Raw genomic sequence first — 230,686 nt, forward strand, 5'->3', positions numbered from 1 at the left:
GAGATTTTCACATCAACAAAGCTCTCCGGTATGCGGACAAGCTAGACCCAAAACCGGTTGCTGAGACCGGAGATTCGGTCGCAAGCGAGAGCAAAATCGGAAACGAGCGGCCCTGATCCGATCGCGCACAATTCTGTAATTGCGCGCGCCCATCCCCAAATTCTGTTCGGATCGAGTTCACATTGGATTGCAATCTGCTCAATTGCTTGCCCCAGATCGATATCAGTGGGTTGTGGAATCGGGTTTCGAAGAATTGCCGCCGCTTCCATGCAAGGGTCGGCCACGAGCCCCTTTGGGTCAATCACAACGGTTTCTCGCCCGTCGAAAAGGATGTTGTAGTGGTGCAAATCGCCATGTACTGCACAGACCTCCTTCGTGGTGTCCAACATTTTGGTCAGGAACGGATTACGGAGTTCCTCATCACTAAAGAATGAGTGCGCCTCTGCTAACCCATCGAAGTTGCCAATCTCTCTGAACCGGTTCGCGTGGGAACAGAAAACAGTGATCGCCTCTTCGGTAGGAAGAGACGATATGTCCGTTCCTGGCCTGATTCGCGGCATCAGAATCGCTCCATCCTGTTGATCTTCGATGGCAATGACGCCGTGCCCTTGTGCCAGCGTCAGGAATCTCGTTCCAGAGTCGGCTTCCTCGCCAAGCAGAACCACCTTGATCACGTGATTTTCACCAGCAGAAATCACCAGGCTCGTCGACGCGCCAGGGAGGTAATCTCCCAGCGCTAAATCGTGCTTGGACGCCAAGTATTCTGCGGATTTTCGCCCTGATTCTATGGCGCGAATAAATTCGCTTTCCGAACTAAAATTGCTCCGCAGAAGTTCTAACGGGTCAGCCATTGGCGAGCTTGTCGCGAACCTTAATGAATGCTTTTAGTGCAAATTCAAGGTCGTCTTGGCTGTGCGCCGCACTCGGCATTGTTCGGAGTCTAGCCTTGCCCAACCCAACCGTTGGATACACGATGCTCAGTGCATAAACGCCTTCGTCCCATAGCATGCGTTCCATCAGCTGGGCTTTGCCTTCATCGCCCACATAGACTGGCGTGATCGGGGTTTCGCTGCCCATCGTATCAAATCCGTTTTGCGCCAAGTTCTCCTTCCACCATTTGGTGTTTGCCCACAATTTTTGCATCGGCTCAGGATCATTTTCCATGACATCCAGTGCAGCGATCAGGGCGGCTGCGACCATCGGAGGGTGCGCAGTAGAGAAGAGGTACGGCCTTCCTCGATTGATCAACCATTCTTTGAGCGGGGCAGAACCAGCGATGTATCCACCCACTACTCCAAGAGCCTTACTGAGCGTGCCGAGTTGAATGTCCACGCGACCATAGAGGTCAAAATGTGACGCCGTACCGGCACCATTTTTCCCCAAAACTCCGCTAGCATGAGCGTCATCCACCATCACGAATGCGTTGTACTTTTCTGCCAACTCGACGATCTTGGGAAGAGGTGCGATATCTCCGTCCATGCTAAAGACACCATCCGTAATGATCATTCGTTTCTCGAACGATTGTGTCTTACTGAGGATCTCTTCAAGGTGCGCCATGTCTTTGTGGTTGTAAACAAACCCTTCAGACTTCTTATATTTCGCAGGCGAGAGTCGAACGCCATCAATAATGGAGGCGTGATTAAGCTCGTCACTGATGACCACATCTTTGTTGGTCAGGACGGCTGGAATACACCCTGAATTCGCCGTAAATCCACCAGTGAAGACCAGCACCGCATCAACTTTCTTGAATTTCGCTAAGCGTTGCTCGAGCTCATCGTGAACGCCCATCGTGCCGCCGATCCATCGCACAGCTCCTGCCCCGACGCCCCACTTTTCGATGGCATCTAGTGCGGCCTGTCGAACGGCGGGGTGGTTTGCAAGTCCAAGATAGTTGTTCGAGGACAAATTGACGACCGATTTCCCGTCCATTGTCACCCGCCCACCAGCTGGCGATTCCAGAATTCGCGGCTTCTTATAAAGATTTTGCGACTTGAGTGATTCAATTTCAGTTTGGAGCCACGCGGTGAGCGACGTATTCATAGCGTAAGTTTAACTGATTCACTGAGGGTCGAAGGTGCACAAAAAAGAACTCCCGCGACAACAGTCGCGGGAGTTCGAGCTCAGCAGAAACTTCGAAGTTAGCCTTCCATTTCGGCGAGCAACGGTTCAAGTTCTTGATTCTCACCAATGGCTTGCCGGATTTGAGCGGCTAGCCCTTGAGCTTCTTCCTTGCGGCCCAATCGAGCTGCAGCCAAGCCAAGGTTGATCGCGATCGGAAGCGACTGCGGCATAAACGTGATCGCATAGCGCATCGCGTTGTATTGCTCTTCGTGCTTGCCCTGCGGTGCGAGCGCATTGGCCAACTCCACAAACCCGATCTCGTTTCCAGGGAAGAGGTTGATCAGTCGTGTTGCGGCATCTTCAGCATCTCGGTGGTCTCCAATTCGGTTCAATGCAGCCGCGTAAAGTGCCCACATCTTCCAGTAATCGGCGAGCCAGTTGCGCATCGGGCGAAGAATCTTGACCGCAGCTTCAAACTCCTCGGTTTGCATTTTCTCTTCAGCTTGCTGAACAGATTCAACGCGCTTCGGTTGCTCCAATTCGACGAGCCAAGCAAGCACCTGGGCGCGAGTGTTTGGATCAGGGTTTGCGCCCAAAACATCCCGGAGAACCTTTGGCACTTCAAAACTGCGACCAGCTCCCTGTAGGGTCTGCGCATATTCGATTTGAGTCTGAACATCGGTCGGATTTTCATCCAACAGATCTTCGTACAGGTCCATCGCCTTGTCCCATTCTTGGAGGCTAGCCAGCGCCGGAGCATAGAATCGCTTGATGACATTCTTGTCTTCCGACTTTTCCAGACCTTCTTCGAAAACGCGAAGCGCTTCAGCAGTGTTTTGAACCTGCATCAAGCTTGCGCCGAGGTTAGCCCACGCGTGGCTGTTGCTTGGGTTGCTGTCCACGATGGATCGCCAGAGTGGTGGTACTTCGTGGGCGCGTTCCTGCTGGCTGATAACCTGCGCGAGGAATCCCATCGAAGGCTTGTCGTCAGGTTCCATCTCGACCGCCTTTCGGAAATTCTGCTCGGCATTGGCGAGCATTCCGAGAGATTGTTGCGCGATGCCGATACGGGTGATGAGCGCCGGTTCTTTGTCGTCGATCTTCAAAGCGGCTTCGAGAACTTCGATCGCTTCATTGAATCGTGAGGTCGACTGATACAACTCGGCGAGGACAGCTGGTCCGCGAACATCGTCGTTGACGGTTTCGTTCGCCTTTTTCAAGGAAGCTTCGATGTCGTTTGGATCACCGATGCGCAAGTTCATCGCTGCTCGGCAGAGCTGCAATAGGGTGGCGTATGGAGCCTCCCAATCGTTGTCCAAGCTGATGGCTTCGTTCAGCGCATTGTAGGCGAAAGAAGGATTGAAATCAGGGATGACTTGGCCTTGAGTCTTGTCGATGTATTGGAGCGCATCGTAACCTTCCAAGAACCGAACGAATGCTCGGCTGTTGGTCGTGCCAAACAGGTCTTCGTCGGTCGAGGCTTCGCTTGGCAACGGAGTGCCGCCTCTTTGTGCGATCTCTTCGACGAGCTTCCGCATCGATGGGAAGACATTCTCTTCGGTGAAATCGAAGGTCTCTTCGTAGAGCGGCTTCTCATCATCTCGCGAGAAAACTCGAACGGTGAGTTTGAGGTTGCCATTTTCTTCAACCAGCAAACCATCGACGGCGACATTCGCTTCCGCCTGACCAAAGAGCTGCTTGACAAATTCTGGTTCCGACAAGGATTCGGCCGGGTTGGCATTCGCAAATCGTGGTGGGTTGCTTTCATCTATCCGAACGAGATAGTTGACAGAGTGGACCTCCGACCCGGTGCGCGCGCGTACGATCTCGGCGGCGAAGTTTGCAAATTGCCGAGCAAGGGTAGCACGTGTGTTTGGTCCAGCATTAAACGGCAGAACAGCAACGCTCATAACTCAGGAATTGTACCTGCCAGCGCGCCTATCAGCATCAGACCTAGTGCGAATACTGGGGCTAGTTTCGGGCCGATGAAAAATCAAGCACGACTTTGCCCGCTTCGCCTCGCTCCAAAATCTCCATGGCGTGGTTCACATCTCGGAAATCCATCTTGTGGGTGACCACCGCGGACACGTCGAGATTCTTGTTTTGCAGTAGGTCGATCATCTGATCCCAAGTCTCCCAAATCTTGCGTCCGATGATGCCATTTACTTTTAGTCCTCGCATGATCATAGCGTTCAACTCGATCTGCTGAACGCTCTTGGGATACAGCCCTAGCAAGCTGATGCGTCCGCCAGGCCGAGTGTGCCGGATTGCGAGCGGAAGCGCAGATTCGTGGCCGCTCATTTCGAGGCTACCGTCCACACCATCCGGTGCGATGCGAGAAAGCACTGCATCGGCATCTTCTTGGGTTGGGTCGATGATCACATCGGCTCCTAACTTTTCTGCAAGCTGTTTTCGATACGGCCGCACTTCGGTGACAATCACCTTTTCGGCGCCCCACGCCTTAGCAACAGCGATGCTGAAAAGCCCGATCGGTCCCATCCCGGTGATTAGCAATGTCTGACCAGCCACTGGGCCGTCGGCAACCGTGTGCACCGCGTTTCCGAGCGCGTCCAGCATGGATGCCACTTCATGAGGGACAACACGCGGCGTGGTGCGTGCATTTTGCGCGGGCATCACGGCCCAGCCGCCAAATCCGCCATCCACATCAATCCCGAGGAGCCGAGTGTTCGCACAGACGTGGCCTTGCCCCATTTGGCACTGGCGGCAGGTCCCACAAACAATGTGCGATTCGCTGCTGATGAACTCGCCAATACGACTTGGATCGACGCCTTCTCCGACTTCAATGATCTCGCCGCAGAATTCGTGCCCGATGATTCGAGGAGGGTGGATTCGGGATTGCGAGAAGGCATCCCATTGGTGGATGTGGAGGTCGGTGCCACAAATAGAACCTCCTAAAATCTCGACTTTGACGTGCCCTGGTTTGATCTTTGGAGTGTCGACTTCGACAATGTCAACGCCAGGGGCAGGCTGCATCTTTGCAACGGCAAACACGACCTGATGGTACCGCCGAATGACGGATGAATTGGGTCATGCGCCAGCAGCAGAAAACGGCAATTGGGGCTGGATGCCTAACTCGGCCTCGCGGATAGCATCGGCAAGACCCGTGTCACGCACCGCATGATCCATGCCGAAATTGCCAAATCCGAGCGCTCTAAATGCGCGATAAGCCATGTTGTCGGGCTCTTCGGCGACGAGCAACGGGCAGAGCTTGCGCTGGTGGGCAGATAACGCACCGTGCCATGTGCCACCGACCTTAAATCGAGGTTGGACCACTAGTGTGCACTCGGCTGCGGCATAAATCAGCTGGTTGCGCTCCATCGCGGCGGAGGTGCTAAATGAAGCGCCAGACGGGCGCAGAGATAACACATTATCGGCAGACACTGCGCCGTGGCGGGCGATGAAGGGCACCTGATCAGGCTCCGCGTCATGCGTATCCGAACGCACATGCGTAGAAATGGCACAGCAAACCGCGCGTAATCCATGAAACCCGCACATCGGCACGATATTCAGCACTGGCGCGCCGAGCAGCCGTGCGGTTTTGGCCGCCGCCGCATCCACCCCGGAAGCCCCGCCCGTCACAATGCCGTAGCCCAGCGAGGTCGCTTGACGCACGGCATCGGACACCAGGCGCAAAGAATCTGCTGAAGGGCAACGCGACCCTACGACACCAAACCACCGTTTCGGCGAGCGACCCATGTGATACGCAGGACCGCCAGCGCCAACAGCCAGCGTCGGCGCACCCCACAAGACCAATGGTGCGCTAGTGCCCATGCTGGTGAGCCACCGGGCAGGATATGCAGAGTCACCGACCATGCAGATTGAGTCCGCGGCGTGTTTCATGAAATCCTGGCACCTAGATTGCGCGCCCAAAATGGCGGCCTCCGTATCGAAGCCGTGCTGACGCAGCACGCCACGCGCCGCCTTCACAAATGCGTCGAAGTCACCCTGGGAGCAAGAGTCTCCCGAGAGCACAGGCAGATGGACACGCAGGCAATGGAGCACCTGATGGGCGCGATGCCGCGGCGCCCTGGCAAAGCCGTCGCCAGCATCCAAATACAAGCACGCCAGCAATGCGCGCATCCATACTGCATCACTCATCACCAACCATAATAACATATAACTAACAACAATACATATCCATCTACCACAAGCGAAGGCACCTTGGGTGTATAACACTAGCCAGCCTCATCATGCAAAAGCACCCGACCTTGACGTTAAACCGCATCGCCCGAATGCACCAGTTGCAAATCAAAGAATGCCTGATTGTCGCACGGCAACCCCTTTCGATTGAGTTTTGCGACGTTGAGCATCCAGACGAAAAATCGGCGCGCAAACACGGTCCTTGGGTGCCTGTTCAGGCAGGACATAGCTATGGGCCAGCGTATCGCACCTTCTGGTTCCGCATCACCGGCACAGTGCCTAAAGATTGGGCGGGAAAGGAAGTCGGAATGATGGCCGAGATTGGCGGCGAGCGCACGGTATGGATCGGCAATACACCTGAACGCGGCATCGATGGCCCACACGCGGTGTACCGGCTCGCTGATGAAGCAAAAGGTGGGGAGAAAATCGATCTCGCGATCCAGGTGTATTCCGGGAATCCAAGCGTGAGGCTGATCGGAGACACGCCACCACGTAAAGAACTCACCGAGACGGTGAAATCCGCCGAACTCGTGCTCGTGGACACTCACCTCACACAGCTTCACTTTGATATCGAATTCACGCTGAGTCTGATGAAGACCTTGCCGGAGAACGACCCGGCTTACTCAACCCTCCTGCGAGCGCTAAACAGTGTTTGCAACGTATTCGATCCCAGCCAACGAGACACGATTCGCGCCGCCCGCAAGCTCATCAAAGACGCCTTGGGGAGCCTGAATTCCGAGCTCAAACACCAGATCACCGCGGTCGGACACGCTCACCTGGACACGGCATGGCTCTGGCCGCTCCACATCACGCATCTGAAGATGGCGCACACCACGGCGAACCAGCTCTATCTGCTCGAGAGGTACCCCGATTACGTGTTTGTCCACTCTCAGGCAAGTCAATACGAATGGCTCGAAGACGAGAATCCCGCACTGTTTGAGCGTCTAAAGTCCGCGATTGATGCCAAACGATGGGAAGTCGTAGGGAGCATGTGGGTCGAAGCGGATTGCAACATCACCGGCGGCGAGAGCTTGATCCGGCAATTCCTCTATGGCCGGCAATACTTCGAAGAAAAGTTGGGCGTCGTCACCGACGACATGTGGCTGCCAGACGTTTTCGGCTATGCCGCCGCATTGCCGCAGATTCTGAAAAAATTCGGCATCAAGTATTTCTTGACGCAAAAAATCAGCTGGAATCAGACCAACAAGTTCCCACACAACACCTTCCTTTGGAAGGGGATCGACGGCACCTCGATCTGGTCCCATTTCCCACCCGCAGACACGTATGTCGGTAACGGCACACCACAAGAAATAATTGAGAGTGTCCGAAAGCACAAGGACCAAGCCCGAAGCGACCAATCACTGTACATTTTCGGGCATGGTGATGGCGGCGGAGGCCCAACCGAAGAACACTTGGAGCTGCTCAAGCGCGGCCGAACTGCGCCGTATATGCCAGAAATCGAGCTCGGCAAACAAGCGATACAGTTCTTCCGCGAGGCGAAAGCGCGGAGCCGCGACCTCACCACTTGGTCGGGAGAGTTGTATCTCGAAATGCACCGAGGTACCTACACCAGTCAAGCGAACAACAAGAAGTGGAATCGACAATCCGAATTCCTGATGCGCGACGCAGAATGGCTTTGGTGCTTTGCAGGTGATCTGCCCAAGAAGTACCCACAGGCAGAAATCGAAAGGCTGTGGAAGCTTGTGCTACTCAATCAATTCCACGACATCATCCCGGGCTCTTCCGTTCGAGAAGTTTACGAAGACTCGGATCGCGATTACGCTGACATCCTCACCGGAGGGCAGGCGCTCGTTGATCAGGCACTACAAACGATTGGTGAAAAGCTTGGCGCGGGGCCGGATTCAGTGGCTCTGTTTGCCAACAGCTCCGTCCCGAGCCAAGCGTCGATTCCGTGGGAGAAAGATGAAGCCCCAACGAGTATTCAGGTTGGCAACTCGATCTATCCAGTGCAATTGATCGAGCAGTTTGACGAGCGTCAATTGATCTTCGAAACCCCAGAAGCAGCGATGGGGTCCGTTGCCGTTGGCCAGTTCTCCGACACGCCGATCACGACACGTGCTCGGCTCAAAGTTCGAGAACGAAAAATCGAGAATGGGGAGTGGTCGGTCCGGTTTGACACTAACGGAAATATCACCAGCATCACCGCGATTGATGACTCGAATACGGAGTTCGTGGAGGCTGACAAACTCGCCAACGTGTTCCAAATCTTCGACGATAGACCGAATTTCTGGGGCGCATGGGATGTCGATCCGTGGACCATGGAGACCGAACGGTCTTTGTTCAAGGCGGAGTCTGTCGAAGTCGTCGAACGCGGTCCGGTCCGGGTCGCAATTGAAGTCGTACGGCGTATCAGCGATGTCAGCTGGATTCGACAACGCATCAGCCTCGGGCCAACACCGGGGATTCGGTTTGATACGGAGATCGAATGGAGAGAAGCGCACAAACTGCTCAAGGTGGCGTTCCCACTCAATGTCAACGCCAACCGTGCCACCTACGAAATTCAGTTTGGGCATGTCGAAAGACCAACCCATCAAAACACCAGCTGGGATACCGCTCGGTTCGAAGTGCCTGCCCAAAAATGGGTAGATGTGAGCCAAGGTGACCTCGGTGTGGCTCTGCTTAATGACTCCAAGTACGGATTTGACTGTGTTGGATCAACGCTGAGAATGTCGCTCCTGCGCGCCCCAAAGGCTCCAGATCCAGAGTGCGATATGGGCCGGCACCGGTTCAGCTATGTGCTCCTGCCACACTATGATGGTCTTCAGCAAAGCGACGTCGTTGCTGCGGCATACGCGCTGAATTCGCCGCTTCGACACAAGGCACTGAATCCAAGCCAAGGTGTGGCCGACCGACTGCCGAAACTGGTGGGCATCGACACACGAAATTTGATCATCGAGACGGTCAAGAAGGCGGAGCGATCCAATCACATCATCGTCCGGCTGTACGAATGCCACAACTCGCGCGGAGTGGCAAGTCTGACGTGCGCACGGCCGATCCAGCGGGCGTTCATAGTGAACTTGGAAGAGCGCGAACCCCGCGAAATTGAGCTTGTGGACGGCATGGTGCCGATCAGCTACCTGCCGTTTGAGATCATCACTTTGATGCTTGAGGTTTGACCTCAAGCATCAATTCGGAAGCAATTGTTCTGACTTGAACTGCTCGTTGTACAGCTTTGCATACTCACCTTCGAGGGCGAGAAGTTCGCTGTGAGTGCCTCGCTCGACGATCTGCCCTGCACGCATCACCAGGATCAAGTCGGCAGCCAAGATGGTGCTTAGACGGTGAGCGATGGCGAAAGTCGTGCGACCTTCCATCAACTCGTTTAGGGAGTTTTGGATGATCCGTTCGCTCACCGTGTCGAGCGCGCTGGTTGCTTCGTCGAGAATGAGGATTCGGGGGTTTTTGAGAATGGTGCGAGCGATGGCAAGGCGTTGTTTTTCGCCGCCACTCAGCTTGTAGCCGCGTTCGCCAACCACCGTGTCGTATCCATCCGCTAATCCGGCGATATGATCGTGAATCGCCGCCTTTTTGCACGCGTCGATGATCTCCGCATCGGTGGCATCTGGCCTCGCCACGCGCATGTTCTCCTTGATGGTGGTGTGCATCAAGTAGGTCTCTTGGGTGACTGCGCCGATCACTCTGGTCAGCGATTGCAACGTGTAGTCCTGCAAAGGCGCGCCGTCGATTTTGACCTGACCCTTGTCAGGATCGTAGAACCTTGGAATGAGATAGGTCATCGTGGTCTTACCGGCACCGCTATGACCCACCAACGCAACCAATTGGCCCGGTTTCGCTTCGAAACTCACGTCGGAGAGCGTCCACTGAGTTTCCTCGCCTTCGGTGGATTCGTAAGCAAACCATACATTTTCGAAGGAGACTTCGCCGCGCACATCCTCCGGTCGCAGATCGCGAGCACCTTGGGTGTCGTTGATATCCCGAGGCATGTCCAAGTATTCGAAAATGCGGCTAAAGAGAGCGAAACTGCTCATGATCTCGACCTGCGCTCTCAGCAACCCTGTCATCGGGAAGAACAATCGCACCTGCAAGCCGGTAAACGCCATCAGCTTTCCGACCGTAATAGAGCTATCCCCGTGAGTCACCATCAAGTACCCAGCCAGCCAGTAAACGAGCGTCGGAGCCAGTTGGGTGATCATTCGGATCATGCCGAAGAACAAGTATTGAACGACCGAGTTCTTGATCTGCCATCGGGCGAGCTCTTTGTTTTCCTGAGCGAATTGGGACGCCAGCACATCAACGTGTCCAGCGGTTTTAGTTAGCAAGATCCCGCTCACCGAGAGCGTTTCTTGCATCACGGAATTCAGGTCGCTGGTTTTCTCTTGGACACCAGTGCGGACCTTGCGAGCAAATTCACCCACCCATTTGCCAACCACCATGAACACGGGCACCATGGCCAGCGAGAGCAATGTCAGCCTCCAATCGAGCCAGAACATCGCGATCAAAGCGCTGATGACGATGCCAATATTCGATAACTGGTCGGTGAGCGTGTTGCTTACGACGTTTTGAATCCCGCCAACATCGCTGATCATTCGGGTCTGAATCTCGCCGGTCCGAGTGGAGGTGAAGAACCGGAGGCTCATTCCTTGCAAGTGAACATAGAGCTTCTGGCGCAGTTCACACATGATCTCCTGGCCGATGATCACACTCCAGTAACCGTATAGCAAGGTCATACCGGCTCCGGCCAAGACCGCAATCAGAGTCAATCCAGAATAGGTTGCGATCACGTTGAGGTTGCCCTTCGAAAGACCGTCGTCAACGATATGCTGAACCAAAAAAGGAGGCACAATGCCTAGAACCACACCAATGATCACCGCAAAGATCGTTCGTATGACCTGGACGCGATGAGGCGCAAAGAGGCCCAGAATTCGGCGAAGCAATGCGCGATCAAGCTGCCTTTGCGGCTTTTGGGGATTCATGGCTTTGAGGGTACCCTCATAAGTTATGAGCAACTCCGTATTGCTGGCGCGCAACTCGAATCAGGCCCTCGGCATCGGCCAATTCGCGATCGACTTTATGGCTGGAAAGCTTGGCCCTGGTCCGAGCGCAGCGGTGCTGGAACGCACGCGGTTGTTCCACACCGATTCGGTTCTTTGCGGTCTCTCGGCATTAGCGCTACAGACCAACGCGCCGACTATCTTGCGGCAAGAAGCGCTGGAGTATCGGTGCGATGATCCCGAGCGGGCGGCATTCGTCTTCGGTAGCAACCAGGGTGTTGTCGCCGAAAAGGCGATCGTCGCTAATAGTGCAGCAGTACGGGAATGGGATAGTAACGGAACCAACTTTGGATACCGACCTGAACTTGGATTCATCGCCGGTGAGTTCGGACACAACGACTTTTATCCTGTCGTGATCGCCGCATGCCAGCAAAAGGGGCTTGACGGAGGGACGGCCCTGCGCGCGATGGTTTTGCTCGATGAGATACGCGGACGATTAGCAGAAGTCTTCTCGCTCAAAACATACAAGATCGACCACGTCGTGCATGGTGCGATTGGCAGCGCGGCGACTTATGGCGCGTTGATGGGTGCAACCGCAGAGCAGATTGAAAGCGCGATCGGAATGTTCGTGGCTCACTACATTCCATGGCGCGCGATCCGCGCTGGGAAGCAACTTTCAGACAGTAAGGGAGCGAGCGCGGCCATCAGTACCGAAGCGGCAATCCTCTGCATGAAGAGGTCGATGAACGGATTCATTGGTCCGAAAGATATCTTCCGAAATCCAGAAGCAATTTGGAGATTTTTTGAACCGACGACCTCAGGAGCGGAGCGGTGGAAGGAGAGCGGCGACAGTCCGTTTGACCTTCATCTCAGCCACAGCGGTGATGATTTCGCCGTCATGGGAATGCACTTCAAGCTCGGCCTCTATGAGCACCAATCTGCGGGGGCGTTGCAGGGACTGATCGATCTGTTGCGCGCAAATCCAAGCTTGCTGGACGATCCAAATGGCGGCGCAATTGATAAGATCGTGATCAAGGCATACGAACCAGCATTCGGCATCATTGGCAACCCGATGAAGCGTGAGCCAAAGACGCGCCAGTCCGCAGACCACTCGATGGTCTACATCATTTGTACGTTGTTGCGAAAGGCGCTGGAGAACCCAGAGGCGGTGATAGGGGCCGCCGATCAAAATGAGATTTGGAAGTCGCTAATGCTTGATCCGCATGATTTCCATGCCAGCGCGATCTTCAACGAAAAAACGCACCAGCTGATCGCCAAAGTGGAGTTTGAGCATGGCGGCCCAGAATATGATGCCAACTATCCAGACGGAATCCCGACAAGCTTGGTGATCCACTCGGGTGGTGCATCGCTGGACTCGGGCCTTGTGATGTATCCGTCGGGACACGCAAGAAATAAGACGGCCGATTTGCACGGAATCTTGGCGCACAAGTTCGAGTTGCTCGGCAAGATCGCCTTCGCCGATGGTGCCGATGTTAAGGCCGAAGTGGCAAAACTGGAAGCGATCGCCGATACCACAGCATTTGATCTGCCTCACCTGTACGACTTTGTGATCGAATCTCGGCCTGGTTACGAATAAGAAACGGCGGATAACAAAAAAATCGGGTGAGCCAAACTTGGCTCACCCGATTTTGTTTAGCTTAAAAACTGGTGATTACCAGCCTCGGCCGCCGCCGCCGCCACGACCATTGTCGCGACCTCGGCCACCGCCTCCGCCTCCGCGTCCGCCGCCGCCACCAAAGCCGCCGCGTCCACCGCCGCCGCCATCACGGCCACCGCCGCCTCCGCCAAAGCCGCCGCGTCCACCGCCGCCGCCTCCGCCGAAGCCACCGCGTCCACCACCGCCGCCACCGGCTGGTCGATCTTCGCGTGGTCGAGCTTCGTCAACTTTGATTGGTCGGCCCTTCAAAACGGAACCGTCCATCGCTTCAATAGCGGCTGCCAATTGATCTTCTGCGATGTCGATGAATGCAATACCGCGATCGGCCATCACGCGGGCGTTGCTGGGTTGATAGTCTCCGAAGTGCATCAACACTTCTTCTTCCGTTGCCGAGTAGGCAAGGTTTCCGATAAATAGGCGCTTTGTGCTCATTTTCTATGCTTCTTGCAGCATTGCAGGTTACCGACTAACGGCCTGCCCCATGGATAACGAACGGATGACGACTTAATTGAAATGAGCGCCTACGAGCGGAATTACCATCAGGACCATACAAGGCTGACGTTCGAAACTGGGTTTATCACCCAATTACGAGTCAAGTATAGCTGAATTCAACCAGAATGCAACAACTTCGGGGGATAATTAGCGGCTGTGAATCAAATTGGGCCTCAGCGCCAACTCCTCGCCGCTAGTGGTTTCATTTGGTTTTTCCTCATGGGATGCTTTGTCACCATGAGCGGGCCGGCGGGAATTGCCTTGATTCGAAAGTTTGGCTTGCCTCTCGATTCGGCCCCCCAAGTCGCCACAAGCTTCTTCATCGGATCGATGGGAGTCATTTTCGCGTCCGCAGTATTCTCGAGGCTTTTTGCCGGTGTTTGGGTGCCAAGGGTTTGTGCTGCTCTGTACTTCGCGGGGGCACTCATCGCGTCACTTTCGACTCAATGGAACGCGCTCCTTCTTGGGGTCGGAATGATCGGAGCCGCCAACGGTGGTCTATCAATCTGGTTCAACGCCGAAGTCGCCAAACAATTCGATGGCCCAAAAGTTGGAATGTGGTTGACCATCGTCAACGGATTTTGGGCAGTTGGCGCGATTTGCGGACCTTACCTTTTGTCCCAATTTAGCCAGACCCCTCAGATCCCATTTTGGTTTCTGTGTGGGAGCGCGGGAATCGGATTGTTGATGACCTTCGGTCTCAGGCAAACCGATCAGATGGAATCCGAATCACATGATCAAACCTCAAAGCTTCCAGGCCGTGTTTTCGGCCTCAGCCTCCTGCTGGGGATGTATGTCGGAACAGAAAGCTCCTGCATCGTCTGGATGACCCAGCATTTGATCTCGGCGCACGGAATGAAGCTAGAATCTGCGGCCCAGATCGGATCGATGGTTTGGCTAGCGTTTGCGGTCGGCCGATTTGGAAGCGGCAAGATGCTACAGCGTCTCGGTGCACCAATCTTCGTGGCGACTTGCATGGCGGTGGCGTGCGGCGGGCTTCTGTTGACGATGAGTTCAACAACGGTCGTCGCCGGATATATTTTGCTTGGCTTGGCGATGGGGCCGACGTTTCCTTCGGTGATCCTCTGGGGGACGAGCCTGACCACGCAAACGCACAAAGCGACCTCGATCATGGTGATCGGCGCGGCCATCGCGGCTGCCGTGTTTCCGAACCTCGTCGGTTCAATCGTAGCCAACCAAATGTCACAATTGCCGATCGTGCTGATCGTAGGATTTGGGTTGATCGTGGCCCTCGCCACGGCCTGGCGAAAGGACTTTGTTCGAGCTTAACCTAGCTCCGGTACAATCCTGCTTGAACGATGGATTATCGACGCCAGTACATCAAACAACTTTTTGAACTTGCCCCCGGCACAGAAGTTTCGGCCTACGGATGGGTGAAAACCCGTCGTGATAGCAAGGAAGTGACCTTCGTCCAACTGAATGACGGGTCTTGCTTCCAAGACCTTCAGGTCGTGATCCCGAATGGTGCCGTTTCAGACGAGATCGTCAAGAAGATGACGACGGGTGCAAGTGTTTGCCTGTCTGGAAAGATCGTCGAGAGCCCAGCCGCCGGGCAAGCGGTCGAACTGCTTTGTAGCTCGGCAGAGCTGTTTGGAGAAGCCGATCCAGCCACCTATCCGCTGCAGAAGAAGGGCGCGACGATGGAGTTCTTGCGCGAAATTGCGCACCTGCGTGGTCGAGGAAACACGTTTGGCGCGGTGTACCGCGTGCGAGCAAGAGCAAGCTACGCCATTCACAAGTTCTTCTCAGAGCGAGGCTTTCACAACATCCACACGCCGATCATTACCGCTAGCGATTGCGAAGGTGCCGGTGCAATGTTTGCCGTCACGACTTTGCTCGAGCAAGGACATCCTGATTTTCCAGCCAAGCTCAAGCTAACCGATTACAAAGAAGACTTCTTTGGTAAGCCTTCTTACCTCACGGTGAGCGGCCAGCTTGAAGCGGAAACGATGGCGCTGGGCATGACAAACGTGTACACGTTTGGACCGACTTTCCGCGCTGAAAACAGTTCAACCAGCCGGCACTTGGCCGAGTTTTGGATGATCGAACCGGAGATGGCGTTCTGCGATTTGGAAGGCGATATGAACCTCGCCGAAGAGTTTCTGAAGACGGTCATCGCCGACATCATGGACCACTGTTCTGCCGATCTCGACTTCTTCAACAAGCGGATCGAACCAGAATTGCTCTCCACGCTCAACCACGTGGTGGAATCCGGTTTCGAGCGAATGACCTACACCGAAGCGGTGAAGCATTTGCAGGCAAGTGGTGAGAACTTCGAGTTCCCGGTGGAGTGGGGCACTGACCTTCAGAGTGAGCACGAACGATGGCTCACCGAAGTCAAAGTCGGTCGCCCAGTGATTCTCACCGACTATCCAAAGGACATCAAAGCGTTTTATATGCGCCTGAACGATGACAACAAGACCGTCCGCGCAATGGACGTGTTGGCGCCGCGCATTGGCGAGATCATCGGGGGTTCGCAGCGCGAGGACCGACTGGACGTCTTGGAGCGCAGAATCTTGGAAATGGGACTTCCTCTCGAAGCGTACTGGTGGTACCTCGACTTGCGCCGATTTGGATCGGTGCCACACGCCGGATTTGGGCTTGGGTTCGAGCGGCTGCTCATGTATGTGACAGGAATGAAAAATATCCGCGACGTGATTCCGTACCACCGCGTTCCGGGATCGGCGGAGTTCTAAAATTTGGCTGAAAGGCTCCTCGATAAATCGGCTTTTCTGAATGGACTGACGTGCCCGAAGAAACTCTGGCTGAGCATTCATTCGCCTGAAATTGCGGAGCCGATCAGCGAAGGAGGCCGATTCCGGATGGAGATCGGTCGCGAAGTCGGCGAACTCGCGCGACTTCGATTCCCGCAGGGTGCTTTTCTGCAGGGGCTTTACCTAGAGGATTGCCCCGGCGACGTGGCGTTTGAGGTCACGTTTCAATCTGAGAACTTTCGCGCGCGTACCGATATCTTGCGGAGAAATGGCACCGGTTGGGATCTCATAGAAGTCAAGTCTTCGAAGCGAGAATCCACCTCACACCTGTATGACCTCGCGTTCCAGGCGATGGTGATGAAGCAGGCTGGCATTGAGCCAATTCGCTGCTTGTTACTGCTGGTTAATGGCGATTATGTGCTGCCGGAATCGGGCAAGATCGACCCGGAACAGTTCTTTACTCAGGTTGACTTGACTGAAGAAGTTCTTGCTGCTCAGCCGAAGGTCGAGGTGCTCGCGAACCAATTTCATCATCTGATTCAGTTGGAACATAAGGAGCCGCCAACGCCCGACTTTTTCGCCGCTTGCAAGGAATGTAGCTTCAAGAGCTATTGCTCGGAGTCCTGGCCAGAGCATCCGGTTTCGGTTTATCTTTCGCGGAGCAAGAAGCAGATCGAGAATTTTCGATCCAAGGGGATCATTGATTTTCGGGACGTGCCACAAGGCGAATTGACTACATCCATCCAAAGGAGCTGGCACCGCGTGCTCACGAACGATTCGATGGAAGTCGACCCCGACCTGGCCGATAGGATCGCGAACCTCGAGTATCCAGTGTACTGCATCGACTTCGAGACGGTAGGCCACTTTTTGCCTTGGATCGCGGCAGTTCCTTCGTACCAAAAGTTGCCTGTCCAGTTTTCTTGTCACCGCATCAATGCGCCCTACATCAATGGCGTTCATCCAACGGTAGACCATTTTGAATACATCTTCCGAGGGGATGGCGACCCAAGAGAGGAATTCGTCAAAGCGCTTTCGGACGTACTCGGAGATCACGGTTCGGTGATGCATTACTCTGCCGCCGAAAAAACCGAGTTGAGAAACTTAGAGACGGCTGAAATTCCTGGAGCGAAGGAGCTATCCGATCGACTCATACCAAGATTCGTGGACCTCGAAAAGTGGATCAAGGACTACTTCTGGCATCCAGGGCTCGCGGCAAAGTCTTCGATCAAGAAAGTGCTACCAATCTTAGCTCCCGATCTTAGTTACGACAGCCTGGAAATCAATAGCGGTGAGACAGCAATGGTCCGGTATCAACGAGCGATCACGGGCAAGTTGCCAACTGCGCAAGCCGAAAAGACCTTCCAAGACCTTCTGGAATACTGCAAGCTTGATACTTGGGCGATGGTCCGGATCATATGGGCGTTGCAAGACGCGCTGGCTGGAAAGAAGTTCTAGCGAACTGCTTCTCAACCCATTGGATGCCGGTTGAACGCAGAGTATCTGCCGGTGATCGAGTGCTCGAGTTGCCGCTCGATGTCCGAAAGAAGCGTGCTCGCGCCAAGCCGGAAAAGATCGGGCTGAACCCAACGAACGCCGAGTTCCTCCTTCATCATGATCAGCCAATCGCAAGCTTGTTTGGCAGTGCGGATTCCGCCAGCCGGCTTAAATCCGATCATGTAGCCTGTTTTCTCGTGGTAGCCACGAATCTGCCGCGCCATCACGATTCCGACGGGAAGAGTTGCGTTGGCCGTCTCTTTACCGGTGGATGTTTTGATGAAATCGCTTCCCGCCATCATGGCTACCAGACTTGCCCGGGCCACATTGGTAAGGGTGGAAAGTTCGCCAGTCGCTAGAATCGACTTCAAGTGAGCTTCACCGCAAGCTTCGCGGAACATCTGAACTTCGTCGTACAGGGCTTGCCAATTTTCATTGAGAACATGTTGCCGGCTGATCACGATGTCGATCTCGGTGGCACCAGCGGCCACGCTGGCTTTGATCTCGTGGATGCGCTCTCGCAGAGGCGAAAGTCCGTGCGGGAATCCTGCCGCCACAGCCGCAACCGGAATATTTGTTCCTTGAAGTGCCTTGACCGCGACTTCGACAAACTCGTGGTAGACACAAACTGCCGCCGTGGTGAGATTGAGGTCTTGTGCGTCGAGGGCCTCCAACAGTTCTGCGCGAACAGGATGCTTCGCCTTGTCGCAAAGTCGCCGTACAGTGCCGGGAGTATCGTCTCCGCTCAAGGTGGTCAAGTCCATCAAACTTATAGCCTTTAGGAGATAAGCGGCTTGATGGTTTTTCTTGACGGTGCGTCGACCAGGAAGAGTGGCGGCGCGTCGTTCGGCGGCACTTCGATTGACCACCGTTCTCTCCACCCAATCGAGATCCAGCGGCATGCCAGGATTTCGAGTGACGTGAAGCTGCTTGTTCTCGACGCGGGCCATAGGCTTCTATTTTATCCGAGCAAGGGCGAAATCAATGACTTTGCCTCAAGATTCGTCAAAACCCGGTAGGCCGGACGGTACTTCGATTCGTACTTCGGGGAATGGTGGATCGCGGGGAAATCGAGTTGCTGGACCTTTTCGTTGAGCGCAATCCAAGCTTCGTGCTGGAGGTCAAACAACTCGTCCGCGCGAAGCCTGTTGCCCAAATTTTGCCAACAACTCCGCAGAAGTTCTTTGTCTGGAATAACGCTTTGCGCCGAGCGAACAAATGCCTGGAGGAGCGCTTCAGGTTCTCCGCCTGCTTGCTTATACGGTCTCAGATTGAGGCGCACCAAGCCGCCACCATGGACCAATTCGACCAGATGTGGCTCTTCATCCAGCGGAGCGTCAAGCGTCTCCCATTCTCGTTCTAGCCACCGCCTGGGTCCTTCGTCCGAAGTGATCGCATGGTCAGCCCCACAAGCGGCGTGCAACAGCCACTTGTAGGCATCTTGCACCTGCAAGTCAGGCGTCAATGACCACTGCTCGATCGCGAAATCGAGCAAATTATCCAAGGCGCGGGGTGAAATCGGTGTCGGGTTTCACTAGTCGGCAATAGGCCGCCATCAACCTAGCGCAGTTCTCAACGTCAGTGAGAGAGAGCAACTCTACCGGAGTGTGCATGTAGCGTAGCGCAACGCCCAAAATCCCAACCGCCATTCCACCGCGACTGATTTGCATCGCATTGCCATCGGTGCCTGTTCCACCGGGTGCCACGTCAACTTGGTACGGAATGTTCTCCTTTGCAGCGCCCTCTTCAATCATTCGGAAGACGACCGGACTCGCATTGGCGCCGCGCATCACGCTCGGGCCCTTGCCAACGTCAAGCTGACCATATTTGGTTTTTGGAACACCCGGGTAATCGACCGCGTGGTTGACGTCCACGGCCAAGCCAGATTGAGGATCGATGGCAAAGGCAGCAGTTCGTGCGCCACGCAATCCGATCTCTTCCTGAACTGTTGCGACGGCATACACGCCAACGTTAGGATCGAGTCCGCCTTCTTCCTTTAGCAATCGCAATGCTTCGGAAACGATGAACGTGCCCATCTTGTTATCGAATCCGCGCGCGCTGGCTCGATCTCCCATCAGCATCTGGAACTCATATTGATAGGTGGCCACATCGCCCAATCGGACCACGGCTTCGGCTTCGGCTCGGGTCGAGGCTCCGATGTCGATCCACATCTCGTGGAGCTCTGGCTTCTTCTTGCGCTCTTCTTCGGTGAGCAGGTGAATCGCTTTACGTCCGATGATGCCAGCGATCTTTTCCTTTCCGTGTACCCACACGCGCTGACCAATCGGAACCATCGTGTCGTGCCCGCCTACGCCGCTAAAGTACAAAAGCCCCTGATCGTCGATGTAATGCACGATGAATCCGATCTCGTCCATGTGACCCGCCAACATGATCTTCATCGAAGCATCGGGGTTGAGCACCGCCCATGAATTACCATGGCTATCGGTGTGCTGGGTGTGGCTGAATCCGGAGGTGTAGGACCGGAAGACTTGTGCCGCTTTTTCTTCGTAACCGCTCGGGCTAGGTGTATTGACGATTTCTTTGAAGAACTCAAGAGATTCAGTGCGCATTGGCTCAAGCATACTCAAGCCAGCGAACCGAAGGCAGGTCAGAAGAACTTTGGACCTAATCGCGCCGTTTGTACGTGTTTAACCTTAGGGCGGAGAGTTTCATTTTGCAATTATTAGAAGAACCAGAAATCAAGATCGAAGAGCCAGCTGAGCCAGTGCTCGCAACTATGGAGGGTCGGTTCAATTTCGGTCCGTTCTTCTTTTGGACTGCGGCGCAGTTTGCCGTCGTGGTTGGTCTATTCGCCTGGCTCATGCCGGCGATGTTCCGGCAGGAACTCTCGATGCCGCTGCAAATCGTCGGGTGGACATTTGCGCTGGGTTTGCCGCTGAGCCTGTTCGAATATCTCTACCACCGATATCTGCTCCATTCCGCTGTGCTTCCGTTCCTTGGGATCATGCATCAATGCCACTCTGACCACCATGGGTTGACGAATGTGAAGGCTCCGGTTTCTCCGAAGACACCCGATAAGCTGGTGGAAGTCGACAGCAGGTACCCGATCGTACACGAGCACCAAGAAGAGTCGATGCAGTTCCCGCTGTTTGCGATCTCGATTTTCTTTGTCATTTTTCTGGTTCTTCTGGCCGTGCCAGCAAAGCTCATCTGGCCCGATCAGCCAGTAGTGCTCGCCACCATCTGCACCGCGACGTTGTCCTACGGACTCTATGAGTTCTGGCATGCGATTTTGCACTTGCCGTTTGACAAGTACTGGCAGCCTGCGATGAACCATCGTGTGTTCGGAAAGTTGGTGCGATACACCTATGGCTTCCACTTGATGCATCACTGGCGACCCACGACCAATCTAGCAGTCGTTGGATTCTGGGGGATTGCGATCTGGGATCACCTTTTCCGTACCCATCGTCGCCCAGAAAACATGCCGCTCGACAAAGCACAAGTGAGCTATAACGACGCCAAAATCGCTCGCCCGATCTGGCCGATCAGCCTTTTGGATAAGTGGCAGCCTGGAATGTATAAGGGTTCGCGCAAAATCGAGCGGAGTCTTGCCAAATTGTTTGGGATCAAATAGGCTCAAATTGCACGAGCGAAGCGGTTCACGCTTCATAATGGAACCAACAATCGGAACCAACCATGACCGTCAAAGAGATTTTTGAGAATTTGGATTACGGCACCGCGCCCGAGTCTCCTGATTTGGCCAAAGAATGGATTTCAAAGCATGGGCCAGTCATGCCGCAATACATCGGTGGCGAGTGGGTGGTCGCAGATGAAAGCTTTGACTCTCTCTGCCCAGCGACAACCGAGCCGTTGACCAAGATCTCCCAAGGTTCCGACGCAAACGTAGATGCTGCAGTGAAGGCCGCTCGAAAGGCATCAGTCAGTTGGCAAAAACTCAGCGGTTTCGAGCGAGCGAGATTTCTCTATGCTATCGCGCGGCAGATTCAAAAGCACTCGCGGCTATTTTCCGTTCTGGAGTCTCTCGACAATGGCAAACCGATCCGCGAAACGAGGGATTTAGATATACCGCTTGTCATTCGCCATTTCTATGCTCATGCAGGATGGGCTCAGCTTCTGGACCGCGAGTTCCCAGAATACGAAAGCGTCGGAGTTTGCGGTCAGATCATTCCGTGGAATTTTCCGCTCTTGATGCTATCTTGGAAGATCGCGCCGGCTCTGGCAGCAGGGAACACGGTGGTGTTGAAGCCTGCCGAATTCACCTCATTGACCGCGATTCTCTTTGCCGAGATTTGCGATTCGGTTGGACTGCCAAAGGGCGTCGTCAACATCGTGACGGGTGACGGCCGTACAGGCAAGGCGATCGTTGAGCATCCCGACATCGACAAAGTGGCCTTCACCGGCAGCACCGAAGTGGGACGTATTTTGCGCAAGGCTACGGCCGGCTCCGGCAAGAAGTTGAGCCTGGAACTCGGCGGGAAATCGCCGTTCATCGTGTTTGCAGATGCTGACTTGGATGGTGCGGTCGAAGGCTTGGTTGACGCGATTTGGTTCAACCAAGGTCAAGTGTGCTGCGCAGGTTCGCGACTATTGGTTCAAGAAGGAATTGCGGACAAGTTCCACAAGAAGGTCAAGGCTCGAATGGAGCAGTTGCGGCTCGGACATCCGCTGGAAAAAGGGATCGACATCGGAGCTGTGGTCGATAAAGTGCAGTTGGAGCGGATTGCTGGGCTCGTCAAGCAAGGCGTAGAGCAAGGCGCCGAACTGCACCAACCCTCAACGCAATGCCCGACTAGCGGGTGGTTCTATCCGCCGACTTTGCTCACAAATGTGAGTCCGTCGAACATCGTTGCGCAGGAAGAGATTTTTGGACCAGTGCTGGTGAGCATGACCTTCCGAACTCATGCCGAAGCGATCGCCCTCGCCAACAACACGGTTTACGGATTGGCATCCAGCGTTTGGACGGAAAACCTCAACTTGGCACACGATGTTGCCTCAAAGATCAAGGCGGGCACCGTTTGGGTGAACTGCTCAAACCAGTTTGACGCCAACTGTGGATTTGGCGGTTATCGCGAATCTGGATACGGACGTGAAGGCGGCAAAGAAGGGTTATACGAATACCTCAAGCCAAAGTCGATGTTCGGCTCACCAATTCAATCGAAGCCGGTGCAACCGATCTCCACAAGCGAGAAAATCGACCGCACGCACAAGAACTATGTCGGTGGCAAACAAGCGCGTCCCGACGGCGGATACAGCCTGACCATCAAAACCAAATCAGGATTTGAAGAGGTTGGGCGCGGCAATCGAAAAGATATCCGCAATGCAGTCGAAGCCGCGGAATCTGCCCTTTCCGCCTGGAGTAACCTCGCCGGTCACAGTCGAGCGCAAATCATTTATTACATCGCAGAGAATTTGGCCGCCGAGCGACAGCTTTTTGTCAACGCTCTCGGAGGTGACTCCGCCGCCGAGGAAGAGTTTGATGCTAGCCTCGATCGATGCTTCTATTACGCGGCTTGGGCTGACAAATACGATGGCGCAGTTCACAACACCCCTATGCGAGCCGTGAACTACACGCGGAATGAAGCCATCGGTTCCTGCGGCGTGGTTTGCCCCGAAGAACGGCCACTGCTCGGATTCTTGAGCACCGTTCTCCCGCTAGTGAGTATGGGGAATACCGTTGTCGCAATTCCAAGTGAGTCGAATCCAATCGTCGCTTGTGAGCTTTATCGCGTGTTTGATCAGTGCGATCTTCCAGGCGGTGTGATCAACATTGTGACTGGGCTCCACTCGGAGGTCGTCCCGAGCCTCGCGGAGCACGACACGCTGCAATGCGTTTGGCATTTTGGCGACGCTGAAACGGGCAAGGCGATTGAACTTGCGAGTATCGGCAACCTCAAACAGACTTGGTGCAGCTTGGGCAAATCGGTGGATTGGATGGCCGCCCCGAATCCTGAGTTCTTGAGACGAGCCGTTCAAGTCAAAAACATCTGGGTTCCTTACGGAGCTTAACAGAGAAGTCCGAGGCCGGATTCTGCGATCAGTTGCGGATCAACATCGCTGGGGTGCCCGTTGCCCCGCAGGACGACGCCGCGCTTGGTGTACGGTCTGTAACGCGCTACCGCCAGCTCGTCCGGGCCAAAGAGCGAAACCACGGGCGTTCCGACCGCGGCTGCAATGTGCCCTGTTCCGGTGTCCGTCGCGACGTGAAGCGCGCTTGCTCGGATAGCTTCCAGGCTGCCACGGAGGCTAAAGGCTCCGACTCGGTCGATCACTCCATCCATTTGGAGGGCAGGGTCTTTCGGACCACCGACGGTGACGACAGGAAATCCGGCTTCGACGAATTTCGCGGCGATTGCTTGCCATTGTTCTTTGGACAGCTGCTTCTTTGCAGAACTTCCACCAGTGCAGATGGTGACGAACTTACTTTCGGGCAACTGCTCTGGTACCGCAGAATGGGGCATCAGCGGCAGAGTGACGTCAGCAAAATCGTCCAGTGTGCGAATCACCTTCATGTGGTGATCCACCCAATGTGTGTCTTTGGGTCGAGGAATCGGTACCGGGTTTAACCGCTGTGAAAGGGCGTCGGTCGCGTGCACTGCAACTCGGACTGGCGCACCAGATAGCCGGACCAATAGTGCCGTTTTCGAATGACCTTGAAAGTCGATGGCGACATCAAACTTGAATTTCCGGATTCGAAGGTAGTGGTTTAGCTGGTCTTGCCACGTGCGCAATGAGTATCGTTCTCGCTTCCACTTGTCGCGAGGGAAGCGCATGATCTTCTGCGTGAGCGCTTGATGGTCTATCACCGAAGCGCAGGCAGGTTCGGTCGCCCAAGCTATCCAAGCATCGGGATATTTTTCTCGAATTGATGTGATCGGCCACGCCGCCATAACGCAATCTCCGATGGCGCGAAACCGCACAACCAGGATTCGTTTAGGGGCATTCATAGCATGCCTTTTCCGCGCGCACTACGCCACCGATCGTGGAACCAGAGCCACTGCTCGGGGTGCTCGGTGATGATCGCTTCGAGGGTGCGATGGATCGCTCGCATCATGCCCTCGCCTTTGGTTTCATATCCCGGGTCTGGAACAAGCGGCGGCAAAAAGACCGTTCGATATTTGCCTCCGCCAAGCCGGATACAAAAACCAGGGATGACCGGAGCGTGTGTTCGGTCGTGCAGAACTCCAGGTCCGAGCACCGTACCTGCTGGATGGCCGAAAAACGGAATGTAGACTTCCTTCGAGTTTTGATCGGGCAAGATGCCCACAATCTCGTTAGCTCGGAGCTTTTCGAGGATCGGCCGCGCCGCGTTTCCTCGGGCCAAAACCTTCGTGCCGCTGTTCATGCGCATTTGATTGAGAATCCCGTTGACCCCTTCGTCGTCCGCATCACGAGCAACTACCGTGAGTGGGTAGCCATTCAGACTAAGCCAATTCGCGAGACGTTCCCAGTTTCCAAAATGCCCGGTGATCAGAAGTGCGCCATTGCCGCCGGCCAGCGCACCATCCAGGTGTTCAAGTCCAACCACTTCCATGCTCGCGTTGATCTCGGACTTGGTGAGCTTGTCGGATCTCAAGAAGTCTGCTGAAACGATGCCGAAGTGTTCGAATACCTTTTCTGCGGTCGACTCGCGCTTCTCTTCGGACCAGTCCGGAAATGCCAGCTTTAGATTTTCCTTAGCGCGCTCGAATCGCTTTTTGCCAACCCGCCGAATGAGGCGACCGAGTTTTGCACCCGTTTCTTCCGCTTGGGTAGCCGACTTTCTTCTCAGACGCTTTTGAACATAGCGGAGGGCGGCTGCCCCCAGCTTGCCTTCAAGCTCCTTTTGCTTTTTTGATTTCATGCAGTCTCGGCGCCAAAGTGTCTTCAACGAATCTCGGCGGATTGATTTTAGCAGGGAGATGCACAATTCGAACATTAAACTGCCCAATATCAGTGCGTTCCCGCAGTTTCACCCAGTCTTTTGCGGTGGTGATGATGGGGATTTTGGGATCAAATTCTTTGAGCAATCCAGGCTCCTGGAGCGGATGATGGTCAGGATAGTTTCGGCCATGAACAACAGTCAGCCCCAAAGTTTCGGCGGTCACCATCAGCCGGAATGGGTTGGCAATGGCAGTAATGATCTGCACCTTTGAACCTGCATCGAGGGGCGCGGGGCTGAGGTTCGCGTCAACCAGCCCATAGCCTGAGAAGTCAAGTTCAATATCGTCGGGCAGCAGAAAGTCCGCTCGAGAGCGATGGGATTTTGGCTCCCGGTAGGGCCCGGCGGGCAAACAAAGTGGGTTGGCGACCTTTGGTGGGTCGATCAAAATCGAAATATCTTTCTTGAGCGGCTTATGCTGAAAGCCGTCATCCATCAGGAGAACGGCGTCAGGGAATTGCTTGGCGCAAAGCTCGGCGGCTTTGACTCTAGCCCTCCCTACGATGATCGGAATTTCCGGCAGAAGCCAACGGATCATCGCCGGTTCATCACCCCATTCCAACGGATTCAGCGGGCCGTCCGGCGCAAGCGAAGCGCCTTGACTTCGAGGAGAACCGTACCCGCTAGCACCGATCACAACTTGGAATCCTGCTCGAACCAAATCCGATGCAAGGGCGATGGTCAGTGGAGACTTGCCCATACCGCCTACTGTTAGATTGCCTACGCAAATGATTGGCGAATGAGGTTTCTGCGGTGATTTTATGCCGAGAGCGTAGGCTAATTCGTAGGTCTGCCACCCGAGATAGTACAGTAGGCTCAACGGCGACAATGCGAAGCTTTGAATGTCTAAACGATGGTGGCTGAGTTCCAATGCCGAGAGTTTGGCAGACTCAGAAATGAATCTGCCCAGCTTGTCATCTTTCGACAAGCTAGGCAAGGATTTTGGTTAGGCCGATTTAATCGGGAATGATTTCGAATTTCTCGACCGGTTCTTCGACTTTCGGAACGATCAGAAGGGTCTGTCGATCGGTAAAGACGACTTCCAGTTTGAGTTTCTCCTTCAGCACGCGCAAAGCGTAACCGAGCGAAGTGGCGTTCAACTTGAAGTCGAGCTTGTACTTTGGAACCGACGGGTCGACTTCGATCGTGATTTTGGCTTGCTCACCGAGACGTTTGAAAACGTCGGCGACGGTGGCTTTGGTAAAAGTACCGCTTACCGATCGCTTAAGGACTTCCTCGGAAAGTTTTCCGGTTCGGACTGGGGCGATAGGTTGAGGCTTTGAGACGGTCGAATTGCTGTTGGGAGTGTTGTTGGAGTGAGTCGTCGGCGTGCTACCGGGACGTTTCTTCGAGATGTAGTAAATATCGTTCTGTACTTCATAGGTTAGGCCAGCCAAGCGACATACGATTTCCACCGTTTCATCAAAATCCATCGAACTGAGGGACAAGAAGAGTTCTGTGCGTGGAACCGATTCGATAACGTAATTTTTCTTCGCTTGTGTAAAGAGGTCGTGAAGAACCGCTCGAACATCGCTTCCCTTGGCGCTGATTGATATTGACGTCGGGGACGTTTTGACGGTTCCTTCGTCCACTGAAAGGCCCATAGCCGTCAGCGGAAGCAGGATCAAGATTGCGATTGTTGTGAGGATTTTCATGGGTTTGATTTTCCAATTGAGGGTTTATAGTCGATTTCCGTTTTCGTCATAAACGGTGATGCCGCCAGGGACGGCTTGCTTTGGCTGCGGTTTTGCCGCAGGTTTGGTTTGAGCCTTAGCCGGAGATTTTCTGGCGACGGTCGCTCGGCGAACGGGCCGGCTGATGGGTTGTTGCCGAATGACTCGTGTTTTGGGCTTAGGAGTGGCAGCCGGCTCTGAGACAGGCTTAGTGTCTTCGATCGGCTTTTGCTCGGCGACCGCGCTAGCAACAACCGGTTTCGGGGTTGGCTTTGCGGCTGGGGTTGGATTCTGGGCGGGGGTTTTTGCAGATGATCCAGGGCTGTTGGTGAGAACTCGTTCACCGAAAAGTTTGGTGGGATTGTTGGCGAGCGTGCTCATCAAGAGCAAAACGCCAGCCAGGACGACGCTGTAGATGAGCGTCTTTTGATTCGCGTTGAGATTCAGCCCGAACTTCCCGAACTTCTTGGTTGCCGGAGTTGGGCTATTCATCTCATTTTCTCGGGACTGAACCACGGCCTGCGCCGGGGCATCCGGGTTTGGGACATGGTTTAGCGACTGCACCGAACGTTGGCAATCCAAACATTCGACGAGATGAGCTTCCAACGCTTCCAGTGCCTCATCCGAAAGCTTGGCACCGGCGGTATACCGCTTGAGCTGCGCCATTGCTAACTGACATTCGAGGTTTTTTAGTTGCATTTCCTGACAATCCACTTTAGGTTTGGGACCCTAAAACCAGGGCACCTGTTAGGATTGTCGGGTACGACTTTAGTGGACTTTAGGGCGATTTTAGATTTCGCGACAAATTATCGCGCGAATCGATTTTTGAACCCGAAAAAGGACAACAATGCACTCTTGATCGCCTTTCAGAATCCACTTCTTTCGCAGGGCAATCAAATCCTGTTCTGTGCCGCGCTGCTTGATCTCCGGCGTTTTTGAATCGAGCTTCTTGAGCGTGGACTTGATATCGCTCACATCAAACCGGCCGTACCAAAGAACTCGGTAACGACGAAGCCAAGGCGATTCGATGGAGTGATCGGCGGTCAGATATCCTGGCGAGTCTCCTAGTGCTGCGGCGTTAAAGTTGCCAAGAGCATGCGCACGAACCGCAGCTGGATCCGCATCATACAGGAATTCGCCCGGCTCATCTATGACCGCGGTGATTGGCCGGCTAGCGAGCGATTCGCCCGATTCAATGTGAACACAGCTCACCGAGTAATCGCGATCTGGAGACTTCCAAACACAGGCTTCGCGGCACTCTCGGCCAAAACTGACGAATTCCGTCCTTCCACCAAGCGATTCTAAGTACGAATCCGGAACGACTGGACTGAGTTTGATGCCGAGCAAAGACAGGTGCGAGCCTCGAGAGGCGATCTCCGACGGATTGGGCAGATATTCATCGGGATCGACGATCCTCTTGCCGCCTTGCCGCCTGCCAGGATCAGCAAAGGCGAATTCAAAATTCGGGTGAAGCTCATAAGAGTCGATGCAACGGATTTCGCCATTCAACGACATCGCTTCGAGATTGAACTCTGCGTAGAACGCTCGCTCGGGATCAAGTTCGGCACCGACAAGATCGCAGTGTTTTGCAAGGGCCATTGAATCAGCACCGATCCCGCAAGTCATATCGAGGACTCGGACGCCAGGTGGAAACCGATCGGCGTGATAGTCCGATACACGGTGATGAGTCGCTTGTTCAAGGGCTTCTTTGGTGAAGAGGAGCCTCTCGGGGTGAACAAATTTTGCCCCCGCTTTTTTGCGGAGTTCTGATTGTTGAACCGCCCAAAGGGCTGATTCCTGCCCAAATTGACGGGTCAATTTCTGTATAAATGCTGGCGAAATTTTGTTGCCTTCGCAAGCTTCTAGAGCCAAAAAGCCGTTCAAAGGGGGTGCAAATGAGTTCAAAGTGGCTAAAAACCCCCGTAATTCAGCGGGTGTTTTTGAACCCTGGTAATTCGATCAGGATTGATCCTGGTAGTTCGACGGAAGAAAAGACGTGTCCGATGCTGGAAACAGCGAGGGCAAACGTGGGAGGCCAGGGATTGGCCCGCATCTTCACGGAGGAACTCAAAACTTATGTCGTTTAGAATCAACACAAACATTTCATCGATGACGGCGATGCGCAACCTGTCAGAGACTAGTTCAGCAATGAACACGTCGATGACTCGATTGTCTACCGGTCTTCGAATCAACTCGGCAGCCGATGATCCAGCGGGTCTTATCGTCTCCGAGTCGTTCCGCGCTCAAATTTCGGGAATTGATCAAGCGGTTCGCAACAACCAGAATGCCACAAACTACGCCAAGACTGCCGAAGGCGCCTTGAACGAAGTTAACAAGCTTCTGACTGATGCCCGATCGTTGGCAGTTGCTAGCGGCAACGGTGCCGTTCTCAACGATAGTCAGCGACAAGCAAACCAGCAACAATTGAGCTCGATCGTGGGTTCGATTAACCGAATTGCAAGCCAAACCAGCTTTGCTGGCAAGAAGTTGCTTGACGGTTCGGCTGGTGTGACCGCAGGCGTCGCGAATACTTCTAAGTATGGTTCGATCAGCCTCAGCGGTAACTTCGGTGGAACAGCGATCACCGGTGGATCGTTGGTCACGGTCAACGTTACGACTGTTGCTGAACAAGCAACTGTGAACTCGACTGCTACTTTCGCGTCTCTTTCGAGCACGATCACCAATGCTTCGACTTTGTCGGTTAACGGCGTCTCGTTCAACGTGACTGCTGGTCAAACGGTATCGTCGCTGCTCAGCGCGATCAATGGTGCTTCGGATCAAACCGGCGTCACTGCTTCGCTCAACGCATCGAACACGCTTCAGTTCAACACTAAAGCTTACGGTGCAGATGCAAAGGTGACCGTCGTTGACGGTTCCGCGAACCTCTTCAGCGCTCCAGCAACCGATGCTGGTGTCAACGCTGTCGCCGACGTCTCGATCGACGTCAACGGTTCGACATCGGGTGGTTTGACCACAGTTACCTTTAATGCAGGTAGCGGTCTGACTCTCCGAGACACCGCAGGAAACGCGATCACACTCTCTAGCGTTGGTAACGCCACTGGTGCTACCCTCGCTGGTCAAACTCAGGTTGGTTCTGCCAACTTCCAGATCGGTGCTAATGCCGGCGAAACCGCAGCATTGTCGATCGGCAACTTTGCCGCTTCTTCAATCGGTACTGGCGCAGTTTCTGGTAAGACAATGGCGAACATTGACCTGCTGTCCGACAGCGGAGCTACTGATGCTCTGTCGGTGATTGACAAAGCAATCGCTGACATCAGCTCGGCCCGAGGCCAAATCGGTAACTTCGTTAAGAACACGCTGGAAACGAACGTTCGATCGCTGAGCGTCGCTCGAGAAAACTTGAGCGCAACAGAATCGGCCATTCGCGACGTGGACGTTGCTCAGGAAATGACCAACTTCACGAAGCTGCAGATCCTTCAACAGAGCGGTATGTCGATGCTTGCTCAAGCGAACTCTGCACCGCAATCGGTTCTGTCGCTACTGCGATAATCAAGTCGTCTCCTAGTGACGTTCAGGACAGCCGCCAGACTCCTGGCATCTAGGAAAAACAAAATATTCGCCATGGCTAGCCCCCCGAAGGCTCGCCATGGTGCGTGAACGATGTAGCACGGACGCCACGCTCCTTCTGACCGGAAGAGGCGTGGCGTTTTTACGTATACTACGAGAGTCTTGCGCCTTGCCCTGCCAAAGTTTTTTCGCATCGATCCTCGAATAGCTGGCTCGCTTCGAGATCAGCGGGCATCCATTGTAAAAGGGCTCATTTGTGTCGGCATCAGCTCGCTCCTCACCGCCTCGATGATCCCGCTCACTGAGCGCGCGATCCGAGCGATCAGCAATTCGGCACCCGTACGGTCCGCCGCTGTGCCATTTTTGAGCGAACTCAAACAGGAACTCGGCGTTGACGAAAAGCCGTTGCGTGAGGCACTCACCACGCAACGCTACGAACCAAGCAAGCTGCTACCGCCTGCGGCTGATCTGGCTAACCGACTGCAACTGCCGGTCGAAAAGGTAGAAGCGGCGTATCGAAACCTTGCTCCTCGCGAATCAGAAGCTGAATCGAAGCAGCGGCAAGACGCCGCCCTGAACGATCTTGGGTTCATCTGCTTGAGCGTAGTTGGGCTGTTTATCGCCAAGTATTGGTTCACTCGCGGGCAGGCATATTATCTCACTCGGGCAGCCAACCGCCTCGCCGCGGACCTGCGCATACGGCTTTTTTCGAAGCTCCAAAGGCTCCCGATTCAGTACTACTCAAACAAGCGGATCGGCAGTATTCAGAGCGTCCTCACCAACGATGTCAACGTTTACCAGACCGCTGTGAATTTGATTCGGGACAGCATTGACGGGCCGTTCAAGGCCATCGCCGCTTTGGTCACTATCTTCACTATTCAATGGCAACTCGCTCTGATCGCGATGCTCTTCATCCCCGTTTTGGCAGCATTCGTCCACCGAAACGGTCAGAAAATGAAGCAAGATCAGGGCGCGGTTCAATCCGATCTTGCCGTTTTGACTGGGATGGCTTCGGAAGCACTGAGCGGCATACGCGTCGTTAAGGCGTTCGCCGCAGAACAGCGAATGGTCGGCATCTATCAAGGACTTGTCGAATCTTCGTTTACGAGCCAGATGCGCGCCGCAAAGCGATTTGCCCAGCTGCGGCCGATGGTCGAACTCGTCGGAGCGATTAGCCTTGCGACGATCCTCTATATCTGCGGTCATCTCGCGAAGGTCGGCACTTTGGAGATCAGTCAGATTGTTGCGCTCACTTTTGCGCTCGATATCATCAACCAAGGTGCGCGAGCACTTTCGAATGTCAACAACACCTTCAATCAGGTTCAAGCCGCGGCCGATCGGATTTACTCAGAAGTTCTCGACTGCCCGGATGAAGTGATGGCTTCTGGCACGAAAGTGCTTGAAAACCCGGGGATTCGAATCGAGTTTCGTGACGTCTGCTTCGATTATCCGGACGGGACCCGTGCGCTCTCGAACGTCAGTTTCGTCATCGAACAAAACAGCTCGCTGGCGTTAGTTGGGCCGAGCGGCGCAGGTAAGACGACCATCGCCGACCTGATGCTGAGGTTTTATGATCCGACTTCCGGTCAAATCCTGTTTGATGGCGTGGATATCCGCGAACTTGATCTGAAGTGGCTTCGTGGCCAGTTCGGCGTGGTCCCTCAACAGACATTTTTGTTCGCTGGTAGCATTGGCGACAACATCATGCTGGGCAAGCCGGATGCCACTGAAGCCGAGCTTGAACGGGCCGCAGACATGGCCCATGCAGGAGTGTTTATTCAGCGACTTCCCGAACGGTTTGGCGGCATGATCGGGGAACGTGGAGCAAAAGTCAGCGGCGGAGAGGGTCAGCGGTTGGCGATCGCGCGAGCAATCATTCGCGAGCCAAAAATCCTGCTGCTAGACGAAGCGACTAGCAACCTTGATACAGAAAGTGAACGCGCGGTAACCGAAGCCCTAGACGTTGCAATGCAGCATAGGACGACGCTATTCATCGCGCACCGCCTCAGTACAGCCATGCGCGCGACGCGGATATTGGTCCTGCGCCGTGGAGAAGTAGTCGAAGTCGGGACCCCGTCAGAGCTGATTTCGCGCGGCGAAGCATTCGCCAAGATGTACCAGGCGTACAACTCCGGACTGATCGAAGATGGCGTCGGATAGCTTTTCCGTAACAGATTTTTCGGTGGGATACGACCGTCAATCGGTCCTGTCTGGGTTCAATTGCGAGATTCAACCGGGGCAAAGCGTGGCACTTTTGGGGCCAAATGGAAGTGGTAAGTCGAGCATTCTTAAGTCCTTAATTGGCAACCTCCCGCCGATCCAAGGCATTGCACGTTATAAAAGCGAAGATCTTATCCGGATGTCTTCTACCCAGCGCGCGAAGTACCTCTCGTTCGTACCGCAAGGCGAGCCACCAATCTTCGGATTCTCCGTGATCGAGGCAGTTCTGATGGGCAGGCACGCTGCTCTAGCGGGAGCGGTGGAAACCGATGAGGACATTCAAAAGGCGAGAGCGGCTCTGGAACAAGTTGATGCCTTGCACCTCGGTGACCGCGTCATCACCGAACTCAGCGGCGGTGAATATCAGCGAGTTCTGCTGGCAAGGGCGATCGCTCAAGAAGCCCCCGTACTGTTGCTCGATGAACCGACAGCTCATCTTGATTTGAGGCACCAGTTGGAGCTCACCGGAATCTTCAACGATTTAAGGAAAGCTGGCAAAATGCTTCTTTGCGCTATCCACGATCTAAACATCGCGCTCCAGTTCTGTGATCAGTGCATCTGCCTCAGCGACAAAGTAGCCGGGGAGCAAAAGCCGATTCGAGAGGCAATCAATTCAGGTGAAGTCGGGCGATGCCTCGGAGTCAACTTCGAGTGGCTCCAAGGTTCAAGACGGGACTGGGTAACGCCGGTCTAAAGCTCTAGCGGCCAGACGCTTCTTCGGTGTACCATTGACTTCCTGTTCGCCCGCCTTCTGGCGGTGGTGCTGGCTTCGAGAGGTCCCGAGCTGGCACAGTCGGCTCACCTCGCCCTGGAAACGAGCCAGGAGACGTGACTTTGCCCTTCGTGTCCGCCCCGACTTCCTTTAGCGCGTTTTTCATATCCTGCTGGCGTTGAGAATCCGACATGGTTGGACCAGGAGTAGCGAGGGGTTGTGCCTCTTCGGCTTCATGCTCATGCCCCATGTGGTCCAAGTTTCCGCCAGCAGTCGCCTGCTGGGTGTTGTAGAATCCTATGCCGCCAACAAGTGCGGTAATAATGAGGATAGGAATAATCGGTTTCTTTTTTCGTCGCATCCGATTGACTGAAGCTCCAAAGAATATGATCGTTTTGCGCAAACAGGAAGTTCCAACGCAATGAAGAAGGTACCCGGAATTGCGATTGATGCACGGTTATATAACGGGTTGAGCACCGGAGATTCCACTTATTGGACCCAACTGATCAATCATCTGCTGAGCAAAGATCGCCCCTTCCGAATTGGATTGTTCTCTGATCGGCCCGCACCTGAGATCGCGCCGAAGGTTGTAAAGCAGCATTGGAGGGTCGTGCGAGCCATCCATCCGAGAGTTTGGAGCCTGCTCGCCTTTCCACTTGCCGCGCGACGACTAGGCTACAAACTCATTCACACCCAGTACTCCGTTTCGCCATTTGCTCCAGCGGGAAGCATCAGCACGATCCACGATATCAGCTTCAAAATCGGTCCGGAGTGGTTTCAGTCCGGCGACTTGAAGGTGCTGAATACTTCGATTCCGATCACCATTCGAGATGCGGGCGCGATCATCACAGTGTCCGAAAATTCGAAACGGGAAATCGAACTGTTTTATCCCAATGCGGTTGGGAAGACACACGCGATCCACAACGGTCGGAACTTAAATCTGACTCGAATCCCAAAGGATGAGGCGCTTCGAATCGTCAAGACCGCCGGAATCCCGACACCATTTGTGCTTTCGGTGTGTTCGATTTGGCCACGAAAGAACATCGCCCATATCATCAAAGCGGTGGACGCATTGCCGGTCGATGTACCACACCGGCTTGTTCTTACTGGCAGGAAGCACTACGGCGAGCTCCCGATGAGCAACCGAGCGCACTTTACGGGATATGTCGATGAAGGATTGCTTTCTGCTCTTTACTGCGCAGCGGACTTGTACCTTTGTCCGAGCTTGCACGAGGGATTTGGAATTCCACTGCTTGAAGCTTTTCATGCCGGCTGTCCCGTGATCTGTAGTGATCGCGGCGCATTGCCAGAAGTCGCGGGCGAGGCATGCGAGATCGTCGGGCTAGAATCGGTTCAGGATTGGACGGCGGCGATTCGGAACCTGTTGGCTGATTCCGGTAAGCTAGAAGACTATCGTCAAAAGGGGTTTGAGCGCGCGGCGCATTTTGACTGGGAAACCGCCGCAGATCAAACTGCAAAAATCTATGAATCCTGCCTTCAAGATCGAGCCTGAATTGTTGCGCACGGTGGCCTGCCCACGGTGCGACCATCGGCCCGGTTTGACCCAGAAGGATCAGTATTTGGTCTGCCCGGATTGTGGCGCGAAGTACCCAATTGTCGATGGAATCCCGCAGCTTCTCCCAGAAGACGCCGAGTTTGAGAATCAATCAAAGTCATGAGTGCCAAAACGCTTCAAATCTTGATCTTGCACGGTCCAAACCTAAACCTAACGGGTTTTAGGGAGCCGGATATCTATGGCAAAAAGCCGTTAAGCGATATCGACGAGATGGTTCGCAATGCCGCCGAGAAACTCAAAGTAGACGTGCGGATTTTGCAGTCAAACCACGAGGGAATCCTCATCGATGCTATCCAAGAACACCGAACCTGGGCGGACGCAATCATCATCAATGCGGGTGCGCTAACACACTATTCGTACGCGCTCCGGGACGCCCTCGCAAGCGTTCGATTGCCGGTCGTCGAAGTCCACCTGAGCAACGTCTATTCCCGCGAAGAATTCCGGCACAAAAGCGTGATCAGCCCCGTGGTTGTTGGTCAGATCGCCGGGTTCGGCGGCTTTGGCTATGTGCTGGCCATCGAAGCGCTTCAGAACCTGCAAATCGAAGTCATATGAGCCAACTCAAGCGTTTACAATCTGCCATGACCGCCGCTGGCGTGGAGCATTTGCAAATCCACGAACCCGCCACCTTGCAATGGCTAGCCGGTTTCACTGGGAGCTTCGGAATTGCACTCGTCACCCCGAATGAAGGCGTTTTCATCACCGATAGTCGGTACACGATACAGGCCAAGAATCAAGTCAAGGAACTCGACGTCATCCCGCATGACCCCAGCAAGGTCATTCAAGATGTTGTTGCGGACCAAGTGAAGCGACTCGGCGCCAAGCAACTCGCCTTTGAGTCCAGCGCGAGCTACGCGCAGGTCGAAGCCTGGCGGGCGAAATACGATGGGGTTGAACTTGTTTCCTGCAAGAACTTGTTGACCGATCTTTTCAAGATCAAAACCGCTGATGAGATTGCTCTGATCAAAGAAGCCTGCAAGCTCGGCGACGCCTGCATGCAACGCGCAATTTCGATGATCCAAGTCGGCGTCTCCGAGTACGACATCGGACTTGATATCGAATTCTTCTTCAGGAAGCAAGGCGCGAAGATTGGGTTTGATCCGATCGTGGCCAGCGGTCCAAATAGTGCGCTGCCTCACGCAAGACCTTCGGAGCGAAAGATCGAACGCGGAGAATTCGTGACCCTTGATCTGGGGTGCAGTTTGGACGGCTATTGTTCAGACATCACTCGCACGGTTGTGGTGAGCGAATGCTCCGATCGGCATCGAGATATCTATGAGCAGGTGCTCCGCGCCGAAGAAGAATGCTGTGCGGCACTCGTTCCTGGTGCAAACGGCAAGGATGTAGACCAGCTTGCGCGAGACATCTTGAATGAAAAGGACCTCGCACAGTACTTTGGGCACAGCCTCGGCCACGGGCTCGGCAGAGTTGTTCACGATCCAGGCAGGTTGTATCACACCGCTGACGAACCGATCGTTGCCGGACAAGTGTGGACGGTCGAGCCGGGCGTCTATATCGAAGGATTTGGCGGCGTCAGGATCGAAGATGATGTGGTCGTCACGGCATCTGGCCCTGAGATCATCACGCACACTCCGAAAGCGCTTTTGATCGTCTAAACCCAGCATGGACGCATCTGTCAAAGGTTTTAAGACCACGCCAGAAGCCTCTCCGGCTGACATCAAATTCCGTAGTTCTGAACCTTCGGCGATCGTCGGGCCAGCTTCCTGTGGGAAGTCTCGGCTACTTGCTTCGGTCGCTGACGAACTTCCGCGCGGAACCCCAGTTCTGGAGCTAGATACTGAAGTCAAGGTTGGGCGAGTGACGCCGCAAGGGATGCTTAAGCACGTCAGCCCGGACCGTATTGCGGAGTTGTTGACCCTGACGGGTCTTTGGGATGTGCGCCGAAAGAACGTGCAATCGCTCGGCCCCGGGCATCAACAAGCCGTGACTGCGCTCCAATTTCTATCGCGGCCAAACCACGTGGTCCTGTTGGATGGCGCGCTGGATCTGCTTTCGCCTTGGGTGATCGATGGCGTGCTCTCGGAGATGTTCAAGCTCCAGTTTCCATTGGTTATCGCCACCACCAATCGCCCGGAAATTGCAGAGAAGTTTGACCGGCTCCTGGTTCTGACCGAGCGCGGGATGCGTTTCGATGGGCGTCCACACGACTTCACTCGGATGGTTCAACCGGATGAAATCGAAATCGAGTCTGACGATACTTCTGCGATTCGAGCGCTGGTGGAGCCGTTCCAAGTCCAACTCGACATTGACGGTCGAACGATGCGGTTTCAGGCCCGCGACGGCCAAGAATTGGCGGCAAAACTGATTCGCGAAGGATTCCCACACATTCGGTTGATTGCGGTGAAACAGCCGACCTTGGCCGATGCGCTCAAGCTAGTTCTGCGTTAACGTGTAGCGTTCGCCATTGAGGGTCGCCCGTCCGGTATTCACCAAAAAGTCTGCCAGTGCGCCCGTGAATTCTCGCGATGTATCGAGGGATTCTCGCATTAGGGCTAGATCGAATTTTGGAGGCAACTGCTCGACCGCCTTTTGGAATGATTCCTGAGAGATCGCGATGCCAGGGGCGAGCAGAACCAGAATCCCGCAATCCGCACCTATTTGGTAGGCCGCTTCGACGGCTTGAGGTGGGATGTGCAGCAGTTGTGACATCTGCTTGACCGTTGGCGGAGCAAGCTGAAACTCTTGAAGTTCATGCACGATTCGGTCCAGAGTCTTGCCCGCATTTCGCGGAACCTCGATGATAGCTTGGGGCGGGAGCCAACCTTTGCTGGTGACGCGGATTAATCCTAATCGCTGGAGTTCTGCGCCAGCCCGACGAAGGGCGCGTCGGGTCAGCCAATAACCGAGTGACTTTTGCACCAGTTCAGGGTCGAATCCAAGTTCCTTTGGATTTTCAGAATGCAGTTGATTGACCTTAGTGACGAACTCCTGCTGGAAGACTTCGAAGGACTCGTTGAGGAACCAATGTCCTCCCACGCTCACGACCTTACCAGAAGATTTGATCGCTTCAAAGGCATCTCCAAGTTGCTGGACAGAAGTCTCGAAGTGCTCGGCGACTTCTGTCGAATCGACACCCTTGGGACATTCGGTGATGATTTCGAAAATCTCTTCGATCAGCTGATTCGCGCGCATCAAGATGCTGGCGTCCCGAATGTGATCAATTCCATTTCGCCATCTTTGCAAACCCAGAGCGGAAAATCGCCTTGAGTACAGCTCGCACCAATCTGCCAATCTTTGCTCATCGCAAACACCACGCAAGGCAGTTCGTGCACCTTGGGTTGTCGCCGGAGCATGTGATTCACGACTTCATCGCTGGCTTCCTGCGGTGTCATTCCATGGCGCATGTTTTCGACTGCACGGAACGAAGCGCAAGCCTTCCAAAGTTCTTCGCCGTTGCCAGTGGCTCCAGCGGTACCGACTTCGTCATCGGCGTAGATCCCAGCCCCAAAGATCGGTGAATCTCCAACCCGACCTGGTTGCTTGTAGGGCAGTCCACTGGTCGACGAAGCCGCGAACAGCTGTCCATTTTCCCCGCCAAGCATGGTTACGGTGTCGGAAATTGCATGAACGTACTCTTTGATTCTTTCCGGGTTTTGGAGCCAAATGTCGTATTGCGCGGCCACATCTGGGGTGACCAGATTGCGTGGCTTCATCCCTCGCTCGATGGCGTATCGTCTAGCTTGTTCGCCGGCGATCATGACATGCGGGGTGTCTTCCATCACCATCCGCGCGAGAGAAATTACCGGCACAATTCCGCGAACAGCGCACACGGCGCCGCAGAGGTAGTCGCTGCCCCGCATCATCGAAGCGTCAAGCTCGAGCTCTCCGTCCGAATTCGGGATCGAGCCGAGTCCGACGAGCGTCAGTGTCGGGTCTAACTCGGCGGCGGCGAGCCCAGCTTCGAGTGCATCGAGTACGCTTCCGCCTTCACTTTTCTTCGCCCAAGCGGCGCGAATGGCGACCTCGCCGGGTTCTTTCCACGATGAAAGAATGATAGATTGACTCACAATTGGAACCTAGTCTACTCGCGGCGCTTGGCTCGTTGTGGTCCAAAAAGTGCGGAATTCCGTTCAATATCGAGGAGTTGCGTGAATTCTTGTACCATTGCCAGGGCATCTGATTCGAAGTGATAACTCCCTGCGATTTCGCCTTGCCAGATGGATTCGACCACCCAATCTGGCACCGGGAGGAATACGATTCGTTGCGGCGCGTCGAGTTTAACCGGCAAGATGATAGCGGTCACTCCTGGCTTACTGAACACGATTTCGATCGTTACCGAATCTGGAAAATATTGCAGAGTCCCAAGCTGGGGATTGCCGATAACCCGCGCTTCCTTCAAGATGTTTGGATCAAATTCACCCTGGCTAGGCTCGCGGGACTCGAGCACGTCGTCGAGAATCTCGCGTTGCGCTTTGGCGAGCCAGGTGTTGAGCTTCATGAAATGAAGTCTACCAATTCGCGGCGGACTTCCTGGATGACTTCCGCATCCAGAGAATTCCCAACAAATGGAGCGAGGTGCAGCCGTGCAATGCCAGTGGAGTCAAGAACTTCTTTCGCATTGTGAGCGCGAATGCCGCCACCGGGCAGCAGTTGGATTCTATCGCCGAACTTCTCGTTTAGGCTTCGTAGAGTGGATGCACCTTCAAGGGCGGACTTCGTTCCTCCGCTGAGAAGAATTCGGTTGAATCCGAGCGCAATCAACTCTTGGCAAGAACGGTCCAGATTTGGCGTGTGATCGAACGCTCGATGGCAGATAAACTCGAGGCTGGGCGCAGACGATTGGACGTGGGCCATCGCAGGCGAATGGAGTGTATTTGAGGCAGTCAAAATGCCAAACACGATGCCATCCATGCCCTCCTCCGCCATGATGTGCGCGTCTTCGACCATGGTTTCGATTTCTGATTTCGAGTAGGCAAAGTCGCCGGGTCGTGGGCGCACCATGGAGTAAATAGGTTGTTGAGTTGCCTTGCGCGCCTGTCGAATCAAGGCTAAGGAAGGAGTTAGCCCGCCGACTTCGATCCCTGTACAAAGCTCAAATTGAGTCGCCCCTGCGGCTTCGGCGACGCGAATATCCTCAACCGAGCAACAAACAATCTCGAGCATCATTTGAGTGGTTTCAACTCTCCTTCAAGCATCCTAGAATCAACATCGAAATCATAAACTCCGAGGAATCTTGCATGCGATCCGCCCTGAGCGACCCAGGTCGATCCGTGCAGCTCCGGCTTTTCAAGAACGGTGTGAGAATGGCCTCCAAAAATAAGGTCGACCGCTCCGGTTTCGGCTAGCTTGAGGTCTTGGCGCATGCCAATGTGGGTGAGAGCAATCACAACATCGCAATCTGCGCGGAGTTTGTTGCCTTCTTGAATCGCTGCGGCGATCGGGTCAGTCCAGATGAACTCGCTAGCGTGCTTGGAAACCATCTTTTCGGTGACCATTGGTACCGAAACTCCTAAGATTCCGACCTTGATCCCCGCGACGCTGATCACGAGAGATGCTGGTAGAACAAGTTTCCCAGAGCTTTGAAAAATCATGTTCGCGCACAAGATTGGATGTGCCGCGCCAGCGATCTTGGAGTTAAAGACTCGCTCGATGACGTGAGTTTCGCGATTTCCAATGGTCGAAGCTGTCAGTGGAATTTGCGAAAAGAGATTCCAAACCGGTTCCTGCCGCAAAGGGATTCCGAGGTTTCCAGTTTTGATCGCATCGCCCGAATCAAATATGAGGCAATCCGGAGTCTTGAAAGACTGTATGCGCGCGACTTGCTGCTCGGTCAAATGACCGTGAAGATCGTTGAGGTGGAGAATCCGAAGGTTACGCTTTGTGCCCAACGAAGTCCAAAATCAGCATCAAGCTGACAAATCCCACGCCGAGATAAAACGTGAGCTTATTGATCTGATCGTCAATCGTCGCACGACCACCCTTAAACGTGGTGCGGATTTGGCCACCGCCCGACATCGCATCTCCCTTGCTTGTGAGGAGCACGATGATGGTGAATAGCAAGGCGACAAGCACGGCTACTCCCAACAGGACTTGATAGGCGGAATCGTTCACGACAACCTAAGATACCCGCAAGAGTGGTCCAAAATTCAACCACTGGCTGGCAAGGTCGATCAGGAAGATCAGCGAAATGTATCCGACGAGGATCAGCGGTAGGCCGGATTTTGCAAATCGAATCCAACCTGACGGCGCAACAACCGGGTCGCTCTCGTACCGGGTGAGCAGTTCTTTTCCTGCGCGAATCCCGGCTTCGATCTGCCTTTTGTTCGGCGGGCGGGTTGTGAAATACAGTTGCAAAAACGACCCTATGGATTTCCAGCCGAAGATAGTGACCAAGGCCGCGGCAAGAATTTTGAGTTCTGGGTCTATCGGGAAAGGCGCGAAGGCGATCCCAAAGAACAGGCCCATCCCAGCGGCCAGATTGGTGCCGCATCTCGGATGGACCCTGGGCATGCGACGGACGATATCGGGGTGTAGCTCCTCGCCACGCTCGATGGCGTGTACGACCATATGCTCTGCAGCGTGATATCCGGCCATCGGCACTTGCCGCAATCCGATCAAGAACAGTAAGACGCTCGCAGGTCCAACGACGGCATTGATCACATTTACCGGCGCGTGGAGTGCGGTCAATCCAGCCTCTAGCCCCATCGATGCAGCGTCTGCACCAAGATGCAAGAGCCCGAGCAACATTCCGGCAAGGATGAGGTGCCACGTGGTCGCTCCTCCCGACGCTGATCCATTCGTAAGATAGACCGAAACCGGAGTGGCCATCCCTCCGACGACCATCGGCCGGAAACTGAATTCGGACGCGGGGAAGAGGTGGGCGGGGGTGAGCACTCCGACCAAGTTGTAATCGCGGTCAACCACCAATGCCGCTTGGGCACGCGTCTCCTCGAACACGCGCAATGCCTCCGCTCCAGGTGCCGAGGCAAAGATCATTGGGACTTCTGTGGGAGGGAGGACATCTACCCTAGCCGATGGATCGAATCCGCCAGCGAGTGCAGAAGTAAGCAACCGACCGTCTACCACACCCTTGATCACGCCGTTTTCGACGATGGGTAGGATAGGGGTTCCGAATGTGCGGATTCGTTCGGCAGCCAGTTGAAGCGACGCGCTCGCGCTCACCGGGTTAACCGGCTGGCAAAAAACGGCGACATTGCGCTGGAGGCTACCGGAGGAGCTCAAGGTTGGCAGTTTACCAACCGCGCGTTGCCAGTAGTTCAGATTCCGGCAATCGGTCGCAATTGATTCCAACCATCGCTTCGCCTAAGCCCTTGCTGATTTCTGCGAGCTTCTTCGGTTCGCGGTAGAACAGCACGGATTCGACAATGGCTTTGGCCCGCTTGACCGGATCGCCGCTCTTGAAAATTCCGCTGCCGACGAAAACCGTCTCCGCGCCAAGTTGCATCATGAGAGCAGCATCGGCGGGAGTGGCAATGCCGCCTGCGCTGAAGTTTGGCACCGGGAGTTTGCCCGTTCGATGGACTTCTCGAATCAATTCAAGTGGGGCTGCATGCTCCTTCGCGAGTACAAACAGTTCGTCTTCGCGGGCGTTTTGGACGATTCGGATTTCCTTCATGATCGTGCGCATGTGGCGCACCGCTTCGACGACGTCACCCGTACCCGCTTCGCCCTTGGTGCGGATCATAGCGGCGCCCTCGCCACATCGTCGGAGTGCTTCTCCAAGGTTGCGCGCACCGCAAACAAACGGCACCTTAAAAGCGTGCTTGTCGACGTGGTTTTCGTAATCCGCTGGGGTGAGCACTTCGCTCTCATCGACGAAATCGACCTCGAGTGCTTCGAGAATCTGAGCTTCAACAAAGTGTCCGATTCGGCACTTGGCCATCACCGGAATACTGACGACCTCTTTGATTTCGAGAATCATTTCCGGGTCGCTCATTCGGGCGACACCGCCATCTTTGCGAATATCGGCGGGGACTCTTTCAAGCGCCATCACAGCGACGGCACCGGCATCCTGAGCGATTTTGGCTTGCTCTGGGTTGACGACATCCATGATGACCCCACCCTTTAGCATTTCGGCCAAGCCGACTTTCTCGCGCCAAGTGTTCTTGGCTACTCCGTTGTTGCTCACGTCGCTCATTCTCTCTTCAAGTTCTACGCAAAATTGAGTTCGATTGAACTCAGCGCATGAACCAAAATTGTACCTTGCGGCCAATTTTTACCAATATAGTCAAGAAAGTAGAGATTTCTTAAACATATTTGAGGAGATTCCAGTAAATTGTGTGCATGAGTGATGGGGAGGTTAAGGAATACAAATTTGGCAAAAAGGCCGTGGTCTGGGAGCCGGGGAAGTGCTGCCACAGCGGGCGATGCGTCCGGGAACTACCGGGAGTGTTCAACCTCAAGCAACACCCTTGGGTCAATGTTGAAGGCGGAACCGCCGTTGAGATTGAAAATCAAGTCAAGCGATGTCCGAGCGGAGCGCTCAGCATCCGCGATCTCGATTGATTTCTGAGATCGCTTGTTTGAGCCGGTTGCCGGCTTCCACCCCGTCCTCACCACTCTGATCGCTTCCAAACGAGAACCGGATACCCTGTTTACATTCTGCTTCGGTGTAGCCACAAGCAAAGAGCACATGGCTGGGTTCGATGCTCCCACTGCTACACGCCGCACCGCTACTCGCACTGATTCCTAACCGGTCCAGTTTGATTAGCAAGTTGTCTGCGTTGATTCCTGGCACGCGGAAGTGCGCGATGTTCCCGATTGTCGGAATTTCCGGCGGGACGGAACGAATGACTTCATCTCCAACCGTGTTCCAGAACGCGTCACATGCTTCCGAGCCGGAATACCGAAGTGTTCGGACAGCTTCGCCAAAGCCCACAATCGCTTCCACACTTTCGGTGCCTGCACGTTGATCGCGTTCCTGTCCACCACCGACGATCAAAGGTTCGATCAGCACTCCGCTTCGGCAATAGAGCGCGCCAATGCCCTTTGGCCCCCCGATCTTATGAGCGGAAAGCAATAAGAAATCTGCATCTAGTTCGTCCACGTTCAGCGGAAAATGCCCCAAAGTTTGAACGCCGTCGATAAGCAGCCTTGCACCCTTTTTATCAAAAGAAGCATTGAGAGTCCCAAGTTCATTGTTCGCATGCATCACCGCCACCAAAAGCGTGTTTTCGTCGATATAACTGGCTGGATCAACTGCCCGTGCATATCGGTCGACAGGGATGATGACGACTTCGAATCCGAGTAGGCGCAGTCGATCGGCAGTGTGCAGAACGCAGTGGTGCTCTGCGGCAGAGAACACGAACTTTCGCCGCTGATCTCCAGACGCTAATGCTTGAAAGGCGGTGCCGAAGATTGCCAGATTCGACGCTTCGGTACCGCTGCCTGTAAATGTGATCTCTCCGAACAGGGCACCCAGGTGACTCGCGAGAATTTCTCTCGCTTCGTCGATGGCATTCTTCGCACTTCGGCCATCCGCGTGCAAACTGCTCGGGTTGCCGATCAACCCAGAGCTCCAAGAGCGCATTTTCTCTGCAACGGTCTCGGTTATCGGTGTGGTTGCAGCGTGGTCGAGGTACAGCCGCTTCATGACGTCAGAACGATGCTCAGAGTGAGGATCGCAGTGTTGTGAAGCGCGTGCATCACGATGCTCGGAATAAGTGACTTCGTGTGGTAAGCGAGGAGGCTGGACATCGCGCCGACCCAACCCAGGATGAGCCAGAGCGCAGGTCCTTGTGGATGGATCGCTGCAAATGCAAATGCGCTCAAGATGACGGCCAAAATCGGCTTGCCAGTCGCCCGCAAGATTCCGCCCATGAGTGCCCAACGAAACGCAATTTCTTCCCAGATTGGGGCAATAACACTTGCAGAAAGGAAGACACCAAATAGCGTGATGAACCCACCTTGCTGGACAAGCTCTTGGACCGGATGGCTAGGATTTGAGTCCTTGATCAGCGGACTGACGAGCAGGGCGAGGACTAGCATCACCGGGAGGTTTGCGCAAAAACCAGCGAATCCCCAAGCGATTTGCTTCGAGATCGGCATGGTGGACGGGTTCAACCAGCTCAACGCGGAGCGACCCTGAAACTTCTTTTTCTTGAGAATCAAGATCAGTCCGAGCAAAAAAAGGCCGCCAAAAAATGCGCCATTGATGGCCATGTTCCCGGGCAGAGGATCGCCCAAGGTAGACATCACAAAGAACATTGCGATCATCGCGACCGCATAGAGTCCCATATCGCTCGCCGCACCTTGGGTGAGTTCCGGCATTGGATGGCCTTCGGGCTGCAATCCCTTCGACCGCATGACGAAGTAGATGATCCACGCGAGCACTCCAGACATGAGTAATCCAAAGGCGCCCAAGGCAAAAACTACATAAAGATAGAGCCCGGACATCGGCCACACCGTAGTCGCGACCTTCGGCTGATTCAATCGTTGGCGCGCGCTAAACTCGACGAGCTTGCCAACCGGGCCCATTTCTTTGCTGTCAGAAATCAGTTCGCGCGCTAGGTCTGGGTCCTTGGTTCCGGTCTGATAAAAGCGATACAGCTTCTTTCCAGTTTCGGACTTAGAGGTCGCCAGAACCTGGATTTTCGCGAGGTCAATCTTCTTCTCGAGTTGGTTTTGGCAAAAACTATAGACGATGGCTTCGTCCGGTCCTTCGATTCCGCCTTCTAGGACGTCCTTCGACGCCTCTTGTAATCTCTTTTTCAGGGTATCTCGTTCACTACCAGGTTGTGCGTCTAAAAGATAGGCGATCTTCAGCTGAGTGACATTGCCGGTTACATCCGGATTTTTCGCTTTCTGTTCGCCGCTTTTCGAAATTGAAAACAGAGTCAACGAGATCAGCAGGCCAAAAAACGCGATCACACATAGCCACTTGAAGATCGAAAAATCACGGTGGACAGGTGGAGATGGATCGATATTCGGCGCGGGCGGCGCAATCGGCTCGTTTTCCATGGTGAGGGCTTACTGATAGAACGCAGGCACGGGAGAACTTGTCTCATCCGTGCCTGATTTCTTGGACGAAATTAGCTTTTAGACGCCGGCTTTGACTTGAGCCAGAACATCCTTGAGCGCTGCAGCAGACTTGTGGAGGGCTTCCTTTTCAGCTGCGGATACAGCTGGTTCCAGAATCTCCTTGGCGCCGCATCGACCAACGCGGGTTGGAAGCGAAAGGCAGATATCGCTGATACCAAGTTTGCCGGTTTGGAGCGCAGAAACTGGGAGGACTCGGCCGCTGTCCAAGGCAATCGCCTCAACGACTTCCTTGATAGAAACGCCGACTGCGCGACCTGCGCCACCCTTCAACCGGATGACCTCAGCTCCAGACTTCTTGGTGAAGTCAAAAATGCCGTCGGCAGTGGCTTGGTCGTAGCCTGGAAGGGATGCGATCGAAACGCCGCCGATGGTAGCCGAGCTCCAGATTGGAACCATGCTATCGCCATGCTCGCCGAGAATCAGTGCATTGACATCCGTTGCGCCGACCTTGAAGTGGTCTGCGAGCAAGGAGCTGAATCGGCAAGTGTCCAAAACGGTGCCGAGACCAAGCGTTCGTGCTGCTGGAACGATTCCAGACTCAACAGCGAGTTGAGTGAGAATGTCGACCGGATTCGAAACGACCAAAATTGTTGCGTCATCGGCGAGTTTGACCTTCTTGAGTTCGCCCAAGATCGACTGGAACAATCCGACGTTGCGGTTGATCAGTTCAAGCCGGGTTTCGTCTGGCTTACGTCGCAAACCAGCGGTAATCACCACGCAGTTCGAACCGGTCACAGCTTCATAGCCGCCGCTAGTGATCACTTGGCTGGTGGTGTAGTGCGAGCCGTGTCGCAGGTCAAGTGCTTCGCCAGCAGCCATGTCGAGGTTCATGTCGACGAGTGCGATTTCTTGAACGATGCCACCAAGTTGTAATGCGAACGCGGCATCAGATCCAACGCGGCCGCCGCCACCGATAATACTAACCTTCATTTTAAATAGTTGCTCCTGCAAGGGCTGGATCGCAAAAGACGATCACGAGCTACGAAGGATATTATGGCAGACCCGCAATTGTATTAGCGAAGGTCCCAGTAGTAAGAAGCAGGATCAAACACTCGGCCCGTGTTGGGCGATGCAGCTTCGCAGCCTACGAGAAGTCGTCCTGGCGCGAATTTGTGGACGCTTCCGTCCACATAAAGTACGGTCATTTTTCCGGTGTGCCAAGGCCAAGCGCCACCGAACTCCAAGAATCCGCTTTCACGATTGCCGGGAATCCAGCCGTCGTTCGACAAATAGACATCGTCGCTGCCGAATCTGAAAGTGTCGACGAGCGAACTCCCTTGTTTGGAAAATCGGCAAGGCGGAACGATCAAGTGGTTTCCACCGCCGTAAGGTCGCCCGGCGATATCGAGATCCCAAACGGAATCCACAAACTGGATAGTCTTCGATGTGTCGTAGATCGAGGATAGATACTGTGGCCTTGAAGTTCGGCCACCGGCGGTCGTCACGATCGGCGACAAGAATACGTAGTTGAACCCGAGATTCGTACGCTTGCTGGTTTCGTAATCAAAGTTCAACGTATCCAGCTGAGAAAGGTCCGGATCGAATGCGGCGTCTGGTGAAATCTTATTATTCGGATCGGACGGGCACTTCAGTACGCGGCGGTCCCGTATATAAGGTGACAACAATTGAGGCCATCGCTTGTCGTTGCTGGCGTTCGAACTTGGAGATTCCAGGTAGGCGGCCGGAGTAAAGCCTTCATCATTGTCTGACAAATAAAGCCCTGAAGCGAGGCCAGCCTGTCGGAAGTTGACGGCGCAGTTGGTGGCCTTGGCAGCTTCGCGTGCGTTCTTGAAGACAGGGAAAAGCATCGATGCCAGGATCGCTACGATCCCAACAACAACCAGCAACTCAATGAGGGTGAATGCCTTGGCTTTTCTCAAATCTATTCCTATCTTACGCAATTATTCGGAAATTTGCAAAGTAAAACTGTTTAGTTCGCCAAATTCTTCGAACTTTAGCTTGGCGTAAAACCTCTCGGTCTCCGGTCCGGTCTGTAATACGAGATGGGTGTTTCGGGAATCTGCGATCTGGCTTGCGAGATACACCAAGTTCTTTCCATATCCGTGGCCCCGCTTTGCAGAATGTACGCAAAGGTTGTAAACCCCCACCGAATGTTCTGTTTCCACCAGCATCATCGAAGCAACTAGCCCACTTTCGTCGGCTATCCCAAACAATCGATGGTCGGATTCGGAGGTTGCGAGTGCCCCTAATCGGCGAAATGTGTTGTCGGAGTAGCGAAAGAACTGCAGAAATGCAAATTCACAAAATTGCAGCCGCTCATCGGGTGTTTTCGCCTCAATGATTTTCAGGTTTTGGCTCGGGTTCGGCAGTGGCTGGGTGCACGCCATGATCTTGAGGCTGAAATTGAGATGAAATCCGCATCGCTCAAAATCTTCCTTGGTGCAATCGTGATCCAGCGAATCTGGCACGACCAATCGGATCGTAGGGTGCAAAGCTGTTAATTTTGCTAGCTCGCCGTAGACTTGTGGCAACTCACTCGGGCTGGCCTTCAGATTCAGCGCGAAGTTGCAAAAGCTAAATGGCCGATTGCTAACGACAGCGTCAAAGTAAGGTGTGACGACCTTCCGCGCCCCAGGGATTTTCAGTGCAATGTGTTCGTAGGACGCGAAAATGTTCTCTTGACTCGCCTGAATGACACTCTCGGCACTCACAGCACGAAATTCCATAAGATTCCAGGACCAGACCGCTTCGGCGTGATGCTGACCCCGATCGCGAATCCGCCCTTGAGCTTATAGCCGATAAACCCCTGCGGACCTTTTGGGGTGAGCATCAATGTGCCAAATCCATCCGCATTCTCGTTCGACTTCCACAGGTCGAGCCCAACGCCAACTTGTAGCCCAGTTGGGAACGCGGCGATCGAAGCCAGCCGGATAGTCGGGGCGAAAAGCCGACTTGGTGGCTCAAATGGGATCCCGCGGAAGGTTTCGCTGAAGAAATTTGCCACCGTTCGCTGCACGCTCGGCTGGACCAGAAATCCGCCATAGTGCCCGGTGTCGAGCCACAATTTGGGCTTGTCCCCGGTTGACTCTGATAATAGTCGCTGGGATTCGACCGGAATCACCGTGTCGTACCTGGCGAGGATGAAATAGGCTGGACGAACGTCGTCCTTTTTCAAGTAATTCAGCGGCTCGATCTCGACGAGCTCTTTTCGGAGTGAATCGAGTTTCCAGCCTCGATTACGGAGGACTTCACGCTGCTTCACCAACCGAGAACTCGACCACAAAATCGCAGCCACATCTCCGCCGCCGAGAACAGAGCAATAGCAAGAAAATCGAGGCTCAACTCCGAATGCGATCGAGCTGACAACCGCGCCGAGGCTCGTGCCAACGATTCCTATTTTCTGGTTATCAAAGAGTCCAGAAAACTCCGCCCAATCGACGGTACGGCGAATGTCGAGCACCGCCTGAGTCATCGACTTTCGAATCAAATACGGATCGGGTTCGATCGCGAGCTGCCCAGACCTGGTGCCATACGGCGTGCGGCTGAGATGGTACGGCAACTCGATGATGATCGACGCGATGCCCCTCGAAGCCAATCGATCACTCATATCGGATTCGTTTTTGAGGTCTGTCGCTCCCCAATAGTGGGCAATGATCACCACCGGCACTTTTTCGCTTCGCTCGGCCGGCAACGAAACGTGCAGAACCACAGAGTTGTTTTCAACGTATTTCGTTTGGACCGGGCTGTCGAACTTCACCACGAATTGTTTTGGCGTGGGGGATACAATGGACTGGAAAGAATACGGGGGAGGCGGCTCAGAGATTGATCCAGACTGCGCCCAAGCTCCGTTCGAAGTGAACACCAGCATGATCAAACTCACCAAAAAGTGTCTTATCCCGATTGTCATTTCTGCTCTTGCTCCTTCGGCACTAGCTCAGAGTTTAGACAACACTTTCGATACCGCGCTAGGGACTGCTGGGCTTTCGACAAAGTCGGCACGGTTCGATCAACAGCTACTTCCATTCTTTCAATCGAAGAATCACCCCGCGCTGTTGTATGAGGCCGCGCATTCAGATCCTTGGCGTGCGCCGTTCATGATCGAAACAATGCGGGATCAGCTGGCCCAACCCAGCGACCGAATTCATGATGAACTTGCGGTTGGCGCGAGAATGCTCGGCATCAACATCCGGCGTTCACTTCTTGCCGATACCGCCGCCACCACCGCACAATTTGCCGACCGTCCCGGTGCACTGTCTGCAACCTTGCAGCGAATGCAAAAGGAAGGATTGATTGTCGGCGCGGTCCCGAATTCGGCGGCTTTGCCGGAGCCCGTGAAGCAAGCGGCGGCTCTGTTGCTGACAACGATGATGGATGCCGCACCGCTGCGCCGAGCCGCGTTCAACAGAGTGCCGAATGTGGATTCGCTCTATGTCCGGGCGCGCACACCTGAATCGGATAAATACGACGCGGACCGAGTCGTGAAGACCATGCGCGATATCGAAGATTTCGATATTCGGTTTATCATCGCGGGTTCGCAAGATGTAGCAGCCTCAGCTGTTGCCGCAAAGCTCAAACTGCTCGGCGTCGATCGAAGCGAAAAGTTTAATTTCAAGATATCAACGACATGGGGAGACGTGGTCCTATCGGGTGGGGCGGACAATCGCTACGAGAATTCGAGCGCGCTCCTCATCATCGACACAAGCGGTGATGACACCTACGTCGGACTTCCTTGCAACAGGTCTTTTACGAATTGGGCGAGCATCGTGATCGACGTGCGTGGGAACGACAAGTATGTGAGCAATCCAGAACTCGTGAACCGAGCCGTCAAGAACGAACCCAATCGCCGCAACCCGAGTGGATTCGGCCCGGCAAGCGCAGCATTGGGTGTCGCCATGATCTTCGATGTCATGGGAGACGACCTTTACCGAACGACCGCTCCTGGGATCGGGTCAGCCACGATGGGAGTGGCCTCGATCAGCGATACCAGTGGCAACGACATCTACGACTGTTATCAAAACGGGATCGGCTATGGCAACTTTGGGCTCGGGTTGGTAGAAGACATCGCTGGGAACGATCGGTACAACGGCTTTGCGAATTGCCAAGGTCATGGCGCACCGATGGGATTTGGTGGCGTGATCGACCGTGGTGGAGACGATGTATATGTTGCTGAGAACAACGTGCTCGACTTCCCAAGCCCGCAGTCGGCTCAAGCAAATGCAAGCTTATCGCAAGGTGCTGGTGTCGGCCGGCGAGCTGACTATCTGGACGGTCACAGTTTGAGCGGCGGAATCGGAGTGCTGTATGACTTGGACGGAAACGACAGCTATTCGTGTGGCGTTTTTGGGCAAGGCGTCGGCTACTGGGATGGGCTAGGGTGCTTGTTCGACCGAGCAGGAGACGATAAATACAACGGCATCTGGTATGTCCAAGGGGCAAGCGCGCACTTCGGGATTGGGTATTTGGAAGATGAATCCGGTACCGACGACTACCGAGCTACGACCAACATGGCGATGGGAGCTGGGCACGACTTCGGGCTAGGTTTTCTCCTTGATCGAAGTGGAAACGACACCTATACCGCTCCAAATTTGAGCCTCGGCGCATCGAGTTCCAACGGAATCGGAGTGTTCATGGACTTTATCGGCGATGACAAGTACGAAGGGTCGAACATCACCTTGGGGCGAGCTGCCGAAGTGACTAGTGGAAGTTTGCGCGATCGCTGCCTTTCGCTCGGGCTGTTTTATGACGGTGGCGGAAACGATGCTTATCCGATCGCAACCAATTGGGCGCGAAATGCGGCACGCCTGGTGAACTGGACTGACCGAGGCGCATCACCTGAAGAGAGCCAATTCGGTATCTTCTGGGATCGGTAGGCGGCAACGGCATGATTCCCATTCGGGACAACGTAACATCCAAAGAATTACCATTGGTCACCTGGACGCTGGTCGTTCTGAACGTGCTCATCTTCTTTTGGGATCGGGGTGGACTTGCTGCAGGAGGTCCGGTTAACTTTGCGGACTTGGCAGTGAGGCCATCAGAAGTTTTTGCTTCGATGCGCGGCCAAGGCGACGCTGGGGACTTAACAACTCTCTTCACCTACATGTTTTTGCACGGCAATCTGGCGCATCTCGTCGGAAACATGTTCTTTCTTCTGGCGTTTGGAGTGAACGTTGAAAGCGTCTTTGGCGCGCTCAAGTTCGCGCTTTTCTATCTGTTTTGGGGGCTGGTCGCGGCCTTTGCCGAAATCTATGTGCACCCGGGCTCAATGACTTCGATCTTAGGGGCGAGCGGCGCGATCGGTGGTGTGCTCGGAGCCTATCTTCTGCTGTTTCCAGGCAACAAAATCACCTTCATTGTTTTCCCGCTCTTCTGGTGGCCGCTCAAGGTCACGGCTTGGTTGCTGCTCGGCTTTTGGTTCATGTTCCAGATCTTTTTCCCGCAAGAAGGGGTGGCGAACTGGGCACACGCAGGGGGTTTTGCCGCTGGAATGGCGACGGTGTTGCTCCTAGGTGGACGTGTCAAACTGTTACGCGGGGTAGCGCTCGAAGTAGAGGCGGATGATGAAGATTAACGTACCAATTTGGACTTGGGGATTTGTGGTTCTCGCCGCACTGACCTCGCTCTACTCGATTTCGCTCCGCCACAAAGTAGAAGCCAAAAATAAGGCGGTTGCCCTCGCGGTTGAATGGCAGGTGATCCAAGACGCGATCGCATCCTCTGGTGGAAGTCCGGAAGACGCTCTGGCATCGCTCAAGAACAACGGCCTTGGGATGGTCGTGCTTCCAGAAGAGACCGTCGGAAGCCTAATTGACCGGGGACAGATCATTCGACTTCCCAACAATGCATTGAGTGGGGATCCCGTGGCTTTGATCCAAACCCAGGAAGCGCTCTCTCGCCGCGGCATTTCGAGCTTCATGGATGCGCGCAAATCTGAGTCACCGACACTGCACATCTTGAACATGTCGCCTGATGCGCTGAAGCTAATTAGCTTGGGGCTGCCCGCAGGCACATGCAAGCAGATTCGAGATGCAAGGCTTCTCATCCTGGCTAGGCATAGCAATTTCTTTGGCGTCACGACTCAATACATCGAGCGGATACTCGAGGATTCGAAGACAAAGGGTGCTGTCGGCTACTTGCCACAAGGCGATCAGATTCTCGGCGTTCGCGCTCAGATCAAGGACACCGCAGAGGTCCTGCGTAACTTGAAAATGTATTACGCTTCGCCTGAATTCGCGAAGATGACAGGCGAAACGACAATGCTGCTCAAGAGCGCGTACAACACCGTTCGGTTGCACGCGATCCAAGCGGCGGAGATCGATCGAATGTCTCCTGGCGAAGTCGTGGAGCGATATGCCAGAGCGTTTTCAGAGCGAAATCAGCGGATTCTCTTGGTTCGGCCGTTTGAAGATTCGGGTTTGACCGCACTGCAATCTCTCTCGCAATCGTTGAATTCAGTCTCCCGGGCGATTCACAAAGAGCAAGGTGCGCTCGCCGCCCCTAGGCCATGGAACGATCCGAATGTGCCGCAGATCGTCACCTCAATCATCATGCTCGCGGTGGTTGGGATGTCGGCGGGATTGCTGCTCGGACTGACTACAAATTCGCCGATGAGACTCGCAGGACTTGCGGTTCTCGTTCTCGTGTTTGCCTACGGCCTTTATAAGCATGACGCGTCGTATCTTGCGACATTGGGCGCAATAGTTACCCCGATTTTGGCGTTCCTATTGGCCTTGAACAGCTGGCGACGCCCCGCGATCCTTGTGTTTGCAGGGATGAGCATCGTGAGTTTGGTTGGAGGTCTTTGCATCGCCGGTCTACTCAACGGTCCAGTTTTCTACGTTCGCGCTGACACGTTCTTCGCGGTCAAATTGGCGCATTTTCTGCCGATCATCATTGCCGGTTTGATCGCGGTGCGCTCTGTACTTAGCAACCTCGATTGGATGAAGAATCCGATCACATATGGGGCCACGATCATTGGAATGTTGGTGCTTGTTGGGCTAGCGTTCATGATGGCGCGGACAGGAAACGATAACCCCGGTGCGGTCAGCGGGTTCGAATTGCAACTCCGAAGTCTGCTGGAGAAAGTGCTGGTGGTCCGCCCTCGAACGAAGGAGTTTATGTTTGGGCACCCGGCCATGTTTGTGGGTCTGAGTGTTTACTTCTTGGCATTGCGGTCGGCGATCACGCCGTACCGCGATAAGCTCAAAATTCTCGGATTGTCACTGATCTCGGCGGGCATGATTGGGCAGACCAGCATCGTCAACACGATGTGCCACCTACACACGCCGGTCATCGTCGGGCTTTTCCGGATCATGATTGGACTCATTCTTGGACTGATTTTCGGGGCCATAATCTGGCTGGTCGCAAAGCCTCGCTTGGCTAGGGACCTTGAGGTGGTGGCATGAGAAAGCTGTTGGCAGCGGGATATTTTGGTTGCGGCAATCTCGGGGACGATGCCATTCTGCTAGGGTTTATTGAAGGCGCCGCTCCGCTCGGGCATGACGTGATTGCTCTCTCTGGGAGCCCAGAAGAGACTCATCGAAACTACGGAATCACATCGTACGCACGGCGAGAAAAGAATGCGATTCGCCATGCACTCAGCGAGTGTGATGCGCTCGTTTTTCCGGGCGGCAGCGTATTCCAAGATTCATCCAGCGCTTGGAGCCCAATTTACTACTGGACACTCGTCAAAGAAGCGAAAAAACTCGGAAAGCCAGTTCTGATGCTCGGGCAGGGGGTTGGGCCGCTGACCACACCGGTGGGGAAGTCTTTTGCGCGCCGAGCGTTTATGGCCGCAGATGGAATCGCGGTTCGTGATCCCGCATCGAGTAAGGCTCTTTTGGAACTGGGTGTTAAGCGACCAGTGACGGTCGCTGCCGACATGGCGTGGCTACTTCCTCCCGCGAATTCACAGCAGGACTCTGACCAGTTCGGCGTGGCAGGAATGAAGACCATCGGAATTTCAGCCCGGCCACATGGAAAAGGTGAAGACACCGCAAAGCTAATCGCGGCGATCTGCCGAAAGCTCTACGACAACGGCTACGTCCCGACCTTGGTGGAGATGGACCAGAAATTCGACTTTGGGATGATCCAGCAAGTTGAAAAGGTTTACGGCGGTAAGATTCCTAGCCTTCGAAAGGTGACCACTCCGATGGATATGCAGCGACGTTTAGCGCGCATGGACGGATTGATCGCGATGCGACTTCATGCGGGGATATTGGCCGCGACCGTGAACATGCCGTCGGTGATGCTGAGCTACGACCCCAAGGTGCTGGCATTCGCAAATGAAGTAGGACTGCCGTCGCTTGCAATGAACAATTTGACTGCGGATCGTGTCTTTGATTCGTTCGTGACCACGATGCAGAAGAAGGCCGAGCTTGAGGCGCAACTAGCCAAACGTAAGGAAGCTCTGATCGCGAAGGCAAAACAGAATTTTGAAGTACTGCAGCAAACGTTGCGCTAGTTGGCGAATCGCTGGAATCTCCATTGGAATCACTCTGGGGATGGCCGCATCTGCGACCCCTCCGGAATGGAAGTGGGTTACGGAAAACGTTCTCAAAAAGATCAAAGTCAACGGCTATCGACAGCTTGGCTATCACATCCGCTCGATTCAGGGTGACCGCGACGCCTTTGACGTTCAAAACTATAGCGGGCTCGGCGGTAAGTCTTTCACCGATATCGGGCAGTTGCAGTTCTCGGGTCGCAAGGTCTTTGGGATTCTGAATTTCGACGCCACGCTGCAAGACAGCAGGTTCACCGATCCGATGGGACAACGATTCCTGATCGATTACGAACGCGGCGGTTGGAAGGTCAATTTCGGCGATGTGAACGCCTCTCTGCTCAACACGAACAGGTACGCAAGCTTCAATCGAAATATCCGCGGATTTCAGGTGGGATACAAGTCCGGCAGGTTTGAAGGCAGGGCGCTTTCCAGCCAAGCCAAGGCCAGTGTCAAAACGGTTTCGTTGGTCGGGAACGGCTCTTCCGGGCCCTACTATCTGCAAGTGACCCAGATCGTGCCTGATACAGAAAGAGTTCAGGTGGACGGCGAGACTTTGCAACGTGGGACGGATTATGTAGTGAGCTACGAAGTCGGCTCGATCACGTTCGTCAATCGCACGATTTCTCCATCCAGCTCAATCGTGGTGACCTTTGAAGCCCTGGGATTTAACACCCGGCAAGGATTTATCGAAGGAGTTGGCACTTCCTATGACATGGGCAAGGTCGGGCGATTGGGCATCACCGCGATGCGACAAAAGGCACGCGGAAACCCGGGCATCGGCAGCACGCGGCTCGAAAAGTTCTTTGGATTTGGGCCGCCGTCTGCTCCATATTCGCTGCAATTTGAACCTGAGCCGACCCGCCCAATCACGATCCGAGTGAATGGCGTACTCCAGTCACTGGGAACGGACTACACCTTTGATTCGGAACTTCCCTCGACGTTCTATTTCACTCGCTTCATGGCGCCGACCGATGAGATCGACGTGGTCTATACGCCCAAAGCTCGTGCGACGGTGGACGGCGACCGAGAAGTACTGGGCTTCGATTATCGCATTCCGCTGGGCAACGGCGGCTCGATCAGCTATGGCCAAGCCTTCGGAAAACTCAAGAATCCATTGAACCCTTCGAGCGGCCTCGCGAGGAACCTGACCGCAACAACCCGCGTCGGTGAGTATCTGATCAATGCGTCACTGCGCGATGTTCCGGCGGGGTATGTGAGCATCGAAACTCGGTCGTTCAACCGAAATGAGCGTGCGGGAGACTTTTCGATTTCACGCAACGGGAACGGTATCCGGTACGGTGTGAGTACCAGCAACAGCTCGGTAACTTCTCGCCAGGTGGCCTCCACTGGTGCAGTCACCTATTCTCGCGCGCGGGTCACCAACACGAGCGGATTTTTGAGCTTGACACCAACAGGAGACCAGCCTTGGTTTTTGACGGTGGATCGTAAGAGAAACAAGACCCTAGGGAACCCGTCCGAGGTGGATACGATTGGGCTGAGTACCAACAAGCAGTTCAACAACTGGAGCTACAGGATTGGGACCAATTACCAATCCGGCAAGGGGCCAACAAGCTTTTCGAGCGGTTCTGATATTGTCAAATTCAATGTTCTCGGGCTGATCGCTGGCGTGCGTTGGAATCCCAATACACGGCTCGCAATCGATGGTTCAACCAGCATCAGCGCCGTACGCAGCGGAGACAAAGATGGAACGGGTCGGCGGCAGGATTTCTCCGCGACATACATCGCTAGCAATCGGCTTAGCTGGGTCGCGCGGTACAGCGACACCGACTCGGGTGGAGTGTCTGATCTAGGAGCCTTCAGCAACGGGTCTGGGTTTGGCTACAACGGGAGCGGATTCAGCGGTGGTGTCACGACCCCCACCTTTGTGGGTTCAAGTGGGTCGAGGCTGGCCAGTTTCGGTGCCGAATACAAAGCGAATGACAAACTCTCTTTGAGCTTCGACGCCTTTCTCACGCGGTACATCGGGTCAGCGACGAGCAACAGCCAGACGCGTGGATTCGGACTGTCCGCGGTGTGGGATTTCAGTGATCAAAACCGCTTTACACTGCGAGCAGATACTTCGAGCACCAAGTTCATCGGTAGTCCTTCTCGATCGAGCGCGACGACTCTCTTTGCCACTTTGGACGGTACGTTGGGATCGCGGCTGAACTATTCGTTGCGCGGAAGCACGATTCTCACCGGAGGGACGAGCGCGTTTAAGCAGAATGGAGTCTCGTTTGAAGGCAGTGCACGGTACTTCTTGGCACCGAGGCAGAATCTGTTGTTCGATGTCATCTACGGCGGGACCTCGGGCTATCTTCCCCAGAGCGATCTTGGCGCAAATCTGACTTATCAGTACCAGTTGTACGAGTCGCTAGCGCTCAATCTGGGATACCGATGGCGCGATGTGCGCAACCGTGATTCCAGCTCAAGCGGCGCATACCGGGCCAATAGTCTCGATTTGACACTTTCATTTAGTTTCACCCAGTAACGCGCAGGATTGCCGTTCGTTTATCGGGTGCAGGTGTTGTGAATATCAATGATCTTGAATAGGATTTCTTCGTTATTGTTCGTTGGAGCCGCGGTGTTTTTAGCCGGGTGCGGCATTCTGGAAGTACCTAAAACTTCGACGATCACGGGCCGGATTACCGATCTTGCTGGGATGCCAGTGCGGAACGCCAGGGTTTACACGATTGACGGGGAGACGAAAAGCTCTTCTAACGGTTCGTACACCTTGCCGATGAACCGGGAAGATTTCCTCACCGTATTTGCAGAAATCAATCAGGACGGCGTGACCTATAAAGGTCGTACGGTGGTGCGCACTGTTCAAGATCAGACGCAACTCAGCGCAAACGTCGTGGTCGCTCCCATTTCGACGCTTTCTCGAATTCATGGCCGGGTTACCGATTCATTTGGCGCACCGATCGTCAACGCCCGGGTGTATGCCTACACGACCGGCTATCTCAGTAGCGCGATGGTCAGCACCGACGTGAACGGGTTCTATAACCTCGAGGATCTGATCGGTGGGCGACAGTACACCGTTCAGGCAGGAGCGGTCACCTATTCGAACGACACGGTCACCGTCACGATGTCGAATGGTGACGATAGAGTCATCAATTTCTCGCTGTTTGATTCTGGGACGCCCACATTGCCGCAAGTCACGGGAGTCACTGCTCGGACCTGGGTGTCTCAACCGATCGCATCCCGTGGAGGCATCGGGCCAGAGGCTTATGAAGCGATTAAGCGCCGGTGGAGCCCTAATCGCGCCGACTATGTTGCCACGAGCCGCACTTCGTCGAGTGGCGCGCCAATCGAAGTCGAATTGAATTGGAACCGATTGCAGGGCGATGATTTCCAGGGTTATGGCGTGTACCGAGGTACCGGGACTGGAACGATCACCGACTACGACTACTACCGCGAACCGATGGCGGGAACCTATATTGATAGCGATGTCGCTCTGAATCCAAACGCGTTGTATCGCTACCAGCTCACCGCGCTCGGGACGGATTTTCCGAATAACGGCTCTGCTGAGGGGCCACGAAGTGTCGCTGTTGACGCGCGAACCTTGGATGACCTCATCGCCACCGTGAATCAAACAACGGGCCTGAGGTTCAATTGGAACAACGATTCGGGCGCGACTTCATTCGTGATTTACATCTTCGACCGGATTCCTGGTGTCGGCGTGACCTCGATTTGGAACAACGAAACTTCCCGGGCAAGTGGGACATCGTTTGTTTACGATACTGCCGGGAACCCTGCGGGCCTGACTACGTCCCGTACATACTGGTACGTTGTTCTCGGTCTTGCAAACTCCGACTCGAGCCGAACTTTGAGCACCATCGGTTCCTTCACTTATTAGACATCATGAAAATCCGCAGCCTCGCATTATTGCTCGCCTTTTCGGCGGCAGGGTTTGAAATCGCTCAGGCGACGACGCTGATCCTGCCGCCTGCGGCAAATCGATCGGAGTCGGGCATGGAACAAGCTGCGATTTCTGCAGCAAAGAAGTTCATGCAGAATGTCGCGAGACTGACGGTGCGGGAGCGCGCAACGCGCAAGATGAAGGGTGTTCCGCTCACTTTTCCGATCCGAGTGCGGACTACAGAGCCTTCACTGCCTCTCCTCAACCGCGGCGCGACTGGGCTGACCCTTCAATTCGGAACAGGTGGGAATGCTTTTCCAACCCAATACCAAGCGCTCCTGAACGACGTTTTTACATCAGTACAGTCGTTCTTGGACACGTATTTGGGTGCACCCCAATTGAGCGGCGTCGTGACCGTCAAAAACTACGATGCGTCGATCGGTGATCGCGATGCGGTAGCCGGCGGAATCTATGTTCATGGGACTGGTTCGAATCGCGAAATCCTCTTTCCTGTCTATTCAGACAATGGCGGATTCAAGAACGAAGTCGCGGCAGTGAACTTCGTACACACACTGGTGCTGGCATACCTCGGAAACTCCGAAATCCTGTCGGATGGCTGGACGGAGGGGCTCGCGCGCGCGGTCACAATGCGAATCTGCAGGAGTACCGGCGCACTTCCTGCGCTACTCGATCGAGAGCAGATTGACTCCGTTCTATCGAGTACTTACGACACGGGGCCAACCTACGATTGGAATAACCAAGCTGCGCTTGCCGGACCGCAGTTTATTGCCGAGAATCTCAGAAATCAGCCGCTTCCAGTGGGTGGGTCGGTCGGCGGGTTATATCTGCTGAAGTACTTGATGGCCGGGTCTGCCTGGCAAAAAGTGCTGACCGAGTATCCGCTATTTGCGAACAACTTTTTGCAGAGCTATTACGCAAACCCCTCGCTTTATGCGAGTTTCAGCCAGGTCACCGCGCTGGGTCAGTCCACAATCGGCGGGCTTGGCGGCTCGACTATCGAAGGATTATCGTTTGGCCAATGGGCGCGAAAGCAGTTCATTTTGAATCCGAAATTGGTGCCTGGACTTAAGTTGCAGGTTCAACCTTTCCCGATTACGAGTGGGCTGGCTGGGAGCGACTTTGGAGTGTTCGCTATTCAAATTCATGCGTTTCGAACGGCACTAAATGGCGATGAATCACTGGCCCGAGAGACCGCCTATCCGATTTTCTGGACCCCAAGTTTTACACGGTTCTTTGCCAGCGCACAGGATGACCGCGCCGACATCATCCAAGGCTACGGATCGGTCGTTCCGAACTTCACCGGTGGCGCGTTTAACAATGAACCGTATCGAGTGGTTGTTGACGTACCGGTTCTAGATGCCATCGAAAGGGTGGCCCTGCCAGCAGGTGCTATCGCGACCACCGCGAACCCGAATCCAAAGAACTTCTATGGGACGATCGAAGGCATCTCGGCTAGTTCGTCGGTGCCACTCGTGGTCCGGCTCCAATACGGTTCAACGTCCCAAGATATTCCTGTCAAGAACTTGGCGTTCGGAGCTTTGATCACGGATACTGCCTTCCAGCAATCGCTACCGCTGACGGTCAAGGTCTTCACCAATGTCAACAGTACACTCACCGAGATCTACAGCCGGAGAGTCAATAAGGGGCCAGGTTCAATCGGGCTCAGGCTGATCACCGACGCAAGATCATCGTTCGACTTGAATCTTAACGGCGGAATCAACATGATCGGAATTCCGATCACCCCCGCTGAAGTGGATGGCGCGGCGATTTTGGGTTCCAATCCGCTGACGACACTCCTTTCTCGATATGCCCCAGCAGACAGTCGATTTGAGTTTTATCCTGAATGTGGCACAGTGCGCGCGGGCTATGGCTTTTTTACACGCCAGGCGGCCGCGAGCACGATAACCGTCCCCGGAACCGGTGCATCACAAGTGAGCCCGACCGTGGCACTGAGGCAGGGCTGGAATCTAGTCTCAAATATGTTGAGCCGAACAGTCAACAAGTCCGAACTTCAGCTAGTCGTTGGAGCCGAAATTCCAGTGGATTACAATTCGGCGGTCGGTACCATCATCGGAACGGACGTCTTTGAATTCGTACCTGGTACCCCGGACTCATTCTCAGGAGTACCAGAGACAGGCAATTACACCTCGGTTTCTGGAATTTCTGAAGGCAATGCGTTCTGGATCAAGGTTCTCAGCCCCAACGGTGCGACACTGGTGTTCCCGAACGCTGTGGCGGCAAACCGCCCTGTCGTCAGCACTGCAAATGCGAAGTGGGAGATGCCACTGGTCTTGACTGGACCAGGCGGTCGTGCCGAAGCGATTCTGGGTCAGGCTAAAGGTGCGACCAGAGCACGGGAATCGGCATTTGATATCGAGGCGCCTCCCGGAAGCGGCGGGCTATCCATGATCGCTGGGACTGGACTGTTCCGAGATACTCACAGTTTTGGCTCTGCCGACACGTTTACCGTGACTCTGAATGGATTGACCCCGGGCGGCCGTTACCGACTGGCGATGTCCCCTACAACGAGGCTCAGTCAGTACTCCGTTTACGACGTTGCAACGCGCCAAACAACTTTTTTCCGTGGATCGAAGACTTATGAATTCGATGCGAGCGGACCGTCAATGACCTTGATCATCAACACCATGAGGCCGAACTAAATTGAGAAACATCTTCCTTTACATCATTAGCCTCGTATTGTTGGTTTTGGTGGGCTGCGGTGGCGGCGGAGCATCCAGTGGCCCGACGTCGGTCACTTTGAGCGGGCTTGTCGTGTCGATCACGACCCTCGGCGCGCCAAACCCTGTCGCGAGCGTTCAGTCCGGAAGTGCTACGGGCAACACCGCCGTGGACGGATCATTTTCACTGACCGTGCCATCCGGTACGACCTCGGTCACAGTGATTTACACTCCTAGCGGTGGATCTCCGACGACATTCGTTTTCAATTTCCCAGGATTGACAGAAGACACCGATCTCGGAACATTGTTTGTGGGACCAGAAAAGGTCACTGTCAACGGACTGGTGAAGAATCAGGTGACCTCTGCACCGATCAATGGTGCGACGGTGAAGCTCGCCGGACAATCGACCACGACAAATTCTAGTGGTAGCTACACCTTTAGCTCGATTCCTTACGATTCCAGCGTGCCGGCGAACTTCTTCGCCCTGGACGGCCGCGCCGGAGCGACCGGTTATTTTGTACGCTTGTTTAACCCCACGAATCTGCCGTTGACAGGGGTTGCTACCATCAACGACATTCTTTTGCAACCGGACTCCGGGATCGCACCGCCAGGAACACCTTTTACGATTTCTGGCCTTGTCGGACCGGCAGGAGTGGCCGCTGGAAGTAAGGTTGATTTGGTCCAAGGGTCCACGATCATTCGCAGTTTCAACGTTGGTGCGGATCGAAGCTACGGTTTTTGGGTGCCACCAGGAACGTATATTATTCGAGCTTCCAAGCCATCTGCGGGCCTCACAGCACCCGACATCACGGTAAGCTTAACAGCTCCGACAGATACCGTTCGCCGTGATGTCACCCTCAACTAAACCGATTACTAAAGCTCTTTATCTTGTCGCTGGCGCACTCGTAGTGTGGGCCGGTGTGATCGGCGTCAAACGGGTGCTGACCGGTGACCCTTTGGCGCAGTACAAAACGGACGAAGTGATCCGGCAGGACGCTGGGATCGAGGCGGATAATGTCACCGTTCGGAATTATGAGAAAGGCAAACTGGTCAACCAGGTCGTTCTCGACAAGATGCAGATCAGCCGCGATCGCATGGTGACGACCGGGATAAATGCGCGCCAAGGCAAAGTTTTTCGCGATGGTCAACCGGCGTTTGACTATACAGCGGGCGAACTGAGTTGGAACGATGCCACGAAGTTTTTGACGGTGACCAAGGGGATTCAAGTCACCACGAAGAACATGAACCTGAAGCTGCCTGAGGCGACTTACGATCACCTGAAGGGCTTGCTCAAATCGGCGAAACCGGTGGAGGGGAAATTCTACGGCGGGGATTTGAAGGTGGCGAAGTTCACCTACAATGTCACAAAGAAAAAGTACTGGGTGACCTCGGTGCAATGGACAGGAATGCTCACGGCCGAAATGCAGGAGCAAGCCCCATTGCCCGCCGCAAAACCTTGGAAATTCCGCGCCGAGAACATGGAAGGCGAAAGCGAGAATCGCATGGTGTACACCAAAGGCGAAGCCACAAACGGCGAGGTATTTATCAGCGCGGACCGACTGGAACGGGTGATTGAGCCGACCACCAAAGTAGAGACTTTATTTGCGACGGGCAACGTGAAGTACTACTCTCCAGAAGCTAATTTGCTTTGCGATAAGGCGACCATTTTTCGCACCGAGCGCCGTGCAATCGCTGAAGGGCGGGTGACCATGCTGATCAAGCCTGAGCAAGACACCGGACTAAAAGTAGAGCCGATTCAGCCGATGCGGCCAATTGTTCCGGAAGAGATCGCAAAGAACCGGCCTGGTGCGCCTCCGACCACCAATCCAAAGAACGATGAACTTAGGAGTACGGACAACAAACGGAAATATCCCGTGCGTGTCCTTGCCCAGAGAATCGAGTATTGGTACGCAAAGGGGGCAAAAAGAGCAACGATCACTGGCAACCCTCAGGCTCGACAAGAGCTTCCAGATGGTGCCTGGCGAATGGTCTGGGCTCCTCGGGGTGAGTGGGACGGCGAGAGCAACTGGTTACGCTTGATTGGTGCCGCCAAAAAGCAGGAAGTCCGTATGGCTCAATCCAATGGCGATACACTCTGGGCAGACCAGCTTGGGATCAGCACCGAGCGAGACGTTGAACGTTTCACCGCAGCGAATGTCCGAGGCGAAGGATTTATGGACGAGGAGGAGGACCTGCCAGGAACCGGTGGGACCAAACCGAAACCACCTGCATCAGATAAACCGCTTTCCGGTCCGATTACATTTTTCTGGCGGGCTCACGAGCAATCGAGCATAGCAAATCACCAACGGTATGCCCTTGCTCAAGCGGATGCCTGAGCTGCGCATCGAGATTTATTTTGTAGCTGTTGCGCCTACCGATTCTCTCGCGCGTGATGATGCCGCCTTTTTCGAGGTCGCTGACTAACAAACTGACCATTCGCTCAGTAATCCCAATCTTAAATGCCATCTCGCGGATGGTGAGATTCGGGTCTTTTAGCAAACAAACGAGGACATGGGAATAATTAGTCAAAAACGTCCAAGAGGAAGCTGATTTTTCTGTTTCGGCCATCTGATATCTTTCCTTTTGGGTCTCGGCGATCACAGACACTTCTGAGAAAAGCCACTCATAAATTACCCTAACCTCTTTCTAGAATCCAACGCTCTAACTAAATCATCGGATTAGACGAGGAATTCAGCAGAAAGATCAAGACTTCTTGGCTTGTTTGAACTGGATAATACTGTACAAAACAGTAAATAATGCAAATGCAATTCCAGATGCAATAAGGATATTGCGCGAGATGAAATCGACGGTCTGCACTTGGAGCGGATAGATCTTATGCTCTTTGAGATAAGCCTCGCTGACGTATTCGGCACCTTCAGGAGACTTCTTGTTCAGAAATGCCGCCTTATCTTCGATAACCATCCGCTGTGGGGAGCCGATGGGAGTACCGAGCTCGCCAAAAAGTTCTGCGGACGGATCGACTTGAATCCTCTGCACCAGTTGCGACTTTTGGTTTAGTTGTGACTGCACGATTGGCGTGCCAACCAAGAACAAAAGACTTACAAATGAGCCGATTAAGGCGAGTATCCGCAGAACTTTCATCAGAATTTACTTCGTGGAAGCGTAAGCGCTGACTGCGATGTTGACGGTTTCAGCGACCTTGCCCTTGGCCATCGCAGGGATCATCACGCCGTAATCGCTCAACTTGACTTTGAACTTGGTGCTGAACTGAACGACGTTGCCTTCGAATCCGGCAGCCTTCACTTGTGCGCTTGCGGCTCGATACTTCACGGTCACCGGGGTGACGATGGTCTTTGTAACGCCGTGCAGAGTGAATTTGCCTGTCACCGAGTAAGTTTCTCCCTTTACGAACTTGACCTTGGTTGTTTCGAAGGTAGTGGTGGGGAACTTGCCGGTATTCAGCCACATTTCGCCATTCATATGATCGTTTCGTGCTGGAATGCCGGTATCGATCGACTTTAGATCGATCACGATCTTGCCGCTGCCAGTCTTCTTGATTGGATCAAATTTCAGGTTTCCAGAGACGCCGGTGGTTCTACCTGTGAAAGTTTCGAATTCGGTCACGCTCTCAACTGTCGCGCTGTTTCGATATTGAAGCTTGTCGCCGACGACTTTAAACGCCATTAACTCTGCGTTGGCCATAGCGGCCGAAGCAATGATGATTCCTGCAATTGCAATTTTTTTCATGAATGTTCTCCACCTCCGAGCATAACAGCCGGAGGAGCAATATTACTCTAAACGTTTGACTGCGCAAATAAATTCCAACGAAAATGGAAAATTTTTGCAGAGGTTGCCATGTTGGCCTCTGTAATCACACGCACTCAGTCCGAATTCTGATATTCTCAGTACCACTTCGTGACGCACCATCGAGAACGACCCACAGCGATAAGCATCATCCGCAAGAGCACTTTGTTTGGCGGCATCCCGGATTCAGACATGGATCTGTTGGCGCAGTGGGGCCAAACCCACCAGTTTGTTCGTGGGGAGACCATTTGGCTAGATGGAACTGCAGCCAGCTTCATCTGCGTGATCGGCACCGGGTTTGTGAAGATGGTCAAATCAACAGGGACCGGCCATGAAATCACACACGAGATCATGGGGCCCGGGCAAACGTTTGGCTTCCTCGGCGCAATCGACGGCACGGGGTGTCCTCTCATCGCCCGTGCTGTGACAGATTGTTGGGTGATCAAGATTCCAAAGACTTCGATCATGCCGATTTATGAGCGGACGGTTGCGCTTAAGGATCATGTCATCCGCCGAACGACGATCCGATTGCGGAAGGCGCATGAACTGGTCGCTCGGCTTTCGACCGGAAACGTGGAATCCCGCATCATCTCGATACTCCTGATGCTGGCGGAGAGCTATGGGGAAGAGAAGACTGGCGGTGAGATCGAATTGAATGTCCCGCTGACCCGCCAAGATATCGCCGAGATGGCCGGGACGACGGTGGAATCCACGATCAGAGTCATGAGCAAGTGGAAAAAGGATGGATTGGTGACGTCCAGCGCCAAATTAATCACGATCCATGACGTCGATCTCCTCTCGGCCCGAGTCGCTCCGATTTAGTCTTCCAGCAACTCGCAGACATCGATCTTCATCACTGCACCAGCTACGGACCATGTGCCCGTAATTTGTAAGTAAGCCGTGGATTCCGGGTCGATGAGCAAATCAGTCCGCTTGACCGGAATGTAAAGATCTTGGTATGCGCCAGCAGTGACCGGTCGCTGGTTCAACACTCTAAATGCCCCGTAGGGATAGGACGCTGTCGACCAATTGTAAAAGCTGATTGTCTCGGTTCCAGTACCGGTGCCTTCGTACTTGAGCCGAAGATGCAAGACCATCTTTTCTGCGCTGCCGACCTGATTGAAAGTCGCATGCAAGTTCAAATCAGTGTTCGAGAAACTCGCCTGGATGAATGAATTATCGGGATTCAGAGCCTCAAGAAATCCTCCCGAAACTGCCCCAACATCGCCCGCAGCTTCGATCAATGGGTAGGCCTGCTTCACCTTCTGAGTCTTTGCGGGCAGAGTGCTCACTAGTTGGTTGTCCACCCAGACTTGAAGGGCGACCCGCGCATTGTAGGCAGCGGTATCGACTTCGATTGTGTCGCGGGTGCGCCGCAAGATTCGCAGAGATTTTCCACTTTGGGTGACCTTCACCGAATGTGGGGAATCGAATCCTCGACCGCGAATCAAAATGCCAGGTTTCGACCGATCCAATGAGGGATTCTGTCTCATCGGATACGGTGATGCGCACCGCACAACTGCACTTCGCTCTGGCTTGGTGATCTGGTTCAGAGCAACCTTTGCAGCGGCTTGTGCATCGACCCTGCCGTAGTTTGTGTATTCGCCAAACGGGGATTGGGACATGGCGACCCCGGTGTCCTCTAGGATTGCTCGAACTTGCTTTGCCTTTAGGCTTGGGTTCATTCCCCAAACAAGCGCGGCAACTCCTGCAAAAACCGGGCAAGCCGCGCTGGTACCGCTAAAATTGGTGTTGTAGTTGCCGTCCTTCGTTGGGGATGGGATGCTGACTCCAGGTGCAGAGACGTCCACCCACGTACCGAAATTGCTGAAACCGGCTTTTGCGGGTGTCGCATTCAGCGCGGCAACGGCAATCACTTCTTCGTACGCACCGGGATAAAACGGATAGATCGTGTGCTCGTTGCCGGCTGCCGCGATGGGGAGCACACCCTTAGCCACGGCGTACTTCATCGCCGCATGCTCGCTAGGCAAGATTCCGTCTCCATAGAAGCTCATGGAAAAGATCTTTGCGCCCATTTTTGTCGCGTATAGGTATGCGCCGATGTTGGCAGAAGCGTAAAAATAGCCGCTGTCATTGGATGCCTTTAGGCCCATGACCTTGACCCTAGGCGCTATTCCAGAAACGCCGATATTGTTGCCTTGAACTCCCGCGATGATTCCCGCGCAATTCGTTCCGTGGCCCACGACATCGTTGGGAATCGGATCGCCGTACGCAAAGTCGAAGCCGTTGATATCGTCGACATATCCGTTGGAATCATCATCAATACCGTTTCCTGCGATCTCACCTGGATTGATCCACACGTTTGCAGCGAGATCGGGGTGAGCAGTGTTCACACCGGTGTCGATCACGGCGACGGTCAGATTGCTCCCGAAACTGAGGTCCCAAGCGAGGTTAGTCTTTGTGGTGGTCAAGTGCCAACTGTTAGCGACCAGTGGATCGTTCGGAGTGTAAGCAGGGTGACGAGCAAGGTCGAACGATGCCGCGGAATCCGAGAACTTCGAGCGCAAACTCTCTAATGCGGTCACCAACTCGTCTGGTGAGAAATCCAGGACGGTGTAACCGATTTCGTCGAATCTACGCTCGACTTTGCCACCAAGCTCTTGTGCAAAGGCGACTGCTCGATCTTCGACGATCAGATGGGTGGGGTGCCGATAGGCCTCCAAGGGGAGCAATTTCGCGTTCATCGAAAGCAAAAGGTCGGTCAGCACAATCGAAAGTATACGATAGCAACTTTTGCGCCGGGCATCAAATTTTGCCGGACTTGTATCTTCCCCGGTAAATATGGCAAGGTCAATTGCTATGGTGAGTGCACTCGTTTCGGCATTGGTGGGATTAACAGCGAACCTGGATATTCCGTACGTGATTCAAAATGGCGGAATCAAGATCGATGGGAGACCTTCAGCCGAAGCCATCGGGACGCACATTTCGCTATCGCCTAACAACACCGTCGAGAACACTGACCCGGTCCCAGCCACTGTGGTCATTGACGCGACTTCTCAAGTCCTGATGTTCGACAATACTAGATTGATCTACACCGGAAAAAACGGTGAAGACACCAAGGACAATGAGATCTTCGAGTTGTTGAACGGCGCAATCGTCTACACAGCGGCGCCAGTGGATATCAGAACTCCTACCGCATCCACTCCGCGTCGTCGCCGGGTCGTACGCACACCAAACCGGTCTACGATTGCCATCGGAACCGCGTTCTTCATGAAGAATGAGGTTCGCAATTTCCGACTTTCGGTCACCTCAGGCGGTGTCGAGTTTGTCCACCGAACGGACGCGAACAAGACCTTGACTCTGAAGCAAGGCGATTTTGTTAAAGGGAAAGATGACGACGACGTAACCGCAAACGGAGTGAGATGATTGGATTGCGGCTCGTCCGCATTGGTCTTCCACTGATTTTCGCTGTTGCCGGCGTTTGGATCAGTGAAATTGTGCTTGATCGAAGCGTCGAGCTGAACGAGCTCGACGTGAAGGCGTCCAATTTTCTCCTCAGCAAAGTCGCGCCGATTCCAGTGGATGACCGCATTATTTTGGTGAAGGTCGACGCGGATTCTGTTCTCGAATTAGGTGGCGCCCAACCCGAATCTATGCTGAGTCGAACGTTGTACCGCGAGTACTTTCAACGCTTGGCCAAGACCAAAGTTCTGGTGTCTCTTTCTGATATCGGCTTCGCGAGCGACTCCAAGGAAGACGCGGGTTTTGGCGACGGCATCGATGATCGATTTTGCTTCGTGAAAGTCGAAGTTCCGCTTGAGACCGAAGGTGAAATCTCGGACGATGGGTTTGCCTACGATTTCAAGATTTGCTCTGCACTGAGTTCCAAGCCTGCAACCTTCGGTCATGCGCTCAGTTTCGCGCCGGATGGAGTAGTTCAATCGGTGCTGGCTCAAGCCTATGACAATTCGAGCGGAAATTGGCTCTTCCACACAGCACTACTTGCCGCGTGGAAGGCTGAGGGGCTAGATGTCGATGGCGCAAAGATCGCCGGCACCCAACTGGTTTGCGGAGACTGGAAGCGCGAACTCGGTGGAAACAACGACTTTTTCAACCAATATCCTGGCTCACTGTCTGAATTCAATTCGATCCCTTTCAGCAAAGCGCTGGGAAAGTTGCGGCAAGGCACCCAAGAATTTGATGGCAAGATCATGGTTCTGGTCGACTCTCGGCCTGGAAAAGATGAGCACACTACGAGTCAATTTGGCCGGACTGCCGGATACAACATCACGGCGTCAGTGTTAAATTCAGCCTTATCGCCAGCCTCAAAGACCATCCGCTGGGCATCGGCGGCACAAGAATACGCCTATAGCCTAGCGCTCGGATTACTTGGTGTGGTTGTGTTCGGCGTGATGCCTCGGCGATCGGTCGGGCTTGCGCTTGGTCTGATCGTGCCGCTGATTCTAAGCTGGGTCATCCCCCTTGCTGTTGCGGGCTCGACGCGAGTGATTCTGCCGATGGTGCAACCGGTGTTGACGGTAGGCGCGGTCGTTTTTGGATGTTTGTTGACGCTCGCGCTCCGCTCGAAGCCGATCGACACCAGAGTTCCTGGGATGAACATTCCCGCCACCGTGTTGTTTTCCGACATTGAGGACTCGACTGGCTTGGTACAACAGATCGGCGCGCAACGCTACCAAGAAATTTATGGCGCGTGGGTCCGTCAATGTGGCGCGATTATCGCCAAGCGTGGTGGGGAATTGGAGCGTACTACCGGCGATGGTTTTGTCGCGACATTCGCAGGCTCTGCAAATCTCACGGTGGAACGCGCCATTCTTGCCGTCGAAGAAATGACCCTTGAGCTCCAATCGGTGAGCAAAAGATATGAGATTCCGCTCAATTCTAGCTTTGGGATGAGCGCTGGAGAAATATCAGGAGGCTACGTCTTTGAGGCCGGAATCGAGACTTGGAGCAGCTCTGGCGCGACTGTGAACCGCGCCAAGAGAATCCAAACTCTCGCGGGACAGCTCGGGGTCAACTTGCTCGCGGACGCATCAGTGATCCCAGTCATTCCGAAATCATTCGGTGCGACCGCCCAAGGCTCACACGACCTCAAGGGGTTCGAGGAACCCGTCGAGCTTTTTTCAATATCCGCGAAGAGCTAGCTCGTTGCGAGCCCAACCATCACTTTTATGCCAACGGCGATAGCATCATCGTTGAAGTCAAATGTGGGCGTGTGGACATTCGGATAAGAATCCTGCCCATCTGGAATTAGGCCGAGTTGATAGAAACACGCTGGGCATTCATCGCCGTAATAGGCAAAGTCTTCACCGCCCATCGTTGGGACGGCTTGATCCGATACCCACTCTGGGCCAAGGACGTTCGTCGCCGTTTTCATGAAGCGATCAACAGCTTCTTGCGCGTTGATCACGACCGGATAACCTTCGTTGATCTCGATCTTTGCGGTCACGTCATGGGCCTGAGCGACACCCTCCGCGACCTGACGTAGTCGCTTCTTGGCGAGCTCGCGAGTCTCAGCGCTCATGGTACGGATCGTGCCGTGGATCATGGCGGACATCGGGATGATGTTATTCGCCGTGCCGCCATGGACCTGACCGACGGTGACAACGATGTTGTCGAACGGGTCCGTGTTTCGAGAAGAAATCTGTTGCAGCGTCGTGATGAGAGAGGCGATGGCGACCACTGGATCGCGTGTCGTTTGTGGTGCGGCGGCGTGCCCTCCTTGCCCGACCAGTTCAATAATGAACTCATCCGTCGAAGCCATCAAAGCCCCAACTCGGGTAGCGACATGCCCCAACTTGACCGAGCTCCAGCCATGGAGCCCAAACACGAAATCGGCCTTCTTCCCAAAGATCTTGCCGTTGAGACATCCGTCTTCGACCATGAATTTTCCGCCTGCACCACCCTCTTCAGCGGGTTGGAAGAGCAGTAAGACGTTGTTTGGTCGATGGGACATTGCGGCAAGTTCAGCGGCGACACCCAGCAAAATTGCGGTGTGACCATCGTGGCCGCAAGCGTGCATCCGCCCGGGAATCCTACTTGCGTATGGCTTACCGGTTTCTTCGTGAATCGGTAGTGCGTCGATATCTGCCCGGAGGGCGATTGTCGTCGCAGACTCTGGATTCGCTGTCGCCGGAAGGTATCCGAGCACCCCAGTGCCTTTCGCCAAGCCCGCTTTGAACTGGACTCCGAGGCTGGTCAAGGTCTTTTGAATCAACTCAGAAGCAAAGACTTCCTCAAATCTGATCTGAGGATTGGAGTGGAGCTGATGGCGGATTTCCACCACTTCGGCGAGGGTCATTTTCCGAGGTTACCCCGCAGGATTATCGGGAACTAATCCTAACAAATTGCACTCTGAATGGATGATGTTTGAAGATTAGATGAAACAGGCTGGTCTCGGCGATCAAGGCGGAGATCTGATGAAGATGATTGGTTCCCACATCCAGGGACAAGGGGGGTTGCAAGGCCTTGTGGAAGGGTTCTCAAAGCAAGGTCTTGGTGATCAAGCCGCGTCTTGGGTGGGCACGGGTGAGAACCAGCCGATCTCTCCTGAACAGGCCCATGGCTTTTTGGGCAACGACTTTATACAGAATGCAGCAAAGCAGTTTGGAATTTCTCCAGACATGATCGCCCAGGCAGCATCGCAGTTCATCCCAGGCATGGTGGATAAAGCGACTCCTGGTGGCCAGATTCCTCAAGGCGGCGACATCATGAGCGCGCTCCCAGGAATGCTCGGCGGACTATTCGGCAATAAGTAAAGGCTAACCGCAAGGAACTGTAGGTAGCGCACTCGATGATTTCGAGTGCGCTACTTTGCTTTGCGACCCTACTTAGCAAACCACTTAGCAAACTCGAACACGATTGGAATCCCGAGCACGAGGTTGAACGGGAAAGTGATCGCAATTGCCGCAGTTAAGTAGAGGCCGGGCTTTGCTTCTGGAAGCGCGATCCGAACGGCTGCCGGAGCAGCGATGTAGGAAGCGCTCGCGGCCATTACGCCCAGCACTCCAGCTCCGCCGACGCTCATGCCGGCAAGCGTCCCGAGATAGGCACCAAGCGCGCCATTGACGATCGGAAGCAAGATTCCCATTCCGATCAGGAACGCCTTGGATTCCTTGAGGTCCGCGATTCGAGCACCAGCGACGAGGCCCATTTCGAGCAGGAATATCGTCAACGCGCCTTTGAAGAGGTCTCCGAACAGAGGCTGGACTTGTTTGATCTGTTCTGGGCCGCTGATCCATCCGATCAACAATCCTCCGACCAACAGAATGATCGCCTTACCAGTGAGAAGTTCGTGAATCATCGGACGCAGGTCCTTATTGCCCTCCTTCTTCATCACCATTCCAATCGCGAACAGGATTGCGGGAATCTCGAGGATGGCCACGAGAGCCGGCAAATAGCCTTCTGGATTGAGATTTTGGAGTTGGGCGAATGTGATCGCTGCGATGAAGGTCACTGCCGACACGGAACCGTAATGTGCGGCCAGGGCGGAGCTATCTACACGCCCGAGATTTCCAATTTTCCTGCAGACGAAATAGGCGAGCGTCGGTGTGATGACACTTAGCGCTAGGGTCGCTAGGACCGGGAGAGCGAGCGTGCTCAAGTTGGATTGGGAGAGGGCAACACCACCTTTCAAGCCGATTGCAAAGAGCAGATAGATGGAGATTGAGGTGTAAAGACCGCTCGGGAGTTTGAGATCGCTTTTGACCAGTACCGCCACAAAACCGAGAACGAAGGCCAGCACCATTGGTGAAGTCAAATTACTGAAAATTAATTCATATGATAGATTCACAAATTAGGATTGTGACTCAAAGGCGACCTGGAATGCAATAAAAAGCCCTGCAATCAAACGATTGCAGGGCTCTTGAGTAAGCGTGTAGCGTGTTACTTCTTGATAACGAGCTTGCTGATGCCTTGCGAGTTGGATGGGAACGATACGCCCATGTCTGGCAGCTTGACTTCAGCGGTCGACTCGTAAGCCGAATCGATCATCACGATTTGGCCGGTTGCCTTGCTGAGGAAAACCTTGGTGAGGGTCTTTGTAGTGCCTTCGAGCATCATCTTCATGTCGCCCATGCCTGCTCCTCCGCCACCTTCAGACATCATCTTGCTGAGGTCGAGATTCATCTTTGGCGAACCGCTAACGTTGATCTGCCAAGCATCGATTTCTTGAACCTTTGCTTCGCCGACGAGCTTTGCGGTCATCTTGTAGTTCTTTTCGAACATTTCCATTCCCTTGAGCTCGAAGTTCCAAGTGTCGCCAACCTTGACTGGATCCTTTGGCAAGGCAAAGAATTGGAAGATCGAGATCGGGCTCATGCCGCCGGTCATAATCGCCATGGCTCCGCCGCCACCACCGTCGACCTTAACGTCTGAAACTTGGTAGAGCGCATCCAACTTTGCGGTGCCGCCCAATTCCTTTGGCATTTCCTGTCCGCCGGACATCATTTCCGCCATCGGACCAGCCATTTTGACAACCATATTGCTCAAGAGAAACTTGAGTGAAACGGTGCCATCTTCCTTTGGATTGCTGTAAGTCAAGGTCAGATCAGAAGTCGAATCCACAACCATTTCCATTACGTCCTGGCCCATCGAGCTGAGGTCTGTGGAAGTCGTTACGTTGCTGGTCAGCGTGTACTTTTCAACTGCGCCGTTGGTGTAGGTGCGCTTCAGTGCGATTGCATCCTGCGCAAAAGCGCTCATGGAAACGGACATCGCGAGTGCAATAAATGTAATTTTGAGAGAACTTTTCATGGCAACAACTCAGAGTCATTTTAGCGACTAGCACAGCTTTTCGCAATACTTAACTTGACGCTTATCTGATTTACGCGTTTCGGAACTCGGGTGGTTTCAAAAAAGTGTGAGTTGGTCGTGCGACAATAAAGAAAGATGTTGGAACGTGCGCTTACTCTTCTTCGTGACCAAATCGCACCGCGGGCAGAAGAAATTGATGCTGATCCGGCCGTTCTGGCTTGGGCATTGAAGCTGCTGGGTGATAACGAACTGATGGCTTTGAGGCGACCACATGCCTTCGGCGGACCAGAGATGAGCGAAGCAGACTTTCGATCTTTCCAGGAAGAAGTCGCTCGCGCGAGTGGGACTTTAGCCTTCCTCCAGACGCAACATCAGAGCGCAGTCAGTTTGGTTTCAAAAGGGCATAACCAGGCGATCAAGGAAGAGTATCTCCCGAAGATGCACAATGGCGAGAGGTTGGTGGGCATCGGGTTTAGCCAGTTGCGCCGTCCTGGTCCTCCAATCTTGCGTGCGCAACCGACTGATGGCGGCTACCATCTGATCGGCGAAGTTCCTTGGGTGACGGGGCTGGGGTATTTCCCTGAGTTTTTGGTTGGGGCGCAACTCGATTCAGGAGAATCGGTGTTCGGATTGCTCCCGTTCGAAGAAGCCGAGGGCATCTGCATTGGGCCGGTGATGGAACTGGCAGCGATGCAATCCGCGAATTCAGTGGCAATCGAATTGGATTGCTTCTTGCCCGGCGAGCGTGTGATCGACATCAAGCCTGCGAACTGGATCTTCCGCAACGACATGATCAACATCACGTTGCAAGGATTCTTTGCGGTGGGATGCGCGCGCGCGGGGATTGATCAGGTTCGACTCGCGGAGGGCAAGCGCAAGAATTTGGCTGGCAAGGGCTTTGCAGACGCGTTGGAAGCGGAATTGATGGAGTGCCGAAGCCGATTGAGCACAGCTCAGACGATGTCCGAGGAAACCACCGAAGAAAAGCTGTCCCTTCGGGCGTGGGCGATCGATCTCGCGGTGCGATGCGCGCACGCAGGAATCGTTGCCGTTGGTGGCAGCGCGAATTCGCTCCGCCACCCAGCACAACGAATCTATCGTGAAGCGTTAGTTTTCAGCGTGAGCGCTCAGACCGGACCGATTCAAGAGGCAACCTTGCAACGCCTTATTCGGCGTTGACCTTGGTCCAATCTCCGCCCAGGCGCAGGGTGGTACCCAGCTGATCCATCACGGCCAATCGATTCGACCGCAGTTTCTCGTCGTCCACCATCACCATCGCGTTGTCGAATGCGGCATTGATCGTTGGTAATAGCTTCGTGATTGCCGCTACGAATGCGTCTGGGGAAAGTGAATCCGCAGCTGTATGGGCATCGTTAACAATTGCTCGGTGTGCCTGGGCGAGTGCACTGATTTCAATTGAGTCCAACTCACCGATCTCAGTTGCAATCTGAATGCCCTTGCTCTTCGCGGCACTGACGATGTTCAACGGCCGCGTTACGGTCTGCAAGAAGCTTGGATTGCTGATTGCTTGCTGAATCGCCTCGATTCGGAACGAGACCCGACGCGGGGAGGAGAGTTCACCCAAGTGATCTGCGAGCATTGCCGCTTCCAGAACGTCGTGCCGTTCCACATTCATTAGCGCCTTGTAGCGACCGACGAAAATTTCGGCCAGGCTCTGAACTGCCTTATTAGGGTCAAGCGTAATTCCTTGTGCGGAGTACAGCTCGAACGCCTTGCTCAGAAGGTCGGAATAGCTAGTTTTCAACCCGGTCCAATCTTTGGCCAGTTCAATGAGGATTGTCACGGCGCGGCGAAGTCCGAAAGGATCGCTCGAACCGCTTGGGCTAAGTCCTTGCCCAAGATATCCCGCGAGTTTGTCGAGTTGGTCCGCTGCGATCATAGACCGCGAGACAACCGATTCGCCGGAGATTTTCTCATGGGAGTACTGATCCCGGATGGCGTTACAAACCTCGGTTTCGAATCCTTCACGTTTGGCGTATTCGCCTCCGACAACACCCTGCAAAGACGAAAGCTCGGAAACAAGTCCGGTGACCAAATCGGCCTTTGCGTAAAGTCCTGCTTTTTGTGCGGCAGCCGCCTGTTCTGTGGACGCACCAGCCTTGCCGGCGACAAACTCCGCCAGTGCCGCCAGGCGGTCTGCTCGCTGGCGAACGGTGCCTAACTTTTCTTGGAACAGCATCTTCTCGGTTTTCGCGAGGAACTGATCCATCGTGAACCGACTATCTTCATCGAAGAAGAATTTGGCATCGTTGAACCGAGCGTTTAGCACCCATGCGTTTCCGTTGCGCACAGTGGTTTCTTCGCCGCCATTGCGTATCGAAATGAACTTGGTGAGGAGCTTTCCATCTGGGCCCTCAACGGGGAAAAACCGCTCGTGCTTGGCCATCGCGGTGATCAAAACAGGTTCAGGTAGGTTGCCAAATTCAGGCTTGAAGTCACCTTCGAGAGCCGTCGGCCATTCGGTAAGAAACACGTTTTCGTCGATCAGCGCTTCGGTCATCATCGGTTTGCCGCTCGCAACGGTCGTGGCGCCTTCGATGATTCGGGTTCGCCGGGCTTCTGGGCAGGGTTCGACTTGTCTGCTTCGTAATGCCGAAAGCAACTCATCAAATCGGGTGGCTTCAAAGCTCTCTGGCGCGTTGAACCGGTGCCCTCGGGACTGGGTTCCGCTGACCACGGATTCGATCTGAAAATCGACCGATCTGCCGTCAAATGCCGCCAAGATCCACCGGATTGGACGGGCATAGCGGATACCCGAGCTACCCCATCGCATCGACTTTTCGAACTGCAGAGCCAAGATGGATTCGGGGATCAGAGTCTTTAGGACGTCGATCGTGGGAACGCCAGGGATGAACTTCGTGATCCAAGCGTAATCGCCTTCCTTTCGGACTGTGGCCACATCAACGCCTTGTGACCGGCAAAATCCTTCCAATGCTTTTGTTGGATTCCCGGACTCGTCGAATGCGGCTTTGACTGCTGGCCCGCGCACATCTTTGTTCTGATCTGGCTGCATCGCGACCAAATCTTGGACGGAAACGATCAGTCGGCGAGGGGTGCCCAGACTGACCACTGCACCGAACGAGAGATTGGCTGCGCGAAGTCGAGTTTCGACCTCTGACTGAAGCTGCTCATAGGCGCCACGCACAAAACTGGCGGGCAGTTCTTCGCATCCAAGTTCAATGAGCAGTTCCGGCATAGAGCCAAATTTTACCGTGGGAACTGATTTTTCGACCTTTCAGTAGGAATTTAGGTAAAGTTCAATCGTTTGGGCTTAGCCTGAACTGAACCTAGGAGAAAAAACAGCATGAAGCGAATCCTCACAACCGCTCTTGTCGCTGGACTTGGCGTGATGGCCATGGCTCAGTCGCCAAGCTTTATTCCAACCAACACCAACATTCGACTTGGATTTGTGTATCCGACCGAAGACGCCGTCCGAGATTTCACGGGCAACATGTTTGGCCTCGGCGTAGACATCGACACAAACTTCCGACTCGTGTCTTTCGGCCACGGATTCTTGTCGCTGGACTACTACACCAGTTCGCTCGACGGTAACAAGGGCCGAGTCCTTTCGGCAATGTACAACCAACGAATGCCGCTGTCCTCGATGGACGGACGAAACACCTACTACTTCGTGGGTGCTGGCATCACGAATGTGGACTTCACGACTTCCAAGACAGTCTTTGGATTGCGCGGTGGCGTGGGCATGTCCCTCAGCGAAAAGACCTACGGCGAATTGGTTTACAACTTCACCGAGAAGGTTGATGGCGTTCGAGCTTCGAATTTCGGCGTCTACCTCGGATTCAAGTTCTAATCCGGTCTTAACAAGATTCGACCCCCGCCACCCAAAAGGTGGCGGGGGTCTTTTCATTTAGCTAATGCTCGGCTACCAGCGGATGATATTTGCGCCCCAAACCAGTCCGGCACCAAACCCAACGGTCATCACGAGGTCTCCCTCTTTGAGCCTTCCGGTTTTCTTGGCTTCGCTCAGCGCGATCGGGATACTCCCGCCGCTGGTGTTGCCGTACTTTTCAACGTTCTTGAAGACCTTTTCGTCCGGCAAACCTAATTTCTCAGCTGCTGAATCGATAATTCTCATGTTCGCCTGGTGAGGAACAAAAAGATCGATGTCCTCTGGCGTCATCCCCGCCTGATTCAGCGCGCGCATGCAGGCATCACCCATCGCCCCAACCGCGAATCGATAAACCTCCGCGCCCGCCATGTAAAGGTGCGGGTGAAGATCTGGAGGGATCGGGCAGCCTGGAGGCACCATTGAGCCTCCAACGTCTACGCCGATATGCTTGGCACCACCGCCATCCGATAGAAGGACCGTGTCGATGATTCCTCGGTCGGTGTTTTCTTCGCCGCGCAAGACCACTGCACCCGCTCCATCACCGAAGAGCACGCAAGTCGCACGGTCCGTGTAGTCGAGGTACTTGGACAGAACGTCAACTCCCACAACCAGTGCCGTCTTGATGCGGCCCGCCTCAATCATGCTGCTCACAGAAGCCAGGCTGTAGATAAATCCTGCGCATGCCGCTCCAAGGTCAAATGCGCCCGCGTGATGAATTCCAAGATTGTGCTGCACCATGCATGCGGTCGCGGGGAACGGGCGATCGCCAGTGACGGTGCCAACCACGACCATTTCGATCTCATCGGGCGAAATGCCAGCGTCAATTAGAGCGTTGTGCGCGGCTTCTGTAGCGAATGTGCTCGCGGTTTCATGCGGCTCACTCACACGCCGCTCTCGAATTCCGGTTCGCTGGGTGATCCACGCGTCCGAAGTATCGACAATCTTCTCCAGATCTAAGTTGCTAAGAATTTTGTTGGGGACGGAATGGCCGACACCCTGCACCACAGCGCGAATCATTTTGGTGATTGTTATTGTGTCACTTTTTGAGGCTCGGGGCCAATCTCAGAGATTTTGGATGCCAACAATACGTTCCTTCATCGAATCGATGAGGTCAAATTGTGCGGCCTTGTCGGCGACCAACAGCGCATTCATAATCGCCCGGGCATTGCTTCGGCCATGGCAGATCACGCACAAGTGATTGAGCCCAAGCAAGGGCGAGCCACCATATTCGGCGTAGTCCAATTTTTCTCTCAGAGGCCGCAAGTACTTTCGGATGGGAAGGAAGGCGAGCTTGCTCTGCCAACTCGCCATCGCCGATTCTTTGATCTCGCTGAGGATAAATTCGGCGACGCCTTCAGCGGTTTTGAGGACGATATTTCCAACAAACGCATCGCAGACGATAACGTCGATCGGCTCTTTTCCGAGGTCTTTGCCTTCGATGTTCCCGGCGAACCAGGCGTGGCTTTCCAGAAGATTGTAGGCCTGCTTTGCAAAGGCGTTTCCTTTGCCGGGCTCCTCGCCCATGTTCAAGAGATGCACTTTGGGATTGGTCTTTCCCATCACGATCTCGGCGTATGCACGGCCCATCACCGCAAACTCGACGATCTGTTCCGGGTCGATGTCGGGCGAAGCTCCTGCATCGAGCAGCAAGAATCGGCCGTGCTTTCCTGGCATGACGGTCGCGATGGCGGGGCGGTGGATCCCGGGCATTTGTCTCCATGCAAGCAGGGATGCGGCAGACGCGGCACCCGTGTTACCAGCGCTCACCATTGAAGTTGCCTGACCTTCTTTGACCAGCCTCACAGCCACATTTAGGGAAGAGTCCTTCTTCTTTCGGAGTGCTTCGACTGGCTTTTCATCCATGCCCACGACTTCGCTGGCATGAACGATTTCGATGTTGGATGGCAAAGGGCCAAACTTCTCGATTGCTTCCTTCTGACCTACCAGAAGAATCTTGCCCTTGATCAAAGGCGCAGCCAAGATCGCCCCAGCGACGATCTCTCCTGGGGCATGATCACCCCCCATTGCATCCAATGCGATGACGCTCAGTCTGATTCTTCTCCCGGTTCCAGAATACTTCGAAGCTGGTCTAGAGGGCTAGACTGCCTTCCTAGACTATTTTCTTGTCGGACTTTCGCTTCGGGGCAATCGCCTTCCCAGCCGTAAGTGCAGAGCGGCTGAACGGGCAGATTAAGAATCAAGTTTTGGCGAATCAGACTTTCGACGATCAAGCTGTTCTCGTGGAATAGGGGTTCGCCTTCTTCATCGACAACCCGCGCAAAATCGTCTTGGGAGTACATGCTCGGAACGCCTTCAACGGCGAAGTCCTCGGTAACTTGAAAATTGACTTCTTGTTCGAGCGGACCGCCGCACCGGGCGCAATCCATATTGCATCTGGTCTTGAATTCGCCTTCGATGACCAGACTGTTCCCGGTCGAATATGCTTCTAAAAATCCTTCAACAGAGTCGGCAAGATCAACATCGTCGGACTCGGGCAAGTCGGTGGAGATATCAACGGCGATCTTTCGTCCCGGATGTTGTAGCGCATCATTAAGGTCAAGCAATCCATCGCGCTTCATGGGAAGGTGATTGTACCCCGGGGCAAGGTTTGAACCCAAAAACCGGGGCCGAAATGCATTTTTTGATGCCAAGTAAAAAATGGGTCAAACTAAGAACCTGTAAACGTCGTCAAACATGGCGAGCGTTGGTCTATACTGAGGCTTGAATGGGTATCGGGTTTTTCTGGTACCTAGAATGAATAGGAATCATCAACCAGCATGAAGAAGCTGCTCTTGGGCGCAATTACTCTCGCGATTTTAGCCGGCTGTGGCGGAGATGGATCGGATACAACAACGACCACCTCTGGTGCTACGACTGGCGCCACCTCCGGTGGAACTGGACGCGAATATCCGACTTTTAACTTGGGCACGGGTGCCCTTCTCCAGACATCGTTCGTTTCCGGTCAGGGCCGCTCAACAGGCAGTTCCCGAGCCACCGGTTCGCAAGTTGCGCTGATCAAATCAGTTCAATTCCGAAACGATGCCAACGATTTTGTTCCAAGCTCGGATCAGATTCTGGGTGACGAAATTCGAGTCCAATTGGACGGTTACACCCTGAACACTAAGGCCTTCGGTGTGACCTTTGGAATCGGACAGACCTCGAAGCGATTCCTGGAGTACCCGATGGAGATCGCTCAGTTCCTGCGAGTCGAGTCAGACAATTCTCTGACCCCTTTGACTCCAGAAGATAGCATTGCTTTCCAACCACCGGTTCCGTTTGACTGTGACGTCCGAGTTTTTGCGGGTCGCGTGAGTTCGGTGAATATCCGTCTCGATGATTCGATGGTGAGCTTTGATGACGTCGCTGGTGCGGTCACTTTCAATCCAGACCTGTTCGTGGCTTCGAACTACGATCTGATTCATAACCGCATCACAAGTTCGTTCAGCGACTACTTGGCATTCGACATTTCGCAGATGCCGACAGGTGATCGACCTCCTCTCTCGATTTCTGGCGATCCTGCCGACCGCGTTTTCTTCAGCGGCGACGGATACGGAATTTCGAACGGTTTGGGCGCAGCTAGCCAGTTCGAACTCCTTTCACCAGTCCGAATCGACTCCGGTCGATTGAACACTGGCTCCCCGCTTGGATCAGGCGGTGGAAGTGGAATCGGCTTTGGCGCGAACTGGTTCATCTTGGAAGATCAAGATCCACTCGCAACTCGGTTGACTTCGCTCATCGGAATTTGGAAGCCATTCACACAAGCTGTCAACTCTTCGGAAGATGTCACCGTGATCGCCCTTCCTTCGAGCCGAGAGAATGACGGAATCGAAGCGAATGAAGAACAGCAAATCTTGTTCTACAAGCGAAACGTGGCAGGCAAGATCATCGACCTTTGGTACGGTCAGGTTTATTACAACACCGATGGTGACCAAACCGCAGGTACCTTCCGAGCCTATCCGATCTCAACCGTGACCGATGCTGTTCCAACTCAACAAGTGGATGGCACGATCAGCGGTGTCGTGATCACTTCGGGCGCAGCTCGACGAGGAGACTGGCAACTCAGCTCGCCTCCATCGAACTGGCCGTTCGGAACAGAAGGCGGATTCGGCGTCTATCGACGATAAGAGTCACGCCGTGATGAGGCGACTGTGTGGCGTCGAAACAGAGTACGGACTCTGGATTGATGGACGCGGCCCGGAATCACAGCAAGACGACTCAAAGACGTTCGTCGAGAATTGTCCCAACCCAAGCTATTTGGGTTGGGACAATTTTGTTGAGGCCCCACGCGCAGACCTGCGAGGATTTGAAGCGAAGCGCTTAAGCGTTGATCCACGAGATCAGCAATATGAATACCGGACAGAAACCCGGACCTATGCCCAACTCCGCGCCGACCGGATTCTCACCAACGGAGCGAGGTTCTACAACGACCACGGTCATCCTGAGTACTGCACTCCAGAGTGTTTCTCGGCGATTGATGCGGCACTGGAAGACCTGCATGGTGAATCAGTACTGCTTGACACGCTACGAGCGAGTGGCATGCCGGCCAAGATTTACAAGAACAACACAGATTTTCATGGCGCGAGCTATGGCACTCATGAGAGTTTTCTTGTTAAACGGAGAGTCGGGTTCGATGCTCTTTTCAACGCGGTTGTGCCAGTTCTTATCGCTCGACAAATTTTGTGCGGCGCGGGAAAAGTTGGGTCGGAAGCAGGCCCAAAGTGTAATTTTCAGCTCAGCCAGCGTGCGGACTTTTTGACCGAAGTGGCGAGCGTCGACACCTTGTATCGTCGGCCGATCTTTAACACGCGCGACGAACCCCACGCTGATCCAAATAAGTGGACTCGGTTACACGTGATCTGCGGGGACGCAAACCGCAATCCGATCGCTACCATGAGGAAGCTGTTGCTCGTTCAGTGCGAGCTCAAACTGCTTGAAATCGACAAGGCACCGAAATTTCCAATCTCGAATCCCGTGAAGGCGTTTGAGCAAATCAGCAAGAATGAATCTCACGAGTTCGTTTTTGAGGGGCATCGTTGCTCTGATGTGCTTCGCTCAGTGGCGTTGGCGAGTCTTGAGCATCTCGATTTGGATGGGCGTGAGTCCTCCGCACTTCGCGGTGTTCTCGGCGCACTGGACAGGTTCGAAGTCGAAGGTTGGTCTGGGTTGATCGGTGAGGCGGATTGGGCCGCAAAAAAATATCTGATCGAGCATTATTTCGAACCTTCGGGCGACCAGGCACAAGACCTCTTGTCTCAGCAAAGCCTCGACCTAGCCTATAGTAACATCGACCCGGAGGAGAGCTTATTTACAGCGATGCAGGAAATGAATCTGATCGCGCTATTTGAATGGGAAAAGAACCAATCATTTCCTACCCGAGCGTATGCCAGGGGGCTCGCCGTGGAAAAGTTTAGAGATCAAATGACCTCGGCGAGTTGGGGCAGAATTACATTCGCAACTTCGAGCGGTGAACAATCCATCGATTTGGAACCAGAATTGGAATACCCGGCGCACCTAAGCGACGCCAAAAGCGTAGAGGAATTTATAGAATCGCTAAGGAACATGCAACAATGATTCAAGCAGACCGATTGACCAGAAGGCAACCCGAGGAGCCAGCCCGAAAGCTCGGCGACGAAACAGGGCCCACCGACCCAAAAGTGGATCGCCCAGCCGCGCCAAACCCTTTGATGGACCGATTGAAAAAGGTTGACCCAAAGCAGGCCGAAAAGTATCGGCAGCGTAGCGGAGAATAAGTGCAGATTCCAAGTCCAAAGACCTTCAGCGAACTGGTGGGTTACTCCCCGGCCGCGGCCGACCAGCCTGAAACGCATGGCACCACGGTGCTCGCCATGCGGTTTGATTCCGGTGTGATTGTGATGGCCGACCGGCGTGCGACCATGGGCAATTTGATCATGTTCGACAAGGCCGAGAAGGTCTTTGCTTTGGACGATTCCACCGTGGTCGCGATCAGCGGAAGCTTCGCTCGTAGCATCGAAATCTGCCGGTTGCTCAAGCACAGCTTCAAGTACTACCGACGGATGCATCTCAACGAGATGTCGGTTGAAGGGAAGTTGCAGGAAATCTCGAAGGCACTCTCTAACAATCTCGGAATGGCGATGAACGGCATCGGTGTATTTGTGCCGATCCTAGCGACCTACGATGCCAAGAAGGACCAGTTTGGCGTCTACTTCTTCGACACCGCTGGGGCGAGATTCGAAAATGGCCAATTTGCCGCTGCAGGGTCCGGTTCAGAGAGGATTCGCGGAATCTTCGACTACATTTCCGAAACCGTTGGTGAATTTGAATCCAGGTCGCTTGTCGATGTCTTGACCGATGGACTGAAAATGCTCCGGATTGCCGCTGATCTTGACTCAGCCACCGGCGGAATCAGTAAGAATCCACCCGTGATCCGCGTCTTGACTAAAGAAGGCAATCATCCGATCGACGCCAAGGTTCTGGAGAAGGCACTCAAAGCAGCGGCGAAGTAAAACTCAGTCGTTGTTGATGATCTTCACCAGCGTCGGCCACTTTGATTTGAGGTCAGACAGCAGTGGCGAATTCGCACGGATCATGGCCAGAGCGTCGAGGTCAACTTCGCTCACCAAGAGGTGGGGTTCGAGCATCGGACTCTTGGCGATGACCTCACCTTCTGCATCAGTGATGCTAGAGACTCCTGCGAAACCCTTGCCACCCTCGAATCCGCAGAGCATCGAATTCAGAACATAGATCGAATGTTCTTCCGCGATTCCCTTGAGCAGTCTTTCGTACCGCTCGACATTGCCTGGGACTTCGCCCTTAAACCCTCTTGCTGGAGATGCACTGGGAACAAGCAGGACTTGTGCGCCTTGAAGCGCGACTAGAGTTGGCATGATCGAATGCCAGATATCTTCGCAGATCAGAATCGCGACTTTGCCGAACCGGGTATCGAAAACCGGCAGCTCGGTCCCTCGTGAGACAAATCGGTCCTCGTCAAAGGTGCCGTAAGTCGGCAAGAAGATCTTGCGATAGATTTGCACCAGCTTCAATTCGCCCTGGATCAGGCTGAAGTATGCGGCGGAATTGTAAAGCAGTTCCTCGTGCTCTTCATAGAACCCAAGGCAAAAATCGATGTCGGAATTTAGGCCACCGAGTCGGCTGGCGAGTTCACTTTGTAGCGCGGAAGCGGTGAGCGAGCATTCGAGGACTCCTCCTTCCAGATAGTAGCCAGACGTCGAAGACTCAGGAAACACCAGCACGTCGACTTTGGCAGCCGCTGCTTCCCGAACAAATTGGGCGATCGAATCCAGATTGGCACGGACATCTGCCTTCTTCGGCGCAAATTGAGCACATCCAGCCAAAAATCGCATAGAACGATGATACCGTTACCAGGTTTTTCGATTCATTTACTTGTTTTAACCGGTTCTAAACCCGAGCTGGCATGTGTTCTGTTAGAATAGTAGTGTGCTCACGGACAGAGCGCCGGTCGTGGGGATTGCTCGCGGCGGTTTTAGTTTTGGTGAGAGGGTGTTTCTACCCTGAGGAAGGGATCAATTCAACGCCGTTTTTTGGCATTGGCATGCCTTCCTTGATTAGAAAGTCAATTGGAGAATAGCCATATGAACAAGAAAATTATTGCTTCTGTCGCGTTGGCCATGGCTCTCGTCGGTGCGGCTTCCGCTACCACTTACAAGTGGACATGGAACTCAGCTACACACGTGAACGGGAATCAGGCAGGTGGCGGCGATCTTTGGTACAGCGCTGGTGGCGGTGGAATCAAGACCATCACAAGCGAATACAACACTGCCAACAAGAACTTGAAGTACGAAGTCAACTTCAGCTCGCAACAAACCAACGGATATTGGTTGGCGCTTAGCCAAGGCGATAATCCGAAGGGTCACGCCGGCGAATTGGCATTGTTTTACTTCGATGCCAGCCAATCGGCACCTGTGCTTCTCGCCTACAACTACAACGGCGTGAACGGCGACACTTCGCACTACGATGGTTCGCAAGCAGCAGGAACTCAAGCTCCTGATCTCATCCTTTCGAGCAAGACCACCACAAACTGGATCAACCAGCTTCAAGTGATCAACAACATTGACGGCACCCGCACGATGAAGTTCGATATCGATGCGACCGCAATCAACAACCACGTGCCTCTCTACCCAGGCAACACGCCATGGGAAGGTGCTCAGTTTGGTAACAAGATGGGCGTTTGGTTCCACCAGGTCAAGGGTCTTTCGACTTCTTACAATTCCAACGGTGGCTTGAACACTTGGAGTCACCAAGGTGCTGGCTACCTTGATGGCAGCAACCTCCAAACGGTTCCAGAACCGATGACCATGACCGCTTTGGCTCTTGGTTTGGCTGGTGTTGCACGACGCCGACGAAACTCGAAGTAACCAACTCGATTAACTAAAGATGCCGCTCGGGAGAAGTTTTTTCCCGGGCGGTTTTTTGTGTGTTTAGGTTTGGTGTATGCTCATGAAGACATCGTTTGGTGAAATGCCAATCGGTCCTTAGAAAGGAAAATTATCATGGCCAATATTGAAGATATTGAAGGCGTTGGACCTGCGTACGCAGAAAAGCTGGCAGCAGCTGGTGTGAAGTCGGTTGAGAAGCTGTTGGAGGTCGGTGGCACCAAGAAGGGCCGACAGTCTCTTGCAGAAAGCTCTGGGGTGGACGAATCAAAGATTTTGAAGTGGGTGAACCACGCAGACTTGATGCGTCTCAATGGCGTTGGACCTCAATTCGCAGAATTGTTGGAAGCGGCCGGAGTCGATACCGTCAAGGAACTTCGAGGACGACGCGCTGACAACCTGGCAGCAAAGATGGCCGAAGTGAACGAAGCCAAGAATTTGGCAAATCGAACTCCAAACGAAGACATGATCTCTGGTTGGATCGAAGAAGCCAAGACTCTTTCCGAAGCTGTTTCGCACTAAATTTTGGTCGAACCCTTCTTTCAAGGTCCCCACTCGTGGGGACCTTTTTTGTGGGTACCTGGTAACCTCATTCTAAAGCTCTATGCACCCTATCGAAGATCTCACGCCGAAACAAATTGTCGCTGAACTAGACCAGTTCATCATTGGTCAGCAAAGCGCGAAGCGTGCGGTAGCGGTGGCGTTGAGGAACCGGTATCGGCGTCAGCAAATTTCGGAAGACGAGCGCAACGACATTCTCCCGAAGAACATTCTGATGATCGGTCCAACTGGCGTCGGAAAGACCGAGATCGCGAGGCGATTGGCGCAAATCTCACGCGCGCCATTCATCAAGGTTGAGGCGACCAAGTTCACAGAAGTCGGATACGTCGGTCGTGATGTGGATTCGATGATTCGGGACCTGGTGCAAATTTCTGCGCGGTTGGTCGAATCCGAACGTAAGCAGGCTCATCTCGCCGATGCCAAGCGGCGAGCGATTGAGCGTGTAGCCGACCAGATTCTGCAAGACCGAATCTCACAACGCGGGGTCACCTCTTCGGCCATGCACGAATTCGGATTTGCTGCGGATTATCCTGTTCAAACCGAATCAACGGACACGGTGGATGACTTTGACTATGAAGCCGAAAAGTCCCAAATCATTAGCGAAATCGAAAGCGGAGCCCACGATAACACGGAGATTGAAGTCGAGATCGAAGAGCCTGGCAGCTCGTTCTTGCAGGTGTTTACCCCGGGCGGGATGGAAGAGATGGGACTCGATATGCTCAACGGACTGGGCGGACTGGGGCAAAATCGGCGCGAATATCGGAAATTCAAGGTCAAGGATGGCTTGCGAATCCTCGAAGATAACGAAGCAAAGCTCATGATCGATTCGGGCTCAGTGAACCGAGAAGCAGTCGAGCGCGTCGAGCAAACCGGCATAATCTTCATCGACGAAATCGACAAGGTCGCAATCAAAACTAGTGGCGGAAGCGGCCCAGATGTCAGCCGAGAAGGCGTTCAGCGCGACTTGCTACCTGTGATCGAGGGCAGCACCGTTCAGACGAAATACGGCCCGGTCCGAACCGACCATATCTTGTTTATTTGTGCGGGCGCGTTTCACCTCGCCAAACCAAGCGACCTCATTCCTGAATTGCAAGGTAGATTGCCGATTCGCGTCTCGTTGGAATCTCTCGCCGAAGATGATTTTTGCCGGATTCTTCGCGAACCGAAAAATGCTCTCATCAAACAGTATCAGAAGTTGCTTTCGGTGGACGGGGTCGAGGTTTCATTCTCGAGTGCGGCCTTGGACGAAGTTGCTCATTTTGCCGTCGAACTGAACTCAAGAGTCGAGAATATCGGTGCGCGCCGACTGCACACGCTTATGGAGCGCATTCTAGAGGACCTCTCGTTTGAGGCTCCTGACTGCGGTCCAAAGAACGTTGAATTCCAAGTCGAAGACGTTCGCAGAATCCTCAAGCCACTGATCGATAACGCCACCACAGACCACCACCTGCTGTAGCCATGGAACCCGAACCCGGAACGCAAAGAACCGCCAAAATTCCTGTCAAGATTTGGTTCTTCGCGCACGTCATCCTGATCACACTTTGGACCCTGCCACAGCCGCCCCGCGACGAAAATGGGATGATGCGGCAAGACACCGGGCTGAATAAGTTTCTGTACTGGACCGATGCGAAAGTCCGAAATTCCGGCCCTCAGAGAATGTATGTCTCATCCACCGGGCTTTGGCAGTATTGGGATATGTTTGCGCCCGATCCGCTCAATACGGATTATTATGTGACCGCAGACATTCAGTTCTTGGATGGTTCACAGAAGAATTTCGAGTATCCACGAATCGCGACAATGAACCTCGCGCAGAAGTTTGTCAACGAGCGATTCCGGAAGTTTATCGAGCGCGCGCATAGCGACGAGTATCTTTACCTCTGGCCCACCACAGCGCAATGGATGGCCGGTCAGCACTTCACCGACCCGAAGAACCCTCCAGTTGCCGTGCGTCTGAATTATCACAGCCGAAGGATTCCGCCGCCAACTCCCAAAATGCCGGAGCCTTGGAACTATGAAATCCAGCCCTACTACGACTATGTGGTGGACCAGTCTAAGCTCTTCAAAGACAAAGGGCTGACGATTCCGGAGGGGCAATTCTAGGATGAGCTGGTTCAAAAGGATCGACCAATATCTGTTTGGATTTGGCTCCCCCGTGACCTTGGGCGTTTACAGAGCTTTGATGGGGTCACTCATCTTCATCAACCTTGCAATGATCGCCAAGGACTTCTCGGTCTGGTTCACAGATGCAGGGCCCGCGCCGGCCAATACCGCTGCGATTTGGGCTGGGGATCAATGGAACCTGAACGTCCTGAGGGATGTCACCGATCCACGGATTGCGATGGCTGTGTACGGCGTCACGATGCTCGCCGCGCTGATGGTCGCGTTGGGGCTGACCACCCGACTCGCGACGATCGTGCTTTACATTGGGTTTATCTCGCTGCATCACCGAAACCCGTTCATCTTGCACGGTGGCGATACGTTGATGCGGTGTTCGGTGATCACTTTGATGCTCGCGCCGTGTGGCGCGGCATTCTCACTAGACCGCCTCATCTCCCAACGGGCAGGCAAACCGACCAAAGATCTGGTGAGTTTGTGGCCGCAGCGCTTGATTCAGTTTGAGATGTGCTTGATGTACCTGACCACGGTTTGGCATAAGTGGGGCGGCCGCACATGGAGGGATGGCACAGCCGCCTGGTATCCGCCGCATCTGTCCGAGTTTTTCCGATTTCCTATGCCAAATTGGATCGATTTACCGCCATACGTCCAGATTTCCTCCTATGGAACGCTGGTGATCGAAATCCTGCTTGGCACATTGGTTTTCTACAAACCCGCTCGAAAATGGGTGCTAATCAGCGGCATCTTTTTGCATTTCATGATCGAGTGGCGATTCAACATTCCGTTGTTTGCGTTTATCTGCTGGGCGCAATATGTGTCGCACTACTCGGGTGAGGAAGTGCAAGGCTGGCTTGACCGGGCAAAGCTCCGCTTTCTACCGCAAATGAACAAGGAAGCTGCCAGTGGATAACCTCAAAAAGCTGTTAAGATTCTCCGCTCCAAAGGGGATCGGAATCTCAATTTCGAAGGATTATTACTTGAGCGTGTTGTCGAGCAAGCCTGTCTTGCCTGCGCCCGATGAAGTACTGATTCCCAAGCCGACTTCGGGCCAAATTCCAGGATTCTTGGCTCCGGTCATTGGATCAAAGGACAAGTCAGTTTTGGCCCAACCGATGGTGCGTGGCCAGTATGTAGCGGCATCGCTGGATCAAAAAACGGTTCTGAAGCTGATGGTGATGCAGCGCGACGAGGCCGGATTCGATCCCGAACCATTTTTGAGGAGCAAGGTTGCAGAGTCGTTCTCTGAGGAAGTCAGGTTGCGGGTGGCGGCGACCTGGGGCATGGTGCAGATAACGTTTGAAGCATTTGACCCGGCAGTGCACCCTGCGCTCGATTTTCTTTTGCTGGTTGCGCGAAGAATCGCCGAGCGCACCGAGGGAGTGATCGCCGACCCGATATGTCAGCGGTATTTGCTCCCGGAGCAGCTGATTCAGCGTCCGAGATGGACTCCGGCCTATGATTCGCGCGAACATATCGCCATCAAGATTGAGCCGGACGGGGGTTATGTTTACACGCTAGGATTGCTGAAGTTTCATCATCCCGAGCTTGAAATTTCTGGGGTCTCGAACCCTGCCAGCGCGGAGCAGGCGTTGCTGTCGGTTTGCCAGCAGATTCTAGCGGGGAATCCGATCGCTGCCGGAGACCGAGTGAAAGTTGGGGACCACATGTTATCGGCGGGTCACACTACGCGGCCATCAAAATGGGATGGATTGCCGGTTTTGGAATTGCTGCCGCCGCCCGGGCAGAACATGGCATCGCTGTTTCCGTAGAACGAATAATCATGCGAGAAGAATTTGTTTCGATTTTGGAGGCACTGGACGAAAGCGCTCTGTCTGGTTATGATTTTCGCCAGCTAGCCATGGATCAGCTCTCGTTTTTGGACGAATACAAGTGGTCTGGCGTGTACGTTCTTGTCGGAGAGACGCTCTTTTTGGATGCCTACAACGGTGATGCGCCGGAGCACAAGGAAATTCCGGTCGGTCGGGGCGTTTGCGGAAGTGCAGTCAGCGAAAATCGCAACAAAATCATTGAGGATGTGCGCACCGAATCGAATTATCTTGCATGTTCAGTGCTTACTAGGAGCGAAATCGTGGTGCTCATTAAGCAGAATGACGAAATCCTAGGGCAAATCGACATTGACGGGCACAAAGTTGGTGCGTTTACGAGCGAGGATGAGGCGTTTCTGAGCCAGATGGCTCAACGACTTGCCGATCGGTGGGATTGATCGCGCATTCGGTGGGGAGGTTCATCCACTTCGAGACTCGGTGGCGATTTTTTGCGATCCATTTATAAACAAGGCGCGATGGCCAGATGAGCGGAACGGCTCCAAACAAGTACGCAAGCGGCTTCAGTCGCGAGTGCTTGAGAATGAAGAAAACCGCGTCGGCACCTCCGATCCACCTTCCGTCGGACGTGAAGACGCGCACTTCGCGGCGAGCCACTTGATCAGAAAACCCAGGTAGATCGCCCGCTCGAAAACTGGGAACAGCGATAAAGCTGCCCGCTGGCACGCGCTTTAACAGGCCATCGACGCTGGCCTGACAAAATCCACAATCCGCGTCGTAGACGATTCGGTGCACACTGTGTTCTACGCGGTTCAAATCCATTTCTTCTTCCGGAACACCGCAAGAATGACCACACACACCAGAACCATTCCAGCAAGGGCCAGCGGATAGCCGTAGATCGCGTCGAGTTCGGGCATGTGCTTGAAATTCATTCCGTAGATCCCGGCGATCAGACTGCAAGCCATCATCAACGTCGAAATCACAGTCAGAACCCGAACAATTTCGTTCAGCCGAGTGTTGACCAGGTTCAACTGGACATCCATGATGGTCGAAAGGATGTCTCGCCCCAGATCGATGTTTTCGACAAGTCGCAGACAGTGGTTGTAGAGGTCGTTGAAATATGGACCGTCTTCTGGGCGGACTACTGGTGCCGCGTACCGGCTAATCGAATTGAGGTTGTCTCGTAGGGGGGCAATCCGCTTGCGCAACACAAGGAGCTCACGCTTGATTTCAAGAGCTTTTCCGGACTGTTGCAGGTTGCCAGAGAAGATTGAATCCTCAAGCGCTTCGATTTTGTCGTGGTAGAAATCGACGACGGGAAAGAATCCATCCAAGGTGCCGTCCACGACACTCGCGACGATTTCTCCGGCATGATCGCCAAAATCTTCAGGATCAGCCAGAAAATCTGATTGGAGCGCGTGGAGAAGAGGTGATTTCTTTACTGAGAGCGTGACCAAAGACTTCGCATCAAAGAAGAACGCGATATTTTGATAGACGGCGCGATCATTTTCCAACCGAACGGATTCTGCAATGAATGCGATCTTGCCGTTTTGCTGTTCAAGCCCAGACCGTGAATGCTCGCTTAGCGCGTCCTCCAGAGTCAACTCGCAAAGGTGAAACTGCTTCGAGAGTTTGTGATGATCTCTTTGCAGTTCGACCCCATCAAGGTGCAACCAAGCAAAGTCGAATCCATTGCCAGCTAGAAACTCCTCTTCAGAAATTTCTCGGCAACTTCCACCAGTTAGCGCGACGCAACGACTGTGGTGTTTGGGAAGATGATTCAATTCCATGCTGGCAGTTCTATAGAATACCGACGATAGCCAGATACAAAAACGCCGAATTCTTTGCTTTCAAAGAATCCGGCGCATGTCTAGAATTGCTTGGTGGGCCTAACTAGATTCGAACTAGTGACCTCACCCTTATCAGGGGTGCGCTCTAACCAACTGAGCTATAAGCCCGCCACCAGGCAATATTGATACCACATCGCGAACACTCACGTCCAGTCCATTCGTCCAATTGTTGCGTACCTCTTGCGGAATCGCTAGGGATATACTGCGGTAAGAACGCGAAACCGTGCTTTTGTATACGGGCACGTGTAAAGTAACGATAGAAGGATAACCCTCAACATGACGTCGAGAACGAAATTGGTTTTGGTAGCCGCGGTGTCGGCATTCTCTGCCCTTAGCTGGGCTCAGGTGAGCGGACCTGCTCCATTGAGTTGGAAGTGGCAACAATCCACAAGCGTTGTGCCAGGGCCGATCAAGGTCGATGGCGACACCGTGTATTCAGCGGTAGGACGCCGAGTCTATGCTTTAGACCGATTGACCGGAAACCAGAAATGGCGTTTTCCGATGGGTGAGGGCCTCCAAGCAAATCTCATCACAGGAGTAGTCGTCAATCAGGGCGTCGCGGTGTTTGCGGCAGACAACCGAATGCTGTACGGCGTGGACGCGAACACCGGCGAGAAAAAGTGGGAAAAGGTTCTGGAGACCAATGTTTATGGTCGTCCTGTGGTGTCTGGCAAATTTGTGCTGATCGCTGAAGGAACCAGTTCTGTTTTGGCCATCAATCCGATCAACGGCGAACCCGCATGGGCCGAACCGGTAAAGCTGACCTATCCGATGCTTTCGCCAGTGGTTGCATCCGAAAACGATTTCTTTGCTATCTCAGACAACAGTGAACTGACCTGCTACACCTCGCTCACAGGCAAGCAGCGATGGAAAGTCCGATTGGCCCAACTCCGATTTGGGGTCGAGCCGGTTGTCAGCGAAGACACCATCTATCTCTTCAGCGGCGAATACGTGCTCGGACTTGCGACCCAGAACGGTGCGCGCCGCATGCAAGCCAATGCTGGTGCAAATCTGCTGTTCTCGCCAGCGATCTACAAGGATATCGTGACCGTCGTCACCGATGATGCGCGGTTGCTGTCTTTCAATCGTTCTGGCCGCGCGATCGCGGCTCCATTGCCGCTCGGTTCGCAAGCGATGAACGCGCCAGTCTACGTTGGCGGCCGCGTGATTGTGAACACGGTGAATGGCAACATGAACATGATCGATCCGTTCACTGCTCAGTTCGTCTGGAATTACACTCTCAAGCCGACGGTAAAGCCGAAGGCCAACGATAAAGGCGTGACTCCGCCGAACTTGATGGTGGCAAGCACACCGGTTGTGGCTAGCGGATCGACGCTGATTTTGGCTGGACAAGATGGCCAGTTGCTGGCGTTCGACCCGAATACCGGCGTTGACTTGACCGGTCCAGAAGCCAAGATGACCTTCCCGCCAAACGGTGCGGAAATGTACGGTCAATCAAACGTCGCTCAGGATCAAATCCAGCCATTCTTCCTATTCGATGTTTCGGACGAAGCTTGCGGATTGAAGGGTGATACGGTCAAGGTCGAGATCGACGGCCGGCAAATGGTCCACCAAATGACGAAGGACGGACAATATGCGGTGGTGATCGACGGTCGCCAAAATCGAGGATTCTCGGATGGCAACAAGAAAATCATCGTGACTTCGACCGACTGGCTCGGCAATGTCTCGAAGCATGAGTTCTTTGTGACGATCGACAATGCGATTCCGCCGTTTAAGCGCGCCGCTTCTGGTGGCTCGAATTCGGGCGGTTTCGGCGGCGGAAGGGATAACTGAGGTCTTTTCCTCCGAGTTTTTGGAATCGAGTCTTGGCAGGGACATTAAGCCCTGCCAAGTTTTCTCATATTTTTGAAGAGATTCAGCAGACAAAAATTGATCCGATTCAGGTTCTGAAGAACCATCGATTGCTGACTGAATCGGAGCGCAAGCGGATAACCGGCGCAGATGATCTCGCACTTGAAAAGGCAATCAATGCGGGCGCAAAGGTCATCGAACAAAAGGACTATCCCGAGTCGTTGCAGGTCGTCGACCACACCCCTCCAGCACTTTTTTATCGTGGATCACTGGACTGCCTGAATGCCCCTTGCGTGGCAATCGTTGGCACGCGAAGAGCGACCACTTACGGTTTGGCGGTCGCCCAAAAGTTCTCAGAGCGGCTCGCAAAGGTAGGCCTGACCATCATTTCGGGCGGTGCATCGGGCATTGATACCGCGGCACATCGAGGCGCGCTGGATGTCGGCGGCAAGACAGCGGCGGTGATGGGCACGGGAATTGATAAGGTTTTTCCGGCGACAAATCATCGCCTGTTCGATGAAATCGCCCAGAAGAACGGAGTTTTGGTTAGCCAGTTTGCCTGTGGGGCAACCACCGAACCAGCCTTCTTTATCCAGCGAAACGAGTTGATTGCTGCGCTCGCAGACGCGGTGTTGGTCATCGAAGCTCCAGAGAAATCCGGTGCGCTGCGTACCGCCGGAGTCGCAGCGAATCTGAATCGGCCGGTTTTTGTCGTGCCAGGCAGCATTTCGCTCGAAAACTATCGGGGATCTCATGCCTTGATTCGGGATGGTGCAACGTTGGTCGACCACCCCGATCAGGTTTTCGAAGCGTTTGAGATTGTGCCCGACGCAGAAGAAGACCCAGAGACTGCAGAACTTTCCGATGTTCAGCGGCAGATACTCGAAGTGGTTAGCGATCAACCCATGGCTGCCGAGAAAATTATCGCGATGACCGGGTTGGAGACCTCAGAAGTGCTGGGCGAATTGACGATGATGGAAATCGACGGATGGCTGATCCGGGATGGAATCGGGTATTCCAGAAAGCCATGAGCGCAATTTTCTCGATGCTTGGACCTCAAGGTTGGGGGAGCTACCAACGAGAATCGGAACGTTGGGAGCGTGTCGATGCGTCCACGACTGACACCTTCATTCCGGGGTTTGTCGACATTCACATCCATGGCGCATTTGGCATCGACTTCATGTCGGCATCAAAGGAGGAGATGGTGCAATTGGCTGATCAGTTGCACGGACTTGGATACTCCGCGTTCTATCCGACGACGGTCACAGCGACAGCAAATGATGTTCGGGCTGCGCTTTCTAACTTGCCAGAACATCCGATGATTCCTGGATTCCATTTGGAAGGACCGTTTATCAGCCCGGAATATCCAGGAGCGCAGCCGCCAGAATGCATCCTCGACTATGACGGGCACGAAGATGAATGGGACGATATTCTTTCCGATCCGCGGTTGAAAGTGATCACGTTAGCTCCAGAAAGACCAGGTGCCGATCGGTTGATTTCTAAGCTCGTGAGTCAAGGTGTGCGAGTGAGCTATGGGCACACGAACGCGACCTTTGCTGAGTGCCAGTCCGGATTCAAAATCGGTGCTAGGCACACGACCCATACCTACAATGCGATGCGGCCATTACACCACCGTGAAGCAGGGACGGTCGGCTATGCGCTTGCCAATCCGGAAGTGCGAACTGAGCTCATCTACGATCGAATCCATGTTTGCAGAGAAGCCGCTGAGGTTCTGATTCAGGCGAAGGGGCCGGAGTCTGTGATCGCGATCAGCGACAGCACACTAGCTTCTGGATTGCCTTCCGGAAGCGAGGTGATGATGTGGGGACATGCTTGCGTGATGGGGGACAAGCAAATTCGTTTGAAGTCGAACGGAGCACTTGCCGGAAGCGCCATTACACTCAAGGATGCCTTCCAAAATCTTGCTGACGATTTCGGAATAGAATTCGCGGTGCGGGCAACCTGCTATAATCCGAGATTGGCGCTGGGTCTTCCAACGGAGGAAAATCAAGGGCTTATTCTAAATAGCCAATGGGAGATCATTGACCGAATCGCTTTCTAGCGTAATCGGGCAGAACTGAATCCGAGAATATGGGCGGGTTTTCAAAATTTAAACGATTCGTTTTCGGGCGACCCATCGCCACCAAGCACGCGCACAACGAGCGACTCTCAAAGCGAATTGCCCTTCCGGTGTTTGCGAGCGACGCGCTTTCTTCCTGTGCTTATGCCACCGAAGAAATCATGCGCGTGTTCATGATCATCGGTGCGTCGGCTGGGTTTGGACCGGCATTCCTCCACAAGACATTCGAGATTTCGATCTGGATTTGTGTGCTCATCGCGATTGTTGCGCTGAGCTATCGGCAGACGATCTACGCGTATCCAGGCGGCGGAGGCTCGTACACAGTTGCCAAGGAGAATCTGGGTAGCTTCCCGGGCGAAGTCGCTGGTGCCTCACTTCTGATCGACTACATCTTGACGGTGTCGGTATCGGTGTCCGCTGGTGTTCTTGCGATCGTTTCGATCAATCCAGCGCTATCGCCGTACATCGTCCACATGGGCATCTTTGCGGTTGCAGTGATCACGATTGCGAACCTGCGAGGAGCGAAGGAATCTGGCGCAATTTTCTCGATTCCAACTTACAGTTTTATCCTGTTGCTCGGAGTTGTCATCGTCTACGGCATCTTCTTCAAGCAACCGGCGCCGATTCCTCAAGAGGTAATCGAGGCACGTTCAAAAGTGCCGCCAGACTATCAGATGCTTTCATTCGCATATATCTTTATGGTGGCGCGAGCCTTCAGTAGCGGATGTACTGCGTTGACCGGTATCGAGGCGATCTCCAACGGTACTCAGGCGTTTAAGGAACCTGTAAGCAAGAACGCCTCAACCACGCTTTGGTGGATGGCGGCAATCCTGGCATTCCTTTTTATCGGTAGCAGCTTTCTCGCAGAGAAGTTCCACATCGTCCCAATCGAAGATGTCACTGACCCGCGCTTTAAGACGGTTATCGCGTCGATTGTTGCGAACGTGTTCCCAACAAATACGCCGTTTGGGATGTTCTATTACAACGCGATGCTGGTGATGACGGCGGGTATTTTGATCCTCGCCGCGAACACCGCTTTCGCTGACTTTCCACGGCTTGCCAGCTTGATTTCTCGGGATGGCTACCTGCCTCGCCAGCTCAGTAGCCAAGGCGACCGACTGGTATTCCAAAACGGAATCATCATCCTCGCTTTGGTTGCTGGATTCCTGATTTTCATCTTTGGCGGCGATACGCACAAGCTGATCCCACTCTATGCCATCGGCGTCTTCATGAGCTTCACGTTGAGCCAATTCGGAATGGCGATCCATGCCAAGAAGCACAAGCAGAAGTTCACGAATGTTCTCTTGAGTGCGACTGGCGGAACGATCACGCTCGTGATCACCGGCATTATCACTGCGACGAAGTGGCACGATGGAGCGTGGCTGGTACCAATCGCGATCGGCATCGTCCTGTTCATGTTCACCCAGATCAAGAAGCACTACAAGTACCTGGCGGGCGAATTGGAAATCACGCCTGAAGACGCCGTTCCAAAGGCGCGCACGACCGTGCTGTTGATGACGCCAAGGCTGCACAAGGGCATTCTGCAAGCGATTGGTTATGCGCAATCTTTGGCTGACGACGTCCGCGCAGTACACGTGACGCTCGATCCGAAAGGAGTCAAGCGCGTGAAAGACGATTGGGATCGATTTGGTTCGGAAATTCCGCTGGTGATCTTGGAATCGCCTTATCGCTCGCTGATTGAGCCGATTATTGAGTACATCGATGAGGCCTTGGAAGAAGATCCGACCCAGATCATCACCGTGATCGTGCCGGAAGCTGTCCCGCGCAAGTGGTGGCACCGATTCCTTCACAACAATGTGGCGATCGCTCTCAAAATCGCGCTCGGGCAACGTAAAAATGTCGTGATTACCAACGTTAGGTACTTCTTGAAATGATTGTTGAATCGTACGAAGACGTCATTATCCTCTCAGGCTCCATTGAGTCGAACCATTGGGAGACTCTGCAGACCGCGATTTCTCTCACGCTGAAGCGACATCCATCCGGAGTCGTGATCGACGTGAGCCAGATTTCGCGCATGAACCAGTTCGGCGCGGACACTTTTCGATCCGTCATGGAATACATCCATGACCACGACGCCCGGGTTATCGTCGCCGCTGTTCCAGAGCACGTCATGACCGTTCTGAAAAGCGTGCCTGACGTGCGCTCGCAGCTGCCGATTGTAAATACCGTCGAGGAAGCAAGAGCCTCGCTGGACTTGCTCGGATACGAAGAGGAATCTCACGAAAAGAAGGGCAAGGGATCGCCAAAGACTTCGATCATGGTGGTACTCAACGGGACGGCTTGCGATACGTACGTCATCGAAACTGCAGCCGAACTCGCGGAGAGTTTGAAGGCTGGAGTGAATGCGATTTACCCTTTGATTGTGCCGAGGGATATGCCGTTGCAGGCGCCGATGCCGGAGGAAGAAAAAGCAGCTCTGAAAGCGCTGAACTCTGCAGAAGACCTCTTGGATTCGCGAGAAGTGCACCACCAGATGTTCCTTGAACGAGGTCGTGACCTCGGTTCGGCGATCGCTTCGGCTCTCGAAGAGCACCCTGGGACTCACGTGTTGATCGGGGTGCCGGAGTGCCGGGACGAAACGGAGAATGCAGGCAAGGTCGTTAATTCGGTTCTTGCGAAGGTGAAGTCGGCTGTGATCTTTATCCGCGGGCCGGTCAGCTAGCTGCTCGCCACTGCTTCAACTGTTCAAGAAGCGTAGCGCCGTGACGCTTATTTTTCAAGATCGACTGGTACTTTCTGGGTTCGATGTAAAGCGTTGATGGCCCGGCTTCGATGCAGATAAACCGGCCCAAGCCGATCCAACTATGCGCATTCGACCGGAATCGTAGATCGGTAATAGAAGACTTTTCGATTTTGAATTCTTCATTCTCACCGAAAATGAGCAGGTGATCTTCGTTGATCACCAAGAATCCGATCTCTTGATGCGGATCCCAGATGCTCCTAAAGTTCGGATGGGCAAAGCCAATGAAGTTCAATTCGCCCTTCGGCGCGCCATGAATCCTTCCCCAGCGTTTGCCAAGCTCGTTTTGCATTGAGCTGTTGCCGAAGAGTCCTGTGAAATTGAGAGCGATCACCCCGACGACCGGAAATGCTGCCAGCCAGAGAATTGGATTCAGAGCCAATGGAGATTCAGGGCGAAACTGGATGAGCCCAATCGCCGCGAATGGTAGACTAAAGACTGCCGGAATGAGATTGCCAAGTATCTTCTTAGTTCCTGACCAAATCCGCGCCGCCACAAAGTTATAATACTCAGAACACGGCACCATGCCTCGGTCCGCACTCAAGATCTCCTCGATATCCCCTGATCCCCAGAGCTTAAAGCGGCTTCTGGATGAACTCCCAGACGAGTTGGGCTATGTCACCGCCTTTGACGACTCATCGCTTGCGGTTGCCCATCGCCTTGGCGTAGGGGACGAGTCCATTGAACTACTAAGTTTTGGTGACCTTCTCGGGCGAATCTGCATGGATGTTGGGATTCCGACAAGCAATCTGGCTTCTAGGGGAAGACTTCTCGCAGCCTATGAGGTGGCCTGCCACCGTCTCGAACGCACCCGAGTTTTTAAGAATTGCAAAGATTTCGCGGGGTTTCACGAGTCGGTCTCGGAGACATTGCGGGAACTGCACCATTGGGGGATCGACGCTGATAAATTGGTTGCTGCAGGAAAGTCGATTCCTGGGGCCGAAGGGCAGAAGCTGTTAGAGCTGGCCGAGATCGATCAGTCCGTCAGTCAGTTGATGCTAAAGGTCGGAAGCATCCAGCCCTACGAACGCGCTCGGGCTCTGCTTTCAGAAGAGTTTTTGCGCCCGCTGCACTTCAAGATTCTAGTCGTCCTCACCAATTCCGAAGTCCGTCCGATCTACCACGAATTGCTCAAAAAACTGTCGCTCCATGGCGTTCGAGTACACGTGGTTCTCGAAAAATCTGACGGTGTGTTTGAGGGTAGCCGGTTGATCGCCAAGAGCTTTGGTACCGAGCCAAAGCGATTCGGTGCGGATTCTTGGGCCGAAGGTCTGTTCCAATCAGAGAAAAAGGCCGACCCACCGGCAGTTGAAATTTTCGACGCTCCCGATGCTCTTTCAGAGGCAGAGTGGGCTTTGCGTAAGTGCCAAGAGGCGATTGCAGAAGGAGTTTTGCCGCACCGGATTGCCATACACGCATCGGATCAAGAAACCTATGTGCCTTATCTAAAATCGACCGCCAGGCGGTTTGATTTGATGCTGGACGCACGGCACATGATGCCGTTGCTGACTATCGGATTTGCGAGCCTCACCATGAAAGTGTTGGAGGCATTGAGTGCGTACAACCCCAAGTCGCTGATTCAGCTGGCGACCTCAAGCTATTTCCCCACGACCCGAGAAGCCCGGTTACGATTGGCCGACGCGGTTCACGACGCCATTCGGAAAGGCGATGAATCTTGGGCCGCGATTGAAAAGTCTGCCGATGAAATGGCCGAGTTGTTGCCTTGGCTATGGCCGCTTTTGCGCTGGCGTGCAAAGTCAATTTCACAGCCTTATTCGATGCCGGAATGGCACGGAATGCTCGATGACTTTTTCCGGATTGAAGTGATCGAGCGAAACGCGCAGAACGGAGTCAGCAAAAAGCAATCGCACGATCAGCGCGCTCAGATGGCGATGATGCGATCGCTGGCAGAGTACGCGCCCACCTACGACGCTGAGGCCGAGGAAAAGATCACCTTCAGCGAATTTGTAGGGATTTGCGCGCGGCTTTGGGATCGTGAAGAAGTGATTTCACCGACCGATCGGCGAGGGATTCGGGTGGTCTCCAAGTCGACAGAAGTTGGCGAAGCGGACATCGTCATCGTCATGGGCATGCTGGAAGGGGTGATGCCGAAGCGACGTACGGAGGACCCAATTCTCAGCGATGAGGAGCGAGCGGGCTTGACGAGAGCGTTAGGATTGGAGTTTCCACTGCTAGACTCCGGATTCGAGGCGAGAGCACAGCGTGATGCATTCGTTCGGCTTTGCGCGGCAGCAAAGCAAAAGCTTATCTTGAGTTATCCCCGCGCAGATGAAGAAAGGCTCAATGTCCCGGCGAGCTACCTCAGCGAGATTCGGGCGCTGGTCGGTGATGCGATCTCAACTTCTTCCTATACGAGAGCGGAGCTCGTTCCGCAAGCGAGCGAATGCCGAAATTATGCCGACCTGAGGATCGCGGAGGCGCTAGCCCTTCCACGGGAAGACCATATGGTGGAGAGACTCAAGTCCGAGGCCGCCAGGGAGATCGTGCGCCCAGATTTTGAATCTCGAATCGAGGTTCGAGAGGTAGTGGATGCGACGGAGTGCTTGTTCAAATCGAATGCGCGATACCGGCTCGGGATTCATCCCAAGTCGAAAGGGATCAATAGCCTCCTTCGGCGGTTGCCCGCGATGGCACAATTGCGATCCCAACCGGACGCGGATACAGCGAGAGCTGCGCTCGAAGCTGCGCTGAGCCAGTCCATCGCCGACCGGAGCACCGAGATCGAAAAATGGGAAGAATCACTGATCGAGGCGACGGCCATGCGTCAAATCGATCAATGGGTTGAGACTGAATTTGCCGCTCGAGAATTATGGAAACTCGAACCCGCACAGTCAAATGTGGGGCTCGACCACCCCGTGTTTAGGCCCTCACTCAAGATCGGAAATACCAAAATTCAGTTCAAAGCCAACGTCGACGGGATTTCTGAACTCGGGCCTTATCTGGTGATTCATCGGTTTTTTCAACCGAATCCGAGCGCTAGTTTCGAGAAGTCTCCCGGTGTTTGGCTGGAGATTGCAATTCTGTATGCACTTTCCAAAACCCACAATTCGAGTCAGATTTTCGACCTTGATCTGTCTTCTGGTGGACGCTTGGCGTTGACTTTCATTAAGGCAGATGGTGTTGCCTTAGCCTCAAATTCCAGAAGGCACCTGAGCACGAGACAACCGGTCGATACTCGCGGGTTGCTTGATTTCTTGAAAGAAGAACTCGACCGAGCGACGTTTCGGCTGGAGACAGGAAACATGGTCGCGACTCCAGGAGAGCATTGTGAAAACTGTGCGTTCGGAGAATTGTGCCGAGTTTCGCGCGAACACAACGATTTTGATCTCCAAGCTGGGGGTGCGACGTGGCCCAGTTGACCGAAGAACAGCGCGCTGTTGTCGTTAGTCAAGAGCCCAGATTAACCGTTCGTGCTGGCGCGGGTTCTGGCAAAACGCGGGTATTGGTCGACCGATATTTGCGGTTCGTGATCGAGGACGGGATCGAACCGGAGCAGATTTTGACGGTCACGTTCACTCGAAAGGCTGCCGCAGAGATGAAGGAGCGTATCATCCGGTCGCTCAAATCTGCGGGAAGATACGCCCAAGCACAATCGGCTGAAACCGGACCCATCCAAACCTTCGACAGCTTGTGCGAAAAATTGCTGCGTGAAAACTCGGTGAGTGCGGGCATTGATCCTGGCTTTGAGGTGATGAAGGATAGTGTGCGTAAGCCGCTGATCGAATCGTCACTGAGTGCGGTGCTGTTGCCACAACAAGCTTCGCGCCCTCAAATCGAGAAATACATCGCCAAACAGGCCGGCAAGCGGGGTTACAACATCGGACCTAGTGTTCATGCCGCGATCTTGAAGGAAGTGACGTCGCTACTCGACAAACTGCGTACCGGTCTGATTTCTCGGGAAGAACTAGAGAATATTTACCGCACGCCAGAGAGCTTCTCCTCTTATGCCATTCAGATGCTCCGGTCGATGGAATTCGGCCAGGTCGCCGCGGAATACGAACGATCACTGGAAGACGACACACCAGACGCGAAGCTGGAGCGGAATTCTGTCGAGCTCACCGTTGGGCTCATGCAGATCGTGCTCGCTGTTTGGAAGCAGATCGAAACTGAAATGGAGCGGTTGCAGCAGTTCGATTTTCCAGAACTTGAGCGTCGGTGCAGCGATATGTTGCGGCACAACGAGTCGGCTCGCACGCGTGTAAACGCGAAATTTAAAGCGATTCTGGTGGACGAGGCACAGGACTTAAATCCGGTGCAATACCGATTGCTGAACGCACTAAAACTCGACTCGCAGATGTTTGTGGGAGATCCGCAACAGAGCATTTATGGGTTCCGACAAGCAGACTATCGATTGTTTGAAGAGTACAGTCGTCATAGCTACACCTTGAGTTTGAGTTCAAATTTCCGAACTTCGGAAGGCGTTTTAGGATTCATTGATCGACTGTTTGCCGAGCATTGGGGCCAAGAATATGTGCCGATGATGAGTCAAGTGCGCCAACCGGGTGAGATTCAGATTTGGGAATCGCGGAGATTTTCTTCGGCTGTGGTCGCGGACGGGATTCTGAACCTCATTCAATCCGGTGTGAACGCAGGAAAGGTCACCGTCGTTGTCCGAAAGGACATTCAAGGGCAGATGATCGTGAAAGAGCTGCGCAAATTGGGTGTGAACGCACAACTGGCGGGCGGAGGAAAGAAGCTGTTCCAACGCCAGCACGTGCTCGATCTGGCTAACGCACTGGAAGCATTGACCAATCCTGATGCGGATTACGCGCTTCTTTGTGTCTTGCGCTCACCGATTGTCGGCATCAGTTTGGATTCGCTCGTGATGCTCGCCGACAAGCGTCAACGCGAGGACTCGTATTTGAGATCGGTGATTGAGACCGCGGAACTAGAGGATGAGGACGACCAGGAGAAACTCGATCGATTTCGAGAGTGGTTCGAGCCGCTTTCGCTATATGCGGATCGGCTGAGCGCTTGGGAGGCACTGTCCGAGATCTTACGCGAGTCGCCTTATCTGGCCCAGGTCGCGAAGCTTCCAGAGCCGTATCAGCCGATCGCAAATATCAGAAAGGTGTTTGGGTTGGCGGTTGACGATCGAAAGATGGGGCCGATGGAATTCGCCAAGATGGTACGTCGGCTGCGAAATGTTACTGACGAAGGTGATGCGCCAGCGAATGACATGGATGAAGACACCGTCAACGTCATGACCATTCACAAAGCGAAAGGATTGGAGTTCGATACGGTTGTCGTGCCCTGCACCTTTGAGGCTGTGAATTCGAGAACGAGTGAAATTCTCGCTGACCAAGACACTGGGATCGTCGCGATGAATCTAGAAGGCCATAAGCAAAAGCTCTACACGTGGTTGCGGTCACGATACGTCGAAAAAGAGAAGAGTGAGCAGTTGCGGCTGATGTATGTTGCCATGACGCGCGCCATCAATCGGCTTTGTCTCTTGGGTTCCGAATCTCCTCAAATCGGAAAAGAGCAAAGTTCGAACTGCATCGCCAAGTCCGTTTATGAATTGGCAAAAAGCCCCGAGTGGCCCTCGGGGCTGATCCAGATATTAGATTTCAATCCGGCGCAGGAAAACGCTTAGCGGCCTCTTGAGCCTCCGCCGGAGCCTCCGCCACCGCTCATGCCCATTCCACCGCCACTGGCGCGGCTCTGGGTGCGTCCGCCTTGCTGACCGCCGGCGAGTCCACCGCCTTGCTGGACTTCTTGCATTCGAGCTTGGATTTCGCGCATTTGAGCGAGGTTGATTTCTGCCGTCACGACTTCGACGCCGACTTCCAATCCCGAAAGAATCTCCACGCCTTCGTTGCCCTGCTCGCCGATTTTGACATCGACGCGCTTGGGCTTATCGTTGGTTTTGACGAGCACGTAGGTTTTGTCCCCTTCGCGCTTGATCGCCTGTTGCGGCACGATGATCACGTCTTTCTTTTCCAAGGTAAGGAATTCGCAAGTTGCGTTCATTCCCGGGCAGAGAGAGATCCCTTTTTCTTTAGTGAGCTCCACTCGGACGCGAATCGCGGTGATGTTCTGGTTAGTTTCTGCGGCCGGATTGATTCGTGTGACTTTGCCCTTGAGCTTGCGGCCCGGAAATGCTTCTAGCGTCACGCGGACGGCTTGATCGAGTTTCACTTCGGCAATATCGGCTTCATCCACCGAGCATTCGACGAACATTCGCGTGGTATCGCTGAGTTGCAAGATCGCGGTGCCTTGGCTGAAAGCGCTCGCGCCAGGTGGAATAATGGTCCCAGCCTCAAGGTACTTTTTGGTGATCACCCCATCTCGCGGCGAATTGACGATGGTGCTGTCTAGCTGAATCTGTGCGTTGTTGAGCGCGACTTTGCTTCTAACAGTGCTGGCAGCGGCAGAGCGACGATCCATCGACCGGATATCGACATTGAGCAGCTCTTGATTTGCCTGTTCGAGATTCAGTTGTGCCTGGCGGTAGTTGCGCTTGGCTTCTTCAAAATCATTGGTGGTGTTGGCATCTCGAGTCTTGTTTGCCAAGGCGGTTTGCACCGACGCTTCAGCTTGGCGCAGTCGAGCTTCTTGCTGCTTGATCTTGCTCTCGATGTCTCGTTCGAGCGTCTTCGCATCTTGTTGGGCAGATTCGAGGCTGGCGCGAGCGGTGACAAGCGCAGCTCGAGCGCGTTCAAGCGTGCTCTTGGAGATGTAATCTTGCTTGTAGAGGTCCTCTTGGCGGGCCAGCTCAGATTGAGCGTTATTGAAATCTGAGTTCGCCCGGTCGAGGGCTGCTTTGGTATCGGCGCGCAATCTCGGGATCTCGACGTTCTTGAGGTTGAGCATTGCTTGCTCTTGGGTGGCGAGATCGGCGCGTGCGCTTGCTAGGCTCGAACTGGTCAAGGAGGGTTGAGTGTTCGCAGTTGTTTCTGCTCGCGCTAGTCGAATTCTGGCGATTTCAAGCGCGTTTTCCGCATCTTTGACCGCATTTCGGCGGTTTTTCTGCTCCAGGGTTAAGGTGTATCCAGCTTGGGCGGCTCGTGCTTGTGCTGATTGCAAGTCGGCCTGAGCTTGGTCTACGGTCGCGCGTGTGTCTTCAGGATCGATCTTTGCTAGAAGTTGACCAGCGGCGACTTCATCGCCTTCATCCACGAGAATTTCTTCAACTTTTCCACCGGCTTTGGATCGAATGTCGACAGTTGTCAGTGGAATGAGCACGCCTGTCGCAGAAATCGAACGGACAAGCTCCCCTTTTTCCGATTTTTCGTACTTGTATTGAAGGTCAGAAGCGGTCGAACCAGCGCGACCCCAAATGAAATATCCTGCACCGATTAGCGCAACGATGCCAATGCCATATCCAACCTTTTGATTCATAACGTAACGAAGAGCGGAGTCCCGCAAGAGACTACGTTGTCAGGAAGATATTAAGTTCCTTTGAACTTGCTACTCGCCCGCCAAAGGCAACCCGACGGCGAGCCTCAATTGCGAATCACTGATGAGTGAATCGTAGATCGCTTCGACCGCGTTGACTTCAGCTTGGACCAAACTTGTTTGAGCCTGCACGACTTCGGGCAATGCCGCTGCGCCAAGGCTCTGCGCCTTAACCGCCGCTTCAAAGTTCTTTCGTGCTGCGGCTAGTGCAGCGTTCGCCGCCTTCAACCGCAGTTGGTTCTGGGTGTAGTTGGTGTAAGCCTGCTCGACTTCGGCGAGAACATCGCGCTCGGATTGTACATACCGAGCTTTGGCCGCTTCGAGAGAATATTTGCGTTGGGCGACTTCGAGCTTGCTGGCTCCACCATCGAAAAGCGGGATGCTGATGGCTAGCCCAATGGCACTGCGATTGAAAACATCGCGAGCAAATGACCGGGTGAAGGTCGCATCGACAGAGTAGTCAAACCCTGCTTGTGCTTGGGCCAAGCGGACCGACATTTCGCTGCTTTTGAGTTGGGCTCGGCTTGCGCTTAGGTCGGGGCGCTGACTCAAAGCCATCTCGTTGGCTTGGTCCAATGTGAATGTCGGGTCAGCATAGGCCACTTCTGAAGTTCCGGCGAGTTCCAGAGATTCCTTTTGCTCCCAACCGATTTCGGCTTTGAGGCTGGTCACAGAAGTTCGAACGCGTTGTTCGGCCTGTAGAAGTGCAACTTGCGCGTTGAGCTGGTCGGCCTCGGCCTGGAGGATGTCCTTGCGAGCGATGTCGCCGACTTCGGCCCTAGCTTTGGTCTGATTCAAAATCAGGGTGGCACGGTCGAGCTGCGCCTTTTGAACTTTGAAAAGCTCCTGTGCCCGCAGGGCCTCATAGTACTTCTGGATCACCGAAAAGAGCGTTGATCGCAGGGTCTGAATCAGCTGTGCTTCTGAAGCGGCCAGGTTCGCCTTGTTGCTGAGAATGTTGTACTTGCGCGAACCGTTATCGAGCACTCTGTAGCTGGCGGTGATGTCCAAGGAAGACCCACTTGTGCGAGTGTCGCCGAGAGAACCTGTAAACCGCTCGGTGTCGGTGGTGTCGTACCTGAACGTTGGAGTGACCTTTGGCAATAGCGAAGTTCTGGTTTGAGCTAGGCTCGCCCGTGCGCCGCGTACATTGAATTCCGCGCTCTTCAAGGTCCCATTTCGTTGCTTTGCGAGTTGGATTGCATCCAAGAGACTCAATTCTGCAGCGTTTGCGACTGAAAAGCTGCCCAGAAGAATCATCGCCAAAGGCACCGATTTTTGAATGGAACGCAGGTTCATAAGCTATTAGTGTATCTCTTCGGAGAAAAGGACTCCAGGACTCCTTCATTGGCTACGGTAAGGGTGGGTTTCAGGTTCCAGCAAACTGTCACACTTCCGTTCAGAATAGGAACAATGGTCCTAGAAACACGTAGGACTCTATGACGAGCGAGCGAGGGATGTGGAACCGTGCACCGTCGCCGGTTGTTTTCTCGTACCAAGTATAGGAAGCGATTGATTTGGAAAATTTCGAATTTCTGTCCAAAGTTGTGAACCCAGTGGAACTTCATTCGCTGGACATGACCCAGCTAAAGGAAGTCGCCAATGAGGTTCGGCAAGCAATCGTTTCTCGGGTGAGTCAGACCGGAGGGCACTTTAGCTCGAATTTGGGCACGGTGGAGCTGACCGTCGCTCTCTACGCCTCCTACTCACTTCCTCCGGACAAGGTCGTTTGGGACACTGGACACCAAGCCTATCCTCACAAGTTGCTCACGGGTCGGCTGGACCGATTCGATACGCTCAGAAAGTACAAGGGGATCAGTGGATTCCTCAAGAGAGAGGAAAATGAGCACGACGTATTTGGTGCGGGCCACGCTGGTACTGCGATTAGCGCTGCTCTCGGAATGGCGATGGCGAGAGACCAACTCGGAGGGACTGAGCGCGTTGTCGCCGTCACCGGAGACGCCGCAATTTGTAGCGGAATGTGCTGGGAAGCGCTCAACCATGCCGGGGATTTGAACACTCAACTTGCGGTGGTTTTGAATGACAACCGAATGTCGATCGCACCGAATGTTGGCGCGATGACGCAGTATTTCACTCGGTTGCGAGCTCGCCCTGACCTGCAGGACATGGCGCACAAGGCGAAGCGGGTTGTCAAAGGAATTGGTGGACCAGTCGAAAAAATGGCTGCTGGTTTTCGCCATGGACTGACCCACTACTTTGCCCCGGAAGAAGCGGGCACGATCTTTGAAGAGATGGGATTTGAGTACATCGGTCCGATTGATGGTCACAACTTGGAAGTGATGGTCGAGATTTTTAGGAACGTCCGCGAACTGAAGATGCCTGTTTTCGTACATGCGATGACGGTGAAAGGTAAGGGTTACGACGTTGCCGAAACCGACAGTCGAAAGTGGCACGGTGTGACGCCGTTTGACATGGAAACCGGGCAGATTTCAAAATCGGCCGGACCGACAACCTATACCCAGGCATTTGGCGCCGCAGCCGAAGAAGTGGCAGCCGCCGATCCAAAGGTCATGGTCATTACGGCGGCGATGCCCGATGGAACTGGGCTCACAAAATTCAGCCAGACTCTGCCCAACCAATATGTCGATGTTGGAATCGCCGAAGAGCACGCGGTGACGCTTGCCGCTGGAATGGCTGCGAGCGGCGTAAAACCGTTCTGCGCGATCTATTCCACGTTCCTACAACGCGGATTTGACCAAATTCTCCACGACGTCTGCATCCAAAAGCTGCCAGTTCGATTTTTCATGGATCGCGCGGGAGTCGTCGGTGATGACGGGCCGACTCACCACGGAACGTTTGACATTAGCTACTTTAGTTTGATGCCGAATATGACCCTGGTCGCGCCACGCGACACCACCGAGCTACGGGAAATGACGCTTTGGATGGCGGGCTATGAGAAGGGCCCATCCGCGATGCGCTATCCTCGCGGCGCGGGAGATGACAGATTGCCCGAACAGCGCACTCCGGTTCAATTTGGAAGGGGCGAAGTCCTGCGCGAAGGTTCGGATGTCACGATCCTGGCGGTGGGTTCAATGGTCTCACCCGCTTGGCAAGCCGGTGTTCTACTGAATGCTGAGGGTATTTCGGCTGAAGTGATCAACGCTCGGTTCTTAAAGCCGTTTGATGCCGAATTGCTTTTGAATTCGGTGAGAAAAACGGGGCGGTTGATCGTGGTTGAAGAGAATGTGCGGATTGGTGGATTTGGTCAGCAAGTTCGTGATTGGATGATCGAAAACGAGCTTGGAAGTGTCCCTTCTGTTCTCATGGCGATCCCCGATAAGTTTGTGGAGCATGGTCCTCAGCCGATTCTGCTTCGCGATCTCGGGCTGGACGACTTGACCATCGCGGCGAATGCGCGTGATCTCATCAAGTCCGGATCGCGGCGGTAAACCGCTGAAATGATTAAAGAGAAAGCCCGGGTGATTGCACCCGGGCTTTACTATTTTAGAATGGGAGACCGATTAGGTTCCGGATTCGCCGAAGTTAGCGACCACGATGTCAAAATCGCTGGATCCCACTTCACCGTCACCATCAACGTCACCTGTGGTGCCTGATGTTGACGAGTTGCCGAAGTTTGCCACGACGGTATCAAAGTCGCTTGCTCCGACTTCTTCGTCACCGTTGCAGTCGCCGTTGAGCAAAGTTACGTTCTGCGTAAAGCTGCCAAACGCTGGGACAACGACGTTGTTGACTCGGTTGCTCAACCAGTGGAGGGCATTGAATCGAATGTCGTAAGTGCCGGCGTTCAATCCGACGATATTGTTCAGGTAGTTCGTGCCGCTCGTGAAGGTCAGAGGAACCGTCAAGAGTGGTGTGGTACCGCCAGGTGTAAAGAACTGAGCTGTTGCGCCAATGCTGCTCATTGGCCGTCCGAATGGACCAACGTTCAGTGCACCCGTTATTGCTTGCGGGGCTCGCAAATTCAATGAGCACTTGTAACCTTGGGTCGAGGAAACCGCCGCCGAGTTAACTCGCACGAAGTAAGTTCCTGCAGCAAGTGTGCGGGCTACCGTTGATTCTGCAACGCCAGTTCCGGTGTCGGTGGCTGAAGACAGCACTGTAGCACCGTCTGTTCCGAGCAACGTCGCGTTGAGATTTGCAACATTGAGCGCGTCAAAGTTGGTACCGGCGGTACAAGAACCGTTACTATTTTGCGGGCCGTTTAGGTATGTCGATCCAACAGGAGTCGTGGTGAACACAACACTAGTCGGATTCGTTACCGTGAATCGATAAAGGTCGACATCAGGACCGTTCGGGTGCAGGCTCATGATCGACGTATTTATCGGATCTGGTTGTCCAGCAGATGGATTTAATGGGATGTTGCCAAAGTTCACCAGCCCGCTTGCGGAAGAGTAGGTACCCAGCACTGGTTTTACAGTTGCTTCAGCGACGTTGTTGTTTGGCTCATACGGATCACCATAGAATGATTGTGCAGCCCGAATATCATCTTGCTGGTGCGTATCGAATCCGGTGTTTACGAACGGTTCCATTAGCTTGGACGCGTTCACTGGGCAAACGTGGTTGATTCCCATGCCGTGACCGTGTTCGTGCGAAAGCACGTTTCGCAAGAATCGATATCCATTTGCAGCATTGGAATAGCTCGCGATGTTCGATGAGTCAATCACCATGTCACCGCTCTGCGGGAAGTAGTTGTATGCCAATACGTTGGAACCGGAAGCTCCATCGATGTTTCGCATCGAAATTCGTAGGTCGCCAATCGTGGTGTCGTTGCCAGCAGTACCCCATGATGCGCCGCTGTCCCAGTCGTTACCACCACTTGTTACTCGAACGTATGTGATTCCAGTGACTTGGCTCCAGCGAGCGAAAATCTTTTCAAATTGTGCGATCCAGGTTGCTCGACCGCCAGCCGAAGCAAATGCGGCATCCATTGTTGCGAACAGTGTGCTGCCAGAACTCACGCCGCCATTGTCCGAGGCACCGGTGGATGTGATGGTAGTTCCATCTGGAACGAAGCTCCAAGTCAGGGTTATTGGTTGACCAGCGGTACCGTTTGCGACGTGAGGAGTATTCCATCGCGTGCCGGTGAAGTAGCGTGAACCTGCACCTGGCCATGCGCCTTCTGCCGATTGCTCAAGCGCCTGTTGGAATGCGGCGACGTAAGCGGGATCGGTGCCTTCAGCAAAACAGGCGACCGCCAGCGCGTTCTGACCTGTTGCCTTAGGGTCTTGCATGAATCCTTTCACGAGCTTGGTGAAAGTCTTGGCATCATAATCCTTCGGATTCATGCTGATGCACTCATTCTTCTTTGCGGACTTCAAGTTCGAAGCGAGCAGTTGTTGAAAACCAACCGCTCCAGCGACAGCAAATACGCTTGCTAAAACCAAATACTTGGACATAATTTCTCTCCAAAACCTGCAACATTCGTGCCAGAACGCACGAGTTTGCTACGCAGTTGGACGACTATTAGGGGAATTTAGTTCGCGAAGCAAAAAGCCCCCCGACTCACCCAAGAAAAGAAGTTTGCAAAACGCGCAAAAATACAGGGAATACGCTTACTTAAAATTAAGTTCGTAAATCCGAATCACTTTGTCGAGCCCACCGACGGCAAACAGATTGCCGGTGTGGCTGAACGCAGCGGTCGAAAGCGGCTGATCGGATGCCTCGATCTTTCCGTGGCCACGCCCTTGCAGGACGTTCCAGAGATAGACGACTCCATCGCGACCGACGCTCGCCATAAGCTGACCGTCTGGGTGGAATGCGACCGACTCGATCGGCTTTTCATGACCGAAGAAAGTCTTGATCAAATCATTGTCACCGAGCCGGAAAATTCTGATGGATCGATCCACTGCGGCGACAGCGAGAATCCGCGAATCTGGGCTGAAAGCCATCGCAGTCACCGTCGAACGGACCGCGGTAAACGTGTGCAAGAGCTTGCCAGTCACGGCACTCCAAATTTTCACGGTCGCATCTGCAGATCCGGTTGCTAGCAACTTACCGTCGGGTGACCATTGGACAGCTGTTACAGACTGGTCGTGGTTATTCCCCGAAAACACGACGTCGCCCGTTGGCGTTCGGCAGACTTGGACCACGGAGTGGATCGAACCCAGCGCGACTTTGCTGCCATCTGGGGCAATGCCCACGCAGCAAATCCACTCTAAGGGACTGTTGCGCCAGCTAATAACTTCGCCGCTATTGATCTGCCAGACCGAAACAAGCGATTCGCTACAGCCTGCAGCGACGATCTTGTCGTCACCAATCGGGTGCACGACGTTGACGACGCCACCTTCGAGGCGCAAAGACCTGCGAACTTGGAAATCCTTCCCCCACCAAAGTATTTGGTTATCGAACGAACTGGACAGAAGTTGGTTTGTGTCCGGTTCAAAAGCCAAAGAATAAATCGGTGTTCGGTGGTCCTTCAGCTTCTGAACAAGTCGAACGCTGACCGAATCTCGGGTTTGCTCGGCGGCCTTAACTGCAGCTGCAGTGATGCCGGGTGTGCCGAATAATGTGGCATCGTACTCCATCCGTCGCGAAGGATCATTCAGAGTTTCGAAGGCCATGTTGATCTGGGCCATTCTCTCGTGTGCGACGGGGTCTGGGTTGATGTCTGGATGGTACTTCCGAGCCAATCGACGGTAGGCATTCCTCAACGTCTGCGATTTCGCTTTCGGGTCAACTCCAAGAATTTCGTAAAGACTAGCCACCGGTTCAAGGGTCATTATGGAAGTTGAGGAGCCCCAAAAGCTACCTTTTGGCGTCAATCTCTAACGAAACTGGTGACAATCCTGATATCTCCCTGCAAATCAGCGATGCGGTCGGGTATTCGAATGATGTGAAGCGACTTTTTTCGGCGGCACTCATCGCAATTGGCGTCATCTCATTGCTTTTCATCGGCTACACCGGGCTTTCGTTGTGGGCGGTGTATCGCATGGGCGACACCGTTAAGAACACTGCAAAGGCGTTTGTTGTCGAATTGATGCCGGATTGGAACAAGGAGACATTCAGTAAATACGCCTCTCCAAATTTGCGAAAAACCAATCCGAAATTCGCGGACCATCTCGAAGTAATTCACCGTGAAATGGGTGAACTAAAGTCTTTCTCGACTGTCGAAGTAAAAAATGTGAGTTCGCAAAAGGAAGTGCCAAAGGGGATTGAGTATTTCGTCGATGTTGAAATCCAGTGTACGAAGGGAAAGGCCACGATGAACCTCGGCATGGCGGAGTATCCCGATGGATTCCGGTTGACGCGGTTTATGGTGTCGGACAAGCGGTAACCTATTTCTCGGTTCATGAAGGTCTTTATTTCTGCGGATATTGAGGGAATTTCTGGGATCGTCGCATGGTCTCAATGCGGCCGTCCAGACGGCGACCACTTCGATTTTCGGTGGGCGAGAGAGCGAATGACCTCGGATGTGAATGCTGCGATTCGCGGTGCGCGAAAAGCGGGCGCGACCGAAGTTGTGGTCAAAGATAGCCACGGAAATTCAAAGAACTTGCTGGCAGACATGCTGGAGCCAGGCACTAGGTTGATCAGCGGCTTTGGGGCCTCAACCCAGGGCATGATGGCGGGAATCGATCGCTCGTTTATGGCGGCGATGCTGGTGGGTTACCACGCAATGGCTGGCACCCAGGGCGGCATTATGGAGCACACGATCACCGGCAACGTCCACCGAATGTGGATCAATGACAAGCCGTGTGGTGAGATCGCGCTCAGTGCAGGCGTCGCGGGATGCTACGATGTTCCGATCGTCCTCGTCACGAGCGACCGAGCAGGATGTTTGGAGGCAGAAGATCTCTTGCATGGTGTGGTCACCGCAAAGGTAAAGGAAGGGTTTGGTCGGTACATGGGCGAACTGATGCATCCAGATGACGCTGCCGCGCTGATCGAGGAGCGAGCCTTTGAAGCCGTGAACAAGGCGAGCATGCTTGACCCTTGGCTGCCCGAATCTCCTACAAAGATCGTGATCGAACTCAACCGGTCGGAGGAAGCGGACTTCGCAGCAAGAATCCCCGGCGTGGTTCGGCGAGATGCGTACACCCTCGAGATCGAGGAAGACAGTTACGCCGTCGCCCACCAGATGGCCTGGATGGTCTTCGCCATGGGCGGGATGGGGCGCAGCGCCGACGTCTAACGCGGGACTTCTTGGGCGTCCAAGATATCCTGGATCACATCATCGACGGTGATACCTTGTGTGTCAACATCGGCTCGGATGAGCACACGATGGCGCAGAATCGGAATCGCGACTTCCTTGATGTCGTCAGGAATTACAAAGTCTCGACCGCGAATGCCGGCGAGTGCCTTTGAGCAAGCAACCAAACTCAAGCTAGCGCGTGGGCTGGCACCGATCTGAATCTCATGATTGTCCCGAGTGCTTGCCACAATTCCGTAAACATAGTTGAACATTCGATCATCCATCTGGATGCGTGCTGCCTCGGCCTGAAGTTCGATGAGCTGTTCGGCGTTTGTGACCGTTTGAATTCCGACCGCGCCCAAATCCTGCGACCGGAACCCAGAATGGAAGCGTCGAATGACTTCGATTTCCTCTTCTCTCGACGGATATCCCACAAGGACTTTCATCAAAAATCGGTCTTGTTGCGCTTCTGGAAGCGGGTAGGTGCCTTCGTATTCGATCGGATTTCGAGTCGCGAACACCAGAAACGGGGCCGGGAGTGCATGGCGCTCGCCATCGATGGTGCATTGACGCTCTTCCATGGCCTCAAGAAGCGCGGATTGAGTTTTGGGCGGTGTTCGGTTGATCTCGTCCGCCAGCAGAACGTTGGCGAAGATCGGACCAGTTCGCAGGGTGAAGTCGACCTTGCGAGCGTCAAATACATTGGTGCCGACGACGTCGCTGGGCATCAAATCTGGCGTGAATTGGATTCGCGAGTATTGCAGCCCTAGGGTTTGGGCAATGGCTCGAACCAACAAGGTTTTGGCGACACCCGGAACTCCTTCAAGCAAAACGTGACCGTTGGCGAGCAGCGTGACCAGAACCTGGTCAACCAGCTTATCTTGGCCAACAACCGCTTTTCGAACCTCGGTACGGATAGATTCAGCAACTTGCGCGATTCGTGACATATCTTGCAGTATAGAACGTGAAATGCTCCCGCAAGGATGCGAGCTTTCGGTAAACAGAAACCAAAAGCCCGCTCGGTTCGTTCATAATTTGTAGTGAGGGGAACAGGAAGTTGGTAACTTTGGTTTGAGCAAGGATGCTCTCCTCGTTATTCCGTAATCACCGCCGACGTAATCACGTCCCCTGCGCCGATTGCATCTACGATGCTCAGCCCAACAGACACGTTGCCGAATGAGGCGTATTGTCCATCGTAGGTCGTATTGTCGCTCTTCATGATGAAGAACTGACTACCTGCCGAGTTGAAATCGCCGTCTCGTCGGGCCATTGAAATCACCCCTCGGACGTGGGAAATTCCCGTGTTTTCGAAGTTAATCGTGTACCCTGGACCGCCAGTTCCGATCTGTGAATCACTCAATGGAAGAGTCTTGGTGAGCGGATCGCCTCCTTGTATCAGCGATGACTCGACCCGGTGAATCTTGATTCCATCATAGAAGCCTTTGTTGGCCAGGCTAACGATGTTCGCGCAAGTCAGCGGTGCAGCGACCGAATTGAGATCAACCTCGACGTCGCCACGACCTTCGATAGAGAGCACCAACTTCGCGGCGGCGACGACCTTGACTGTCTGGGTTGCCGTCTTTGTGCTGTCCGCAGTGCTAGTTGCCTTGATGGTGTAGGTTCCGGCCGTAGTTGGTGCGGTCCAAACGCCGTTGCTGGTGATCGTGCCACCGCCGGATTCGACCACACTCCATGTGAAATTCTTATTGACGTTGCCAACTACTTTGCCCTTGAAGTCAACCGTGCTTCCTGCGATGGCGATCAGCTGCCGAGTTGGCGAGGTGATTCGGACTTCGGTGCCAGGAATCACGACGACGGTGGTCGTGGTGGTCTTCGTGAGGTCCGCGGCGGCTTTGGCTAGAATCGTGTAGGTGCCAGGTGTATCGGGCGCGGTGTAAACGCCTGCTCCGGTAATCGTCCCTCCCGATCCAGTTCCTTGAACCGTAATCACCGCATTTGGATTGCTTGTTCCGGTGACGGCGGCGGTGAATGTGACATCATCGCCCAGTTTGATGGTTGGATTTTGCGGGCTGAGCGTGATGTTGACTCCGCTCTGAACGGTGATCGTTGCGGTCGCGGTGACTCCTGGGTCGGCAGCGCTCGTGGCTACAACTCGGTATTGTCCGGGACTGGCCGGCGCCGTGTAGACGCCTCCGCTGGTGATCGAACCGCTGCTGGTGCCACCGGTTACGCTCCAATTGACGGCCGTGTTCGATGTACCCGTAACTGACGCCGAAAACGTGAATGTGCCGCTCGGGCTCAGGTTCACAGATGGAGTTGCCAGATTTACTTGGACCCGTGAGGTGGGCGTCGTCGGTGACGCATCGTTGCCGCCACAACCGACAAGGATCAAAGAGACCATCAGGCAGAAAACCGCGAAGATTCGCATAGCCTATTTTAGCGCGAGTTTTGCGCTAAAGCGGTTGCAAGTTTGGGAAAGAACTGTAATGCGTTCTCTGTCGTGACCATTTCGGCTTCGTCGGTGGTAATTCCAAGGGTGGACGCCAGCCCTTCGAGCACGAGCTTGAGCAGCGCGGGAGAATTGCGCTTGCCTCGGTGCGGATGTGGTGCGAGCCACGGAGCATCGGTTTCGATGACGATTCGGTTCCTATCCAAGCTCGCAATCACCGAGCGAAGTTCATGGGCAGATTTGAACGTGATTGGGCCATCGACTCCGAAATAGGCACCCAAATCCATCGCGCGTTTAGCCTGATCGGCGTTTCCTCCAAAACAATGGAAGAGCAATGGAGGGTTCTTCGTGCGAGCACTCAGAAACTCGAGCGTTTCGTCATACGCTTCTCGTACGTGGAGGACGACCGGTGCGCCTAGCTCCACCGCAAGGTTGAGTTGAGCTTCAAATGCTGACTGTTGTTGAGAGAGCGTGGCGTAATCCCAGTGGAAATCGAACCCGATTTCGCCGATGGCGACGGTCTTTGGATGGGAGTAGAGCCGGCGATATTCGTCGAGTAAAGCTTCTGAAAATGTAGCGGCGCAATTCGGATGATGGCCCACAACGGCATAGACGGGCTCGAATTGATCAGCGAGATCGACTGCTTTGACGCTCCAGTCGTGGTCGATACCGACAACGACAAGTTGATTAACATCCGCGGAAATAGCTTCGTCGATCGCCGATTTTGGGTCAGGAAACGCCTCGACGTCATTGAGGTGGCAATGCGTGTCGATCATGCTTGTCCCATCATCCGGTCAGCCTCAAGTTGGGTGGCATCGATCGCACGCTCAAGCTGAATTCGCAATTCTTCAACTTGCTCCGGAGTGGCATCTTTGGGCACAGTGATCGGCTCTGCAAAGATCATCACCGCCTTCGAGAATGGCTTCGGCACCAAATACCTGTCCCAAGATTTTGCGTACCAGCATTTGGCCGCAGAGACTCCGGTTGGAATGATTTCCGCACCAGATTTTTGGGCCATCATCATGATTCCGGGCTGAACGACGCCACTCGGACCTCGCGGCCCGTCTGGAGTCATGGTCAAACTTCCGCCTTCCTTGAGCACGCGGATGGCTTCGATTGCTGCCTTCACACCCTCGCGTCCGGTGCTTCCACGGATGGTCTTGAATCCGAACTTTTGGAAAATTTTGTTTTGCATTTCGCCGTCGCGAGAATTGCTGATGATGGCGTAGAACCCTCGGTCGCGGAAGAAGCGCGTGGCGACGAAGGAGCGTCCGTGCCACCCGGCGAAAAGATAGGGCTTTGTGTCCGGGGAGAGCTTCTCCCAGCCGACGGTTTGTACCTTGAGGGTCTTGCCAATCGCCGAAACCAGTGCGAACGCGAGACCACCGAGTTTCGGAAAGAGGCTACGCTTCCAAGCGCGAAACTTGCTCACTTGACTAGCCCTTTGTTCTTGGCGATCTGGAAGGCAGGGTGCATCGGGAATTCGTTTGCGAGTTGATTAGCCCATGGTTCGGATGGAGCTAACTCGGCGAGAGCAAGCAGCGCGTTGGGTCGCTCGGTCGAATCTGTTTCGGAGGCGACACTCTTTAGAAGTTGGAGTTTCGTTTCCTCGGAGGTTGATTTGCTCGCAAGTTTTAATCGCTCGACATCTTTGATCGTGCTCAACATGCCGATTTTTTGCAATCCAGCGACGCTCCGATCAAGATCAATCGGAACGAGTTTGGCGAAGTACTCGGCCGCTTCTTTGTCATGGCCCAGCATCACCGAGGCTTCAGCGGCTTCGGCAAGAGCCCTCGGGTCGTTTGGGTGCGAGCTCAAAATACTCTCAGCAGACGAGAGTTTTGCGGACGGCGAACGGTGCGCCATGTCGTCCAAATGCTCGTGACCAGCAGCCAGCGCAGCCATGTTTGGCGCGCCGAGCAAAAGGCTTGCAAGAACTCCGAGTGCGAATCCGCCGAGATGGGCCGCAAAGGCCGCACCGGCGCCGGTCGATCCCACCGACATGATCGTTCCGATCGCTTGCAGAATCACCCAAAGTACAACGAGAAGCCAAGTCGGAACACCCACTTTAGATCCTGGTGGGAGTTTGGTTAAGGCAAAACGGATGCCTGCGAAACCGATGCATGCGGCGATGCACGCTGAGGCTCCGATTAGCGGCGGTGCACCGACCTGAGACTTGAAGAGAAGAAAATGCGCTCCAACTCCGGCGAATCCTCCGAGGAGATAAACCAGGCCAAATTTGAGCGAGCCAAACGAAAGTTCTACTGCCGCGCCAACCAGAACGAGCACCATCAGATTGCCAAAGAGATGAAGCACGTTCTGATGCAAAAACAGACTCGTTAAGGCGTTCAGAATCGAAGGTCGATCGGCATGAAATCCGAATTGATCGACAAGCAACCCACCCGAGAACGTCACCCAATAGGCGAGGATGATGTTGGCGGCCACTAACGCAAGCGTCAGCCATGGGATGGGTTGCTTTGAGTTCAAATTGGCTTACTCTTCGTAATATTCTTCTGGGATTTCGACGTTGACATAGGTCTCTTTGACGTCGTCGAGCTCCTCCAACATGTCGAGCATTTTTACGAGCTTGCGCATGTCATCCGGGCCAGGCTCGGCCATATTGGTTGCAATTCGAACCAGTTGAACATCGGTGGACTTGATCCCGGCTTTGTCCAAATTGTCGTTGGTTGAGTGCAGATTTTCGATTTTGGTTTCGATGACAAAGACGTCTTCGTTGAGTGCGATATCTTCAGCGCCGGCATCGAGCGCGGTCAGGGTGATTTCTTCTTCGTCATGACCTTCGGCAGGGACAATGATTTGGCCGACATGCTTGAACTGCCAGCTCACTGAACCGTTTTCGCCAAGACTTCCACCGTTCTTGCTGAACGCGTGTCGGAGATCAGCCACGGTACGGTTTCGATTTTCGGTGTAAACCTCGACTAGGAGTGCCGATCCGCCGGGACCCTTGCCTTCGTACAGAATTTCTTCGTAAGACTCGCCTTCGATTTCACCGGTGCCGCGCTTGATGGCGCGATCGATGTTTTCTTTAGGGAGCGATTCTTCCTTGGCGCGTTCAACAGCCACGCGAAGTCGAGAGTTGGTGGCGATGTCTCCACCACCGGCTTTGGCGGCCATGATGATTTCCCGCCCGAGCTTTGTAAACAGTTTTCCGCGAATTGCATCCTGCTTACCTTTGCGGATGCGAATATTTTTCCATTTCGAGTGGCCAGCCATACGTTCGCCTCATTTTGGCACGGATAGCCTCTCAAGTCAAAACAAGAACTCGAGTTAGTTCTTTTCGAGGTCGGCGGATCGGCAGAGCAACACGTAGTTCGTGACGAAATTTGTCTCTTCTGGGGTGAGCTGTGACCGAGCTTCTTCGCTTGCCTGGGCGAGGAACTTCTCCTTCATTCGGCGGTTGGCTTCATTGCGCACCGACTTTGCGGGATCTGGAAGTTGAGTCAAGTCGATCTTGACGGAGACTTCATCCTCGTTGTAGACGCTTTGGACTTCGCCCACCAACCCAGCCATATGCTCGAAATAGCGATTTGCTTTTCGATCTTCTGCGGTCACAGGTCTTGTAACGACCTTAACCTTGTCGCCGGGTTGAAACTTCATACAGGCCATTGTACCCTCGGGACTTTCTCGCCCCTGCCATACTTTAGGGCGACGCCATGTTTAAGAAATTGATGCAAACGTTCGACCGATTGGTGGGACGTGGGGTGATTGATGATGAACTCTATGAGGAACTGGAAGAAGCCCTTTTGCAGGCGGACACCAACATCAACACCACCGAAGAAATACTGGCGGAATTGCGCCGAGCGGTCCGAGACGAAAAGATCACTGATCCGGCCGCAATGAAAGTTCGGTTGCAGGAATTGATCGCGAGCAAGTTCAAACAAACCGGGAACTTTGAGCTCGCAAAGTCCTCTAGTGGACCGACGGTCTATCTCTTTGTGGGAGTCAATGGAGTTGGAAAGACGACCTCTATTGGCAAGCTCGCTTTGCGTCTTCGGCAACAAGGGAAGTCCGTAATCTTAGCGGCGGGGGATACGTTCCGTGCGGCCGCAATCGAACAGCTAGAAATTTGGGCCGAGAGAACAGGAACTCAAATTGTCAAATCTCAGCACGGTTCGGATTCGGCGGCGATCATTTTCGATGCGATCCAAGCGGCCAAAGCGCGCGGCGTGGAATACGTGCTCGCAGATACTGCCGGACGACAACACAGCAAGCAGAATTTGATGGAGGAGCTTGGCAAGGTGAGTAAGGTCGTCGAGAAGGGCCTTGGGCGGCCAGCCGACGAAGTTCTTCTGGTCTTGGACGCGAATACCGGGCAAAACGCGCTCAGCCAAGCCGAGAAGTTTATCGAAACCGCACACGTTTCGGGTTTGGTACTGACGAAGCTGGATGGCACCGCAAGAGGCGGAGCGCTGATTGGCGTTTTTGAGAGATTTGGTGTTCCAATCAAGCTGATCGGTGTGGGCGAGCGACCCGAGGACCTGCGAGACTTTAACGCAGAAGAGTTTGCTTCGGGGCTATTCGAGTGAACGGTATCATCTCTTCCATGCGTGGATCGACTTTGTTACTGGGATTGGCGACTCTTGCCATTTGCGGATGCAAGGGAGGCGGAGGTGGGAACACCGTTTCTGCGGGCAGTGAATTGCCCAAGCCGATGCCAGTCAGCGAACTCAAAGGTGATGGCGTTGAGCTTTTGAGCAAGATCGCCGATCGCTACCAGAGCCTCAAGTCATACAGCGCAACCATCTCATGGAGAATGGAAACAAACGGCCGGGACACGATTACGAGCGAGCGACTGTTTTTCTATGAAGCACCTAACAAATTCCGTGCGGAAGCGGTGACAGGCTCGATGAAATTCACTTCGGTGTCGGATGGAAAGTCGATTTTGGAATTCACCGGCAATCAAGGTCAATTTGACTGGGTTCCGCCGCGCATGGACCAACAGCGCACGAGTATCGCCACTGGGTTTCAGCTTGCGGGGTCGCTTTCGACGAATCTGTTTTCAGGTTCGAAGTATTTGATCAATTGGATCGACCCGTCGATGGACATCGAACGCGTTAAGGAAACCGAGAATGGCACGGTCAGAGTTCGATTCAAGGCAAAGGGAAGCTGGGGTACCACTGATTTCATCGCTGATGAGAAATCGCTTTTGCTAAAAAGCGTGAAGTACCAATTCGAGCCGTTTATTGACGAATTGAACGCGAGCAAGCCTCAGGAAGAAATGCGCTCAATGAACGTGATTGAATCGTTCGCGAATGTAAAAACGGACTCAAACATCAATCCTGCGACGTTTAGTACGAAAGCTCCCGATGGAATGAAGGTTGTCGACAACCGTACCAAGTCCGAAACTGGAGATGAAATCGCGATCCAACCCGGGTTCGATGCACCGAACATTTCTTTGAAACAACTCCAGGGCGGTCAATTCGATCTCTCGGAGCACAAGGGCAACGTAGTATTGCTTGATTTCTGGGCGACTTGGTGTGTGCCTTGCAAGAAGACTTTGCCACTCACTTTTGAACTTGGAAAGAAGTACGCAGGCAAGGGGCTTGTGGTCGGAGCTATCTCGAACGAAGATCCAGAATTGATCAAAGTCTTTTTGAAGCAGGAGCGGCTTGAAGGGCTTAACGTGCTGTTGGACACCGACAAGAACGTGGGTCAAACGTATCAAGCCAGCGCGATTCCGATGTTTGTCGTGATCGACAAAGAAGGCAAGATCAGCTACGTTCATGCGGGCGAGCTTGGAATTCAAGAACTTTACCGGGCTCTTGAGGATGCTGGGCTAAAACTGTAGGTCGCGGGAACCTGTCTCGCGCGCCAACTGTATGCATTAGTTGGTGATCATGAAGAAAGCAGCATTGGTATTGGTGGCAGCCTTGATTGGTGGCGTTGTTGCGCTCCAACTTGACCGGGCGTTCTTGCACTCCGGCTCGCCGCGAACTGCCGTTCGCACCGAATATGTGTTGCCCGCTTCAAATGCAGCCGTACCCGTGGATTTCCGCGAAGCAGCAAAGATCGTTCTTCCATCGGTGGTGAGTATTGATACCGTCGGGTCGGAAGTTGGATTTTGGGGCGTAGAGCAAGCCGTATCTGGTTCTGGTTCAGGAATCATTTTCTCGAATGATGGCTACATCATCACCAACGCGCACGTGGTCACTGCAGGGCAAAGCAAGCCAGACGTGACGGTACACATCGCGGATGGACGTTCGATGCCAGCAGAGATCGTCGGCGTTGACCCCATCGCCGATTTGGCTGTGTTAAAAGTCAAAGGCGATAATTTAACCCCGGCCAAGATTGGGAAGAGCGCAGGCCTAGAAGTTGGGCAATGGGTGATCGCGGTTGGAAATCCGCTTGGGCAAGACCACACGCTCAGCGTCGGGGTGGTGAGCAGTTTGGGGCGCGACTTGCCCACAAATCGCGATGGAGTTCTGCTCGACGCGATTCAGACCGATGCGGCGATCAATCCTGGGAACTCGGGGGGCGCGTTGACGAACGCACAGGGCGAACTGATCGGTGTCAATTCTGCGATTTTGAGCACGCGAGACCAGGGATCGATTGGTATTGGGTTCGCCATTCCAATTGACCGCGCACTGCCAATCATCAGCGACTTGATCAAGTATCGCCGCGCACGATATGGGTACTTAGGCTTAGAGGTCTATAGCCGCCCAGGTATTCTTTCGATGTCGGCGTCACGTCAGTTTTATAAAGAACAGTTTGGTTCAGTGCCACCAGAAACCGGGCTTCCAATTATGGAAGTTGCGCCGAACTCACCAGCCGCTGACGCAGGTCTAAAGCAATACGATGTACTTTTGAAAGTAGGTAACACTCCGATTCGTGAGCGGTTCGACTACGTCAAGGAGCTAGCTCGAATGCGGCCCGGAGACGAGTTGAATCTCGAATTTTGGTCTGAAGGAAAAACGCAGACCAAGAAAATTAAGTTAACAGAACGCGGCGAAATTTAATCAAGTCGCCGATAATAAACCTAAAAGCAGGCCGTCCTGAAAGCTAAGATGGCGGCCTTTGAACCCCAAGATTTCATGTCCATCTTTACCGACGGCATCCCACAATTCCTCGACATTCTGCCCCCAGTTATTCGGGAGAAGCTTCAACAAACCGGCGAGATCGACGGCTTGATCGAAGTCGTACTCGACTACGGCCGCCCCGCCGAAGTGCGCTACCGCGATCGCATGGAGCGGTTTGACACCGCTGTCGTGACCGAGCACGATATTGACTTCGTCGTCAAGTCCGTCGGCGAATTTAGCCTGGATAATCGCGCTGGAATCGAGCGCACACTGCACCGAATTTCGTGCATCCGCAACCGACAAGGGAAGATCGTTGGTTTGACTTGCCGAGTTGGACGGGCGATGGAAGGAACGATTGACCTCATTGATGACATCGTTCGGTCTGGGAAGTCTATTCTGCTTCTTGGAAAGCCTGGCGTTGGTAAGACGACCAAGCTTCGGGAAGTCGCTCGTGTGCTCGCTGATGAAGTCAACAAGCGTGTGATCATCGTCGACACGTCCAACGAAATCGCTGGTGATGGAGATGTGCCGCACCCTGCAATCGGCAGTGCGCGGCGAATGCAGGTTTCGAACCCGCTGAGTCAACACGCGATCATGATCGAGGCGGTGGAAAATCACATGCCGGAAGTCATCGTGATCGATGAAATTGGCACGGAGCCCGAAGCTGCTGCTGCTCGCACCATCGCAGAGCGCGGCGTTCAATTGATCGGTACGGCGCACGGGCAGACGCTTGAAAATTTGATGCTGAATCCGACTCTTTGCGATCTGATTGGTGGGATTCAGGCAGTCACTTTGTCCGACGATGAAGCTCGCCGCCGTGGCACGCAGAAGACCGTTCTCGAGCGAAAGGCGCCTCCGACGTTCCATGTCGTGATCGAACTTCTAGATTTTGATCGGCTGGCCGTCCACAGCGATGTGATGAAAACGGTCGATTTGATCTTGCGCGGCGTACCGCCTCGCCCTGAGATTCGAGTCCGGACCGGCGAAGGCCGCGTCGAAATCGTGCAAGAAGAGCGAGTCGAAGTGGCTTCGGAAGCGAGTTATGGCGACGAGTTTCCGACTCTTGCTAGGAGACAGACTTCGGCGCAGCTGAAGTCCGCGACGCCAAAGGTGAAGATTCCTAAGGAGCCCCACGACCAAAAGGTTCCTCGCGTATTCCGGGTCTATCCTTACGGGATCGCGCGAGTGAGACTGGAGCGAGCGATTCGGGAAAAATCGGCTCCGCTTGCCATCACGAATGATTTGGCTCATGCCGATGGCGTGATTGCGATCAAATCAACGGTCCAGAACAAGATGGGCAAAGGCAAGGAGTTCGGGAAATCGACACCAACCGTCGTCGTGAAGTCGAACACCTTTAGTCAAATTGCGGCCGCACTGGACGAGCTTCTGGCGGGCGAGCGCGGAGATTCTAACCGAGAAACAGAGGCGATCGACGAAGTGGTCCGAGCAATTGATCTCGTTCAACAGTCTGGAAAGCCTGTCGAGCTTGGCCCACAGAACGCCAGGGTGCGCCGGATTCAGCACCAATTCGCTGAGCAGAAGAAATATGCTTGCGAATCGGTTGGCGAAGATCCAAATCGCCGAGTTCGAATTCTGCCATCACGGATCGCGGGACAATAACGAAATCTGAATAGTGCTATAAATTTATTGAATCAAATTTCCGGTACTGTTTGAACTTTTCAATTTGTTTGATGATGAAAATAATTATTGTTTGATCGATTTGATTTGCGCCCGCGAGTCACCTGGCAAACATTTTGTTCGCTTGGATCGTTATCGAATCAATTTCTAGCATCAAAACAGGTTGATAGCATCGAGGCGTCAAATGTCAGTTTAGGACCACTGGCACATGGAACTCACCAAATACTAGTTACGATCGCTGTAAGAACGGGCTAGTATCGTAGTGGCTACTAGCTTGATGCTCCAAAAATCGGCGCATTTTGCTCATGACCAAAAATTAAAGAGAGAATCTTTTGGCAACCGCATCAATCAGAAACTTCCAATCTATGCCGCCCGTAACGGCAGATGCACTGGTAGCTTATGCAAATGAGCTCCTCATCTCTCGCGGTTCGGCTTTAATCACTAAGCGCACTCTTCGTTTTTACACATCAAATGATGTGGTCCCGTCTCCGCTGGGGTCACCAAAATTTGCTCGGTACGACTACAAGCACCTCATCTGCTTGGTCGGGGCCAGGGCTTTGCAGGACCAAGGCAACAAGCTCCCCAAGATCAAGAAGGAGCTCACGACGACCCTCGGTGGTAACTATGCGAAAATGGAGGAGTACATCGATGCGTGGCTCGCACATCATGCGGCTCCAAAGAGTCCAATCCGAGCTCGCGAATCCCGAAGCGACTATGGCAAGGACAGCGACTCGGTGTTTTCGCAGTTTGAATCTATGGGCGCAAATGTCGTCCGAATCTTGCTCAGCCCGAGCATCACGCTCGAAGTCACCAACTCGGTCACGCTCGAGTCGGAATTAGCCAGGGCAAAGAAAGAGTTCGCGAAGGCGTTTGATAAGCTGAAGTAAACGATACGACTCACAGAAACTGAAATAGCCACTTGAGAATTCAAGTGGCTATTTCAGCTTACAGCGGTGACAATTCAGATCCAAATTGAGAAATGGGGCGGATAATGGGTCTCGAACCCACGACCTCCTCAGCCACAGTGAGGCGCTCTAACCCCTGAGCTATATCCGCCGCGTGAACCTTCATTATGGCTAGTTTTGACCTAGGTGTCAACACGCGGGTACAACGGGAGGAGTGGCGAGGGTGGCAATAGCCTTTGGATCGAATCTGGGAGATTCGAGTGGGACGATCATCAAGGCAGCCTCGCGCGTGGCGGAATTGATCGTTCATTTTCAGCTTGCTCCTCTTTACGCCACGTCTCCGATGTACGTCGAGAATCAGCCCGAGTTTGTGAATACGGTGGGAATCGGGAACACAGAACTCTCACCGCGGGCGCTGTTGGCGCAGCTCAAGCAAATTGAGCAAGAACTCGGTAGGGTTCCCACCGAGCCGAATGGTCCGCGGATCATTGACATCGATCTGCTCACTTACGGCGCAATGCGATACTCGTGGCATTGTGATGGAGACAGGGCGTTGGTCATCCCGCATCCTCGAATGCACGAGCGGCGCTTTGTGCTCGTTCCCTTGAGTGATCTTGACGGAGGATTCGTGATCCCTGGGGTAGGGAATATCGGTGATTTGTTACACGGAGATTTTGCCGGCCAAGAACTCAGGAAGTTAGATTTCGTAGGATAACCTGACGAACGCACCAAAATCACCCGTCCATATTTCAAGGTAATGGCAATTTTTGAGTTTCAGGCGGTCGATCCCACCGGAAAGGCGATCAAAGGAACAATTTCCGGGGCTGACCTGAAAGTTGCCGAGGACACATTGCGCCAGCGAGGATTGACTCAGTTCACGATCTCGCCCGTTTTCAATCCGGGCGACCCATTGGCGCAGGACCCACCAACTCAAGCCGATGCGCCTCCTACAGTTAAGGTCACTCAACCCGGATTTTTTGAGTCCTTTTTCACTCAGGTCCCACTGACCCAGATTCAGATGCTTTTCACGAGAATGGCATCCGTCATTGGTGCGGGAATCAATCCAGCTCAGGGAATGGATTCGTTAGCACGGCAAACCAGTAACGCCAAACTCGCGCAGTCCGTTCGCGAAATGGGACTTGCCGCCTCCAGCGGGCAACCGATGAGTTCGGTGATGGTCCAGTATCCCGCGATTTACACGCCGATGATGGTGAGCATCATGGTTGCCTCGGAGCGCGGCGGAATGGTCGAAAGTGGACTCAGGGACTTGGCAGCGTACGTCCAGGAGGAAATCGAAGTTCGCACGATGATTCGGCGCGAAACATTGATGCCGAAGCTGACGCTGATCATGTCCATCGTGATCGTCCTAGGCGCGAACCTTATCATTCGAATTTTTGCTCCGGGGTCACCGTTCGGACTTTGGTCCCCTCTCACCGAACCAAAAACGTGGCTCTTCTTGGGCCCGGTACTTGTGGTGATGTTCCTTGTAGTGCGGGCAAAGCGCAGCAGCCCCGGCATCAAGTACGCCTGGGATGCGGTCGTGTTTCGTATCCCGGTTTTGGGGGCACTCGTTTATGACTACGCGATTTCGAGATTCGCAAGGACGTTTGGAGCTCTTTACCGAGGTGGCGTCTCGATGGCCGAAGGTGTGGAACTCGCCGCACACTCCACTGGCAACGCGTTTATCTCATCGCACATTCTTACAGCGGTTGAACGCCTTCGTCAGGGCGAACCATTGACGCAGACCTTGGCCCAAACCGGCATGATGAACCCGGTGATGCTGGACATGTTGGCGACTGGTGAACGCACAGGTGACGTGGATCAGATGATGCAACGCGCCGCTCAGTTCCATTTTGACGAAGCCACAATGCGCGCCAGAGTGCTTGGGAAAGTGCTCGGAATCGTTGTTTTGATCATGGTCGCAATCTACGTCGCGATTGTTGTGCTCAACTTCTACACTGGGTACGTGACGACCATTTTGGGGATCGCCGATTAGGAATGAGCGATAAAGGCTCTCACTACGATGTTCTTGAATTAGAAGTAGGTGCAACTGAAGATGCGATCCGAAAGGCTTACCGACGCCTCGCGATGAAGTATCACCCGGACAAGTCTGATCTGCCAGACGCGGCAGACCGATTTGTACGGGTCAATGAGGCGTATGCCGCGCTGACCGATCCTGACCGGCGGGCAAGCTACGACCGGTTGATCGAGATGAAGCGGCGCGAGGCCGAAGCGGCCAAAAATCCGCGCCGACAGGCTCCAAAGCCAAATACTCAGCCGTTCGAACCGGTCCAAGTGACCGTACAAAAGCGCAAGGCTAGCGCCGATGAGATCGTCAAGTTGACCGGCTTATTAACGCGTGGGAGAATCGCGGATGCCGAGCGATCTGCCAGGCGACTGATCAGCTCTGGAACTCGGCATCCGATTCCATACGCGATCATGGGGGATATCGCTCGGATGCGTGGTGAATACACTTATTCAGCGGAAATGTACGCGTACGCCGCTCAAATGGAACCGACAAATGAGGTGTACCAGCGCAAGCACGAAGAAGTTCTGCGATCGGTGAATCGACCTGGACCAAAGCACCGAATTGCCGCTCAGGAAGAAGTGAACCCAACCGGAGCACTGATGACCATCGGATTGGTGACGTTGCTTGGCGCAGGGTATGTCGCCTTGAGCATCGAGAAGCCCGCGACACTGGGGCTGGAAATCGTAAATACCTGGACTGCTGGGTTGATTGCTATGCTGTTCTTGCTCGGATGCGTGGTTGGAGGAGCTCTCGGCGCGGCCAGACTGCTTGAACGGTTTACGACTGCATTCGGTACGAATTCTGTCGCGCCAATTTCGCCGGCGGTTGTGCTTGGATTGCTCGCAGGAGTCAATTTTTGGTTGGCCGCTGCGATCTATGTTGCCGTTGGAATGACGCAAAACGCATTTAATCCAGCGACATCACGGTTGATGTCTGCGGTTGCAGCGGTGACCACACTGATGGGACTGGCAAGCTGGACTGGTGGCAAGATCAGTCCTTTGCAAGTTGTCGCCTGGGGAGGGAACGTGATTTACGTCGTCGCCCTACTCGGATGGCTCGTTGCGGACTTGTACCTCGAAGACAAAGGGATCTAGGTTCGATTCCGGTAAACTTCTGACTTCGATGTCAAAGAAGTTTTACGTCACAACACCGATTTACTATGTCAATAGCGTGCCTCACGTTGGTCACGCGTTGACGATGCTCGTTTGCGACATCGAGAAGCGGTTCCACCAACTTCGTGGGCAGGAAGCCTATTTCTTGACAGGTACCGACGAAAACGGCCTCAAGGTGCTAGAAGCTGCCAACGAACGAGGAATGGACCCGATGGCGTTTGTCGATGAAATCAGCGAGACCTTTCGAGTGGCGGCTGATACCCTGAACTTCGAATATGACGTGTTCTTCCGGACGACCAGCGACCAGCACAAGCGTGCGGCGCAAGCGCTGTTTAGCCTGTTGCAAGAGAAGGGATTCATTTATCTGGATACCTATGAAGGTTGGTACGACGTCAGCGCTGAGACTTTTGTACGCGAATCGGACCTGGTGGATGGCAAGAGCCCCGATGGAAACGAAGTTCGCCGGGTAAGTGAAGAGAACTACTTCTTCAAGCTGAGCGCATTCGGGGATCGATTGCTGGAGCACGCAGATGCGAATCCAGAGTTCTGGCTTCCAGAAGGTCGCCGGAGCGAAGTCGTAAGCTTCATTCATCAGGGCTTACGCGATGTTTGCATCACCCGGTCGAATCCAGGATGGGGCATCGAAGTTCCAGGCGATCCGACCAAGGTGATCTATGTTTGGTTTGATGCGCTGATCAACTATTTGGCGGCGACAGGCTGGCCGGATGCCGGGTGGGAGAATCTTTGGCCAGCTGACGTGCACTGGATGGCAAAGGAAATCTACACCAGGTTCCACGCGACGCTATGGCCTGCGATGCTGATGGCGGCTGATCTGCCGTTGCCCAAAACCGTTGTGGCGCACGGCTGGTTCACTTTTAACGACTCCAAAATGAGTAAGTCGAAGGGAAATGTCTTGGCTCCAAAGGACCTCATCGAAGAGTTTGTTGGGGCTGGAGTGAGCCCAGAACTTGCGGTCGATGTAGCTCGCTTTGCGTTGTGCCGATTGCTCCCGTTCGACAACGACACCAACTTTACGCTCGACGAGGTGGCGAAGCACTACAACGCCGATCTGGCTAACGACGTCGGCAATGCGCTGAACCGCTCGATCAACATGTGCCAGAAGTTCGTGGATGGTGCGGTTACCGAGGGTGCAAAGCCGGTAGACGAGATGGTGGAAGCCGTTCAGACCGCTAAAGCGAATTACGCCATCGCGGCAGAACATCACCGATTCCACGAAGCGCTTGATCACGCGATCGGAGTAGTCCGGTTCATGAACAAGTTCATTGCGGATCGCAAACCGTGGCAGATGCACAAGGAAGGCGACGCTGACTTGCCGATGGTTTTGAACTCACTTCTGTACGGTCTGAGGGCTATTGAAGGGATGCTCCGGCCAATCATGCCAGCGACTGCGGATTCGATTTTGGATCAACTCGGATATGCGCCAGACCAGAAGACCCACCATTGGGACGAGATCGGCGATCCTTCGTCGATGAACTTTGGCCAAAAGGTCAAAGACCCGCAACCACTCTTCCCACGACTTCAACCCAAACCTGCACAAGAACCAAAAATGGAAACTCCGACTGAACCCAAAGCCGCTCCGGCTACTGCGGCTCCCGCGACAAAAGAGATTGAATTTGCTGATTTCATGAAGCTCGACTTGCGAGTTGGGCGTGTGCTTGAAGCCGAAAACGTTCCAAACAGCGAGAAGTTGATCAAGCTCGATTTGATAGTGGGTGAGGAAAAGCGACAGGTTCTAGCGGGAATTCAGAAGAGCTACAAGGCCGCCGATCTCGTGGGGCGCCAAGTGATCGTTTTGATGAATCTTAAGCCGCGAAAGCTCGCCGGATTAGAGAGCCAAGGCATGGTGCTCGCGGCAGATGGTCCGGACGGCACCGCGATCTTGCTCACTCCGGAAATGGAAGCTCCTGAAGGAACTTCTGTTCACTAGCTTTTTTCCCTAACGATCCACGCAAGTTGAACCGAAATATCAAGTGGAATCTGCGAATGTACTGATTCGCAGAATCCGCTTGTGGGATGGGTAACGTACTCCAAGACCGGTGGTTTGGAAAAAAGTGGGGAGCACCAAGTGCTGCTCTGTTACCTTTGTTGGCGGTTGCGTACTTCATAAGCACCCAATTTTTGAAGCTAAATGATCAGTCAGCAACGATTGTCACTGCCATAGCAACAGGCATCCCGGGCTTGAATGGCGCGCTGTTCTGTGTGATCGTTGCGCGGAAAAGTACAAAGAAATTCCCGTGGATCGCCCTTGGATTCGGGCAATCGCTCGCGGCGGTCGGCGAACTTAGCTACAACTGGATTTTGCTTCGAACAGGGACTGAGCCAGCTTCCCCACACTTCACAGATTTCTTCTATTTGGGCAGCTATGCGGTAATTGGTATCGCAATGCTGAGCACAACGACCAGTATTGTTGGCTTCAGGCGACTACTGGTCGGGCTTGACTCTTTGGTCGTTGCATTTGGCGGCGGTCTCGCGCTTTGGTTCGTTTTGCTGCAGAAGCTCTTTGGCGCTGAAGTCGGCAGTTCGGCAGAACTCGCCTACGGAGTGGCCTATCCGGTGGGAGGGCTCTTCATGCTTTGGGCGACGCTCACCGCATGTGCGGCCGCATTGCTCTCGGGAAAAAATCGACCGTTTGCCATTTGTAGCCTATTTGCCGTCAGTGCAATTGTTATCTCAGATTGGACTTGGGCATATTCGTCAGCGTTCGACTCTGTAGTATTGGGTTCTTGGCCCGATCAGCTTCTTACGGCAGGTTATTGTGCATTGGCATTTGCTGCAGTTTTTGGCTGGCGCGGTCTAACCGCAAAATCGGACGATGAAGCTGGAAAGGTCCGGACGAACGTTGTTCTCGCCTGGATTCCAATGGGCGTTGGAACGCTTGCTGCGGTGATTGGAGGCGGATTCGACTACGTAGATGATGTCAAGTTCACACCAATCACAATTGCAGCAGTCTTCGTCATTTCTCTTTTGACCGGACTGAGGCAAGCAGTGGCGGCGATGGCCTCTACTCGAGAAATCAGTTTGCTAAACGAGACCCTGGAAGCCAAAGTCAAAGACCGTACATTAGAGCTTCAATCACAATTTAATCTGGTTCGCGAACTGAACTCGACCCTCGATTGCGCAGAAGTTGTTTCTGTCGCCGCATCCAAACTTGCTCAAGAGTTTCCAGATTATGCTGTTGCAGTGGTTGCAACTCGGGAAGATGGCAGCAAACTGCCGGAGCAGACAGTGCTTTTCGGCGAATTCTCTCCGGAAACAAAGAATACTATTGTTGGCGAGAAGTTGTTGGCGACCGCAACGAGCATTGAGTGGCACGACACATCGGTGGGACTGCGCCAAGTCTGCATCGTTCCGTTGATTTCGTCTGGAGCGCTGTACGGATGGATTGTCGCGGAATCAGACCGAGAAATTTCGTCTGAAGACCAGAACAAGCTCAGTGTAATGGGCGTGTCGATTTCTTCCGCGTATGCTCACTCACAGCTCTATTCGCAAGCGCTAGATTCGTCTGAGCGTGATTACTTGACCTCGCTCTATAACCACCGCGCGGTCAGCCGAAGAATGGAGACCTACTTCGCGCAGGACGAGATTCCACCGCTTGGGTTGTTGCTCGTCGACGTCGACAATTTCAAATCATTTAACGACACCTATGGACCCGGCGCAGGGGATGACGTTTTGCGCTGTCTCGGAAGAGAATTAGCGAGTGTCGCTCCGGCAGGATCTTGGGTGGGCCGAGCAGGAGCGGATGAATTCATCGTCGTTCTGCCGAAGACTGATCTCAAGAACACCTATCGAATCGCGTCACAGATTCAAAAGTCGGTGAAGGAATTAGAATTTCGGGTGAAAGGCGGGGTGGAAGTCCTGCCGATTTCGGTGACCGTCGGTGTCGCCGGATTCCCCGATTCGACCGAACATCCGTATTCGGTCTTGGCATTTGCCGGACAGAATTTGATCGAAGCCAAGCGGTATCAAATCCCAGTTTATGATCCAAGCGAGCAACCGAAATCGAGCAGTGTTGCCTCGGGTGTCGGCGGAACGATTGATATGTTCTTGACGGCCATCGACAACATGGATTCGTATACGCGAAGGCATAGCGAAGACGTGACTCAATTTAGCCAGTGGATCGGCCAAGAAATGGGCTGCTCACTTGAGTTTATGCAAACTCTTAGTTCGGCATCTTTGCTCCACGATATTGGAAAAATTGCCGTTCCGTCGGCGGTCTTGCGCAAGCCAGGCAAGCTGACCGACGAAGAAGTCGACCTCATCAAACAACATCCGTACATCGGTTCGCTGATTGTCCGGGCATTGCCAGGGCTCGAAGACACGGTTGATGGGGTGCTTTATCACCACGAAAAGATTGATGGCACGGGATACCCCGAGGGACTCACTGGAAGCGACATTCCATTCTTGGCGAGGGTGATTTCTGTGGCGGATGCCTTTAGTGCGATGACCACGGACCGAACTTATCGCAAGGGAATGGATTTCAATATTGCGGCCGATCGACTCGTGGAAGGTATCGGTACACATTTCGACGAGCAGATCGTTTTCGCCTTTTTGATGGCGCTGCAGAATCGAGGCTTGATCGAACAACCGAAGCGCAAAGCGGCTTAATCTGCTTCAATCGCGCCGCGTAGTAACTCCCAATTTTGACCGTCGTACAGCAGGACATCAACTCGAATCGGGGTAGATTCCGCCGGTTCGAACTTTGCACAGAACTCTTCAACCGCAAGTAGTAGCTTCGCTCGTTTTCCTGCCGAGATGGACTGAATCGCGCTGCCGTCTTGGCGATAGCGCACTTCGACAAACACCAGTGTCTGTGCGTCGAATGCCACCAGATCGAGCTCTCCGTGAGCTGTCTTTTGTCGCCTCGCGATTAGCGTCCAGCCTAACGAAAGGAGGTGATTCGCAGCGGCGTCTTCGATCGCCGTTCCTACTCGACGAGCATCAGACATGGCTGTTGGATCATGCTGCGGACAGGTTCAAAGCTCTTCCGGTGGATGGCACAAGGGCCATACTTTTTGAGATTCGCCAAATGCTCGGGAGTCGGGTAACCGAAATGACGATCGAATCCGTATTCTGGGAATTCCGCCGAATAACTGGTCATGATTCGATCTCGCTCGACCTTTGCGAGAATGCTCGCAGCTGCAACGGCGGCGTAAGTCGCGTCGGCTTTCACAATGGCGCAGCAGGCAATCGGTGCCAGCGGCGGAACCCGGTTACCGTCAACGATCGCGCCCTTCACGTCGCCACCGATTCGCTCCAGAGCAAACTGCATTGCCGTCAGCGTGGCGTTCAAAATATTCAGCCGGTCGATGTCTTCCCACGAGATCGCCACGACTGAAAAGTTGGCCCGCTGTTTGATCAACAGTTCTGCGGATTCTCGTTGGCTGGCCGAGAGCTTTTTGCTGTCATCGAGGATCGAAAAGTCAAAATCCTCGGGCAGATCTACTGCGGCGGCAACAACAGGACCCGCGAGTGGACCTCGCCCAGCCTCATCGACGCCCGCAATTCCTTTTGTGTGGCTTAAGATGGTCTTCCGTGACATATCCGAACATTAGGACGGGACTAGCGGCGGTTATGGCATCAGACATTCTCGGCGAGGCTCGCGCTCCATGAGTGCCGACACTGCATCGCTGGCTTTGACATGCCCCTGGATCACCCGGTGGATCAGCGACAAAATTGGAAGTTCGACGCCGTACTGCTTTGCCAGAGCATCAACGCATTCAGCCGTATTGATGCCCTCCGCGACCTGACCGATGCTCGCAAGGGCCTCTTGAACAGATTGTCCTTTGCCTAGGGCGATGCCAACGCGGTAGTTTCTGGAGAGCTTCGAACTGGCGGTGGCAAAGAGATCACCGACTCCTGCGATGCCAAAGAAGGTGTCGATCTTCGCGTTCATCTTGAGACCTAAGCGAGTCATTTCTCCCAGTCCCCGCGCGAGCAACGCGCCTTTGGTGTTGTCGCCGTACCCAAGTCCATCAGCCATTCCAGCGCCGATGGCAAGAACATTCTTGAGCGCTCCCGCGAGTTCAATTCCGATCAGATCGTCGCTGTAGTACACGCGAAATGACCGCGATTGAAAGGCTTCGCAGACCTTGGCGACGGCGGTCTCATCCGGGCAGGCAGCAAGGGCGGCAGTAGGAATTCCCTGGACGATTTCGACCGCCAAATTCGGGCCTGAAATTGCACCGACCAGCGCATTTGGTTTTTCTTCTTTGGCGACTTGTGAAAGCAATTTGCTGGTGCCCGGTTCGAGTCCCTTGCTTGCCAACACGATGAATTCGTTGTCTCCGGGGATCGACGCGACGCATGCTCGAACTGCGGACGATGGCACGGCGACCACCACAAAATCGTGGCCCGTGCCCATGTCTTCGATGAGCCCAATTTTGATATTTTCAGGCAACCGATGACCCGGGAGATATTCTTTGTTCTCGCGGTCAGCCTGAATCTGTTCGATCTCTGCGGCGTCTCGGCCGAGGAGGTGGACTTGGTGCTGGTTTCGAGCGAGAAGAATGGACAGTGCGGTTCCCCAACTGCCCGCTCCTAGCACTGCGACATTCATGGACATATGATAGCTGGTCTTTGACAGATGCTGGGATTTTGGCTCAAAGTTTGCGATTCGGCAGAATTGGAGTTAGAATAGGGTGATGAAGCTTCGTGAAGTGGTGGCGGCAGGGCTCGTAGGGATGGCGGCGTTCGGCAACGCGCAGGCCGATTATCCGAGCGCGATCTGGAATGCGGCCGCTGTCGGGAACCAGACGAGCTCAAACCGGCCCACCACATACCCGATCGAATATGTGATCATTCACATCACCGAAGGTTCGTATGCGGGCGCGATTTCTTGGTTTAAGAACGAAACTTCGGACGTCAGCGCGCACTTCGTCATTCGATCGAGTGACGGCCAAGTGACCCAGATGGTGCGGCTGAAAGACATTGCTTGGCAAGCTGGAAACTCGTTCTATAACCAGCGCGGAATCGGTATCGAACACGAAGCGATTTCGACCATTTCGGGAACGAATCCGAACCCACTGACCTGGTTCACGGACGCTCTTTACAACTCGTCATCAACGCTCACTCGTTGGATCACGACGACCTATGCGATTCCTCGCACCCGGACGTACATCAAGGGACACAACGAAGTCCGTGCCACGAGTTGCCCAAGCACTTATTGGGACTGGAACCGGTACATGAATCTCTTGAGCGAAGGTGCTTCGTACCTGAGCAATACCGTTCCGACATTCATGACTCCAGGTTCGGAAGTGGATGTTTCTGTGGTGTTCAACAACACGAGTGACTTCACCTGGACCACAGCGACCGGGAACGATCAAGTGTCTCTTCGCACCTCACCGTCGGGACGCGTGAGCCCATTTTACATCTCGCCTAGCTGGCAATCGTCGAGCATCGTTGGAACTCCGACTGGAAATGTCGCTCCAGGCTCTAACGCTGTCTTCAATTTCCGAATCAAAGCCCCAGTAGCTGGGCAGTACACCGAATCGTTCCAACTGTATCGGTCCAGCACAGGAACCATTGGGCCGGTTGTTTCCTTTGCGATCTCGTCTGGATACCAAGACAAAGTGATCGACAACACGAGCAACGATTTTTACACTAGCGGTGCCTGGACGGCTGGCACTTCGTCAACCGACAAATACGGGACGGACTATCAATTCGTGGCCGCTTCAGCCCGATCGAATGCGTTTGCGGAGTGGTACCTGAACGCTCCTGTCGCTGGAACCTACGAGGTCTATGCTTGGTGGCCGCAAGGTACGAATCGGTCCAATGCTGCTCGTTACGAGATACGTGGCCGACGAGACAAATTGACGAAAATTGTCAACCAACAGGCCGGCGGAGGAACATGGAATCTATTGTGCCGTACGAGCCTATCGGCGGGCGGTGGCTACGTTCGAGTCTTCGGGCGAAGTAATGGTACCGGTGCGGTGGTGATGGCCGATGCTGTCCGCTTGGTTGGACCTATCCGTTGAAGCACATCGCTTTCGGCGTACTTCTGTTGAGTGCTTCTGTTGGAGCGGCACCTTTGCCTTCTACCGGTGATTGGGCAACTCCGATCACGGTTCAAGAGCCATATCTACCCCTTGCCCAGTTCATCGCGAATACGAAACTGCCGGTCAAAATAGATCGTTCGCTTTCCAAACGAAAGTTGATGATTCGAGTTGATGCACGTCCAGCGAACGAAGTCCTTACTCGAATTGCGGAAGCTCTCGATTCTGATTGGCTGCTGAAAGACGGCACTTACACGCTTACTCCCGATCCTGACCTGGCACTGAAAGAATCTGAGTTTCTGAAGGAAACGTTGACCAGCAATTGGGATGAGATTAAAAAATCGCTGGAAAATATTGAAAAATTACGGCGGCTAACTCCTGCGGAGCTTGAATCTCGGTATCGCCAAATCACAAAGAACCGAGAAACGATCTTGAAGGAACGTGGCGAAAATTGGACCGAACGTCTAGAAGCTCTAGATACAGAGATTGGCGGTGGGTTGCAGTTTCTGGCGGATCGTCCTGATCTCCATTCTGCGCTTCGATCCAGCCGCTTCCTCAGCTTGGCGGATTGGAACGATCTGCGTGCCTCTCGTCCGGTGTCGCTCGGTGCTTGCGAATTGTACGTTGATACCGTGAATTCGCGATTCGCTTTTTGGAATTCAGGAAACTTGTCCGTTTTCGAGCTAGGCGAGTCATTTGCGCAAGATGAGCCTGTCGATAGCCGATGGCTCCCGCTCGAAGAAAATTCCAAAAAATTCGAAAAAATTCCGTATGCAATTTGCTTGCCACCGCTGACTGGAAAATTGGGAGACGCCGAATGGCTTTTTCGATCGACTGAAAAGTCTGCGATGCCGATCGTGATGGAAGCTCTGCGCGACACCAGATGGAATTCGAGCATCAAGAACTCAATTTCGAACCGAATTCCACTTGCCGGGTTGAAGCTCAGTGGGTATATCCGCACTAGCGGAGACTGGATCGTGTTGCGGCCAGAGGGTGCGGTTCTGTCGCGTGAAGATGAACCCGATGAATCTGCGCTCGCTCCGATCGAGGCTGCCGACTCCCTAGAGCTTGACGATTTAGCACGGATAGCCTCAACCTTGGAGTCTGGCCAATGGCTCGCCGCCGCGCAAGGAGAAATCCCAAGTGCGCTGGATTTTCGGGTGATTTTTGAATTGCGTTCGCCATTATCACATTGGCGAACCCTAAATAAGCAGAACAAAGATAGCCTAAAGTCTCAGCGTCCAGTGCCCCTACGGGAGTTCTCTACGCCGGCACAGAATAACTTTCTGGAAGTGATTCGCGCAGCACAATCGGGTGGGCGGTTCCGTGGCACGTTTGCAAATGGTCAACAATCGAAGGCCAATCGAGATGATCTGTTCTACTACGCGGAACGGCAAATCAAACCTTGTACGCTGATTGATGATGGCGTCGTGCGGGTTGTTGGCGACATCAACAGCGTGCCAGACAGCTCTATTTTGGACCCGAGTCGCGTACTCATCAAGACTCAAGTTTACGAGTACGTCTGGAATTTTTATTACGGTCTTTCGCCTGTGGACTGCACGTTTTATTCGGCCTCGACCTATTGGAAGGGTCTTCCAAAAAATTGGGGAAAAATCGATGAAAATTCTCCGCCACCCAAAGATGATGGAAGTCACGGGCCAGGAACTTAGATCTCGATCAGCGATTGTTCGTGCGGAGTTCTGATACAACCGACTTTCTTGCGCATTCGGTCGGCATTTTCAAGGAATTTCTGTGCAATTTCTGTCTGTCCCTGCCGCCTGTGCCAAGCGCACAATCTTTCAGCGACGCGGGCAGACAAGTGATAGAATCGGTGGGATTCGCACAGCCCCATGACCTGGTTGAGGTGATGCAAACACTTGTCGGATGAGGAGCTCCCGCGCTGAAGCAGGATGAGTTGCTCGATCATCCGAATCTCTAGAATGCCCATTTTGTCGCCACTCTTCTTCGCCTCAGACTTTGCATAGTTCAGATGGTGGATAGCCTTTTCGAGGTCGCCGTAGTCGAGGTACATGATGGCGAGGTTGACGCCCACGAAGAGCCTGGTCGCTTCGAAGGAAATGTCGACAAAGGACCGCTGACCAAGTTCAGCGTTCTCGATTCCTTGCTTGTAGTCCCGATTTTGGAATTGTGCACAGCCAATCGCATAAGTAGCAATTCCAGCAACCATCGTGTCGCCATACGACTTCGCATAGGCGAGGATTTTCTTGCCTTCTTGAACCGCTTCTGCGGCTAGTCCAAGCTCGCGCAGGATGACGCTGGATGAACCTCCCGCGTACAAAATCCCTTCCGGCGTGCCTCTTTCGGTGGCCTCACGAGACAATCTGCGGTAGAGAACCAGCGCGGATTCGAGTTCGCCGATGAGATAGTGACAGCGCGCGACCAAATCGAGCACAAGGTAGCAGTTTTCGCTCGTTGTCTCTGATTGCTGGATGCTGGGAGCGAGCAGCTTGACGACGACCTGGGGATCAGCAAGACGTAAAAGCGGAATGCAGCGGCTGGCAAGCTCAACAGCTTCCTGGTGGGATTGCGCCTTGGCCCATTGGATAAGTGTGATCGCGGCCCGGACAGATTCAATCGATTCGGCAGGGAGATGGGAGACTGTTTGATCGGTGGATTGCAGTCCGATCACTGACGTCCATTTGCTTCGCTGGGAGACTGCCCAACCATCGTTCCACCCTTCGAGTAGAGGTTCGTTCGGGACCTGTAAGTTGATATCTCCTGAGAACAGTGACTCGTCGATCTGCGGTATGTCGGTTTCAATGTTAGGGAGCAAATTGAGCGTAAATCTTCGTGATTCGATCCAATCACGAAGCTCGGAATCGCGCATCTTTAAGAGGCATTGCCTGAGGCTCACGAGGGCGCGATCATGTGTAGCGTTCGGCCAAATTGCGGACGCGACTTCACGCCGAGAAGATTTGCCAAACACCGCTAGGTAAGCGAGAACTCGCTCACACGAACGATTTGGAGGCGACACCGGAATGTTATCCAGTGTCGCCTCGAATGGACCAAATAGCTTCAGCCTGCGCGACGGCACGCTATCATTTTAGAAGATTCACGCTAGATGCGCAATGATAACGTTACGGTTTTGCGCCGTCGTTAACCCACTTCGCGATAGCTTCAATCTGCTCATCTTGAAGTCGACCGCGAGGAGGCATCGCTCGAGTCCGCACTGCGTTCACCAACACGGATCGGTCGGCATCGCCTGGCTTCACAAATCCGCCGTTGATGATGTTGTCGTAATTACTCAAATCGAGACCCTTTTTAGCATTGGGACCGCTATGGCAGTTAAAGCAAGCCGATTGGAAAATGGGTCTCACGTCCGCATAAGTCATCGCCTTTGCGGAAGGCACTCCAACTGGAGTTTCTGAAGCAACAGTAGCTCCTTCTGGCGCGCTCCAAGCGAAGAGCTTCGACTCCAAGGCTGCGGTGCCGACCGTCATTTCTGTGACTTGGATAAAAGTCTCTTCATTACCGTTCTTGAGTGTTGCACCGCGAACAAGTCCCGACTTCGCTTCAATCATCACGGTGATCGGTCCGTTCTTTCGAGTCAGTGTGTAAGCCTTTAGCATCACACCCTTTTGGTTGATCTGCTCGCCAGCTTTTTCGGCCGTAGATTGCTTGCCGAGCTCAGCATTGAAGAACGCGCCCCAAGCCCACACGGCATCCGAAGAGAACGCGCTGTTGAGGGCATCTGCGCTGAAGTCGACCTGCTTGTAGGTTTTTGAGTTTTTGTCGTAACTCGTGATCTTGACTCCGTCGCAAACGGTGAGTTTGCTCGGCGACTCCCAGCGCATCAGGTTTGGCTTACTAAGGGTCAGCGTGTTCTCTTCGGCCGTCTTGCCTGGGGTGACAGACCGGAACTTGACAGTAAACGAGAGGGCCTTGTTCAGAGTCGAAACGTGGTTATCGAATGCGGTTCCAGCTCTGTAAGCGACGAGCGCTGCAGCTAGTGGCAAAGAAGCAAAAAGAAGTGCAAATTTCATTGTTCAATTCCTGATGATGATTTAGTTTAGACGCTTGATGAGTCAAATAATATCGGTACTCACAAAAACTTTTGAATGCTGCGTTTCTAAAGCAGGATTCTAAGCCGCCTGTGCCGAATAGAGCAGCAGGATGATGCAGGCATTGGTGCCAAAGGAGGCTAACGACGAGCGCCGTGTGGCGCTGACTCCAGATGGCGTAAAGGAATTAGTTGGGGCAGGGCTCAAGGTCTGTATAGAACCCGGTGCAGGAGAGGGTTCACACCTTTCGGATTCAACTTATGAGGCAAGCGGCGCACAATTGGGCGCCGCTATTTCTGAGTCTGACTGGTTGTTGAAGATCAATCCGCCGACGTTGGGTGAGATCGCACAATTGAAGCCGGGCTCGATATCGGTTTCATTCCTCAGCCCGACCCAGAATCGCGAGATCATTGACGCCCTCTGCCAGCGAGAGGTCACCGCTTTTGCGATGGACTTGATGCCACGGATCAGCCGGGCGCAAAGTATGGACGCGCTCAGTTCGTTCAGCACTATCGCAGGATACCGAGCGGCACTACTCTGCGCTTTGCACCTCCCCCGATTTTTCCCGATGCTGATGACAGCAGCGGGAACATTACCGCCAGCTAGAGCTTTTGTGATTGGGGCTGGCGTCGCAGGATTGCAAGCGATTGCGACGTGCCGCCGGCTTGGCGCGATTGTTGAAGCGTTTGACGTTCGCCCTGCAGTGAAGGAACAGATTGAAAGCCTTGGCGGCAAATTCGTCGGTCTGAGCCTCGTCACCGATGAAGCGGAAGATGCGGGCGGATATGCCAAGGAAGTTTCTACCGACACTCACACCAAAGAACTTGACCTGATCGCAGGAAGATTGCAGCAAGTGGATTGCGTGATTTCCACTGCGCTAATCCCCGGGAAAAGAGCACCGACATTGATCACCGAAGAGATGGTCAAGAAGATGCGGCCTGGATCGGTGATCGTGGATTTGGCCGCTACAGCTGGTGGGAATTGCGAATGCACCGTCCCGGGAGAAATCGTGAGCAGGCATGGAGTTACCGTGATCGGTAGCACGGACATGGTGATGTCGATGGCCAGTGACGCGAGCAAGATGTACTCGAAGAACATCACCGCTTTTCTCGGCGTGATTCTCAAGGAAGGCAACCTGAATTTGGATATGGAAGATGAAATCGTCCGGGGGACACTCGTGACCCATGGTGGCAAAATCGTTCACGAAAGCACTCGAATCGCATTGAACTCTGGAGGCACTTCGTGAGCTTAATCGCAGTCATCACCATTTTCATTCTTGCGGTCTTTGTGGGTCTCGAAGTCATTGCAAAGGTGCCGCAGACCCTGCACACACCATTGATGAGTGCGACGAACGCGATCCACGGAGTGATCTTGGTCGGCGGCGTCATCGTCTTAGGTCGCGCCAATGACACAGCCTCGATCATCCTCGGATTCCTGGCCACCTTGTTTGGAGTTTTGAACGTCGTCGGAGGGTTTGTGGTCACTGATCGAATGCTTGAGATGTTTGTGCGAAAGCCAAGGAAGGAATCGAAATGACTGCGGACCTGATCAACATCTGTTATCTGGCTACTGCGGTGACGTTCATGCTGGCGCTGAAGCTCATGAACGGTCCCAAAACGGCTCGCAAGGGCAACGCATTGGCCGCAATCGGGATGGGGCTCGCTCTGGCAGCCACGTTCTTTTTGAAGGACGCCGATGGCAAAGGTCTCAAGAATTTTGAGTGGATGGCTCTCGCGTTTGTCGTTGGATCGGTGCTAGGCACATGGTCCGCGAGAAAGGTTCAGATGACGGCGATGCCACAGATGGTGGCGTTGTTCAATGGACTTGGCGGTGGCGCGGTCGCTTTGGTTGCAGTCGTCGAATATCCTGCGATCTTCCGCCATGGTGCGATCGATTTTGTGGCTCTATCTGCGTCCATTTTGAGCTTGTGGATTGGGTGTATCAGCTTCATGGGTAGCTTGGTCGCCTATGGGAAGCTGCAAGAAATTTTAAGCGGAAGACCGATTGTTTGGCCGGGTCAAAAGGTCATGAACATGGTGCTGTTCCTAGGCGCAATCGTGCTCACAGTGCTGCTCATGAACGGCGTCCAGAACAATGCCTACCTCTATGCACTGCTCGCGATTTCGGTCATTCTCGGATTGACGCTGGTGCTGCCAATTGGTGGGGCCGATATGCCGGTCGTCATTTCCTTGCTAAACAGTTTCACAGGATGCGCAGCGGGTCTTGCCGGTTTTGTGCTCGGAAACACCGCGCTCCTGATCGGTGGCGGCCTAGTGGGTGCCAGCGGCCTCATCCTCACGCTAGAGATGTGCAAGGCGATGAATCGCCCGCTAAGCAACGTCATTTTTGGAGCTTTTGGCTCGTCTGGTGGCGCCGCGCTCGAGTCCAGTAGCGGCAAGACCGGTACCGTTCGAAGCTATTCAGTTGAGGACGCTGCGATCATCTTCAACTCCGCAAACAGCGTGATCATCGTTCCGGGCTACGGCATGGCGGTGGCGCAGGCACAACACGTCGTCAAGGAACTCGCGGCGAAGCTCGCCGAGCGAGACATCACGGTGAAATATGCCATTCACCCGGTGGCGGGGCGAATGCCTGGTCACATGAATGTCTTGCTTGCTGAAGCGGATGTGCCGTACGAACAGCTTTTTGACTTGGACGAGATCAACGCAGAATTCGCAGAAACCGATGTTGCACTCGTGATCGGAGCCAACGACGTCGTGAACCCGGCTGCAAGGTACGACAAAGCCAGTCCGATCTACGGTATGCCGATTTTGGATGTGGATAAAGCAAAGACCGTCATTGTGAGTAAACGGAGCATGAATCCGGGGTTTGCGGGGATCGATAACGAACTGTTCATCAATCCAAACACGATCATGGTCTTTGGAAACGCAAAGACGACCATCGCCAAGCTCAGCTCGGCCATAGACGCACTTTAGAGAAATATGAATAACTTAGATTTCGCTCAACAGGCAACTTTGAAGCCTATTGAGAACATCGCCCAGTGGGCAAACCTATCCGACGAGGATTACGAGCCATTAGGTCGCCATAAGGCCAAATTCACAGCCAGCGGAATCCAGAAGTTCGGCACCAGCTCGAAAACAGGCAAATTGGTGCTGATGACCGCTATTTCGCCGACTCCGGCGGGAGAAGGCAAAACGACCTGTTCGGTAGGGCTGGCTCAAGGTCTCAATCGAATCGGAGTGAAGGCCATCCCTGCCCTGAGGGAACCGGCGTTAGGGCCAGTGCTCGGCATCAAAGGTGGGGCGTGTGGCGGGGGCAAAAGTCAGGTGCTCCCGATGGAGGAGATCAACCTTTTTTTCAACGGAGATTTCCCCGCAATTACGGCCGCACATAACGTGCTCTCGGCGATTCTAGACTCCTCTCTGAACCACGGAAATCCCCAGAATCTGAACACTCAGACCATCTGGTGGCCGAGAACGATGGACATGATCGACCGCCCGCTGCGAGAGATCGTTATCGGGCTTGGAAACAAGAATGGCCCTGTTCGGACCGACAGCTTTGTGATTACTCCGGCGAGTGAGGTGATGGCCACACTCTGTATGGCGACATCGTTTGCAGACCTCAAAGATCGCCTCGATAAGCTCGTGGTTGGATTACGCCACGACGGAACGCCAGTCACCGCGAAGGACCTTCAAGCAAGCGGCGTGATGGCCGCGTTGCTCAAGGATGCCGCTCGACCGAACTTGGTGCAGACCATGGAAGGCGGCGCGGCGATTCTCCACGGTGGTCCATTTGGCAATATCGCACACGGTTGTTCCAGTATTCAGGGCACGCGGATCGGGCTCTCCCTCGCCGATATCTTGGTGACCGAGGGCGGCTTCGGGTCGGATTTGGGTGGCGAGAAATTCTTGAACATCGTTTGCCCGCGACTAGGACGAGGGCCAGATACGATCGTGCTGGTCGCCACTGTTCGAGCATTGAAGTATCACGGTCGCGGGGACCTGGCGAAAGGTTGCGAAAACCTCGGTCAGCACATCAAACACTTGAAACAATATGGTGTGCCGCTGATCGTCACGCTGAATCGTTTTGCCGACGATACGCCCGAAGACCTCGGGTTTGTGGCCGCCTACGCTGCGGCACAAGGAGTCAATGCCGTTGAATCTGATCCTTGGATGAGCGGCGGAGAGGGGTGCGAAGAACTCGCTGAAATCGTCCGCGAGTCGGTGCAACAACCGAGCAACTTCCAGAACCTTTATGAGCAAGACGATCCGATCGTGACGAAACTAGAGAAATTAGTCATCGGATGCTATGGAGGCAGTTTAGTCACACTCAGCAAGGCCGCGCAATCCAAGCTGAAATGGTTACAGACTCACGGGTATGGAACGCTGCCTGTCTGCGTGGCAAAGACGCAAATGAGCCTGAGCGACGATGCGACGTTACTGGGGGCGCCGAAAAACTTTGAACTGCATGTTCGCGACTTCAAATTGTCGGCTGGCGCGGGTTTCGTGGTTGCGGTGTGCGGAGACATCTTGTTGATGCCAGGAATGGGTAAAGATCCTGCCGCTCATCACATCACCATCTCGGATGATGGCGTGATCAGCGGCATTTACTAGATCCTATTCGTCGCTGCGACCGAAGTTCGAGACAATAAAGTCGAAATCCGTCGATCCGATTTCGCCATCCCAATCGAGGTCGGCGATTTCGATGAAATTCGGACTCGAGGAGTCCAGTCCGAAGATCGAAACGATTGTATCGAAATCGCTGCTTCCGATCTCGCCATCGTCGTCGATATCACCGGTATAGATGGTCGCCGTATACGTCGTCAGGTTGCCAGAACGCATGTCGATTGTCGGTTTGACATTCAAAAATGGCGCAGGAACGATGAACCGGACATCCGCTACCATTCGCTTGGTTTGAATGATGAAGAAGTTGTTCGGTTGACGCGTTGAGGTGCCACTCGAAACCAGTTGGTTCGTCTGGTTGTAGTACGTTTCGTACGGTACAACTCCAGGGCCATCTTGCGGTGTCGGCAGGCCTTGGAAGATCAAGGTGAAGCTACAAGTCGCGGGCATCGCCACTGAGATCTCGCGCGAAGAGAAGGTCCCCCGGCGCGAAATATCGAAGTTGACGTTGTACTCTCGGCTAATCGAATTCGAAACTACTCCCGAGTTCGAATTGCGTGAGATATTTATCTCACGCGTCATCGCCGAGTTCGTTTGTGAACTGTCGGAGTTCAAGCTGACATTCACTTCCCGGGAAACCGCCTCCTCAGCGGTTTGTGCAAACCCGATCGAGGCGCACCCAAGAACGATGCCGCCGATAAAACCTAGGCGAGCCAGCTTCATGGTTTGAACGCACGAACTTGGATCGTGCGGAGCCCTTCGGCGAACGTCAAACTCGTGGTCCAATAGCTCAGCAATTGGTTGCCCGATTGAAATGTCATCGGAGTTTCAAACGCGGCACCGTTGCGCAAATTGCTTCGTAGCACGACAGACCAAGTCCCGTTGGTTGGGATGTTCTTTGCTTGAGCTTGAACCGTGAATGGACCTTCACTTGGAAGTTCGATATCCGGCGCGGTAAGACCTCCAAATGGGTCTGTAGGTGCGCTGATTGAACCGACAGAAACAACCGAGACGGATGGATCAAGATTGTCGGGCCAGAGTTTTGCGACAACGCCGACCGAACCGTAACTCGGAATGGGTGCGGTTGATTGTCCGGTCAAAGCACCATTGATCTTTTCAATTCGAATGCGGCCCTGTCCGCCCGTTGTGTTGTTGCCACCGCCACTGATCGCTTGAAGGTTGCCCGTCCCTGCGAGGGTTTCTGTGATGAAACGAATCGCTCCGCCTGATCCAGCTCCATAAAGATTAAAGCTAACAGAAGGAGCGTTCGCCTGAATAGAGCCGTTGACGGTAAGAGTACCGCGAACGACAAGTAGCAACGCTCCTCCGCCTCCTTGCCCACTGTTTTGGTAGTACGCGCCACCGCCCGATCCACCGATCAACGGGATGATTCTATCGTTTCCATAGAGTGAGCCAAGGCCAATGCCAGCTGTACCGAAGGTTGAATAGGATCCTGAGCCAGCAAGAACTCCGTTAGTCGATGACGGCTGCCCTCCGCCAGGCCCTCCACCCGCCGAGCCCAAAATGGTCCCGGCAGTGTTTCCAAATGCTCCGCCAAAAAATCCGCCAGGACCTGGTTGCGAACCGTTCGAGTTCAAATTAATCGTCCCATCGATGGTTGCGTTCCCTTGAACAATGATCACAACTGGACAGGTATTCGCCCGATTCGAGAAGGTGATGCTAGCGTTCAACGGAATATTGAGGGTACTGAATTTGTAGACAACCGCAAACACATTGTTGTCATAGACGCCTTTGCCCGGGACAGGAGAAACTGCGTCCCAATTTGCTGGGGAGGCCTCGCTAAGTGCCAATACTCTGTTCTCGAAACTGTTGACGTTGATCGCGCCATCGGATGCATCCGTTGTGCCGACGTCGATCAATGCGAATGCGCTTGAGCTACCCAGGACAGTCAAAGCAGCCAATGAAACTAACTTCCCAAAACGAAACATAACAAATACAATAATACAAAACAAAACCCACCAGTGCAAAACCGGTGGGGTGTTTTCTGATTTTTCGAGGAAGGGAAGTCTAAATTACTGACTCTTACAAGCAAGAGCGATGCTGTCAGGCAATTGGTTCGCAAAATATTGCAGAAACTTTTGAGAACGACTTTTTATGTATAGTGCGGTATGGCATTTATTCGTTTTGGTGTCGCTGTTTTCTGCGTTTCACTAGGTGCTGGTGCAGCCCTTGCCCAGCAGCCTCGACCGAATTGGCGCGATTCGTGGGACGCGACCGAAGTCATGATCCCAATGCGCGACGGAGTCAAACTCCACACTGTTTACTTTGTTCCGAAAGGTAAAACGGGCCCGTTTCCGATCCTGATGGAGCGAACCCCGTATGGTTCGGGAACAGCTAACCGACCACCTCAGCGCTCGAGCCAACAAATTACTGCCGCAGGATATATCCTCGCGTACCAAGACGTCCGCGGTAAGGGCGCCAGCGAAGGCGAATACGTCAATGTCAAGCCGATTGTGCCCAAGGGCAAGCCAGGCACGGATGAGTCGACCGATACCTACGACACTGTGGATTACCTGATCAAAAATGTTCCGCAGAACTCCGGACGGGTCGGACTTTGGGGGATCTCATATCCTGGATTCTATGCTGGCGCGGGCGCGGTTCGAAATCATCCAGCACTTAAAGCGGTCTCGCCGCAAGCCCCGGTCAACGATTGGTTCATGGGAGATGATGTTGCGCACCGAGGCGTGATGTTCGTTCAGGAGACTTTTGACTTTTGCCTATTCTTCGATCTCGCCAAGGGAGCCAGCCCGATCCGCATCGACCGTGGAACGCTGAGTGCCTACGATTGGTACCTTTCCGCCGGTTCGCCTGCGAGCTTTGAAGAGAAGTTCCTCAAGGGACGCATGCCGTATTGGCAAGAGTTGATGGACAACGACACCTACAACCAGTATTGGAAGGAGCGCGCTTTGTGGCGATCGTTCAAAGATGTGGGTTGCGCGGTGATGACGGTTGGAGGACTGTTCGACAAGGAAGATATGTGGGGAGCTTTGAACCTGTATAAGGCGGGCGAGAAGCAAAATCCTGGCATCATCAACTTTTTAGTGATGGGGCCGTGGTCTCATGGCCAGTGGGCATCGCCCGGCGGATCTCAGTTGGGTGATTTTAAATGGGGGACGACCACGAGCTCAACGTTCCAGGCCGAGATGGAGTTCAAGTTCTTCGAGAAGTATCTCCGAGGGGACGACAAGGTCGGTAGCATTCCAGAAGCGACCATCTTTGAAACCGGCAGCAATGAATTCAAGACTTTCCCAACTTGGCCGCCGAAGGGGCTAGGCAAGAAGAGCCTTTACGCGGGTCCTTTCGGGACATTGGCTTGGCAAGCACCAACCGCATCCGGCGCAAGGTCGTACAACGTGGACCCGATGAATCCGACGCCGTATCTTGCAGACTACAAAATAAGCCGCCGTGCTCCGGGGGATTGGCTCGCGCGGGATCAAAGTTTCCTCGATAATCGCAAAGATCAGACCACCTTCTGGCTCCCGGCGTTGAGCGAAGATTTGCGAGTTGCGGGGCCGATCACGGCCGACCTTTGGGTCACGACTACCGGTACCGACGGAGATTTTGTAGTTCAAGTGATTGACCAGTTTCCAGCGGATACCACCGAGACCAAGACGAACGGTCAATCTGCCGCTGGAGCGCAATTCATGGTTCGCGGAGAGATCATGCGCGCCAAATTCCGAAACAGTTTCGAAAAGCCGGAGCCTGTGGATCCGGGCAAGCCAACAAGGGTGCGGTTCGAGTTGAACGATGTTCTCCACAAATTCAAGAAAGGCCATCGCATCGGGATTCGGATCATGAGCTCATGGTTCCCGATCGCAGAAAGGAATCCGAACCAGTTCCTTTCGCGCGCGAAGACAACAGACGCCGACTACCGAACTGCGAGAGTCGAAGTGTTATACGGCCCGGAAACTCCAACGCGTGTTGAATTCGGCACCTTGCGCTGACTTTCATCATCGCTTAACAAACCGATAACCGCGGGTTAACACAGCCGCCGAATACTCTGGGAGTTCCCTGCAGGAGGAACTTCCAGATCATGAAACGCGCCTTCACGCTCATCGAACTCTTGGTTGTGATTGCCATTATCGCAATCCTCGCCGCTATCCTCTTCCCGGTTTTTGCTCAGGCTCGAGAAGCCGCGAAGAAGACCGCCGACCTCAACAACATGAAGCAGATTGGCATCTCGATGCAGATGTATCTGACCGATAACGACGACACCTATCCGAGTGCCTACTACTATCGAAACGATGCTTCAAACGCAGGCACAGCTCCTAACTGCGGCTATGTGAATTGGTCGGGAATGCTCCAGCCCTATACCAAGAATCTGGACATCTTTAAGAGCCCAGGCGACAAGAACGGTGGTCTCGCACCAACGAACTTTGTCGGCAACAACCGAGGCTACGGCGTGCCATCTGGGCAAATCACGAGCGGCGCATGCAGCATCGCTGACGATCAGGCGCCACGACTTTCCTATATTCCAAACAGCATGGTGATGCCGCGCAAGCGCCGATCCGCTGACCCAATGAACGTGATTCAGTCGACCTCGCTGGACGAAGGCGCGCGAACCATCGTTCTCGCACCGATGACCGACTCAGCAACCTGTATCAACGATGCTTCTTCAGCTTCGGGAACGGCGTTCAAGACTCACCGCCCAGCAAACGCGATTTTGCTCCCAACCGGAGCCAAGTTCCAGGGTGAAGATGTCGCTGAAGTTGGACTCGCTTTCTATCAGGCGGTCACGGCACAGCGGGTTCGAAACGAACTCAAACTCTGCGAAGCAGGTACTGGCGCATCGACCTACTCGCACATGGTGTACACCAAGCCAAACCGCTTTGGTGGGAACATCGCCAACTACATGTATGGAGACACCCACGCAAAGGCCGCTCCGCTGGAGGCAACTTTGAACCCAACGAAGTGGCAATGGGGCTTGCGAGCATACACCGCTGGCGGCGGAGAAATCCGAACTGCAGCAGGTGTAGCCGTTCAATTAGTTTGATCATTTGATCTTTGCGGGCCTTGGCAATACGGGTGCCTCGGCCCGCTTTTTTGCGCCTGGACGGACTGCGCTTGCGCATCTGGCGCGCGAACTGTAAACTGGGGCCGTGAAATACATCAAGCGATTGGCGCAACTGGTCCGGGTCTATTTTGGATTGGCCAATTTCTTGGAACAGTGCTACCAATCGCGCGGAAATAGCCGAGCTTTGGTACGGTTTGTCAATGGCTATTGCGACGGCTTTATTCGCCCGATTCAGGTCGAGGATGAAATTGTCGCCCTGATGGACCGGGTGCGCGATCTAAATCCGAAGGTCGTTTTAGAGATTGGGACCCATTGGGGCGGCACCTTGCTGTTTTGGGCCCACGTCGCGGCAGAGGATGCGCTCATCATCAGCTGCGATCTCCCAGGTGGCGATTTTGGGGGAGGATATTCTGAGGCCCGCGTGCCGCTGTATCGTGGATTCGCGCTCAAGGGCCAAACGATGGAGCTGGTACGCGCCGATTCCCACTCACCCGACACCCTGGCCAAAATTCATTCGATTCTCGGCGATCGGTCTGTCGACTTTTTGTTCATTGATGGCGATCACACGTACGAAGGTGTCAAGGCGGATTTCGAAATGTATTCCAACCTGGTCCGCCCTGGTGGCCTTATCGCATTTCATGATATTGCGAGCAGCTACGACCGTACCGAAGTCGAGCGGTTTTGGCAGGAAGTCAAACAGGTTCGAGAGTTCGAAGAATTTATCAGCAACCCCGGCGGCCTGTACGGTATCGGCCTTATCCGCGTGTGATGATCAAGATCACGGCCCAACTTGAAGAGCAGATGACCAAATTAAGCTAGCAACCAATCTATAGCCGCAATAGTATGAATTAGTAATGGACTGGTGGATTTGCTGCTCATGCGGAGAAGCAAATGGCGATCGCGAATATTGCTCGAAGTGCCTTGCGAGTCGCCCTGAGCCATTTAGATATCGTGGCCGACCTTTCTTTTATGTCGGTATCGTCGGAAATCAGGGCGGTTGGGGTGAGGACAGATCTTCTCCGGTACCGGATAGAATTGTTCTGGCGGGCTTAATACTCTTAATTTGTACCCTAATCTACATGATCATTAGGTAAAGCACCCCCCCTCATGCGCTTCGCCAATGAGGGGGGAGAAGAAAGACTTTCGAAGAGGCGGAATCTCGCCCCGCGCGGCTCCCCGAAGCCACGCCCTCGCGGAGGTTGCTTCGCACCTCCGCTCCGCCTCCCCGCGCGGGGCTAACTGTATACGCGCGAGTGAAAGCTGACGAATCCAATCCGCCGGGATGTGGGAGCGAGGCGGAGCCGAGCGGGGTGGGTGGGCGAAACATCCCGGCGGCATCAGATTCAATGCGGAAGTCCCAAAATTATGTGAAGCATCGACTGCCAAGAAAATGCACACACACGCAGCCCGCACGAGTAATATTCGCCTATGGAATGGTGGGTTTGTGAAGCCTGCGGCGAGTTGGCTAAGGGCGAGTACTGTTCGAAGTGCTTGGCCAATCGCCCCCCTTCTTCTGGGCAGCCATTTAACAACGAACCCGGCAGTTACATTCACATCATTCATGGGAAGGGACTGATGACATTGCCGCCCAATTGGGCGAGAGTCTTTTTGTTAATCATTCTGCTCGCTGTGCTCCCTCTGTTGATGTTGATTTTTCTCCCGCTTTTTCGCAGGTAGTCGTTTCAGAAGGGGCGCAAATTCATGGCCTAACGTTTCCAGAAGTGGCTCAGGTTCGTTGATGGGAAATGAATCCGGATCCAACTCAGATTGAGATGCCGACCATCTCAAGTCAAAACTGAAGATTGGCAGAGTCCAGCGGACAATTCATGACGGGGAATGGATGGTGGTCGGTATAGGATTTGAACCTACGACCCCTTCGGTGTGAACGAAGTGCTCTACCACTGAGCTAACCGCCCTCTATCTAGGTTCAGCACTCGGGCGGTTTTGACTCCCGAAAATGTCGAACGAAGTGGTGTATGAAAACACCCTCTCGCCTGTTTATACCCCCTTTTCAGGATTTTCCTCGAACGAATTTGATATAGGAAAACTGATGGCACAAACTTGCATTTTGAACCTAGAACCCCTTGATTCTCTCCCCCGTCTCTGCCATAATATCATCGTCCCGGCTGTGACCTGATGGGGGCTTCGCCCGCCATCAATATTCAGCCTGAGGTTTTCCGCCAAGAGCGAATGGATAGCGGGTTCGCACGCAAACAAGCGCGAAATTTTCAGGAGTGCGAGACAGTTACTTCTAGCGGCTGATTCCGGCAAAACAGGAGTCCACAACAAGAATATAGGCAAGACGCAGAGTGCGTTCCCTTGTTGTGATGCCACTAGGAACTATGAATCGCATTGAAAATCAAGAAATCTACTTCGCCACAACGAGGGCAACTTCTGCCCCACCATCTTGAACAACTCAAGGCTTCTGGAATCTCCGATGAAGTCATAGCCGAAAGGGGCTATGAGTCGGTCACAAAGTCAGAAAAGCTCAAAGACCTTCAGTTCCCTTGGTATCAAGCAAAGGTTCCTGCCCTCTTGATCCCACTCTATCCGGTGGGAAACAACCCAAATTCTGCCGACTTTGTATCACGGCCCGACAACCCGCGTCCCGGTGAAAAGGGAAAGCCGATCAAGTATGAAACCCCGGCTGATTTTGAAGTCCCGATTGACTGCCCTCCACGATGTAAACAGGACTTGCTTGACCCTGCGATACCCCTATTCGTCACGGAAGGAATTAAGAAGGCTGATTCAGCGGCTTCACGTGGTCTGTGTTGCGTCTCGCTACTCGGGGTTTGGCAGTTCCGAAATCATGACTGGGACGAAATTGAACTGCGAAGGCGAAAGGTCTACATCGCCTTTGATTCCGATTCGTTGGAGAATCCCCATGTACACGACGCGGCAAAAAAGCTTACTAACCTTCTGCGTGGATTGGGTGCTACCGTTATTCGGCTCTACATTCCATCCGGCCCGAACGGTGAAAAAGTCGGTTTGGATGACTACTTCGCCAAGGGTGGAACACCGGAAGAACTCGTTACGTTCACAACGAGATTAAGAAGCGGAAAGTTGAAGATTCGGGCTGATCTCCCAACCATCGAAAGCCACGAGGAACGGCTTGAAGAAATGGTTGATGCTTCGATTCAAGCTTTGGTTGATCAAAATCACCCCCCGTATTTGTTCGTCTACGGAAGCCGCCTTTCCCGACTAAAGAGGTGCGAAGTGAACGGCGTTCTCTTGCCTCAGATTGAGGACGCAACCAAGGACATTATCATTGATCGTCTCAGCCAATCGTTGAACTACGTGTCTGTAAGCTCGAATGGGCGAAGAATTGTCAACCCCCCGGATATTGTGGCCCGTATGATTACGGCACGACCTGAACTGCCTGGAATCCCAACAATCAAAGGTATTGCAACCTCTCCGTTCTTTTCGAAGCAAGGCAAGCTCATTTCTGAACCAGGATACGACCCTGAATCTGGGGTTTATCTCTTCATTCGTGACGGGCTGAAGTTACCGAAACTGGACACTTCGCCGGAAGGAGTTCAAAGAGCACGTGAGACGATAGAAGACCTGATTTGTGATTTCCCGTTTGAGGACGAATCTTCCCGTGCTCATGCAGTGGCATTCCTGATTTCTCCGTTTGTTCGGGAAATGATTATCGGGCCAACTCCGATGTTCCTCTTCAATGCGCCAAAGCCCGGATCGGGAAAAACGCTTCTTATGACGACGCTTGCAAGGGTGTTTGTCGGTGATGGAGTTGCCTTCACTTCTGCCCCTCAGTTCGAAGAAGAATGGAGGAAGCGGCTAACCTCACTGTTCAAAGAAGGCGTCACGCACGGACTTTTCGACAATCTGGCAAGGTTCGGAAGTGAAGCCCTAAACACGGCTTTAACTGCCCCAGATTGCATTTGGAAAGATCGTCTACTTGGACGCAACGAAACCCCGCATTTGCCCATTCGGTGCGTTTGGGGTGCTACGGCGAACAACTTTGAAGGCACGGAAGAAGAGCTTCGAAGGTGCCTCAATATCCGAATCAATCCGAACGAAGAAAACCCGGCTCAACGGCGGGGATTCAAGCACTCGGATTTGAAGGCATTCAGTGAGCAGAATCGGCCTCAGATTCTGGCCTCAGTCGTGACTCTGGTTCAAGCTTGGATTGATGCCGGACGGCCCGAATACTCAGAAGCAGAACCCCTCATGGGAAGCTTCGAGAATTTTTGTCGGTTGATCGGTGGAATTCTCGAATTCGCCGGATATACGGGCTTTCTCTCGAATCGGGAAGAATTCCTTGCTCAATCTGACATTGAAACAGAGCAGAACAAATCCTTCATTCAAGCTTGGTCGGAAACCTACGGCAAAGCAATGGTTAGGGCTAGAGACTTGGAGATCATGGCCTGCAACCATTTCCCCGAGTTGGACGCACTCCCGGCGAACGTCGCAAGGGTGCAACTGGGAAGGCTGTTAGGGAAGCTCCGTGACCAAGTGATTCTAGGCAAACGGATTTGCCGGAAGCAGAGCGACGACGGATTCCGATATTGGCTTGCCGAAGCTACTAAGCCGGGGAAACGGGTAGCAACCGGGTTCATCGGTGAGGACGACAAGAACTAAAGGTGCTCCAAAGTGAAGCTCCTGAAGGTTGCTCGGAGTCCCCCGGTTCCAGCCCGTCCCAACCTGAAAAACGTCAACTGTCGGCCCTAGGGGGTCGGCACGTTAGACGGTCGGAACTGGCCTAACCTAACAACTACAAGAAATGGAGTGTTTTGAAATGAATGAATACGCGAATGAATTAGCACTTGAAGAATTAAGTGACCGTTCGATCTATACAAAGATGCGAATGCGAAACAGAGCCTTGAAGCTCACTAGAGAAGTGGAGTGGTTCAAGTATTGCGAAAAGGCACGATCTAGAATCGAAAAGCACGGAATTCAACCCGTCGTTGTTGATGAACGAAAGTGGTCGGGGTACCTAATGAACTCGGAAGGCAAGATCGTTAGCGAGAAAAGGGTGGTCACGGAACAAATCGCGATGATGATTGAAAATGGAGAGTTCGGGGACATTTGGTGACTGGGGGGTAGAGGGGTTTTCGAGCCCCTCCATTCCCCCCCACCCCGTCCCGCGCAATTTTTTTGATTTTTCTTAGTTCGGCGACTTACATACTTGCTGACCCCTGACCGTAACGATTCAAAAAGCTTGGTTGCCTCTCTCGCCTGGGCTGTTTTTGGGAAGAAAAGGTAAAGCTCCTTTTCGGCCTTTTCAGACTTGGTTTCCGTGCCGTTCAGTGTGTCCAGTTTAGCAACCTTCGTTTGAATCTCCTTTTTGAACTGAATGCGCGTCGCCTTTTTATCTAGCTGGATTGACTTGACATTAGACCATTCCACTTCGAAAGTCTGCCTTTCCACCGAGACTGGTACCAAGCCCTCTCGCCGATCCGTTGCGCTGATTCTAACAATCTGTACGATCGTGAACTTTGCCTTGCTTGCTTCTGGCAGTTGATACGTGATGCGAAGTCGCTTGTCTTCGAGTTCATATTTTGCGTCGTCCTGAACCGTATCCTGAAGCGTCTCGAAAGTGGACTTCAGCTTCCCAGAGAGTTGAGCCAAAGAAATCGAAGTGACCAGGACGAATGATCCCAAGAGCAAAATTCGGAGAAAACGCCTCTCTGAAAGTGAACCCATATTGGGTTCAGATTACCTTACTGAACCTCAATAAGGTTTCATTCCAATGTCAGCTTCTGGATATTGCCAGCACGACACAAGATCATCCCCGACATTGAGCACGTCCGATTCGGCGCGTATATGCGTTCCGTTCGGGAGTCGGTCGGGGTGTCTCAAAGGGAGCTTGCCAAGCTCCTGAACCTGCCCCAAAGCTACGTCTCCAAAATCGAACGCGGGGAACGTCAGCTTCAGGCCCTGGAATTGATCGAAATTTGCCGATTACTGAAGGTTCTGCCGAGTGAAGTGCTCAGGAGCTATCTGTTGACGCCAGGGGAGCAGACCTACGAAACCAATGAGCGTGTAGAATGAAGCAATGCCAGAGTGGGTTGGAATCGACCTTTTCGCCGGTGCTGGGGGGATGTCCCTTGGTGCAAGGTCAGCAGGCATTCAGCTGCTGACCGCCGTCGAAGCGTGCCCTCACGCCTCCCGCACATACTCCCTGAACTTTCCTGGCACAAAGGTTGTTTGCACCGATGTAAGACACTTTGACGATTGGATGCCGAACACCGGAACAGATTCCAAGCTGATCCTCTTCGGTGGCCCACCCTGCCAAGGATTCTCCACTTCCAATCAACGCACTCGCAATTCAGATAACGAGCGCAATCATTTAGTGTTTACATTTGTGGAAGCAGTAAGCAAACTCCAACCAGATGTTTTCGTGATGGAGAACGTGAAGGGAATCCTAGAAACAGAAGGAGCCCACTTCTTACAAAGTGCAGTTGATGCCTTTAAAAAACTCGACTATCAGGTTTCGGTTCACTTGTTGAACGCCGTGGATTTTGGAGTGCCCCAACGCAGATCACGGGTTTTTGTCGTCGGTTCAAGAAAGCGAATTAAGCTCCAAATACCTCCTCAAGAGCAAAGCTTGACTGTATGGGATGCAATCCACGATTTACCATGCCTTACCAATGGAGCGAATGTTGATGAACTTCCATATTCGTGTAATTGCGAAAGTCACTATGCATTAGTTATGCGAGGCAACTTGCAAACTGTATCTGGAAATCTTGTGACCAGGAATAGCGATACTGTCGTTAACAGATATCGACACATTTTGCCAGGACAAAACTGGGAATCCATTCCAGTCCATTTGATGAACAATTATGGAGATCGCACCAAATGTCACACTGGTATTTACAAACGACTTGAAAAGTGCCAGCCATCAGTCGTGATTGGAAATTATCGAAAGAACATGTTAATCCATCCTGTGCAAGATCGTGGCCTATCGGTTCGCGAGGCCGCTAGACTTCAATCTGTTCCTGATAGCTTTCTATTCAGTGGCACAATTGGATTCCAGCAACAACAGGTAGGAAATATGGTTCCACCCTTGCTAGCAAAATCCGTCTTCGAAGAGGTCATCAAAGGATGAACAAAGCCACCACTGGACACTTGGTAAAAATTCTGGAAAATGCGTCTGCTGATCCCAAGCATGCGGACTTCGCAGAGGCAAAGAAATACCTGGATGCCTTTCGCCACATGGAAGGGAAATTCTTCGACGGAATCCATTCAGATACGGACACCGGTTTGGCTATGGCCGAAACGGCTGCGAACGAAGGTGGCTCTCCAAACATCTTCACTCGACATAACGGTAATCATATTGTCGATCTAAGTAAGAACCTCGACAAACTCGCAGAATCAATCGAAAGGCGCAAAAACGGAACTGCTCTTAGTGTTCTTGAGGCCTATATTCTACTTTGCTCTGCTCACGTTCACGATGCCGCCAACGTTAGCGGCCGCAAGGATCATCCGCAACGGGTTGGAGACTTCATGGCGTATCCGTTACGCAAACCCCTCTTTACGGGCACGGTGGAAATGGAACATATCCGCGACGTAGCCTCCGCACATGGGGGAGAGCATGAGGAGTTTGGAAAAGATACATTCCGAGCCATTGAAGCAAACAACTATACGCATCCGCGACTCCACTTGCTTGCCGCACTACTTCGTATCGCAGATGAACTGGCAGAAAATCCAGGCCGTGTACCGGAGTACCTGCTTGAACATTACCAGGCTTCAGAGCATAGTCAGTTGGCCCATGCGTATGCCAGATCCTTTGCAAACTTTGAACTGAGAGATGAATGCCTGAAACTCGTTTACAGGTGCTACCCGGGAATTTGCGACGGTGAGAACGAATCCGTATCTTCATTTATTCAGTTTCTTGAAAAGAAGCTGAACGCCATTGAAAGCGAGGCACGTTATTGCTCGCAGTATGGGAGACCCTATCTCAGCATTTCTGAAATAGACGTTGCAATTCAGCCGTGGTCACAAGCACCGCCAGGAGGTCAAAAATTGCCTCTCCGACAGTTCAAGCTTAATCTCCTGAACGGATATCCAGAAAACAAGAACAGTCTATGCGAGAGGTCCGTTGAACTCAAAGAAGCAGGGTTTAAATGTCTAGATGATGCTTTTGTAGGTCTGTACAATACTTCATCTTCTATCCGCAAGAGTGGCAAAGCGACAGGTACCGAGCAAAGCACGGAGCCATCACGCTTAGCAAAGTTTTTGAATAAATTATTTTTTTTGGGAGGAAATAGTTGAGCCAGCACGCTGAGCACAACCCCTTCGAGCTTGTTACCGCTTCTAAACTGAGTGCGCAAGAAGCAGTCAGCCTATGGTGCGACGACAAACGTCTTGACAGAGTCAATGGCCGAGAGAACTGCTTTATCAATGGCTTGCGTGGAACGGGAAAGACGATGCTTTTCCGCATCCTTCAATACGACTGCCAGAAACTACTGAACGCGAACGTTTCATTCTTGTCGGTCTACATTCCGGTAAGAGACACGGAACTGCTTACAACAGAGTTCGATGTGTTTCAGGACGACGCTCTAAAGTTTATGCTTAGCGAGAGTCATCTCGTTTTGCTCCTTACGAAGCAACTTGCGAGTGTTCTGGCAAAGCACGTAGAAGTCGTTCCTGAGAATCTTAGGCACGCACTTCAAAAGCTTGTTCAAGACCGTGTATCGATGGCATTCCAATTCAGTGCGGTAGAGACTTACAACTTCAAAAGTTCCACTTACCAAGACTTCTTGGAAGAGTTTTCGTCTGTGCTCGAACTTGAGTTGCTACGGCTTTTCAACTCTTTCATCGCGCAACGCTTCTACGACAAAGCGTCCTATCAGGGGCCGGTCTTCACGTTTGAAACGCTGCTCGGTCCAATAGCGGATTGGATTCTAAACAACACCGGGAAAACGGTTTATTTCCTCGTGGATGATGCAGACGACTTGCCGGAATCTCACACTATCACTCTTAACACATGGGTTGCGCGAAGACGAAGCAGCGTCGCTTTCAAGGTCAGCACCATGTATTTGTACAAGACCTATGAGACAAAAGGTCGTTCGGCAATTCAGCACCCTCACGACTTCTTTCTGTATGAGGTCGCCACACGCCATTTGAAGGACGAGCTTGAAAACTACGTCGAATTACTTCGTCAAATCTGCGAAAGTCGCTTAAAGCTCAAAGGCATAGATGCTTCAGCAAAATCGTTCTTCCCACGAGATTTAGCCCAGGAGACCAGAATGAAAGCTCTTGAAGCCAAGCTCATTGAGGACTACTCCAAAGCTTATTCGGATCGGGCAATCAGGGACAATGTCTACAGGCACTTAACTTCCGAGTACAAGAAGAGCCTCTTGGCGAACAGGTCCAGTGGTACATTTGTTTACGCTGGATTTGAGACGCTGGCAGAGTTGAGTAGTGGACTTGTTCGCGATTTTATCATTTGCGCGCAAAGGATGTACGACAGCCAGAGGAGGCGGATTCAACCTGATAGCACGGAGCAAGTCACAGAAATAGAGTCAAGTATCCAAAGCGACGTCGTTAAAAAATACGCAACGGAGTTACTTCTTGATATCTCGAATGCGAGCCAGAGGCGCGACCGTTCGGCTACTCCCGAAGAGTGGAGGCAGGTGCACAAGTTTATTGAGGCACTGGGGAGTGTCTTCAAAGACAAGATGTATTCGAGCGATTCCGAGCGCAGAGTCTTTTCCTTTGCGTTTCAAGACGAACCTGATCCTGATGTCTCAAGGGTGATCGACCTAGCGATTGCCGAAGGTTATCTAATGAAAGGGTTCATTAGCCGCAAGGAAGGAACGGGACGGCGAAACCTCTACATGCTGACTCGCCGGTTGGCTCCTGCATTTGACCTAGACGTTTCTGCTTACAGTGGATATCTGTCAATGACCTCAGCGCGAGCCCGAAGTTACATGGACAAGGGTCCTGAGAGGTCTGAGAATAAGGGAGAGCCACAGATTCAACTCTCATTTTTTGATTCGGGTGACTGGCCCATGATCGCCATCGATGAGGCAGGTTACTAATGAGTTTCGCTTCGGACACCTTATTCCTCGGGCTTCCTTCCTTTGAGGCAAGGTCTTCGTCTGGGTTGAGGCGATTCCTAAGTGAAGGTGGTCTTCAAGAGAACGTGAGATGTGCGTTGATAAAGGACGAATCCTTACAGTATAGAGATCAGACAGAAGTATGGAGAGAATTGTTCCCTGCTGAGATGCCTGTGATAGATCGCTTCGACGTGAAAGATATGTGGGCTTGGGTGTGGTCAAGCATCGATACAGATAATGAATCGTTCGTAATCGACGTGACTTGTATGCCGAGAGAATTGATCGGCTTGGTGTTGTTTGCGTTATCCGTCAGAAGGGATTCAATAACGTCGGTTAACATTCTTTATACACGACCCGCAGACGATCCAGATGGATACGCGACTACGCGTCCGGGATTATCTGATGGAGACAGGTGGTTGTCAAAGGGTGTATTTGCCACTCGGAGCATTTTGGGTTATCCTGGGATGTTCCTGCCCGAGAGAGAAAAGGTTCTAATCGCTCTCGCTGGTCACGAGCCTGAGCGACTGTTTCAACTGATCGAAGTTGTTGAACCTTCCATTTTGGCGATAAGTAGCGAAGCAAAGGGGACATCTACAATACTGGGGGCAGGTACGGTTAGTGAGGGTGTGGTGGACTACCTGCGACAACGCATACAGGTTCCACTAGTGGAGGAGGTTACTTTCAGCGCGGACTCAATCGACGATACTTATCAGTCACTTGAAGTCAAGTGTCCCGCCTACGCCGACAAGAACCTTACCATTGCGGCTATGAACACGAAGCTGGCATTTGTTGGAAGCGCGCTTTACGCCTTGCGTGAGCGCAGAATTCGATTGACGTATTTGGTCCCGCTGAAGTACAACCCTCTCTATTCTACTGGCAGCCAAGCCACAATGCTATACGACGTCACTGCGTACATAAAGAGTGCAGAAACTACTCGGGTTCAGCTGAGCCAATAGCGATCATTTTGCCCGTCTTTGGGAACTTCAGACTGAGTTGGTCAACAGATGCAATGAGGTGCTTGGCATATCTGTAATGAGCACCCGTTCCGGTTCTCAATTCAACCTCGTAAACGTATTTATCGAAGGTTGTAGAGTGCCAGAACTCAAATTCATGGCCAAGAAGTAGTAGTGAAGAATAGCTGGTTTCGCGGTCAGCGAGTTTTCGCCGTGTTTCAAAGAGACGTTCTTGGCCGAAGTCGTAGAAAGAACTCGGCAATTCTAGGCCCAAGCGTTGTGCTTCATCTTGGGCCAAGTAGAAGCCAATCGGCACAGCTGGGCAGTATTTCGTGCCTGTGCGATGACGGTTCAGGTCCCTAATTTCAGCAATGGAGACTGCTTCCCAGCCAAATCGAATAAGTGTTGATCGAAGCGGTTCCGCAATATACGCGTATCGATGGCTATGATGTCTAAAGGAATTGCTTAGCAGATCATCAGTGGCTCCCGGAGGAGGCAATAACTGGACCTCAGCACGAGAAGTTGCCTGAGGATCAAACCGTCTTGCCTCGCGAGCGGTGCACAGCATTGAGTAGCTATCGAATTCCTCCTTGAGTCCAGCAACCGTCTCAGGTTGTTCTTTGGCGTGCTTGATCAAACGCGGTGCTTCAAGACGTAGCTGTTCGGTAACAAGCCGTCCGAGGATACGGGCTTCCGGATGATAGTGGGAGTGTAAATATTGGCAAAGTTGCACCCAACCCCTAGCAGACATGACTAGCATCATGTTTGTAAGGGCACAGACTGGGAGAAAATAACGTGACCTATCAAAAGCGAAGTTTCGTCGCATTCGCGCAACTTGCTTCTGAGCCTTTTCCGTAGGATCGTCTAGCAAGCTTTGAGGTATTCGCATCACTTCGGGTCTTTCCTCTGCAACTCTCTCCCAAAATTGAAGTGCTTCTGTGTAGAAGTGGAATGCTCCTTCAAGAAATTCTTTCCATTTGGAGACCTCGGCATCAGGAACTCCAAATAGGTCTGGAGAAACTACCCCATCAGATGATAATTTGACATATCGAGTAGAAGATTCTTGCCCACCCGCTGTCGGACATTGAGACCAGATAAGATAAGCAAGCCAAATGGAAATTTCGTCAATGAAGATTGAGACTGGCACCATGTCTGCAATGGACTGATGCCCATAGTCGATCATCTTGAAAATAGAATCAACTGACTTATCCGGATTTTCAGGATCGACCTTGGAGAGAATAGCTTCAAGTCCTTCGTTGTTCCGTGAATACCGAGCACCACTTGCCGCAAGAAGCTCCGGCGTGAGTTGAGGCGCACCTGCAAGGCGTGCAGACTCAGACTGCCGTAATGATACAAGAGTTGCTTTCATATCTGAACCTCATGGAGCATACCTTAAGTAGAAGCATGTCTACTTAAGGTGATGTCGGGTGATCCATGCGGGAAAGGACAGTGCTCTCTAGTACCTGATTTAAGCAAAGATTCTACAATCGGAGCCTTCTGATCAACCTGTTACTACATGTTCTACCGTCTCTTCAGAGCCTGGACGGGGCTGAACTGTCGGTGTTGGTTCTGGATGTCGGCTTGGGCTAGGGTCACATAGCGGTTCGTCATGGCTAGGTCGGTGTGACCCAACATTTCCTTCAGCGTGAACACGCTTGCCCCGGCCCGAAGGAACATCACGGCGAAGGTGTGACGCATGGTATGCGGGGAGCACCGGACGGCCTCAATCTTGGAGGTTTCGCCCAACCGTTCCAAAATTTGGCGTACTCCATACCGAGTCAATCGTTCGCCCCGTTTCGACTCGAAAAGAGGTGATTCTGGTTCCAATTCGCGTTCTCGAAGGTATCGCCAAAGAACCCTTCCGGTTTCCCGGCTGAAGTAGATCGCACGATGCTTGTTCCCTTTGCCCCGAACGATGGCCTTTCGATTGACTATATCCACGTCCTGGAAATCAAGTTCGCAAAGCTCGCTCACTCGAACCCCAGAATCTATCATGAAGAGTAGTAGAGCTTCATCCCTTTTCGGTTGCTGACTTGCCTTTGAAGCTTTGAGCAAGGCTTGAACCTGTTCTTCGGTGAACGGCTGAATTTGGTCGGGCCGATGAATTGGGGGCCGTAGTCCTTCCATCGGTGAACCAGGAATATAGCCCTCTGCCACGAGAAAACGAAAGAAGGTTCTTAGTGCCCCGTGAACGTCCTTCACGGTTCGACTCTTGACGGCGGTCTTGAGGGCAGGATTTCCCCAACGGCCCGCTTCGGATAGGTGCCCATTGGAAACGTAGCCGATGAAGGCCCGAATCTCGAAAGTTCCGCAACTCTCGAAGCCCTCGTTTTCGAGCCACCAAACCAGTTTGTTGAGGAAGTGGCGGCGAAGCTCTAACGTTCTGGGGCTGAGTTGACGGTATTCCCCGTCTAAAATCCATCCTTTGATGAAGCGGCGAAGATCGTTGATCCCAATATTGGAATCGGAATTGAGTGAACGAAGTGCTGTTTGCAAGTTTCTAGGTCTCGTTTTGGTGGTCGGTGGAATGCCGAAACCTTGAACGAAGTGCTGAACTTGAATCGAGAACGATTCAGCCTAGAAGAACATGGTGGTCGGTATAGGATTTGAACCTACGACCCCTTCGGTGTGAACGAAGTGCTCTACCGCTGAGCTAACCGACCAGACTCCGTCATTATGACACGAGTCGGGAAAAGGGGATTGAGCCAGGTGTGGGGCAACGAGGGGGTTATCTCCGCCCATGCAACCCACACACTGACTCTCGTTGGATTGCTGGCGATTGCCGGAGCGATGGCCCAAACGGCCAAAACGGAGCAGAATTTTGACCCTTCGCGCGATGCCGCCGCCAATTTCGCGGCCGGGATCATGAAAGCAAAGTCCGAAAAAAAAACGGGTACTCGTGGATTTTGGCGGGAACTGGTGCGACTGGTGCCACAAACTCGACAAGCTCTTCAAGGAAGGTGCCGAAATCGCGAAGATGCTCCAGCGTGACTCTGTGATCGTGAAGGTGAACTATGGCCCTGAGAACAAGAACGAAAAGGTTCTTGCGAAGTTCCCCGAGCGCAAAGGGTTCCCGCACCTCTTTGTGCTGGACGGGAAAGGGAAGCTCCTGCATAATCAGGATATGGGCTGGCTGGAAACCGGCGACCACCAAGTCGCGGCTAAGGTCAAAGAGTATTGACGAGGTGGGCTGTGAAAAAGTAAGGCTTCGGACCGCCCCTTTCTGTGCTTTTGCCTGGTACAGTTGTTACCAGAGTGCCATAAAAACCAAGTTGTTTCCTTTGCTTTTGGTCGTCTTGGCGGGCTGCGCTCCGTCGGCTCCCGAGCCTAAGTTTGTCCGTATGGGAGACTCTGCTCCAACGATGGGAGCGACCCCCATTGATCAGTTCTTGGTGGGGTCTTGGACGACGCGTGACTACATTGACCCTAGTTTCGCGCAACAACTCGGTGTTTCGTCCATCGCGAATCAACAAGAAGAAGAGTCGACTTCTGGCCCGATCACCGAGGTCTATGAGTTTAAGGCCGGCGGGACTTTTGAGTTCCACTTTCTGGCCCAACGCACGGATGTCGGAGGGACTTGGACGGTCAGCCAGAACACTGTAACGCTGAACTACACGACCTTGAACGGCAAGCCGATTGAAGAAGAAAAGGCCAGACTGCTCAAGGAGGCCGAAACCGGCCGCCAAGGGGCTGTTCGGAACGAACTGATCACGGACTTCTTGGTGTCGGCGCAGACGAAACTGGTGACCCTTGCTCCAGCGTCTGATCCCAAGCTCCTTATGTTTACAAGCAGCATGCCGAATCCGGCGGATGCGGGCGCCGGAGGCACTGTGTTGGCTGGCACCGCTCTCATGCGGCTCAAGAAAGAATAGTTCGGTTGAAAACTCTATCATGAAAGCATGACTATCGTGGTGTTGGCGTCTCATCTGGGCTCTCGGTGGCACTGGGTGGCGACAGCGCGTTACCGTTGGGTTGCCTCATTCGGACGTTGCGCGAGGTGTGCTGGGCGTGGCTGGTTTTGGTGGGGATTTGGGGACGGGCGCGGACTCGTGCTCGAGGGCGCGGCGAGAAAAGTCCCCAGACTTTCCCCGAACGACTTTGTTAAGATAATGTTATAAAACTCTGCCTCGGACTTGGACTTCTGGTCATCGTTGCCGGCGCCCCTAACCCGAGTTCGGACGTCTTCATGCACCTCACGATGAGCGCGAAGTTCTGTGATGGTGGTCGATATAGGATTAGAACCTGCGACCCCTTCAGTGTGAACGAAGTGCTCTACCGCTGAGCTAACCGACCACGGAGAATGAGAGGCTACCTCAGGCCGATTATGTGCGTAGAATAGGGGCATGGGACATTGGTTGATGGTGGCAAGTGCCGCACTTCTGTCGGGGCTCGCGCAGGCGGCAATTGTGGCAAAAGATGTGGACTACAAGGTCGCAGGAGAGACTTATCAAGGTTATGTGGCGTACGACTCGAGATTTACGGGCAAGCTGCCGGGAGTTTTGATCGTGCACCAATGGGGTGGATTGACCGATTACGAAAAGATGCGTGCACGGCAGCTTGCTGATCTCGGCTATGTCGCCTTTTGCGTGGATATCTACGGCAAAGGCATACGGCCCACCGATCCTGCCGAGCGCGGAGAATACGCCGGATTTTATAAGAACGATCGCGCGCTGTTTCGCCGGAATTTGATGGCTGGTCTCGACCAACTCAAGGCCCAGCCGAAGGTAGATCAAGGCAAATTGGGCGCGATTGGATATTGCTTCGGTGGAACTGGCGTGCTAGAACTCGCTCGTGCGGGGGCCAATGTGAAGGGAGTTGTGAGCTTCCATGGCGGGCTGGATAACCCGAATCCTCAAGATGCGGCTCATATTCGAGCGGAAGTGATGGTGCTTCATGGCGCCGACGATCCGTTCGTGCCGAAGAAAGACGTCGAAGCCTTCAAGGCGGAAATGAAGGCCGCGAAGAAGAAGTTCACGTTCATCGAATATGCGGGCGCGGTGCACTCCTTCACCCAGAAGGAAGCCGGGAACGACAATTCAAAGGGCGCAGCCTATAACGAAGCGGCTGACAAAGCCAGCTTTATTCAGATGCGCGCATTCTTCGCTCGTCTGTTCAAATAATCGTAGCCGGAACGGGTTCGATCATGCCGAAGAGGTCCTTCACATCGGACATTTTCGGCATGATTTCGAGTGTTTGACCCAGGTCAGGTTGTTGCCGGGCTAATCTCTCGATCATTCGGAGCGCGGAAAAGTCTTCAAGAGCGAATCCGACACTATCGAACAGCGTGATTTCGTCGGCGGAATTTCGTCCGGGAACTTCTCCATCCAAAATCCGCCAAAGCTCGGTCACCTCAAAATCGGCGGGCATCTGTTGTAGCTCGCCTTCGATCCGGCTCTGAGGTTCGAACTCGACAACGACCGTGGCGCGGTTCAAAATCGCTGCTTCTAGCTCGGTTTTCCCCGGGCAATCTCCACCAATTCCGTTGATGTGGACGCCAGGCTGAATCATGGAATCCGTCAAGATCGTGGCGTTGGTTTTGTCGGCGGTACAAGTCGTGATGATGTCTGCGCCAGCCGCCGCTTCGGCGGCAGAATTGCAAACGGTCAGCTTCAGTTCGGGGTGGTGACCCATGTTGCGCATCAGCTTTGCAGTGGCTTCAGGGTCGACGTCGTAGAGCCGAAATTCGGAGACGCCGAGCATCTCGTGGAACGCGATCAATTGGAATTCGGATTGGGCGCCATTGCCGATCATTGCCATCACGCGGGAATCTGGGCGGGCCAAAACGCTGGCCGCAAGTACTGAAGTCGCCGCGGTTCGGATAGCGGTCAGGATGGTCATCTCCGAGATCAACATCGGATATCCGGTGCTCATCTTGGCGAGCGCGCCGAACGCCATCACAGTGCTTAATCCCTGTTGCGGGTTCTTCGGATGGCCATTCACATACTTAAAGGAGAACAGCTCCGAGTTTGAAATCGGCATCAATTCGAGAACTCCCAAAGCGCAGTGGTTGGCAGTGCGGGGGGATTTTTCGAAGTCGTTCCAGTTCAAAAAGTCGGTGCGAAGATCTTCGACCAGCTGCCGAATCATGGAGCGCAAACCGACCCGCTGGACCAAAGCACTCATGGCTTGAACATCGATGTAGCGGGTGATTTGGGTTGAATTCGGCATAGCTCTATTATGGAATTTGGAAACCCATTTACGGAACCCCTCGGTGCTAAATCCCAGCATTCTTCTACAGGGTCAGATACACTGAGGGAGTTCTAAACCATGACTATTGAAGCCCTCATTCGAGCCTATTTTGATGCCTTTAATCGCCACGACTTGGACGCCACACTCGCCCTGATGACGGAGGATGTTGTCCACGAAATCAATCAAGGTGGCGCGGAAGTTGGCAAGGATGCGTTTCAGAAATTCAAGCAGACGATGGACGTGCACTATCTAGAACAGATCACCGATCTAGAAGTGATGGTGAGCCAGAATCGCGGATGCGCCGAATTCACCTGCAGCGGTGAATATCTCAAGAAAGATGGCAACTTTCCAGAGGCGCACGGACAAAAGTACTCCATCCGCGCGGCCGCAATTTTTGAGGCGAAAGACGGCAAAATCTGCCGGGTGACATCGTATTACAACGTCCCGGAATGGGTGCGCCAGGTTACGCTGCCAGCTTAATGGATTCTGCGGCGACGCTGGATTGTTGTTGCAGCCATGCCTGTAGCATGATGATCGGCCACACCTGAAGCTGAGCATTTCGCCTGCCAGCATGATGATCTTCCCACACCTTTCGGACTGGTTTTGGATCGAAGATGCCAGTTGATTCGAGGTTATGAACGCAGAGCAACTCTTCGACCCATGGCCGTAGCGGGCCACGAAGCCAGTCATCCAGAGGCGGACTGAATCCCCATTTGGGCTGGTTCATCAGCTCGTCCGGTACGTATTGGGAAACGAGTTTGCGCAACACTCGCTTGCCGGTCATTCCCTGAATCTTGTGTTCAAAAGGCATTTGCCAGGCGAACTGAAGCACCCGATAGTCGAGGAGCGGGTCGCGGACTTCGAGACCGTTTCGCATGCTGGCTCGATCGACTTTAGTGAGCATCTGATCCGGCAGTTGGAGCTTTGTCGTCAGATACATTAGCCGTTCCGTTGGGTCCATGCCGCTGTTCATCAGTGCTGGATCGTCGAATTCGGAATGTGATTGCGTTTCGGAACAGAGAATTGATTCGGGATGAAGCCAACGGCTCACGAGCGACGCATGAGATTCAAGTTCGCCGCGCTTTCGCATCATCGCGCCAAGCTTGTGGAGCTTATTCCCCAAGTCGCGAGGTAATCCGGGCACTGCTTGGCCGAACTTGTTCATCGCTTGTGGGTTGAGCGCACCAAAGGCTGAACCTGCGAGCGACCGAACTGGATATGGCAGGTTACGCGCCAGATTCCAGAATTTTCGGCTGGCGTAATAGATCGGATATCCGCCAAACAGTTCATCACCACCGTCGCCAGACAACGCGACCGTGATTTTCTGCTTTGCAAACTTTGAAACGAGGTATGTCGGGATTTGGGAAGGATCAGCAAACGGTTCGTCGTAGACTGTCGCCATCGTCGGAATCAGGTCGAGTGCTTGGTTTGCGGTAACAATGTGCTCGTGATGGTCGGTTCCTAGGTGCTCTGCAATGCGGCGAGCGGCGGCAGCCTCGCTGAACCCCTCGACGTCGAAGCCCATCGTAAACGTACTCACCGGAGTGGTCGACACCTGCGACATGATCGCGGTCACTGCAGTCGAGTCGATCCCCGCGCTAAGAAAACTGCCAATTGGCACATCGGAAATCATCCGCCGCGAAACCGAATCGCGCAGGAGCTGATCAAGTTCACTCACGGACTGATGAAAGGTCATGGGGACTTGTCTCTGCGAGATGACATCGTCCAAAGACCAGTACGGCACAGGTTGCTGATCCGATATTCCAGGACCGAATCGCACTGTCGTGCCGGCAGGAAGTTTGTAGACTCCCTTGCAAATTGTGTGTGGAGCTGGAACGTGCAAGAATCGGAGATAGTTGGCAACAGAGTTGAGGTCTAGTTCTGGCTCGATTAGACCGGATGCGGTGATGGCACTGAGCTCGCTCGCAAAGACCACCCCACCATTTGGAAGCGGTGCGTAGATGAGGGGTTTGACGCCCACCCGGTCGCGGACCAAGGTCAGGGATTGATCTTCATGATCCCAAACGGCGAAGGCAAACATTCCGTTCAGCTTTTGGACGGCGGCATCAACACCGATTTCGGCGATCAGCTCCAGGAGCACTTCAGTATCCGAAGACGACCTAAGTTGCTCTAGCCTAGGGCCGAGATAGACCTTTAGGTCTTGAAAATTGTAAATCTCACCGTTGAACGTGATCGAAAAGCGTCCGCAGGAAGAGGTCATTGGCTGGCTTGCGACATCTCTGAGGTCGATGATTGAGAGCCTCTGGTGGCAGAAACCCAGGTTGTGGTGCTCCCATTGCTGAATGCCAGATCCATCGGGCCCGCGGTGCTCGGTGGCCTTGTTCATTCGGGCAAGCGCATTGCCTAGCTCTCGCCGATCCAACCTGAAATCTAGAATTCCGCCAATTCCGCACATATCTCTTTCGCCAACAGGTCGCAATAGGTGACCGCTATGTCAAATCTCGGGAATTTGTTAGGTTTTCATTAGAGGAAACCTTACAGACACTCTGAGGTTTTTGGCAGTGATAAACTCAAGGTGATGAAAGTTCAAGAATTTCTTGCACAAGGGACCGAGAAGTCGGCGAGTGAGCTGATCCGACAAGCAGGACGATTGCCAGCAGACAAGTTGACTTGGCAACCCGCCGACACGGCACGCAACGCGTTGGATCAGGTTGCAGAGTGCGCGGTGATCGGCAGGTTCATTCCAAACATTTTGGAAACACGCGAAACTCCGAAGTTCGACGAGGAAAGCATGGCGCGGTTCAAGGCTGCGAAGGAAGAGCTGGACACCTTGGAGAAGGCGAGCGAAGCTCTGCAAGCCTCAACTGCGTTGACAGCGGCGGCCATTCGAGCGATGCCCGATGAAGCTCTCGAAGAAACCATGCAATTTTTTGGTCCTGAGCCGTGGACTATCTTGCAGATCATGGGGATGCACAAGTGGAATATGGATTACCACTGCGGCCAGATTTGCTATATCCAAACGCTGCTCGGCGACAAAGATATGTTCTGATAAACGCAAAACGGCCAGGCGGATGCCTGGCCGTTTTTTTGTGTCTGACGATTAGTCCAAGTCGAACTTGATTCCTTGGGCGAGGGCTGGCTTTTCTCGACCAAAAAAGGTCGTGCTGGTTTGCCGTCGCATGTAAGCGCGCCAGCTATCTGAACCGGATTCTCGTCCACCTCCGGTTTCCTTCTCGCCACCGAATGCGCCGCCAATCTCTGCGCCGCTGGTGCCAATGTTCACGTTCGCGATTCCGCAATCGCTGTGGCGCTTGAAATACTCTGCGTCCCGGACGTCAGTTGTCATGATCGTGGAACTGAGGCCTTGCGGAACCTCATTGTGAACCTGCATCGCTTCTTCCAGCGTGTCGTAAGGGAACAGATATGTGATCGGCGCGAACGTCTCTTCAAAGATTGTTTCCGATTGTTTTGGTAGCAAAACCAGCGCTGGATGCACGTAGTATCCGCCAGGATATTCGCTGTCCAATACTCGGTGACCGCCCACGATCTCGGTGGCTTCTGCTTTTACTCGGCCGAGCGCAGATTGCATCATGTCGAATGCCGCGCCGTCAATGAGCGGGCCGACCAACGTGCCGGCATTCAACGGATTACCGATTTTAGTCTCTCCAATCTGCAAGTAAGCTTTCTTGAGCGTGGCAAAAACTTTGTCCACGAGCGAGCGGTGGCAAATCACGCGCCGGGTGGTCGTGCAGCGTTGTCCCGCTGTGCCGACCGAACCGAACAGGATGCTTGGAATCGCAACGTCCAAATCGGCTGAAGGCGTGATGATCATGGCGTTGTTGCCGCCGAGTTCGAGAAGTGATCGACCAAATCTGGCCGCAACTTTTGGTCCGACCGTTCTGCCCATACGAGTAGAACCGGTCGCGCTGATCAAAGGAACCTTGGTGCTCTCGACGAGCGCGTTGCCTTGTTCGACCGCGCCAAGAATCACCTGACTCAATCCCTTCGGAGCGTCGGCAAAATCAGCCAGAACTTCATCGAGAATCGCTTGCGATGCGAGTGCTGTCAGCGGGGTCTTCTCGCTCGGCTTCCAGAGGCACGAATCGCCGCAAACGAGTGCCAAGCATGCGTTCCAAGCCCAAACAGCGACAGGGAAATTGAATGCAGAAATGATGCCGACCGGACCGAGAGGCAGCCAGTTTTCTTGCATCACGTGGTCCTTTCGTTCACTGGCGATTGTGAGGCCGTAGAGTTGGCGACTGAGCCCAACGGCGTAGTCGCAAATGTCGATCATCTCCTGGACTTCGCCGCGGCCTTCTTCGAGGATCTTGCCGCACTCCAATGTGACGAGCATGGCGAGGTCTTCCTTCTTCTCGCGGAGCTTTTCGCCGAAGAGCCGCACCAGTTCACCGCGCCGTGGTCCTGGAATCACGCGCCATTCGTTAAACGCCTTGACGGAGAGATCAATCTTCGCATTGACCTGATCGACAGTATCAAATTTTAGGTTGGCGATGGTTGAGCCATCCACGGGTGTGGTCACCACGAGATCGGTTCCTTCAAAGCTGGCGAGGTTTGGAATCAGCCGTGAAATGATCTCTGCGTGGGTGGAAAGGAGTTGTGGACTCATGCTTGATTTGTACCTGGTTTTGAACTCAAAAGTCGCTGTTTTTGAACCTGCGGAGCCGCAAGGAGTTCAATACAACGGTCACGCTGGATAGCGCCATCGCTGCCGCCGCCGCCATCGGATTGAGTTTGCCGACCATCGCCAGCGGGATCATCAGCACGTTGTAACAAAACGCCCAGACGAGGTTGGACTTGATGGTTTTGACGGTTGATCGTGCAAGCAGGATGGTGGTGGGAACGAGCCGCAAGTCGTTTCGCATCAGCGTGACTCCTGCGGTTTCGAGAGCGACGCCAGAACCGCCCGATAGCGCAAAACCGATGTCGGCTTGAGCCAATGCTGGTGCGTCATTGATTCCATCGCCGACAAAGCCTGAGGCGCCTTGACTCTCTCGCACAATGCTCAGCTTCTCGGAAGGCGACTTGCTCGCAAACGCATGCTTGATCTTGATTTCGGCAGCAACTCGGTCCGCGATTTTCTGGTTGTCGCCAGTGATCATGGTGGTGGCGATACCGATCGCATTGAGCTTAGAAACAGCTTGATGCGCTTCTGAGCGGATTGAGTCTTCAAACGTCATCGATGCCAGCTCGTTGCCGACTTCGTCCAAGAGAGCGCTGGTCGTGACTTCATGCTCCGTGTCGCGTTTCGAGACAACGGAGAATTTGGTTCCATCGACGGTTCCGGACACGCCTTTGCCAGGAATAGACTCGAACATTTCGACGGGTTTGGGTTCAATGCCGCGCTCCTGGGCGTAGGTGACGATCGCGCGCGCCAATGGATGTTCGCTCATCGCTTCGAGGCTGACAATCGTTTGGAGATGCGTTTCGTCGGACAGCGATGTGAGCCGTGGTTGGCCTTCCGTGAGCGTGCCTGTTTTGTCGAAGAAGATGGTTTTGGTCGATGCGGCACGCTCCAGGACTTCGCCATCCTTGATCAGGATTCCAAGTTCGGCTGCACGTCCGGTGCTGACGATCAATGCTGTTGGTGTGGCCAAACCCAGAGCGCAAGGGCATGCGATGACGAGCACGGCCACAGCGCGGATCAGCGCGCCCTCGATTGGAACTCCAGTCGCTATGCTCACCAACGCGGTCAGGATCGAGAGAGCGATGATCGATGGGACAAAGACGCTCGAGACTTTATCTGCGAGATTCTGAATGGGTGCCTTGCTCGACTGCGCTCTGCGCACCGCGCGGATGATGCCTGCCAAAAGGGTCTGCTTGCCAACCAGATTGGCACGCATCACGAAGCTACCATTGGTGTTGAGTGTTCCAGCAAAAACCGTGTCGCCCACTCGCTTTTCAATGAGGTTTGATTCGCCCGTGAGCATGGCTTCATTCACAAATGAGGCACCGCTGACAAGCTCGCCATCCACAGGAATGGAAGCACCAGGCAGAATTTTGAGGGCATCTCCGACTTTGACCTGGTCTAGTGGGACTTCATTTTCCGTTCCATCTTCCTGAACCCGGATCACCATCGGTGGAGCGAGTTGAATCAACTTTTTGATCGCACCAGACATGCGTGTCTTTGCGGAGGATTCGAGGTATCTCCCGAGCAATACCAAGGTGATGATCACGGCACCGGTTTCGAAATAGATATGCTCGTTTTGATGATGGGAATTGCCTGCGTAGGCGATTAGCCCATAAATGCTCATGGCGAAGGCCGCCGCTGAACCTAATGCGACCAGTGTGGCCATACTGCTCGCCCGCTGCTTTGCAAGCTGGTATGCCTCTGAAAAGAATTCACGACCGGACCATGCATAAACAGGAATAGACAACGCCAGGAGCAGCCAATTGATGGGCTCTGGGCGATGGTGCCAGAACATCGAAAGTAGAAAAATCGGCAGGGTGAATGCCCCTGCTATCAACAAATTTGATGTGCTTGGGCTGAGGTCTGGAGTCGCAGAAGTGTCGCTCAGAACCTCGGCGGGGTAGCCAGATTTTGTGACTGTTTCAGCGACTTGTTCTGGAGTGAGATCGGGCGAATGCACGACCAAAGCCGTGTTGTCGGTTAGGTTGACCTGTGCGGATTCGACAGTGGGGAGCTTCTTAAGTGCGCGTTCGACCCGACCAACACAGGCGGCGCAGTGCATGCCTTCGATCTTGATTTCTGTTTCCAAATGAGACATATACTAGGCGGGGGTATTAGGAACGAATGAAGCGAGTTAAAGTGGTTCTCAGTTCGTCCACAAGGTCTTCGTGGGACATCGCTTGGGCGCAATCGTGGGCGGAGTCTGTGGTGTGCCCGATAATGCAAGAGTCGATGTGACTGATCACGAGTTCTGCGCCGATTTGATCTAGCGCAGCTTTGGCAGCGGAGAGCTGAGTGAGCACGTCTACACAGTATCGTCCGTCCTTGATCATCGACCTAATGCCAGCGATCTGCCCTTCGGCTCGGGCAAGACGGCGGTCTAGAGCCTTTGCTGTGACTTCGTTCATAATGACAATATACCTCTATAGGGTATACGTCAAAACAGGTTGGCTTGTTGCGGGCCAGATGGTTCGGGGTCAAACTCGAATGGGTGAACGATCGGATGTAGGAGCGATTCTGGTGACGGCCCTATCAACCAATCTTCAAATCGCTCCTGAGGGAGGATCAGTGGCATTCGGTCGTGGATTTCTGCCATGCGGCCTTGTGCCTCGGTTGTGATTATGGTGAAACTGTTGATGCCGTTCCACTGGTCGTACAGCCCGGCAAAGGCGATCAGGGGTTGCCCTTGAACCGTGATCTTGATCTTCTGTTTATCGCTCCACTCAAAGAAGTGGCTTGCAGGGACAAGGCACCTCGACCGCTTGAAAGGCTCGCGGAAGGTGGGCTTTTCGGTGACCGTTTCGCTTCTGGCGTTGAAAGCTCGCACGCCGACTTTGGGATCGTCTGCCCAATACGGAATGAGCCCCCATCGCATCGGCACCGCCGATCCCAGAGTGGTGATGATCTCGGCTTGGTCCGTCGGGCGCAGGTCGTCGCGAGCCAAGTCTGATTGCAGTTCAGTCCCAAAAAGGAACTGGAATTGATGAGGGCTGACGATCAATCCGAATCTGGCGCACACGCCTCATTCTGAACTTTTCTCAAAAAATGTGTGGAAGACCATACACTTTTGGGTCTGATATGATAATAATAGTAGACATATATGCAGTATATTGTCTACGTATCGATATACCAGTTTTATGTCCGAGAGTTGCAGCGATTGCAACCGACGGATTGCGCGCGAGTGGTGATGCGAGAGGGGCGCGTGCTGGATGCCAACGATTTGGCATTGGCGAGCGGAATCCTGGTTGGGATGTCTGAAGGTGAGACCAAGACCGTTCTGGATGGCGGTGGAGAAATCATCGAGTTTCGTCAGGATGAATTTGAGCGCTCAAGAGAAACATGGCTGAATGTCTGCGCCAAATTCACTGATGTCATTGAGCCAAGGTTGCCTCATGAAGCATTCTTGGATTTGAGCAGTCATCCCAGACCCAGCGAGGTTTTATCTCTTTTGCGCCGGGCTCTTGAAAAGATGCTGGAACTTAGCGTTGTCGTGGGTGTTTCGCAGTGTCGCTGGGTGGCAGAACTTGCCGCAAAGCGCAATGATGCAGATAAGCTGGCGTACTTCTCTCCTCAGATGTTTGTGGCTCACGAACCGACTGCGATGCTATCTGAAATTCCGCCTGAGATTCGGTCACAACTCACCTTTTTAGGTTATCGCAAGGTTGGTGAAGTGGCAGAAATCGACCGGAATGTGTTGCTTCAGCAGTTTGGTGAAATCGGGCATTCAGTTTTTGATGCAGCGCGAGGAATGGGGGACGCTGTGGTCCATCCGCGCTATCCCAAGAATGCGATTGCTGTCTCCAAGCAGTTCGATGGAGCACCAGAAAACTGGGAGGAATTTTGGAATCTTGTTTGCCTTTTGGGGGATCAACTGGGAGGCCAGCTAGAGGCAAAGGGGCTTTGTGGTCGGCAACTCACTTTGGTGTATGAGTTTGCCAATGGCGGGCGAAGAAGAATCAGTCGGTCGTTTATCAAATCGTTCTTCCATCCACTGACTGTTCGTTGCGCGATCAAGCTGATGACTCAAAAATTCCCAGAGCATCCTGTAGAGCGAATTCGGCTGATCGCCACAGAAGTTGAACCTAGTGATGGGATTCAAATGGGTCTTGAAGGCATGAAATCGCGTCGGGAGCGGGTTCGAAGCGTGCATTCGGCTGTTCAAAGTTTGCAGCAAGTATTTGGAGACAAGGTGATTGAACGCGCCAGTGAGATGCCTCAAGAGCGCAGAAGCAAAGTGTTGTCTGCTTGGAGAGAGGTGTATGGCTGGCACTGATCCTGTGATCGCCAAATGGAGAGAGGCCGGAAAGTGGTGGGAGTTTGAACCTTACAAAGAATTTACGCGAATTTCTGGCGAAAAGCGAGAGATCGTCAAGACCTCTAAGAGCTTGGGACTGAGTTTCTCAAAAAATCAAAATAAATCACCAGAAAATCACAAGGAGGAATGGAATCTCCGTGAGCGGAAAATTCGAGACGAGAAAGTAGCGGCGGCATGTGGCCAACTTCCTCCGCAGTACTACGAGCTTCAAGCCGCCCAAAAAGAAACAGCCTGGTCTGTCATCACAGGAGCAGGGAGCAGCACGCCACTGCGGAACCAGGGCTATGTCGCTCTGCATTGCCTTTCAGGCTACACGTTTGGTCGCTCGGTGATGCTTGCTGAGGAGATTGCGACTCTGTGCGCCTTGGGAGGCTGCTCGGCTGCCGCCATAGTCGATCAGTTCAGTCTGGCCGGGGCGATTGAATTTTCAAAGGCTTGTAAGCGCAATGGGATTCAGCCCTTGATCGGCATGAGTGTCGAGCTTGAAGAAGGTGGGTGGATTGTGTTGATCGCGAAAAGCAAGCGCGGATATCGGTGCCTCAGCCTTCTTGCTACGGAATGTCATCTGAGTGAAGAGCGGCTTTTTCCCTTAGCGAATTGGAATCGTTTGGCGAAACACAGCCTCGATTTGATCTGCCTGACTGGGGGTGATCTTGGGCCGATCGATCGCAGGCTTGCTCGCAAAGACTACGCTGATGCCGCAGAGATACTCGACCGGCTGATTGGAATCTATGGCTCATCGAACGTGTTCGTTGAGATCGAGCGAAGCCATCTTCCTTGGCAGAGAAAGGTTGAAAAGTTGCTGCTTGAATTGGCCACTGAAAAAGGGGTTCTCGCAGTTGCCGGAGGAGTCGTAACCCATGCTCGCCGGGATCAGTTCATTGCGCAGGATGTGCTCGTTTGTGCAGACACTTTGTGCTTGATCGACGAAGTGATCGGAAGGAAGCCAACTCGCTCCGACCAGCAACCGCAGATTCCACCCGTTCCTATTCGTGCTATCAATGCGGAACGGTTCCTAAAAACTGAGCACGAAATGTCAACGTTGTTTCACGATAGAATCGATCTGATAGAAAATGCGCGAAAAATATCCGAAAATTGCGATCTAGATGTTCTGCCTGGTCGTACAAGCCTGCCGCCATTGTTCCCAGACGACGCATTAGCCCTGCGAGAGATCATTGACATCAACAAATTTTCGGCGTACAAAAAAATTACTCGAAAAATAGATTCAAGGCTCGGTTATGAGCTAGAGCGAGTTATTTCGCTGGGATTTTCGACACATTTTCTGGTTGCCTTTGATATGGTTCGCTGGTCAAAAGAGCAAGGGATCCAGTTGAGCGGTCGGGGCTCGGTGGTGGATAGTGCGCTAGCCTATGTCCTCGGTTTCTCCCGGATCGATGCCATTCAACACAACTTGCATTTCGATCGGTTTCTACCCTCTGATGGAAACAAGCGACCAGATATTGACATCGATTTTGAAGCTAGGCGTCGTGACGATGTTCGTGGTTATCTGACCCAGAAATATGGTGTTGAGAGGGTCGCGACGGTTTGCGCTTTTGGTGCCTATTGCTCGCGAGGAATTGTGCGCGAAGTTGGAAAGGTGTTTGGAATTCCTGATCACCTCATAGGATTTCTTGCAAAGAAAATTCATGGTGGAGTTGCCCCGGATAAGATCGAACAAGCGCTACAAAATCGCCCAGAATTGCGCGAACATCATATTCCTATTGAACGATTTCGATGGGTCATTCGCCTCGCTGAGAGGCTGATGGACGTTCCGAGAAACATCCGCAGCCATTCTTCTGGGGTGGTGATCAGTTCACAGCCCATCGCAGAGACCGTGCCTGTACAATGGGGCGGAGCAGGGTCTTCAAAAATAGCGGAAAATAGCGATAAATTCCTGAGGATTATCCAATGGGACAAGCGCTCATCAAAAGTCGCCTTCGATAAATTCGATATCCTTTGTCTTCGTGGCCAGGACGTTCTAAGCGATATTCACGACAAAGTGACTGTCAAAGACCAAGACTTTGATGTCAGCAAGGTCACTTTGGAAGATGAAGAGGCATATCGTGCCTTTCGGAGCGGAGAGCTGATCGGTATTCCACAGTCCGCCTCGCCGGCAATGAGGCAAGCACATGTCCGCCTTAAAACCCAAAATCTTGAGGACGCTTCTTTGGTCCAAGCTGGAATCCGGCCAGGGGTTGGTGGCGCTGTGAAGATGAATGAACTGATCGCTCGTCGCTCAGGTTCAAAGCCGTATAGCTTTTTACACCCAAAATTAGAAGAAATTCTAGGCCACACCTACGGCATCATCGTGTTCCAAGAGCAGGTCGATCAGCTATTGCAAGAGTTCTGTGGGTGCAGTTCTGGCGAGGCCGAAGACATCCGCGATTCGATTCACAAGCGGCGAAGAGAAGACTTTGGCCAGATGATCAAGGAAAAAATCATCGAACGCGTGCTGTCAAACGGACACTCGGTCGCCATCGCTGAGCAAGTTTTTGACTACGTCGCTGGGTTCAAAGGATACGGATTTGCTCAAGGGCACGCGCTGGCATTTGCAGAAATTTCCGTGCGCTGTGTCCACCTCATGCAGAATCATCCCGCTGAGTATTTCGCTGCGTTATTGAATGCTCAGCCAGCAGGATATTACGGGCCGTGCACGATCGCTAACGAGGCGAGATCGCGTGGGGTGAGTTTTGCCCGTCCATGCGTGAACAGTAGTAGTCTTGGGTTCATTGTTGATGAAACTCGCTGTGAAGAATCTGGGCTCATTGTCCCTGGAGGTAGCATTCGGATCGGATTTCACCAGATTCAAGGTCTTTCAAAGGGCACGAAAAGAAAAATCGAAGAAATTCATGAAAAATTAGTGGATTCTGGTGAGGATCAAGACCAGCAGCCTTTTCACAGTGCTCCGCTTAGGTTCAACACTCGCGTGAAAACAGCGACGCAGCCATTGCCGAAGTCGCAGAAAAGGGCGGCATTCAGTAGCTTCTTTGATTTTGTACATCAAGTTCAGCCGAACCGCGATGAGCTAGAACAATTGATTCTTGCGGGAGCATTTGATTGCTTTTGTACTCATCGTAGGGCACTACTCTGGGCGGTGCCAAGCGCATATCAATATTCAAAATCTCTTCAAGGTGGCGGCGAGAATCCAATGTTGCCGATGCTCATTCCGGAGCCAGAACTGCACACCCACCTGGCAGATATGGATGAACAGGAGAGGGCAGCCTATGAGCGGATGGTCTTGTGTATGGATGTTGATGCACACCTGATGGCTTTCGAGCGGCCACGGATTGCAGGAAAGGCAGTCACCACGCAGGAGGCGCGTAGACTCACTCCTGGGGTGCCAGCGATTGTGGTGGGCAATCCAATCCGGCTTAGGTTTCCACCGACACCAAGTGGAAAGCGAGTGGTGTTCTTCGACCTCGAGGACGAAACCGGCCTACTGAATGTGACCTGCTTTGATCGCGTTTATCAGGAATGCGGCAAGGCAATCGTCACCGCGCCGTATGTCACTCTATTCGGAGAATCTCAAAACAGAGATGGACACACGGCGTTTTTGGCGTCACGGGTGATCCCATATCGCCCAATGTTGTTGCGTGACAGAATCCACCAACTCCCCGTGAGGAACGGTGACTTCTTGATGGGAGGGAATACTACGCCAAAATTAGCTTAGCGGCCCGGATTCAGCTTGCTGAAAAGCATCGATTCCAGAGCTTGCTTTGCGCCTTCGCACTCGATCAATTCCAGAACTTCTGCTGCAAACGCATAAACCAAAATCGCCCTTGCTTCTGCATCCCCGATGCCACGACTCTTCAGATAGAACAGTGCATCTTCTCGCAGATGCCCAATGGTTGCCCCGTGGGTGCATTTGACGTCGTCCGCAAAGATCTCCAGCTGTGGCTTGGTATCAATTTCGGCGTTCGGCGAGAGCAACAAAGTCTTGTTTGTTTGCTTTGCGTCCGTCTTTTGCGCGTCCTGATGGACAAAAATCTTGCCGTTGAAAACGGCACGAGAATGATCGCTGAGAAGGTGTTTGTAAACCTCAAAGCTCTCGCAATGGGGCTTGACGTGATCCAACCGAGTTCGATTGTCCACATGTTGATCGCCCGAAAGAGCGACGACACCATCAAACCTAGTGTGCGCGTTCGATCCGTCAATGAAGATGTTAATCACGTTTCGAGCAATCGCCGAACCAAAAACCACATTGTACGATCGGTAAGTCGAGTCAGACTCTTGCTTGACTTCAACCAGACCCAGCGTTGTCGTTTTCAGGGATTCTGCACAAACGCGCACATGTTCGATCACCGCGTTTGGTGCCACAAAAATCTCGGTGACTGGGATCGTGAGGTGGCTGTCGTCATCGGCAGAGAGATAGGTCTCAATCAACTCTGCTTCTGAACCAGATTCGGCATTGATCACGAGCCTTGGAAAGCTCGCCGAATTCGCTCCAGAAGAGATGAAGACGACGTGAACCGGCTTATCTAGCTTCTCATTGCTAGCGAGCCCAAGAAATAGACCTTCCGAGAATGAAGCGGTGTTTGATGATGCAAAAACGTCTGCACCAGGCTTGCTCAGTCGCCCTAAATGCGCCGCTACCGTGAACTTTGCCTCGTCAATTCGAGCGAGTGTGCCCACCAGAGCTTGGCCCTTCGTCGATTGCGAAAGAAGTTCGACCGAAAGCCCGGCATGATCCGAGAGTTCCGCAGAATACTGCCCGTTAACGAACACGACTCGGTATTGATCAAATCCAAACAACGGGTGCGAAGCGAAGTCAAACTGGTCAATTCCTCCGCCCTGATTCCACTTTGTTTCCGAAACTGATCGAAGCGAGGTGTACTTGTATTCTTCGTCGTTGGTCGTTGGAAAACCGAGCGTATTCGCGCGTTCCAACGCCGCTTCACGGAGCTGTCGGATGCCTGGGATGGCGTCCATCGAGGCGTAAATTCCTTCCAAAATCATAGGAGTGATTGTTCCTGAGCTCATGGTAGGTTACGCCTTTGCAGCCAGTTCTTCTTCGATCCAGCCGTATCCCTTGGCTTCAAGTTCGTGAGCGAGTTCCTTACCGCCCGATTTCACGATTCTGCCATTCACCAGAACGTGGACAAAGTCAGGCACGATGTAGTTCAGGAGCCGCTGATAGTGGGTCACCACCAAGAATGAGCGCTCTGGTCCTCGGAGGGCGTTTACGCCATCGGCAACCACCTTGAGTGCGTCAATGTCCAGTCCAGAATCGGTTTCGTCCAAAACGGAGAACTTCGGTTCGAGAACAGCCATTTGAAACACCTCATTGCGCTTTTTTTCGCCACCGGAGAATCCTTCGTTGACGCTTCGAGAGAGCATAGCGGAATCCAGTCCAAGCTGCTTCGCCTTGTCCTTCACAAAGTTCATGAACTTCAGGGCATCGATTTCTTCTTCACCGCGTTGCTTTCGCACGGCGTTCAGAGCGGCGCGGAGGAAGTAGGCGTTCGAGACGCCTGGAATTTCGACCGGATACTGGAACGCGAGGAAAAGACCTCGAACAGCTCGCTCATCAACAGCCAGTTCCAAAATGTCTTCGCCTTCAAACAAGACCTGACCTTCGGTGACTTCGTAGTCGTCACGACCAGCGATGATGTTGGCGAGGGTCGATTTACCAGAGCCGTTTGGCCCCATGATGGCGTGAACTTCGCCCGGATTGATCTTGAGGTCGATACCCTTGAGGATCTGTTTGTCCTCGACATTTGCGTGAAGATTTTTGATTTCGATCATGTCAGTCAGCTTTGTTGGCGAGCCTCGCCGGAAACTCTATTACTTTGTATAGAATGATACCTTTTGCTACGTCTCGGACTCAAGATTTGTTGTTGACTACCGTGCTTCGCCAACAAGAATCAATCCCGCCCAGTGCTCGTCCATGATCACAAGTCCGGCGTCAAAGGTCAAATCCGTAAGCGAATTCCAGCCTGTTAGGCCGTTCTCGTCGATGCTCAAAACGTTTGTGAAAACTTGGCGCGGCATCTGAAAAGTGTCGAGCAAGTGCTCCGCCGTGGCGCGCGCTTCGATCGGTTCCATGAACCAATAGTTGGTCGTGAGCGACTTTCCCAGAAGTCGAACGAGCAGGTTTTCCGCGGTGTACGAATCCACTTCCGCCCAGCGATCGCTCAATGGCTTTGCTCCGATTTCTTCGGCAAACGAATCACATTCAGCGACGGGATTTTCAAAAGACTCTCTTCGCCGCAATTGAACCCAGCATTTTTGTCCTCTGTCCGAATCGCGAAGACCTTCGCCGACCTTTTCCCACTGTCGGAATTTGAGTGCGAATCGCTTGTCGCTTCCTGGTTCGTGCATGGCTGTTAATTAACCTGTTCCACCCTAGCGTCGTCGAACAACAGTTCGATGGTACTCGCAGAGCCGATTCGAGAGCCGTCGGTGGTCGCAGTCGCTGCGCCAGCAGCAAGCCCCCATTGAAGAGAATCTGGCACTGATAGCCCCCTCGTTAGCGCGGCTAAGAAACCCCCAAGCATCGAGTCTCCTGCACCAATAGAACTCACCGGTTCGATATCAGGCGAATAACCGCGATAGATTTTGCCTTCGAAACAGCAGATCGCTCCATCATCACCTAAGCTGATGAGCGCGATTCCTCCAGGAGCTAGCTTCGACTCCAGTTCCAAAATTGCTGCGCTAAGATCTGATTCTGAATTGAGCTCTCTGCCCAAAAGCCGTTCAGCTTCGTGCCGATTGGGCTTGATCATGTCGGGCACAGCCGTCATTCCTTTCGTCAATACTTCTCCATCAGCGTCGATGAGAAGTTTTGCGCCTGCCGAACGAGCAATCTTGCCGAGTTCTGCATAGGCGCCTTTGTCGATACCAGGCGGGACCGAGCCGCAAAGACAAACCCATTTCGCCTTTGCCGCTAAAGCAGTTAGGCTCGATTTAAGCGCCGACCACTCTTCTTCCGAGATCATGGGGCCAGAGGAGTTGAAGGTTGTCGGCGGCGTACCGTCATTCGTTTCGATCGAATAGTTCGTGCGCGTTTCTCCGCTGATAGTCGTCATCTTCAGCGTGATGCAGGCGTCGGTGAGCAGCGATTGGTATCGTGAAGCAATGCTCCCACCCAGAAAGCCGATGGCTGTTGTCTGGGCACCTAGTGCACCCGCCACCCGGCTGAGATTCACGCCTTTGCCGCCGGCATCGGCTTGGGTGCTCACCACGCGATTGGTGTCGCCGACAAGCAGTTTTTCTACAAACAACTGCTGATCCAGGCACGGATTGAGTGTGACAGTAAGAATCATCGGGCCATGACTTCGACGAGGAGCAGCTTTTCAGGATCGATGGTGCGCTCGGTGCTGAGGACATAGTTCAGCGGGTGACTCACAAGCTGGTTACCATCCACACCGACCATCTCCCCAGAGAATCCACTCATCAGCCGGTTGGCCGCGTGGGTGCCTAGTCGGAGAGCGAGCACTCGGTCAAAAGCTGTCGGGCTACCGCCACGTTGCATGTGCCCGAGCACAAGATAGCGCGCTTCGAAACCGGTGTTCTTTTCGATGAAGTCACGCACTTCATTTGCTCGCAATGCACCTTCAGCGACGATGATCAAGCTCGATCGTTTGCCCTTTTCGTGCATTTCTTTCAGGCTTTCGCAAATCTCAAAGAGCGAGTATGGGATTTCTGGAATGATCACTGCCTCGGCGCCACCAGCCAAGCCGGATTCCAAAGCGATAAATCCGTTGTGTCGCCCCATCACCTCGATCACGAATACGCGTTCGTGGGAATAGGCGGTATCTCGCACGCGGTCAATCGCTCCCAGCGCACCATTGACGGCTGTGTCGAACCCGATGGAGAAATCGGTGCCACTGATGTCGTTGTCAATCGAGCCTGGCACGCCCATGACCGGAAATCCAAACTCTTCGTAAAGCGCCTTTGCACCAGTCAGCGAACCGTCCCCGCCAATCACAACCAAGCCTTCGATTCCGAGAGAAGTGAGGTTATCGAACGCCTTCTTCCGGCCTTCCATCGTGCGGAATTCTTTGCTCCGGGCAGTGCGCAAGATCGTGCCGCCTTGCGAAATGATGCCGCCGACGCTCTTGGATTCGAGTTCGATGTACTCCATTCCAATCACGCCTTCATAGCCGTGATAGAAGCCAACCACGCTGGCACCTCGACCGATGGCTGCGCGAACCGTTCCTCGAATGGCGGCGTTCATTCCTGGTGAGTCACCACCACTAGTGATTACGGCTATGCGCTTCATGCTTCATACATTATGATCTTAGCAGGCCCAAAAAGCAGATCGCCCTCGACAATACAGCCGAGGGCGAACTTTTGGGTTGAACCAGAATCTACGAATTGAGTTTCTTGGCTTCTTCGATGTCGATTCGGACCGGAACGGTGAACCAGAATGTCGAACCTACGCCGACTTCAGACTCGCACCAGATTCGGCCCATGTGAACCTTCTCGACGAGATTGCGAACCAAGAACAGACCCAAACCGGTTCCATAAATCTTTCGGTTGTCGTCGTTGTCCACACGGTGGAACATTTCGAAAACCTTCGCAAGGTGATCCTTTGGAATACCGAGGCCCTGGTCTTGTACGCCGATCTTGACGAATCCATCCTCGACGAGTGCGTGCAACGTGATGTCGCCACCGTTTGGCGCGTACTTGATCGCGTTGTTCATCAGGTTCGTGAGAATCTGGTCGAACTTGTCTCGGTCGCCGATAATCGTCGCTGGCAATTCGCCGGTGAAGTTCGCCTTCAAGGTGTGCTTGTTGGTTGCCTGTTGCTGAACCTTCAACACCTTATCGAGCTGTTCGACAAGCGGGAATTCGCTATAGTCCGGCTTGAGGGACTCACCAGCTTCGATTCGGCTGGTGTTCAACAAGTCGTCAATCAATCGTCGAAGTCGGTCGCATTCGCCAACCACGATAGTCAAGAACTCCTTCTGTTCGTCCTTGCCAAACATGTCATCGTCGATGCCATCGAGCAGGGTGCTGGAGAAGCCCTTGATTGCGGTGAGCGGCGTTCGAAGTTCGTGCGACGCCATCGCCACGAAGCTCGACTTCATCTTTTCGATGTTCTTAAGGTCGGTGATATCGTTCAAGATGAGCACAACACCAAGATCGCGTCCATCTTCGTACTTCACTTGCGCACCGTTGAGCTGATAAATCCGTTCGGAATTCGCAAGCGAGACGGTGACTTCCGAGGTGCCACCCTCGCCGCCAGCGTTTGCACGTGTGAACAACTCGGCGATTTCTGCTTGCGGCATGATCTCGGCGTATGGCTTGCCAATTGGGGAAGTCTCCGCTCCAAAAATGGCGCGAGCCGAATTGTTCATTTGGCTGATGCGTCCGTCGCTGGTAACGAGCACCAAGCCGGCGCTAAGCGATTCGAGAGTCTGGAGGAGTTCTTCTCGCTCTTCGACCACTTCTCGGTACAGCTGGAGGTTGGCGATAATCGAACCAACGTTTCGTGCCATTCGCTCCAGGAGCCGAACGTCTTCGTCGTTAAAATCTTCGTTGTGTCGCTTGTTAAACGCGTGCAGAACGCCGATGGTTGTTCTGTCTGTGACGCGGTTTTCTTCGTCCCGCTTCTCGATGACCAGAGGTACGGTCACACCATTGGTGACGTGCAATAAAGTGACGTGATCTTGGATCGTGCGATCATCGGCGACCGCATCGTGGAAGATCATTGGTTCCGAATCTCGGAAAACTTGGCCGGAAATACCTTGGGTTGCTTTTACGCGGAAGAAGGGAAGTCGTTCTTCTTCAACGCCGAACGCTGGAGGGATTGCCTTGAGTTCACCTGCTTCGCGATCGTGGAACATGATCACGATCTTTTCGGCTTGAAGGATCATCGCAATTCGTTGAACGAGCCTTCGAAGAGTTGCTTCGCCCTCTTGAATTGGCGTGATGTCGACAGGAGTGTCGCTGCCAACTTTCGCTTCTGCTGCCTGCGCTCGGTTTCGGGAATCTGCGTTTTCGAGCTTGCCGCGAAGTTCTTCGACTTGTTGCTTTAAGGCTTCGTTCTCGGCTTTCAGTTTAGAAAGTTCTTCTTCGTTCATCAGTTGGCTATCCGCGCTCAAAAAATCCTCCGGGAGCGAGGCGCTAGATTACCCCGCCAGACCATGCGTTGTACGTTGATGGTCGAAAGTCCAGTTCCCTTGACGGGATAAAACTGGCAAGAGTTCGGCCACTAGGACCAACTTCTAACACTCTTGCGATCCGTGCAATTTTTTGTGACATCCGTATAATGACGGTGAAGTGTCTGATCACCTCGAAGAAATTCCGCTTTTCCCATTACATGCGGTGTTGCTGCCCTACGAGCGGTTGCAGCTACACATCTTCGAGCCTCGCTATCGCGAAATGATCAACAATTGTCTCGAGTACGACTTGCCATTTGGCGTCTCGCTGATCCGGCAAGGGCAAGAAGTGGGTGGAATCGCCGAGCCGTATTTGGTCGGCACCGCAGCTAGGATTGACCAAGTCCACCGCTATCCGGATGGTCGCATGCACGTGAGCGTGTATGGTGAACGGCGATTTCGCATTCGACGACTGATTGAGGACAAGCCTTATTTGGTTGGGATGTGTGAGCCGCTCATCGAACAAAAGCAGTTTGGCTCGCCTCGTTTGCTTTCACTCTGCGCCCAGATGATCGAGGAGTTTCGTTTGCTGATTAACGGCATGCTCGCAAGGCCCGACTTCAATATCGATATTCAATTACCGGAAGATCCGACGGCACTCAGCTTTGTCGTGGCGAAGTTTTTGAACTTAGATAACACGATCAAACAGCGACTACTCGAACTCACGAGTACCGAAGAACGACTTGACGAGCTTATTCCTCTGATCGAAAAGCAGATTATCGAAAGCAAAGTTCAGGATGTTAAACGGTTGACTGTCGAACATCTCAGCGAGTGGATCACGCCAAACTGATCGGCTTCATTTCGCTCCAATTTTCGCCCACTTTGGCATCGACTTCAATCGGCACCGAAATCGGCATTGCTTCTTCCATCAAGTGCTTGACTGGGCTGAGCAAACTGTCCTCTCCATCTTTTAGCTCGAAAACGAGTTCGTCGTGAACCTGTAGCAGCATTCGAGTTTGCGCTGATCCCAGTTTCTTTCGGACATCAATCATGGCCATTTTGACCAAATCGCTCGCCGCGCCCTGAATAGGAGCATTCATCGCTTGTCGCTCGGCATATTGGCGAACGGCGCGATTCGAGTTATGGATGTCAGGGAAGTATCGTCGCCGCCCCATCAGTGTGGTCGTAAAGCTCTTGCTCCGGGCGGTTTCGACGACACTTTCAGTGAATTTCTTGACGGTGGGGAATCGCTCGAAATACTGCTCGATCAGGGCCTTTGCGGCTTTGGTATCGAACCCTGCTCCCAATTGTTGCGCCAATCCGAAATCGGTCACACCATAGAGCACTGCGTAATTGAGCATTTTGGCGAGCCTTCGTTGTTCCTTCGAAACCTCGGATTGCTCCAGGTTGAACATCAGCGCAGCCGTCACCGTGTGAACATCGACACGGTCGTTGAACGCCTTGACTAGATTTTCATCTTCGCAAAGATGTGCCAGGAGGCGTAATTCGATCTGGCTGTAGTCCAGTGACGCGAGGCTGTAGCCTTCGCCCGCAATAAACGCCTTACGGATTTGACGCCCCAGTTCCGTTCGAATCGGAATGTTTTGTAGATTCGGTTCGTTTGAGCTAAGTCGGCCTGTTGCGGCAACCGTTTGGTTGAAACTCGTGTGGATGCGTCCATCCTCCGCCACCATCCTCGGAAGCGAATCGGAATAGGTGCTTTTGAGCTTGCTCAATTCCCGGAAGTGCTGGACTTCAGCCGCAATCGGGTGCTCGATCTCTTGCAAAATTTCTGCGCCGGTCGCCCATCCGGTTTTGGTCTTCTTGCCGCCCGGAATCTCCATCTTCTCAAACAGCACTTCGCCGAGCTGCTTCGGACTGGCGATCAAAAACTCTTGCCCTGCCAGCTCGAAAATTTTTGCCTTGGAAAGGCCGATTTGCTCTTCCAGCGAATGCGACATGTCGACAAGGAACTCGGTGCTGAGCCGGATTCCATGCCCTTCCATTTCGGCAAGAATGGGGATCAGTGGAAGCTCAATATCATTGAGAATTCGGGTTTGGTCTTCGGCCTTCACTCGATCGGTCATCACCGGGTAGACCATCGAAAGTCCGACGGCGATTTGTTCGGCGGTACCTGGGTGTGCGGTGTCGAGGTAACCCTGGATGATATCGCCCACTGTGTAGTTCGATCGGCCAGACTGGAGCACATAGGCCGCGATCATCGTGTCCATTCCGGGCGCGGTTAGGTTCAATTCAGCCTTCTTGTAAAGCGATTTGACATCGTGACCGATCGCTGAAGCTGGGTTGTCCAAGAAGATCTCTTTGCCTAGAGCCGCCGGTGCTTGCCAAACTTCTTTGCCAATGGCGAGGTAAGCCCTGCCAGAGGTTTCGTCGGTATCGAACATGGACGACTGCGCCGTCGAGGCGGCAAAGAAAATGCCGTACTTGCGACCAAAGGAGATCTTTTGCCATTCGGCGACAGATCGTATTTCGCCCTTCAAATCCGGCTCAATCGCTTCGGCGACGATCTCCGTTGGAGCGTTGCCGATTCCTCCCGCACCGCCCTCTTGGTAGCGCGCGAATAACACGGGGAACCTCTTTGCGTGAGATTTGAATTCAAGCTGAACCAGCAGTTTTTCGGCTCGTTCCAGGTGGGTTTCGTCGATTCGAAATGGATTGAAATTGAACTCCAGCGGTACTTGCCGAACGATGGTTGCTAGCCACTTCGATTTCGGAATCTGTTCAAGCGCAGGCTCCAGCTTCTTTCGGAACTTCTCCTCCACTTCGCCGATCTTGGCCATGATGTTTTCGACCGTTCCATATTCTTGAATGAGCTTCGAAGCGGACTTGTCGCCGATGCCAGGAACTCCGGGAATGTTGTCGCTTGTGTCGCCAACCAAAGCCTTGTAGTCCGGAATGTATTCCGGATCGAATCCGTACCTCGCCTTCACTGCATCGGGGTCGTAGGTCGAAACTTCGGAAACGCCTTGCTTTGGGGTTACCACAGTCACACAGTGGTCGACCAATTGGAGGGCGTCTAAGTCACCGGTGATGATCACGGTGTGATAGCCATTTTCTTCTGCCTGCTTAGACAATGTTCCGACGACATCGTCGGCTTCGAACCCGGGCATCTCGATCATCGGGATTCCCAGCGCTTCAATCAGTTCCCGCGAACCTAAGAGTTGTTCGACCAGTTCAGGTGGAGTTTCCTTGCGAGTGCCCTTGTACGCTTCAAACTCTTCATGTCGAAAGGTTTTGGCGTGGGCATCTAGCGCCACCACGATGCAATCTGGCTGGAATTGCCCGATCAGGCTGAATACCATCGACGTAAATCCATAGAGCGCATTGGTGGGGCGCCCATCGCTCGTGCTCATATACCGAGTGGCATAAAAGGAGCGAAACAGAAGGGAGTATCCGTCGATCAGCAAAAGCCGTTTTGGGGGCATAGTCCAACCGAGCGTACCCCTACAAACCAGAATTTTCTAGCAGTTTTAGAAGGTTGCAGGTACAATGAGAATCTATTCTCGAAACCTCGTTCAACGAGGACGTGATAAGTTCTATCCTTATTGCCGGTACAACCTGATGGTTTACAGACCCCTACGCTACGAGCAAGTGATGAAAGCCGCCGAGGCCTATGATGTTCGAGCACGGCGAATGTTCAACGGGATGGGAGTCTACACGGGCGAGAAGATGTTCGCCTTTCTGTACAACGAGGACGTTGGGCTCAAACTCTGCCCCGATGATCTTCAGAAAGCTCTCGAGATTCCTGGTGCCGAATTGATGCGCACCGATCCCAGCGCGGAGCCAATGAAGGAATATGTGCGGATGCCCAAAGCCGTGCTGGACAACCACGAGCAGTTTTGCTTCTGGATTGAGCTGAGCGCAAACTACGCTCAGGCCAAACAAGTGAATTGACCTGAGCGCAGCGGTTCGTTCAGCTTTTGACGATCTCGATTACCTGAATATCAAACACGTTCGCGTTGTTGCGGATTGAGTGGATGATGCTTGGCGACGGTGATTTAGTAACCGCGATTTGTGCGATCGCCGCGTGGCTAGGACCGAGCACGATGTTCTCCATTTCCTGCACATTGACTCCGTCGGATTTCAGCGCGACCAAAATATCGGCGAGCACTCCGACTCGGTCCGCATGCCGGATCACCAGGAGATGAGTTGCCGCATCGCCGGACGGAATATTGACCACATTTGGCGGATGTCCAGTCGTTCGGTAATCGCGAACAATTCGAACCACTTCGAGCGCGACTGCGTTTTGAGCCTCATCTGTACTGGCGCCGATGTGATGGGTGCAGTACGCGCCTTGGAGATCGCGCATTGAACCTTCATAGGTTCCCTCTCCACCGGATGGTTCGCCTTCAAAAACGTCTAGACCAGCGCGCACTTTGCCGGACTTTACGGCCTCTTCCAGTGCGGCTTGATCCACGACTTCGGCGCGGCTTGTGTTGATGAAAATCGTGCCAGGCTTCAATCGGTCAAAAAAGGCCTTGTTGAGCATGCCCTTGGTCTGTGGAGTGAGCGCAACGTGTACGGAGATCACGTCCGCAACTTCGGCGACTTCGTTGAGTGATTCACTTCGACCGATGCCGAGTGCGGCGGCCACATCTGCGGTCATCCATCGGCTAAACGAGACGACATTCATGCCGAATGCCTTTGCAACAGGAACCATGGCCTGGCCGATCATCCCCATACCGACCAAGCCGAGAGTTCGGCCATACAGACCTCGACTCTTGCTAAATTTCTTTTTGTTCCAAACGCCGTTTCGGAGTTCAATCACGTTGTCGGCGATCTGTCGGTCACAGTTTAGGATGAGTCCAAATGCGAGTTCGGCGACTGCGTGGCTGTTTTTGCCCGGACAGTTGGCGACGTAAACGCCATTGTTGCTTGCGGCTTGGACGTCGATCGTGTTGTATCCGGCACCCGCGCGGATGATGAGCCCGAGGCTGGAATCGTTGATCGCTTCGGCTGGGACCTTGGTGGAGCGGACCACAAGTACGGATGGCGCGTGCTCTTTGATCGCCTCGACCAGAGACGCATCCTTGAGGTCTGGGTTGTATTCGACCTCGACTCCGAGGTCACGTAGCCCGGCTAGACCAATATCTTCGAACTTATCGGCAACTAAAACCTTCATTAGGATTGAGTTTACTCCGGTAAATCGTGCAGGGTTTTTGCAAGATTTACCGACCATTACAGTAGATTCGCGTAGTCCCCGTAATTCGTATAGTATTATGAGGATGAATCTGGGGTCGCTGAGCGGCTCCTGTTAGGCATTATCTGAGGAGAATATGAAGCGGAGTAGTCAACTCTTTCACGTGCTTGGGCGTGCGCTGGCTCTGGGTGCAATCGCACTCGGCGTAGCGACTGCGAACGCGCAAACACCGGCGCAAGTTTCTGCATACGCTGCCAACCTGAAGGCAGTCGCGGAAGCACAGCGTCAACAAGCATTATTTTGGGCGGCGGCCAATAACTGGCCAGTCGATGTGACCCTACCAAACGGCGTTCACGGTTCGATTCGAAGAGTCGAGGGTGGACGCCCAATTTATATGTACACCATGGACCGAGACCAAGCCAAAACGATCAGTGCGGCTTCGGTTTGGCCAGGTGGCGGCCTGGGCTTATCGCTCACCGGTGCCGGCATTACGCTCGGTGTTTGGGACGGCGGCGTTGCTGACTCGATCCCTGAGTTTGGTTCACGATTGACCGTCAAAGACGGCGGGCCAGTTGGTGGTCACCCTACCAATACGGCTAGCATTGCAGCTTGCACAGGCTTGCTTGCTGATGCTCGTGGTATGGCTTACACCGCCAACATTTGGGCATACGATTGGAACAACGACTTGGCCGAAATGACCACTGGCGCCTCTCAAGGCGTCCGAGTTTCGAACCACTCGTACGGAACCAACGTGGGCTGGATTTTCGGTGCACGCGGCGATGGCAAGTGGGTTTGGTTCGGCGATCCTGCGATCAGCACAACCACCGAATCGAGCCTCGGCTACTACAACAACGAAGCACGTGCCTGGGACGACATGTTGTACAACAGCCCCAACTTCATGGCTTGCGCTTCGGCAGGTAACTCCCGAAACGAAGGTCCTGATACTCAGCCAATCGATCACTGGGTGTTCGAGAACGGAGCATGGGCGAGCAGCCAAGTCGTTCGAGACCTCGACGGCGTTGGTCCTGGCTACGATAGCTTGAACCTTGAAAAGTCGGCGAAGAACCTCGTCGTTGTGGGTGCTACTCGCAAAAATCCGGCAGGCTACACTGGCCCATCCAGCGTCGTGATGTCGAGCTTTAGCTGCTGGGGTCCAACCGACGACGGCCGAATTAAGCCAGACGTCGTTGCACCAGGTGTGAACATCGTTGTTGCAGAACCAGGCGGAGGATATTCGGCTGGCGACGGAACTTCGTTCTCGTCCCCTGCAGTCTGCGGTGCCACCGCGCAACTTCTTGGACACTTTGCCACCACGTTGAACCGCACACCTCGCGGCGCAACGATGCGCGGCCTGCTGATTCACACTGCTGATGAAGCTGGTGCAAATCCCGGTCCAGACTACGCATTTGGATGGGGACAGATCAATGTCGCCACTGCTGCTGACGTCATTTCGAAGGCTGCCTTCAATCCGAACGTGATTGCAGAGCGCCGATTGAACTCGGGCGGTACGATCAATATCCCAATTCAGATTGGTGCAGGATCGGCCCTCAAGGTGACGATCTGCTGGACTGATCCAGCCGGAAACGTTGTTGCAGAAACTCTGAACGACCGAACTCCTAAGCTGGTGAACGACCTTGATCTTCGCGTGATCAACACCGACACCAACACCACTTATCTCCCATGGAAGCTTGACCCGAACAACCCGGCGAACGCTGCTACCCGTGGCGATAACATCGTGGACAACGTTGAGCAAGTTCTGGTCAACAACCCAACTTCGGGCAACTATAACATTCGCGTTTCTCACAAGGGAACTGGTCTTCGACCTTCGGGTTCGCAAGATGTGACGGTCATTATCTCCGCGCCAATCGCTGGCGATCTGGAGCGAGTGACTGTTGATCCAGGTTCGGTGATCGGTGGCGTCGAACAAGCAATCGGAACCGTTTACATGTTCACCTCGCGATCCACTCCGACGACCGTTACGTTGTTCACCAACAACACGGCTGCTGTGAGCGTCCCGCGAACCGTCGTGATTCCTGCGAATCAGACTCAAGCCTCCTTCACAATCGGCACTCGATCGGTACAAAATGCCGTGACAGCCTCGATCGTGGCAGGCAACAACTCTGGTTCGGTCAGCTCTGAACTCACAGTGACTCCGGTCAATATGTCCGGCGCGCTGGTGCTCAGCACAAATGAAATCATCGGTGGGCTTGGGCTTACTGGAACCGTGAATCTCTCGTCTCCTGCACCTGCTGGCGGCGCGACGATCTACCTTTCCAGTTCGCGACCAACTATCGCAAAGCCAACTCGAAACTGGGTTCTGATCCCAGCTGGTCAGACCTCTATCACGTTCAACATCACGACAAAATCGTTGGTTGAACCGGTAGACCTCGACATCACTGCACGACGCGGATCGGTTTCGACATCGGCCCCGCTTCGAGTGGTTCGCGCCAACCTGATGAGCGTGACTACCTCGGCCGCCGTGATCACTGGTGGAACCTCCTTGACCGGAACGGTCACTCTGGACGGACCTGCTCCATCGGGTGGTGCGACTGTTCTGCTGTCGAGCAGCAACACCGCAGTGGCACGAGTGGCAGCTCGAGTGGTGATTCCTTCGGGACGAACCTCTGCCAACTTCACGATTAGCACGACTCGACCAGGTGTTGCCACACCTGCGACGATCTCGGCGACTCGGTTTGGCGTAACCCAAACCCGAACGATCACGGTTAATCCGTAACTCGTTTCAGGAGAAAATCGAGAACCCTTAGCCGCTTTGGCTAAGGGTTCTTTTTTCTTGATTCTCTGCCGACAATTCAACATAAGATGACGATTTATCGCAGGATGGGCGAATGGATGGTGGAGAACGGCTATCTCACCGATGACCAGCTGACGCAAGTATTGCAATATCAACGGTCGGTCGCGTGCCGATTTGGCGAGGCCGTGATCGCAAAAGGGTACGCCGACGAACTCGCAGTGCTTGACTGCTTGGCTCAGCAATTCATGCTGAACACAACCGACGTCGAGGGGATTCATCCTGACCCTGCTGCCCTCAAGGTCATCCCATATTCTCTCGCAATCACCCGCCAGATTCTCCCGGTCGAAGTTGACGTCGATACGCTGACCTGTGTGATCTCAGACCCGCTGGATGTCGTGACTACGGACGAAGTTCAGCTGATCGCGAATCGGAGATTGCGACTCGTTCTGGCTCAACCCACTGCTTTGCGGCATGCGATTCAGCGCAGCTATGGATTTTCAGTGGCAAAGCCAAAGGTGAGCGCACCCACGAAGCTCAAAGTTAAAAAGCTCGATGCGCAGCAGGATCGGAAAGCACTCATTCGGGCGATCAGCCAAGGAGGCACGGATCAATGCGCGTAATTGCAGTTTCTGGAGGAAAAGGCGGTGTTGGCAAGACACTCGTCGCGATCAACTTGGCAGTTGCTCTCTCCAAGCGAAAGCACAAAACGATCTTGTTCGATGCGGACCTTCAATTGGCAAACTTGGACATTGCGCTGAATCTGGAGCCTGAATTCAACCTTCAGCACGTAGTTTTTGGTGAGCGGTCCTTGGCCGAAATCTTGACTCCGGGGCCCGCGGGAATCCGTGTGGTTACGGGTGGGTCGGCTGTGAATGGCCTGATGAATGCGGGTCCAAAACGAATGGCGACTTTCATCGGCCAGTTCGAGGAGTTGGAAGCGGAATGCGACTACTTGATTTTCGATACGGGCGCCGGCCTGGATCAAAAGGTCATGACTTTCCTGAACCTTGCCCAAGAAACAATTTTGGTGACGACGCCGGATCCAACCAGCGTCACCGATGCTTACGCAACCGCCAAAGTATTGTGGAAGAAGAAACCGGACGCACATGTTTCGATCCTCGTGAATCAGGTGCAGAGCGCGGATGAAGCCCAAAAGGTTCACCGCACGCTTGGATTGATTTGCCAGCAGTATCTGCAGAAGAAACCAGGATTCCTTGGCGGAATTCGCGCAGATCTCAAAGCGATGGAATCGATCCGAAAGCGGACTCCGGTGGTCCTCGGCGATCCAAATTGCGCGGCAAGTGAAGACTTCGACGCTCTTGCAGTACTGCTAGCCAGCACCGCGAGAACGGTCGCTGCGTAATACGTCTAGTTCAGCAACCAATTCCCATCTGGCTCGGTCTGATAGATCGAGCCACGATGCTATTTGCCGCCCGGTTCTTAGGCATCCAGAACAGCGGAAGGTTTCGTCTACTCCGCATCGCTTCACGCAAGGTGATGGACATGGCAAAACTTGTTGCACCAAGGTCTCATCGGGGCGGGGCAGTCGAATCCTCAAAGTTAGAAACTACAGCCGGATTGAAGGCTCGAAGGATATTTGGAGAGGTCCAAGTTGAGTTTGGGACCGCCCGAAGCCACAACATCCGCAAGAACCTGCGCTAGAACTTGCTTGCTATAGCCCTCGTAAGTCGCGACGATCTTCTTGCCATCAGAGGAGACAAGCCCCATGTCGAGACTGTGCTTTGCCCCTGCCAGCTTGATCAGAACTCGGTTTGGGTCGGAGACAAGCGGCAAACTAGACTTGATTTCCTTAGCATAGGGTTTGGCTTCACTTTGAGTGATATTGGTCACCAGCACCAGATTCATTTTGCCGGCGACTTGCTTGCTGAGCCGAGTGAAGTCGGGCATGCTCTTGGGATTGTGGGGGCAGCCAGCCTTGAGAAAGACGAGAAGGGTCGGTTTGCCTTTGAGGTCAGCTTGAGTAAATGACTTTCCGCTTGTACTCGCCAACTTAAAGGTTGGTACGTTTTGGGCGAAAGCTGCACAAGCGAGAACGGCGATGACGGCGAAGGTGAATCTAGATTTCATAGTTTGTCGGTAGTAGGGTCAGGAAAGACGCAGCCAGAAGTCATTTCATCCGGCGCGGCTTTAGATACAAATTTCTTTGGCTCGACTTTGAGCAGGTTCGCCACATCGTTGCTGAGCTCTTGGAGCATGCTCTTGCTATAGCCAGGATAAGCCTTGGCGATTGTGCCACCTTGAGCGATGAGCGTCGTGTATACACCGCGTTCTGCGGAATAAGCCCGGATCGCCTTTTGCTCGAAGTCTTCCAAGACGATGAAACGTGGCTTCGTCACCCGTGCCCAGCGCTCTGCTTTAGCGCCCTTTGCATTGATGATTCCCACAGCATTGATTTGGCCCGGATACAGGTCGATCAACCGGTCGACAAAATACTTTGCGCCAAGGCAGCACGGGCATTCCCTTTCCACAAAGAAGATTAAGAGTGGTTTATCCTTTGTGAGTTCGGTGAGGCTGTACTCTTTTCCATCGGTACCCTTGAGATTAAATGCAGGAGCTTTCTTTTGCGAGAGATCGCTGGCCACTTTGCTCATCTCTGGTGTTACGGGATGGTCAACCTGGGGCCTCATCTGAAGCTGCTTCGCGCTATCAGAAGAGAATCCAGCGTAACTGGGGTCTAATTTCTTCTTGGCGTCGTGCGGGAGGGCCAGAAGGACAGCTGTTGCTGAAGCTGCGATCGCAAAGGCGATCCACAAACTGCGAATTGGAAGCTGACTTTTCATTCCTTCGGTCAATTGATCGGCACCGACAAAGTGAACTCGGCACCTAGATCAAGGTACCTGATAGAAAATTAAATGTTGTTCGATATTTGACTGGTCAAGTGTGGAATTGGTGTATTATCATTTGGCAACGCTAGGGTAGAGGGGACGGCAGCGCAATCTGCCAAATTTAGGTAAGTGATTTCAGGAATAGAATCCCAACAATCGACAGTCAAACCGGAGCATTCTCACGCTCGGCGAGTGTCTGTGATCATTCCTGCATTCAATGCCTCGCGTACCATCGCCCTTGCGTTGATGTCCATTGCCTCCCAAACGGTCGGCGCATACGAGATCATTGTTGTCGATGACGGCTCAACGGACAACACGGCGGAAATCTGTCGCCGAAAGAACGTAAAAGTAATCACGACCAAGAATCAAGGCCCAGGTGCGGCTCGAAATGTCGGTGTACGCGAAGCCACAGGGGACATCGTCATGTTCTTGGACGCTGACGATACATGGATGCCCACGAAGATCGAAAAGCACCTTGACGCGTGGAAGGGCAATCCATTCGTTCCGAGCTTTGTGTTTGATCAAGTTCAACGCGTGCGCAGTGATGGCAGAATCGCGGGCGTTGGCGGTGGCGATAAAGAAGGTCGTGTCGAATGGGAAGAGATGTTCGACCACAGAAATTGGACTTGCGGTTCCTCTTTATCCATGCGACGTGACGACTACCTCAAGATCGGCGGCACCAGCACGAATCTAGTCCTCGCAGAGGATGTCGAGATCATGATTCGGGCGGCTAAGGAGATCGGCCCTGCTTTCCGAATCGCGCAGGCGTTGACGGTTTACAATCAGAGCCCACATTCGCTCTCACGGAAGTACCATTCCCCGCATGAAGTTGTCCGGCAGTTCAAAGAACGATTGTCTTGGATGAATCCAGAGCAAGAAAAGAAGCTTTTGGCCACGTTTGCAATGACCAACGCACTTGCGAGCCCTCCCGGAAAGTACTTTAGCTATGCTGTGCAAGCGGGATTTTTCATCGTAAAAGATCCGCGATTCCCAAAGTTTGCTTTGTTGAGGCTCGCGAATCTTCTCGGTATCCGCAAGCTCTAATAAGAGCGCTTTGGTTCCCAGTCGTTGACGCCCTTTGGCAAGTGGCGGAACATGTGCCACACCGCGCAGAAGTCATCTCCCGGCCCAAAGAACGAGCTGGAATGCCTTGAAATCGTGCCGTCGGAATTCTTGCTCAGCGTCGTGAATCCTGGCCATGTGCCTTCACCCACAACAGGTTCGAACCCCAAGTCGTGCAAAACGGATGTTCCTAGCACGCTCACGCATTTGAACTTCCATCCTCTTGATTCAGCGTAAGCGGTCATCTCAGCGGCAGGCGTTGGCATTGTGACCACGAAGGCGGCGCGATCTTCGAAATGGGGCGTGAAGCCATTCATTCCATCTGCCCAAAGCATGCAGTAGTGACACTTTGGCCCCATGTTGTGATAGAGAATCATCTCGTCCTTATCTCCGAACAGATCGGAGAGCTTAACGGGATTCCCTGCGCCGTCGAGGAACTCATAATCAGTAACCGTCATCGGTGGTCGAGCCAAGGTGAGATCCAAAATTTCTTGACGTTTTGCTTCTATTTCCTGGACTAATTCCAGTATTCGTTCTTGGGAGTCGTTCATGGCGGGAGGTTACCTGCTGTTCTCTGTCATGATCGAATTTAATCATGGGAATTTTGGTTCTGGGTGGAACTCAATTTGTCGGGAAGGCTATCGTCGAGGATCTGCTTGCCAATGGCGAGAAGGTTTCGATTTTTCATCGTGGAAAAACTGGCCCTGGACTCTTCGAAGGGCAAGTTGAGCATTTGATCGGTGACCGAGAGAGCGATGTCTCCGCCCTCGAAGGCAGAACATTTGATGCAGTCGTCGATGTCTCGGCTTACCGGCCGCGAGTAATCCGAAACATGGCCAATGCCTTGAAAGGGAATGTCGGTCAAGTCTCCTTTGTGAGCACGATTTCGATATATGCGCCAAGCCCAACACCTTGGAAAGAGGATTCCGAAATTCTAGAAATGCCCGAGGGGCAGGATGAGAACGCGGACATCACTGGCGAGACTTATGGCGCGCTAAAAGTGCTTTGTGAGCGAGAGCTTGAGCGCGAATTTGGCGACCGAGTGACCTACCACCGGATCGGATTGCAAGTTGGGCCATACGACCATACCGACAGGTTTGGAGATTGGATCGAGAGAATCGGGCATCGGCAACGGGTAATCGTGCCCCAAGATACGAATATCAACTGGCAACTTGCTGATGTGCGCGATACCGCTGCGTTCATCACGCACTGCGTACAGAAAGAGAAATTTGGAGTTTTTAACGTGAATGGTGCGGTCCATCCGATGAACGAAGTCCTTGAGATGATTCGTTCGGAAGTGAATCCGAATTGCGAATTCGTTCCGATGAGCGACGAGCAACTGGAAACAAACGAGGTCGCCTTTTGGAAGGAAATGACACTTTGGCTTCCGATGGCGAATCGCGACACGAATTTCCTACAATGCTCGGTCGAAAAAGCGCTAGCAACAGGGCACTCGATCCGACCGATGTCGCAGACGATCAAGGATTCTTGGAGTTACCTTCAGACTCTCGACTTCCACCGAGAAAGAAAGTCTGGAAGTGGTCTCCCGGCGAGCAAAGAAGATAAGATTTTGGGATGAAGAAAGTCTCCGTTGTGTTGCCGACGCACAACCGGGCCGATCTTCTGCCGCAAGCTCTGGCGAGCGTCTGTGAGCAGACTTATCGCGAATTGGAGATCATTGTGGTGGACGATTCTTCGTCCGATGCCACGCCGGAGATCGTCGCGGAATGGTGTACGAAGGATTCTCGTTTTCGGTCGATTCGAAATGATCCGAACCAGCGTTTACCACGCTCGCTAAACATCGGTTTTGCCGCAACATCAGGAGACTATTTAACTTGGACTTCTGACGACAATCTGTATCACCCTGGGGCGATTGGAAGGATGGCCGAGGTTCTGGAGGCAGCGAAAGATGCCGCCGGGGTATACGCCTCGATGAACATCGTTGATCACAACCTCAACCCTAAGACTGTGTTTAGAGCGAAGCCGGTCGAAGAGCAATCGATTCAACCGTGGTGCGGTGCGTGTTTTCTGTATCGGCGCGAGGCGTACGAACAGGTCGGCGATTACAATCCTGAGATGGTCCTTGCCGAGGACCTGGATTATTGGATCAGGCTGCGACAAGTCGGTCCGCTATTGCCGATAGACGAAGTTTTGTACGACTATCGAGAGCATGAAGGATCGCTCTCGTCCAACTTCCCGGCCCAGGTCGCCGATGCCGGTGCCAAGGTGGTGATCAGTCATTTGGGCAACATGCCGTGGTTACAAGGAAAACCACTAGGCGAAACGTATCTCGCTCTGGCGAGTCATGCCTATCGCAAAGAGGATGTCGAGGGGCTTCGCAAATACTTGAAGCTAGCGATCAAGCTGTGCCCCACGACTGTGATCTCACGGTTCAAACGCGGAGTGCTGTCCGCCGCCTTGGGGCGAATCATCTGACTCCCGGTACAATCTGGGCATGCTTGATCGGAAACTACTGCGCGAAAATATGGACTTTGTGGTGGCACAATGCCGCCGAAAAGGGGTCGAAGTACCTTCGCAGGAGTTTTTGCAAGTTGATGGCGAATTTCGGGCAATCAAACCGAAGATCGATGATCTGCGTTCTCAGATGAACGCCAAGAGCAAAGCCATTGGCGCGCTGATGGGCCAAGGAAAGAAGGAAGAGGCAGAAGCCGCCAAGAGCGAAACCGGCGAACTGAAAAGGGCTATCCAAGAAATGGAAGCCAAAGAAAAGGAACTCGAATTTCAGCTCAATAACTTGGAATTGCAGTTTCCGAATCTTCCTCACGAAAGCGTTCCGGACGGCTCAACTCCCGAAGAAAATGTTGTCGTCCGCGAATGGATGGAGCAGCCCAAGTTTGGGTTCGAGCCGAAGGCTCATTGGGATATTGCCGATCAATGCCGCTTGCTCGATCTTCCTCGCGGGGCAAAGATAACGGGTAGCGGATTTCCGGTCTATACCGGAGTAGGTGCACGTCTTCAGCGGGCGTTGATCAGCTTCATGATCGACCACCAGACCACCAATCGAGGCTACACCGAAGTCTATCCGCCGTACCTTGTGAATGCCGACTCGCTCATCGGTACGGGCAATCTTCCGAAGTTTGAAGAAGACCTGTACAAGTCCCGCGATGAGCTGTATTTGATCCCAACGGCGGAGGTTCCAGTGACTAATCTCCACCGAGATGAGATCTTGGAAGTGTGGAATTTGCCGATCAATTACGCGGCTTATTCTGCGTGCTTCCGGCGCGAAGCTGGCGCGGCAGGAAAGGACACGCGTGGGCTCCTGCGCATCCACCAATTTGACAAGGTCGAGCTGGTCAAGTTCTGCTTGCCAGAGGATAGCTATGAACAGCTGGAGAATTTGGTCGAGGACGCCGAGAGTGTTCTGCAAGCATTGGGCTTGCATTACCGCGTCGTCCTGCTCTGTGCAGGCGATATGGGCGAGAAGGGTTGTAAATGCTACGACCTTGAAGTCTGGTCTCCAGGTGTTGGGAAGTATCTTGAGATTTCCAGTTGCACGAACTTCGAATCGTATCAAGCGCGCAGGGCAAAAATCCGGTTCAAGCGGGAGCAAGGTGCTGAAAACGAGTTCGTACACATCCTCAATGGGTCTGGATTAGCAACGCCACGGTTGTTTAGCGCTTTGCTGGAAACCTACCAGCAAGCCGATGGATCGGTGAAGATTCCACCGGCACTGCAGCCATATATGGGCACAGATCTGATCGAGCCGGTTGCTTAATCCTCTAGCCAGGCTTGAGGGGCATTTCGGCCAAACATCGATTCCTGGGTGTTGGCACTCAGGTTGAGCATGATTCCGAGGCAAGCCAGGCAGAGCCACATCGAGGTTCCGCCGTAGCTGATGAACGGAAGCCACAGCCCAACCACGGGGCCAATGCCTAGATTCATCGAGATGTTGACGATCCAGTGGAATCCCAAAATCGTGAGGAGTCCAAACATCACCGAGCGAGAGAATGTGTCTTCCATCCGCAAGGCGAGGAACCATCCCCTCAGGAAGAATCCGACATAGACAAGCATCAGGAATGCGCTGCCGACGAAGCCGAATTCTTGGCCAATGAGTGAGAAAATGAAGTCATTGTGCTGCTCTGGCACATATCGCTGACCTTTGAAATCGCCTTTGAGATACCCCTTGCCAGTTGGCCCACCCGAGCCGATCGAGATCATAGATCGATCTTGTTGGAAGTGATCTCCCTTCTCGTCTTTCTCTTTTGCGAATAGCGCTTCCACTCGTCCACGCTGGTAGTCGTTGACAGCGATAGACGTTCCTCCAGCGACTGCCACTAGCACAAGTGCGATCAGCATGTGCTTCCAGGAAATCTTGTTGATGACACAGATGATGAGCCAGGCCAGCAATACGGATAAGGTCGCGCCAAGGTGAGGCTGGGCCGCGATGAGAAGAGCTGGCACGGCGACATGCACCATCGAAGTGATCAGTGTGGTGAACCCGTCCCGCTCCTCATCCTTGTGCTTGGCAAAGAGTGTTGAGAGAGTAAGAACGATAAGGATCTTCGTGAGCTCTGAGGGTTGAAATTGGATCGGACCGATGTCTAGCCATCGCTCGGCTCCACCACGGACAGTCCCACCTTTCAGGACTAGCGCGAGTAGCACGACATTGACGCCATAGAGCCATTTGCTAGCCTTTTGCCAGATGTTTGCCGGAGTGAGCCAGAACACCATGAAAGGCACCACTCCCATGGCAAGTAGTAGTAGTTGCTTCTTAAATGCTCCAGGGTCTTTGGCCAGCGGGCCGATGCTGTTGAGTGCGGCAAGCCCGAAGCAGATGAGGATCACGGCGCAACCCAACAGGATGGGATCGAGCGCGTTCAACCTCAGGAATGCGGTTCTGTTTTCGGTATTGGACTTTGACGTGCTGATCAAGGCTCGACCCGATTGGATGGCCCTCGTGTGGATGCAAAAGCGAAGTCACGCTTCACCAGTCCACGATCTTTCATAAACCAGAACGACAAGGTGCGCTGAGCGCGGACATTGCTGCCGGAGTCGATGGAAAGCAATACGTTCACACGCATGGCTGGCTTTGAGCCCCCCAATATGTTTAGAGTATCTGATGCCAAGCTGATCTTTGCGGTCGCCTTGCGCACTGCTTCAGAGTTGCGAACTGGTTCACCGTCAACCGCCGGGAACATTTGGCCCGACCATTCCCAACTGGCACCAGCACTGACCGGATCTTTTAGGAGCGGAATCACAGGCTCATAAAGTTCGCCACCGGCACGCCAAAGCGAGAACTGTCCGACATCAAACCGGTAAGCCTCGTGCTCGAGCACCTCGCCATGTTTGGACCGCAGGAAAAAGACGACTTCACCTGGTTTGCGATCAGCTTCGAAAACGACTGGCATCGCCGTGCCGGCTATGACGAGATCCGCACTTTTGTATGGGAGAGAGTCTGCCTTGAAGCTTGCCAATGGCTCGGATTCACTGGCGGAGTGTTTGACAAAAGGCTGGGCCTTGAAGTTGCATCCAAACCCGCTGATGGCCAGAACCAGAAAAGCCCCGAATATCGGGAGAAACATGGTTCTGCAAGGGATGCTGGGCATAAGCGCTCTCAGTTAAATTGAATTACTTGACTAGCTCAAGCGTGACGGTTTGTGTATCGCCCTGTTTTGGCTTTTGAGTTACCGAGAATTTTACGAGTCCGGACTCCTTGGACATCCAAAATTCGGATTTGGTTTCGAACTTTGTGTCTCCAACAGACCCCGTGCCTGTTCCTACAACTTTTAGAGCCTTCATGGTTCCTGCAGGAACGGTGACGGTCTCTTCTCCAACAACTTTGAACGAGGAACTTTCGTTGATCGTGCCGTTCGGGGCTTCCATCTTAGAGTCCACCTTCCAGGTAGTTCCAGGAGCTAGTTTCGCTGGAACTTCGATGTACGGCTTGTCTAGGGTGCCCAAAGTCACTTGGATCATTTCGACGCCACCCTTAGTGATGGAAACGGTATCGCTACCCAATACGGCGAGTCCGTCTGTTCGTTCGCGGCTGAACGTGTACTTACCGTCAACCTCGCCCAGATACTGCGTCACGACTTCGCCCTCGCTCTTATTCGTTGGGGTTGTCAGTCGATATTTCTGAGTCTTGGATTGCTGGTTGAAACCACCGTAGAGGAATCCATCGTGCTTCAATTCAGCAGGGAATTCGGCAAAATTTCCGAGGTTCTTGCTGCTATCTGGCGTTCCCGTCGGTTCTGCTGGTGGTGCTGGCTTGGAGGCTTCGGGCTCTTTCGTCGCTTGTGAATGATCGCGTTCGGTCCTACGGCTCGCGCAGCCCGATAATGCTCCAGAAGCAAAAACGCCTAATAGAATTCCAGCGGTGACTCGGTTCATCGAATTATTCTGATCCCTTGGCTGTCGATTTGAGGCTCATACTTTTCAATCGCATCACCGAAATCGCGATAATTCGGATCGGATTTCCTTTCTGGTCCTTTGCGACGGCGACAACCTCTTGGCGATAACGAGCGATTCCAACGTCCTTGGCCCACCAAGTGGACTGTTTTGCAAGTCCGGATGCCCACTTGACTTCGGTTTCGAATGCATAACCTTCCATTCGTCCGAGGCCGGTATCGACTTGTTGAAGTCCGAGGATTTTGGTGGTCGCTGTGGAAGGAGCTTTGATTCCTTCTGGGACATACCCGACACCCTTCCAATCAAATCGGTTGCCTGGTTCTAGCGGAAGGCGAACCGCGCAGATTGGTGGTTCAAATGGCTTTGCGGGATAGCCGACCGAAACTTGGAAATAACCTACGCCTTCTTCGAAGTACCACCGCTGGATTTCGATGACATCATCACCGATCACAGACTCAAGATCGTAGTAGGTGCGTTTGCCTTGCTTCAAAACGGACGTGCACCGATAGGTCATTTCCTTTTGATCGGTTTCGCGTTTGCCGTCTGGCCGAATGATCGTTGTTTCGATATCGAAAACCCATTGGTTGCCTCGTTCGAGAGGGAACAGCCTTCTTTCTTCGCCAGCTTTGATTAACCCGCTCGAAACCAACTTGACCTCTTCGGGCTTATATCCAGGCGAAGCGTTGTTGCAACCTGCAGTTACAACAAGCACCAACATTCCAAACAACGACTTTTTAATGTTCACTCTAGCTATTTCCTTTTTCCTTCAGGCACTCCTGAATGGCATTTTGTGTATCTTTTGCCAATCCCGCGTCTGGGAGTTGGCTAATTTTGACATCGTTTGAGATTATCTCTCCTCTAATTCTCGGTGCTCCGACCGGAATTCCATCTACAGTCAGTAACAATTGGAACCCTGGTTCGGTTCGGCTGTATTTCCAAAGCCTCTTTTTGCCGAGGTCATTCACGCGAATCGTGAGGTCCACGAGGGTTGCGCCGTTTGATGTGGTGTATACCGAGAGCTGGCTCCCCTGCATCTGATCGGTGGTGAGCAGCACAAAAGTTGCAGCGAGAATTCTCGCGGGTGCCTTTGCCAATTCGGAACTTCGTTCCGCGCTGATTCTCTGAAGCAGAATCGACTTGACCTGCTCTTGCGGCCGTTTACCAGACAAGATTTCGCGCCCGATCGCTTGGTATTCGCCCTGGATGATGGCATCCGTAATGGTTGAACGCGACTGAAGCCGATCTTCGATATCCAGGCTGAGCTGGGGTTTATAGCTTGACTGGACTCTGGCGGTCACGACCTTGTTCGGTTCTGAGCCGTTGACAGCGATCTTGACCGGAATGTCGATCGTGATCCCGTTCGTAACCGACTTCATGCTGACGTGATCAAGTGGAGTTCCATCCAATCGGACGTTAAGATCATCTTCGAGTTTGGTGCGCAGCGGGCCGGGCGAGTCGATTGCTTTTTGGATATTTTCGGAGGTCCACACCGGTGCCTCTGGGCCGAAGTCGTTGCGATCAATATCATTGATGCGCATGATGAAATCCCCAAGTGCCTTTTGATCGCCCTGCAGCGAACCCAACAACTCTTTGACTGGTAGCCGCTTTCGCGAACTGGTGTCGCCAGAGACATCAGTGTTGATGTCGGTATCGCTTGCCTGCGAGCCGATCGAAGATGTTTCAATCAGCTGGGCCATCTGGTTGGCAACGATGATCTTGTATCCAGCGTCCGGTCGGATCGCGATTAAGCTCACCCGAGTCGGAGTCATCGGGTCGAGAACCACTCCGTTTAGCTGAAACGCGGCATAACCATTCCAAGCAAGGTATCCAGTTACAAAAACTCCCACCGCGCCCGCGAAGAGCTTGTAAGAGGGTTTGATCTTTCGGTTGGAAGCCATGTCGCTCAGTCTCGCAGTCAGGAACGCTTTAGTCCACGGTCAAAGTTCCGCGAATACCTGGACATATTACCAGTCTGAGGTTCAATCATTAAGCGAAAAGTCCGCAAACATCTTGCCCGCCTGAGCCCATAGGATATAGGCGATGCCGACATACATCCCGCACGGAACAATCACAGCAAGAATTGGCGGCCACTTTGCACCGAAGCATAGCGCGAGGTAAACGCTGGCGGACGGTACGCAGCAGATGCCGATGGCGAGCAACTGAACCACTCCCCTCAAACCGCGTTGGGTTGGATCGTCGACCTCTGGGAAGATCAAGGTGGTGAGAACGTACACCGAACTGATCACAATCGAACCGAAGATGCCAAGGATCATCGAAGGCCCGAGGATTGAAATCTGGGAAGGGAGCATCACAATCGCGGCTAAGAAGCTGACTATGGCCGTAACAACCGCGAGCAAAGATTTCGAAATCACTTCATACGCGATGGTCGTGCGCGCAGAAAACGGCAACGGCTTCAGCGAATCGAGACGTTGGAGCATCTCGATAAAACCGCTTTGCCCTGTGACGGTGCCACACGCGAAGATCATCATTCCGAGCACGAATGAAAGCAGCCAGCCGATGTTCTTGCTCGGAGTATCGTCCGTGAAAGCGAAAAGCCCTGACAAGAGGACTCCAAGCAAGGGAAAAACGAGTGCGATACTTGAAACACTCCGGCGCTGTACCAGGAGGTCCTTCCAAATGAGAGCGCTTGGCCCCACCCACTTTTGGCGTTGAATCCAGCCGACCTTCTGCGATCGGGCACCCTTTGTGCGAGCGTATTCTGCAGCGACTGAAACCATGTCACCCGAACGGCGGAACCGCGCTGTTTGTACCGTGGCCGAGGCGCGCTGGGCAGCAATTTCATAGAGCCAAGTGTGTTGAGAAAACGCCAAATACAACGCCATCGCGAGCATTGCGAGCAAGAATCCTATGCCAGCCAGTCCGCCCACGGTGTCGTGGGTTAATGGCATCAAGGCAAAATCGGCGGCGAATCCTGGCAAGAAGAAAACTCCCCGAAGCCAGCTCGAATTGAGGACTCCGAGGGCACCTTCTAAGGTCGGATTGGCTCGGATCGCGAGTGAAACACCGCCAACGATGACGGTGATCCAAAGGAGAATGCCCCAATTGGCAATTTTGCGCGCGCGGTCACTCTCGACGGTTTGTCGATGGAAATAAAGTCCGCCCGCGAAGGCTAGAGTGGATAGCGTCGCCGCCATCAGGAAGTACGCAATGCCACCGAATCGGAGTGTTGCCGCGGCGGCAGATGGATCTAGATCGCGGACAACTGATGCCCAGACCATGTTTGCCGGTTTGAACCCAAACAATAGGAACACCAGTGGCAACATTAGGTTCATCAACGCCTCTCGAAGCAGTCGCAGTCCCAGGATGAGTTTCGGCGAAATGGGAGTCGGAAACAGGACGTCGACGTCTGCTGGACGGTGAGTGCTACGGTATGTCGTGAGGCTCATGCAATAGAGCAGAGCGGCCATCGAAAGTAGTCCGAACGCACAGGCATTGAGTACCGAAACAGGCGGCATATCGACCAGAGCGCGCTCAGGCATTGGCATGCCTCTAGTCGCGAACGGCCTAAATACAGATAAGTAATAGCCGAAGAAGAACACCAACCCAAGCATGCGCCGTGGGGAAGTGAACGCCCGCTTTATGCCGTTTTTGATCTGGCACTTAAGAAGAAACAGGAGGGGTTGCAAGTTCAGATTCTCCGGTCAATCTTAAGAAGAGGGATTCGAGTGACGCGTCTTGGTCGTGACTATTGTTGCGCAGCGATGCCAGCGTTCCGTCGAAGAGGAGCTTTCCGCGGGCGATGATAAGAATTCGATCACAGAGCTTTTCGGCCGTGTCGAGTAGGTGAGTCGAGATCAACACCGATCCACCCCCGGCGGCCGCCTCATGAATTTCTTGCTTGATCTCGGCAACGCCTTTCGGGTCAATGCCGATCAAAGGTTCATCGAAGAGAAAAAGCTTGGCATCGTGGACCATCGCGCAGGCCACTGAGAGCTTCTGGCGCATGCCTTTACTGAGCGTGGCGACGAGTTCGTTCTTCTTTTCGAGCAAGTCGTACTTGTCCAGAAGTTCAGTACCTTTGGCTTCGTACAAGTCGAGCCTGTTGAAGCACATCGCGACGAATTTCAGGTGTTCGTCCACGGTCAAGAGTTCGTACAACGAAGGCACTTCCGGGACAAACGCGGTAAACGCCTTCGCCTTGGATTGTTGATGCACAATATCGTGCCCACCGATCAAGATTTGGCCGCTGGTAGGCCTGAGAATTCCCGCGATACACCGCAGAGCTGTCGTCTTACCGGCGCCATTCGGTCCAAGAATCCCGACGATTTCGCCTGGAGCGACCGAAAAATTTAGGTTGTCCACAGCGCGGAACTTCCGATATTCTTTGACCAATTGGTTAACTTGTAGCACGATTGTTCTCTGGAGATTACGCGTGGATGCTAGTTCTGGGTTTCAGAACCCACTAGCCAACACCGGGCATCGTGGCCCTGCTCCACGTTTCGCGGACCGGGTGCGATTTTGCACTTCTCAAATGCCGAACCACACCGAGGCGAGAAGGCACATTCTGTTCCAATCTGGGTGAAATCGGGTGGCTGCCCTAAGAGGACCTGGAGTTTTGACTTCGACTTGTTTGGCATTGCCGCCATCAAATTCTGGGTGTATGGGTGTCCAGGAGTTTTCAGCACTTTCGGCGTCGGACCTGTCTCAACGAATTGCCCCGCATATACGACTGCGATCTCGTCACAAATGGACGCGATCACGCCGATGTTGTGAGAAATGAGAATCACCGCAGTATTGCACTCGGCTTGCAAATCCAAGATCAGTCGCAGGATTTGTGCTTCGAGAGTCACATCGAGCGCAGTCGTCGGCTCGTCTGCAATAAGCAGCTTTGGCTTGCAGCAGAACGCAATCGCGATGACAACCCTTTGGCGCTGACCACCGCTAAGCTCATGCGGAAACTTCTTTGCGGCGAGCTCCGGATCAGGAATCCCCACTTTCTGAAGCATCTCTAACGCAATCGTGCGAGCGGCAGCTTTTCCCACTTCCTGGTGCAAGATCACCGCCTCTTCGATCTGGTCGCTGATGCGCATCAGCGGGTTCAAGCTGGTGAACGGGTCCTGCATCACAAGGGCGATGTCACCCCCTCGCAGGGCGTTCATTTCGCGCTCTTTCAGCCCAACGAGCTCGCGATTTTCAAACAGGATGGAACCCGGTACAACCCGAGCATGGGGAGGCAACATCCCCATCAAAGAAAGCCCCAGCATCGACTTGCCACAGCCCGATTCGCCGACCAATCCAAGGGTTTGGCCCGGCTCCAGATCAAAGCTGATCCCTCGCAAGATGTGCGCAGGACCAATGCTGACATTTAGGTCGCGCACCGATAGCAGAGCCATGTGCCTCATTATGACCTTACAAAAATTCTTTAGTCCCACCAAAGAAACTATTTGCAGGGTTCTGCCAGTATCCTTGCGGTGAGGCCAAATGCCTCACGACTAGAGGGAATCAACTTGCTTAATCTTGCACTCACACTCTTAATCGGAGCTCAGCCAGCAGAAGTGCGGCTCCTCCGAAACCCCGATGTTTACGGGGATACCGTTGTCTTCAACTATGCGACCGACCTTTGGGTGATGAACACCAAAGACGGCATCGCACGCCGACTCACCAGCCATCCAGGTACCGAATCCAGAGCGAGATTTAGCCCAGATGGAAAGCAAATCTCGTTCACCGGTACCTACGACGGAAACGCAGACATCTACGTGGTTGACACTGACGGAGGCGAACCAAAGCGGCTGACCTTCAACGGCGGCCCTGACGTGAACCAAGACTGGACGCCAGACGGAAAGATCGCATTCTCCTCCGCGATGGGCACGTTCACCAACCGCAACATGCGATTGTCGGTGGTCTCGCCAAACGGCAGCATGCCAGAGCTCACCCCGATTCAGGAAATTGCGGAACTCAGCTATAGCCCAGACGGCAAAACACTCGCCTACAACCGGGCGAATAGCCAGCCATTCAACTGGCGACGCTATCGCGGTGGAACTCAGGGGCGAATCAGCTTCTACAACTTCGCCGAGAACAAGTATTGGGAGCTACCTGCCGGACGAGAACAAAGCTATTCACCGATGTGGGTCGGCAACAAGGTGTTCTACATTTCCGACAAGGACTTTGGCACTCGAAACCTGTTCGCTGCGGATGTTGATTCTAAGAAAGCAACACGGTTGACCAGCTTTAAGGACGCCGACATCAAGTTCCCAGCAACCGACGGAAAAACGATCGTTTGGGAACGAGACGGATTCCTGGAATCGTACGACATCAAGTCTGAAAAGGTCACTCGCGTCAAGGCTTATATTCCTACCGACAACGTTGCTTCCCGCCCGCGACTTCGCAATGTTGGTGACAGTATCGGCGGATTTGACCTCGGCCCGACTGGTCAGCGATTGATGATCGATGGTCGCGGAGACATCTTCAGCGTTCCTGCGCGGTCTGGCGACACAAGAAATCTCACCGAAACCCAGGGCGTTCGCGAGCAAAATCCTGACTGGTCACCAGACGGCAAGTTGGTTGCGTACATCAGCGATGCCAGTGGTGAAAAGCAGCTTTACACCCGTCCACAGATGGGCGGCGAAGCCAAAAAGATCACCGTCGACAAGCTGATCAACGGTTTCCAATGGACACCGGATGGCAAGGGATTCTTGTACACCACCAGCGACGGAAGGCTGATCCACAAGGATGGAGCAACTGGTGCCGAGACAATGATCTTCAAGAACGACTGGCAAGCCAATCCGGTGTACGACATGAGTCAAGACGGCTCGACGATCGCGTATTGCAAGCCAGGCAACAACCTGCAAAGCTCGATCTATCTGTACGACGTCGCCACCAAGAAGGCCACGAAGATCACCGAAGGTTACTACGACGACTCCAATCTGTCGTTCGACATGAACGGTAAGTTCTTGTACGTGGTCTCAACCCGAACATTCGCCCCAACTGGCGGTGCGTTCGAGTTCATGATGAACATGGAAGCCGGGCAGCGCGTTTACGCGATCTCTCTGGATAAGAGCACGCCAAACCCGATGATGCGGCCTGGTGACGAAGAACCAACCGGCGAAGAAGGCGCACCGGCACAGCCAGCAGGCGAGCCATCAAAGAAGATGAAGATCGACTACGATGGCATCGAAGATCGCTTCATTCCTCTGCCATTCGCGCCAGCAAACTACCGCGTGATGGGCGTTAGCAACGGAGTGCTTGTGTTCTCGCAGTCCGGTATCACGCTCTGGAGCTTTGCAGCTAGAGCTCCACTTCCGATCTATGAAGGCCCGCTCTTCAATGTCTCGCTCAACGACAAGCGAAACAAGATGGCGATCCAAACCCCGCTCGGCATCTCGATCATGGGCGTCGCCCCTGGCCAAGATCCAAACGCAGGAAAGGTGAGCACCGCTGGCATGGACATGATGTGGGATCCGCGCGCCGAATGGAAGCAGATCTTCAACGAAGTCTGGCGATGGGAGCGCGACGTTTACTACGATCCAAACATGCTTGGCCTAGACTGGAACGCGATCGGAAAGCAGTACGAAGCCTATCTGCCTTACGTCAATCACCACGCTGACCTGAACTATGTTCTCGGCGGATTGATCGGCGAACTCGGCACAGGCCACGCTTATGTGAGCGGCGGCGAAATGGGCGACATGGGACGACCAGTTCCTGTGGGTCATCTCGGAGCGGACTATGCCGTTTCCGGTGGATTCGTCAAGTTCGCCAAGGTCTACAAGGGCCTAAACTTTGAAGAAGGCCGCCGCGGACCGCTTGGCGATATTGGAGTCGATGTCAAGGACGGCGATTATCTGCTCGAAATCGATGGCGCGAAGGTCACTGCGAACCAAGATTTGCACGCCCTGATGCAAAACAAGGTTGGCAAAACCGTGACGATCACCGTGAATGGTTCGCCAACCATGACCGGTGCTCGCAAGTACAAGGTCCGTCCGATCGCCAACGAAACCGAGTTGCGATACATCAGCTGGGTGGAAAAGAACCGAAAGTACGTCGCGGCAAAAACCGGCGGCAAGATCGGTTATCTGCACATCCCGGACACTTCGATCCCAGGCGTGATCGAGTTCATGAAGGGATTCTATAGCCAAACCGACAAGGAAGGCTGGATTTTTGACGAGCGCAACAACGGCGGCGGCATGATCCCAACCTTCTTCGTGGAGTTCTTGCAGCGCGAAGTCGTGGCCAAGATGAAGGCTAGAAATTGGAACGACATCGGATTCCCAGTCGGCACTCTGGAAGGCGCAAAGGTCATGATGATCAACGAAAATGCGGGATCGGGCGGCGACATGTTGCCGTGGCTGTTCCGCGAAGCAAAGCTCGGGCCGCTCGTCGGCACCCGAACTTGGGGCGGCTTGGTCGGTATCCAAGGCGGCGCGCCGCTGGTCGATGGAACCTCGGTGACTGCGCCAGGATTCGGTATCTACGATCACAAGGCGGGCAAGTGGATCGCTGAAAACGAAGGCATCTCGCCAGACGTTCAAGTCGACCTGCGCCCTGACCTGCTGGCTCGCGGAATCGACGCACAACTGGATAAGGCCATCGAAGTGGTGGTCGATCTCGCCAAGAAGCAACGCCGCGAATCCAAAACCCCTGCATTCCCGAGACCAAAGCCTGGTCAATAAGTTGTAGGAGAATTCGTTCTCGGCGAACACACATCGCATCCCCAATCGGGGATGCGATGTGTTGTTTAGACCCTAAAGCTGATCAGTTCATTCGATTCCCCCTCATTGGCGCAGCCCATGAGGGGGGTTAGGGGGGAGAAAGCACCCTGATTTTGGCGAAGCCGTTGAATCGGGCAGTAATGCGGTCCCTGTCCGCCGGGATGTTTTGCCCACCCACCCCGCTCGCCTTCGTCTCGCTCCCACATCCCGGCGGAACGAGTACGGTCCAAAGGGTGCTATAGCTGGCTTTTCAATTCTATAATGGTTCGGGACTACGAAGATGATTGCTCTCTTTGCCGCAGTATGGCTTTCGATCTCACTCTCGGGGGTAGAGGACAAATCTGAACTAGATGAAGTTATTCTCGGCCAGAGCAAAAGCGTCACAACGTACTGCCGTAAGAACAAGTTGGCGCCCTATTATTCTCAATATGCATCTTTCATAACGGACCAACAAAAGCGAGTGCAATTGCAATTGTCCGACGAATATGAGCCATCCGGTTTTGGAGATGTCGTTACAGATCACGGAGCCTATTCATGCGTTAGGACTCTTGTAGCAGGTCTGACTTGGGATTCACTCAAAGTATTTAAGCGTGCTGAGGGCGCAAAGGTTTCGGAGTTCTTAACGCCTCCAAACTCGCGCCAATATAGCTTGAGAGGCGGCATTGTCTTTGAAAACTTATCGACAGAAGAGGTTGCGACGAAGTCCCACGAGCAGAAGACTTGGACTACGTACATCCAGGGCAATGGTAGCGTGGTCGAATACCGTGTTCCTAAAGGATATTGCTATTTCTACACAGACGAAGAATCTGTGAATGTTGTGATCAACGATGAATGCACGAAAAGGACAATCGAGATATTTAGACGCCCGAAGTAAGTCATCCGCAGGTTATACGAGGGAATCTGTACTAAAGGATCTGCTTCATGGCTACAAGTTGGTGGGGCCAATGAACTGCCTAGTCATTCCGGTCGCTCATGAATGCGAACGGGAATATTGGCATGAAATAGAATCATCAGTTCTGAAAAATTCCAATGAATTCAATGTTTTAGAGATACACTTCTCGTCGCTATTTATCCTGACGCGAAAGGCGTTTGCTCACTTCTTACCGCTTGCCTTGTATCCCTTGTTATTGTGTACAACATGTGGTCTTGAGGATCGCCTTTACGATATTCTGGACAAGACGAATGGCAGGATTCCATCGGAGATTCCTGAGCCGCTTGTTCGGCCTTCCATCAATCTGCTCCAGCTAGTGTTAGCTTCCGAGCATCTCTTTGAACTCACCGTTGATAGTTCAGCTCGCCAAGGCCAAGTTAGGAAAGCGATGCTTATCCGGATGCAGAAAGCGCTCGAAGCCCGTGCATAGCCTTTCGCCCTCTGTTTGAATGTCTTCCGGCGGAGTCCTTGAGGTTCGGCCACGGACTGGTCGCAGAACATTCCTGGTCTTAGGGGTATCGAGATGCAGCGGACTCGGGTCTATAATGCTTCATGGCAGGAGCAGTATCCGCTCTATGATGGGCACGGCAACATGATTTCCGCGCTGAAGATCACGAGGCCAGCGCTGAGTGGTGGCTACTACTCCGGCACGACCACGTATGCAACTTCCACAGACAGAAAGTACGACGTTTGGGGAGCCGTGCGCGGGAACAATAAGACGGGATACTCCTACAACCGCTACTGCGCCAACCTCGGGCATGTTGCGGATGACGACACCGGCCTTATCTACATGAGGGCGAGGTACTACGAGCCTGGAACGGGGAGGTTCATTAGCGAGGATCCTGCGATGGATGGATCAAACTGGTACACGTATTGCGACAATGAGCCTGTAAGCGGTGTCGACTATTCTGGTAAATCCAGAACGGACGCCATAGCCGGGATAGCGTATGCTGGGATGGCAGTACTTAGCGCGTACTTAACAATAAGCACTGCAACAAATGGCACAGCTTCGGGAATAGGCTCGATGTTAGGTGGTGGAATTACGTTGGGTTTCAGCGCAATGGCTACGTACTACTACTTGCTTGCGCTTAGTGGGTCCAGTGCTGAAGGCAAGCTGAAGCTAGGCGTAGCTGGAGTAGTCACCGCATTGCTGATGTCTGGTTTTGACAGGCTACTCATTGCTACTTCTAAGGCAATCGATGAGATGGGCAAACTAGCAAAAGTTGCAGGCGGAGTAGCTCTTAAAGCGGGAAGCCTTATGGCTGGCTATGCCTTAGCATTACTTGCAGCATTGATGCTGATCTCTGAGGAAGAATGGAACGGTGCATAATGCTTTCAAAAGCGCGATCGTAAGAGGTCTCTGCATACTAGCCGAGCCCTATTTTACAATCCCATTTGCTCTAATACTCTATCCTTTTGCTGGCATTCGAAATACAGCTATTCTAGGCTCGAGTCTATTTGTATTTGGCATTATTGCGGTCGGGTATAAGAGAAGTATTACTAAGCCTGAAAAAGCGCATCCAGCGCAAGATTTCATGGAGAATGGGGAGTAGATCAGCTTGGGAGAGTGCGATTCATTGTTCTAGGATGCGAACGATGTTGTGAAGGATACGACCACGCTTTACCGTTACGATGGCCAAATGGGGATCGGTGAAACCTACTACTATGCAACGGCGAATAATCCATACGCGGTGGACATAGCCCAGAACATCGTCGGTCCACGCGGGATTGAAGCCCAGATCACTCGGGTCAACGGCGGAACCCCAAACACCAAGTATCCGGTGTATGATGGGCATGGAAACATGATCTCGCAAGTTTCGATCAACCAGAGCTACAACGCGGTTTCGGGCACATGGTCGAACTCGGGCATGAGCCTGGGCAACAACCGCAAGTACGACGCCTGGCGCAAACTCGGGCGGGTATCCCAACAACCGCTACTGCGCCAACCTCAATTCAGCTCTTGCGCTACCGTGTTGATATTTCATTGAAACTCTGTAGAAATGCGATCCTGAAAGGCAAGCTATGCCAAAGAGCAGATCAAAAAAAACTGCACTCGAGGATAGCCGTACAGGTCCGAGTCGCCGGCCATGTGTGCGTGCAGTGTGCGTGCAGTGTCCATGCATCTCGCCGCTTGGACAGACTGAGGATTCTGGGCGCAAATGCCATCAACCCTGCCGAGAAACCACCTTTCAAAACAGAAAAATCCCGCGCGGAGGCGAGATTGTGAATCTAAAATAGTGGCTGCCGCAGTAGGATTCGAACCTACGACCCGCTGATTAACAGTCAGCTGCTCTACCACTGAGCTATGCGGCAATATGTCCCAAAGAATGTACCCTACAATTGTGGCCCGCGCAACCGCCATCTGCAGGGACGGGATGAAAAAAGCTCGCACAAACCCCGGCGCGCGAACCTAACAAAACTTGGTTACCCAAGATAGACTATCATCATAGGCAATCGGCCTTGATCTCAAACAAGGGAGTTTGAACCATGGATTATAACCTTCACCTCGATTTTCTCCGCGTGACCGAAGCGGCCGCCCTTTCTTGTGCCAAATGGGTGGGCAAGGGCGAACGCGCCAATGCTGACCAGGCTGCTTGCGAAGGCATGCGAAACACCCTGGGCCAGATGGACATTGACGGCACCATCGTGATTGGTGAAGGGGAGCGCGACGAGGCTCCGATGCTGTACATCGGCGAAAAGGTCGGCAACGGCAATGGCCCGGCGGTGATGATCGCGGTGGACCCTCTTGAAGGCACGAACCTTTGCGCCAACGGTACTCCAAACGCGATTGCGGTTTTGGCGGCGGCGGTCGAGGGTCGTGGATTCTTGATGCATGCGCCGGACTGCTATATGGAGAAGCTGGTCGTCGGCCAAGAGTGCAAGGGCGTGGTGGACATCACTTTGCCGCCCCGCGTGAACGTGCGATTGATGGCCAAAGCTCTGGGCAAGGATATTGACGAGATCACGGTGGGTGTTTTGGAGCGACCTCGGCACGACCAGTTGATCGCGGATATTCGTGAAGTGGGCGCGCGCGTTCACCTCATTCCGGATGGTGACCTTTCGATTGCGATTGCGTCGCTCGACCCAGATTCGGGCGTGGACGCTTTGATGGGAATCGGTGGCGCGCCAGAAGGCGTGATCAGCGCAGCGGCTGTGATGTGTGTTGGCGGCGAAATGCAAGCGAGGCTGCGGTTCCAGTCTGATGAACAGCGCGAGCGTGCTATCAAGATGGTGAAGGGCGATGTGGACCGAGTTTTCCGCGCGGAAGATCTGGCCAACGGCGACGTGATGTTCGCGGCGACGGGTGTGACTAGCGGGGACTTGCTCCGAGGCGTTCGCTATCGACGCGGAACGGCGATCACCGAATCTATCGTGATGACCAGCGATACCGGAGCGATCCGCCGAATCGAAACCCATCACCGCACCAACCCGAATTAGGCATTTTCGAGAGAATTGCTGTAAAGTAAGACTACTTTTGGTGCTTTAGCTATGGATTTGCGCAAGAAACTTCGTGCCTTTACGCTTATTGAGTTGCTGGTCGTCATTGCGATTATCGCGATTCTGGCGGCGATTTTGTTCCCGGTTTTCGCTGAAGCGAGGAGGTCGGCCAAGGCTACCGTCACGCTCAGCAACATCAAGCAGCAGACCACCGGAATTCTGCTTTACACCGGCGACTTCGACGACACGATGGTCCCGACGGCGGTGCTGGGAGACCCTGATTCGCCGTTCAACCTGCTGAATACTGGGCCCTATAAGCCGTGGAGTTGGTTGCTGTATTCCTATGTCAAAAGCGACATGGTCTTTATGGACGCTCTGACTCAGCGCGAAGGGTATACCACTTGCTCCTCCGGCCTTCGCCCGCAAGATGATGAAGAGGCGCGGGTCTACTGTCCACAGTTCGGCTATGCGTTCTCGGTCATGGCTCCGGTGCGGTTCGAAACCGGAAGATATCGCCATTTTCCCGTTCAGGTTTCTGGCATCAACTCGCCGTCTCAAACAGTGATGCTCACGATCAAGGCGCATCGCCGTGGTGGAAAGCGGTTGGACTGGTTGACCCCAAACAGCGGAGTCTGGATGAGCAATCTGGCACAACCACCGATCTGCACGGCATCCGGGACTTGGCCAGATAATCCAGCGAACAATAGCCACTGCATTACCTTGCAGCGATGGGGCGTTGGCGGATTTGAAGACACTCAGACTCGGCCACTGAACGCCGAAGAAGGTCGGTATTCGGCTGGAAACGCGTTCCGAAATCGGATGCGAGCGATCACCGCTTTTTCGGATGGCAGCGCGAAGAGTATTCAGCCAACGGCACTTTCTGCGGGCACCAACTGGAACTTCAACGTCAATGCGGCTTCGGTGCGAATCACTGACCGATCGGCTTACATGTGGGATGTCGAATGAAAACTCTGATTATCGTCTTTATCTTAGGGCTTGCAGTGCTGGGTTGCCAGCCTGAACCGGAAGCCGCCGCGCCCTCAGCTCCTGCTGCTGGCGCATCGGAAAAGGACCAAAAGAACAGCAAAGCGGGCACATTGGCCCCGAATCCAGACTACAAAGATCAAAAGCCAGGCGGAAAACTGTAGGATTTTTGTTTCGATATCCGATTGTGCCCGTATAATATGGGCAGTACAGTGTCGGGCGTTATGGATGATGCCCCGTTCGCGTACGCCAAATTCTAGAGCAGAACAAGCAGGATGCCAACACCTACGCGCAAGGCGGTCAGCAACAAGGCCGTCGTCATGGAACAATCGCACCGAGCCATCGATATCGGCGGTGTGATTCTTGTGGCCACCGCCATCGTCATCACGATCGGACTGGCGATTGGCAATACCGGCGTGGTAGGCGAGGCTCTTAGTGGTACTTTCAAATCCCTTTTTGGTCGCGGCGCCTGGGCCGCACCAGTTCTGGCTGGGGGCGTTGGGCTTTCGATGCTCTTAGGGCGCAAGCAGCTCGATCTTCCTCGATTGACTTGGGGCCTATCTCTGATCTTTTTGACGCTTGTTGGGTTCATGGCGGCCAAGCCACGCGGCGACTACTTTGATCCTGAAGCGGCAAAGCTCTCTGGTGGCTATATCGGCGCAAGCGTAGCCTGGGGATTCGAGACCCTGCTGGGTTCGGCGATGGCCGTCGGGCTGGGCGCGCTTGGAATGGTTGGATTGATTTTGTGTGTCAATGCACCGCTACACGTGCTCCTCTCGAATCTCGCCGAACGGCGAAAACGCCCACCGCAGAAGGTGATTTTGGGAGGAAGCAACCGCGGTGACCGCGCGGCGGCCCTCGAAGAGCGCCCCGCCAGGTCGTTGCAAAAGGAAGCAGTTGTCAACGGTACTCAGTTCGAAGAGGAGCCGCCTACTCGGGGACGCACTAGAACCGCGCCCGTGATTCGAACGGTGCAACCTGCGCCTGCAACGGAGATGGCTGCCAGCGCGCCCACCCCAAAGGAAGGCTATGTGCTTCCGCCGCTTTCTTTGCTCCAACAAGCTCCTGCCAAACCAAAGCGCACCGCCAGCGAGATGGAGCACAACATCGAAACGCTGGAACGCACTCTTGAAGAATTTGGGATCGACGCCAACGTTGTCGAAGTGGCTACCGGCCCGACGATCACTCGGTACGAAATTCAACTTGGACCCGGAATCAACGTCCGGCGCATTACTTCGCTAGGAGATAACCTGGCGATGAGTCTGGCTGCTCGCGACGTCCGCGTTGAGGCACCGATTCCAGGCAAGTCGGCGGTCGGCGTCGAAGTGCCGAACAACAGTCCGAGCATGGTGACCTTGCGCGATGTGTGCGAGACTAGCGAGTTCCGCGACCATTCGAGCAGACTCTGTGTGGCGCTGGGGCAGGACGTGAGTGGCATCAACCGCTATGCCGATTTGACAAAAATGCCGCACTTGCTGATCGGCGGTGCGACAAACAGCGGTAAGTCCATCGGGCTTGCCACCATTATCACTTCGCTGCTGATGCGCAACACGCCGAAGGATGTGCGCATGGTGATGATCGACCCAAAGCGGGTGGAACTCAGCCTGTTTGATGGCATCCCGCATCTGATGTGCCCGGTGGTGAAGGACGTTAAAGAAGCTCCTGGAGTGCTGCGGGCGGTCTGGCGAGAGATGGACTTGCGGTACGACAAACTGAGTGAGGCTGGCGTGCGCAACATTCAGGGCTGGAACGACAAGGCATCGTTCCAAGACAAGATGCCATACATCGTCGTGATCATCGACGAGTTGGCGGACCTCATGATTCAGGCAAGCGCTGAGGTCGAAACCAGCATTGTCCGTCTGGCACAACTCGCCCGAGCGGTCGGAATTCACCTAGTCATCGCGACACAACGTCCATCGGTTGACGTTATCACCGGCACAATCAAAGCCAACATTCCTTCACGGTTGGCGTTCGCGGTGTCATCGCAGATCGATTCTCGGACCATCCTAGACCAAGCCGGGGCCGAGCGACTTGTGGGCAAAGGCGACCTCCTGTTCATGCCGATTGATGCGAGCAAGCCAACCCGTATTCAGGGCTGCTATGTCAGTGAGAAAGAGATTGAAGACGTCACCAAGCATTGGAAAGACCAAGAAGCTCCTCACTACGTTTTGAACCCGATTGCTGTCGCTATCTCGACCAAAGAGCGCGAGATGAGCGAAGAAGAGTCAGATGAGCTTTGGGAAGAGGCGGTGACTTGGGTCGTGGATCGTGGGCAGGCATCAACTTCGATGCTTCAGCGCAAATTCAGCATTGGTTTCCAACGTGCTTCAAGAATGCTCGACTTGATGGAAGAGCGGGGAATCGTTGGGCCACGAGATGGACCACGCCCGCGCGAAGTGCTAGTGGACCCGATGCAAGCACAACAAATGCTTGGCAAGGGGTACACCGACATGCCGCATATCGACATCGACCCGTTCGAGAACGATTAGTCTTTGCGCTTCAGCGAGATCGCAAATCCTCTGTTCTTTGGGGCACCGTGCTCGTCGAGGTAGTAAAACGCGCCATTGATCGCATCGGGACCTTTCACGAGAAATTCGGATCGTTTGACTTCGATCTTCCAGAGGTCTTTGACTGCGGTGACTTTCGTAACAGGGTCTTTGTGATCGACCACAGCCGGTGCATCGGCAATGAAGGTGTATTTCGATAGATCTGCGTTGGCGACCTTTGGCACCCAGAAAGTCATCGTCTCGTCATGAAGTTCGTAACTCGCCTGACGGGTGGATGGGTACTTCGTCGGTGTTGTCGCCAAAATTGCCTGAAGCGCGCTGTAGTTTTCGGTACGAGTGGCGGCTTCATCCGTTCGCGGCAGACTGAGCGAGACGGTGGCGTCTGCGGGAAGGCAGGAATCTAGGCAGACCAACATCGCCACATCTCCGCGGATATTGACGTGGTGCTCGGAGATTTGTGCCGGAGGGGTGATCTGGGCGAGATACACGACTTCTTTCTCGTACCCGAAGGTGATTGTGCCATCAAGCAGAATCTTATGTGGTGCTGGGTATTTGAGCTCGCTGACTTTCCAGCCTTTTGGCAGCGCCCATTCGACCGTGGTGCCCAATCCAGAATCGCCAGGATTCTTGTAATAGGTGTGCCAGCCTTCCTCGATTTCTACCTTCACTCCAACCCAAAACGGCTCACCAGCTTTGAAAGTGCTGACGCTCGACATGATTTGAACTTGGGTTGGGTTTGGCGGAGCGGAAAGAAGAAGGGCAGAAAGCGCAACACTGATCATACGTTCAGTATGTACGTTTTCTGCCCTATCGCTTGTTACACCAAGATTTCGCTGCGACGTTCTGAAACGCGTCGTTCCGAGTGGTCGAGAATCTTCTTGCGGAAGCGGAGCATCTTTGGAGTGACCTCGAGAAGTTCGTCATCGCGCAGCCACGAAAGCGCTTGTTCGAGCGAAAACTCTCGGTGAGAGTCTAGAACAGTAGTGGCGTCGGCACTTGCCGATCGCATGTTTGTCGCTGCCTTTTGGTCGACCGCGTTCACGACCATGTCTTCATCTCGCGAGCACGCACCGATGATCATTCCGCCGTACACCTCGGTGCCGACTTCATAGAAGAACATGCCGCGTTCTTGAATCTTCTCGTAGGCGTATCGGGTGATCTTGCCCGGATCCTTTGCGATCAACGCGCCTTGGCTTCGGCTTTCGACCGCGCCCTTGTATTCCTTGTACCCATCGAACAACGAAGCCATGAGTCCCAGTCCTCGAGTGAGGGTCAAGTAGTTCGACCGGAATCCGATGAGACCGCGTGTTGGGATCGAGTAGATCAAGCGGCGAGAATTCTCGGTGACTTGCATGTCGATCATCTCGCCTTTGCGACGGGACATCTCTTCCATGACCGGACCTTGGGCGTCTTCGGGAAGCTCCAATGTCACCGTTTCGTACGGCTCGGTGACGGTGCCATTCTCGTCGCGAACATAGATGACCTGAGGGCGGCTGATTTGCATTTCGTAGCCTTCGCGCCGCATCGTTTCGATGAGAATCGCGAGCTGCAATTCGCCTCGTGCCTTGACCTTTACCGCATCTGCAGGAGAATCGTCGTCGATTTCGATGCTTACCGAGACCACTTCCTCCTTCTCAAGCCGTTCTTTGATCTTGTGGATCGTGAGGAACTTTCCGCCGTCCTTGCCAGCTAGTGGAGAGTTATTGGCATAGAAATTCATGCTGAGCGTTGATGGCTCGATCTTTATGACTGGCAACGCCGTGGTGTCGGGGACACCGATCGTATCCGAAATGTGGACATGATCGAGTCCGCTCATCATCACGATTTCGCCGGCATTTGCCTGTTCGACTTCCTTGAGCTGAATGCCTTCGTAAACCCAGAGCTTGGTGACGTTAAAGCCTTCTTTCTTGTCTTTGCCTTCGCGGGATTTTTCAAGTCGATCTCCGACCTTTACCGTGCCACGCAAGATCTTTCCGCCGAACATTCGTCCGAGATAATCCGAATAGTCGAGGTTATTGACTTGGAGCAGGAACGGACCTTCGCGTTCGACCTTCGGAGCGGGAATCTCGTTGACGATCATCTCGAAGAGCTCGCGCATGTCAGTCTCGGTTCCGGCTGGATCGCGCCGTGCAAATCCACCGCCACCGGAAGTGTAAAGATGCGGGAAGAACAGGTCTTCTTCCTCCGCACCGAGATCGATAAAAAGGTCGATGGTCTTGTCGTAGGCTTCGATCGGGCGTGCGCCTTCGCGGTCAATCTTGTTAACACAGACGATCGGCTTTTTCTTATTTTCGAACGCCTTTCGAAGCACAAATCGGGTTTGCGGCATCGGGCCTTCGTTGGCATCAACGATGAGCAAAACGCCGTCAACCATGCTCAGAACGCGTTCAACTTCACCACCAAAATCGGCGTGACCTGGGGTGTCAACGATGTTGATCTTTGTTCCCTTGTATGTAACGCTGGCAACCTTGGAGAGAATCGTAATGCCCTTTTCTCGCTCCAGGTCGTTGCTGTCCATCACGCGGACGCCCATGTTTTGGTTCTCGCGGAACGTCCCCGCTTGCTTGAATAGGGCATCGACCAGGGTGGTTTTGCCGTGGTCAACGTGCGCAATGATGCCTATCGTTCGTATCTGGGGGGAATCCATCGAGCCTCAAGGATACCCTTTATGGTGTGGAATCCGAAACATTTGCATCCTAGTTCGGGACCTGAACTTCCTCAAGAACGAAAAACTAGCAAAAAATTCGGAGAAAAAACTATGACAATTGAACGCTCAATACGGCTTCTTGCCGGACTGCTATCGCTCACTGGAATATTGCTTTCAATCGCTGTTGATCACCGCTGGTTGTTCCTCAGCGGGTTTGTTGCAGTGAACTTGATTCAGTCCTCATTCACCGGGTTTTGCCCGGCAGAGAAGATTATGCTGAAGCTAGGTGTAGGCCGCCGTTGAGGCAGCCGACGTTGAATCAAAGCGTGAACGGGTAGGTGACTTTTGCCGCGATACGTGCCCGGAAAGTGCGCGCGCGAGGGTCGCCGAAGATTACTGTGTACTCAGGGCCTTCCTTGCCGCCCATTCGGTATGTCGCGAACCAGTTCAGATCGCCACGGTCGTCGATCAACTTTGCCGTGAGCGACTCAAATTTGTTCAGCTCGTATCGCCATGTGCTCGAGACGCGTCGACTGTTTTCGCCTCTGTTGTAGTTGCTGATATTTAAGCTGCCATACAGGTCTTTGTAAGGCCGGAACGAAGCATAAACTCCTTGTGAATCAAAGTCCTCTCCTCCCGCGGTTCCCGTTCCGTAGCTGAATCCGTATTGGCGGTAAGGGTCATAAACGTTGAAGTTCGCGCCGACTTCCCACGAGTGGTCATTGAACTCTTCGAAATAGCCAAAGTTATGGTTCAGCGAAACGGACATGTTGTTGCGGAAGGTGAGATTCCCCCCCAACCAACTCTCGCTGCGATACTTATCGCCGGAATCCAATCGAGTGAGCTTTTCGGTGCCGAGCCAGATGTTCATCGCTGAGAATTGTCCTCCGCGATATTGCTTCCACGCCGACATGTTGAACCCGATGTCCTTGTAGTTCGTCTCTGGCGCATAGCCCATGCGTGGGAAATAGTCCTTTGTAGCCGTTTGGATGAATGCCTCGGCGTAGGTGTTCTGGTTGTTGTAAGAAACGCTTCCGCTGAACAGTTGGCCAGAGCCTCGGGCAGTGTCCCGAGTATGGGTGGTGTCGATGCCGATCGATAGATTAGGCGCGAATTGCTGTCGGACGCCAAGACGGTAGGCGAGATTGTTCTTGCCATCTTCCGCGTGATCTGCGACGGCGGTTCCGATTGAAAACTTGTTAGACTTGGCGGTCGTCATGCTGAACACCGTGGTGCTCTCATTTCCGATGTCGTTCAGATGCATCAGTCCGAAAGTGGTGTCTTTGTCCAAGTTTCCGTAGTATTTGATGCCGGCCTCGGCACCTCGAATGCGGCGGCTGTTGAATACTCGGAAAGTGTTTTGGAAGAAGTTCTTGCCTTCAGCAAAGAACGGACGATTTTCGTCCGAGAGCCTCTCGAAGTAGCTGAAGCTCAAATCAGTAAAAGTGTTCTCGATGTTTCGGTCGTCAGGGTTTACCGTTCCAACGACGAACTTTGAGTCAGGCAGTTCGATCTTGAAATCGATCCCGCTGTCGATCCCGAGTTTTTCGCCGTGTCCAGCCGCAAAAACGGTGTAGGGGAGAAGTTTGACATCCGATTTGACGCGAATGACCGGAATTTGAACTTGTTGCCACGTCGGGACATCGAGTGTGTTCGAAGAATCGAAGTGGAAGCCGCTTTCGCGCTTGAGATCCGCGCTGTAGTGACTGACATTGAACCGAAGATCACTGGGGCCAGAGGGGCGGCGGGTGATGAGCTCCCAAGGGATTCGTGCTTCGACGACCCACCCATCTGAAGTGAGGGCACCTCTGGATTCAAATTTACCGAGCCATTCGGTTTTGTTTGCGCGACCGCCTACGAGTTCTAGCGAATTGCCGGTGTTGGCGTTCATCGAGAACGAATCGAAGCTGCGTCCGATTCCGGTTGCGTCAATCCCCAATGTGACCGTATCGTCGTTTGGGAATCCTGCGTTTTGCCGAGTCTGTTCACGACGGACCGTGGTTGGATCTTGAGTGACCTTAGCCGCGAAGTAAATCGCCTTGTCATCGTAGGTCAACCAGAACGAAACTGGTACCGATGACGGCCTCTTGTCGCTGCTATCGATCAGGCCTGATTGCATGGCGGAATCGGGCCATTCACCGACCTTGATTTCCCCATCGATGACAGGTGGAGTCGTTTGTTTGACGCTAGCGACGACGGGTGCCACGCCCGCGAATGCAGCGGTTGAGAATGCGCAAGCAAGAGAGAAAAAAGCCCCTCGATAAATCACACCTGAGTTACGAGGGGAAAATTCCAATAGTTCCTAGGCCTAGGACTTGATCCAGTCGTGAACTTCTTTTTGTAGTCTCGACAACGATTCCTCGTGGGTGTACATCATGTGCCCGGCCGGGTATTCGAAGGTCACAATGTTCTGGCGAATGTTGGGCGGCAAGCCCATGTGCGAGAGCGAATATTCCGTCGCGAAGTACGGAGTCGCGAGGTCATAGTATCCACTAGCGACGAAAACCTTCATGTACGGATTTCTTAACAGTGCATCGCGCAAGGCGTGGCTCGTATCCGTGGGTTCGTCCTTTGGTAAATCCCACTTCCACGGCTTAGTGATGCCATAGAACACGTGGTACTGCAGATCGGTTTTGTATCCCAATTCCCGACTGACGTAATCGCTAAATGCCATGACGTATGGCGGGAAAAGTGCGCTCATCGCAGGGTCGTGTTCCAGTCCATATGTGGTTTGGTCGGCATCGTAACCGGTGATTCGCGAGTCAAGCCGCCCGACCGTGAGGCCTTTGTTGCGAAGGAGTTCCTTGCAGAAACCCATGATCTCGATGCGGAGTTTGCGCTTGAGCAGATAATCGGCACTCAGACCGGTGAACTTCGAGAGCTTTGTGGCGACTCGCTTCATCTCTACTGGCGAGGCGGTGTCGCCCTTTAAGAGCACTTGGAGATATTCTCCAGCCGCGAACTTTTCGACGCTCTTCAAGAACTTGGAAAGGTTCGGTGTTCTGCCTCTTCCTAGAGCGCCGTGGTACCAAGCCGTCGCGGCATAGGTGGGCAGAAATAGCACGTGTGGGAGGTCTGATGACTGCACGAAATCGAGAGTCAAGAAGCTCATTGCGCTGCTGACTAAAACTACCCCGTTGAAAGCAACGCCACGCTCGACGAGGTACTTGCTGATTCCGGCGGCGCGGGTTGTGCCATAGCTTTCGCCCACCAGATAGAGTGGGGAACTATAGCGCTGGTTACGACTCAAATACAGTCGAATGAACTCGGACATGCTCTCGATATCGCCGCTCACCGACCAGAACTTTTCGGCGGTCGCCTCGTCCACGGCTTGCGAGAATCCGGTGCCAACTGGGTCGATGAAGACAAGATCTGTGAATTCGAGCCACGTCGCCGAATTCTCGATCAATGCGTAAGGAGGTTCGGGCTGTTCGCCGTCGTTCTTCATCGGGATTCGCTTCGGACCCAGCGCGCCGAGGTGCAGCCAAATAGACGGAGAACCTGGACCACCATTGAAGCTAAACATCAGCGGTCGGTCGCCGGGTTCTGCGCCATCCAGCGTGTACGCCATGAAGAAAATTTGTGCTTCGATCGTTCCAAATTGGTCCTTGATCGGGAGCCGACCGGTCGTCACCGTGACATCGCGCAGTTTGCCGCCGATCATCACCTGTTGCTTCGTGACGACGGGCGTTTCTTCGGTGAACGTGAGTTTGGTCACCTTCTCGGGAGTTGTCGGCTTGACTTCTTCGGGCATGATTCACTTATTCTACTGCCGCCATAATAGGGTGTTCATGGATGGCGGGCATATTGGAGTGGATGAGAGTGGTAAAGGCGACTTTTTTGGGCCGTTAGTCGTTGCGGGATGCTATGTTTCGCCCGAAATGGAGCGCGACCTTCCGGATGTGCAGGATTGCAAGAAGATCTCTGACGCAAAAATCCACGCGGTTGCCGAGCAGATCAAGCGAACGTGCCCAAACACGGTCTTGGTCGTCATGCCCAAACGTTACAACGAGATTTATTCGGACCTTAAGAATTTGAACACGCTGCTGGAGTGGGGGCACGCGAAGGTCATCGAAGAAGTGCTCAAGCTTCAACCCGCCAAACTCGCCATCAGCGACCAATTTGCCAAGCCTGCGGGCCTGCGGGAAAAGCTCAAACGAAAAGGGCTGGACATCGTTTTGCGGTCCGAAGTCCGGGCCGAGAGCGACATCGCAGTAGCAGCGGCGAGCGTTTTGGCACGAGCGGAATTCCTGAACCGGTTGGCCGAACTTAGCGATGAGTTCGGCATCAAACTCCCCAAAGGAGCAACCAACGTCATCGGCACGGGCAAGCAGTTCGTGCGCGATTTTGGCCCGGACAAGCTGGGCGAGATCGCGAAGCTACACTTCAAGACCACGCGGCAAGTTCTGAATTCATAATGAGCAAACTATGAGCGCGCCGTTTGACCTAGGAATTTTGGGTGGAGGCCAGTTGGGCCGAATGACGATCCAGGCCGCTCAGCGAATGGGCTTGCGATGCCTCAGCTACGACCCGAGTCCCGAAGCTCCAGCTGGACAAATCGCTCCTTTGGTCAACGGTCCGTTTGATAACCCAGAACTCATGGCCCAGGTCTTCAGCCAGTGCGCCCGGGTGACCATCGAAAACGAGTTCATTCCGGCATCTGCACTCAAAAAGGCGATTCAATTGGCGGGAAGAACGCCGGATTGCTTGGTTCCTGGTCTGGAGGCGATCGCGACTATACAAGACAAATTGCTCCAGCGCCAGAAGCTCATCGCCGCAGGCGTACCCTCGCCAGAGGCAGTACCACTCGATGGTGACGGGACGCTCGCCATCAGCAAGATCGGTTTTCCGATGGTACTCAAGTCCCGATTTGGCGGCTACGATGGCAAGG

Annotated in this window: 203 protein-coding genes, 6 tRNA genes and 1 pseudogene (2 of these 210 only partly in view); 108 read left to right on the plus strand and 102 right to left on the minus strand. The window is 53.5% G+C overall.

Going from position 1 to position 230,686, the window contains the following annotated elements; all coding sequences use genetic code 11:
- A protein-coding gene (locus tag J0L72_06770; protein MBN8690482.1) for a hypothetical protein crosses the window boundary here: on the plus strand, window positions 1-116 show its final stretch. Its footprint begins 427 nt before the window's first position; 116 of the gene's 543 nt are visible here — the last part of the coding sequence; its start codon lies off the left edge, out of view; its stop codon occupies window positions 114-116.
- Here J0L72_06770 and J0L72_06775 read toward each other — a convergent pair.
- From J0L72_06775 to J0L72_06795, 5 genes are all read right to left on the minus strand, one after another.
- Entirely contained in the window at window positions 42-851 is an 810-nt protein-coding gene (locus tag J0L72_06775) for a phosphotransferase (GenBank protein ID MBN8690483.1), read from the minus strand. The genes J0L72_06770 and J0L72_06775 overlap by 75 nt on opposite strands.
- Window positions 844-2,040 carry a glycine C-acetyltransferase gene (locus J0L72_06780; GenBank protein ID MBN8690484.1) on the minus strand — a complete coding sequence of 399 codons (1,197 nt, stop codon included), beginning with the start codon at window positions 2,038-2,040 and terminating at the stop codon, window positions 844-846. The genes J0L72_06775 and J0L72_06780 overlap by 8 nt, the downstream gene beginning before the upstream one ends.
- A 98-nt stretch (window positions 2,041-2,138) precedes the next feature.
- On the minus strand, window positions 2,139-3,971 hold the full coding sequence (locus tag J0L72_06785; GenBank protein MBN8690485.1) for a tetratricopeptide repeat protein: 1,833 nt from the start codon (window positions 3,969-3,971) through the stop codon (window positions 2,139-2,141).
- A gap of 61 nt (window positions 3,972-4,032) precedes the next feature.
- Entirely contained in the window at window positions 4,033-5,073 is a 1,041-nt protein-coding gene (gene tdh / locus J0L72_06790) for an L-threonine 3-dehydrogenase (GenBank protein MBN8690486.1), read from the minus strand.
- Between the two features lie 36 nt (window positions 5,074-5,109).
- Window positions 5,110-5,922 (minus strand): DNA-processing protein DprA, encoded by an 813-nt coding sequence (locus tag J0L72_06795; GenBank protein ID MBN8690487.1) that lies wholly within the window; start codon window positions 5,920-5,922, stop codon window positions 5,110-5,112.
- Between J0L72_06795 and J0L72_06800 the strand changes: the two genes are divergently transcribed.
- Together J0L72_06800 and J0L72_06805 are read left to right on the plus strand one after the other, a co-directional pair.
- Complete coding sequence (locus J0L72_06800) at window positions 5,914-6,192, plus strand: hypothetical protein (protein ID MBN8690488.1); 279 nt, start codon at window positions 5,914-5,916, stop codon at window positions 6,190-6,192. The genes J0L72_06795 and J0L72_06800 overlap by 9 nt on opposite strands.
- A gap of 80 nt (window positions 6,193-6,272) precedes the next feature.
- Window positions 6,273-9,359 (plus strand): alpha-mannosidase, encoded by a 3,087-nt coding sequence (locus J0L72_06805; GenBank protein ID MBN8690489.1) that lies wholly within the window; start codon window positions 6,273-6,275, stop codon window positions 9,357-9,359.
- Between the two features lie 9 nt (window positions 9,360-9,368).
- Here J0L72_06805 and J0L72_06810 read toward each other — a convergent pair whose 3' ends face one another.
- On the minus strand, window positions 9,369-11,177 hold the full coding sequence (locus tag J0L72_06810) for an ABC transporter ATP-binding protein (protein MBN8690490.1): 1,809 nt from the start codon (window positions 11,175-11,177) through the stop codon (window positions 9,369-9,371).
- Window positions 11,178-11,202: 25 nt separating this feature from the next.
- Between J0L72_06810 and J0L72_06815 the strand changes: the two genes are divergently transcribed.
- Window positions 11,203-12,792 (plus strand): MmgE/PrpD family protein, encoded by a 1,590-nt coding sequence (locus tag J0L72_06815; GenBank protein ID MBN8690491.1) that lies wholly within the window; start codon window positions 11,203-11,205, stop codon window positions 12,790-12,792.
- A gap of 75 nt (window positions 12,793-12,867) precedes the next feature.
- Here the strand turns inward: J0L72_06815 and J0L72_06820 are convergent, their stop codons facing one another.
- A complete protein-coding gene (locus J0L72_06820; protein ID MBN8690492.1) occupies window positions 12,868-13,305 on the minus strand; it encodes an RNA-binding protein in 438 nt (145 codons plus the stop codon).
- Between the two features lie 216 nt (window positions 13,306-13,521).
- Between J0L72_06820 and J0L72_06825 the strand changes: the two genes are divergently transcribed.
- The 3 genes from J0L72_06825 to J0L72_06835 are packed head-to-tail and all read left to right on the plus strand — an operon-like array spanning window position 13,522 to window position 17,555.
- Window positions 13,522-14,655 carry an MFS transporter gene (locus J0L72_06825; protein MBN8690493.1) on the plus strand — a complete coding sequence of 378 codons (1,134 nt, stop codon included), beginning with the start codon at window positions 13,522-13,524 and terminating at the stop codon, window positions 14,653-14,655.
- A gap of 29 nt (window positions 14,656-14,684) precedes the next feature.
- Window positions 14,685-16,082 carry an asparagine--tRNA ligase gene (gene asnS, locus J0L72_06830; GenBank protein ID MBN8690494.1) on the plus strand — a complete coding sequence of 466 codons (1,398 nt, stop codon included), beginning with the start codon at window positions 14,685-14,687 and terminating at the stop codon, window positions 16,080-16,082.
- A gap of 3 nt (window positions 16,083-16,085) precedes the next feature.
- Window positions 16,086-17,555, plus strand: coding sequence for a DUF2779 domain-containing protein (locus J0L72_06835; GenBank protein ID MBN8690495.1), 1,470 nt, complete (start codon window positions 16,086-16,088; stop codon window positions 17,553-17,555).
- An 11-nt stretch (window positions 17,556-17,566) separates the two neighbouring features.
- Here J0L72_06835 and deoC read toward each other — a convergent pair whose 3' ends face one another.
- The 3 genes from deoC to J0L72_06850 are packed head-to-tail and all read right to left on the minus strand — an operon-like array spanning window position 17,567 to window position 20,164.
- Entirely contained in the window at window positions 17,567-18,544 is a 978-nt protein-coding gene (gene deoC / locus J0L72_06840; GenBank protein ID MBN8690496.1) for a deoxyribose-phosphate aldolase, read from the minus strand.
- Between the two features lie 11 nt (window positions 18,545-18,555).
- Entirely contained in the window at window positions 18,556-19,098 is a 543-nt protein-coding gene (locus J0L72_06845; GenBank protein ID MBN8690497.1) for a hypothetical protein, read from the minus strand.
- Window positions 19,091-20,164 carry a M42 family metallopeptidase gene (locus J0L72_06850; protein MBN8690498.1) on the minus strand — a complete coding sequence of 358 codons (1,074 nt, stop codon included), beginning with the start codon at window positions 20,162-20,164 and terminating at the stop codon, window positions 19,091-19,093. Before J0L72_06850 ends, J0L72_06845 begins: the two co-directional genes overlap by 8 nt.
- A gap of 104 nt (window positions 20,165-20,268) precedes the next feature.
- Between J0L72_06850 and J0L72_06855 the strand changes: the two genes are divergently transcribed.
- Window positions 20,269-21,189 carry a hypothetical protein gene (locus tag J0L72_06855; GenBank protein ID MBN8690499.1) on the plus strand — a complete coding sequence of 307 codons (921 nt, stop codon included), beginning with the start codon at window positions 20,269-20,271 and terminating at the stop codon, window positions 21,187-21,189.
- Between the two features lie 62 nt (window positions 21,190-21,251).
- Window positions 21,252-23,582 carry an aldehyde dehydrogenase family protein gene (locus J0L72_06860; protein MBN8690500.1) on the plus strand — a complete coding sequence of 777 codons (2,331 nt, stop codon included), beginning with the start codon at window positions 21,252-21,254 and terminating at the stop codon, window positions 23,580-23,582.
- Here J0L72_06860 and J0L72_06865 read toward each other — a convergent pair.
- The 6 genes from J0L72_06865 to J0L72_06890 form a co-directional block, all read right to left on the minus strand.
- On the minus strand, window positions 23,579-24,520 hold the full coding sequence (locus J0L72_06865; GenBank protein ID MBN8690501.1) for a glycosyltransferase family 9 protein: 942 nt from the start codon (window positions 24,518-24,520) through the stop codon (window positions 23,579-23,581). The two genes, J0L72_06860 and J0L72_06865, sit on opposite strands and share 4 nt — an antisense overlap.
- A complete protein-coding gene (locus J0L72_06870) occupies window positions 24,517-25,416 on the minus strand; it encodes a lysophospholipid acyltransferase family protein (GenBank protein MBN8690502.1) in 900 nt (299 codons plus the stop codon). The genes J0L72_06865 and J0L72_06870 overlap by 4 nt, the downstream gene beginning before the upstream one ends.
- On the minus strand, window positions 25,388-26,422 hold the full coding sequence (lpxK, locus tag J0L72_06875) for a tetraacyldisaccharide 4'-kinase (GenBank protein MBN8690503.1): 1,035 nt from the start codon (window positions 26,420-26,422) through the stop codon (window positions 25,388-25,390). The genes J0L72_06870 and lpxK overlap by 29 nt, the downstream gene beginning before the upstream one ends.
- A 28-nt stretch (window positions 26,423-26,450) precedes the next feature.
- Complete coding sequence (locus J0L72_06880; GenBank protein ID MBN8690504.1) at window positions 26,451-27,149, minus strand: hypothetical protein; 699 nt, start codon at window positions 27,147-27,149, stop codon at window positions 26,451-26,453.
- A gap of 24 nt (window positions 27,150-27,173) precedes the next feature.
- Window positions 27,174-27,866 carry a hypothetical protein gene (locus J0L72_06885; GenBank protein ID MBN8690505.1) on the minus strand — a complete coding sequence of 231 codons (693 nt, stop codon included), beginning with the start codon at window positions 27,864-27,866 and terminating at the stop codon, window positions 27,174-27,176.
- 90 nt (window positions 27,867-27,956) lie between these two features.
- On the minus strand, window positions 27,957-28,985 hold the full coding sequence (locus tag J0L72_06890) for a hypothetical protein (protein MBN8690506.1): 1,029 nt from the start codon (window positions 28,983-28,985) through the stop codon (window positions 27,957-27,959).
- A 258-nt stretch (window positions 28,986-29,243) separates the two neighbouring features.
- Between J0L72_06890 and J0L72_06895 the strand changes: the two genes are divergently transcribed.
- The 3 genes from J0L72_06895 (at window position 29,244) to J0L72_06905 (ending at window position 33,609) form a co-directional block, all read left to right on the plus strand.
- A complete protein-coding gene (locus tag J0L72_06895) occupies window positions 29,244-30,677 on the plus strand; it encodes a hypothetical protein (GenBank protein ID MBN8690507.1) in 1,434 nt (477 codons plus the stop codon).
- Window positions 30,678-30,857: 180 nt separating this feature from the next.
- Window positions 30,858-32,855, plus strand: coding sequence for an ABC transporter ATP-binding protein (locus J0L72_06900; protein MBN8690508.1), 1,998 nt, complete (start codon window positions 30,858-30,860; stop codon window positions 32,853-32,855).
- On the plus strand, window positions 32,842-33,609 hold the full coding sequence (locus J0L72_06905; protein ID MBN8690509.1) for an ABC transporter ATP-binding protein: 768 nt from the start codon (window positions 32,842-32,844) through the stop codon (window positions 33,607-33,609). Before J0L72_06900 ends, J0L72_06905 begins: the two co-directional genes overlap by 14 nt.
- Before the next feature lie 4 nt (window positions 33,610-33,613).
- On the opposite strand, the gene J0L72_06910 is transcribed toward J0L72_06905, so the two are convergent.
- Window positions 33,614-33,988 (minus strand): hypothetical protein, encoded by a 375-nt coding sequence (locus J0L72_06910; GenBank protein ID MBN8690510.1) that lies wholly within the window; start codon window positions 33,986-33,988, stop codon window positions 33,614-33,616.
- A 60-nt stretch (window positions 33,989-34,048) separates the two neighbouring features.
- Here J0L72_06910 and J0L72_06915 point away from each other — a divergent pair, with 60 nt between their 5' ends.
- From J0L72_06915 to J0L72_06935, 5 genes are read left to right on the plus strand one after another with little or no spacing between them, the layout of a single operon-like run.
- The gene (locus tag J0L72_06915) at window positions 34,049-35,140 is read left to right on the plus strand and encodes a glycosyltransferase family 4 protein (protein MBN8690511.1); all 1,092 of its coding nucleotides are present in this window, start codon (window positions 34,049-34,051) and stop codon (window positions 35,138-35,140) included.
- The gene (locus tag J0L72_06920; GenBank protein MBN8690512.1) at window positions 35,112-35,306 is read left to right on the plus strand and encodes a Trm112 family protein; all 195 of its coding nucleotides are present in this window, start codon (window positions 35,112-35,114) and stop codon (window positions 35,304-35,306) included. The genes J0L72_06915 and J0L72_06920 overlap by 29 nt, the downstream gene beginning before the upstream one ends.
- Window positions 35,303-35,758 carry a type II 3-dehydroquinate dehydratase gene (gene aroQ, locus J0L72_06925; GenBank protein ID MBN8690513.1) on the plus strand — a complete coding sequence of 152 codons (456 nt, stop codon included), beginning with the start codon at window positions 35,303-35,305 and terminating at the stop codon, window positions 35,756-35,758. Before J0L72_06920 ends, aroQ begins: the two co-directional genes overlap by 4 nt.
- A complete protein-coding gene (locus J0L72_06930) occupies window positions 35,755-36,819 on the plus strand; it encodes an aminopeptidase P family protein (GenBank protein MBN8690514.1) in 1,065 nt (354 codons plus the stop codon). The genes aroQ and J0L72_06930 overlap by 4 nt, the downstream gene beginning before the upstream one ends.
- A 7-nt stretch (window positions 36,820-36,826) precedes the next feature.
- On the plus strand, window positions 36,827-37,612 hold the full coding sequence (locus tag J0L72_06935) for a hypothetical protein (GenBank protein MBN8690515.1): 786 nt from the start codon (window positions 36,827-36,829) through the stop codon (window positions 37,610-37,612).
- Here the strand turns inward: J0L72_06935 and J0L72_06940 are convergent.
- The 8 genes from J0L72_06940 to pdxS are packed head-to-tail and all read right to left on the minus strand — an operon-like array spanning window position 37,598 to window position 43,322.
- Window positions 37,598-38,356, minus strand: coding sequence for a hypothetical protein (locus J0L72_06940; protein ID MBN8690516.1), 759 nt, complete (start codon window positions 38,354-38,356; stop codon window positions 37,598-37,600). The two genes, J0L72_06935 and J0L72_06940, sit on opposite strands and share 15 nt — an antisense overlap.
- The gene (locus tag J0L72_06945) at window positions 38,356-39,231 is read right to left on the minus strand and encodes an isoaspartyl peptidase/L-asparaginase (protein MBN8690517.1); all 876 of its coding nucleotides are present in this window, start codon (window positions 39,229-39,231) and stop codon (window positions 38,356-38,358) included. Before J0L72_06945 ends, J0L72_06940 begins: the two co-directional genes overlap by 1 nt.
- 14 nt (window positions 39,232-39,245) lie before the next feature.
- The gene (locus J0L72_06950; protein MBN8690518.1) at window positions 39,246-39,662 is read right to left on the minus strand and encodes a hypothetical protein; all 417 of its coding nucleotides are present in this window, start codon (window positions 39,660-39,662) and stop codon (window positions 39,246-39,248) included.
- Window positions 39,659-40,330, minus strand: a complete 672-nt coding sequence (locus J0L72_06955; GenBank protein ID MBN8690519.1) for a copper homeostasis protein CutC — start codon at window positions 40,328-40,330, stop codon at window positions 39,659-39,661. Before J0L72_06955 ends, J0L72_06950 begins: the two co-directional genes overlap by 4 nt.
- Window positions 40,327-41,052 (minus strand): metallophosphoesterase, encoded by a 726-nt coding sequence (locus J0L72_06960; protein ID MBN8690520.1) that lies wholly within the window; start codon window positions 41,050-41,052, stop codon window positions 40,327-40,329. Before J0L72_06960 ends, J0L72_06955 begins: the two co-directional genes overlap by 4 nt.
- Window positions 41,036-41,275 carry a preprotein translocase subunit SecG gene (locus tag J0L72_06965; GenBank protein ID MBN8690521.1) on the minus strand — a complete coding sequence of 80 codons (240 nt, stop codon included), beginning with the start codon at window positions 41,273-41,275 and terminating at the stop codon, window positions 41,036-41,038. Before J0L72_06965 ends, J0L72_06960 begins: the two co-directional genes overlap by 17 nt.
- A 6-nt stretch (window positions 41,276-41,281) precedes the next feature.
- Complete coding sequence (locus J0L72_06970) at window positions 41,282-42,406, minus strand: DUF1385 domain-containing protein (GenBank protein MBN8690522.1); 1,125 nt, start codon at window positions 42,404-42,406, stop codon at window positions 41,282-41,284.
- Window positions 42,407-42,416: 10 nt separating this feature from the next.
- Window positions 42,417-43,322 carry a pyridoxal 5'-phosphate synthase lyase subunit PdxS gene (gene pdxS / locus J0L72_06975; protein MBN8690523.1) on the minus strand — a complete coding sequence of 302 codons (906 nt, stop codon included), beginning with the start codon at window positions 43,320-43,322 and terminating at the stop codon, window positions 42,417-42,419.
- A gap of 146 nt (window positions 43,323-43,468) precedes the next feature.
- Here pdxS and J0L72_06980 point away from each other — a divergent pair, with 146 nt between their 5' ends.
- A complete protein-coding gene (locus J0L72_06980) occupies window positions 43,469-43,690 on the plus strand; it encodes a (4Fe-4S)-binding protein (protein MBN8690524.1) in 222 nt (73 codons plus the stop codon).
- Here the strand turns inward: J0L72_06980 and J0L72_06985 are convergent.
- The 6 genes from J0L72_06985 to J0L72_07010 all read right to left on the minus strand — a co-directional run bounded on the left by J0L72_06985 (window position 43,668) and on the right by J0L72_07010 (window position 49,946).
- Window positions 43,668-44,777: a cysteine desulfurase gene (locus J0L72_06985; protein MBN8690525.1), complete on the minus strand. Its 1,110-nt coding sequence runs from the start codon at window positions 44,775-44,777 to the stop codon at window positions 43,668-43,670. The genes J0L72_06980 and J0L72_06985 overlap by 23 nt on opposite strands.
- Window positions 44,774-46,144 (minus strand): CPBP family intramembrane metalloprotease, encoded by a 1,371-nt coding sequence (locus J0L72_06990; protein ID MBN8690526.1) that lies wholly within the window; start codon window positions 46,142-46,144, stop codon window positions 44,774-44,776. Before J0L72_06990 ends, J0L72_06985 begins: the two co-directional genes overlap by 4 nt.
- Before the next feature lie 78 nt (window positions 46,145-46,222).
- Entirely contained in the window at window positions 46,223-47,155 is a 933-nt protein-coding gene (locus J0L72_06995; protein MBN8690527.1) for a lactate/malate dehydrogenase family protein, read from the minus strand.
- A gap of 83 nt (window positions 47,156-47,238) precedes the next feature.
- The gene (locus J0L72_07000) at window positions 47,239-48,111 is read right to left on the minus strand and encodes a prepilin-type N-terminal cleavage/methylation domain-containing protein (protein ID MBN8690528.1); all 873 of its coding nucleotides are present in this window, start codon (window positions 48,109-48,111) and stop codon (window positions 47,239-47,241) included.
- A 15-nt stretch (window positions 48,112-48,126) separates the two neighbouring features.
- Complete coding sequence (locus J0L72_07005; protein ID MBN8690529.1) at window positions 48,127-48,912, minus strand: GNAT family N-acetyltransferase; 786 nt, start codon at window positions 48,910-48,912, stop codon at window positions 48,127-48,129.
- Window positions 48,894-49,946: an alpha/beta hydrolase family protein gene (locus J0L72_07010; protein ID MBN8690530.1), complete on the minus strand. Its 1,053-nt coding sequence runs from the start codon at window positions 49,944-49,946 to the stop codon at window positions 48,894-48,896. Before J0L72_07010 ends, J0L72_07005 begins: the two co-directional genes overlap by 19 nt.
- 25 nt (window positions 49,947-49,971) lie before the next feature.
- Between J0L72_07010 and J0L72_07015 the strand changes: the two genes are divergently transcribed.
- From J0L72_07015 to J0L72_07055, 9 genes are read left to right on the plus strand one after another with little or no spacing between them, the layout of a single operon-like run.
- A complete protein-coding gene (locus J0L72_07015) occupies window positions 49,972-52,056 on the plus strand; it encodes an Lrp/AsnC family transcriptional regulator (GenBank protein ID MBN8690531.1) in 2,085 nt (694 codons plus the stop codon).
- 11 nt (window positions 52,057-52,067) lie between these two features.
- A complete protein-coding gene (locus J0L72_07020; GenBank protein MBN8690532.1) occupies window positions 52,068-52,754 on the plus strand; it encodes a rhomboid family intramembrane serine protease in 687 nt (228 codons plus the stop codon).
- The gene (locus J0L72_07025) at window positions 52,741-54,588 is read left to right on the plus strand and encodes a hypothetical protein (GenBank protein MBN8690533.1); all 1,848 of its coding nucleotides are present in this window, start codon (window positions 52,741-52,743) and stop codon (window positions 54,586-54,588) included. Before J0L72_07020 ends, J0L72_07025 begins: the two co-directional genes overlap by 14 nt.
- Complete coding sequence (csaB, locus tag J0L72_07030) at window positions 54,585-55,646, plus strand: polysaccharide pyruvyl transferase CsaB (protein ID MBN8690534.1); 1,062 nt, start codon at window positions 54,585-54,587, stop codon at window positions 55,644-55,646. The genes J0L72_07025 and csaB overlap by 4 nt, the downstream gene beginning before the upstream one ends.
- A 40-nt stretch (window positions 55,647-55,686) precedes the next feature.
- Entirely contained in the window at window positions 55,687-58,176 is a 2,490-nt protein-coding gene (locus J0L72_07035; protein MBN8690535.1) for a hypothetical protein, read from the plus strand.
- A gap of 48 nt (window positions 58,177-58,224) precedes the next feature.
- Window positions 58,225-59,544: a carboxypeptidase regulatory-like domain-containing protein gene (locus tag J0L72_07040; protein ID MBN8690536.1), complete on the plus strand. Its 1,320-nt coding sequence runs from the start codon at window positions 58,225-58,227 to the stop codon at window positions 59,542-59,544.
- A gap of 5 nt (window positions 59,545-59,549) precedes the next feature.
- The gene (locus tag J0L72_07045; GenBank protein ID MBN8690537.1) at window positions 59,550-62,228 is read left to right on the plus strand and encodes a hypothetical protein; all 2,679 of its coding nucleotides are present in this window, start codon (window positions 59,550-59,552) and stop codon (window positions 62,226-62,228) included.
- A gap of 1 nt (window position 62,229) precedes the next feature.
- The gene (locus tag J0L72_07050) at window positions 62,230-63,111 is read left to right on the plus strand and encodes a hypothetical protein (protein MBN8690538.1); all 882 of its coding nucleotides are present in this window, start codon (window positions 62,230-62,232) and stop codon (window positions 63,109-63,111) included.
- A complete protein-coding gene (locus J0L72_07055; GenBank protein ID MBN8690539.1) occupies window positions 63,095-64,582 on the plus strand; it encodes a hypothetical protein in 1,488 nt (495 codons plus the stop codon). The genes J0L72_07050 and J0L72_07055 overlap by 17 nt, the downstream gene beginning before the upstream one ends.
- Here J0L72_07055 and J0L72_07060 read toward each other — a convergent pair.
- The 3 genes from J0L72_07060 to J0L72_07070 form a co-directional block, all read right to left on the minus strand.
- Entirely contained in the window at window positions 64,503-64,814 is a 312-nt protein-coding gene (locus J0L72_07060; protein MBN8690540.1) for a winged helix-turn-helix transcriptional regulator, read from the minus strand. The genes J0L72_07055 and J0L72_07060 overlap by 80 nt on opposite strands.
- A gap of 135 nt (window positions 64,815-64,949) precedes the next feature.
- Window positions 64,950-65,348, minus strand: a complete 399-nt coding sequence (locus J0L72_07065) for a hypothetical protein (GenBank protein MBN8690541.1) — start codon at window positions 65,346-65,348, stop codon at window positions 64,950-64,952.
- Window positions 65,349-65,354: 6 nt separating this feature from the next.
- Entirely contained in the window at window positions 65,355-65,954 is a 600-nt protein-coding gene (locus J0L72_07070; protein ID MBN8690542.1) for a YceI family protein, read from the minus strand.
- Window positions 65,955-66,122: 168 nt separating this feature from the next.
- Here J0L72_07070 and J0L72_07075 point away from each other — a divergent pair, with 168 nt between their 5' ends.
- Window positions 66,123-66,833, plus strand: a complete 711-nt coding sequence (locus tag J0L72_07075) for a Crp/Fnr family transcriptional regulator (GenBank protein MBN8690543.1) — start codon at window positions 66,123-66,125, stop codon at window positions 66,831-66,833.
- Here the strand turns inward: J0L72_07075 and J0L72_07080 are convergent.
- A complete protein-coding gene (locus J0L72_07080) occupies window positions 66,830-68,740 on the minus strand; it encodes a S8 family serine peptidase (protein ID MBN8690544.1) in 1,911 nt (636 codons plus the stop codon). The genes J0L72_07075 and J0L72_07080 overlap by 4 nt on opposite strands.
- Window positions 68,741-68,813: 73 nt before the next feature.
- Here J0L72_07080 and J0L72_07085 point away from each other — a divergent pair, with 73 nt between their 5' ends.
- Both J0L72_07085 and J0L72_07090 read left to right on the plus strand, forming a co-directional pair.
- Entirely contained in the window at window positions 68,814-69,398 is a 585-nt protein-coding gene (locus J0L72_07085) for a FecR domain-containing protein (GenBank protein ID MBN8690545.1), read from the plus strand.
- On the plus strand, window positions 69,395-71,134 hold the full coding sequence (locus J0L72_07090) for a CHASE2 domain-containing protein (GenBank protein ID MBN8690546.1): 1,740 nt from the start codon (window positions 69,395-69,397) through the stop codon (window positions 71,132-71,134). The genes J0L72_07085 and J0L72_07090 overlap by 4 nt, the downstream gene beginning before the upstream one ends.
- On the opposite strand, the gene J0L72_07095 is transcribed toward J0L72_07090, so the two are convergent.
- Complete coding sequence (locus J0L72_07095) at window positions 71,131-72,291, minus strand: amidohydrolase (protein MBN8690547.1); 1,161 nt, start codon at window positions 72,289-72,291, stop codon at window positions 71,131-71,133. The genes J0L72_07090 and J0L72_07095 overlap by 4 nt on opposite strands.
- 79 nt (window positions 72,292-72,370) lie before the next feature.
- Here J0L72_07095 and J0L72_07100 point away from each other — a divergent pair, with 79 nt between their 5' ends.
- Complete coding sequence (locus J0L72_07100) at window positions 72,371-72,748, plus strand: DUF937 domain-containing protein (GenBank protein MBN8690548.1); 378 nt, start codon at window positions 72,371-72,373, stop codon at window positions 72,746-72,748.
- Window positions 72,749-72,816: 68 nt separating this feature from the next.
- On the opposite strand, the gene J0L72_07105 is transcribed toward J0L72_07100, so the two are convergent.
- Entirely contained in the window at window positions 72,817-73,737 is a 921-nt protein-coding gene (locus tag J0L72_07105; GenBank protein ID MBN8690549.1) for a sodium-dependent bicarbonate transport family permease, read from the minus strand.
- A 137-nt stretch (window positions 73,738-73,874) separates the two neighbouring features.
- Complete coding sequence (locus J0L72_07110; protein ID MBN8690550.1) at window positions 73,875-74,744, minus strand: hypothetical protein; 870 nt, start codon at window positions 74,742-74,744, stop codon at window positions 73,875-73,877.
- Between the two features lie 135 nt (window positions 74,745-74,879).
- On the opposite strand from J0L72_07110, the gene J0L72_07115 reads away from it, so the two are divergent.
- The gene (locus J0L72_07115; GenBank protein MBN8690551.1) at window positions 74,880-75,923 is read left to right on the plus strand and encodes an acyl-CoA/acyl-ACP dehydrogenase; all 1,044 of its coding nucleotides are present in this window, start codon (window positions 74,880-74,882) and stop codon (window positions 75,921-75,923) included.
- On the opposite strand, the gene J0L72_07120 is transcribed toward J0L72_07115, so the two are convergent.
- Window positions 75,910-77,961 carry a glycine--tRNA ligase subunit beta gene (locus tag J0L72_07120; GenBank protein ID MBN8690552.1) on the minus strand — a complete coding sequence of 684 codons (2,052 nt, stop codon included), beginning with the start codon at window positions 77,959-77,961 and terminating at the stop codon, window positions 75,910-75,912. The genes J0L72_07115 and J0L72_07120 overlap by 14 nt on opposite strands.
- A gap of 108 nt (window positions 77,962-78,069) precedes the next feature.
- On the opposite strand from J0L72_07120, the gene J0L72_07125 reads away from it, so the two are divergent.
- Window positions 78,070-78,576, plus strand: coding sequence for an outer membrane beta-barrel protein (locus tag J0L72_07125; protein MBN8690553.1), 507 nt, complete (start codon window positions 78,070-78,072; stop codon window positions 78,574-78,576).
- Between the two features lie 72 nt (window positions 78,577-78,648).
- Here J0L72_07125 and J0L72_07130 read toward each other — a convergent pair whose 3' ends face one another.
- The 3 genes from J0L72_07130 to J0L72_07140 are packed head-to-tail and all read right to left on the minus strand — an operon-like array spanning window position 78,649 to window position 81,194.
- Window positions 78,649-79,629: a ketoacyl-ACP synthase III gene (locus tag J0L72_07130; GenBank protein MBN8690554.1), complete on the minus strand. Its 981-nt coding sequence runs from the start codon at window positions 79,627-79,629 to the stop codon at window positions 78,649-78,651.
- A 48-nt stretch (window positions 79,630-79,677) separates the two neighbouring features.
- The gene (gene plsX / locus J0L72_07135; protein ID MBN8690555.1) at window positions 79,678-80,664 is read right to left on the minus strand and encodes a phosphate acyltransferase PlsX; all 987 of its coding nucleotides are present in this window, start codon (window positions 80,662-80,664) and stop codon (window positions 79,678-79,680) included.
- Window positions 80,661-81,194 carry a DUF177 domain-containing protein gene (locus J0L72_07140; protein MBN8690556.1) on the minus strand — a complete coding sequence of 178 codons (534 nt, stop codon included), beginning with the start codon at window positions 81,192-81,194 and terminating at the stop codon, window positions 80,661-80,663. The genes plsX and J0L72_07140 overlap by 4 nt, the downstream gene beginning before the upstream one ends.
- Before the next feature lie 198 nt (window positions 81,195-81,392).
- Here J0L72_07140 and J0L72_07145 point away from each other — a divergent pair, with 198 nt between their 5' ends.
- From J0L72_07145 to J0L72_07160, 4 genes are read left to right on the plus strand one after another with little or no spacing between them, the layout of a single operon-like run.
- On the plus strand, window positions 81,393-82,739 hold the full coding sequence (locus J0L72_07145) for a hypothetical protein (GenBank protein ID MBN8690557.1): 1,347 nt from the start codon (window positions 81,393-81,395) through the stop codon (window positions 82,737-82,739).
- 13 nt (window positions 82,740-82,752) lie between these two features.
- Entirely contained in the window at window positions 82,753-84,186 is a 1,434-nt protein-coding gene (locus J0L72_07150; protein ID MBN8690558.1) for a proteasome accessory factor PafA2 family protein, read from the plus strand.
- Window positions 84,183-84,365 carry a ubiquitin-like protein UBact gene (locus J0L72_07155; GenBank protein ID MBN8690559.1) on the plus strand — a complete coding sequence of 61 codons (183 nt, stop codon included), beginning with the start codon at window positions 84,183-84,185 and terminating at the stop codon, window positions 84,363-84,365. Before J0L72_07150 ends, J0L72_07155 begins: the two co-directional genes overlap by 4 nt.
- Window positions 84,366-85,100: a proteasome subunit alpha gene (locus J0L72_07160; GenBank protein MBN8690560.1), complete on the plus strand. Its 735-nt coding sequence runs from the start codon at window positions 84,366-84,368 to the stop codon at window positions 85,098-85,100.
- Between the two features lie 3 nt (window positions 85,101-85,103).
- On the opposite strand, the gene J0L72_07165 is transcribed toward J0L72_07160, so the two are convergent.
- Window positions 85,104-85,958: a beta-ureidopropionase gene (locus J0L72_07165; GenBank protein ID MBN8690561.1), complete on the minus strand. Its 855-nt coding sequence runs from the start codon at window positions 85,956-85,958 to the stop codon at window positions 85,104-85,106.
- A 249-nt stretch (window positions 85,959-86,207) separates the two neighbouring features.
- Between J0L72_07165 and J0L72_07170 the strand changes: the two genes are divergently transcribed.
- From J0L72_07170 to J0L72_07200, 7 genes are all read left to right on the plus strand, one after another.
- Window positions 86,208-86,990: a PEP-CTERM sorting domain-containing protein gene (locus J0L72_07170; protein MBN8690562.1), complete on the plus strand. Its 783-nt coding sequence runs from the start codon at window positions 86,208-86,210 to the stop codon at window positions 86,988-86,990.
- Window positions 86,991-87,125: 135 nt separating this feature from the next.
- The gene (locus J0L72_07175) at window positions 87,126-87,530 is read left to right on the plus strand and encodes a DUF4332 domain-containing protein (GenBank protein MBN8690563.1); all 405 of its coding nucleotides are present in this window, start codon (window positions 87,126-87,128) and stop codon (window positions 87,528-87,530) included.
- Between the two features lie 82 nt (window positions 87,531-87,612).
- Window positions 87,613-89,025 carry an ATP-dependent protease ATPase subunit HslU gene (gene hslU, locus J0L72_07180; GenBank protein MBN8690564.1) on the plus strand — a complete coding sequence of 471 codons (1,413 nt, stop codon included), beginning with the start codon at window positions 87,613-87,615 and terminating at the stop codon, window positions 89,023-89,025.
- A gap of 2 nt (window positions 89,026-89,027) precedes the next feature.
- Window positions 89,028-89,669, plus strand: a complete 642-nt coding sequence (locus J0L72_07185; GenBank protein MBN8690565.1) for a hypothetical protein — start codon at window positions 89,028-89,030, stop codon at window positions 89,667-89,669.
- A 1-nt stretch (window position 89,670) separates the two neighbouring features.
- Entirely contained in the window at window positions 89,671-90,594 is a 924-nt protein-coding gene (locus tag J0L72_07190; GenBank protein MBN8690566.1) for an HTTM domain-containing protein, read from the plus strand.
- Window positions 90,587-91,453: a hypothetical protein gene (locus J0L72_07195; protein ID MBN8690567.1), complete on the plus strand. Its 867-nt coding sequence runs from the start codon at window positions 90,587-90,589 to the stop codon at window positions 91,451-91,453. Before J0L72_07190 ends, J0L72_07195 begins: the two co-directional genes overlap by 8 nt.
- 11 nt (window positions 91,454-91,464) lie before the next feature.
- Window positions 91,465-91,908: a GAF domain-containing protein gene (locus J0L72_07200; GenBank protein MBN8690568.1), complete on the plus strand. Its 444-nt coding sequence runs from the start codon at window positions 91,465-91,467 to the stop codon at window positions 91,906-91,908.
- On the opposite strand, the gene J0L72_07205 is transcribed toward J0L72_07200, so the two are convergent.
- The 3 genes from J0L72_07205 to J0L72_07215 all read right to left on the minus strand — a co-directional run bounded on the left by J0L72_07205 (window position 91,844) and on the right by J0L72_07215 (window position 93,426).
- Complete coding sequence (locus J0L72_07205; GenBank protein MBN8690569.1) at window positions 91,844-92,284, minus strand: DUF393 domain-containing protein; 441 nt, start codon at window positions 92,282-92,284, stop codon at window positions 91,844-91,846. The two genes, J0L72_07200 and J0L72_07205, sit on opposite strands and share 65 nt — an antisense overlap.
- A complete protein-coding gene (gene corA, locus J0L72_07210) occupies window positions 92,281-93,258 on the minus strand; it encodes a magnesium/cobalt transporter CorA (protein ID MBN8690570.1) in 978 nt (325 codons plus the stop codon). Before corA ends, J0L72_07205 begins: the two co-directional genes overlap by 4 nt.
- 91 nt (window positions 93,259-93,349) lie before the next feature.
- A tRNA-Ile gene (locus J0L72_07215) sits at window positions 93,350-93,426 on the minus strand.
- Window positions 93,427-93,594: 168 nt separating this feature from the next.
- Between J0L72_07215 and J0L72_07220 the strand changes: the two genes are divergently transcribed.
- From J0L72_07220 to J0L72_07240, 5 genes are read left to right on the plus strand one after another with little or no spacing between them, the layout of a single operon-like run.
- Entirely contained in the window at window positions 93,595-95,112 is a 1,518-nt protein-coding gene (locus J0L72_07220; protein ID MBN8690571.1) for a PQQ-binding-like beta-propeller repeat protein, read from the plus strand.
- A 32-nt stretch (window positions 95,113-95,144) separates the two neighbouring features.
- Window positions 95,145-96,161 carry a DNA-processing protein DprA gene (dprA, locus tag J0L72_07225; protein MBN8690572.1) on the plus strand — a complete coding sequence of 339 codons (1,017 nt, stop codon included), beginning with the start codon at window positions 95,145-95,147 and terminating at the stop codon, window positions 96,159-96,161.
- Window positions 96,158-97,192, plus strand: a complete 1,035-nt coding sequence (locus tag J0L72_07230) for an amidohydrolase family protein (protein ID MBN8690573.1) — start codon at window positions 96,158-96,160, stop codon at window positions 97,190-97,192. Before dprA ends, J0L72_07230 begins: the two co-directional genes overlap by 4 nt.
- Window positions 97,193-97,221: 29 nt before the next feature.
- Entirely contained in the window at window positions 97,222-99,105 is a 1,884-nt protein-coding gene (locus J0L72_07235; GenBank protein ID MBN8690574.1) for an APC family permease, read from the plus strand.
- Window positions 99,102-99,893, plus strand: a complete 792-nt coding sequence (locus J0L72_07240; protein ID MBN8690575.1) for a hypothetical protein — start codon at window positions 99,102-99,104, stop codon at window positions 99,891-99,893. Before J0L72_07235 ends, J0L72_07240 begins: the two co-directional genes overlap by 4 nt.
- Here the strand turns inward: J0L72_07240 and J0L72_07245 are convergent.
- Window positions 99,886-100,515 (minus strand): hypothetical protein, encoded by a 630-nt coding sequence (locus J0L72_07245; GenBank protein ID MBN8690576.1) that lies wholly within the window; start codon window positions 100,513-100,515, stop codon window positions 99,886-99,888. The two genes, J0L72_07240 and J0L72_07245, sit on opposite strands and share 8 nt — an antisense overlap.
- On the opposite strand from J0L72_07245, the gene J0L72_07250 reads away from it, so the two are divergent.
- On the plus strand, window positions 100,496-103,351 hold the full coding sequence (locus J0L72_07250) for a hypothetical protein (GenBank protein MBN8690577.1): 2,856 nt from the start codon (window positions 100,496-100,498) through the stop codon (window positions 103,349-103,351). The genes J0L72_07245 and J0L72_07250 overlap by 20 nt on opposite strands.
- A complete protein-coding gene (locus J0L72_07255) occupies window positions 103,339-105,588 on the plus strand; it encodes a UvrD-helicase domain-containing protein (protein ID MBN8690578.1) in 2,250 nt (749 codons plus the stop codon). Before J0L72_07250 ends, J0L72_07255 begins: the two co-directional genes overlap by 13 nt.
- Here J0L72_07255 and J0L72_07260 read toward each other — a convergent pair.
- Both J0L72_07260 and J0L72_07265 read right to left on the minus strand, forming a co-directional pair.
- Window positions 105,585-107,336, minus strand: a complete 1,752-nt coding sequence (locus J0L72_07260) for an efflux RND transporter periplasmic adaptor subunit (protein ID MBN8690579.1) — start codon at window positions 107,334-107,336, stop codon at window positions 105,585-105,587. The genes J0L72_07255 and J0L72_07260 overlap by 4 nt on opposite strands.
- A 69-nt stretch (window positions 107,337-107,405) precedes the next feature.
- On the minus strand, window positions 107,406-108,692 hold the full coding sequence (locus J0L72_07265) for a TolC family protein (protein MBN8690580.1): 1,287 nt from the start codon (window positions 108,690-108,692) through the stop codon (window positions 107,406-107,408).
- A 236-nt stretch (window positions 108,693-108,928) separates the two neighbouring features.
- On the opposite strand from J0L72_07265, the gene J0L72_07270 reads away from it, so the two are divergent.
- Entirely contained in the window at window positions 108,929-110,803 is a 1,875-nt protein-coding gene (locus J0L72_07270; protein ID MBN8690581.1) for a 1-deoxy-D-xylulose-5-phosphate synthase, read from the plus strand.
- A 72-nt stretch (window positions 110,804-110,875) separates the two neighbouring features.
- On the opposite strand, the gene J0L72_07275 is transcribed toward J0L72_07270, so the two are convergent.
- On the minus strand, window positions 110,876-112,771 hold the full coding sequence (locus J0L72_07275) for a matrixin family metalloprotease (GenBank protein ID MBN8690582.1): 1,896 nt from the start codon (window positions 112,769-112,771) through the stop codon (window positions 110,876-110,878).
- Between the two features lie 156 nt (window positions 112,772-112,927).
- Window positions 112,928-114,094, minus strand: coding sequence for a DnaJ domain-containing protein (locus tag J0L72_07280; GenBank protein ID MBN8690583.1), 1,167 nt, complete (start codon window positions 114,092-114,094; stop codon window positions 112,928-112,930).
- A 32-nt stretch (window positions 114,095-114,126) separates the two neighbouring features.
- On the opposite strand from J0L72_07280, the gene J0L72_07285 reads away from it, so the two are divergent.
- The gene (locus tag J0L72_07285) at window positions 114,127-114,648 is read left to right on the plus strand and encodes a hypothetical protein (GenBank protein MBN8690584.1); all 522 of its coding nucleotides are present in this window, start codon (window positions 114,127-114,129) and stop codon (window positions 114,646-114,648) included.
- Between the two features lie 15 nt (window positions 114,649-114,663).
- Window positions 114,664-115,506 carry a M55 family metallopeptidase gene (locus J0L72_07290; protein MBN8690585.1) on the plus strand — a complete coding sequence of 281 codons (843 nt, stop codon included), beginning with the start codon at window positions 114,664-114,666 and terminating at the stop codon, window positions 115,504-115,506.
- Here J0L72_07290 and J0L72_07295 read toward each other — a convergent pair.
- The 7 genes from J0L72_07295 to J0L72_07325 all read right to left on the minus strand — a co-directional run bounded on the left by J0L72_07295 (window position 115,503) and on the right by J0L72_07325 (window position 121,534).
- Window positions 115,503-116,453, minus strand: a complete 951-nt coding sequence (locus J0L72_07295; GenBank protein ID MBN8690586.1) for a MoxR family ATPase — start codon at window positions 116,451-116,453, stop codon at window positions 115,503-115,505. The two genes, J0L72_07290 and J0L72_07295, sit on opposite strands and share 4 nt — an antisense overlap.
- Window positions 116,454-116,599: 146 nt before the next feature.
- The gene (locus tag J0L72_07300; protein MBN8690587.1) at window positions 116,600-117,895 is read right to left on the minus strand and encodes a peptidylprolyl isomerase; all 1,296 of its coding nucleotides are present in this window, start codon (window positions 117,893-117,895) and stop codon (window positions 116,600-116,602) included.
- An 8-nt stretch (window positions 117,896-117,903) separates the two neighbouring features.
- Window positions 117,904-118,692 (minus strand): TatD family hydrolase, encoded by a 789-nt coding sequence (locus J0L72_07305; protein ID MBN8690588.1) that lies wholly within the window; start codon window positions 118,690-118,692, stop codon window positions 117,904-117,906.
- Window positions 118,689-119,348, minus strand: coding sequence for a lysophospholipid acyltransferase family protein (locus J0L72_07310; protein MBN8690589.1), 660 nt, complete (start codon window positions 119,346-119,348; stop codon window positions 118,689-118,691). The genes J0L72_07305 and J0L72_07310 overlap by 4 nt, the downstream gene beginning before the upstream one ends.
- Window positions 119,345-120,403 (minus strand): rhomboid family intramembrane serine protease, encoded by a 1,059-nt coding sequence (locus tag J0L72_07315; protein ID MBN8690590.1) that lies wholly within the window; start codon window positions 120,401-120,403, stop codon window positions 119,345-119,347. The genes J0L72_07310 and J0L72_07315 overlap by 4 nt, the downstream gene beginning before the upstream one ends.
- A gap of 6 nt (window positions 120,404-120,409) precedes the next feature.
- Complete coding sequence (locus J0L72_07320; GenBank protein ID MBN8690591.1) at window positions 120,410-121,150, minus strand: YebC/PmpR family DNA-binding transcriptional regulator; 741 nt, start codon at window positions 121,148-121,150, stop codon at window positions 120,410-120,412.
- Between the two features lie 54 nt (window positions 121,151-121,204).
- Window positions 121,205-121,534 (minus strand): hypothetical protein, encoded by a 330-nt coding sequence (locus J0L72_07325; protein ID MBN8690592.1) that lies wholly within the window; start codon window positions 121,532-121,534, stop codon window positions 121,205-121,207.
- A gap of 56 nt (window positions 121,535-121,590) precedes the next feature.
- Between J0L72_07325 and ftsY the strand changes: the two genes are divergently transcribed.
- The 5 genes from ftsY (at window position 121,591) to J0L72_07350 (ending at window position 127,478) form a co-directional block, all read left to right on the plus strand.
- Window positions 121,591-122,463 (plus strand): signal recognition particle-docking protein FtsY, encoded by an 873-nt coding sequence (gene ftsY, locus J0L72_07330; GenBank protein ID MBN8690593.1) that lies wholly within the window; start codon window positions 121,591-121,593, stop codon window positions 122,461-122,463.
- Entirely contained in the window at window positions 122,460-123,725 is a 1,266-nt protein-coding gene (locus J0L72_07335) for a redoxin domain-containing protein (GenBank protein ID MBN8690594.1), read from the plus strand. Before ftsY ends, J0L72_07335 begins: the two co-directional genes overlap by 4 nt.
- A 49-nt stretch (window positions 123,726-123,774) precedes the next feature.
- Window positions 123,775-124,893: a trypsin-like peptidase domain-containing protein gene (locus J0L72_07340; protein MBN8690595.1), complete on the plus strand. Its 1,119-nt coding sequence runs from the start codon at window positions 123,775-123,777 to the stop codon at window positions 124,891-124,893.
- 75 nt (window positions 124,894-124,968) lie between these two features.
- A complete protein-coding gene (locus tag J0L72_07345) occupies window positions 124,969-126,573 on the plus strand; it encodes an AAA family ATPase (GenBank protein MBN8690596.1) in 1,605 nt (534 codons plus the stop codon).
- Between the two features lie 383 nt (window positions 126,574-126,956).
- On the plus strand, window positions 126,957-127,478 hold the full coding sequence (locus J0L72_07350) for a MerR family transcriptional regulator (GenBank protein ID MBN8690597.1): 522 nt from the start codon (window positions 126,957-126,959) through the stop codon (window positions 127,476-127,478).
- A gap of 93 nt (window positions 127,479-127,571) precedes the next feature.
- On the opposite strand, the gene J0L72_07355 is transcribed toward J0L72_07350, so the two are convergent.
- Window positions 127,572-127,647, minus strand: a tRNA-His gene (locus J0L72_07355).
- Between the two features lie 72 nt (window positions 127,648-127,719).
- Here J0L72_07355 and folK point away from each other — a divergent pair.
- The 5 genes from folK to J0L72_07380 all read left to right on the plus strand — a co-directional run bounded on the left by folK (window position 127,720) and on the right by J0L72_07380 (window position 135,263).
- Window positions 127,720-128,211 (plus strand): 2-amino-4-hydroxy-6-hydroxymethyldihydropteridine diphosphokinase, encoded by a 492-nt coding sequence (gene folK, locus J0L72_07360; GenBank protein MBN8690598.1) that lies wholly within the window; start codon window positions 127,720-127,722, stop codon window positions 128,209-128,211.
- A 42-nt stretch (window positions 128,212-128,253) separates the two neighbouring features.
- The gene (locus J0L72_07365; protein MBN8690599.1) at window positions 128,254-129,492 is read left to right on the plus strand and encodes a type II secretion system F family protein; all 1,239 of its coding nucleotides are present in this window, start codon (window positions 128,254-128,256) and stop codon (window positions 129,490-129,492) included.
- 2 nt (window positions 129,493-129,494) lie between these two features.
- The gene (locus tag J0L72_07370) at window positions 129,495-130,619 is read left to right on the plus strand and encodes a DnaJ domain-containing protein (protein ID MBN8690600.1); all 1,125 of its coding nucleotides are present in this window, start codon (window positions 129,495-129,497) and stop codon (window positions 130,617-130,619) included.
- A gap of 28 nt (window positions 130,620-130,647) precedes the next feature.
- Window positions 130,648-132,585 (plus strand): methionine--tRNA ligase, encoded by a 1,938-nt coding sequence (gene metG / locus J0L72_07375; protein ID MBN8690601.1) that lies wholly within the window; start codon window positions 130,648-130,650, stop codon window positions 132,583-132,585.
- A gap of 86 nt (window positions 132,586-132,671) precedes the next feature.
- Window positions 132,672-135,263 (plus strand): diguanylate cyclase, encoded by a 2,592-nt coding sequence (locus J0L72_07380; protein ID MBN8690602.1) that lies wholly within the window; start codon window positions 132,672-132,674, stop codon window positions 135,261-135,263.
- Here J0L72_07380 and J0L72_07385 read toward each other — a convergent pair.
- The 3 genes from J0L72_07385 to J0L72_07395 are packed head-to-tail and all read right to left on the minus strand — an operon-like array spanning window position 135,260 to window position 137,214.
- Complete coding sequence (locus tag J0L72_07385; GenBank protein MBN8690603.1) at window positions 135,260-135,604, minus strand: YraN family protein; 345 nt, start codon at window positions 135,602-135,604, stop codon at window positions 135,260-135,262. The two genes, J0L72_07380 and J0L72_07385, sit on opposite strands and share 4 nt — an antisense overlap.
- The gene (locus J0L72_07390; protein ID MBN8690604.1) at window positions 135,583-136,197 is read right to left on the minus strand and encodes a ribonuclease HII; all 615 of its coding nucleotides are present in this window, start codon (window positions 136,195-136,197) and stop codon (window positions 135,583-135,585) included. Before J0L72_07390 ends, J0L72_07385 begins: the two co-directional genes overlap by 22 nt.
- A 30-nt stretch (window positions 136,198-136,227) precedes the next feature.
- Window positions 136,228-137,214, minus strand: coding sequence for an NAD(P)-dependent glycerol-3-phosphate dehydrogenase (locus tag J0L72_07395; GenBank protein MBN8690605.1), 987 nt, complete (start codon window positions 137,212-137,214; stop codon window positions 136,228-136,230).
- An 85-nt stretch (window positions 137,215-137,299) separates the two neighbouring features.
- Between J0L72_07395 and J0L72_07400 the strand changes: the two genes are divergently transcribed.
- Together J0L72_07400 and J0L72_07405 are read left to right on the plus strand one after the other, a co-directional pair.
- Window positions 137,300-138,631 (plus strand): N-acetylmuramoyl-L-alanine amidase, encoded by a 1,332-nt coding sequence (locus J0L72_07400; GenBank protein MBN8690606.1) that lies wholly within the window; start codon window positions 137,300-137,302, stop codon window positions 138,629-138,631.
- Window positions 138,628-140,319: a hypothetical protein gene (locus J0L72_07405; GenBank protein MBN8690607.1), complete on the plus strand. Its 1,692-nt coding sequence runs from the start codon at window positions 138,628-138,630 to the stop codon at window positions 140,317-140,319. Before J0L72_07400 ends, J0L72_07405 begins: the two co-directional genes overlap by 4 nt.
- On the opposite strand, the gene J0L72_07410 is transcribed toward J0L72_07405, so the two are convergent.
- Window positions 140,316-141,704, minus strand: coding sequence for a hypothetical protein (locus J0L72_07410; GenBank protein ID MBN8690608.1), 1,389 nt, complete (start codon window positions 141,702-141,704; stop codon window positions 140,316-140,318). The two genes, J0L72_07405 and J0L72_07410, sit on opposite strands and share 4 nt — an antisense overlap.
- Before the next feature lie 43 nt (window positions 141,705-141,747).
- On the minus strand, window positions 141,748-142,653 hold the full coding sequence (locus J0L72_07415) for a c-type cytochrome (protein MBN8690609.1): 906 nt from the start codon (window positions 142,651-142,653) through the stop codon (window positions 141,748-141,750).
- Window positions 142,654-142,786: 133 nt separating this feature from the next.
- Between J0L72_07415 and J0L72_07420 the strand changes: the two genes are divergently transcribed.
- Genes J0L72_07420 through J0L72_07435 form a run of 4 tightly spaced genes read left to right on the plus strand, consistent with a single transcriptional unit; the run spans window position 142,787 to window position 147,245 of the window.
- Window positions 142,787-143,917, plus strand: a complete 1,131-nt coding sequence (locus J0L72_07420; GenBank protein ID MBN8690610.1) for a Re/Si-specific NAD(P)(+) transhydrogenase subunit alpha — start codon at window positions 142,787-142,789, stop codon at window positions 143,915-143,917.
- A complete protein-coding gene (locus J0L72_07425) occupies window positions 143,893-144,207 on the plus strand; it encodes an NAD(P) transhydrogenase subunit alpha (protein ID MBN8690611.1) in 315 nt (104 codons plus the stop codon). The genes J0L72_07420 and J0L72_07425 overlap by 25 nt, the downstream gene beginning before the upstream one ends.
- The gene (locus J0L72_07430; GenBank protein MBN8690612.1) at window positions 144,204-145,607 is read left to right on the plus strand and encodes an NAD(P)(+) transhydrogenase (Re/Si-specific) subunit beta; all 1,404 of its coding nucleotides are present in this window, start codon (window positions 144,204-144,206) and stop codon (window positions 145,605-145,607) included. The genes J0L72_07425 and J0L72_07430 overlap by 4 nt, the downstream gene beginning before the upstream one ends.
- Window positions 145,608-145,613: 6 nt before the next feature.
- A complete protein-coding gene (locus J0L72_07435; GenBank protein MBN8690613.1) occupies window positions 145,614-147,245 on the plus strand; it encodes a formate--tetrahydrofolate ligase in 1,632 nt (543 codons plus the stop codon).
- A gap of 3 nt (window positions 147,246-147,248) precedes the next feature.
- Here the strand turns inward: J0L72_07435 and J0L72_07440 are convergent, their stop codons facing one another.
- Together J0L72_07440 and J0L72_07445 are read right to left on the minus strand one after the other, a co-directional pair.
- Window positions 147,249-147,977 carry a hypothetical protein gene (locus J0L72_07440; protein MBN8690614.1) on the minus strand — a complete coding sequence of 243 codons (729 nt, stop codon included), beginning with the start codon at window positions 147,975-147,977 and terminating at the stop codon, window positions 147,249-147,251.
- Entirely contained in the window at window positions 147,974-149,176 is a 1,203-nt protein-coding gene (locus tag J0L72_07445; GenBank protein MBN8690615.1) for a hypothetical protein, read from the minus strand. The genes J0L72_07440 and J0L72_07445 overlap by 4 nt, the downstream gene beginning before the upstream one ends.
- Before the next feature lie 207 nt (window positions 149,177-149,383).
- On the opposite strand from J0L72_07445, the gene J0L72_07450 reads away from it, so the two are divergent.
- The 3 genes from J0L72_07450 (at window position 149,384) to J0L72_07460 (ending at window position 153,058) form a co-directional block, all read left to right on the plus strand.
- Window positions 149,384-151,219 (plus strand): CocE/NonD family hydrolase, encoded by a 1,836-nt coding sequence (locus J0L72_07450; GenBank protein ID MBN8690616.1) that lies wholly within the window; start codon window positions 149,384-149,386, stop codon window positions 151,217-151,219.
- Between the two features lie 89 nt (window positions 151,220-151,308).
- Window positions 151,309-152,268: a prepilin-type N-terminal cleavage/methylation domain-containing protein gene (locus J0L72_07455; GenBank protein MBN8690617.1), complete on the plus strand. Its 960-nt coding sequence runs from the start codon at window positions 151,309-151,311 to the stop codon at window positions 152,266-152,268.
- 280 nt (window positions 152,269-152,548) lie between these two features.
- Window positions 152,549-153,058, plus strand: a complete 510-nt coding sequence (locus J0L72_07460) for a class I SAM-dependent methyltransferase (protein ID MBN8690618.1) — start codon at window positions 152,549-152,551, stop codon at window positions 153,056-153,058.
- A gap of 1,072 nt (window positions 153,059-154,130) precedes the next feature.
- On the opposite strand, the gene J0L72_07465 is transcribed toward J0L72_07460, so the two are convergent.
- Window positions 154,131-154,205, minus strand: a tRNA-Val gene (locus J0L72_07465).
- 436 nt (window positions 154,206-154,641) lie between these two features.
- On the opposite strand from J0L72_07465, the gene J0L72_07470 reads away from it, so the two are divergent.
- From J0L72_07470 to J0L72_07500, 7 genes are all read left to right on the plus strand, one after another.
- On the plus strand, window positions 154,642-156,891 hold the full coding sequence (locus tag J0L72_07470; protein ID MBN8690619.1) for a DUF3854 domain-containing protein: 2,250 nt from the start codon (window positions 154,642-154,644) through the stop codon (window positions 156,889-156,891).
- A 241-nt stretch (window positions 156,892-157,132) separates the two neighbouring features.
- Window positions 157,133-157,345, plus strand: coding sequence for a hypothetical protein (locus J0L72_07475; GenBank protein MBN8690620.1), 213 nt, complete (start codon window positions 157,133-157,135; stop codon window positions 157,343-157,345).
- A gap of 731 nt (window positions 157,346-158,076) precedes the next feature.
- Window positions 158,077-158,304 (plus strand): helix-turn-helix transcriptional regulator, encoded by a 228-nt coding sequence (locus tag J0L72_07480; GenBank protein ID MBN8690621.1) that lies wholly within the window; start codon window positions 158,077-158,079, stop codon window positions 158,302-158,304.
- Between the two features lie 4 nt (window positions 158,305-158,308).
- A complete protein-coding gene (locus tag J0L72_07485; protein ID MBN8690622.1) occupies window positions 158,309-159,361 on the plus strand; it encodes a DNA cytosine methyltransferase in 1,053 nt (350 codons plus the stop codon).
- Window positions 159,358-160,527, plus strand: a complete 1,170-nt coding sequence (locus tag J0L72_07490; GenBank protein ID MBN8690623.1) for a hypothetical protein — start codon at window positions 159,358-159,360, stop codon at window positions 160,525-160,527. The genes J0L72_07485 and J0L72_07490 overlap by 4 nt, the downstream gene beginning before the upstream one ends.
- Complete coding sequence (locus tag J0L72_07495; protein MBN8690624.1) at window positions 160,524-162,299, plus strand: hypothetical protein; 1,776 nt, start codon at window positions 160,524-160,526, stop codon at window positions 162,297-162,299. Before J0L72_07490 ends, J0L72_07495 begins: the two co-directional genes overlap by 4 nt.
- Window positions 162,300-162,733: 434 nt before the next feature.
- Window positions 162,734-163,273: a hypothetical protein gene (locus tag J0L72_07500; protein ID MBN8690625.1), complete on the plus strand. Its 540-nt coding sequence runs from the start codon at window positions 162,734-162,736 to the stop codon at window positions 163,271-163,273.
- Here J0L72_07500 and J0L72_07505 read toward each other — a convergent pair.
- The 3 genes from J0L72_07505 to J0L72_07515 all read right to left on the minus strand — a co-directional run bounded on the left by J0L72_07505 (window position 163,248) and on the right by J0L72_07515 (window position 165,933).
- Entirely contained in the window at window positions 163,248-164,639 is a 1,392-nt protein-coding gene (locus J0L72_07505) for an FAD-dependent thymidylate synthase (GenBank protein MBN8690626.1), read from the minus strand. The two genes, J0L72_07500 and J0L72_07505, sit on opposite strands and share 26 nt — an antisense overlap.
- A gap of 152 nt (window positions 164,640-164,791) precedes the next feature.
- Window positions 164,792-165,766, minus strand: a complete 975-nt coding sequence (locus tag J0L72_07510; protein MBN8690627.1) for a tyrosine-type recombinase/integrase — start codon at window positions 165,764-165,766, stop codon at window positions 164,792-164,794.
- Between the two features lie 92 nt (window positions 165,767-165,858).
- A tRNA-Val gene (locus J0L72_07515) sits at window positions 165,859-165,933 on the minus strand.
- A gap of 236 nt (window positions 165,934-166,169) precedes the next feature.
- Here J0L72_07515 and J0L72_07520 point away from each other — a divergent pair.
- Together J0L72_07520 and J0L72_07525 are read left to right on the plus strand one after the other, a co-directional pair.
- On the plus strand, window positions 166,170-166,451 hold the full coding sequence (locus tag J0L72_07520; GenBank protein MBN8690628.1) for a thioredoxin family protein: 282 nt from the start codon (window positions 166,170-166,172) through the stop codon (window positions 166,449-166,451).
- 91 nt (window positions 166,452-166,542) lie between these two features.
- Window positions 166,543-167,142: a hypothetical protein gene (locus J0L72_07525; GenBank protein ID MBN8690629.1), complete on the plus strand. Its 600-nt coding sequence runs from the start codon at window positions 166,543-166,545 to the stop codon at window positions 167,140-167,142.
- Between the two features lie 346 nt (window positions 167,143-167,488).
- Here the strand turns inward: J0L72_07525 and J0L72_07530 are convergent.
- Window positions 167,489-167,563: transfer RNA gene (locus tag J0L72_07530), tRNA-Val, on the minus strand.
- A 50-nt stretch (window positions 167,564-167,613) separates the two neighbouring features.
- Between J0L72_07530 and J0L72_07535 the strand changes: the two genes are divergently transcribed.
- Window positions 167,614-168,390 (plus strand): dienelactone hydrolase family protein, encoded by a 777-nt coding sequence (locus J0L72_07535; GenBank protein ID MBN8690630.1) that lies wholly within the window; start codon window positions 167,614-167,616, stop codon window positions 168,388-168,390.
- On the opposite strand, the gene J0L72_07540 is transcribed toward J0L72_07535, so the two are convergent.
- Window positions 168,383-169,420: an ornithine cyclodeaminase gene (locus tag J0L72_07540; protein MBN8690631.1), complete on the minus strand. Its 1,038-nt coding sequence runs from the start codon at window positions 169,418-169,420 to the stop codon at window positions 168,383-168,385. The two genes, J0L72_07535 and J0L72_07540, sit on opposite strands and share 8 nt — an antisense overlap.
- A gap of 117 nt (window positions 169,421-169,537) precedes the next feature.
- Between J0L72_07540 and J0L72_07545 the strand changes: the two genes are divergently transcribed.
- Entirely contained in the window at window positions 169,538-169,939 is a 402-nt protein-coding gene (locus J0L72_07545; GenBank protein ID MBN8690632.1) for a nuclear transport factor 2 family protein, read from the plus strand.
- On the opposite strand, the gene asnB is transcribed toward J0L72_07545, so the two are convergent.
- Window positions 169,923-171,875 (minus strand): asparagine synthase (glutamine-hydrolyzing), encoded by a 1,953-nt coding sequence (gene asnB / locus J0L72_07550; GenBank protein ID MBN8690633.1) that lies wholly within the window; start codon window positions 171,873-171,875, stop codon window positions 169,923-169,925. The two genes, J0L72_07545 and asnB, sit on opposite strands and share 17 nt — an antisense overlap.
- Window positions 171,876-171,998: 123 nt before the next feature.
- Between asnB and J0L72_07555 the strand changes: the two genes are divergently transcribed.
- Window positions 171,999-172,469: a DinB family protein gene (locus tag J0L72_07555; GenBank protein MBN8690634.1), complete on the plus strand. Its 471-nt coding sequence runs from the start codon at window positions 171,999-172,001 to the stop codon at window positions 172,467-172,469.
- A gap of 51 nt (window positions 172,470-172,520) precedes the next feature.
- On the opposite strand, the gene J0L72_07560 is transcribed toward J0L72_07555, so the two are convergent.
- The 4 genes from J0L72_07560 to J0L72_07575 are packed head-to-tail and all read right to left on the minus strand — an operon-like array spanning window position 172,521 to window position 177,087.
- Complete coding sequence (locus J0L72_07560; protein ID MBN8690635.1) at window positions 172,521-174,047, minus strand: aldehyde dehydrogenase family protein; 1,527 nt, start codon at window positions 174,045-174,047, stop codon at window positions 172,521-172,523.
- Between the two features lie 25 nt (window positions 174,048-174,072).
- Window positions 174,073-176,166, minus strand: a complete 2,094-nt coding sequence (gene cadA / locus J0L72_07565) for a cadmium-translocating P-type ATPase (GenBank protein ID MBN8690636.1) — start codon at window positions 176,164-176,166, stop codon at window positions 174,073-174,075.
- A gap of 16 nt (window positions 176,167-176,182) precedes the next feature.
- Window positions 176,183-176,476: a metal-sensitive transcriptional regulator gene (locus tag J0L72_07570; GenBank protein ID MBN8690637.1), complete on the minus strand. Its 294-nt coding sequence runs from the start codon at window positions 176,474-176,476 to the stop codon at window positions 176,183-176,185.
- A 29-nt stretch (window positions 176,477-176,505) separates the two neighbouring features.
- Window positions 176,506-177,087, minus strand: a complete 582-nt coding sequence (locus J0L72_07575; GenBank protein MBN8690638.1) for an SOS response-associated peptidase — start codon at window positions 177,085-177,087, stop codon at window positions 176,506-176,508.
- 81 nt (window positions 177,088-177,168) lie between these two features.
- Between J0L72_07575 and J0L72_07580 the strand changes: the two genes are divergently transcribed.
- Both J0L72_07580 and J0L72_07585 read left to right on the plus strand, forming a co-directional pair.
- Window positions 177,169-178,341, plus strand: coding sequence for a hypothetical protein (locus tag J0L72_07580; GenBank protein ID MBN8690639.1), 1,173 nt, complete (start codon window positions 177,169-177,171; stop codon window positions 178,339-178,341).
- A complete protein-coding gene (locus J0L72_07585) occupies window positions 178,328-182,053 on the plus strand; it encodes a DNA polymerase III subunit alpha (protein MBN8690640.1) in 3,726 nt (1,241 codons plus the stop codon). The genes J0L72_07580 and J0L72_07585 overlap by 14 nt, the downstream gene beginning before the upstream one ends.
- Here the strand turns inward: J0L72_07585 and sufD are convergent.
- From sufD to J0L72_07615, 6 genes are all read right to left on the minus strand, one after another.
- A complete protein-coding gene (sufD, locus tag J0L72_07590; GenBank protein MBN8690641.1) occupies window positions 182,050-183,363 on the minus strand; it encodes a Fe-S cluster assembly protein SufD in 1,314 nt (437 codons plus the stop codon). The genes J0L72_07585 and sufD overlap by 4 nt on opposite strands.
- A 6-nt stretch (window positions 183,364-183,369) precedes the next feature.
- The gene (gene sufC, locus J0L72_07595) at window positions 183,370-184,128 is read right to left on the minus strand and encodes a Fe-S cluster assembly ATPase SufC (protein ID MBN8690642.1); all 759 of its coding nucleotides are present in this window, start codon (window positions 184,126-184,128) and stop codon (window positions 183,370-183,372) included.
- A 96-nt stretch (window positions 184,129-184,224) separates the two neighbouring features.
- A complete protein-coding gene (locus J0L72_07600) occupies window positions 184,225-184,704 on the minus strand; it encodes a hypothetical protein (GenBank protein ID MBN8690643.1) in 480 nt (159 codons plus the stop codon).
- A gap of 5 nt (window positions 184,705-184,709) precedes the next feature.
- Complete coding sequence (locus J0L72_07605; protein MBN8690644.1) at window positions 184,710-185,648, minus strand: 1-phosphofructokinase family hexose kinase; 939 nt, start codon at window positions 185,646-185,648, stop codon at window positions 184,710-184,712.
- Window positions 185,645-186,607 (minus strand): 6-phosphofructokinase, encoded by a 963-nt coding sequence (pfkA, locus tag J0L72_07610; protein ID MBN8690645.1) that lies wholly within the window; start codon window positions 186,605-186,607, stop codon window positions 185,645-185,647. Before pfkA ends, J0L72_07605 begins: the two co-directional genes overlap by 4 nt.
- Before the next feature lie 88 nt (window positions 186,608-186,695).
- A complete protein-coding gene (locus J0L72_07615; GenBank protein MBN8690646.1) occupies window positions 186,696-188,414 on the minus strand; it encodes a PAS domain-containing protein in 1,719 nt (572 codons plus the stop codon).
- 199 nt (window positions 188,415-188,613) lie between these two features.
- Here J0L72_07615 and J0L72_07620 point away from each other — a divergent pair, with 199 nt between their 5' ends.
- On the plus strand, window positions 188,614-189,282 hold the full coding sequence (locus tag J0L72_07620) for an LON peptidase substrate-binding domain-containing protein (protein ID MBN8690647.1): 669 nt from the start codon (window positions 188,614-188,616) through the stop codon (window positions 189,280-189,282).
- Here the strand turns inward: J0L72_07620 and polA are convergent.
- Window positions 189,269-191,878, minus strand: a complete 2,610-nt coding sequence (gene polA / locus J0L72_07625; GenBank protein MBN8690648.1) for a DNA polymerase I — start codon at window positions 191,876-191,878, stop codon at window positions 189,269-189,271. The two genes, J0L72_07620 and polA, sit on opposite strands and share 14 nt — an antisense overlap.
- Before the next feature lie 64 nt (window positions 191,879-191,942).
- Between polA and J0L72_07630 the strand changes: the two genes are divergently transcribed.
- Window positions 191,943-192,347, plus strand: a complete 405-nt coding sequence (locus J0L72_07630; protein MBN8690649.1) for a TfoX/Sxy family protein — start codon at window positions 191,943-191,945, stop codon at window positions 192,345-192,347.
- 19 nt (window positions 192,348-192,366) lie between these two features.
- On the opposite strand, the gene J0L72_07635 is transcribed toward J0L72_07630, so the two are convergent.
- Entirely contained in the window at window positions 192,367-193,575 is a 1,209-nt protein-coding gene (locus J0L72_07635; GenBank protein ID MBN8690650.1) for a hydroxyacid dehydrogenase, read from the minus strand.
- 154 nt (window positions 193,576-193,729) lie between these two features.
- On the opposite strand from J0L72_07635, the gene J0L72_07640 reads away from it, so the two are divergent.
- The 3 genes from J0L72_07640 to J0L72_07650 all read left to right on the plus strand — a co-directional run bounded on the left by J0L72_07640 (window position 193,730) and on the right by J0L72_07650 (window position 197,708).
- On the plus strand, window positions 193,730-196,327 hold the full coding sequence (locus J0L72_07640; protein ID MBN8690651.1) for a S8 family serine peptidase: 2,598 nt from the start codon (window positions 193,730-193,732) through the stop codon (window positions 196,325-196,327).
- Between the two features lie 86 nt (window positions 196,328-196,413).
- Complete coding sequence (locus J0L72_07645) at window positions 196,414-196,965, plus strand: hypothetical protein (GenBank protein MBN8690652.1); 552 nt, start codon at window positions 196,414-196,416, stop codon at window positions 196,963-196,965.
- Window positions 196,956-197,708, plus strand: a complete 753-nt coding sequence (locus J0L72_07650; protein MBN8690653.1) for a P-loop NTPase — start codon at window positions 196,956-196,958, stop codon at window positions 197,706-197,708. The genes J0L72_07645 and J0L72_07650 overlap by 10 nt, the downstream gene beginning before the upstream one ends.
- Here the strand turns inward: J0L72_07650 and J0L72_07655 are convergent.
- The 3 genes from J0L72_07655 to J0L72_07665 are packed head-to-tail and all read right to left on the minus strand — an operon-like array spanning window position 197,676 to window position 199,146.
- Window positions 197,676-197,903: a DUF1289 domain-containing protein gene (locus tag J0L72_07655; GenBank protein ID MBN8690654.1), complete on the minus strand. Its 228-nt coding sequence runs from the start codon at window positions 197,901-197,903 to the stop codon at window positions 197,676-197,678. The genes J0L72_07650 and J0L72_07655 overlap by 33 nt on opposite strands.
- A 2-nt stretch (window positions 197,904-197,905) precedes the next feature.
- Window positions 197,906-198,433 (minus strand): redoxin domain-containing protein, encoded by a 528-nt coding sequence (locus J0L72_07660; protein ID MBN8690655.1) that lies wholly within the window; start codon window positions 198,431-198,433, stop codon window positions 197,906-197,908.
- On the minus strand, window positions 198,430-199,146 hold the full coding sequence (locus tag J0L72_07665) for a redoxin domain-containing protein (protein ID MBN8690656.1): 717 nt from the start codon (window positions 199,144-199,146) through the stop codon (window positions 198,430-198,432). The genes J0L72_07660 and J0L72_07665 overlap by 4 nt, the downstream gene beginning before the upstream one ends.
- Window positions 199,147-199,320: 174 nt before the next feature.
- On the opposite strand from J0L72_07665, the gene J0L72_07670 reads away from it, so the two are divergent.
- Window positions 199,321-200,235 carry a glycosyltransferase family 2 protein gene (locus J0L72_07670; GenBank protein ID MBN8690657.1) on the plus strand — a complete coding sequence of 305 codons (915 nt, stop codon included), beginning with the start codon at window positions 199,321-199,323 and terminating at the stop codon, window positions 200,233-200,235.
- On the opposite strand, the gene J0L72_07675 is transcribed toward J0L72_07670, so the two are convergent.
- Window positions 200,232-200,804 (minus strand): DUF899 family protein, encoded by a 573-nt coding sequence (locus J0L72_07675; protein MBN8690658.1) that lies wholly within the window; start codon window positions 200,802-200,804, stop codon window positions 200,232-200,234. The two genes, J0L72_07670 and J0L72_07675, sit on opposite strands and share 4 nt — an antisense overlap.
- Before the next feature lie 44 nt (window positions 200,805-200,848).
- Here J0L72_07675 and J0L72_07680 point away from each other — a divergent pair, with 44 nt between their 5' ends.
- From J0L72_07680 to serS, 3 genes are read left to right on the plus strand one after another with little or no spacing between them, the layout of a single operon-like run.
- On the plus strand, window positions 200,849-201,832 hold the full coding sequence (locus J0L72_07680; GenBank protein ID MBN8690659.1) for an NAD-dependent epimerase/dehydratase family protein: 984 nt from the start codon (window positions 200,849-200,851) through the stop codon (window positions 201,830-201,832).
- A complete protein-coding gene (locus J0L72_07685) occupies window positions 201,829-202,689 on the plus strand; it encodes a glycosyltransferase family 2 protein (protein ID MBN8690660.1) in 861 nt (286 codons plus the stop codon). The genes J0L72_07680 and J0L72_07685 overlap by 4 nt, the downstream gene beginning before the upstream one ends.
- 19 nt (window positions 202,690-202,708) lie before the next feature.
- Window positions 202,709-203,989 (plus strand): serine--tRNA ligase, encoded by a 1,281-nt coding sequence (gene serS / locus J0L72_07690; GenBank protein ID MBN8690661.1) that lies wholly within the window; start codon window positions 202,709-202,711, stop codon window positions 203,987-203,989.
- Here serS and J0L72_07695 read toward each other — a convergent pair.
- The 8 genes from J0L72_07695 to J0L72_07730 form a co-directional block, all read right to left on the minus strand.
- Window positions 203,986-205,146 carry a rod shape-determining protein RodA gene (locus J0L72_07695; GenBank protein ID MBN8690662.1) on the minus strand — a complete coding sequence of 387 codons (1,161 nt, stop codon included), beginning with the start codon at window positions 205,144-205,146 and terminating at the stop codon, window positions 203,986-203,988. The genes serS and J0L72_07695 overlap by 4 nt on opposite strands.
- The gene (locus tag J0L72_07700; protein MBN8690663.1) at window positions 205,143-205,796 is read right to left on the minus strand and encodes a hypothetical protein; all 654 of its coding nucleotides are present in this window, start codon (window positions 205,794-205,796) and stop codon (window positions 205,143-205,145) included. The genes J0L72_07695 and J0L72_07700 overlap by 4 nt, the downstream gene beginning before the upstream one ends.
- Window positions 205,797-205,842: 46 nt before the next feature.
- The gene (locus J0L72_07705; GenBank protein ID MBN8690664.1) at window positions 205,843-206,604 is read right to left on the minus strand and encodes a hypothetical protein; all 762 of its coding nucleotides are present in this window, start codon (window positions 206,602-206,604) and stop codon (window positions 205,843-205,845) included.
- A 4-nt stretch (window positions 206,605-206,608) separates the two neighbouring features.
- On the minus strand, window positions 206,609-207,367 hold the full coding sequence (locus J0L72_07710) for a hypothetical protein (protein ID MBN8690665.1): 759 nt from the start codon (window positions 207,365-207,367) through the stop codon (window positions 206,609-206,611).
- Window position 207,368: 1 nt separating this feature from the next.
- Entirely contained in the window at window positions 207,369-208,520 is a 1,152-nt protein-coding gene (locus J0L72_07715) for a hypothetical protein (GenBank protein MBN8690666.1), read from the minus strand.
- An 81-nt stretch (window positions 208,521-208,601) separates the two neighbouring features.
- Window positions 208,602-210,269: a hypothetical protein gene (locus J0L72_07720; GenBank protein MBN8690667.1), complete on the minus strand. Its 1,668-nt coding sequence runs from the start codon at window positions 210,267-210,269 to the stop codon at window positions 208,602-208,604.
- Window positions 210,244-210,996, minus strand: coding sequence for an ABC transporter ATP-binding protein (locus J0L72_07725; GenBank protein ID MBN8690668.1), 753 nt, complete (start codon window positions 210,994-210,996; stop codon window positions 210,244-210,246). The genes J0L72_07720 and J0L72_07725 overlap by 26 nt, the downstream gene beginning before the upstream one ends.
- A gap of 26 nt (window positions 210,997-211,022) precedes the next feature.
- Window positions 211,023-211,976, minus strand: coding sequence for an ABC transporter ATP-binding protein (locus J0L72_07730; protein MBN8690669.1), 954 nt, complete (start codon window positions 211,974-211,976; stop codon window positions 211,023-211,025).
- Window positions 211,977-212,090: 114 nt separating this feature from the next.
- Here J0L72_07730 and J0L72_07735 point away from each other — a divergent pair, with 114 nt between their 5' ends.
- From J0L72_07735 to J0L72_07755, 5 genes are all read left to right on the plus strand, one after another.
- Window positions 212,091-215,249: a PD40 domain-containing protein gene (locus J0L72_07735; GenBank protein MBN8690670.1), complete on the plus strand. Its 3,159-nt coding sequence runs from the start codon at window positions 212,091-212,093 to the stop codon at window positions 215,247-215,249.
- A 319-nt stretch (window positions 215,250-215,568) separates the two neighbouring features.
- The gene (locus J0L72_07740; protein ID MBN8690671.1) at window positions 215,569-216,162 is read left to right on the plus strand and encodes a hypothetical protein; all 594 of its coding nucleotides are present in this window, start codon (window positions 215,569-215,571) and stop codon (window positions 216,160-216,162) included.
- A gap of 70 nt (window positions 216,163-216,232) precedes the next feature.
- Complete coding sequence (locus J0L72_07745) at window positions 216,233-216,649, plus strand: hypothetical protein (protein MBN8690672.1); 417 nt, start codon at window positions 216,233-216,235, stop codon at window positions 216,647-216,649.
- 162 nt (window positions 216,650-216,811) lie between these two features.
- Window positions 216,812-217,549, plus strand: coding sequence for an RHS repeat-associated core domain-containing protein (locus J0L72_07750; GenBank protein MBN8690673.1), 738 nt, complete (start codon window positions 216,812-216,814; stop codon window positions 217,547-217,549).
- A 271-nt stretch (window positions 217,550-217,820) separates the two neighbouring features.
- A complete protein-coding gene (locus J0L72_07755) occupies window positions 217,821-218,207 on the plus strand; it encodes a hypothetical protein (protein MBN8690674.1) in 387 nt (128 codons plus the stop codon).
- 250 nt (window positions 218,208-218,457) lie between these two features.
- Here the strand turns inward: J0L72_07755 and J0L72_07760 are convergent.
- A tRNA-Asn gene (locus tag J0L72_07760) sits at window positions 218,458-218,532 on the minus strand.
- A gap of 174 nt (window positions 218,533-218,706) precedes the next feature.
- On the opposite strand from J0L72_07760, the gene glpX reads away from it, so the two are divergent.
- The 4 genes and pseudogenes from glpX to J0L72_07780 all read left to right on the plus strand — a co-directional run bounded on the left by glpX (window position 218,707) and on the right by J0L72_07780 (window position 223,130).
- Complete coding sequence (gene glpX / locus J0L72_07765; protein MBN8690675.1) at window positions 218,707-219,657, plus strand: class II fructose-bisphosphatase; 951 nt, start codon at window positions 218,707-218,709, stop codon at window positions 219,655-219,657.
- A gap of 51 nt (window positions 219,658-219,708) precedes the next feature.
- A pseudogene (locus J0L72_07770) lies at window positions 219,709-219,861 on the plus strand (prepilin-type N-terminal cleavage/methylation domain-containing protein).
- 758 nt (window positions 219,862-220,619) lie between these two features.
- On the plus strand, window positions 220,620-220,805 hold the full coding sequence (locus J0L72_07775) for a hypothetical protein (GenBank protein ID MBN8690676.1): 186 nt from the start codon (window positions 220,620-220,622) through the stop codon (window positions 220,803-220,805).
- Window positions 220,806-220,916: 111 nt separating this feature from the next.
- Window positions 220,917-223,130 (plus strand): DNA translocase FtsK 4TM domain-containing protein, encoded by a 2,214-nt coding sequence (locus J0L72_07780; GenBank protein MBN8690677.1) that lies wholly within the window; start codon window positions 220,917-220,919, stop codon window positions 223,128-223,130.
- Here the strand turns inward: J0L72_07780 and J0L72_07785 are convergent.
- Complete coding sequence (locus J0L72_07785; GenBank protein ID MBN8690678.1) at window positions 223,127-223,930, minus strand: hypothetical protein; 804 nt, start codon at window positions 223,928-223,930, stop codon at window positions 223,127-223,129. The genes J0L72_07780 and J0L72_07785 overlap by 4 nt on opposite strands.
- 35 nt (window positions 223,931-223,965) lie before the next feature.
- Entirely contained in the window at window positions 223,966-225,795 is a 1,830-nt protein-coding gene (gene typA, locus J0L72_07790; protein MBN8690679.1) for a translational GTPase TypA, read from the minus strand.
- Window positions 225,796-225,906: 111 nt separating this feature from the next.
- Here typA and J0L72_07795 point away from each other — a divergent pair, with 111 nt between their 5' ends.
- Entirely contained in the window at window positions 225,907-226,098 is a 192-nt protein-coding gene (locus J0L72_07795; GenBank protein MBN8690680.1) for a DUF2892 domain-containing protein, read from the plus strand.
- A 16-nt stretch (window positions 226,099-226,114) separates the two neighbouring features.
- On the opposite strand, the gene J0L72_07800 is transcribed toward J0L72_07795, so the two are convergent.
- Window positions 226,115-228,001 carry a hypothetical protein gene (locus J0L72_07800; GenBank protein MBN8690681.1) on the minus strand — a complete coding sequence of 629 codons (1,887 nt, stop codon included), beginning with the start codon at window positions 227,999-228,001 and terminating at the stop codon, window positions 226,115-226,117.
- A gap of 102 nt (window positions 228,002-228,103) precedes the next feature.
- On the minus strand, window positions 228,104-229,549 hold the full coding sequence (locus tag J0L72_07805) for a peptidase S10 (GenBank protein ID MBN8690682.1): 1,446 nt from the start codon (window positions 229,547-229,549) through the stop codon (window positions 228,104-228,106).
- 37 nt (window positions 229,550-229,586) lie between these two features.
- Here J0L72_07805 and rnhC point away from each other — a divergent pair, with 37 nt between their 5' ends.
- A complete protein-coding gene (gene rnhC / locus J0L72_07810) occupies window positions 229,587-230,213 on the plus strand; it encodes a ribonuclease HIII (GenBank protein MBN8690683.1) in 627 nt (208 codons plus the stop codon).
- Between the two features lie 10 nt (window positions 230,214-230,223).
- Window positions 230,224-230,686: the 5' portion of an ATP-grasp domain-containing protein gene (locus J0L72_07815; GenBank protein MBN8690684.1), read on the plus strand. Its footprint extends 671 nt past the window's final position; only the first 463 of its 1,134 coding nucleotides appear in the window; its start codon is at window positions 230,224-230,226; its stop codon lies beyond the right edge, outside the window.

This window comes from Armatimonadota bacterium, assembly GCA_017303935.1.
GTDB lineage: Bacteria > Armatimonadota > Fimbriimonadia > Fimbriimonadales > Fimbriimonadaceae > JAFLBD01.

Excerpts from the sequence above, each read along its gene's own strand:
- J0L72_07070 (MBN8690542.1), bottom strand. The coding sequence starts at position 65,954 with ATGAAAAAAATTGCAATTGCAGGAATCATCATTGCTTCGGCCGCTATG.
- J0L72_06785 (MBN8690485.1), bottom strand. The coding sequence starts at position 3,971 with ATGAGCGTTGCTGTTCTGCCGTTTAATGCTGGACCAAACACACGTGCT.
- J0L72_07385 (MBN8690603.1), bottom strand. The coding sequence starts at position 135,604 with ATGTCTGATGCTCGTCGAGTAGGAACGGCGATCGAAGACGCCGCTGCG.
- J0L72_07095 (MBN8690547.1), bottom strand. The coding sequence starts at position 72,291 with ATGACCCTCGCCGAAGTGGTGGAAATCCGCCATCAGCTCCACTCCAAT.
- J0L72_07675 (MBN8690658.1), bottom strand. The coding sequence starts at position 200,804 with ATGAACGACTCCCAAGAACGAATACTGGAATTAGTCCAGGAAATAGAA.
- J0L72_07805 (MBN8690682.1), bottom strand. The coding sequence starts at position 229,549 with ATGCCCGAAGAAGTCAAGCCGACAACTCCCGAGAAGGTGACCAAACTC.
- J0L72_07290 (MBN8690585.1), top strand. The coding sequence starts at position 114,664 with ATGAAGGTCTTTATTTCTGCGGATATTGAGGGAATTTCTGGGATCGTC.
- J0L72_07350 (MBN8690597.1), top strand. The coding sequence starts at position 126,957 with ATGCCGCCCGTAACGGCAGATGCACTGGTAGCTTATGCAAATGAGCTC.
- J0L72_07570 (MBN8690637.1), bottom strand. The coding sequence starts at position 176,476 with ATGAACGAAGTCACAGCAAAGGCTCTAGACCGCCGTCTTGCCCGAGCC.
- J0L72_06935 (MBN8690515.1), top strand. The coding sequence starts at position 36,827 with ATGGACGCATCTGTCAAAGGTTTTAAGACCACGCCAGAAGCCTCTCCG.
- J0L72_07060 (MBN8690540.1), bottom strand. The coding sequence starts at position 64,814 with ATGGCCGAAACAGAAAAATCAGCTTCCTCTTGGACGTTTTTGACTAAT.
- J0L72_07560 (MBN8690635.1), bottom strand. The coding sequence starts at position 174,047 with ATGAGTCCACAACTCCTTTCCACCCACGCAGAGATCATTTCACGGCTG.
- J0L72_07090 (MBN8690546.1), top strand. The coding sequence starts at position 69,395 with ATGATTGGATTGCGGCTCGTCCGCATTGGTCTTCCACTGATTTTCGCT.
- sufC (MBN8690642.1), bottom strand. The coding sequence starts at position 184,128 with ATGATCGAAATCAAAAATCTTCACGCAAATGTCGAGGACAAACAGATC.
- J0L72_06815 (MBN8690491.1), top strand. The coding sequence starts at position 11,203 with ATGAGCAACTCCGTATTGCTGGCGCGCAACTCGAATCAGGCCCTCGGC.
- J0L72_07545 (MBN8690632.1), top strand. The coding sequence starts at position 169,538 with ATGACTATTGAAGCCCTCATTCGAGCCTATTTTGATGCCTTTAATCGC.
- J0L72_07390 (MBN8690604.1), bottom strand. The coding sequence starts at position 136,197 with ATGTCACGGAAGACCATCTTAAGCCACACAAAAGGAATTGCGGGCGTC.
- J0L72_07280 (MBN8690583.1), bottom strand. The coding sequence starts at position 114,094 with ATGACCCTTGAACCGGTGGCTAGTCTTTACGAAATTCTTGGAGTTGAC.
- J0L72_06920 (MBN8690512.1), top strand. The coding sequence starts at position 35,112 with ATGAATCCTGCCTTCAAGATCGAGCCTGAATTGTTGCGCACGGTGGCC.
- J0L72_07150 (MBN8690558.1), top strand. The coding sequence starts at position 82,753 with ATGAGGCGACTGTGTGGCGTCGAAACAGAGTACGGACTCTGGATTGAT.
- J0L72_07435 (MBN8690613.1), top strand. The coding sequence starts at position 145,614 with ATGAATAACTTAGATTTCGCTCAACAGGCAACTTTGAAGCCTATTGAG.
- J0L72_07325 (MBN8690592.1), bottom strand. The coding sequence starts at position 121,534 with ATGAAGTTTCAACCCGGCGACAAGGTTAAGGTCGTTACAAGACCTGTG.
- J0L72_07380 (MBN8690602.1), top strand. The coding sequence starts at position 132,672 with ATGGGTAACGTACTCCAAGACCGGTGGTTTGGAAAAAAGTGGGGAGCA.
- J0L72_07750 (MBN8690673.1), top strand. The coding sequence starts at position 216,812 with ATGATTTCCGCGCTGAAGATCACGAGGCCAGCGCTGAGTGGTGGCTAC.
- J0L72_07140 (MBN8690556.1), bottom strand. The coding sequence starts at position 81,194 with ATGAAGCGCGATGGATTGCTTGACCTTAATGATGCGCTACAACATCCG.
- J0L72_07535 (MBN8690630.1), top strand. The coding sequence starts at position 167,614 with ATGGGACATTGGTTGATGGTGGCAAGTGCCGCACTTCTGTCGGGGCTC.
- J0L72_07025 (MBN8690533.1), top strand. The coding sequence starts at position 52,741 with ATGATGAAGATTAACGTACCAATTTGGACTTGGGGATTTGTGGTTCTC.
- J0L72_07105 (MBN8690549.1), bottom strand. The coding sequence starts at position 73,737 with ATGGTGCTGGCCTTCGTTCTCGGTTTTGTGGCGGTACTGGTCAAAAGC.
- J0L72_07085 (MBN8690545.1), top strand. The coding sequence starts at position 68,814 with ATGGCAAGGTCAATTGCTATGGTGAGTGCACTCGTTTCGGCATTGGTG.
- J0L72_07110 (MBN8690550.1), bottom strand. The coding sequence starts at position 74,744 with ATGAAAAGTTCTCTCAAAATTACATTTATTGCACTCGCGATGTCCGTT.
- J0L72_07400 (MBN8690606.1), top strand. The coding sequence starts at position 137,300 with ATGAAGCTTCGTGAAGTGGTGGCGGCAGGGCTCGTAGGGATGGCGGCG.
- J0L72_07630 (MBN8690649.1), top strand. The coding sequence starts at position 191,943 with ATGAGAATCTATTCTCGAAACCTCGTTCAACGAGGACGTGATAAGTTC.
- J0L72_07175 (MBN8690563.1), top strand. The coding sequence starts at position 87,126 with ATGGCCAATATTGAAGATATTGAAGGCGTTGGACCTGCGTACGCAGAA.
- J0L72_07275 (MBN8690582.1), bottom strand. The coding sequence starts at position 112,771 with ATGTCCAAGTATTTGGTTTTAGCAAGCGTATTTGCTGTCGCTGGAGCG.
- J0L72_07120 (MBN8690552.1), bottom strand. The coding sequence starts at position 77,961 with ATGCCGGAACTGCTCATTGAACTTGGATGCGAAGAACTGCCCGCCAGT.
- J0L72_06910 (MBN8690510.1), bottom strand. The coding sequence starts at position 33,988 with ATGCGACGAAAAAAGAAACCGATTATTCCTATCCTCATTATTACCGCA.
- J0L72_07220 (MBN8690571.1), top strand. The coding sequence starts at position 93,595 with ATGACGTCGAGAACGAAATTGGTTTTGGTAGCCGCGGTGTCGGCATTC.
- rnhC (MBN8690683.1), top strand. The coding sequence starts at position 229,587 with ATGGATGGCGGGCATATTGGAGTGGATGAGAGTGGTAAAGGCGACTTT.
- J0L72_07665 (MBN8690656.1), bottom strand. The coding sequence starts at position 199,146 with ATGAAAAGTCAGCTTCCAATTCGCAGTTTGTGGATCGCCTTTGCGATC.
- J0L72_06795 (MBN8690487.1), bottom strand. The coding sequence starts at position 5,922 with ATGAAACACGCCGCGGACTCAATCTGCATGGTCGGTGACTCTGCATAT.
- J0L72_07185 (MBN8690565.1), top strand. The coding sequence starts at position 89,028 with ATGGAACCCGAACCCGGAACGCAAAGAACCGCCAAAATTCCTGTCAAG.
- J0L72_07235 (MBN8690574.1), top strand. The coding sequence starts at position 97,222 with ATGGGCGGGTTTTCAAAATTTAAACGATTCGTTTTCGGGCGACCCATC.
- J0L72_07700 (MBN8690663.1), bottom strand. The coding sequence starts at position 205,796 with ATGTTTCTCCCGATATTCGGGGCTTTTCTGGTTCTGGCCATCAGCGGG.
- J0L72_07460 (MBN8690618.1), top strand. The coding sequence starts at position 152,549 with ATGGACCGGGTGCGCGATCTAAATCCGAAGGTCGTTTTAGAGATTGGG.
- J0L72_07125 (MBN8690553.1), top strand. The coding sequence starts at position 78,070 with ATGAAGCGAATCCTCACAACCGCTCTTGTCGCTGGACTTGGCGTGATG.
- J0L72_06860 (MBN8690500.1), top strand. The coding sequence starts at position 21,252 with ATGACCGTCAAAGAGATTTTTGAGAATTTGGATTACGGCACCGCGCCC.
- J0L72_07240 (MBN8690575.1), top strand. The coding sequence starts at position 99,102 with ATGATTGTTGAATCGTACGAAGACGTCATTATCCTCTCAGGCTCCATT.
- J0L72_06775 (MBN8690483.1), bottom strand. The coding sequence starts at position 851 with ATGGCTGACCCGTTAGAACTTCTGCGGAGCAATTTTAGTTCGGAAAGC.
- J0L72_06895 (MBN8690507.1), top strand. The coding sequence starts at position 29,244 with ATGTCGTTTAGAATCAACACAAACATTTCATCGATGACGGCGATGCGC.
- J0L72_07635 (MBN8690650.1), bottom strand. The coding sequence starts at position 193,575 with ATGAAGGTTTTAGTTGCCGATAAGTTCGAAGATATTGGTCTAGCCGGG.
- J0L72_07795 (MBN8690680.1), top strand. The coding sequence starts at position 225,907 with ATGACAATTGAACGCTCAATACGGCTTCTTGCCGGACTGCTATCGCTC.
- typA (MBN8690679.1), bottom strand. The coding sequence starts at position 225,795 with ATGGATTCCCCCCAGATACGAACGATAGGCATCATTGCGCACGTTGAC.
- J0L72_07745 (MBN8690672.1), top strand. The coding sequence starts at position 216,233 with ATGAACTGCCTAGTCATTCCGGTCGCTCATGAATGCGAACGGGAATAT.
- J0L72_07740 (MBN8690671.1), top strand. The coding sequence starts at position 215,569 with ATGATTGCTCTCTTTGCCGCAGTATGGCTTTCGATCTCACTCTCGGGG.
- J0L72_07005 (MBN8690529.1), bottom strand. The coding sequence starts at position 48,912 with ATGGAATTTCGTGCTGTGAGTGCCGAGAGTGTCATTCAGGCGAGTCAA.
- J0L72_07705 (MBN8690664.1), bottom strand. The coding sequence starts at position 206,604 with ATGAACCGAGTCACCGCTGGAATTCTATTAGGCGTTTTTGCTTCTGGA.
- J0L72_07320 (MBN8690591.1), bottom strand. The coding sequence starts at position 121,150 with ATGGCTGGCCACTCGAAATGGAAAAATATTCGCATCCGCAAAGGTAAG.
- J0L72_07605 (MBN8690644.1), bottom strand. The coding sequence starts at position 185,648 with ATGATTCTTACTGTCACACTCAATCCGTGCCTGGATCAGCAGTTGTTT.
- J0L72_07055 (MBN8690539.1), top strand. The coding sequence starts at position 63,095 with ATGTCACCCTCAACTAAACCGATTACTAAAGCTCTTTATCTTGTCGCT.
- J0L72_07480 (MBN8690621.1), top strand. The coding sequence starts at position 158,077 with ATGCGTTCCGTTCGGGAGTCGGTCGGGGTGTCTCAAAGGGAGCTTGCC.
- J0L72_06820 (MBN8690492.1), bottom strand. The coding sequence starts at position 13,305 with ATGAGCACAAAGCGCCTATTTATCGGAAACCTTGCCTACTCGGCAACG.
- J0L72_06930 (MBN8690514.1), top strand. The coding sequence starts at position 35,755 with ATGAGCCAACTCAAGCGTTTACAATCTGCCATGACCGCCGCTGGCGTG.
- J0L72_07295 (MBN8690586.1), bottom strand. The coding sequence starts at position 116,453 with ATGTCACGAATCGCGCAAGTTGCTGAATCTATCCGTACCGAGGTTCGA.
- J0L72_07370 (MBN8690600.1), top strand. The coding sequence starts at position 129,495 with ATGAGCGATAAAGGCTCTCACTACGATGTTCTTGAATTAGAAGTAGGT.
- J0L72_06915 (MBN8690511.1), top strand. The coding sequence starts at position 34,049 with ATGAAGAAGGTACCCGGAATTGCGATTGATGCACGGTTATATAACGGG.
- J0L72_07395 (MBN8690605.1), bottom strand. The coding sequence starts at position 137,214 with ATGAATGTCGCAGTGCTAGGAGCGGGCAGTTGGGGAACCGCACTGTCC.
- aroQ (MBN8690513.1), top strand. The coding sequence starts at position 35,303 with ATGAGTGCCAAAACGCTTCAAATCTTGATCTTGCACGGTCCAAACCTA.
- J0L72_07440 (MBN8690614.1), bottom strand. The coding sequence starts at position 147,977 with ATGAAGCTGGCTCGCCTAGGTTTTATCGGCGGCATCGTTCTTGGGTGC.
- J0L72_07485 (MBN8690622.1), top strand. The coding sequence starts at position 158,309 with ATGCCAGAGTGGGTTGGAATCGACCTTTTCGCCGGTGCTGGGGGGATG.
- J0L72_06810 (MBN8690490.1), bottom strand. The coding sequence starts at position 11,177 with ATGAATCCCCAAAAGCCGCAAAGGCAGCTTGATCGCGCATTGCTTCGC.
- J0L72_07300 (MBN8690587.1), bottom strand. The coding sequence starts at position 117,895 with ATGCGAATCTTCGCGGTTTTCTGCCTGATGGTCTCTTTGATCCTTGTC.
- J0L72_07430 (MBN8690612.1), top strand. The coding sequence starts at position 144,204 with ATGACTGCGGACCTGATCAACATCTGTTATCTGGCTACTGCGGTGACG.
- J0L72_07455 (MBN8690617.1), top strand. The coding sequence starts at position 151,309 with ATGAAACGCGCCTTCACGCTCATCGAACTCTTGGTTGTGATTGCCATT.
- J0L72_07615 (MBN8690646.1), bottom strand. The coding sequence starts at position 188,414 with ATGAACGAAGAAGAACTTTCTAAACTGAAAGCCGAGAACGAAGCCTTA.
- hslU (MBN8690564.1), top strand. The coding sequence starts at position 87,613 with ATGCACCCTATCGAAGATCTCACGCCGAAACAAATTGTCGCTGAACTA.
- J0L72_07200 (MBN8690568.1), top strand. The coding sequence starts at position 91,465 with ATGCGAGAAGAATTTGTTTCGATTTTGGAGGCACTGGACGAAAGCGCT.
- asnS (MBN8690494.1), top strand. The coding sequence starts at position 14,685 with ATGGATTATCGACGCCAGTACATCAAACAACTTTTTGAACTTGCCCCC.
- serS (MBN8690661.1), top strand. The coding sequence starts at position 202,709 with ATGCTTGATCGGAAACTACTGCGCGAAAATATGGACTTTGTGGTGGCA.
- J0L72_07100 (MBN8690548.1), top strand. The coding sequence starts at position 72,371 with ATGAAACAGGCTGGTCTCGGCGATCAAGGCGGAGATCTGATGAAGATG.
- J0L72_07780 (MBN8690677.1), top strand. The coding sequence starts at position 220,917 with ATGCCAACACCTACGCGCAAGGCGGTCAGCAACAAGGCCGTCGTCATG.
- J0L72_06995 (MBN8690527.1), bottom strand. The coding sequence starts at position 47,155 with ATGAAGGTTAGTATTATCGGTGGCGGCGGCCGCGTTGGATCTGATGCC.
- J0L72_07490 (MBN8690623.1), top strand. The coding sequence starts at position 159,358 with ATGAACAAAGCCACCACTGGACACTTGGTAAAAATTCTGGAAAATGCG.
- J0L72_07345 (MBN8690596.1), top strand. The coding sequence starts at position 124,969 with ATGTCCATCTTTACCGACGGCATCCCACAATTCCTCGACATTCTGCCC.
- J0L72_07650 (MBN8690653.1), top strand. The coding sequence starts at position 196,956 with ATGCGCGTAATTGCAGTTTCTGGAGGAAAAGGCGGTGTTGGCAAGACA.
- J0L72_07420 (MBN8690610.1), top strand. The coding sequence starts at position 142,787 with ATGCAGGCATTGGTGCCAAAGGAGGCTAACGACGAGCGCCGTGTGGCG.
- J0L72_06865 (MBN8690501.1), bottom strand. The coding sequence starts at position 24,520 with ATGAATGCCCCTAAACGAATCCTGGTTGTGCGGTTTCGCGCCATCGGA.
- J0L72_06955 (MBN8690519.1), bottom strand. The coding sequence starts at position 40,330 with ATGATGCTCGAGATTGTTTGTTGCTCGGTTGAGGATATTCGCGTCGCC.
- J0L72_07640 (MBN8690651.1), top strand. The coding sequence starts at position 193,730 with ATGAAGCGGAGTAGTCAACTCTTTCACGTGCTTGGGCGTGCGCTGGCT.
- J0L72_07065 (MBN8690541.1), bottom strand. The coding sequence starts at position 65,348 with ATGAAAGTTCTGCGGATACTCGCCTTAATCGGCTCATTTGTAAGTCTT.
- J0L72_07165 (MBN8690561.1), bottom strand. The coding sequence starts at position 85,958 with ATGCGATTTTTGGCTGGATGTGCTCAATTTGCGCCGAAGAAGGCAGAT.
- metG (MBN8690601.1), top strand. The coding sequence starts at position 130,648 with ATGTCAAAGAAGTTTTACGTCACAACACCGATTTACTATGTCAATAGC.
- J0L72_06980 (MBN8690524.1), top strand. The coding sequence starts at position 43,469 with ATGAGTGATGGGGAGGTTAAGGAATACAAATTTGGCAAAAAGGCCGTG.
- J0L72_07265 (MBN8690580.1), bottom strand. The coding sequence starts at position 108,692 with ATGAACCTGCGTTCCATTCAAAAATCGGTGCCTTTGGCGATGATTCTT.
- sufD (MBN8690641.1), bottom strand. The coding sequence starts at position 183,363 with ATGAGCTCAGGAACAATCACTCCTATGATTTTGGAAGGAATTTACGCC.
- J0L72_07365 (MBN8690599.1), top strand. The coding sequence starts at position 128,254 with ATGGCAATTTTTGAGTTTCAGGCGGTCGATCCCACCGGAAAGGCGATC.
- corA (MBN8690570.1), bottom strand. The coding sequence starts at position 93,258 with ATGGAATTGAATCATCTTCCCAAACACCACAGTCGTTGCGTCGCGCTA.
- J0L72_07170 (MBN8690562.1), top strand. The coding sequence starts at position 86,208 with ATGAACAAGAAAATTATTGCTTCTGTCGCGTTGGCCATGGCTCTCGTC.
- asnB (MBN8690633.1), bottom strand. The coding sequence starts at position 171,875 with ATGTGCGGAATTGGCGGAATTCTAGATTTCAGGTTGGATCGGCGAGAG.
- J0L72_07505 (MBN8690626.1), bottom strand. The coding sequence starts at position 164,639 with ATGAAAGCAACTCTTGTATCATTACGGCAGTCTGAGTCTGCACGCCTT.
- ftsY (MBN8690593.1), top strand. The coding sequence starts at position 121,591 with ATGTTTAAGAAATTGATGCAAACGTTCGACCGATTGGTGGGACGTGGG.
- csaB (MBN8690534.1), top strand. The coding sequence starts at position 54,585 with ATGAGAAAGCTGTTGGCAGCGGGATATTTTGGTTGCGGCAATCTCGGG.
- J0L72_06805 (MBN8690489.1), top strand. The coding sequence starts at position 6,273 with ATGCAAAAGCACCCGACCTTGACGTTAAACCGCATCGCCCGAATGCAC.
- J0L72_06870 (MBN8690502.1), bottom strand. The coding sequence starts at position 25,416 with ATGAAATCAAAAAAGCAAAAGGAGCTTGAAGGCAAGCTGGGGGCAGCC.
- J0L72_07260 (MBN8690579.1), bottom strand. The coding sequence starts at position 107,336 with ATGAATCAAAAGGTTGGATATGGCATTGGCATCGTTGCGCTAATCGGT.
- J0L72_07715 (MBN8690666.1), bottom strand. The coding sequence starts at position 208,520 with ATGGCTTCCAACCGAAAGATCAAACCCTCTTACAAGCTCTTCGCGGGC.
- pfkA (MBN8690645.1), bottom strand. The coding sequence starts at position 186,607 with ATGAAGCGCATAGCCGTAATCACTAGTGGTGGTGACTCACCAGGAATG.
- J0L72_07680 (MBN8690659.1), top strand. The coding sequence starts at position 200,849 with ATGGGAATTTTGGTTCTGGGTGGAACTCAATTTGTCGGGAAGGCTATC.
- J0L72_07730 (MBN8690669.1), bottom strand. The coding sequence starts at position 211,976 with ATGGCTCTGCTATCGGTGCGCGACCTAAATGTCAGCATTGGTCCTGCG.
- J0L72_07115 (MBN8690551.1), top strand. The coding sequence starts at position 74,880 with ATGTTGGAACGTGCGCTTACTCTTCTTCGTGACCAAATCGCACCGCGG.
- J0L72_07785 (MBN8690678.1), bottom strand. The coding sequence starts at position 223,930 with ATGATCAGTGTTGCGCTTTCTGCCCTTCTTCTTTCCGCTCCGCCAAAC.
- J0L72_06940 (MBN8690516.1), bottom strand. The coding sequence starts at position 38,356 with ATGCGCGCGAATCAGCTGATCGAAGAGATTTTCGAAATCATCACCGAA.
- pdxS (MBN8690523.1), bottom strand. The coding sequence starts at position 43,322 with ATGAGCGACGTGAGCAACAACGGAGTAGCCAAGAACACTTGGCGCGAG.
- J0L72_07045 (MBN8690537.1), top strand. The coding sequence starts at position 59,550 with ATGAAAATCCGCAGCCTCGCATTATTGCTCGCCTTTTCGGCGGCAGGG.
- J0L72_07555 (MBN8690634.1), top strand. The coding sequence starts at position 171,999 with ATGAAAGTTCAAGAATTTCTTGCACAAGGGACCGAGAAGTCGGCGAGT.
- J0L72_06905 (MBN8690509.1), top strand. The coding sequence starts at position 32,842 with ATGGCGTCGGATAGCTTTTCCGTAACAGATTTTTCGGTGGGATACGAC.
- J0L72_07450 (MBN8690616.1), top strand. The coding sequence starts at position 149,384 with ATGGCATTTATTCGTTTTGGTGTCGCTGTTTTCTGCGTTTCACTAGGT.
- J0L72_06990 (MBN8690526.1), bottom strand. The coding sequence starts at position 46,144 with ATGGAAAACGAGCCGATTGCGCCGCCCGCGCCGAATATCGATCCATCT.
- J0L72_07600 (MBN8690643.1), bottom strand. The coding sequence starts at position 184,704 with ATGCACGAACCAGGAAGCGACAAGCGATTCGCACTCAAATTCCGACAG.
- J0L72_07775 (MBN8690676.1), top strand. The coding sequence starts at position 220,620 with ATGAAAACTCTGATTATCGTCTTTATCTTAGGGCTTGCAGTGCTGGGT.
- J0L72_06780 (MBN8690484.1), bottom strand. The coding sequence starts at position 2,040 with ATGAATACGTCGCTCACCGCGTGGCTCCAAACTGAAATTGAATCACTC.
- J0L72_07580 (MBN8690639.1), top strand. The coding sequence starts at position 177,169 with ATGCAGTATATTGTCTACGTATCGATATACCAGTTTTATGTCCGAGAG.
- J0L72_06985 (MBN8690525.1), bottom strand. The coding sequence starts at position 44,777 with ATGAAGCGGCTGTACCTCGACCACGCTGCAACCACACCGATAACCGAG.
- J0L72_07035 (MBN8690535.1), top strand. The coding sequence starts at position 55,687 with ATGGCCGCATCTGCGACCCCTCCGGAATGGAAGTGGGTTACGGAAAAC.
- polA (MBN8690648.1), bottom strand. The coding sequence starts at position 191,878 with ATGCCCCCAAAACGGCTTTTGCTGATCGACGGATACTCCCTTCTGTTT.
- J0L72_06950 (MBN8690518.1), bottom strand. The coding sequence starts at position 39,662 with ATGAAGCTCAACACCTGGCTCGCCAAAGCGCAACGCGAGATTCTCGAC.
- J0L72_06885 (MBN8690505.1), bottom strand. The coding sequence starts at position 27,866 with ATGCAACTAAAAAACCTCGAATGTCAGTTAGCAATGGCGCAGCTCAAG.
- J0L72_07230 (MBN8690573.1), top strand. The coding sequence starts at position 96,158 with ATGAGCGCAATTTTCTCGATGCTTGGACCTCAAGGTTGGGGGAGCTAC.
- glpX (MBN8690675.1), top strand. The coding sequence starts at position 218,707 with ATGGATTATAACCTTCACCTCGATTTTCTCCGCGTGACCGAAGCGGCC.
- J0L72_07250 (MBN8690577.1), top strand. The coding sequence starts at position 100,496 with ATGCCTCGGTCCGCACTCAAGATCTCCTCGATATCCCCTGATCCCCAG.
- J0L72_06850 (MBN8690498.1), bottom strand. The coding sequence starts at position 20,164 with ATGCGCACTGAATCTCTTGAGTTCTTCAAAGAAATCGTCAATACACCT.
- J0L72_07340 (MBN8690595.1), top strand. The coding sequence starts at position 123,775 with ATGAAGAAAGCAGCATTGGTATTGGTGGCAGCCTTGATTGGTGGCGTT.
- J0L72_07305 (MBN8690588.1), bottom strand. The coding sequence starts at position 118,692 with ATGATCGACACGCATTGCCACCTCAATGACGTCGAGGCGTTTCCTGAC.
- J0L72_07015 (MBN8690531.1), top strand. The coding sequence starts at position 49,972 with ATGGACTGGAAAGAATACGGGGGAGGCGGCTCAGAGATTGATCCAGAC.
- J0L72_07145 (MBN8690557.1), top strand. The coding sequence starts at position 81,393 with ATGAAGAAGCTGCTCTTGGGCGCAATTACTCTCGCGATTTTAGCCGGC.
- J0L72_07190 (MBN8690566.1), top strand. The coding sequence starts at position 89,671 with ATGAGCTGGTTCAAAAGGATCGACCAATATCTGTTTGGATTTGGCTCC.
- J0L72_07585 (MBN8690640.1), top strand. The coding sequence starts at position 178,328 with ATGGCTGGCACTGATCCTGTGATCGCCAAATGGAGAGAGGCCGGAAAG.
- J0L72_07020 (MBN8690532.1), top strand. The coding sequence starts at position 52,068 with ATGATTCCCATTCGGGACAACGTAACATCCAAAGAATTACCATTGGTC.
- J0L72_07685 (MBN8690660.1), top strand. The coding sequence starts at position 201,829 with ATGAAGAAAGTCTCCGTTGTGTTGCCGACGCACAACCGGGCCGATCTT.
- J0L72_07415 (MBN8690609.1), bottom strand. The coding sequence starts at position 142,653 with ATGAAATTTGCACTTCTTTTTGCTTCTTTGCCACTAGCTGCAGCGCTC.
- J0L72_07155 (MBN8690559.1), top strand. The coding sequence starts at position 84,183 with ATGATTCAAGCAGACCGATTGACCAGAAGGCAACCCGAGGAGCCAGCC.
- cadA (MBN8690636.1), bottom strand. The coding sequence starts at position 176,166 with ATGTCTCATTTGGAAACAGAAATCAAGATCGAAGGCATGCACTGCGCC.
- deoC (MBN8690496.1), bottom strand. The coding sequence starts at position 18,544 with ATGGCCCGCGTCGAGAACAAGCAGCTTCACGTCACTCGAAATCCTGGC.
- J0L72_07645 (MBN8690652.1), top strand. The coding sequence starts at position 196,414 with ATGACGATTTATCGCAGGATGGGCGAATGGATGGTGGAGAACGGCTAT.
- J0L72_07660 (MBN8690655.1), bottom strand. The coding sequence starts at position 198,433 with ATGAAATCTAGATTCACCTTCGCCGTCATCGCCGTTCTCGCTTGTGCA.
- J0L72_06880 (MBN8690504.1), bottom strand. The coding sequence starts at position 27,149 with ATGAAAATCCTCACAACAATCGCAATCTTGATCCTGCTTCCGCTGACG.
- J0L72_07040 (MBN8690536.1), top strand. The coding sequence starts at position 58,225 with ATGATCTTGAATAGGATTTCTTCGTTATTGTTCGTTGGAGCCGCGGTG.